Source organism: Coriobacteriia bacterium (assembly GCA_003149935.1).
Lineage (GTDB): Bacteria > Actinomycetota > Coriobacteriia > Coriobacteriales > QAMH01 > QAMH01.
Genome location: QAMH01000006.1, coordinates 1 through 230,686, shown reverse-complemented (window position 1 = coordinate 230,686; position 230,686 = coordinate 1). Strand labels below are relative to the sequence as shown.

Sequence of the window (230,686 nt, the reverse complement as noted above, 5' to 3'; positions counted from 1 at the left end):
ATTGAGATGGCCAAGACGATAGAGACGTATTGCCCCGCATGCGACGCGGAAGTGAACGCGGCTGTCTCCATGAGCACCGGTCACATCGCCGTCAGGGGCGAGGACGTGGAATTCGAGGAACACGTCGCCGTCTGCCCTGTATGTGGTGAGGAGATTGGCGATAGCCGCGTCGAGGGCGGCAACCTCGACCGCGCCTATGCCGCCTACGCCAAAGCGCATGGACTCGTCACCCGTGACGAGGCGCGTGCGCTTCGGGAATCCTACGGCCTGTCGGTGCGCGAGTTCAGCAGGTTCCTCGGCTTCGGCGAGCAGACCTACGCCCGCTACGAGGCGGGCTCCCTTCCCTCCAACGCGCACAGCTCCATCATACGAAGCGCCATGACCGCTATGGGCGCCACGAAGCTGCTCGGCGAGAACCGTGACAGGCTCGCCGACAAGTCCATCGTCTCCGTCTGCGAGAGGATAGACGAGATGGCCGGAATCAGGCCGGAACCTATCCGACGCGTCGACTTCGATTGGCAGGAAAGCGAACCACCATCACGCGAGAACGGCTACAGGGCGCTTGACATGGAACGGCTCGCCGCGCTGGTGTCCACCCTCGCCTCGGAATGCCGCTCGCTATACAGGACGAAGCTCCAGAAAGCCGCTTTCTTCTGCGACTTCCTCGCATGCGAGAGGCTCGGGCGCTCTATTAGCGGTGTCAGGTACGCCCATGCGACCTACGGCCCTAAGATGGACGATGGTGATTCTCTGCTTGAGGGAATAGAGCGAAGCGGCGTCATCGAAATACGGGAGCAAGACAACGGCGAGGTCATCATCCCGGCGGGCACGATGGACAACCCCTTATCGGAGTCCGAGATGTCACTCATCGCCGAAGTCGCCGATTTCGTAAACACGTTCCCGACCTGCAACGACATATCCAAATTCTCTCATAGCCTGTCAGGCTGGATTGACACGCCCAGTGGAAGAATTATCGAGTACAACCACAAGCATGGTGAGATTGCAGATGCCATAGCGTCTCGCATGTGCGCATAAAAGAGCGAACCCCGCTTCAATCTTGGCGGACTGCGCGGGGTTCAGCAAGTCACCAACCGAATACGGAAGGCAGGTGCAATTCTACACCATGGAGGTGCTGGGAGCAGGCTCGGTCGTCCAAAGGGACAAATCCAAGCCGAGAGGCAGATGCCGCAAGTGGGAGCTTTCGGTCAGGGTCGTCGAGAACGGCAGGAAGACGACGAGGACCCACCCGTTCGAGGGCACGTACACCAACGCATGCAAGGCCAAGGAGGATTTCGTCGCCGAGCTTCGAGCCATGCCAGACCCCGACAAGATGGACAAGGGCATGACCACCCCGCAATGGGCGCGGGAGTGGCACAGGCGGCGCGTGAGGTCGCGTACGCTGGCCGAGTCCACGTTGAGAGGCGACCGTCAGAAGATAAACGTCGTGGACATGCACCTGGACTGCCCCATCGCTGACGTGACCGCCGACATGATAGTTGACGTGTACTGGGAGATGGCCGAGGGAAACACCCCATCCGGAAGGAAATGGGCGGACAGTTCCATCGAGGACCTGCACAAGGCGTTCGTCGGCATGTTCGGAATGGCCGTAAAGCGGCATGTCATAGCGTCAAACCCGATGGATGACGTTCCCGCACCGAAGGGCGGCGATCCGCGCGAGTGGGCCGCCCCGCCCCAGAACGTGGACTACCTGCTCGAATACCTGGACTACTCCAGCGGCGTCCAGCGCGCTGTTGCGCTCCAAGCCGCATGTGGTCTGAGGCTGTCCGAATCCGTCAGCATCGAATGGCCCGACCTCACGGATGTCGCGTTCGTCCGCAAGTCCAAGACCGACGCCGGGAAGAACCGCGTCGTGCCGATGCCGGAGAGGGTGCTCGCCCGCCTGGAACCCCACAGGAGGACGACTGGGGCGGTGAGCGGCGGCGTGCGCGCCGATTCGGTGAGGCGATGGGTTACCAGGCATGCCGTCGAGATGTTCGTTCCCGGTGCGACACCGCATGGGCTAAGGCACTCATTCTGCACGAGGCTCGCCAAGGCGAAGGTCCATCCTCGCGTCATGATGGAGCTCATGGGGCACGCGAGCATGGACGTGTGCATGAGAATCTACACCCACGTGAACAATGACGACAAGATCGCGGCGATTCGCGATGCGTTCGGATGACCAGGATACTCGCCTTGAAACGCCTGTCCCCTTTCACTCGTGCGGGTTTCGTGCGGGTTTCGTGCGGGAGCTATCTGAAATCAAAATAAAAAGGCCAGCGAGAAAACCCGCTGACCTGCAAGTTCCCTGGTGGAGATAAGGGGGTTCGAACCCCTGACCTCATGACTGCCAGTCATGCGCTCTCCCAGCTGAGCTATATCCCCATGGGTCGTCGAAAAAGACGCGAGGGCAATTATACCAATCGGTGCAGATGGTGCAAGGGGGTAATTTGGCTCTCATGACGTTTCATCCACGATATTGCGAACAAACTCCTCGAGCGATGTGCATGACATGTCAGGCTTGCATGCTTCGAGTGCCTCAGCGGGAAACATTCCCCAAAGCGCTGCGACGCTCGTGCATCCAGCGGCGTTGGCCGCCTCGATGTCGAACGGGCTATCGCCGACATAGACGCATTCGTCGGAAGTGGCGCTGAGCAGCTCGCATGCATGCAGAATCGGACCGGGATCAGGTTTGTGCTCGTCCCAGTCGTCAGCGCCAATCAGTACGTCGAAGAAGTCCGCGATGCCGCTTATCTCGAGACCACGTTGTGCGAGCCAATGGCGCTTCGAGGTGACGACGCCCATGCGATACCCGGCGTTCGAGAGCTGCTCGAGCGCCTCTTTCGTGCCGGGAAATGCGCCGACTCGCTCGTCGTGGATGGAGTCGTTGTATGAGCGGTATATCGTCGTAAGCTCTTCGGCACGGTTGGCGTCACTGTGTACGAAGTGCAGCATCTGATCATATAGGGGCGTGCCGACTCCTGCCATCAGCTCCTCATCGGTATGCTTCTTTCCCTCGACCTCGTTGACGGTATATCGCATCGAGATGAGAATCATCTCGTAGGTGTCGAGCAATGTCCCATCAAGGTCGAACAAGACAGTGTCGCGCATTTGCCCTTCTTTTCCTTGGCTTTCCTTTTTTCCTAATCATTCCTTTATTTCCTAATTACTCCTCTTCGTCAATATGCAGAGATGATATTGCAATTCTATTCACCCTTTGAAATGGTGTAGCAATGCCGTAGGCAAGATGTCGAGCGAAGATTAGGGCAACGCGCAGGCAAGCTGCGAAGCGGAGGTCCAAGGGAGCGCACCATCAAGTAACCTGGCGTCGGGCAGGCCATCGAGCCGAGGTCCAAGGGAGCGAGCCGAAAGAACCGCGATGCGGGCCGTCGGGGAGCGACCATCGAGTCGAAGCGCCTTTCCCGGCCCGCCATATAGCAGCAATGTGTATCAGCGTGCCTGCGCGTATAATCCAGGGCGAAAACGGAGGCTCCCATGACCCATCTCGTTGACATGCACATGCACGCAGGCTTCGCAGATGACCCTGTAGCATTCGCGCATAGGCTCGCCGATGCGGGCATCGTCTCTTTCGCCAACACCGTCACACCCGTCGAATACGCACGCCTCTCCCCCATGCTCGCCGACATCCCAACCATGCGCCTGGGGCTCGGCCTGCATCCCTGGTGGGTCGACACGCCCGAGCTCGGTACGCTTGATGACTCGCTCGACGCCTTCGCCGCTCAGCTCGATACCACGCGCTTCGTGGGCGAGGTCGGCCTCGACTTTTGGCCCAAGCGTGCTTCGACAAAGGATGCCCAAATAAGGGCCTTCACCCGCATCACGACCCTCTGCGCCGCAAAAGGTGACATGCTCATCTCGATGCACTCGGTGAAGGCGGAACGCGAACTGCTCGATGTACTCGAAGACTCAGGGTGTCTCGGGCGTTGCATTTGCATCCTACACTCGTATGGCGGTCCCTCCGACCAGCTCTCGCGTGCGGTTGAAGATGGCTGTCTGTTTTCCGTGGGAACGCGCATGTTGTCGACCAAGCGTGGACATGAGTATGCTCGCATCATCCCCGAAGAATGTCTGCTCGTCGAAAGCGACCTGCCCGCCGCGGCAAACGAGCCCGCGAGCGCACGTGACGTAAAGCGCAACCTCGAATTGGTCATCGACGGGCTCGCTCGCATACGCGGCACTGACCTCGAGCGTCTGCGTGAGAGCATCGGCGCGCGCAGTGATGTCCTTCTAGGCCTCTAGACATCCCAAATCGACCGCCATATCCTCGCGCGGAATCTTGGCGGCATCGAAGACGTCCGGCAGCTCGGCCGCGCTCAGATACTCCCCCGCTTCGACCTGTCCTGCGAGATATGCCAGGTAGCCGATGATGGCTTGAGGCGTGATACCGCGCTCGCGCATGCCCGCAATGGTGCTGTCGCCATCGCGTTTGGACAAGCGCCTGCCATCGTGGGCAAGGAGCAACGGATGGTGGGCAAAGCTCGGGACGGATGCATCGAGTAACTCGTAGAGCAAAATCTGACGTGGCGTGGAGGAAAGCAGGTCGCTTCCCCGCACGATCTGCGTCACGCTCTGGGCGATATCATCGACTACGCAGGCAAGCTGGTATGCGAAGACACCGTCGCTACGGCGAACGACGAAATCACCGCACTCGCTTGCAAGGTCTTGCTCATAGGAACCCTGGATTTCATCGACGAAGGAGACCTTCTCATCGGGCACATGCAGGCGCAGCGCATGACGGTACGTTGCCGCGCGCGCGTCACGCTCAGCTGCGTCCAGACGGTAACAGGTGCCCGCATACAGTGGCGTTCCATCCGAAGCGTGTGGGGCCGAGGCAGCATGCAAATCGGCACGCGAGCAAAAGCAGGGATAGAGCTCCGCCTTCTCACCGATACGCTCAAGAGCTTCCTCGTACGCATGCAGGCGCTCGGTCTGCACGAGAGGCTCCTCATCCCAATCGATACCAAGCCAACGCAGATCGTCGAGAACGCCCTGCGCAAGAGCGGGGTTTTGGCAGCGTTCGTCAAGATTCTCGAGACGCACGACGAAAGCTCCCCCTGCCGAGCGTGCGAAAGCCCAGGCAAGCAATGCCGAGAAGGCATTTCCCAGGTGCATTTCGCCGCTGGGGCTTGGCGCGATGCGTCCGATGGCCCGAATGCCGTTGCCCATGCCGGCCTACTCGAGATACGTCGAGCTCACGTTATAGGGAAGCCCCGCGGGCATGGGCTCGATCGTGATATCCGACTCGGCGGCAAGTTTCTGAAGCCACTCGTTGAAGAGCTGGTCGGCCTTGATCTCGGTGGCATCGGCAACGATCTGCTCGTATATATCGGGGGGGATGGTCCGGAGCACGACGGATTCACCGCCAGCGCCCACGTTGAAAGCCGCGTCGCAGAAGATGAGCGTCCAATTACCGTCAATCATGATGGGCTCGGACACGGTATCGACATCAAGCGCACCGACGGCCTGAATGTATTCGACGCTCATGGCATCGCGCGTGGATGGCAGCGAGTTCCAGCCTGCATGGACGGCATTGCCGAGGCGCTCGAACTCCCCGAGTGTGACACGCTCACTCGATGCGGCAATGCGATCCCGTGCGGCCTGTGCCTCCTGTTGGGAAGCGAATTGGATGTAATAGGAATCCTTGCCGTTGTACATGGAAGCAGACTCGTTTGCCTGAGCTTGGATTTCCGCCTCGGTGGGCGTAACGGCATCGATGACCATGCTGCGTAGTTGCTCCTCGAGCAGGCGGTTGAGCTCGTTTTCGCGCCAGGATTCCTCGTCATACCCGTAGGAGGCAAGCACGCTGTCCCAGGAGTTCTCGCCATAGCGTTGCTCGTAATAGGATTTCTCCTGCTTGATGACTTCGTCGAGCTCCGTATCGCCAATCTGGATGCCAAGCTTGGCGCATTCTTGGCGAATGAGCTCCTGCGGGATGAAAACCGTGTTGAGCACATACGTGCGCAAGGTCTCCGAGGTGTAGCCGTTCGATTTGAGAAACTCGGCCCAGCCCGAATCGGTTTCGTACTGCGCGTTCTTGCTGCGAAAGCCTTCGATGAACTCCGTGACCTTGTCCTCGGGAATGGCAACGCCATTGACATGCGCGGCAATCTGAGGCGGTTGCTTCATGCCAAAACAACCCGTCAGCATGAAAAGCGGGCATAGCACGAGCGCAAGCGCGACGAGCGCTAAGACCGAGCGTGATATGGAGCGGGTATGCGTCACGCGACAGTCTCGCGACCCGCATTGAAAGCGGCGAGATTTGCATCCACGGTTTTGGGTGGAACGCGCTCTGCAATGACCTCGCGCCAGGTCCGCGCCTCGAAAGGCAATGCGGTCGAAAGCGCGCCCATGAGCACGACGTTTGTCGATTTGGGACTACCGGCCTCACGCGCAATGCGGCTCGCGCCAATGCGTACGGCGTCGAGCGCGTCGAGTTCCGCATCGATGTCTGCGGGCATCTCTCCGTTGCCGATGGCAACGCTCACGGGTGTGATGACCTCATCATTGACAAAGAGCTTCCCGCCATCGACGGCAAGGAACTGACGAGCGCGTAGGGCCTCGATTGCCTCGAAGCTCACCACGACATCCGCGCAACCCGGATCGCAGATCATCGAAGCAACGTCGCTACCGAAGCGCACGACCGTGGAAACTGATCCGCCGCGTTGGCTCATACCGTGAATTTCGGAAATCTTGACATCGTAGCCACTAGCAGCGGCGGTCTTTGCAAGCAAATCGCCTGCGAGGATGGTTCCCTGGCCGCCAACGCCCACGAGCAAGACGGTTGTCGTATCCATCGCCTGTGCCATGATTACTCCCCCTCCTTGCTGATGCAGCCAAACGGGCATACCTGAACGCACTGCGAGCAGCCGATGCATTGGGTGGGATCGATGACCGCGCGGCCCTCGGCGTCCTTGCCAATGGCCGGGCAACCGATGCGTACGCACTTGCCACAGGCGCGGCACTCGTTCACGACGGCAGCCGCATTGCGCGAGCGATCGATGAGGCGGCAGGGGCTGTGGAAGACGAGCACCGTGAGGTCATCCGTATTCGTAGCCTGCTTGAGCGCGGCCTTGACCGCCTCGTAATCCTGGGCATCGACGCTACGGACGTCATCGACGCCGAGCGCGCGGCACAGCGCCTCGATGTCGAGTCGCTTGCCTTTCTCGACGGCGAGGGGATTCGCGCCACGCACTTGCTCGTGCAAGGTGATGCCGTTGCAGGGATTGCCCTGGCAGCCCGTCATGGCCGTGGTGCGATTATCGAGTATGCACAGCGTGCCCACCCCGGCGTTGTAGACGGTACCGAGCAGGCTCGTGATGCCCGAATGCGCGAAGGTGCTGTCCCCGATGACGCCAACAACGGGGCGCTTGGTGCGCCCGGTGACATCGGCAAGCTCGAGACCGTGGGCAACGGAGAGCGACGCACCCATATCGATGGTCGAATGCACGGCACTCAGCGGCGGTGTCGCACCGAGCGTGTAGCAACCGATATCGCCGCTCACAACGGCCTTCATGTCACGCAGCACCGTAAAGACGAGACGGTGCGGGCATCCGGCGCAAAGCGAGGGAGGTCTTGGCGGCAAATCCTCGCAGGGCGGATAGACCTCGGGAAGCCCAGCGCCGAAGGCCTGCCTGATAAGGGCGGGTGTGAGCTCGCCTGCTTCGGGCAGCGGAGATGCCGGCGGTTGCTCGGTTGTGATACCGAGGGCATGGACGTGCTCGGCGAAATAGTCACATGCTTCCTCGACGACGTAGAGATGATCGACGGCATCGGCGAATTCCCGGAGCTTGGCAGGTGGTAGCGGCCAGGAGAGGCCGAGCTTCAAGGTACTTGCCTGTGGCAATGCCTCGCGCACGTGCTGGTAGACCGCGCCGCTCGCGATGATGCCGATGGACGTGTCGCGCAGTTCGATGCGGTTGAGGTCGCTTGTGTCGGCAAGCTCCACGAGCTTGCGCGTACGCTCGATGACAGCCTGCCTGCGACCACGCGCATACATAGGCATCATGACGTACTTGGAAGGATCAGGCGTAAACTCGCGCAGGTCAACCTCAGTACGCTCGTCAGAGCAGGAGACGAGCGACTTGGTATGCGCGATGCGCATCGACTCGCGAATCATGACCGGCGTGTCGAATTCCTCGGAAATCTCGAAAGCGCGTTGGATGAACTCATATGCCTCGGCACTATCGGCCGGCTCGAGCATCGGCACGCGGGCAAAGGCGGCGTAATTGCGCGAATCCTGCTCGTTTTGCGAGGAGAACATCGAGGGGTCATCTGCGGCCAAGATGACAAGCCCGGCGTTGACACCGGTATTGCAAGCACTCAGTAGCGGGTCTGCCGCGACGTTGACGCCGACGTGCTTCATGGTCGCGAGACTTCGGGCTCCGCCCATGGCAGAACCAAGCGCGACCTCGAGGGCGACCTTTTCGTTGGGTGACCACTCGCAGTACACGTCATCGTAGGTGGAGAGGTTCTCGAGCGTCTCGGTCGAAGGGGTTCCCGGATAGCCGACGCCCACACGTACGCCCGCTTCCCAGGCACCCTGGGCGATGGCCTCGTTTCCCGACAGGAGCTTCTGCATTATGTGTCCTTTCGAATGTCTAGCCCTCGTTCTCGAGCTCGACGATATTGGTAGCGCCGTAAATCTGGCGCAGCTTGGGTTTCTCGATCTTGCCCGTTGCGTTACGCGGGACATCAGCGTAGATGTACTTGCGCGGACGCTTGTAGCGCGGCAACGCCTGACAATACTCCTCAAGCTCGCCCTCATGTAGCTCGACATCGGGTTTGAGCTCGACCACGGCAGCGGCGATCTCGCCGAGGCGCTCATCGGGCAAACCGATGACGGCGACGTCCTTCACGGCCGGATGAGCCGCAAGATGATCCTCGATCTGCACGGGATAGATGTTCTCGCCGCCGCTGATGACGACGTCCTTCTTGCGATCGACGAGCCAGATGAAGCCATCTTCGTCCTTGCGCGCCATATCGCCCGTGAGTAGCCAGCCGTTCTTGATGGATTCGTTGGATGCGTCGGGGTTGTTGTAGTAGCAGACCATGACACCCGGGCCCTTGACCCACAGCTCTCCGACCTCGCCATCGGGGACCTCGTTGCCCTCGTTATCGCAGATTTTGACAACCCAACGGTATCCCGGTACGCCGATGGCACCGACGTGATCGATGTTCTCGACGCCAAGGTGCACGCAACCCGGGCCGGTTGACTCCGACAAGCCGTAATTGGTGTCGTACTGATGCGCGGGAAAGATCTCCTTCCAGCGCTTGATGAGGCTTTGCGGGACGGGTTGGGCGCCGATGTGCATGAGGCGCCACTGATTGAGCTCGTAGGCCGCAGGATCGATCTTGCCTTCCTCGATGGCGAGCAAGATGTCTTGCACCCAGGGAACAAGCAGCCAGACGATGGTGCAGTGCTCGTTGGAGACCGCATCGAAGATGCTCTGTGGCGTTACGCCGCGCAGGAGCACGGCCTTGGATCCGGAAATGAGACTGCCGAACCAGTGCATTTTCGCACCCGTGTGATAGAGCGGCGGGATGCAAAGGAACGTGTCGTCGTGCGTCTGACCATGATGGTGCTGTTCCATCTCTGCCGCCTGGGTGAGACTGCGATGATGGTGAAGGATGGCCTTGGGAAAGCCCGTCGTGCCGCTCGAGAAGTAGATGGCGGCGTCCTCGTCTTCGTTGAGGGGGATGGCCGGATCGGTGCTTGTATAGTTGGCCGTGAGCTCACGGTAGTTCTCGGCAAAGGTCGGGCAGTCCTCCCCCACGTAGAAGAGCAACCTGCCGTGGGCGATCTCGGAGGCGATCTCCTCGACGCGTCCGGTGAATTGGGGACCGAAGACGAGTATGTCGACGTCTGCCTGCTTGATGCAGTAAGCGATTTCCTCGGCGGTATAGCGGAAATTGAGCGGAACGGCAGTGGCCCCGCTCTTGAGTATGCCGAAGTAGATGGGCAGCCATTCAAGACAGTTCATGAGCAGGATGGCGACCTTGTCGCCCTTCTTCACGCCACGCGAGAGAAGCAGGTTGGCGAAGCGGTTTGCCTTCTCGTCGAACACGCTCCAGGTAATCTCGCGCCTATAGGGCTCCGGATCGGTACTCTCGATGAGGTCGTAGTCGCGCCAGGTGACGTGCTTGCGTTCGAGAACCTCGGGGTTAATCTCGACAAGGGCAATCTCGTTGCCATACGCGGCGGCGTTATGGCGCAGGTAATCGGTGATGGGCACAATAACCTCTATTCCCGCTCGATTATGGGCTTACTTGACGCGCTTGAAGACCATGTCGAAGGTGCCGATCTGGACATGCGTGCCCGGTACGAGCTCTGCCTCGTCCACGATCTTGCCATCGACCCAGGTACCGTTAGTCGAATCGGCGTCCATGATCTTGGCATGTGCGCCATCGATGACGATGGTCGAGTTATGACGCGAAACCGTCATGTTGCTGAGGAAAATGTCGCACTTCGGGTCGCGCCCGACGGTAAAAGTGCCGTCGCCAAGCGTAAAGCTCTCCCCCGCGTAGGGGCCGGAAAGCACCTCGAGCTCGGGTGTGGCGCTTTCGAGCTCGTATGTCTGCTCATCGACCTGCGTCGCGACGGGGTTGAAAGTTTGCGTTGCCCCGACGAACTTGAAGCCACAACGCGGACATGAGGTCTGCGAACCATCGACGGGCTCATTGCAGATGGGACAGACAAAACTGGAAACAGGCACGATACATCCTTTCAAATGCCAAAACACATGGCAGCTATTCTAGCACCGCAATGCGACACGTTAGGAGCCATAACCATAGACCGCAGCATTGTATGCGGCGACGTAATCGCGAATGTCCATCTCGAGTTCGGCGTTCATGCCCTGACCGGCCGTGCTCTGCACACGCTCGACTTCGGGCGCCTGCGCGTAGACGGTGCTCTGGGCTACGCATTGGTCGCCGGTGATCACGCCAACGCAGCGCACGAGCGAGGTAATGACCGAGGTGACGGGCGACGGTCCCATCTTGTCCTCGAGCGCGACGAGGGGAACCGAAGCGACGATGTTCTCGTCCTGACGCCAGGTGATGGTGCCAACGGTATCCCCCTTGGCAACGCCATCGGGCTTGTCGGTGAGGCGCACGTCAATCGCGATGTCACCGTTGAAGTCGAAGACCATACCCGTTACTTCCTCCAAGACGCCCGCCTTTACGGTCTTGTCGAGAAAGCCGCTCATGGGGGCATCGACGAGCACCTGCTCGGCAGACGCGAGCGTGTACGGGCGATAATGGGTGAAGCCCCAGTCGAGGAGCTTGTAGGCGTCGATGAATCGCTGAACCTCGTCGGTGGAATCGAGCACGACGGCGTAGAGCTCGACGCCGTTCTTGCTGGCGGCAGCGGCGAGGCATTGGCCTGCCTTGTTCGTGAAGCCGGTCTTGACGCCAATGCAATCATCCCAGGTGGCGAGCAGGGCGTTGGTCGTAAGCAGCTCCTTGGGCTCTCCACTGAGATTGAGCATGCAGGACTTCATGCCGACAATTTCGCGGAAGGTCGGGTCCTGCATGGCATAGCGCACGATGACGCTGATGTCCGCAGCGGACGAATAGTGGTTTTCGGCGTCGAGGCCGTGCGGATTCTGGAACTGGGTGTTCACGAGACCCATCTGCTGGGCCTTCGCGTTCATCATCTGAACGAACTCCTTCTCGCCACCCGCAATGCCCTCGGCGATGGCCATGGAGGCATCGTTACCCGAATGAACGAGGAGACCGGAGACGAGGTCACGCAAGGTAACCTGTTGCCCGGCGACTAGTCCTGCGCTCGACTCTCCCACGGATGCCGCCCGGGGCGAAACGGTGAAGACTTCGTCAAGATCGCCATTCTCGAGCGCGACGATTGCCGTCATCGTCTTGGTGATGGAGGCCATCGCACGATGCTCGTCTTGCCCGCGTGCCCACAGGACGTTACCGTCCTCATCGACGAGTATGCCGTAGGGAGACTCGATAGCCGGAGCCTCGGTGATGTTCATGCCGCGATCGTTGACCGTGGACTGTCCGACGTAGTCGTTTCCGTTGATGGCGGCATGGACAGTGCCCGGCGTGGCAAGGCATAGCGCGCACACAAGCACGAGCGTAAGCAAAATGCCGGTAAGCAAGGTCAGGTGCCCACGCTGACGCGCAAGCACCTGTATCTTCGAGCCTATGTCATGCGGGCTGACTTGCATGCATCTCCCCTGCGACTACTGCGCGGTCTTGTAGAGGTCCTCGGGATGAAGCACCTTGAAGCCGGCCCCTTCGAGTGCGCCGATCGCAGACTCGTCGACTTTGAAAGCGACCGTCGCGCCCTTGTCGGCATCCGCAAAGCAATAGCAATACTCGATGTTGATGCCGGCGTTATCGAGTGCGTCGAGCACGCTGGCGAGACCGCCCGGGACATCGGGCACTTCGACGGCGACGACCTTCGTGAGGTTGGCCGTGAATCCGGCTTCGGAAATGGCTGCGACCGCACCCTTCGGGTCATCGCAGATGATGCGCGCGATGCCGTAGTCGGTCGTGTCTGCCAGAGCCAGCGAGTGCATCTGGATGTCCGCGTCACCCAGGGCGCGGCACAGCGAGGTGAGACGGCCCCTTGTGTTCTCGAGAAATACCGTAAGCTGGTCAATCATTACTTGTCCTCCCCATCACGCAGGTCAACGATGCGCACAGCCTTGCCCTCGGAGCGTTGGATGGTGTGCGGCTCGACGATCTTGATATTGATGCTGACGGCGAGCTCGTCTTTGAGCGCCTGTTGCATGCGGCGTTGCAGTTCTTCGATCTTGCGAATCTCGTCAATCGGGAAATCGGGATTGATCTCGATCTTGAGCGTGGCAATGTCGAGACCGCCTTCGCGCGTGAGTTCGATCTGATACCAGTCCGCGATCTCGGGGAACGCAGCGCATACGTTCTCGATCTGGCTCGGAAACACCTGGACGCCACGGACCTTGAACATGTCATCAGTACGGCCGTGCAGACGGTCGATGCGGCGATGCGTGACGCCACAGGCACACTCGTTGGGCATGATGCGCGTGATGTCACGTGTGCGGTAGCGCACGACCGGCGAAGCCTCCTTGGTGAGCGTGGTGATGACGAGCTCGCCCCACTCGCCGTCGGGCACGGGTTCGTGGGTCTCGGGATCGAGGACTTCGACGAAGAAGTGATCCTCGGCGACATGCAGGCCGTTCTGCTCATCGCACTCCATGGCGACACCCGGCCCCATGACCTCGGTCAGACCATAAACGTCATAAACCTTATAGCCGAGCTTGTCCTCGAGGTTCTTGCGGAACTGGTCCGAGAACGCCTCGGCGCCATGGATGCCGGCCTTGAGCGTGAAGTCCTTCTTGGGGTCAAGGCCCATCTCGATGGCGGTATCGGCGATGTGCATGGCATAGCTCGGTGTGCAGCACAGGATGGAAGAGCCCATGGTCTGCAAGACCTTGATCTGGCGCTTCGTGTTGCCGGCAGACATCGGGATGGTCTCCGCACCCACGGCAAGGCCGCCGTAATGCGCACCCAGGCCACCGGTGAACAGGCCGTAGCCGTAGCAGACGTGCACGACGTCATCGACATCGCCGTGGGCATAGCCGATGCCGCGGCCGAAGCAGTCACCCCAGGACTTGATGTCGTTGTCGGTGTAGCCCGACACGGTCGCCACGCCCGTGGTGCCGCTCGACATGTGGATCTCCTTCACCTCGGAGCGCGGCACGGCGAAGAGCTTGTACGGATAGGCATCGCGCATGTCCTGCTTGGTGGTGAAGGGAGCCTTCTGTATGTCTGCGAGAGACTCGACGGAATACGGGTCGAAAACGGCCTCGTCAAAGGACTTCTTGTAGAACTCGATGTTCTCGTAGCAGTTGACGATGGTTTCCTTCATGCGCTCGAGCTGCAAGTCCTCGAGCTTGCCCCGTTCCATGTGGGTGATTTCGTCTTGGTACGCCATACCTTACGCCTTCCTGAAAATCGTGCTACTTCCTATCACCCGGGGACAGCGCCCCGCAATGCCATTATTCGGCCGCAGGCGGATCGGCAGCAGGAGCCGGAGCAGGTGTGTCGGGGCCTACGGTGATGATTTCATTTTGCGCCGAGTAAATCGAGTGGAAGGTGACATCATGCAGCACCGTACCGTCAGCGGCTTTTGCGAGGTAGCGGATGTCAATGCTGCGACCATCCTGACCGCTCTGCGTCATCTTGCGCTCACCTGGAGCAAGCTCAGGGTCAACCTCGGTAATCGAGACGTATTTGTCGCCAGCCTTCCAGTCGCCGCGCTGGCAATCAACGGTGCGGCCGTCCTTGGTGCCCCAGAAACTGACGACAACGTTATCATCGGTCACGTTCGCCGTCATGAGCACGTAAGTCGACATGTCGTTGACCCATTTGAGATCAGGCGACTTCCACGACACCGTGGCATCGGCGAAACCGTAATCATCGTAGGCGGCGATGTAGAAGTCGTGATTTACGCGCTCCTGGATGCCGAGGCCCGAGAAGCAGGCGGCATTGAAAATGCATGTCGCGATCTGGCAAATGCCGCCGCCGAGCTGATCCTCATGCTTGCCATTGACGATGACGGGAGCCGTTTGGAAGCCCTTCTCGGCCGTACGCTCGCCCGTGGTGCCGTTGAACGACCAAGTCGCACCCGGTGCCACGAGGGAGTTGTTGATGAGGCGGCAGAGCAGTCTGATGTTGTTGATGCGCTCCGAGGAACCCGACAGCGGAATCGTCCAAGTTGCGAGGCGCTCGGTAATGCCCATGGCCTGCGCTTTCTCGGTGGTGAGTTCGGGTTGGATGGTGACGTCCACGAGCGAGATGGTGCGGCTGCTCGCCGTCGTGGCATCCGGCTCGCCAAAAAGCAGGTCCTGCAAGGCGATCTCCGCGGCAGAGCGATCGGGGCCATAGCCCTCGACGGCGGCGACGAGTACCACCTCGCCGGAACTCGTGTCGAAGTAGGCGTCAGTGGCGCCTCCCGTGGCAGCTGCTCCAAGAATGCCGACCAGATAGCGATCGGTCTTCTCCTGATCGACGTATGCCTGCAGGACATAGCCTGAATCCGGATCGACCCAGGCCGAGGTGTCGTAATCCGAAACCGTCGTACCGTCAGCGACGATCTTCTGCGTGCCGCTGCCGAAGACGAGCACCTCATCGGGCGTGAGCACCTGCAGGCTAATGAGCTCGCCAAGGTCTGCGGTATCGAGCGTCCAGGTGTCAGGATCGTGAACGATGGTGACGTTCTCGGCGATGGCCGCCTTGACGTCATCGGCAACCTTCTGGGCAGTGGCCGGCCTGATGTGCATCGGATCGGTCTTCATCGGAATGACGAAGGGGAAGTTGTCGGGCGAAAACGCGCTCGCACTGAAGCGCTTGATAAAGGTAGGGGCATCAACCGACCAGCCATCGCTACCGTTGACAACGGAGACGGCGCCATCCTCGATGCGTATGGTGCTATCCACGATGGGCAAACCGATTTCTTTATCGATCTCCGTCGCAAGTGCGTTGAAGCGCTCGTCGCGCACGGAAACGGTAGCGTCAAGATGCGTGCCGCCGAACCAGGAAAAGAAGCGCTCGGCGACGAAGTTGCCCTGACGACCCACGAGATAGGCCTCTTCGGCCAGCGCTTCGCCATCGACGTAGGCACCGATGGTCTCGGCCGTAATGTTCCATTTGTCGATCGTACCGTCATCGTTGATGTCCGAGCCCGCCGCTGTCTCATCGGCATGGGCTTGCTCGATGCCACCTGACGGAATCTGCGCGCCATCGGCCGAGGCAATATCGGCACTCTCGTAAATGGTCACGTGCGCATTGGAGAGCTTGGGGGAAAGCTCCTCGTTGATCTTGGTGGCGGCATCCTGCACGCTCATGCCACCAACCTCGATACCTTGCACGGAGACACCGGGGTGAATCCTGCCAAACGAGGAGAAGATGTCAACGCACGTGTATATGAGCAGAAGCGCGACGATGATAAAGACCGGGATCATGATCTGGAGATGCGATTTGGTATAGGCAATGAACTCGTTCGAGGTGCTTGGGGTACGTGCTGCGGGCATGCCCTTTTCGCGCACACGGGCATTGGGGCTTGCCGCCTGCGTGCGGGAGAAGCGTCCAAACGCGTTGCGCGCGGACTGCGCCGAGCGGGCCTTCGATTGTTGATCGCCGCCGATTGTGCCAAAGCCCTGCGTGGTAGACGAGCTGCCCTGCGAAGCCCAGGGAGAGGACGAGCTGCTGAGACGGCTCGGAGCACTGGAGAGCGTACCGGCCTTGCTCGCCTTCGAGGTGGTGGTCGTGCGCGGAATCTTGGAGGCACGCGTGGCCTTGGGAATACGCAAGGTCTTCGATGACTTGGCGGCTTTTGCCGCCTTCGCAGGTTTTGAGGCCTTGGGAATGGCCTCTGCCTTGGGGGTTTGCACGGGCTTGGAGGCAGGCTGCTTCACCGACTTACGTGCCGTCGGCTTGAAGGCGGGCGCACCCGATGCGGGTCGCATTCGCTTGCTGGGCTCTGGCTTGTTAGTCGAATCGGTCACCTGTGCTCAAACCTCTTCTATCGGGCAATATGTGACTGCTAAGAATACCACCAATGACGCGAGAGGTACCCAGCATAATTAAACGATTAAGCAAAATTTAATTCTCCTGCGCAAAAGCTGCACAGAACCTTGATATGCGCTGGTCAGGATGCTTTTGCGAGGAGGCGAACGCCCTTTATGACATAGATGACAAAGGCGATTATCGAGCAGACGAGACCTGCGTAGACAAACCAGATACCGAGCAGGGCCTCATCGCCGCCAAAACCGGGGAGCCATGCAGGCGCATCGGCAAGCCCGAGACCGGGAAGCATGGGCATCCCGAGCAGGAGAAGACAAAAGCCAATCATGATGAAGGCGGTCGCAAACTTTCCGACGTAGACGACCGGCGGAACCTTGCCGACCCTGGCAAGCAGATAGCGTCCCCCGAGCAACAGGCAGAGGTCACGCACGATGAGATAGACGAGTATCCACAGAGGCAGACGCCCGAGTATGAAGATGGCGATAACACCGACGGCGATGAGCAGCCTGTCGACGAAGGGATCGAAGAGCTTGCCAAGCTTGGAGACCTGGTGCGTGCGACGCGCGACCTGACCATCGACCCAATCGGTCGATGCGGCGACAGCGTAGACGACGAGCGCGGCGATATGATACGGCGTGGCGAAGAGAAGCCAGAGAAAGAGCGGGAGCAGCAACAGACGCACGAGCGTAATCACGTTAGGAGCGGTGAGCACCTTATCGAGCACTTGCTCCTCTTCGGTATGTGCCATCTCATCTGATGCCATCGAGAACTCCTCTGGCAAAATTCGGACTACTCCCCCGCTGGTGCGTTGCCAGCTGCCTCCTCGGCAGCCTTCTTCGCCGCAGCAGCCTTCTTCTTCTCTTCGGCGGCCTTGAGTGCAGCTGCCTTCTTTTCGGCGGCGATGCGCGCCTTCTCGGCCTTCTCCTCTTCGGTGAGCTCGTAGACGCGCGTCGTCTGGTTGTCCGTCGTGATGGGCGGACGATCCCTGAGCATCTCGAGGTCCTTGGTCGGGCAGGAGGCCACACAGGCACCGCAGGCGATGCACTTGTAGGGCCAGTAGGTCCAGCGCGACTCGTCACGATCGACGACGATGCAATCGGCAGGACACTTACGCTGGCACATGCCGCAGAAGATACAGTTGTGGATGTCGATCATGTCGATCTGGCCACGTGCGTTCTCGAAGGTCTCGCGTACCTCGTAGGGATATTTCCTCGTCGCGCGCTTGCTAAACAGGCTTTTGAGCGTCAGTCCGCCCAGTTTGAATACACCCATCTCTCTACCTTTCAGTGCAGCTGATGCACGGGTCAATCGTAAGGACGACCATGGGTACGTCAGCAAGCTCGACGTTGGAAAGCGCGGCAACCATACCTGCGATGTTCTGACTCGTCGGCGTGCGCACGCGCATGCGGGCGAGATTCTTGGTACCGTTGCCCTTCGAGTAATAGAAGGCCTGGCCACGAGGCTGCTCGAGCGTCGTCATCGCCTGGGCGCCATCCTCGGGCGCACCCTTGACAGGCACCATGACCTCGCCATCGGGAATCTTGTCGACGAGCTCGGCAATGATGTCGATGGATTGCAGCACCTCGCGCACGCGCACATCGCAGCGAGCGTAGCAATCGCCGCCGTCGGAGAGCACGGGCTCGAAGGATGCGAGCTCGCCGTAGGCGCCGATGCCGTTGAGGCGCTCGTCGGTGGCGACATTGGAGGCACGTGCGAAGGGACCGACCATCGAGAGCTCGAGGGCCTTCTCGGTCGAGATGTGTCCGACACCGACCATACGGCTCTTGACGGAGGAATCCTCGAGCAGGGTCTTCGCGATGCTGCGGTACTCCTCGCGCAGCTTCTCGAGCTTGATCACGATGCCGGCGAGTGTCTCGTTGGAAACCTCCTGGCGAAAACCACCCACGTCGCAGGCGGAGAAGATGACGCGGCCGCCCGTGACCTGCTCGAAGATGTCGAGAACGGTCTCGCGCAAACGCCAGGCATGCATGAACAGGGCCTCGAAGCCAAAGCCATCGGCCAGCAGGCCGAGCCACAGCAGGTGGCTGTGCATACGGGAGAGCTCGTGGAAGATAACGCGCAGGTAGGCAGCGCGATCGGTGATTTCGATGCCCATAAGCTTCTCGACGCACTCGGAATAGCCAAGCGAGTGGCCGAACGAGCAGATGCCGCAGATGCGCTCGGTCACGTAGACGAACTGCGTGTAGTCACGTTTCTCGACGAGCTTCTCGAGACCACGATGAACGTAGCCGATGCGCGGAATGGCATTGACGACGGTCTCGTCCTCCAAGACGAGGTCCAGATGCACGGGCTCGGGAAGGACGGGGTGCTGCGGTCCGAACGGGACGACGGTGCGTTTACTCATTGCCGGCCTCCTTGTCCGTCTCGGTCTGCTCTTCGGCAGCGCGCGGATTCATCGGGAACTTCTGGGACACCTTGTAGAACTCCCCCTGGAAATCCAGGTTGATGCCGTAAATGTTGACACCGAAGAGATCGTGCGTCTCGTTCTCGAAGACGAAGGCTGCGGGATAGAGCTCGGTTATCGAGGGAACGGGCATGCCGTCGGGAACGTTCACGGTCAAACCAGTGAGGCAGCCGTCAACGGCATCGGGTGCGATGAAGGTATAGAGCAGCTCGCAGGAATCCTCGAGCGTCGTCGCGCAGATCTGCACGAAACGGTAATCACGCTGCTTGAAGTCGGAAACCGCTTCGAAGAGCGCATCGAGTTCCACGGTCTCAAACACGTTGGGCTGAAATAGTATCATGCTCACCCTCCTACTCGACACCCGCACCCGAGGCACCGGGCACGTCATCGACATCGGCAACGGATGCATGCGCGCCCGTCGAGGCCTGCGCGTCGGTTCGGTCCTTGTCGGCCGGATTCATCTTCATGGCCTTTGCCTTCTCCTCGAGAATCCCGACGCCCGCGATGACGGCATCGAGGATCGACTCGGGCTTGACGGCGCAGCCGGGAACGTAGGCATCGACGGGGATGACGGTGTCGACACCACCGAGAATGTTGTAGCAGGTCTGGTAGACGCCACCACCACAGGCACATGCGCCACAGGCAACGACAACCTTGGGTTCGAGCATCTGATCGTAGATCTGCTTGACGACCGGCGCGTTCTGGTCATTGATGCCACCCGTGACGACGAAGATATCCGCATGCTTGGGATTGCCCGTGTTGACGACGCCGAAGCGCTCCGCATCATAGAGCGGAGTCAGCGCAGCGAGCACCTCGATGTCACAACCGTTACAGCTCGAGCCATCGTAGTGAATGATCCAGGGTGACTTTCCCACGTTTGACATAGTTGGCACCTCCCGATTCTAGATGAACAGCAGGTAGACGATATTGATGGTGCCGGCAACCAACGCGACCCACCAGGCGCTCTTGAGCATCGTCTCCCACTTGAAACGAGCGAAGTTATTGTCAATCCAGATCTCGAAGAACCAGATGACAAGCGCGACGACGATGGCCACCACGGCGGCAACCCAGCCCCCGGCCCAGATGACGAACATGCCCGTCCATCCGAGGAAGAGTATGGTCTCGTACCAGTGCGAGAGCTCGACGAGGGCAAGCGTGCGACCCGAGAACTCGGTCACGATGCCTCGGACGATCTCCTGGTGCGCGTGCTGCGCCATCGAGATATCGAACGGCGACTTGCGCAGCTTGATGGTGAGCACATAGAGGAAGCCGATGAAGATGAGCGGCAGATAGCGCACGAGCGGCATCTCGACCGAGAGCAGGTCGGCGACGTAGAAGGAGCCGGTCGCCAGGAACATGCCGATGGCGACAAGCAGCACCATGGGCTCGTAGGACATGACCTGCACGGTCTCGCGCTCGGCACCGAGGTCTGCGTACGGAGAGCGCGAAGAGTAGCCGGCGAGGATGAAGAACAACGCGCCAAGCGTCTGGATGAAGACGCAGAGCAGGAAGTTGCCGCCGGCGAAGAACACCATGCCGGAGAGCACGATGAAGATGAGGTAAAGCCAGACGTAGAGGTCCTGCGCGCCGTTGACGGTGGCATCCTCCTTGGCAAGCAGCTTACGGAAATCCCACCAGGGCTGGAGGAGCCTGGGGCCGACACGGCCCTGCATGCCAGCGGTAATCTTGCGATCAAGGCCGGCGAGGATGCAGCCGATGAAAGGCGCGACGATGAGGAACGCAAGCACGCCGATGATTGACCAGATCGAGAAGCCAAAGATCTCCATTATTGGTTCCCCCCTTCACTGCTCGAGCTATCGGAGTCCTGCGTACCCGAAGACGAGTTCTGGACGAACATCTGGATGAAAAGCGTATCCATGAGGTCATCCATGTCTTCGATGCCTATCTCCTTGAAGGCGTCCTTGTTCTGCTCCCAGGACTGGCGATAGTACTCGTAGTATTGCTGGTAGGTGGTGAAGTCGATGTTGTTCTGCTCCCACAGGCTGCCCTCGTAGGAGTCATGTGCCGCGGAGATTCCCACAAGCGTGTCTTTCTCGGCAGCCGCCGACTGCACGACGAAGGCAAAGGAGCTGAAGATGAGCGTGAGGGAGACGACGATGCCGATAAGCACCATCTTGCGCTCGCCGAAGATGTCGTTCATATACCAGTTGCGCTGTGTGGCGGTGCTGACCCCGTTAAAGGAGTTGCGGAAGGTGCGGGCGCTCTCGTCCACACCGACGCCCGAAAGGTATACCGGCGCGATGCGCTTCTTGGTGTTTCCGGAGAAGCCGAGGAAGATGACGGCGATGACGAGCGCGATGATCGCCATGATCCACAGGTCGCCGATGGGTATGGCGTTCGAGGCGACGCCGAACATGGTCTGCAGGTACGGGGCCACGACGGACACCGAGATGAGCGGGAAGCCGATGCAGCAGCCGACGGTGAGAACGGTCATGAGGCCAAGGCTAGCCCACTCGCTGCGAAAGACGGTGAGCTCGACATCCTGAGCATCGTTATTGGCGATGGCGAGGATCTTGCCAAGCCACTTGGTCCAGAACATGAAGGTCGCGGCCGATCCGAATACGAGCAAAACGAGCAGAATGACGTTCTCGGACTGCGCGAAGGATTGCAATGCCGCCCATTTCGAGACGAGCATGCCGAAGGGCGCGATGAACATGCCCATGATGCCGATGGCCATGAGACGGGCAAGGCGCGGCATGCGCTCGAAGAGATCGTCCATGTCCTCGATATTGCGACTGCCGATGTGATGCTCGGCGGTGCCCACGCATAGGAAGAGCAGAGACTTGGCGACCGCATGGAAGATGAGTAGGAAGATGGCGGCCCAGATCGCGCCGTCAGTGCCGACACCGGCACAGGCGACGATGAGGCCAAGGTTCGAAATCGTCGAGTACGCGAGCACGCGCTTCGCGTTGGGCTGGCTGATAGCCGCAAGCGCGCAGAACAGGAAGGTCGCGATGCCGACCGTCATGACGAGGAATCCGGGGATGGTGAAGCCGAGACAAGGAGAGATCTTGATGAGGAGGAAGACGCCGGCCTTGACCATGGTCGATGAGTGCAGCAGCGCCGACGTGGGCGTGGGCGCGACCATGGCACCGAGCAGCCAGCTCTGGAAGGGCATCTGGGCTGCCTTGGTAAATGCCGCGAGGGAGAACAGCAGCAGAGGTGCATAGGTAACGAACGCCATGCCACTTGACGCCAGGGAGAGCGTCGTGGAAATGAACACGTCGAGCTCCATCGTGCCGTAGAAGCTACCGACCCAGACCAGGGCGATGGAAAACGCGATGCCGCCAATCAGGTTGAGCGTGATCTGCAAAAAGGAGTTGTCGATGGCCTCCTTGGTACGCGTGTACCCGATGAGGGCAAACGAGCAAACCGTGGTGATCTCCCAAGCGCAAAGCATCCAGGTGAGCGCGTTGGAGAAGACGATCGCGAACATGGCGCCGAGGAAGGCGAACATGACCGAGAAGAAGATGTTACGACGATCGGAGCCATCGTTATGAGCCTCATGCACGCGCATGTAGCCCAAACCGTAGACGATGATGCCCGAGCCGACGATACCGATGATGAGCGCCATGATGATCGAGAAGTTGTCGATGTAGAGCTCGTTGGCAACGGTGATGTCATGCGCTACCGCGAGGTCGAGATAGGTCGCCAGACCAAGCTGGATAACGGCGAGCACGACGGCAAGCGGCTTCTTGTAGTAGACGCCCTTGACGAAGATGTAGAGGCACAAGACGAGCTCGATTGCGAGCGCGACGTAATCGATGACCATCGCGGCGGTATCGCTGACGGGAAACACGTGGGTTTCCGGCGACAGGAACTGCACCGCGCAGAAGATGCTACCGCAAGCAATGACAAGCGCACCTATAACGGTGATATAGCTACGCGCACGGTCGTTGCGCACGAACATCAAGACAAGAGCGACGAGCACGGGAAACAGGATAAGAAACGCCGTCGTCGCTATTCCGATATTCATCAAGACACCCCTCCTCCGGATGTTGACGGCCGAGCCGAAAGTGACAGAGCCAATTTGACTACTTTAGTTCAGTGGAGAGTCTTTTGGTTAAGAAAAACGGTGAGCGCGTCCAATGCTCTCCCCTAGCGTATGCAGCTTCTAGATAACACCAGGAAAGCCGAGCTGGCGCAGCGCTTCGAAAAGAACGATGTTTGCGGCATTGGAGAGGTTGAGGGAAACGGCATCGGGATCGGTCGGATCACTGAGCGGGCCCGGCGTCGTGACGGGCGAGAGCCCGTCGCGCTCGATCATGGGAATGCGCAGGCAGCGCTCGGGATGCGCCGCAAGCACAGCATCGTCAATACCGGTGGACTCCCTACCAAACATGAGATAGTCGCCGTCCGCATAGGAAACCTCGTGGTAGTACGCATCCGCACGCTTCGTGAACATCCAGAGGCGTGCATCGGGGTTTTGGGCGAGGAATTCGTCGTAGCTATCGTAAGTGATTAAGTCGATGTCATGCCAGTATCCCATGCCGCTGCGGCGCACCATACGATCGTCGAGCGAGAAGCCGAGCGGACCTATGAGATGCAGGCGCGTGTTGGTGAGAACGCAGGAGCGGCCGATGGTTCCCGTATTGGCGGGTATCTCGGGCTGAAACAAGACGACGTTGAGCATGCTGTATATCTCCCCTAGAGCACGAGTTCGAGCGTGGAGCCCGAGCGTGTCTTCGTGACCTGTATCTGACGGGCGATGCGCTCCTTGAGATCGGGAACGTGGCTGATGATTCCGATCATGCGATCATCGGAGCTGAGCTTGTCGAGCACCTCGATGGCAAGCTGGCAGGTCTCCTCGTCAAGTGTACCAAAGCCCTCGTCCACGAACATCGCGTCGATGTACATGCCGCCAGCCTGGGCCATGATGACGTCCGAAAGACCGAGTGCGAGCGCGAGCGAGGCAAGGAAGGTCTCACCGCCGGAAAGCGTCTCGGAAGGGCGCATCGAGCCGGTATAGCGATCGAGGACGTCGATTTCGAGACCCGCGATCGAGCGCCTGTTGCGTCCGACATCACGGTGTGCAAGGCTGTAGCGGCTTGCCGACATGACATGCAAGCGCTCGTTTGCCGCGTTCAGCACTTGGTCAAAGTAAGCGCCCTGTACGAAGGTCTCGAAGGCGACCTTGCCCAGACCGCCCGCAAGCTTGCCCGCGGCCAGGCGCGCAAGCAGGTCGATGGAGGTAAAGCTCTCCTCGAGCTGCGTGACATGTTTCTCGCCTTGCTCGAGAGCCGCGAGACAATCCGCATGGCGGGCTACGAGCGTCTGCATGGACGTGAGCTCGTTCGCAAGGGCATCGCTGCGTCGTGCGAGCTCGGTGCGCTTCTCGCGCAGCTCCGCAAGATCGGGGCTCTCCTGCTCTCCTTGCGCCTCGTTGGCAGCCTTGAGCTTCGCCTCCTGCTCGGATTGCGTGCGCACGAGCTTCTCGGCTGCCGCACGCGCAGTCTCGAACTCGTCTTCCATCTGCATCAGGCGCTTTTTCAAGGCCGCCAATGCCTCCTCGGCAGCCTTTTTGCTCGGATGCGCAAGCGCCGCAAGACGCGTCTCGAAGCTCGTCTGGGTCTGGGCGAGTTCGAGGTTGAGCTGCGTGATACGCTCCTGCAGCTCATGTTCTTGCTTGGCGAGCGTGTCAATTGCATCGCGCATGCTCGCAATCCGCGTCCCAAGCTCACGTTGGCGTTCTGCATCCGCGGCGCATGTCCTCTCGTCGGCAGCGAGCTCCTCCAGTGCGCCGCCAACCTGATTAAGTTGCATACGCAACGCATACTCGAGATCGTCGCGCGTCTCGCCAAGAGATGCCTTGACACGTGCGGCGAGCGTATCGCGGCCGGCCTGCACATGAGCCGAAACCGAAGCTGCCTGGACGGCGCATTCATCGCGACGGACACGTGCCTCGTCAAGCTGGCCGGAAAGTTGCTCAACTTGCGCATCGCTTGGCGCCTCGGCGCTGCGCTGCGCGAGCTGCGGATGCTCGGTCGAGCCACACACCGGACAGGGTGTGCCCTCCTCGAGTGCATCGGCAAGCATACCCGCGCGATCGGCGTTATAGAGGCGCTGGGCCTCGAGCAGCTCCGCACTCGCATGCGCAAGCGCGTCTTCCGCATGGGAAAGCTCGCCATGACGCACGCGCAGCTCGTCTTCGAGCACAAGCTGACGCTTGCGTAGCGCCTCTAGTTCGGTGAGTTCGCGCTGCGATGCCTCCAGGCGCTCACGCATGGCCGCATGGCGCGCCGCCCGCACTTCGATATCCGCAAGCGTCGCCTGCTCCGCAAGGGCCGCCTCGAGCTTGACGCGAGACTGCTCGAGCTGCGTACGCGCCTTCTCGAGCGCAGCCTGCGTCGTATGCTGGTTACGCTCGATCGTGGCGAGCCTCGTGCGCTGCGTTTCAAGCGCATCGTAATCACCAAGCGACGCATCGAGCGTATGCAGGCGCGCTCGCAGCTCATCACGCTGTGGAGCCTGAGCAACCAGCTCATCGCGCAGGGCAACGGCATCTGCTATACGCGCGGCGTTGCCATCAAGCCACTCACGGGCCTCACGGGCACTTGTGCGCGCCTTTTCGAGCGCCTCGGCCGCGCCAAGCGAGGTGTCGACTGCAGCCACGGCTTCCCGAACCTGCGAAAGCTCTCCCTTGAGCGTATCCATACGCGCGTTCTCATCATCGAGTGCTAGTCTGAGCAAGCCCTCGAACTCATGTGCGTGCAGGGCATGGTCGGACATGGCCATGAGCTCGTCGTATCTGGCGAGGAGCTCATCATCACAGGGAGGCGCAATGCGCGCAATTTCCGCTTCGAGTCCCGTACGTGCAGTGTTCATGTCCGTCTCGAGCAGACGGCGCCTCTCGTCGAGGAGCTCCTGGATGTGCGCATAAGGCTGCGTACCGAATATCTTGCGGAACAAGGTCTCGCGTTCCTTGGTCTTGGCATTGAGCACTGCGGCAAAGTCATTCTGCGAGATCATGACGATGCGACTGAACTGCTCTGCATCGATTCCCAGAAGGTCGCTCACCTGATCCGTAACATCCGAATCACGCGACGCGAGCGAGACACCACCGGTGACGTCCTCGAAAGAGGCCTCCGCGCCGATCTCGCGCAGACCCTCGCCGCGCTTCTTGGGGCGGGTCTGGGCAGGGGCACGATACACGCGATACTCGCGTCCGGCATGTTCGAAAACGAGCTCGACGTAGGTGAGCGTGTCAGCCGCAGCATGCGCTGAGCGCATCTCGCGCGCCGGACGCAGTTCATCGCTTGTGACACCATATAAGGCGAACTTGATGGCATCGAAGATGCTTGTCTTGCCCGAGCCGGTCGGCCCGCAGATGAGGAACAGGCCGTGGTCTATGGCGGAAAAGTCAACGGTTTCCTGCCCGGCATATGGACCGAATGCCTGCATGGTGAGCATGAGGGGCTTCATCGTGTAGCCTCCTCGATGCACGCCTCGACAAGCGTGCGCTCGTCCGATGTGAGCTGCTCACCCGTCTGTTGCTCGTAGAAAGCGGAGAAGAGCTCGAGCGGGCTCGATTGCCTGACGTTTGCAAGACGTTCGCGCGCTCGGGATTGCGGCGCAACGATCTGCTCCCAATCGAGACGCAGGATGTTGGGATACAACGCACGGAGCTTTGCCATGGCATCGGGCAGGCTCTTGTCAGTAAGCGTGACACGCAGGTAATCGAGGGGGTCCCCCTCATCAGCGCCCGCACATATCTCCTCATACGAAGCGCGAATCTCGCGCATGTCATGCAGGGGTTCGAGCAGGCACGTTCCGATTTCGATGCGGCCGTCTTCGATGCTGAGGATGGTCGCGCTCTTCTCGTGACGCGTTTCGGAAAACGAATACTTGAGAGGACTTCCGGCATAACGAATCTGCGGACGCCCGACATGCTGGGCCCCATGCAGATGCCCAAGCGCCACGTAATCGTACGCATCGAACGCGGAAGCATCCACGTTATCCGCACCGCCCACGCTCGCGATCTCGGAATCGCACGTGGTAGGCTGTACGCCCGACGCCGTGACGAACTGATGGGCGACGAGGATGTTGCAGGCAGCATCATCGAGCTCGTCGCAGGCAAGAGCCTGACGCACCGCGTCGTCATGAGAGACGATTTCCTCAGCTGCATCTGGCAATGCCATACGTACGTCGGTTGGACGCACGAAGGGAAGCAGGTGAATGCAGACACGCTCGCCATCCTGCTCGACCGTGAAGCGATCGATATTGGCATCGAAGGCCTTGGCGATATGCAACCCCGAAGAGCCGAGCAAACCAGAGCAAAACGAAAGCTGCTGGGGCGAATCGTGATTGCCGGGGATGGCAAAGACCTCGATGCCGTTCTCGCAAAAACCCAAGAAAAGACGCTCGCAGGTCTCGAGTGCTTCCCGCGAGGGAATGGGACGATCGAAAACGTCGCCCGCGATGAGGACGCCAGCGACGTCCTGATCACAGGCAATCGCCACAAGCTGGTCGATGATGTGAACCTGCTCCTCGATCATCGACAGGCCGTTGACGCGCTTGCCGATGTGAAGGTCTGCAATATGCAGCAGCTTCAAGGACTACAGCTCCTTGTAATAGAGCCTGCAGTGGCAGTAACCCTCGAACTCCGGGTCTGCAATCTGGTCACGAAACTCCTGGCACATGCAGTGGTTCTCTTCGCTTATCTGCACTTTGCATGGGCAATAGCCCTCACGCTTGAGGATTCCCGCGCGAATCTTGTCGACGTACTCGCGGTCCTCGTTCATCCTAATTCTCACGATGCTCCTTTCCACGATGACACACGTGAGCTTATCACGCGCGAGGGCCGTGCGCGCACTCAAGCAAATTTCGGTTGCTCAGATGTTGCGGGAGCCTCGAAGACGCCGGCGCAATGCGGACAACGCGTCGCACCCACCTTGACTTCCTCGAGGCAAAACGGGCAGCAGGGGGCATCGGGCTCTGCATCGTCCTTCTTGCCCATGCTTCTCATCTTGTTCACGCCCTTGACAAGGCAGAACACGATGAAGGCGATGATGAGGAAGTTGATGCAGGCGCTGATGAACGACCCGAAGTCGATTCCCGTTCCCGGAATGACCAATCCCCCGACCTCGGCATTTCCACCCGTGATGAAGTTAATGAGCGGTTGAATGATGCCCGAAGTCAACGCCGTGACGATTGCCGTCAACGCACCGCCGATGATGATGCCGACGGCCATGTCCATCACGTCGCCCTGGTTGATGAACTCCTTGAACTCCTTGAAGAAACTCATGATGCGCTCCTCTGCTCCTCATGGCGGCGTGCGCCAGGTATATCTATCTCGAATTCATATTATATTCGACCAAGAAGAGAATGGGGCTGCTTTTACCCAAAAACGAAAGCACCGGCGGAAGGAGCAATACACCCCGTGCCAGTGCTTTGACCCGCCTATGATATCAAGGCTAGGAGACGGTTGCCTGCTTAGAATCCGGTACGGATCCAATTACCGCAAGCACCCTTTCCATCACCTCAGGAGGAACCATCGAGAGGTCTATGTCGTTGATATCGTAGTTGTTGGTATCATCGCATACCATATAGATCATCTCATCATTCACGCTCATCTCATCCTCCTCCAATCCACATGCTTGCCGTTATCTTCGTTCAAGACAGTTTTTAACACCATCGACTCGGCGAAATCACCCAAGCTGTCCTTAATCTCATTATAAGCGTCGGCTAATTTACCAGCAATTGTTGGATCGTCCACTGCCACGTACCAGACCGATCCATCATGCCCGATGACAACAGAAGCAACAACGACCACGTGTTCTGCTGCAGTCATCACATCTCGAAATGACGGTTGAAAGCTCATTGGATGGTTATGAATCAGAACGACACCATTTTCACGCGCCCAGATTTTATCGACATCAGATTCGCGGAATGCCGTTCTTCTGCGCACCATCGGCAACGCATCCAGATTGTCGGCCACCAACGCCCCTGTGCGCGCGTCAATGGCAACGAGATATTCGAACTCGGTTCCATCGGTTGCAGATAGGATACGCCCAGCCTGACGGTAAGCGGCCTCCACGACAGCTGCTGGCAATGGCATAGCGCGAAACGCGTCGTGATACCCCTTCGTGTTGACAATCGGCGAAACCGACAGCGCATTCGCGCTCTCCCCCAGTCTCACCAGTGGTTCTTCGTGTCTCACGACCACCTTCTCCTCCCTCGCGGAAGACGGAAAGGCAATCGTATCCGGCGAATCTAACAGTTTCGCCGGATGCTTTTGGTCGAATTACCGATGTATTCCGGAGTAATTCCGGACATCGAAGCAAAGCGAACTCGGAGCAGATTCGGACAGACGTTTTATACCGCTTCCTGCTCGACTGCGGTCGGCTCGGCGCAACCGCTGCGGCGCGTGAGGAAGTAGAAAACGGGCGTATCGAGAGCGGCGAGGATGAACTTGCAGACGTACTGCCCCACCATCATCGCAAGAAGCGTCGGCAGCATAGCCGTGTCGAAGGCCCAGCCCATGCCGATGCCAAAGGCGACCGTGATGTAGATGACGGTGTCAATCGCCTGTGAACTCATGGTCGAGGCGTTGTTCCACACCCAGCGCCACGCACTGCTCTTGCCACGGCTCAGGAAGAACCCGCGAATCTTGTGAAAGACGAAGACATCCCAGCTCTGGCTCGTGAGATACGCGAGCAGCGAGGCAATGACAAAGACGACGTTCTGACCGAGCAGCATCTCGTAGGAACCCTGCATCTCGGGATTTGCCGCTGGCAGCACCTGCGCGATGGCAATGAGCACGCAAGCGATGACCTGGCAGACAAAGCCCCACTTGACGATGAGCTGCGCTTCCTTGCGTCCCCAGATCTCGCCAACCACGTCTGTCATAAGAAAGGTGATGAAGTAGCATATGACCGCGCTGGGAACGACAACGGCCGTGCCGAACAGGGTGAAGCCCGTCGCAATCGTCTTTGCCGCCACCATATTTGACACGACGAGCGCAATGGCGAATACCATGCCACAAAGCATGAGGTTACGTTGAGTTTTCTCCATGATGATTCCTTGGTTTTTTATGGCTGGATGTTGCGAACAGCCCCCGTCGCCCATGCGGCGGATTTACAATACGGCGGTCATAGTAGCACAGCATTGTCCATGACGCGAAGGATGCGGCGTGCGAAACTCGCCTCGACGGTCGCTTCCCGACGGCCCGCTTCGCGGTCCTTACGGCGCGCTCCCTTGGACCTCGGCTCTGTCTCGCACGCCGCATGTATAACGCCACGGGAGACCTCTCCACGCTCGATGAGCCCACCGTCAAGCTGTTACAATACATACTCACCAACAACGCGTCCGCAAGCGATGGACTGGTGCGTAACCTGGAACAAGCGGTCAGGCTTGCGTGCGAGAGCGAGGAGCTTCAGATGGGCATTCATACCTTAGAGCAGGAGCTCACAGACCGCTATGACTACGGCGTGCGCGTTGGACGCGAGGAGGGTCTTGCGGAGGGAGCGTCTCGCATGAGCGCCCTCTTTACCGCAATGGTTGATGCAGGCGTTTCTTCCGACGATATCGTCGCTGCCCTTGAAAGCGTCGACAAGGAGTCCCTTTACGAGCAGTATGGCATAGGCGATTAAGTGCCGCTATCCGCGCGCGCCGTCTCCCGAGTCGAGATCCGAGAGCTGCGAGAACATGCGCTCGGCGGCAATTTGCTCGTAGCCCGCACCTGGGCGTGCCCAATTGGCAAACGGGTAGATGGAGATGCCACCACGCGGGTAGAACATGCCGCGCACCTCGATGTACTTGGGGCTCATGAGCTCAACGAGATCGTGCATGATTACGTTCACGACGTCTTCGTGAAAGTCACCGTGATTGCGGAAGGAGAAGAGGTAGAGCTTGAGGCTCTTGCTCTCGACCATGCGCTCGTCCGGAACGTAGTTGATGTAGAGCGTTGCGAAATCGGGCTGGCCGGTAATGGGGCACAGCGTCGTGAACTCCGGACAGCGAAACGTGACCATGTAGTCGTGACCGGGGTGTTTGTTCTCAAAGGTCTCGAGCAGGCTGGGGTCATAGTCTTGCGCGTATTGGGTGTGCTGGTTGCCGAGCAAGGTGAGGCCCTCGGCCTCGCGCGTGGCTTGTGACATGCTGTTACGTCCCCCTAATCGAGCTCGGTTGCCGAGGCGACCATGTTGTACGAATCCTTCGCACCGAGCGCCTTGATGAGCTTGGCGCGCTCTTCGAGCAACTTGGACTCATCGCAGGGGAAGAAAGCCACGTATACGGGAAGCTCGTAGCTCATGTCCGCATGCACGTAAAGATTGCCCTTGCCATCGAGCTGCTTGCGCACACCCTCGAGCATGGAGGCAGCGGCCCCTACGTAGACGTCACGATAGGCGCCGGGATCATCGGCGGCAACGTCGGGCTCGTAGGTGAGAATGGCAAAGCAACCGGGCTCCTTCGCAAAGGCGAGGTCGTCGCCGGGGGCGTCTTTCTCGAGAGCCGTGGCCGGACGCAGGGCAACGGCCGAGGCGATGGTCTCGTCTATTTGCTTCTCGCGCGCAAGGGCAGCGGCGACCTGGCGTTTTTGGGCACGCAAGGCGCGTGACTTGCGAACCTTATGGGAGAAATGCGCAAAAGTCGCGACGGTCAATGCCGACACGACAACGACGCCCACGCCGATGACGGCTGCGGCATGGCGACGTTCCTCGTTGCTTGAGCCATGACGTGCTTGGTCGAAGGTCTTCTCGACAAGCCTGGGGACATTGCCCACCGCGGACTTCATGGCGGGAAGGGCGACTTTTCCCAGTTCGAGATTGGCGGCACCGATGTACTTGGTAGCCGAGCCGATGGCGACTGCGGCATCCTGCATGGACTTGAGAGTCGTCATATCCATGGTGGTCCTCCTTGCTCTTCGTCGTGAAGCCGTTTGCTCATCGAGGCTGTCGCTTTGTACCAGCCAGGTAATTGGTTCTATGCCCGCACCCGGGTTCGCGATAAAATTATTACTTAGATTTTATCATTCGCGAGCCACTGTAAAGGACGTGAACCGTGTCACAAGAACTTTTCACCTGGATTCCCGCATACGAGGCAATCGCCGACGCGCTCCTTGCGCGCAAGTACAACCGAGGCGAGATCCTGAGCGTCTTTGCCGAAATCACGGGCGATGACGAGCGAACCAACATCGACCCCTTCACGTTCTTCACCGCTTTCAATCGTTCCATGATCGAGGTCGACCGCAGGAGCGCGATCGAGACCATCATGCAGCGCTTTGGCGTAGATGCCCCCCTACCCCATGATTTCATCGGCATTCCTTGCTCAAACCAGGAGCACTGGCAGTACTTCGATGACTCGGACCAGGGCGTGGACGATTGCTGGCGTCTCTTCGAGACCGCCCTTGAGTTTGCCGACCAAGGCGAGCGCGACGAGGAGACATTCACGAAGTTCTGCGAGCTCTTCGACACGGTCCACAAGCAGGATGGCATCACGAAGGCACGCCTCACGCGCACCCTCTATTGGATGCGCCCCACGTTCTACCTCCCCTTCGGCGAGAAGAGCCGTGAATACCTCCATGGCCAATTCGGCATCAACACTCCCATCGTGATGAAAGGGGCACGCTACGTACGCCTCCTCAAGGAAGTCGCCGCCGTGTGCGATGAGCCCTTCTTCGAGATTGCAGCGCGTTCCTACAAAGCTGCCGACGATTCGGCTTGGTGGCCCTACGCGATCGACTACGACCCGGACATGAGCATCCACCAGTGGATCACCATCCTCGAAAACGAGGAACTCACCACACCGGAAATCATCAAGGTGCTCAAGTTTATCCACGAAAACGGCGATGAGATCACTACCGAGGAGCTCGCTAACCAGTTCCTGCATGATCGCGAATACTACAGTAGCCTTCTACGCACCTACGCACGCAACGTCGCACGCGAGATGGAGCGCGGTAACTTCAAGGGTTCATGGTGGCCAATCATGTTCATCGGGCGCAATGCCAACGAGATGGACAATCGCCCAGGCGATTACATCTGGCGCATGAGGCCCGAGCTCGTCGAAGCCCTCGTCGCGCTTGACAAAGACGAGCTTTAACTAGCGCGAGAAAAACTCCCGTTGGGCGTCTGCATCCAGGCGTCCGCTCATGCGTGCCCGGATCGCCTCTTCGACAAGTGCGTTGAAGAGATTTCCCATGTGCTTCTCGCCGAGGAAAAATTCGGGATGCCATTGCACGCCGAGCATGAAGGTCTTGTCGATGGCCTCGATGGCCTCGATGAGGCCATCCGATGCATACGCAACCGGCACAAAGCCATCGGCAACCATGCGCACGCCCTGGTGATGAAACGAGTTCGCTGCCGAAGAATCCGCTCCGAGTATGCCATGCAGACGCGATCCGCGCTTCACGTCGATGTAATGGGCCGCCTCTGTCGGCTCTTCGACCTGCCAATGCAGGATGGGCCTCCGCGTAAGGGAATCCACACCATCGTACTGAGCGGGCAAATCGACGTAAAGCGTCCCGCCATAGTGCACGTTCATGGTCTGCATGCCGCGGCAAATGCCGAGCGTCGGCACGTCGAAGCGATGCGCGAAATCGAGAATGAGTTCCTCGACGGCATCACGCAGCGGCGTGATTTCGCCCAGTTTCTCGTAGTCATCGGCATCTGGCGAGACTCCGTAACGCTCCGGGTCAACGTCCTGGCCGCCCGTGAGCACGAAGCCATCGACGATGGGCAGTAAGCGCTCGTAGACACGCCGGTCTTGCGAGAGCGGGAATATGAGCGGCACACCACCGGAAAGCACGATGGAGTTGATGTAGTGGTCATTCACGCGGAAGATGTGGTCTTCGGGCATCTGCGTGGGCACGATGCCGATGATGGGAAGCGTCCCCCGCTCCTGATTGTTGCTCGCGCTCATCTAGGCGGCAAGATACGCGAGCACGTGGGCGGTATCGACCACCCGCGAATCATAGCAACGCGAGAAGTAGTCGAGGGCATATTCCTGCGTGCCGATGAGGAAGGTGGCCGTCGCATCGGCGGCAACGATGGTCTTGTAGCCGCGGAAGTACGCCCCTGCCAGCGTCTGGAGCACGCAGATGTTGGTATCCGCGCCTACGACGATGAGCGTGTCAACGCCAAGCTCGCGCAAGGTCAGGTCAAGGTCGGTCTGGAAGAAGCCGTCGTAACGACGCTTCGGGATGATGTAATCGCTCGCGCATGGCTCAAGCGCTGCCGCGGGCTGCGCATCCTCCGTGTCGACGATGCCGTGCTCGCCCCATAGCTCGAGCTCACGGTCCAGACCGGGAATATGCGCATCGTCAACGAATACGACCGGCACGCCCGCCGCACGCGCGGCTTTCGTGATGGCTGCGCTGTTCGACACCATCTCCTCGAGGACGGGCAGGACGGGATTCGATCCTCCGAGTACGTCAACGACAAGCACGGCCGTCTTGCTCAGGTCGATGTTGTCGGACTGCTGCCAGGTGGTTTCCTGTGCGACGGGAAGATACGCCATGAGATTGCTCCTATCGATTTGAGATGACGAGAAGGAAGATTATAAAGATGACGAAGGCGATTGCCGCGACGATGACGACGGCACGTGCCTTCCCCGATGCCGCCTTGCTAAGCGCATGCTTGGACTCGAGACTGCTGACCTGCGCTTCCATCGCAGCCGCCGTCCTCTCGTTCTCCTCGATGCGCGCGGCCATGGCCTCGGTTTCCTCGGGATGCTCGATAACGTACTCGCAAAAGCTGACGCGTTCGTGGGCTGCGGCAAGGCGCTTCTCAAGCTCCTCGACGCGCTTTTCCGCCTTCTCCTTGTCGCCGTTGAGATGCTTGATGCCGTCGAGCGCGCGCTTCTGCTTGGAGCGTTCCTCTTTCTCACGCGCATCGAGAGCCTTCTGGGCGCTGCGTTGCGCGGCCTTGGCGGCTTCGAGTTTGCCGTTGACCTTGTCGACCACGGCATCGTGAGCCGCTTCCGTCGAGGCAACCGCAGGCGAGTCCGCATCGAAGAGGTCGAGGGAGTCGCGCTGGGCCTTCACCTGCTTGAGCTCGTCTTTGGCCGAGGCAAGCTCGGCGTTGCGCAGGTCGAGCTCGTCCTCGAGCGGACGACGCTCCTTTGCCTGCCTGCGCTTGAGATCGGCAAGGTCGTCGTTAGCCTCGGCGATCTTGGCCTCGATCTCCTCGCGATTGCGCGTGGCGCGTTCGATATCGGAGTTGGTCGCCGCGATAATGTGCTCCTGATCAACGAGTATTGACTCGTGATTGAGCGCGATATTCACACGGTCGTCGTAGGCCTGCTTGAGCGTGGCGAGCGTCTTTTTGTACTCGTCAAGCGCCTTGCGTTTCTTCTTGAGGTCGCGACCCTGGGCCATGCTCGTCCCGAGCGCCGAGAAGCTCTCGAGATATTCCTCGGCATCGAAGAAGCTCTTCTCGCTCATATCCTGCGTGGCGTTTTGGTCATTCGTCCGCAGTTCAGCGTGATCGGCGTCATCGTAACGCGTCCCACGGCTTGTCGTTGGTTCCATTCTGGTCTCCCTCGTACAGACACCCGAATTATGCATGCTGCCCATTGTACTCGGACGAAACGATTTGCCACGCACCTTCTGAGAAAAAGTCTATTTGTCCAAATCGACATGAGGTTATATAATTTGGTCAGTTTTATGTATTTGTCCGTCATTCAATAGAAACGGCATCGATATGCGCGATTTAGATTACAACGCCACCCTGCAAAAGCTCTTCACTCCCAGCATCGTCGCGACGCTCACCCAAATCCACGAGGGCAAGGGCATTCTGCCCATCGCGTCCGTCACCGGTCAGGACACGCTCGAGAAACTCAACGAAATCGCCAAGACACGCGATGCGGGCGCCTCATGTCGCCTCGAGGGCATCAAGGTGACCGAAAAGCATTTGCGTGAGCTGCTCGATGGCAAGGAGCGGGCCAACACGGATGCCGACAAGGCGGTGCTCGGCTATCGATCCGTACTCGAGACCATCGACAACAGCTACTCCACGCTGCGCATATCCCCGGCCATTATTCTCCAGCTGCACAGCGACCTCTTCCGCTACGCCGATGACGTGAAGAGCGTCGGCAAGTGGCGTGGTGGCGATCGCGCTCGCGCGGCATCGTATGGCCAGACGAGCTTCATGCCGTCGGATGGCCCGGTCAAGTATCACGGCATCCGCACCGACCTCGTGAGTGCGCCGGATGTGCCGGCCATGATGCGCGAGCTTTGCAATGCCTATAGCAACGCCTTGCGCGAGAAAACCTACAGTCCCCTGCTGGCGAGCATCATCTTCCTGCTCGACTTCGTCTGCATCTATCCCTTCGACGAGGGTACGGGCCGTATGTCGCGCCTGCTCGCATCACTCATGTTCGACAAGATCGACTTCACCGTCGGCCGCTACGTCTCCATCGACTCGGAGCTTGAGGCAACCCAGGACGATTACTTCGGCACCATGAAGGAGAGCGCTCAGGGCTGGGAGACCGGCGAGAACGACTACACGCCCTTCGTCGAGTACATGCTCGACGTCATTCTCAAGTGCTACGAGGACCTCACCGACCGCACCTCCGCCCTGAGCGTGCGCGGCAGCAACGAAAAGACCATTAGGCAGTACTTCCAGTCCATCGATGAGCCGGTGAGCAAGATCGAGATTCTCGAGTCCAACCCGATGATGAGCCAAAAGACACTCGAGCGCATCCTGCAGAAGATGCAAAAGGAGCACTCCATCGAGAAGGTGGGTGCCGCTCGTGCCACGCGTTACCAGCGCGTCGTGCGCCAGATCCCGATGTAGGGCCTAATCGACCGACTTAAGGCTCTCGACCATGTCGATGGCCCTGATCTTGGGGCGCATGGCGAGCGAGACGATAAACGAGAACACGATCGTGAGGGCGAAGGCGATCACGAAGCTCAAGAGGTGTATGTCGCGGCCGAACATCATCTCGTCGACCTCTGCCGTCACCACGACGAAGCTCTCCATGCCAATGCCCAGCACGCAGCCGATTAGCGCGCCGATGATGGTGAGCAGAATGGTCTCGCGGAAGATGTAGTCGTTGGTCTCGCGTGGCGTGAAGCCGAGCACCTTGAGCGTCGCGATCTCCCGCATGCGCTCGTTGATGTTGATGTTCGTCAGGTTGTAGAGCACCACGAAGGCAAGCAACGCGGCCGCGATGATAAGCACCCAGACCACGGCATTGACCGTGCGTAGCATCGTGCGATAGGTCTCGATAACCTCATCGTAGAAGCTCACGACTTCGACGCCACCGACGTCGAGTAGCTCGTTGGCAAGCGCCGTGCGCTGGTCAAGCGGAGCGTATGCCATGCAGATGGTCTCGGCGAAATTGCAAGACGTGCCCATGACGGCCGCATAGGATGCAGGTGACATGAAGATACCCTGGCCGGTGTAGTACTCGGCAATGCCGGATACGGTGACCTCGTGCGCTACGCCCTCGCGCTCCCCGACCATGCTTTGATCGTAGATCTCGATCGTGTCGCCAACGGAGACGCCAAGCTCGCTTGCGAGCTTCTCGGTAACGACAGCCCCCGTCTCGCCAAGCGCGAGCGGCGCATGGCCAACACGTTCGCGCAGCGTGTAGAACGCGTCAAAACGTTCGAGATCGGCTGGTACGACGAGCGCTGCACGGATGTCCTTATCGGCACCCTCCCGCGTGACGATGGCGTTTTCACGCCCGATTTGCATCGTGTCGGTCACGATGTCCGAGCTCGCGAGAATCTCCTCGACGATATGCGCGTTATGGGGATCTTGCTCCGCATTCGTCGTGATCTCCAAGTTGAAGTGCTGGATCTGCCCGAACTGCTTCTCGATGATGTCGTTGATGCCATCACGCAGGCCCAGGCCCGTGAGCAAAAGCGCCGTGCAACCGGCGATGCCGATGACGGCCATGAAGAAGCGCCGCTTGTAGCGGAAGAGGTTGCGTGTCGTAACCTTGCTCGAGAACGAGAGTCTGCGCCAGATGGGCCCGACGCGCTCGAGCAAGATGCGCTTGCCGGCCTTGGGCGCGCGCGGCAGCATGAGAAGTGCGGGGCGTTCACGCAGCGAGGAAAGCACGGCAAACAGGGTTGCCAGCAAGGTAATGCCCACGCTCAAGGCAAAGGCAAACAGCGCAATGGTGACATCGATGGGAGAGGAACTGATGGGCAGTGCATAGATGATGGCGTACGAGTTCATGATGAGCTGGGGCAATGCCTGCGAAAGCAGAAGTATGCCGACGATGCTTCCTATGCCACTGGCGAGCAACGCATATATGAGGTACTTGGAACATATGCGCGCATTGCCATAGCCAAGCGCTTTATAGGTGCCGATGAGCATGCGCTCCTCTTCCACCATGCGCGTCATCGTCGTGAGCGAGACAAGCGCTGCCACGAGGAAGAAGATGAGCGGGAACACGCGTGCGATCTGGTCGATACGGCTCGCATCGGCCTCATGTCCCGCCATGCCCACGTTCTTGCCACGGTCGAGCACGTAGAAGTCAGGAAGCTCGATGGCGTCGATGTCGGCCTGGGCATCATCGAGTTGCGTCTTCGCGTCGGCGAGCTCGCGCAGGGCGTTTTCGCGGTTGACGCGATAGGTCGCAAGCCCGCTTTCGTATTCTGCGCGGCCACTCTCGTACTCGGCTTGGCCGCGCGCATATGCCGCTTCGCCTTCCTCGTAAGCCGACTGACCGGCATCTGCCTGGCGAAGCGCCTCTTCGTATTGTGCCTTGCCGGCGGCGAGTTGGGCGGCTCCTGCGTCGAGCTGTGCCTTGACTGCAGAGAGTTCGCGCTCGCCAGCGGCAAACTGCGCTTCTGTCTGCGCGCGCTCGGCGTCGAGCGCTGCCTGGGCATGGGTACGTTGCGCTGGATCGGGAATCTGGTCGACCTGCGCCTGAGCGCTCGCAAAGCGCGCTTCGGCCTCGGCACGCGCCGCCATGAGCGCAGTTGCCTGCGTCTCGTACTCGCGCATGCCGGCATCGACCTTTTCCTGTTGCGCATCAAGCTCGCGTTTGGCTGCCTCGAGCTGAACTGCGCCTTCGGCAAGTTCGTCCTTTGCGGCATCGAGCTCGTTGCGGCTGTTGGCGAGCGTGGAGGCCGCGTCATCCAGCTGGGCCTTGGCAGAGTCAAGCTGGGAGGCGGCGTCGTCGAGCTGGGACATTGCCGAAGCATATTCGCGATCGTATTCGGCACGGGCGTCGTCGAGCTCGGCTTGGGCGTCGGCCTGCACTGCCGAGAGTCGCGCGACCCGGAAATCGAGGCTCATACTCTCGAGACGTGCGACGAGCGCATCGGCAATCGAGTCATAGCCATCGCTTGGATACAGTTCGTCGGCAGCGCCCGTGGCCGTGACGAATGCCCCTGTATAAGGAAAATCCTCCGCATATGCTTCGGGGGCAACGAAGACATAGCTGTCGACATCACCAGATCCGAGCTCCGAGGAACCGAAGTTTGAGGTCATGAGATAATACGGCGAGCGCACGAGGCCCGTGATCACGAACTGCCTGCGTGCGAAGGTATCCGCAATGTCCCCCGAGCCACCGACGATCTCGATGACATCGCCAACCTGCATGGGCTCGTCGAGTACGGCGTCAGCTGCAACGACGCATTCGCCCGGCCCCGTAGGCCAGCTTCCTTCGACCAATATGGGGCGGTTGATGTATCCCTCATCATCGCTGATGGCATGCATGCCATCAGATGTATCCGAGCTACGCGCCGCATCGAGGTCGATGCTATTGAAGCGCATGACGTATTTCTCGTCATCATGTATGGCATATGCGTCGGCCATGCGTACCGGCTCGACGCTACGTACCCCTTCGACCCGCGCAATGGCGTCAAGGTCGGCATCATCGAGACCGAGCGTCCCCGTCACGTACAGGTCGCTCGCATTCGTCGCGTCATAGAACTCGTCTGCCGAGATGTTCATGTCAATCGAGGTCATGAGCAGACCTGCGAAAAATCCGCAGCCAAGCGCCGAAATGATGGCAATCGCCAGGAAGCGTCCCACGGAATGCGTGATGGACCGACGAACTTCCTTGTTGAATGCGCTTGCCATAGCCGTCTACATGCACTCCCCTACCACTCGATCGAGGCTGCAGAGCTCGGGGCGTCACTCAACTCGACGGAGGCAACCTTGCCCTCATGGATGTGAATGACGCGATGGGCAATGGGCTTGAAGGCAGTGTTATGCGTGATGAGCACGACCGTACGGCCATGCACGGTCGAGGCGTCCTGCAAAAGCTGCAAGATGGCCTTGCCCGTCTGATAATCGAGCGCACCCGTCGGCTCGTCGCAGAGCAAGAGCTTGGGATTCTTGGCAAGGGCACGGGCAATCGCGACGCGCTGCTGCTCACCACCGGAAAGCTGCGCCGGAAAGTTATCCATGCGCTTGGAAAGTCCGACCATGGCCAACGCCTCGTCGGCTGGTAACGGATCATCGCAGATTTGCGCCGCGAGCTCGACGTTCTCGAGCGCCGTGAGATTCTGGACGAGGTTGTAGAACTGGAAGACGAAGCCGATCTCATGGCGACGATATTGGACGAGCTCCTTCTCGGTGAAGGAGCTCACGACACGATCGGCGAGCTTGATGGTGCCTGAGGTACACGTATCCATGCCGCCGAGCATGTTGAGCAGCGTGGTCTTGCCCGATCCGGAAGGGCCGACTATGCACGCGAGTTCACCCTCGTCTATGTCGAAGTTCAGGCCATCGGCGGCGCATACCTGCGTCTCGCCCATCTGGTAGATCTTGCGCACGTCTCTGAACTCGACAAATGCCATCGCTGGCTCCCTTGCGATAGTCTCGACAATCATCTTCAGCTGATAGTAGCATGAGCGCCACGGTCATGGCACGCGGACAACGCGCTTCGATATGGCACGCTAGAGCGTGGGGCTTGGCAGATACGTGAAGCGAGAAAGCCCATTGACCATCTCGGCAAAGGCCTGCTCCGTGATTTGGTCAGACCCGATGAAGAAGCTCTCGGACGGCGCGGAGCCCTCGCCTTGCTGGCCCCAGGAATGCGTATAGTCATATTCGAGCACGGCCACGCCCTTCGAAATGCTGTAGAAACTGTATGTTTCCGTGTTGGTACCCATCGTGGCGAAGACAACCTCATGACGCGCGGTCGAATACCAGATACCGGGATCATGGTTGGCACCACCGGCTGCCGAGCACAGTTCGACGACTTGGTGCGAGAAGGCATCGTAGGCGTAGACGGAGCACACGGCACCCATGGCGCTGGCGGAATTGCCCGCGATGAGCAACTCGGGCATCTCGTCACCATCGAGGTCGGCAATCTGGTAGCCAATCCCCGTACTACCGGCCTCCTTGGCCTTTGCCTCGAGGGCATCGGTCGCCGTCGTAATGCGCCCGGCCTTCTCAGCTGCAGCTTGTGCCACCGCAGCGGCCTCGTCACGCTTCTGCATGAGAGCGTCTCGATATGCTATCGCCTTGCCCTGCTCGAACCCGGACTCGATGGCGTAATCGTAGGCGAGGGTGATTTGCTCATCGGTGATATCCGCGGGATTGGCGAACATGAACTCGAACTTCGGGTAACTTGCTTCGATGACCTCGTCTTCGGAAAGGTCGGTAGGCATCTCGACCATAAGCTGCGTGTCGGGGACCTCGTAGAATTGTGCATCGTCAAGCAGCGGCGAAGACGCAACGGTAATCACGTAGCTACCGGGCGAAAGCTCGATACCCGTGCCATCTGGCCCGATGAAGGCGACGACGTCGACACCCTTGTTGTCCATGTCCACGCCCTCGACATGGAAGGGAATCTTGGAATCGGCAAGGTCATAGCCGGGCGCATCGACCTGCACCCAGACGGGATGGGCGGCAAGCGCCTCCTGATGCTGACGATACTGGTAGATGAACCACGCCGCTGCAGCGACAAGCGCGCAGGTGACAAGCAAAACGAAGAAAACGACGAGTCCGCGATGTCTGCGCGGCGATGGCGCATCCTGCGTCATCTCCGGCTGGGTTTCCTGCGCATCTTGCGTCTTGGGTGCGAAGGCCGCATCACCATCAGAACCGGCGTCCGAAGGAAGGATGGAATGCTTTCCTATCTTGAAGGGGGCATCAAGGGAATTCTCCTCAGACAGCACGACGGTCTCGTCAGGCGAGAGGTAGAGGTTTCCTGTTTTGCCGGCAAGATTAAGCGCTTGCGTGAGATCTGTGTCCTGCCCCGTCATGTACGTTACTTGACCACGAGAACCGGTAGATCGACGCCACGCAAGACAGCCGAGCTCACCGAGCCCAGGGCTGCACGAATGACACCGAGGCCACGCCTTCCCATGGCAATGCAATCGATACCATGCTCGTTTGCATAATCGCAGATAACATCCTGAGGTCGGCCGTTCTCGATGACGATCTGGATGTCGATGTTGTCGGGTACGCTCGCGAAGAAGCCTTGGATCTGCGTCTGGACGCTCTTGCGATGCTCGTTGTTGTAGTTGTCGCGCGTGGCGCTCAACACGGCGGCATCGATCTTGGGGACGCCGGCCATGCGGGCGGCGACCTCGAAGGTCGAATCGTCGAAATTCATGGGAGCCGCGACCTTGAGTACCGTAATCACGACGGGCACGCTCGAACTTGACATCTCGATTGCGGCTTTAAGCGCACGTTGCGAGGGCTCGGATCCGTCGAAGGGAACAAGGATGTTTCGATACATGGCAGCCTCCCGTTCATGATATGACCGTACCGCCATTATACTCCATGACGATAGGGGATGAGACACATTGGACAGGTACATCTGTCTCATTGTACGCAATGAGACAGATGTACCTGTCCAATGTGTCTCATCAGAGGAAGAACAGCAGGCTGTCGATGATGAAAACCGGTATGAGGAACACGAGCGCCCAGCCGATGTAGCCGAAGAAGCTCGGCATCTTGACGCCGGCGCCCTCGGCGATGTTCTTGACCATGAAGTTGGGAGCGTTTCCGATGTAGGTCACCGCGCCCATGAACACCGCACCGGCCGATATGGCGAGCAGGATCGTCGGATCCACGGAACCCACCGTGGTCGCCACCGCGCCGGCCGCGTCGGTGCCCAGGGCCCCGGCCGTGGTGAGGAAGACCACGTAGGTCGGCGAGTTGTCGAGGAACGACGATAGCGCGCCGGTGGCCCAGAAGAACCCCAGCGGCGAGTCTAGCCCGAGCGATCCGCCGTAGGCGCGCAGGATGGCCAGCGCCGGAATCATCGTGATGAAGATGCCTATGAAGAGCTTGGCGACCTCGGCGATGGGTGCCCACTCGAAGTTGTTGCGCGAGCGATCGTCCTTCGAGGTCGTGACCCAGGACAGGGCGGCGGCCAGCAGTATGAGGGCGATCTGGACGACGTACTCCACCCCGATGTGCACCCCGAAGACGCTGAAGCCGAAGGTCATCCCCGTCTCGGCGTCAATAAACGCCTCGAGCTGCGGGATGAGGCCGTTGAGGATGACACCCGCGATGACGAGCAGGAGGAGGAATAGGTTGTGCCAGCCCTGCAGGTGGATGGGCACACGGTCATCGGCGCGAGACAGCAGCTCGAGCTTCTCGCGGCTCTCGCGCGGCTCGCGGCGCGTGAAGTAGCGGTCGACGACGACGAACAGGCCGATGAGCAGGACGGTGTTGACGAGCAGCAGCGGCCAGATATGTTGCAGCGTCCAGAAGAACGGCACGCCGCGCAGGTAGCCGAGGAACAGCGGCGGATCGCCCAGAGGCGTGAGGCAGCCGCCGGCATTTGCGACCAGGAAGATGAAGAAGACGACGATATGCGCGCGGTACTTGCGCCATAGGTTGGCGCGCAGCAGAGGTCGTATGAGCAGCATGGCCGCACCAGTGGTGCCGACCCAGCTCGCAAGCAGCGTGCCGATGAGCAGCATGATGACGTTGTTTCTCGTCGTGCCGGCGATGGTGCCTCCCACGTGTATGCCGCCGGCCACGACGTAGAGTCCGAGCAAGAGCACGATGAAGGGAATGTAGTCGCCGATGACGACCTCGGCAAGTTGCTCGGCCGTGACCTCGGCCCCGTAGGCGAAGACGAAAGGCACGAGAAACAGTAGCGCCCACGCGAGCGCGACGAGCAGCTGATGCTTCTCCCACCACTCGGCCCTGACGAGCGGGAATATGGCAATGGACAGCAACATGCCCGCGAAGGGGATAATGCTCCATATGGGAAGTGTTTGGCCAAGTTCCATAGGATATTCCAGAGCGCTTTAGTACAATCGAGTGTTAACTATACCATTACACGTATGGGATTGGGTCAAAAAACGCACGTCAAAACAGGTGACGGCATCAAAGCGGAAGGACTATCCATGGTTAAGCTCACTGACAAAGGCGCCTACCTTATCGATGGCACACAGCTCGTTTTGGAGGATGAGCAAGAACGCCTCGAACAGCTAGGCATCACCTCTGCTGAGCGCGACCATGCACGTGAGGGTACGATTGCCCATTCCATTCTCTCCGCACACACCATCACGGATGACCTCGAGCACCTTCGCATCAAATTCGATGCGATGGCAAGCCACGACATCACCTACGTCGGCATCATCCAGACCGCACGCGCGTCTGGCATGGAACGCTTTCCCCTACCCTACGTGCTCACCTGCTGCCACAACTCGCTGTGCGCCGTGGGTGGCACGATCAACGACGATGACCACTTCTTCGGTCTGTCCGCGGCCAAGAAGTACGGTGGCATCTACGTGCCACCCCACATCGCCGTCATCCACCAGTTCATGCGCGAGAACTTCGCCGGTTGCGGCAAGATGATCCTCGGCAGCGATTCCCACACCCGCTACGGCGCTCTGGGCACGATGGCCATCGGCGAGGGTGGCGGTGAGCTTGACAAGCAGTTGCTCGGCGATACCTACGACATCGCCTATCCCGATGTCGTGGCGATCTACCTCACGGGCGCACCTCAGCCCGGCGTCGGACCGATGGACGTGGCACTTGCCATCGTGAGCGCCGTCTACAAGTCCGGTTTCGTGAAGAACAAGGTCATGGAGTTCGTCGGCCCTGGCATCGCGTCGCTTCCCACCGACTACCGCAACGGCATCGACGTCATGACGACCGAGACGACCTGCCTCTCCAGCGTCTGGCAGACTGATGACGACACCAAGGCATGGCTTGACCTGCACAAACGCGGCGACGATTACCGTGAGCTCAAGCCCGCGCACGTCGCCTACTACGATGCGCTCGTCGAAGTCGACCTCTCGGCAATCCGCCCCATGATCGCCCTGCCCTTCCATCCTTCCAACGCCTACACGATCGATGCGCTCTACGAGAACCTCGAGGACATCCTGCGCGAGACGGAACTCGCCGCCGAGAAGGTCGCCGAGGGTCGTGCGCATTTCAGCCTGCTCGACAAGGTGACGAGCGACGGCAAGCTTGCCTGCCAGCAAGGCGTCATCGCCGGATGCGCAGGTGGCACCTATAGTAACATCGTCGAAGCCGCCCATGCGCTCAAGGGCGCCTCGACCGGCTACGACGAGTTCTATCTCTCGGTATATCCCTCCTCACAGCCCGTATTCGTCGACCTCGACCGCAAGGGACTGCTCGCCGACCTCATGGATGCCGGTGCCATCGTGCGCACGGCATTTTGCGGCCCGTGCTTTGGTGCAGGTGACACCCCGGCACACAACGCCCTGTCCATACGCCACGCGACGCGCAACTTCCCCAACCGCGAGGGCTCCAAGCCGCAAAACGGCCAGATGGCGGCCGTCGCGCTCATGGACGCGCGCTCGATTGCGGCAACGGCTGTAAACGGCGGCAAGCTCACGAGCGCGACCGAGCTTGACTGCTGGGGCGATATCCCCGCCTACAACTACGACGACCGCGCCTATCAATCTCGCGTGTACTGGGGATTCGGCAAGGCCGATGAGGAGCAGGAGCTGCGCTACGGCCCCAACATCAAGGACTGGCCCGAGCAAGAGCCACTGGCTGACAACATCCTGCTGCGAATCGTCTCCAAGATCGAGGACGAGGTCACGACAACCGACGAGCTCATCCCGAGCGGCGAGACCTCCTCGTATCGCTCCAACCCCCTGGGACTTGCCGAGTTCACGCTCTCGCGCCGTGATCCCGACTACGTGCGCCGCGCCAAGCAAGTGCGTGACTTCGAACAGGCGCGCCTGGCCGGCGAACTGCCCGATGAGCTTTCCGCAGTCTACGAAGCCATCCACGGCATCACGGGCTTCGAGAACATCGATGCGGGCAGTATCGAGATCGGATCGACCATCTACGCACGCAAGCCGGGTGACGGCTCGGCACGCGAGCAGGCGGCGAGCTGCCAGCGCGTGCTCGGGGCACTGGCAAACATCGTCGAGGAATACGCCACCAAACGCTATCGCAGCAATTGCATGAACTGGGGCATGCTGCCCTTCCAGTATGCCGGCGACGTCGAGCTTCTCAACGTGGGCGACTGGGTCTTCGTGCCGGGCATCCGCGACGCGCTCGATGGCGACCTGTCCCAGATTCGCGCCTTCGTCATCGGCGATGCGGGTGCACGCGAGATAGAGCTTTCGATTGCGGACATGACGAGCGAGGAACGCGCCATCGTCAAGGCAGGTTGCCTCATCAACTACAACCGCGAGAAATAAAGGTTAAAGCCTCGTTTCGTGCGTCAAAAGAAGGGCGCACGCGAGGACATTTGCTATAGAATCAATGGCTACGTGAACACACGGCCGATGGATGGAGATGATTGCCGTGACGCAGAAGAAGGACCTGGATTGGGGCGAGCTGAGCTTCAGCTACATGGAAACTGATTTCAGCTACGTCTGCGAGTACAAGGACGGCGCCTGGGGTGCAGGCGAGCTTACACCCGACCATAACATCACCATAAGCGAATGCGCTGGCATCCTACACTACTGCCAGGAATGCTTCGAGGGCCTCAAGGCATACACGACCGAAGACGGATCAATCGTCTGCTTCCGCCCCGACCTCAACGCCGAGCGCATGTACGAGACCGCGGAACGCCTCTGCATGCCGCCCTTTCCCAAGGAGCGCTTCATCGAAGCCGTCAAGGAAGTCGTCAAGGCGAACGAGGCCTGGGTTCCGCCCTTCGGCAGCGGCGCCACGCTCTACATCCGCCCCTTCATGTTTGCATCGGGGAAGGTCATCGGTGTCAAGCCAGCTGACGAGTACCAGTTCCGCATCCTCGTCACGCCCGTCGGCCCATACTACAAGGGTGGTGCCGTGCCCATCCACATCTGCGTGAGCGCCTACGACCGCGCCGCACCGCGCGGCACCGGCAACATCAAGGCGGGCCTCAACTACGCGATGAGCCTGCAGGCTAACGTCGAGGCCCACGCCAATGGCTTTGCCGAGAATCTCTACCTCGATTCGCAGAGCCGTACCTACGTCGAGGAAGCCGGCGGTGCCAACATCATCTTCGTGAACAAGGAGGGCACGCTCGTCGTCCCGCAGAGCCATACGGACTCCATCCTGCCTTCCATCACGCGTCGTTCGCTCGTAGTCGTCGCACGCGACATGCTCGGCATGAAGGTCGACGAGCGTCCCGTCAAGATGAGCGAGGTCGAGGCCGGTGACTTCGTCGAGGCCGGCCTGTGCGGCACGGCAGCCGTCATCAGCCCCGTCGGCAAGATCACCTATAACGATGAGGTCATCGAAATCAGCGGAATGGAGAAGCCCGGCCCCGTCATGACCAAGCTGCGCGAGACGCTCACCGGCATCCAAAGCGGCGAGATCGAAGGTCCCGAAGGCTGGGTCGTCAAGATCGACTAGCGGACTCGCCATTTCGGCCAGAGATGCAAAATGAGACAGTTGCTCTGAGCAACTGTCTCATTTTTATTTGTCACACGAACCTCAGCGTGACAAATGACCTGTCCCCTTGTCCCACCTGCCCGCTTATTCGTTATCGCGACCGAGGGGCTTCTTCGAACGCGCCTCGTACTCCTCCTGAGTAAGTGGCGAAACGAGGAAGTCGTCATTGAGCATGCGCAGGAAGTCGTTCACCTCACGATTGGTCGTAAGCATGATTTTGCCGTCCTCGTTGAACTTGAGCTTGCGGCTGTAGTACGCGATACGATTGGCACGCATCTCGAGCTCCTCGGGCTCAAGCTCTGCAACGGGCGATCCCTCGCGCTGCATCTTGAGAAGCTTGTTCGCCACGCCTCTGCTCGCGTCGATGCGCTCATCGAGCTTCTCGAAATCAGCGACGATGCCATCGAGCGTGTCTGCATAGTCCTTGGCACGTTGGCTCACAAGCTTGTTGAACTTGAACAGTATTTCGAGCGCACGCAAGTTGCGGAAGAAGACATTGTCGCCAAAGAGCACGAAGTCGAAGGTCGTCCCCACGCGAATAGAGCGGCTCGCAAACGCTTGCGGCTCGCTTTGGGCACCGTCAAAGAGCAGATAGCTCGACTTTTGCTGAATCCACATGCGCTGCGTACGCTGAAAGGCCACCACGCACTGCGTATCGCCATCAGTACCCGTCACGTACTTGAAGAGAAGACCGCACACTTGCGCGACATCCTCGGCAACAAGCGTGCGGGCAGGAGCGCCGTCAATTACTCGACCGTCAATTGCCTTCAGGAAGTGGACGAAGCGCATCACGTCGTCGGTCTCCTCGACTTCTTCCTCCTCGGCGCCACGTGCCATGCGCACGCGCGACAAGTCGTCATCGAACATCGAACGCGATGCGACGCCGATGCATACCTTGTCGGTGAAAAGCTCCTCGATGGGCGCGTAGATGACGCCCTCGAGATTGTCCTCGCCACGCACCTCCTTGTACCCGAAATCGAGAAAGGCGCGATCGAAGAGACGCTCGTTGAGCAGGCGGGCCGCGTCATCCTCATTGCCGCAATCATGCACGAGGCAGATCTCGAACGGCGTGGCAGGGTCTTCAGTCTCGATGACGGCGTAGGTGGCGACATGAGCGTGCAGGTTGGCATCGGCTTGCTCGAGCGCGCTGAGAAGCGCGACCTTGTCGTTCTTGTACTCTGCAATCATGAGACGTCCCTTCCGGCTAAATTGGTCACGGGCGGGTATTGTAGCTCATAGCTGGGACATTGTCGGGTATCATGCGTACAAGCAATACGATGACAACGAAGGTTATTCCATGGATACAGATACACTTGCCCGCATGCTCACAGATGCAATCGATGCCAAGAGGCTCCATGCCAACGAGCCCATGAGCAAGCACACCACCTTCAAGGTGGGCGGTCCCGTTGACTTCTTCATCTCGATTGCCTCTATTGACGAGCTCGTCGCCGTCCTCGAGGCATGCCGTACGGCAAACGCCCCCTGGCATGTCATCGGCTGCGGCAGCGACCTTCTCGTCGCAGATGCCGGCCTCTCGGGCGTGTGTATATGTCTCGGCGAGCACTTTTGCGATATCCGCGTTGATGACACACGGCTCATCGCCAAAGCAGGCGCCACGAACGAGCAGGTCGCCGAGGCAGCTTGCGCGGCAGGACTCACGGGCTACGAATTTGCCAGCGGCATTCCCGGCAGCATCGGCGGCGCCGCCATCATGAACGCCGGCGCCTATGACGGAGAGTTCGCCCACGTATGCACCGAGGTCCAGTGCCTGACTCCGGACGGACGCATCATCACGGTTCCCGCATCCGAGGCAGACTGGCGCTATCGCCACTCCATGATGTCGGATGAGGGCTACATCGTCCTCGAGGCAACGCTTCAGCTTGTGCCCTGGGACAAGAAGCAGATCCGCGCCCGCATGGACGAGCTCACCGAGCAGCGCTGCGCCAAGCAGCCCCTTGAGCTCGGCAGCGCCGGTTCCACCTTCAAGCGACCGCTTGGACACTATGCCGGCAAGCTCATCGACGATGCGGGCATGCGCGGACACACCCGTGGCGGTGCTCAGGTCTCTTCCAAGCACTGCGGTTTCGTCGTCAACATGGGTACGGCAACCGCCCACGACGTGCGCCAGGTCATCGAGGACGTGCAAAACGCCGTCTTCGCCGATTCCGGCGTCAGACTCGAGCCAGAAGTCCGCATGTGGGGATTTGACGACTAGATATCCCGCGTCTGATAAAGCGTGCCATCCACGAAACCAAGCTTGCGATAGTAGTCACGCGTCCCAACGGAACTGATGACGTTGATGCGGGCAAAGCCCGCTTCACGCGCGATGGCGCAAGCCCGTTCGACGAGCTGTTTACCCAGCCCCAAGTGCTGCGCACTGCCATCGGCCCGATGCAGGTTCGCGACTTGCCCGTAGACGTGCACCTCGCGAATCATTGCACAGCCGAGCTCCTCGGGCAGTTCGCTTGCATGAATGGTCATATATTCCACATGCGGTAGTGACAGACGCAGAAAACCGACGATCTTTCCCTGCGGCGTCACCCATTGCAAGAAGCGCTCACTCGTATTCGTCGTCTCGTAAGCGACTTCATCGAGTCGCAAATCATTGGTGTCGACCTCCTCGCCGGCGATTTCACGGTAGCGAATCTCGTGTACTGGCTGGTCATGCAGAATATTGGAAGCCTCGACCATTTGACGCAGGTTCGTTTTCTTGCTGCCGGCAATGATGTCCTGCGCCGATATGTCACGAATCATGCGCGAGACGCGCGTGAACGCCGGGGTCACGCATATATCGTGCGCAAGCAAGGCGATGAGCTCGTCTTCGCCATAAGGACGCCACTCCCCCGCATCATGCTTGGCCACAAGTCCCGTCCCCTCCACGAGCACGCAGGGATAGAGCTTGACCTCATCGGGCTGGAAGGCGGCATCGCTCACGAAACGCTCGTAATCGCTCCTGTCACCCTCAGCGTCAGAGCCATACAGGTTAAGCATGAAGTGCGTATGGATCTTGAAGCCGAAAATGCGTAGCAGCTCGAAGGCACGACGCAGGGAATCTTCGTTTGCAAGGCGATTGTTGAGCGCGAGAACCTCCGGACGCAGGCTTTGCACGCCGATTTGCACTTTCGTGCATCCGAGCAGACGTAATCGTGCAAGCGTTGCCACATCGAGGGTCTCGGGGCGCGTCTCGACAACGAGCCCGACGACGCGGTGCGCGCCATGTTCGTTGATACGCTGTTGCTCGCCAAGCTCGACAAGGTCAGCTGTCTGCCACGATGCGATATGCTCCCACGGGCTTTCCGTACCGTAGAGACTACCGATGGCTTCGTTATAGTCGAGCACGCCTTCGTTTACCTGGCACTGAACCTCACGAGTTTGCTCTTCGAGAACCTCGTCACGTCCGTCGATACCAGCCATACGATAGCGTTCGCGTCGAGCCTTCAGCGTTTCATCCGAGACAGGCGCCTCGTTGAGTGCGCGAAAGAGCTCAGTCATAAACCAGATCTGATAGCCCTGCGAGTAATCGGTCCAGGAGCCACCGAGAATGATGAGTTCGATCTTGTCACAAGCATGTCCCATCTGCGTAAGCGCACGTAGACGCGAGGCAACTTGCAAGTAGGGATCGAAGTAATTGCGCTCGGCGCGCTGGCAGGCCGGCTCGCGATGCAGGTAGCTCTTGGGCATGCGCACATCATTGGGACAATAGAGGCAGTTACCCGAACAGGGTGCGGGTTTAGTAATCACCGTGATGGTGGCGACACCACTTGCCGTACGGCGCGGTTTCATGCGCAGCGTCGCGAAGAGCTGACGTTCGAGCTCCTCGTCAACGCCGAGCTGCGCCCAGGCAACCGGATCTTCTTCCTTGAGCTTGAGATAATATGGCAGCAAGCGCTTCTTGGAATACTTGCGCTCGCGCGTGCCAGCTTGCTTGTTATGGCGATTGAGAATCTGGCCAAGCTCAAGGGCATCGAGCTGCCCTTGAGCACGCATGGCATCGAGTATGTCAACGAGTACTTCGTACATGATGCACGATTCTATCGGTTCGTGCGCCAATATGTGAATCGATACGCGAAAACAGGCAGGCGACATACCTCTTCTCGATGGGGAGCGCGGACAACGCGCCTCGCCTCGACGGTCGCTCCCCGACGGCTCACTTCGTGATCCTTTCGGCTCGCTCCCTTAGACCTCGGCTCGGCGCGCTGTCCGCGCTTATGCTGTCTATATACGTCGAAGGACGAGATAGCAATTGAGGTCGTCGTTGGGACCGTCGGCGTTGAAGCGATCGATGAGTTGCACCCTGTCGGCTATGTGACTGACGAACGCGTCAATTTCGGCCTCGGTGAAGCTGTGACAGTAGCGCAGCACATCGGGCTCGTCCTGCCATCCGAGCAGCCAGTCATTCTCGTCAAGTTGCAGGTCAGGGTAGCATTCAAGGGCAAGATGCGTCGCACGAGCCGCCTTGCGTGCCAAGCGTGCATCGCGTTCGAATTGCCAGAACGAGATGAGAAGGTATCCCTGTGGTTTCGTCTTTTCGACCATTGCATCGAGAAGTGCCTGACGGGCTTGCGTGCCCGGTATGTGATGCATGAGGCCGAATGCGCAGATCATCTCACATTCGGGCACATCATGTAAGCATGAGCGAAACGTTCCATCCCATAATCTAGACACGATGTCCATATCGATGAAATGCACGTCGTGGTCTTTTGCGAGGAGCTGCGGACAGGCGTCAACACCATATATGTTCAGGCGTGCACGCGTATTTGCCCGGAGAAAACCCTCGAAGCGAAGGGTGCCGCAACCAAGGTCGAGGACGGATAGTTCGGGTTTGGCAAGCGCGTCGGGAATCGCGTTGATGCAACGCTCCCACCCGTGCCAGGGACGCGTCCTCGTCTGCGCGAAGGAAGCGGCACAGCGGCCGTAGAAATCGCTGGTAAGAGCATTGAGCGTGTGCGCGGTCTTGAAATCCATGCGTCGCATTGTACGGCATTTATCTTGTCAAATGCTTGCGGACAGGAGTCAACGCCTGTTCTTTCAACACAAGCGCTACCCGCGCTCCCCATCGAGGCGAGATGCGCCGTCCGCGCACCCCTTAGGCAACGAAGAAGACCCCGTCAGGCTGGTCGACAATGCCCCGCCGTTTATCTCGCCATGTTCCCAGCCACGAGAACACAAGCATGAGCACAAGCGAAAGGCTTGCTCCTATGACGATCTGATGCAGGTCGAAGAGCTTGAAACCCATCGCCATCGTGATGCAGTACGCTGCCACGCCTCCGACCATCGAGGCAAGTGCACCCCAGGCATGCGCCTTCTTCCAGAACAGTCCCATCACGAACACCCAGCAAAATGCCGTCTCGAGACCACCGAAAGCGAACATGTTGATCTTCCAGATGACATCGGGTGGCGCTATGGCGATCACGAGCACGATGATGCCAACGGCATACGTGAAGATGCGGGAAAGGGTCGAAATACGTGTATCTGCAACCGATCTGCCGTTCTTCTCGCAATGATGCATGTACATGTCTTTGATGATGGACGAGGAAGAGCTGATAAGCAGAGAAGAGACCGTGGAAATCGATGCGGCGATTGGCCCCACGATCGCTATGCCGGCGAGCCAGGCAGGAAGACTGTTCATGATTGCAGATGGGATGATGTTATCTACCGAGCCGCCATATTCGTCAAGAGACCCGGGAAGCACACCCTTGGAAAGCACGCCGAGCGAGGTGACGCAAATCATCATCAAGCCGATGATGACCGTGCCGACGACCATGGCGTTCTTAAGGGCCTTCTCATCCTTGAACCCCATACAGCGCACGACGGATTGCGGCAGACAAAACGTGAGCACGCCCACGAGCAACCACTGCGTCACGTATAGCCCGATGGGCATTTGCCCGTCGGAAAGCGGATCCATCATGCCCGGATTCTCCACCATGATCGTATTCATGATGTTCTCGTAGCCACCACCAGCGATAAGAATACCCGCCGCAAGGATGACGATGCCAACGATCATCATGACACCGCAGATGGCATCCGTTATCGCCACGCCACGAAAACCGCCAACCGTCGTATACGAGATGACCACGATGCCGAAAATCAGCAAGCCAATGACGTAGCTGTATCCCGTCACTGACTCGAAGAGTTTGGCACCACCGACGAACTGGGCAACCATCATCGCGACAAAGAAGAGCAGGATGATGACAGCAGAGATGTTGGCGATGGCATCCGACTTGTAGCGCGCACGCAACACGTCGATGATGGTGATGGCCCCGATCTTGCGACTGATGAGGGCGAGCTTCTTGCCAAGGATGCCGAAGAGGAGAAACAGGGCGGTCACCTGGACGGCCGACATGTACACCCAGCCCCAGCCCACGGACCATGCCTGGCCGGGACCACCCACGAACGAGCTGACCGAGCCATAGGTCGCGATAGTGGTCATGGCAAGCACGAAACCACCGAGGCTCCTGCTTCCGATGAAATACTCCGAGACGAAGTCCTTGCCCTCGACGGCAACGCGCCTGTTGATGCGCATGACAACCGCAAAGGTGATGAGCAGAAAAACGAGGACGGGAATGAGCGTGAGCGGATTACCTTCCATTGTCGGCCCCCTCTCCCTCATCGTCTTCGAGGCCAACGTCATGCATGACGAACTTCGCCATGATGATTGACAAGATGACGGCAAAAACGAAGGTGCCGAAACATCCGGTGATGACCCAGAGGGGCGTGGAGAAGACGACTATGCCCGTCTGCGCGACTCCGAATCCGAGCAGCGCCCACACGACGATAGTCGCAACGAGGCCAATGACGGCCGCCAGCGCCTCCCTATTGGCTTGTTGGAGCTTTTCCTTGTACGTCATATGCGAGTCCCGTTTCTCTTCGAATACAAGCTCTGTACGTGGGCGACGCGATGCGCCCCATTCGATACATAAAGCCCGCACGTACTGTGTGCGGCCCCATAACGAGTGTCGCCACGGTGCAAGGCATCATGTTTCGCGCATGATAGCGCAGATGCACGCAAACTGAAAACGGGGCAAGCGGTAGACGGCACCGCCCGCCCCGTTCACTTGTCCATGCGTTTATGCTTGTTCGCGCCAGGAGCCTTCGAAGGTGGCACGACCCATCTTGGCACCTCCGATGACGTGCACATGCATATGCGGCACCGTCTGGGCGGAATCCGGGCCAACGTTGATGATGCAGCGGAAACCCGACTCGTCAACGCCTTTGATCTTGGCAACCTTGGGAATTGCCGCCATGATATGACCGAGGGCTTCTGCGGGCACTTCGCCGTTAAGCTCGTGGTAGTGTGTCTTGGGGACGACGAGCACATGGACGGGAGCCTCAGGCTCGATATCGTCGAACGCGTATACGTAATCGTCTTCGTACACCTTGGTGGACGGAATCTCTCCTGCGACAAGTTTGCAGAAAATGCAATCGTTGCTCATGGTCACTCCTCATCGACGTATGAAACATGCCGTCTATACTCGCGCCACTTTCTTCCCGCGTCAAGACTCGCGCGCCATGACGATGCAATCGTAGCGCACGGCCTTTCCCCGTAACGTGTAGTCGGGTTTGACACCCGCGAGATGCGGACCCTTGACCGGCCGCTTGATGACAATCTTGCGCGGATGGGCTGCGCGCGCCGCCTCGAGTAGCGCCATTTCATCCTCGCAGGGCATCTCGAGCCGATGCAGGAGCTGAAACTTCTTCTTTACCGCAGCGCTCTTGCTACGCCCCGGAAACATCGGATCAAGATAGACGACATCGGGCGGCATTGAAAGATCGCGCAGGACCTTCAGGCTATTGCCTTCGATAACCCGCATGCGTCCGGCGGCATCCGCAAGCTCTGGGTCACGCCGCGCACGTTCGATGGCATCTACGAGCATCGCGGCGATGACCGGGTTGCATTCGATCAGCGTCACGGAGAAGCCGGCAGCCGCGAGCAGCAGGGAGTCCTGCCCGAGGCCGGCCGTCGCGTCTACGAGCGTCGGCTCCTCAATACCCTTGAGGCGTGCGGCACGCACGAGAAGCTCGCCGTTGAGCTTGCCGTGGAGCAGGCGCCGCTTCATATCGTCGAAACTCGCGCGCAGGCGCATGCCATCACCCTCGAGAATGAGCCCATCCGCATCGCGTCTCAACTCGAGTCCAGCCCGCTTCAATTCATTGACACTGCTCGCGTCCATGCATCTTTTCCTCGCGTCTTTCTAATGCCAATCGAGCCAGCATTAACACAAAGTAACACCCCAGAAACTCGATGGAAACATTGCTCGACGAAAAATTGAGGTGTCAGGAGGAGAAGAAAGGAAGGGAAACAATGTTTGATACGGGAACAACATCCTTCATGCTCATCTGCACCATGCTGGTGCTTCTCATGAGCCCTGGCCTGGCCTTCTTCTACGGAGGCTTGTCCAGACGCAAGAACGTGGTCAATACGATGATGATGGTCATGGGCGCCATGGGCGTCGTGGGCGTCATCTGGGTCCTGTTCGGATGGTCCTTCGCCTATGGTGGCGATGGGTCGATACCGTTCTTCGGAGGCATCGATCAGATCGGCTGCTTCTCGACGGTAACGGACATGCTTGCCGAGGCGAGCGAAAACGCCGAGGGCAATGTCTACCCCTCCATCGTCAATATCGGCTTCCAGCTCGCCTTCGCGATGATCACGACGGCCATTATCACCGGTGCCGTTGCCGGACGCATGAAGTTCGGCGCCCTCATCCTGTTCGTCATCTTATGGGTCCCGCTTGTGTACGCCCCGCTCGCGCACATGGTATGGGGCGGCGAGGGCAGCCTCATCGGTAGCATGATCGGAGCACTCGACTTTGCCGGCGGCGATGTCGTCCACATCAGCTCCGGCGTGACCGGTCTCATCCTCTGCCTCGTCATCGGGCGCCGCAAGGGCTTCGGTCTCATGAGCTACCGTCCCCACAACGTGCCATTCGTCATGCTCGGTGCGGGTCTGCTGTGGTTTGGCTGGTTCGGCTTCAACGCCGGTTCTGCCTTCGCGGCAGATGGCATCGCCGCCCTGGCCCTCCTCAACACGGTCGCGGCATCGGCGGCGGGCATGCTCTCCTGGATTGTGGTCGAGCGCGTCAAGGTCGGCAAGCCGACGCTCGTCGGCGCCTGCACGGGTCTTGTGGCGGGCCTTGTCGCCATCACGCCTGCTGCTGGCTTTGTCGAACCCTGGGCGGCGATCGTGATGGGCATAATCGTCTCGCCCTGCTGCTATTTCGCCATCTCATACCTCAAGAGGAAGATTGGATACGATGATGCCCTGGACGCTTTCGGTTGCCACTCCATTGGCGGTATCGTCGGCGGTATCCTCACCGGTCTGTTCTGCGTGCCGAGCCTCTCATGGACGGATTACGGTGGACTCTTCTACACGGGAAACCCCTCCTTGCTCGTAAGCCAGATACTCGGCATACTCGTCACGCTTGCCTTCGTCATCGTCGCGGGTCTCGTACTGAGCTTCATCGTCAAGGCAGTCTATCGCGGCAAAGCCCGCGTGAACGAAAACGATGAGGCCACCGGCTTGGACGTCGCACTTCATGGCGAGAGCGCGTACCCCGCATATCTGGGTCTTGACTAAGGGAGGAAGACAATGAAGCGAATCGTTGCAATCGTACGCACGGAAAAGCTCGAGCCCCTCAAGGAGGCCCTATTCAACGCCAATATCGCGGGCATGACCATCTCGCAGGTCATGGGTTGCGGCAATCAGCATGGCTGGAGCGAATACTACCGCGGTACCGAGGTCCTGCTCAATATGGTTCCCAAGGTGAAGTTCGAGCTCGTGGTCGATGATGACCGCGTTCAGGACCTCGTGGACATCATCTGCGAGACGGCCCGCACCGGCGAAGTCGGAGATGGCAAGGTCTTCGTGAGTCCCGTCGATGAAGTCGTGCGCATCCGCACGGGCGAACAGGGCGTCGAGGCCATCTAGTCGCCTTCGGACATATCAGATTTACGCGTGCAGGCGCGGGGATTGTCCTCGCGCCTGCGTTTGCCTGCACATCGGAAAACGCGAGGCTGTACGAGACGGATTGCAGAAGCCGTAGAAGGCCGCACGCAGCATGGCCTGGGCGACGAGTACGCACAGCATGGCAAGGACGACGGCGATGATCCGGAACGCGGGCACAAGGCAAGCAAGCACGATGAAGCATGCTGCCGAGAAGCTCAGGGCGAATCCGTAGCCGCGCTCGGCCTGCCACGTGACAACGCATGACAGCGCCGCAGGAACACGCCCATGGGGGCTAGCCCCGGCATCGATCTCGAGCGAGAGCCTATGCATGCGCGCATTACTCGCATACTTGTCCAGCGCAATGGCGACGCCGATGCAGACAACGGAGATAAGGGCCGCAATCCACGGAGAGAGCGGGACGTCCATGTACTCCGCGGCAAGCAGCACGAGGCAGCACGCAGCCACAACGCCCACGCGCAATGCGACGGCGAGCAACTCGAACAGCGTCTCGGGGCCGTTCCACCCCGGCTGTCCCATGACGCGGTAGGCACGCGCGATCACGAAGACGAGCAGTAGCCCCACGACGCAGGCGACGGTGCAGACGCAAAGGGAGAGCCAGCCCAAGACGAGCGCCGTAAAGGCATCGACGCGCGCAAACGGAAGCGTCCCCGATGCGATGAGCGCGAGAGCGAGCCATACGACGAGCATACCCCAAAACGCCGAAACGACGAAAATCTCGCGAGAGAGCCAGGAGCTCCTCACGTTGGCAAGCGAGCGTGGAGCACGCAGGGGTTTTGCCAGATGCATCACGGACGCAAGCATGCCGACTGTCGTGAAGACGACGGCGAGCGCGGCAAAGCGCCAGCCCCCGAACCACAACCCCGTGCTCGAGAACGCGACGATACCCTCCACGAGCGCAACAAAAGCGACGCCAAGTGCCGCAGGCGCGCACGTGGTAAACGCGATGAGCGGCAGCTCGTCCACGATCATCGTCTTGAGCTTGTATTCCCCGTTGCTCACGAATCGACCTCCATCATGCATCCTCCCACGCTAGCGAAGCATACGCTGGGCCGCCTGCTGACGCACCCCGCGCTCGGGCTCGCCAGCTGGTCCGATGCTTATGGCCCCACCACAGCAGTTCTCGACGCAGGCGGGCTTGAGGCCATCACGCAGGCGATCGATGCACATGTCACATTTCTGCATGAGGCCATCGGCGCCGAACTGCGGAGCGCCGAACTCGCAGGCCCACGAGCAATAATGGCAGCCGAGGCACTTGTTCGAATCCACGAGCACGGCACCGAACTCGGGGTCGCGGTATATGGCCTTGGCGGGGCAGACGGCCATGCATGCCGCCTCTGCGCAGTGCATGCAGGCCATCGAGACATACTGGATGGGACAGCTGGCGTCACGCTCGTAGGTGGTCATGACCTCGCGATAGCGCGGACCGGTGCTACCCGGCTTATCCTGAGCGTGCGGGCGCAGGTCATGGGCTGATTTGCAGGCGACCTCGCAGGCGAAGCACTGTGCGCAGCGATTGACGTCAAAATGAAGTTCGTAGAACATGGCCGCCTCCCTAGAGCTTCTCGATAGTGCCGAGGCACATGGTGTAGTTCGCTTGGCTTGAAATCGGGTCAAGGTCGTCATCGATGCCGAGATAGTTGTAATTGGCATCAACCCAACCACCGGGGACATAAATCCAATCCTCCTTGAGTATGGGCGTGACCTCGGCCTTGATCGTGATCGACCCGCGCGGTGAACTCACCCTGAGCCAATCTCCGTCCTCGATGCCCAGCGCCGCGGCACGGTCGCTGTTGACCATCGCGCGCGCCTCGGGCTGCATCTCGCGCAGCCACGGAATCGTGCGGCGTTGCTCGTGCACGTACATGGGGCCGGAACGGCCCGTGAACACGACATAGGGGTACTTCTCGGCAAGTTCGGGCTTGCTGCGGGGAGATTCGGAGCTGTCCTCCCAGTTGGGAAGCCCATCGAAACCATTCTCGAGCAGCACCTCGGAGACGATGTTGACCTTGCCTCCTGGTGCACGGAAGCCCACTTTCGCGAACTTCTCGTACTCGATGTTGCCGTACTCGAGTCCATGCGGATGAGCGAGCAGCTGCTCGTAGGTAATGCCCGAGGGCTTGAGGCACTCGTCGATGTACCAGGTGATGTCTTCGCTGGGGAACTCCTCGACGAAGCCGCAAGCGCGCCCGAGTTCGATCATGATCTGCGTGTCCGGCTTGGCCTCCCCCACTTGCACGGCCTTCTGGCGCAGGGTGATCTCCGGGAACCACGAATCGGACTTGAACCACTCGGGTTCGGTGCGCTCGAGGTAGGTTGCCGCCGGCAAGACGAGGTCGCCGCACTGGGCGGTCTCACTCAAATACGGATCGATGGTCGCGATGTAGTCGACCTTGGCAAGCGCGGCCATGGTGACATCGGGCTGTGGTTGCGTGACGACCGGATTGGCCCCCTGGAAGATGGCGACCTTGATCTTGCCTTCGGCCATGGTACGCAGAACGTCAGGCGTGGGCAGCAGCCCCTGGCCATTGAAGAGCAGGGGAAAGCGGGAATCTTCCGGGTTGTAGGGCGGAACGTGGAACATCATCGTGGGACCGGCAGGCTCGAAATCGGGTAGCACATGATCGATGAGCGTGAACTCCGGATTGCGCGCTGGGCTCTTTTGCGTGAAGAGATCGCAGCCTTCGCGGTCAAGATGGCCCGTGATGGTGCGCAGGATGCAGAGCGCACGCGTGGTCTGCGTGACGTTTACACGTCCCTCGAGACCATGCCCGGAAGTGATGGAGGCCCGTGGCGTAGTCGCGTACTCGCGGGCCAGCGCCGTGATGGCATCGGCCGGAGCGCCGCAAATCCCGGCCGCCCACTGCGGCGTATACGCGATGCCGAGCTTGTTGTCGCCATTGATGTGCGCCGTAAGCTTGGCAAGACCCGGGTCGTTGGTGTACTCGTCGACGAAGTCGCGATCCCAGAGGCCTTCGTTGACGATGACATGAATCATGGCAAGCATCATGGCGAGGTCGGTGCCGGGTTCGACCTGGATGAAGGTGTCGGCATGCGCGCCAAGGTGGAAATGCAGCGGGTCGATAACGACGAGCCTGGCTCCGCGTTCCTGCGCATCGTAGATCTTCTTGATGGCGGGTGCGCATGAAAACGCCGGTTGCTTGCCCCAGAAGATCATAAGGTCGACGTTGGGATAATCGACGAAAGACGGCATGCCGCCGTAGGTCATCCCCTCGGCAATCGCACGTGGCACGAAGCACTCCGAAGCGCCCATCCCCACCTCGGTGCCCACGCAGTGCGCAAAGCGCTGCGTCATGTCGTAGGTAAAACCCCAACCGCATGCCTGACCGCGGCAGATGGAGACGGAGGTGGGCCCGTACTGCGCAACGGCCTCGTTGATGTGCATGGCCAGCTCGCGAAGCGCCTCGTCCCAGCTAATCCGTTCGAACTCGCCACTGCAACGCTCACCCACGCGACGCATGGGGTATATGACCCTGCGCGGATCATGCGCGATCTGCGGCGCGGCAAGCCCCTTGGAGCAAAGGGCGCCATTCGTGCGCTTGTTGCCGGGAACGCCATGCGCGAACACGACATGGTTGTCGCGCACGTCAACGAACATCGGGCAGGTGTTGTGACAGCCACCGCACACCGTCGCGATGGTCTCGACCTGTGTACCAACTGCCGAACCCTGAACAGTATCGCTCATACGATTGCCCTCCTTCTCGTACATGAAGGCCCGCATGCATGTGCAAGCGGGCCTTTCTTCGCAATGAAATGACTGCACGGGCTGGCTATGATGCCTGGTCACCCCGTGTGAAAATCATCGTCGTCTCGCCGTCGTCGCTCGTGAGTTTGCCTTCTGCCAGCGTGAAAATGGCATCGCCCTCACCGGCGAGCGTAAGCGTCATCTGCGTGGCGCTGTCGGCCTTCCACGTGGCATCTATGCTCTGGCCGAACATGATGAAGTCTGCCGAGCCATCCTCGTTGAGCGTCATGTTAATGGGCATGTTCATCTGCTTGAGGATGGTCGCGTCCACCGTACCCAGATCCGCATCCTCGATTGTCTCAAGCTCCCAGGCGCCGACAAAGTTCGCCTTGGAGTCTCCACCGCCGCAACCGACAAGCGCGAGGCACAGCGTGCACGCGCAGGCAAGCGTCACGAAAACGGCAACTAGTTTCTTGGCCATGTTGGTCTCCCTCATCGCAATGAAAAAACACGTCGATTATATCGCGATGCACGGGGAATGCCAAAGACCACGATCGCTCGAAGACGCGTTGTAGAGAAGGCTGTCACCACGCGCTATGCAGGAAGCAGGACACCCTCCAACGCGGCCAGCAAACCGTCAATCTCGATTGGCTTGGCGATGTGCCCGTCCATGCCGCAATCAAGCGCCTTTTGGCGATCCTCTTCGAATGCATCGGCGGTCACGGCCAAGATGGGAATGTGCGAGATAACCGGATCGTCCATGGAGCGCACGATGGCCGCAGCCTCATACCCGTTCATGACCGGCATCTGTATATCCATGAGCACTAACTGGTAATAGCCGGGTTCGGCATTGGATAGACGATCAATCGCATCTTTTCCATCAACCGCCTGCTCGACCACGAAACCCGCATCCTCCAACAAGGTGGTGGCGATTTCGCGATTGAGAAGGTTGTCATCCACGAGCAGAATGCGCAGGCCGTGCAGCTGTTCAGAAAGCTCCTGACGCACGCATCCCTCCTGAACCGCAATAGCATCCTTATCCAGCACCTCGAGGGGCAGCATCACGCTGAAGGTGCTGCCCTCGCCCTTGACACTGGTCACGCCGATATCTCCACCCATCATGTCCACGAGGCGCTTGGCGATGGACATGCCCAGGCCGGTACCCTGCGTGCCAGAAAGAGTCGAGGTCCGCTCGCGCTCGAACGGGTCGAAGATGTGTTTGATAAAGGCCTCGTCCATTCCGATGCCGCTATCGGCAATCGTCATCGTGTAATTCGACTTTCCGTCGACATCCGAAGCGGCTTCGGATATCGAGAACGAGACCGAACCGCCGGAAGGCGTGAACTTGACGGCGTTGCCGAGTATGTTGAGCAGCACCTGCTTCAGCTTGAGCTCGTCGCACATGACAATCGGATGATGCAATCCGGAGAGGTCGACATCGTAGTGCAAACCCTTCTCGCTGACCTCGGACTGGACGATGGAGCCGAGGTGCTCCGTTACCTCTATGAGATCGCACGGCTTTTCCTCGACCGAAGCCTTTCCCGATTCGATACGGCTCATATCCAGGATGTCGTTGATGAGATCGAGCAAATGGGTGCTGGAAGCCTGGATCTTGTCCAGGTAGTCCTCGACGCGTTCGACATCGTCGATGTGATTGGTCGCCAGCGTCGTGAAGCCGATGATGGCGTTCATGGGCGTACGGATGTCATGGCTCATGTTGGAGAGGAACAGGCTCTTTGCCTCGTTTGCGCGATTGGCGCGCTGCAGTGCTTCCTCGAGCTGTTCCTTGCGCTCGATCTCCTCGCGCGTCTCGCGATCGACGTTGCGCAAGCCCATGACCACCAAGCGGTCATCGTCGGAATCGTCCGTCCACGATCCGGCGCGTACGAGCGTCACCTGACGGTATCCCATCACGCCATCGACAAGCGAGCGGTACATGACGTTGATGCGCTTGCGCTCCTCGAGCTCCTCGCGCACACGATCGCGCGCGAGCATATCGCTTAGCATGGAGCGATCGTCAGGCAGTGTTCGGATGTTCACGTAGTCGTAGAGGGACTTCTCGTAGGTCAGAGGCCCGTCAAAAATGCCCTTCAGCTCTTCGTCTGCGTCGTCCGAGATGCGCAGTAGCTCTCCCCTGCCAGTGTTCAAGTCGAACGAACACACGACCAGGTAGTTTACGCCCAGGGCGCGTATGAAGGACTGCTGACGCCGCTCGCGACGTTCCTCCTCGTGCTTCTGGTCGGAATAGTCCAGCAAGAAGCGCTGATACAAGAGCTCGCCATCTTGTTCTATCAGCTTGGCGCTCCCGAGCACGTGCAAGATCTTGCCGTCCTCGTGATGCACGCTGTATTCGAAGCTCACGCTATCACCCGCATGCTCGAGCGTGGCGAGCTTCTCGCGTAGCATCTCCTTGTCGGAGTCGACGACCGAATCGGCCACCATGTCGAATCCGTGCGCGAGCAGGTCTTCCTCGGATTCGTACCCGAGGATGTCGAGCGCCGCCTGATTCACGCCAATGACGCGCGTACCGTCAAGCGTGTGCGTGAGAACGCCGCAATCCATGGCAGTGAACATGTTCTCGAGCGTCTGGTTCTTCTGGAGTAGGTCGCGCTCGTAGGCACGCTCTTGCGTCACGTCAATCGCAACGCCCACAGTGCCCATAACGCTACCGTCGAGGTCGTAGAGCGGCGACTTATAGGTTGTCAGGAGCTTCGTGCCACTGCCGCTCTGAACCACCTCTTCGGAAACGCAGGTCTTGCGCGTAGCCATGACCTGAGCCTCCGACTCGATGCAGGCGGGATCATCTGTCTCGACATCCCAGATGTAGGCATGTCCGCGCCCCTGCACGTCATCCTTCTCCTTGCCGACCGTTTCGCAGAAGCTATCGTTGACCTTCTCGTGAATGCCATCGGCGGTCTTGTACCAGACGAGGCAGGGAATCGAGTTGATGGTGACCTCGAGGAATTGCGCGGTCTCCTGCGCGTCAGCCTGTTCCTTTCGCTGCTGCTGCCAGCGGTCAAAACGCCAGGCAAGCTCTTCGGCGGACATATCCTCGGGCCAGACGTCGGATAGGCAGGGAAGCAAGCCCACCGTCTCGGCCGTGCGCCCGGTGAGTGCAAGCGCGATGACATCGCAGCCTTCGTCCTTGTCTTCCAGGAAGTCCTGCAGGACCCAGGTGTCCGCATCGGCACCCAGTGCCACGATCGTCAGGTCGGCATCGGCCGCCACGTTCGAGTCGAAGGATGGCGTCGAGACGAAACGATGCGTGAAGGGAGCGATTGCGGGAATGTCCCGCAGCGTCTGCTCGCTCGCATCATCGAGACCGGAAAGGTATATGGTGAGCTCACCGTGGTACATCGACGCATCTCCCCTTTCGGATGTCCAAGATGCGCTGCGTCAAGCCCTCGACGCTGCGCCATCCCACCTATTGTATGTTCTAGGATGCGGAGATGGAATGTGACGCCGCTGCAAATCGCCCTACGTCGATGCTACTCCCCCAGTCGGTCATCCATCGCCTGTCACGCGAAATGCGCGGCGGACAATGCGCTAGAATCACCCGCGACGACTTAATCACGACGCCTTCGAGGAGGAAGCGCATGGACCCCAACAAGCGACCCGACGACATGGTACGTATCACGACCCCCGAGCTCGCCCAGGCATTCATCGACGAGCAGGTCGCGGCAATCCGCGAGCAGGTGGGCGACGGCAAGGTGCTCCTCGCGCTTTCCGGCGGCGTCGATAGCTCGGTGGTGGCCGCGCTGCTCATCAAGGCCATCGGCAAGAACCTCGTGTGCGTGCACGTCAACCACGGCCTCATGCGCAAGGGCGAGTCCGAGCAGGTCATCGACGTGTTCAAGAACCAGATGGATGCCAACCTCGTCTACGTTGACGCGATGGACCGCTTCCTCGACCTGCTCGCCGGCGTCGACGAGCCCGAGGCCAAGCGCAAGATCATCGGCGGCGAGTTCATCCGCGTCTTCGAGGAGGAGGCCCGCAAGGTCGGCGACGAGGTCGACTTCCTCGCGCAGGGCACCATCTACCCTGACATCCTCGAGTCGCAAGACGGCGTGAAGGCGCACCACAACGTGGGCGGCCTTCCCGAGGACCTGCAATTCGAGCTCGTCGAGCCCGTCAAGCTGCTCTTCAAGGACGAGGTGCGCGTCGTCGGCCGTGAGCTCGGCCTGCCCGAGAACATGGTCGAGCGCCAGCCCTTCCCCGGCCCTGGCCTGGGCGTGCGCTGCCTCGGCGCCATCACGCGCGACCGCCTCGAGGCGCTGCGCGAGGCCGATGCCATCGTGCGCGAGGAGATCGAGAACGCCGGCCTCGACGTCTGGCAGTACTTCGCCGTGGTGCCCGACATGCGCGCCACCGGTGTGCGCGACGGCGTGCGCGCCTACGACTGGCCCGTCATCATCCGCGCCATCAACACCGTCGACGTCATGACCGCCGAGGTGCCCGAGCTCGACTGGGCGCTGCTCAAGCGCATGACCGACCGCATCACCCACGAGGTGCCCGGCGTATGCCGCGTATGCTACGACCTCACGCCCAAGCCCGTCGGCACCGTCGAGTGGGAGTAGTATTTGATACAATAACGTATCAATATGTGACCTAGTGCACCCCTTGAGAATTACCTGCTCAAGGGGTGTTTCTATATCTAATCGCGTAAGCTCATATACAAACTCGTAGCAGCGTGACCTAAGACAACTAGGTCATAATGAGGCCACTTCGCAAGTGGCTAACAGGTGGAATTACCAATATCTACCTGCGACTTTTACGGAATCGGAATAAATCACCAAGAGTAACGGTTGATACGAGTCCGTATCACTACCTGCTGTAATACGCCACCTAAGGTGATGCAGACCCGCTAGCCACCTGCAACCACAAAACTGATACGGCAACGTATCAACAATCCTAAAAGAGAATTTTGCGGTTTGGGTCACAAACGGGTCACGGCATAATACAGCCTCTGACGAGGCCGTTTGCGGTTCTATTTAGGGAATCTAGGCCTTGAAGGAGTCCTTCCAGGCAACATACTCGTCTCTCGTCAGCTCATCGTCCTTCAGGTCTCTGTTGTTCCTATACCAATGGCGAAGCGCCTTTGCCAGAGCCTCCTGGTCCTCGCTGCCCAAGTCTTCTGGAAGGGCCAGCACGATGGTTTCCCCAACCTTGGTAGGCTCGAGGCAGAACGCCTCCTCCAGCTCGAACAGCATGTGTATCGCATCGTTCGCGTCGCTTCCCCAGTCGGATTTGAGAGAGGAGGGGTTCACTTCGAGGCAGCGGGCGATCTCGGCGATCATGGGGTCCTTCGGAGTGCGCTCCCCGTACTCGTACTTGCAAAGGGAGACAGCGGATATTCCGAGCATGCGCGAGATAACGTTCGCTGAAACGCTCGGCTGCATCGACGACGCCACGTTCCAGGGAGCAACCTCGCTTTCCCGCATCGTGGCGCCTGGGGTGACCGAGATCAACCGCTATGCTTTTCAACGTTGCACCTCGCTTGTTGACGTGCAGTTTGGTGCCCTGAAGACAATCGGCCGACGTGCGTTCGCAAGCTGCACCGAACTTGAGCGGATCGAACTGCCCGGCACGTTGAAGGTGATAGGGGAAGAGGCCTTTTCGGGATGCCATGCCCTTCGCGAGGTCGTGATACCCGAGAGCGTGGAGGAAATCGAGCCGCGGGCGTTTCGCGGATGCACCAGCCTCGATGCGGCCTCAATTCCCGAGAGCATTGTGCAGCGTTTTCCCGAGTCGTTCACGCAGGAAGTGGCAGCCAGAGCGGGCGTCGTGTTAAAGACCGAGCGTACGCGGCTTTCGGCGGCGTTTCAGGAGGCGCACGAGGCTGATCGGGCGGAGCTCATGGCAGATGGCAAGCGCCTGTGCGCCGAAGAGGACGAGCTGCGCAAACAGCTCGCTGGCCTGGGCATGTTCGCGCGTGCGGAGAAGGAGCGGATCCAGGCGCGGCTCGACGAGCTGGAAGGCCAGCTTGCGGAGGTGCGCGATTTGATTGACGCGCTCGACAACCCGACCGACGAGGAGCTGCTCGGGATGCTGTAGCGTATGGGGTGCGCGGGTCTTCGGGGCTTGCTGGGCGCGACCCTCGATTTTCAAGAAGAAGGGTGGCGACGGTTTAGGCGATGGCCCTTGAGGCGCTAGCTCTGGGATACTGCCCATAAAGCCTGCTGCGTGTCGTAGCCATGAGCCAATTCGCTTCGTATAGGCGTGCTATTTGCGGACGGCCTCGGCAGCCTCAAGTCGCGCGGTGGTATACACGGTTCCTGGAGATCTGAAAGACAGGCTATGCAGGCTGCTCCTTCTCGATCTTCGAGAGCATCGCAATAGGGAGGATGCTGGTAGCGAAGCAGGCGGCCTGCATGATGAGATCGATTTCGTAATTCTCGTTAGATAATGCGGAGATCAATATCGGCAGCAGGAACGACATCGCAAGGCTGACGGTGCCGATGATGCCGCTGGCGCTTCCTGCGAAACGACTTCCGATTCCCCTCATCATGACGGGCATAGCTTGAAGGATTGGCCCTGTCATGGCTGAAAGAAAGCCACTTGCTGCCAGAGTGAAGTGTAGGGAAGCATTGCCTTCGACATACCAAACGGAGAGCATTGCTGCGCTTGCGACAATATTAATAATCATCAGATAGGGCTTAAAGCTTTTAAGATGTGCGCACAGTGCAGGTCCCGCGATACATCCGAAAATGCTTGCAATGGTTACCGAGGCTGCCATGTTCCCTGCAGCGAATCCGCTCATTCCTTTGCCTGATTCAAGCGCTTGGGGAAGCAGTCCAGCGAAAGCTGTGCTGGATGAGAGGGTGAATCCGACAGCGAGAGCAATAAGCCAGACATTGGTGTTTTTTGCTGCCACGAGAAACGTGTTGAGCGCTGGCTTTTCGCTCGGGGGATTCACGCCGTTTGGAAGGTTCTTATCGACGATAACCCAAAGTGCCGTCACGGCTACGAGGGCGATTTCTGCGATGACGTATGCTTGGCGGACCGAGTCGTACAGTTCCCCCACTGCTTGTGAGGCGACGATTCCCAGACAGGATACTGCATAGTAGACGCCAACAGCTGTGTCTGTCTTGCTTCCAAACCAAAGGGCGATGGTCTTAACGACGTTTGTCGATAATGCCGCCATTCCGATGCCTATAAGGAAGAGCGAAGCCAATTGAAGGGGGTAACTGTAAAGGGTGATTATCCTGAGCAACCCCCCTATGCAAGCAATCGCAAAACACGTTGCGACAACTCGTTTGGGACCGAATTTATCTCCGGCGAGTCCAAAGGGGATTCCGAAAAAGACTGCCGCAAGCATGGGAACGAGAAACATGGTGGAAAAACCAACGGAGTTGATTTCCAGCATCGGCATGATATCGAGGGCCAGGGCGGATGCCTGATATTGGATGAAGTTGCCCGTAAAAGCGAGGCAGCATACCGAAAGCAGAATTGCAAAACGCCGCAATGGCATGTCGACGTCCTCTCGTTCGATTTCCTTCACTGCCCATGCTCACTGATGTGGGGATATGGCGATGGGCAGCGAAGGAAGATAAATTGTCGGAAGGCGATGCGGGAGGAGGGGGCCTTCCGATTGGTTGCAGTCTGCCGAGGCGGGTTCGGCAGGGGAAATTATTCGGATTGTTTGCTTTGCTGCAGCTTAGCTTTGATTCCGGTTTCGGGCAACAGGGCGATTGGCACTACGCTCAGGAGGAACAGGACAGACTCGACACAAAGGTTCATCGTCCAATTGTCACCAGTGATCGTCGAGACGATAACGGGAATGAAATACGAGCACAAAAGGCCGACGGTGCCGATGATGCCGCCAGCTGAACCGGCATACTTCACACCGATTTCCGGCAAATCGGGGGTCATCGCTTGGATGATAGGGCCGGAGAGGGCGGTCATGAAGCCGTTGACGACGAGTACGACCCACATGATGGCTCCCAGGGGAAGGAACCAGTTCACAATCATGACCGCTGCAGCGACGATGGTGGTGAGGATGAGGAAGGGCTTGTTCTTGCCTAGCTTCAGTACGACGGCGGGGCCGGCGAAGCAGGCGAAGAAGCTGCCAACGGTGATGATTGCCGCCATCGATCCAGCGACCGAGGTTTCGACGCCGCGTGCGAGCTCAAGCGCGGAGGGGAGGATTGAGCAGTAAGCGGTGGTAGAAGCGAGGGTCAGGCCATAGGCGAGCGCGATAAACCAAACGTTGCGCGATTTGATTGCAATCTTGAGGTACTTGATGACGGGCTCGGGCTCAGGAAGGCTTTCGCCTTTGGGGACATTGCTCATAAAGAGAATCCACAAGAGCGCGGTGACGGCAAGGGCAACCGCTGCAACTAGGTACGAGATCCCGAGAGTCGGGAACATCGTGCTGAATGCCTGGGCGACGACGATGGCGACGCACGATGCTGCATAAAAGAAGCCCATTGCGAGAGAGGTCTGCTGCTTGAACCAGGTTCCCAGTACCTTCGCGAGGTTGGCGTTGAGGCAAGCGATTCCGCAACCAATCAAGAACATGGCAACCAACTGGGCGGCGAAGTTCGCAATCATGAAGAAGCGAATGAAACCGCCGATGACAGACAAAATAAGTCCGACGGAGACCACAATCTTTACGCCGTAACGGTCGGCAAGCGAACCTGCGGGTATGCTCAGAAACACTGCGGTTAGCATGGGCATCAGCATAAGATTCGTAAGCCCCGCGACATCGATGCCAAGGGTGTCCATAACGACGACGCCCCATGCTGAAACCTGGTATTGCATGAAGTTTGCCATGAAGCAAATAAGGCATACGGTGAGCAGCACAACCCATCGATAACCCGATAGTTTCATTTCCTTATCCATGGTGTTTTCCTTTTTCTCTCGAATCACTAGTCGTTCAGCAGAACGCTATACATGGGGCGGAACACGGCGTCGTCTTTCGCGCGCATGTCATGTTTGACAATCCACCCATTCTCGTCGATGACCATATGAGCGCGATCTTCTGCGGTGTAGACAGGCCATTCCTCCACTCCCTCGACAGAAGGCTTGCCGGTTTTGGCGAAGTTATACCAGCACGTATTCATCTGCTCGGCGAGATGCGCCGGGGGGTTCGGACCGGTGAACATGAGGCCGTTCGGGGTGTTGAGATTCTTCATGACGAAGGGAACCTCGATGGCGTGGCATGCCCCCATTCCCTCGATACGCGACTTGTAGCGGAATAGGTAGTTGTACACGGGTTTGTATTCGGACTGCTCTTCGGCCATAAGGTCTGCGCCGACGAAGAAGCCCGTGACATTCATGAAGTCGGTGTAGTATTCCCCGAAATCTCTTTCGGGGTAAGCTTCGCGATACTTCTCCTCCCAATCGATTGTGTCGATTTGATCGTCGAAATGAATGGGGAATTGGCCATGCCAGAAGCTCGGCAAATCCTCGAAATAGAATTTGAAGTAAGTGAACTCGTCTTCTGTACAACCGATCATGATATCGATGTTTTTCGCGGCGCCTTCCTTCCAGACCTTCATCGGCTTGAGGGGAAGGAACGACCCATCGCAGGTTGGCGAGAAGATGAGGGATACCTCGTAGGTGTGCCTATCGCACCAAACCTGCATTCCAGCAAGGAGCTCGTCGGAAGTTTTCGCCAAAAGCTGTTGCGCGGTTTCGCATTTCATGATCTCGGCGAATTCCTTCGTGAACGCTTCGCCGCGTTCCTTGGTTTTGTAAAGCTGTATGGGGCCGGATTCAAGGATGGCGCGCTGGAAGAGCGTGTTCGCCTGGGGAAGGATAGCGAGAAGGGCTTGACTAGACGATCCTGCCGATTCGCCGAACAGCGTGATGCAGTCCGGATTTCCTCCGAAGGCGGCGATGTTCTCCTTAATCCACTCGAGAGCCTTGATTTGGTCGAGAATCGCGAGGTAGCCGGACTCCTTATACTCTTCGCCACCGGGTAGGCAGTCGAGTGCAATCGAGGCGAACACGTTAAGACGGTAGTTGATGGAGACGATCACCACGTCTTTGCTTTGGGCGAAATGCTCGCCGTTGTAAAGGGGATCGGCGGATCCGCCGGAAAAGTAGGCACCTCCGTGAATGTAAACCATGACGGGGAGGTTGGTTTTCCCAGCCCCATTGACCCAAATATTGAGGGAGAGGCAATCTTCGCCCTGCTCGTGCAGGGAGGCTGGTTCAACCTCGTCTTTGAACTGGCATGCCGAGTGACCGAACGAGTCGCAAATCCGATGCTCGTCCGAGTCCTCCAACCTGACAGGAGCTTTCCAGCGTAGCTCGCCAGTAGGTTGCTTTGCATAGGGGATTCCCAAGAAGGCTTCGACTCCGCTTTCGAGGGTGACGCTCTGCATCACTCCCGTTCTGGTTTCTGCCTGCATAATTACTTCCATTCCTTTCGAATCATGAATGCGCACAATGTTTTCTTTGGCTCGCCACAGGGAATGGTAAAGTCTTGAGGGATTCCAATGTCAAGCGATTAATAATGTGAAAACGAGTCATTTTATGAGGCCCAATTCCTTCAAATGGCATCAAATAGCTTGAATTGGCTTTGGAGTCGGTCTAAGGTTTATAGTGTTGCGGGTAGCGAATCCTTCGAGCGACGGGGTCGGCGATGAACGAGAAGTTGCCACTGAATATTAAGCAGACCGCCCAACTCTACGGCGTTAGTTCCGACACGCTAAGGTATTACGAGAGCGTTGGACTGATAACGCCCAGGAGGGAGCGGAACTCCTATCGCGTATATGGCGAAGTTGAGTTCGCTCGCCTCAATATCGTTATGTCGATGCTCGAAATGAATTTCACCTTGAGCGACATACGCGACTATCTTTCGTCGCACGGCCTCGAAAAGACCATCGAACTCTTTAACAAGGAGATGGATCGAATCGATGAAACAATAAGTAAACTTTTGTTAAGACGTCGAAAAATCGAGCAGTGCCTGAGAAGTACGACCGATGCCGTCCTTGCGAGTAGCGACAGCGAGCCGAGGCTGAGACATAGGGGCGCTCGCCATTACATCGTTATCAGCGAGGATTCGGACATAGACGCCGATCCACTGCCGTACTACGCAATCAAGAAAGCTCACGAACTGGGAATAAATATAGACTCGCTTCATAGCATCCCGTGTTTCGTCATGGACTATACTCGCCTACGGTATGACGATTGCTTTGTTCCCGAAAAAGCACTGTTGGCTATTGAGAAGGCTGAGTATCATGATGCCCTTGTTCTTCCCGAGGGCACGTATCTTTGTCGCACGGTGAGAGGCCCGGCTCAACTGACACCAGCTGCTTTTGAAGAAATGAGTGCTTTCATGCAAAGTCACTCGCTTGCCCCTCGCGGCAAATTATTGGAGTTTTGGCACGTGAGCGAATACGTTTCAGATGATGATTCGGAATACCTGCATACGCTTGAAATAATGGTTGAACAGCAACAATAGCGTCGATGAGCGTTGCCTGCCTTTGGTTTTGCGGGTTTTGCGCCGCTTGCGGGGTTTTCGACAACGGCGCGACTGAGCAGGTGTTCGGTCACATCAAAGACGAGCTCTTCCGGGGAAGGACGTGGCCCGACTTCGAGTCCTTCAAGGCGGACCTCGACGCCTATATCATCCATTGGAACACGAGGAGGCGCCGGGTTAAACTGAAGGGACTGACCCTGGAGGAGTTCCGGAGCCAGTCCCTGGTGGCGTAGTCTTTATTTGAGCCGTCCAAGTATTGGGGTGCAGCTCACTGGACGTTCTGCCCCCTCTTTTTTGGGAATCGCTTTCGTTATTTCTTCCTGTTGGAGATGCGAATGGCCGCGCCGCTTGCGACCGCACTCGCCGCGCCTGCAGGTGCCGCAGTGGCTGTCGCGGGGGCAGTCGCTGTCACGGGAGTCGCAGGCTCAGCGACCGCGACCGCCTCGCGCTTCTCCACCTCGCGCTCGCGATACCCGAGCCGCTTACCGAAAGCGGAATCGTTTCGACCTGCACGTTCGATGGAGACACGTATTGCTATGACTGCCTTTGCAACTACCGCAACCAAACCAAACAACATAAGCTTTCTCTAGGATGAGCGAAGGAAAATCTAAGGTCTCTGTTCTAACTTGCTAAGGGAGGGCTTTGCGGAGTTTCCTCTATCCTACCCTCCCTTGAAATATAATGTCCATGCGATCATTAGCTACTTCTCGCAGTTTGCCGTGACCCACCGTGACCCACGAAAACGACTCGAATGACCCGAAAAGCCGTGACCCAGATTTGACCCCATGGATTCGCGGCAATTTTTGAGACTGGATGCAAATGGGACGTACTGGAACAAACTGCGGCAAACTGGAACAAACTGGAGATAGTTTTTAACTATTGAGTGGGAGTAGCGAAGATCTACCCGAGCAGCTTGAAAGCCGCGATGCCCAGCACCGCGCCGATGGCGGCACCGAACATGAACTTTATGAGGACGGTGGCAATGGGATGGCTGCGCGCGAAAGCATGTCCCTTGCGTTCGGTACCTAAGGGCTCGCCATTCATGAACGCCATGATCTCTCGATAGGTGACCAGGTCATGTCGCCGCTTGATGCGCTCGACTCCCACCGCGGCTGCCATGCCCAGCGCATAGAGCGGCACGAACACAGCGAAGCCGGCCAGGTCGCCCTTGGTCAGCTTCCCGAAGGACGTAGGCTCCTGCCACGCTGCCGCCAGCGCCGCGAAGAACACCATCGCAAGGAGCACGAGCACCACCATGGCGATCGTGAGCCAGTGCATCTTCTTCGAATCCTCTTCCATGGTGCGTCGCATGACCGCCACGTCGCCCTGGATGAGCTCATCGACGGACACGCCGAACAGTTGGCTCAGCAGCAACAGGCTCTGCACGTCGGGATAGGTCTTGTCCGTCTCCCAGTTCGAGACGGTCTGGCGCGAGACGAATATCGCCGCCGCCAGGTCATCCTGGGAAAGCCCATGCTCGATGCGATGCTTGCGTATCTGGTTCGCCAATTCCATACGATGGTCTTATTCTACAGGGTCAGCCGTACCCGACCCCATGTCGTGTGCATCGATGCGCTCGGTGATGCCCTTCAGCCGTGCCTCCAACTTGCCCGCATAGAGCGTCAGGGCGACGGCCAAGAGGACTACTGCTATCGCCAGCAGCAAGATGAGCACGAGCATCGCGTGTTCGGAAACCATGGTACCTTCTTTCTCTCGGTTGTGCGAAGCGAGGGAATCCTAGCACCGGGATGCGACCAGACACGCGCACCTCGACGGAAAAGCCCTGTCAAAAGTCTTTGACAGGGTCCTTGAACTGGGAGTGTACACATGCGCTCACGGCGAAGGTGGCTGCTTGCTGTCCAGCGCACGGATCGAGCGCGGCACATAGGCGACGAGCCCCAGCGCCAGGCATGCCAGGCCATCCACGAGGAAGAACGGCGCGATGCCGATGAGCTCTGCCAGCACACCACCGATGGCAACGCCCACGGGCGATGCGAGCCCCATGACGGCGCTCAGCAGTCCCATCGCGCGACCCATCTTCTCGTCGGGCACATGCCGCTGCGTGAGCGTCATGGTCGGCCCGTTGAACCACGAGCATGCCACGGCCATCACGGCGACGAGCACGACGAACGCCACGAAGGCATCGGGAGGCAAGAGCCCGCAGGCCGCGGTCGTCGCGCCCACTATGACGGCAGCCACCGCGATGAGCAGCGCGAGGCGCTTGCCGCCGCCCCATGCGATGAGAACGCCCGAGCCGACGAGCATCCCGACACCGAAGGCGGCCTCGACGATGGAGGCCATGTAGCCGTCGCCGCCGAAGTGGTCGAAGGTCATGAGCGGGAACACGGCCGAGAGCGGGCTGAAGATCATCATGCCAACGGTCACCATGACCCAGAGGAGCACGATGCCGCGCGTCTTCGCGACGGCACGCCAGCCGTCGCGCAGGTTTGCCAGTACGTGCTGCTCCGAGGCAGTCGGATCAACCACCGTGGGAACCTTCGCGAGCGCCAGGCCGAGGATCGCCACGCACGCACCCGCGAAGTCGAGGAACATGACCGAGGAGAACCCGAGCGTCGTGTAGAGGAAGATGCCGAAGGCAGGTGCCCCGATCGCCGCCACGGAACCCAGGAGCTGGTCGAGTGTGTTGATGCGCAGCAGGTGCTTGTCGGGCACGAGCATGGGCATCGTCGCCATCATGGCGGGACTGTGAAACGCCTGGCCCACGGCACGCGCGATGCACACCACCATGAGCAAGACGATGGAGACGTCACCGGCCAAGATGAGGAAACCGGCGACGAGCGAGACGACACCGATGGCGCCATCGGCCACGATCATGATGAGCTTGCGGTTGTACTTGTCGGCCACGATGCCGCCGAAGGGAGAGATGAGGCCGACGGGCAACATCACGGCGATGGTCATGACCGAGAGCACGAGCGCACTGCCCGTGGACTCGGTCACGTACCACACCACCGCATAACCAGCGGCGTAGCTCGTGATCATGGAGACGGCCTGGCCGGCCCAGATGAAGGCGATGATGGAGAGCCAGTTCTTCTGCAGCGGCAATCCGGCGGCGCTCACGGCTTGTGCATCGTCATGGTGTATGGGGTTATCCGGCATAGGCGCTTCCTTCGAGATCGCTCAGCGCATCATGATAGAGCATCACGTCATGCTCGTCGCTTGCTACAGTGCCGTGCCGCGCTTGGGAACGTAGAGCTTGCTCGTGTCCACGCCCTCGTGCTCCAGCAGCCAGAGCTTGCGCTCGATGCCACCCGCGTAGCCAGTCAGGCTTCCGTCCGAGCCAACGACCCTATGGCACGGAATGATGATGGAGATGGGGTTGTGCCCGACCGCACCGCCCACTGCCAGTGCCGATGCCTTTCCCCGCTCGCGCTTGAGCTCGGATGCGATTTCGCCGTATGTCGTGAGCTCAGCGTATGGAATCGCGACAAGCTTTTCCCATACGGCTTGCTGGAACTCGCTTCCCCTGGGAGCTAGCGGTACGTTGCCAATAGGTTGCGGGTCACCCGCGAAGTAGGCGTCGAGCCACGCCCGCAGCTGAGCGAAGCCACCTGCGTCGTCGTTGGGAATCATCTCCTCGGGAATCGTGCCGCCATGGTACTTCTGCCCATCGAGCCACAGGCCGCAGACGGCCTGTCCATCACTTGCGATCGTGAGCGTGCCCACGGGCGATTCGTATTCGCTGCAATAGAACATGCATGCCTCCTTGGCCGTTATTCTGAAAGGGAATCCCAGAGCGCCAGCACCGCGTAGCTGCGCCACGGACGACAATCCTCGACCAGCGCGAGCCGTTCCTTCGGCGTGAGTTCGGGCAGCGCATGGGCGACACCCGCATCGGTTTCGAGAAACGCGTCAGGGTAACTCAACGTGCGCATGGCGATGTAGTTGGCGGACCACGGGCCGATTCCCCGTACTTGCAGGAGAGCTTCCATCTGCACTTCCGCCACAGCGCCAGTATCTAGGTCGAGCGCGCCCTCGTCGATGAGCGCCGCGATCGCGTCGATGGCACGCGAGCGCGTCTTTATGAGGCCAAGCTCCCCGAAGGCATCCTCGACGTTCGCGAGCGAACGCACGGCTGCGGCAGAAGGCCACGCCCTGTCGAGTCCCTCGATGCCGGTCTCGACCTTCTCGCCGTAGCGTTCGGCTATGCGCCCCGCAAGCTTGTTGGCCGCCTTCACGCTGATCTGCTGCCCGATCACGGCACGACAGGCTATCTCGAACGTGTCGAAGCAACCGGGCACCCGGATTCCGTCGATATGCACGTCGGGAACGGCTTTCTCGAGCGGGGAAAGGGCCCGCGAGATCGCCACGGGGTCGCTGTCTACGTCGAACATGCGCCGCACGCGAGCGATCACCTCGGAAACCACGGGGACAAGCTCATCGGACATCGTGACGACGAGTTGATTGTTGGCGGGGTCATCCTCGACGCGCACCCACCCACATGTGATGTTCCCGTCGCGATCCTCGAGCCGGACCGCGCGCGTGTACGAGGTGTCGTCGACCAGCTCGACATGCGCGAGCGCGCGGTCCCGGAAGAACGCGAGCAGCTCCGAGAACCGATATGGCGGCCGATAGCTTAGGTGCAAAGCGATCGTTCCGACCCGAATGACCGTCTTACCCTGTCTCTTGCGCAAATCACTTGGAGTGAGCCGGTAGTGCTCCTTGAATGCATCGTTGAAGCGCCGCACGCTACCGAAACCAGATGCCTTTGCCACACGCGAAACAGGAAGGTCGGTGTCGGTAAGCAGGGACTTCGCCAAAAGGAGCCTGCAGGTTCTAAGATATTGCGCAGGTGTCACCCCATATTCAGCTTCGAACGCACGCCTGAGGTGTCTGTCCGTATAACCGAGTTTGGCGGCAATTGACTCGACACTCGTCGAAGATGCGCATCTTGCCTGCAACATCTGCGCGGCTCTTCTCGCAAGATTGGACCCAGCATCCACGAGCGATAGTCCCGGGGCAAGCTCTGGACGGCAAGTCATGCAGGGGCGAAAGCCGGCCGCCTCGGCTTCGGCCGCCGTACGAAAGAAGAGGCAGTTCTCGTATTTGGGCATCTTCGCCTTGCATACCGTTCGGCAGTAGATTCCCGTAGACGAAACCCCCACGAAAACCTGTCCGTCGAATCGCGTGTCACCGGATTCGAACGCCTTGTAAAGCGTCCTTCTTCGTTTTTCCGAGGCGTTCAGGTCCTCGCCCGTCGCCATATCTGAGAGAATGGAGTTCAAGTTACCTCGCTTTCCTTATATCCTCGCTCGTCGAACATTTGCCTTGCGGATTCATTTGCCAGACCAGAATAGCCACAACGAAGCAAAAGAATTGGCTGGAATCGGACATGCAAACGATTTGTCTCTCGCTCGGCATTCGATTGCAAACCGTCCCCGAGCGTTACTCCCACAGTTCGCGTTCGAGCTCGCGGCGGCGCTTGATTGCATCATGGATAAGAAGTGCCATGGCACCAAACCCGAGCACGAATCCCATGCCGAAGAACACCACGCCGATGGCAAGATCCCCGCCCCATGCGACGCTTTCGATACCGACAATCTGGATTTCCGCCAGAATGCGCATCCCACAGGTCAAAACGCCGAGGCCCGCCCCGCAAAACAAAGCGAAGATGGCGACATAGTCCCAGGGCATGTGATCTACTTCGGCATAACGCTTATAGCTGGAGAACGCTCCACCCCGCATCTGCATGCCCACGGAGGCAAGACCTGCGGCCAGAATTGTCACGATCAGCAGAAAGTCAACGGGAACCACGGACTGCCCGAGGGGCGTGAGCACGGGATGATCGGTGGTCGAGGCAACTTGGTTGACCATGATCCAATAGTACAGGCTCACCACTGACCCAATGAGCAGGATGTAGGACGCCACCTTCATCGACTTGTTTTCCTCGGCCTCGAGGCGCTCGTCCTTCGGGCCCATGTATTCGTTCCACTTGCGAATCAGGTACATTGTCACTCCCCCGCTTTCCAAAACAGGTCATCCAGCGTCTTGCCGAGCGTTTTGCATATGGCCGTGCAGAGCTTGAGGCTCGGGTTGTAGCGGCCAGCCTCGATCAGCCCGATGGTCTGACGCGTTGCGCCGACCGCATCCGCAAGTTCTTGTTGCGAAAGGCCGCGGTCAGTACGTGCCGCCCGCATGCGCTCGTTCTTCTCGCCTTCCAATGGGATTCCTTCGCTTTGTCTTCGTTAATGTAATATATATCGTACATGCAATATATATATTGCACAATATGCGTGTCTGCGTCAACAGAAGAAAACGAGAAAAAAAAGGAAGCGCCCCGCAGGACGCTCCCCTTTCGTAGCCTTGTGTCGCGTGACGCTTACGCCTTGTTGCGGCTGGTATCCCAGTCGACGTAGCAGACATGCGTCTCGAGGTACTCCTCGACGCCAAGCTCGCCGTCCTCGCCGCCGATGCCCGACTGGCGCACGCCCTGGTGGAAGCCCTGGAACGCCTCGAAGTGCTCGCGGTTGACGTAGGTCTCGCCGAACTTGATCTCGTTCATGGCACGCATGACCGTATCGTAGTCGGTCGTGTAGATGGAGCTCGTCAAGCCGTAGACGCTGTCGTTTGCCATCTCGATGGCCTCGTCGAGCGTCTTGAACGTGGTGATGGGCAGCACGGGCCCGAAAATCTCGTCGCGCATGATGCGCATGTCATGCGTGCAACCAGTGATGACGGTGGGTTCGTAGAACCAACCCTTGCCATCGACCTGGACCTTGTGGCCACCGCAGGCGACCGTGGCACCCTCGGCGATGGCGGACTGCACCATCTCGTCGACGTGCTCCTGCTGGGCCTTGTTGACCATGGAGCCCATGTCGAAGGTGCCGGCGAGCGCCGGTCCGTAGGTCAGGGTCTTCATCTTCTCGATGACCTTCTTCGTGAACTCCTCGGCGATGCCCTCCTGCACGTAGACGCGCTCGGCGGCATTGCACACCTGGCCGGTGTTGATGACGCGTGAGGCGACGACGTAATCGACCGTCTCGTCGAGCTTGCAGTCGTTCATGACGATGACCGGCGCCTTGCCGCCCAGCTCGAGCGAGACCTTGGTGACGTTATCGGCTGCGGCCTTCATGATCTTCTTGCCGACCTCCGTCGAACCGGTGATGGTGACGATGGAAATCTTGGGATTGGAGGCAAGCGCGTTGCCCGTGAGCGCACCCGATCCGGTGATGACGTTGATGACGCCCTTGGGGAGGGACGACTTCTCGACGATCTTGGCAAACTCGTACGCGCCGTTGGGGCAATCCGATGATGCCTTGAGCACGACGGTGCAACCGGCGATGAGCGCCGGGGCGACCTTGCGGCCGATGAGGAACAGCGGGAAGTTCCACGGCATGATCTGGCCGGCAACGCCAATGGGCATCTTGTAGAGGAAGATGTTCTCGTTGGGGCGATCAGACGGGATGATCTGGCCCTTGAGGTGACGTGCCTGGGCGGCCATGTACTGCACGTAAGCGGGCAGCCAGCCGGCCTCGTCCATGGCCTGCGCGAGCGGCTTGCCCATTTCCTCGGATGTGGTGCGGGCCAGGAGCTCCTGGTTTTCCTTGAGAAGCTCGACGAGCTCCATCAGGTAATTGGCGCGCTCGATGGCGGGAACCTTCTCCCACGACTTCTGCGCCTCATAGGCGGCATCGACAGCCGCCTCTACGTCGGCCTCGGTGGCCATGGGGAAACGCGAGATGACCTCCTCGGTTGCCGGATTGACGTTATCGCGCATCTCGCGATCGCCGTTGTCGAGGAACTCGCCGTTGATGAAAAGCTGGACTTCTTTCATTCAAATCCTCCTTTTGACTTGAATGCAAGTGCGCATGCACTTGGTTCATGAAAACGACCCCGCTTGGAAGCCGCTTGATCTTGAAGGTGATTATACTCTCGTCCGATGTATCCACAGAGATGAAATGCGGCATGCACCGAAAGCACACGTCTCGAATCATGCGGACAGCTCGACAGCCGAGAGCGTGCACATCCCCCTGCGCTTTGCAATGACATTTTCCAGTCAATCGTTCCGAGTTCCCCGTCCTGCGCATATCAAAGTAGTAGTATGTGTGATCGTAGACATAAATGGCACAAGCGGAGGCCACCATGACCGTATTCCATCGCATTACCGAGGGCAAGCTCGGATCCCATGACGGATGCGTCATCGAGGACGAGGTTTCGCAGGAGTTTCTCGACCGCATTCCGGGTGGCTTGTTCCGCTATCGCGCAGACAATGAGGGAACCATCGATTACGTAAGCCATGACGTCCTGGACATGTTCGGCTGCAAGACCTACGACGAGTTCTGTGCCATCACGGGCAACACCTTTCCCGGCATGGTCCACCCCGATGACCGCGAACGCGTTCTCTACGAAATCGACGAGCAAATCAAGGTAGGCGACAGAGACGCCGTCACCTACCGTCTCAACCGTCCCGACTTCACGGAGCTTTGGGTCGATGACCGCGGCCATTACATCGTCGACGATAGCGGCACCGCCTGGTTCTACGTCACCATCATCGACATCTCCGACAAGGTGAATAGCCAGCGTCAGCTCGAGCGCGCCGAGGAGCGCGTCGACATGCTGACCATGCTTTCCCGCGACGTCATGTTCGATATCGATTGCCAGGACCAATCTGGTGAGCTCTTCGGTGATTTCGAGACGCGCTTCGGACGTCCTCCTCTCTCGAGCGACCTCATCTTGCGCAAGCGCTGCGACAAGGATTGCAACGTAGACCTCGAGATACACGACATCGATTCCCTACGCGAGATAGTCGAGAAGGGCGACTTCATCGACATCGAGACATCACTGCCCGATGCCGAGGGAAACCCCATCTGGTGCCGCTACCAGTCCTTCGTGATCTTCGATGATGAGACCGGTCTGCCCGTGCGCCACGTCGGACGCTTGCTCGACACGCACGCGATGGTCATGCGCGAGGCGTCCTTGCGCAAGATGGCCGAGCTCGATGGCCTCACGGGCATATTCAATCGCAACGCGGCAATGGCTCGCATCGAGCAGGCTCTCGTCAGCGAGGAATGCCAGGACGGTTGCTGCCTCTTCCTCATCGACGTGGACGACTTCAAGCAGGTCAACGATTGCTTCGGTCACCCCGAAGGCGACCGCGTGCTAAAGGAGATAGCGCGTTTCCTCCGACGCAGCATGCGCAAGGACGATATCATTGCCCGCCTCGGGGGTGACGAATTCGCCATCTTCGCCGCCGGCCTGGGCAACGACCCCGCCCTGAGCCGCGTGCTCGGCCAGCTTTCGGCAGGCCTCTACGCGAAACGCGAACGTCCGGCTGACATGCCCGATGAACTGAACCCTTCCATCACCATCGGAGCGGCCGCGACCACGCGCTTCCCCGTCACTTTTGACGAGCTCTACCAGATTGCCGATGAGGCGCTCTACGTCGCCAAGCGCGCCGGCAAATCACGCGCCACGCTGCGCAGGCTGGACTGAGAGCGGCGGCACATAGCGCGTAGCGCTTAGCGATCCAAGGACTCCAGGGGCAAGCGCAGGGTAAAGGTGCTTCCCGCGCCCAAAACGCTCTCGACCTCTATGTCCCCACCGTGATAGAGGGCGGCATGCTTCACGATGGCAAGACCAAGACCCGTGCCCCCCGTCTCCTTCGAACGGCTCTTCTCGGTGCGGTAGAACCGCTCGAAGATCTTCTCGCGATCCTGCTCCGAAATGCCAATGCCGTCATCGCTCACACGCACGGCAATGCACGGCTCCTCGGGCGATTCGTCAATTTCGACGTGTACGTTGACCGTGCCCCCATCGTCCGAATAGCGGATACCGTTTTCCACAAGATTCGAAACTGCTTGCTCGAGAAGCGCCTCATTGCCCAAGGTGCGTAAATCGACACCGGAAAACTCGAGGTCGATGCCGTGCTCGTGCGCAAGCGGACGCAAGCGCTCGCACGTGCGTTGCGCGAGTTCGAGCATATCGACGGGGACACGCTCGGCACTTGCAAACGACGACTCGTCAAGACGCGAGAGGGTGAGGACGTCGTTGATGAGCGCCCGTAGGCGTTGCGATTCAAGATAGATGCGTCGTCCGAATTCTCCCACGTCATCGGGATCGACTAATCCGCTGGCGATCATCTCGGCCGATCCGGAGATAACTTGCAACGGCGTCTTCATCTCGTGCGAAACGTTCGCGGAAAACTCACGGCGCAGGCCATCCGCTTCCTTCAGCTCCTCGTTCTGTCGTCTGAGCTGCTCCTTCTGCTCGTCGATGCGCAGCAGGAGCGGACGCATCTCCTCGTAGGCATCTCCGGAGAGCGGGTCATGCACGTCAAGCTCGTCGAGCGGGCGCATGATGCGCGAGGTGAGGAAACGCGAGAGCATGATGACGAGAATCACGGCGATGACAAGCACCACCCCGACGGGCAAAGCCATCGAAGCGAGGAAGGCCGGCAGGGAGAGGCGCTCCTCGCTCACGCGCACGAAGTAGCCATCGGAGAGACGCTCGGCAACGTAGACGGTATCCCTCTTCAGGGTGTCCGAATGGCGCACCAGAACCCCCTCGCCTGCATGCTCGGCGGCGAGCATTTCAGGACGTTCGAAGTGATTCTCGAGAGCACCGTCCCTGACGGCGGTATCGAAGATGACGTCACCGACAGGATCGATGAGCGTGAATCGCTCGGGACCGGCAAACTGTTGCTCGAGCACGCCAACACGTGCATCAGCGGGATATCCATCGAGGACCTGGGCGCACGACCGCGCCTGTTCGACGAGCAGGTCTTCCGAACGTTCTTCTTCGGAAAAGTACGCAATCGTCACCAAGGCGATAGCCGTCGCGAGAACGGCGACGAGCGTGAAGACGAGTACCGTCACCAGGATGCTATGCGAGAGACTGCGCACGTGACGTGCGGAAACGGCGTCGTTCATGCTTCGTCCTCAAGACGCAAGCGGTAGCCGATACCGCGAACGGTCTCGAGCACGGAACTCGAACCCGGATCGGCTTGCTCGAGCTTCTGGCGCAGAGTCTGCATGTGAACGTCCACCGTACGCGTCACGCCGACAAACTCCGAACCCCATACCTCCTCGAAGAGCTGCGCGCGCGAAAGCGCGCGACCCGGGTTCTCCATGAGCACCTTGAGAAGCTCGAATTCCTTGAACGTGAGGTCAATCAGGTTCCCTCCCACCTCGACCCGTCTGGCGTGGGGGTCAAGCACAATGGAATCGTAGACAAGATTTCCTTCCCGCATGGCAACGGACGCACGTCGCACGCGTCGCAAGAGTGCGTTCGAGCGCGAGATGAGCTCCATCATCGAGAATGGTTTCGCGAGGTAGTCGTCGGCCCCGGCATCAAGTCCGCTAATCGTGTCGAACTCGGTGCCCTTGGCCGTGAGCATGATCACGGGGACGTCGCAAAGGCGCGTGTCGGCACGCAGCCGGGCGAGTATACCCAGGCCATCGATGCCCGGCAACATGATGTCGAGAAGCACGAGGGCGGGAACGTCATCAGCGCATGCCGCGAAAAACGCATCGGCATCGGGAAAGCCCCTTCCCTCGAAGCCGGCCTGGCGAAGCGCGTAAAGCGTGAGGTCACGAATGTTCTCGTCGTCTTCGACGTAGAAGACGAGTGTGGCGGACTCCCGTGTCGTCATGCATGTTCCCTTCGGGTCATCATATACGCGGCAATTCTACCCCAGTATGCTCATGCCGCAGAACACTCCCCAGAACCCAGAGACCCAGACGGAGCGACGATGTCATGCGGGCGCACCGGGCGCTCGGGCAATATCAGCATGACAAGCTTCATCATGAGCGAGACGAGCGGAAGCCAGATGAGCGTCATCACTACGTTGAAGCACGTATGCGCGTTGGCAATCTGCCGCGCGATGATCTCGACTCCCTCCCCTGCGGGAGGAATGGCTGCCACGACAGTCGCAAAGGGCCCGGTCAGCCCGACGAAGAGCAGGCAACCCGACAGGTTGAAGATGCAATGCGCCAGGGCAACGCGCTTGGCATCCCGCGATTGGCCAATGGAGGCAAGAAGCGCCGTGACGGTCGTCCCCAGATTGTCTCCAAGCAAGATGGGGATGGCGCCCTCGAGACCGAGGACACTCGCTCCGTCGGCACCCGGCTGAGCGGCGAAGTTCTGCAGCACGGCAATGGTCGCGCTCGAGCTCTGCACGACAAGCGTCATCACCGTGCCTACGAGGACTCCGAGAACGGGCACACCCGCAACCTGGGCAATCATCTCCGTGAAGACGGGGCTCTCGGCTAGGGGCTTCATGACCGACCCCATGGTCTCTATGCCGACGAAGAGCAGACCAAAGCCGAATATTGCCCGCCCCGACAACTTCACGCGCTCGCCTCTGGCAAGTGTCATGACGAGGAAGCCCACCGCGACGAACAACAAGATATAGTCCGAGAGCTTGAACGCGATGATCTGCGCCGTGATAGTCGTCCCGATGTTCGCGCCCATGACGATGGGAATCGCCTGCCGAAGGCTCATGATCCTCGCGCTCACGAATCCGATGACCATGACCGTCGTAGCGCTTGAGCTCTGTAGCACGGCAGTGGCAAGCGCGCCGGCCAGGACGCCCATGATCGGGTTCTTCGTCACGGCGGCAAGGATGGAGCGCATCCTCTCGCCTGCCGCTTCCTGCAAGCTGCCACTCATCGTGTTCATGCCGTACAGAAAGATCGCCAGGCCTCCTGCAAGCCCCAAGACGACCTTCATGATCTCGTTGACGTCCACCTATGTCCCTCTCCTCCACTATCTGACGTAAGGAGAAGTCTACGGAGGCAATGTACGGGCAGCGTAAGGGGAAAGTAAAGTCTCTGTAAAGTCATTGCTTCCCATACGGGTAAACAGAATGATGCCTGCGTCGGGCATACCCCCCTTAAGTGAAAAGGGCGCTCGCTTGCACGAAAAGCTCTCGACCGTGACGGCTGGATGAAGGATAATATCTGGAATGGTACCCCACCACCTGAAAGGCTGGGTCACAGCATATGAAGAGCATCGACAAGTCACTTAATATCAGGCGCAACAGAATCCTTGCCGCATGCGCGGCAATCGTCATCGTAATCGCCGCGCTCCTGATATTCATGAACGTCAACACGGAGCGCATCACGCAGCAAAACGCCGACTATCTCGAGGGTACGACCGAGCAAACCGCACGACGCGTCAACGACCTGCTCAATAACGGCCTGGCCACGGTCGAGACGGCAGCAAAGGTATACGGGCAGACCCTGACCAGCCCCAGCGTCGACCCGGACACAGCGCTCCAGATGATCAACTCGACCCAGTTCAACTACGCCTTCCTCATTACTGCCGATGGCATAGGACACAACATCGACGGCCGCACCGAAGAGGTGAGCAGCCGCGAGTACTATATCAAGGGCATGCAGGGCGAGAGCGGCATCTGCGCCGTCGAGAACGCCGCCTTCAACGAGCATCGCATCATCGCGTTCTACGCCCCCATCCTCTACCAGGGAACGCCCGTCGCCGTCTTTGCCTGCGTCTACAACGAGGCGACGATGGCGCAATACATGAGCACGAGCTTCTTCGGCGTCGAGACCGCCACCTACCTCTGTGACCGTGACGGCAACGTCCTGGCAAAGTCGAGCATGAACGACGAGATCGACTACTCGGTGCTCGACTCGAAGCTCAGCGACTCGCTCAAGGACATCACTCCCGAAGAGCTCGCGCAATCCCTCGCCCAGAGTTCCTCGTTTAACTTCAGCTACAACGCCTCATCCGGCGAGGGTAGCGTGTATGTCGCCCAGCTCGCCTCGTCGGATTGGATGATCCTGCGTATCTTCCCCGAATCCGTCACGGCAAAAATGGTGTCTTCAGCTAACGCGGCGGGCATCATCCTCGTTGCGGGTGTCGTTGTCGCCTGCTTGCTTTTCATCGTCGTGCTCGTGTTCCAATCGCGCAAGCAGAAGGACCGCCTGCTGCTCGAGCGTCAGGAGGCAACGCGCATCATCGACGCCTCCACCAACTTGTTCAGCCGATTGCTCGCCATCGACCTCGTGAACGACAGCTACGAGTACCTCAAGCGTGAGGGATTGGACGATTCCCTTCCCACGGACGGCAAGTTCAGCGATTTGCGTTCGTACTGGAGGGATATGGCAAACGACACCGATATCGAGCGTCTTTGCGAGCTGGAAGACATCGGGACGCTGCGAGAACGCCTGCAGCCGGGCGTCCCCTACCTCCAGTGCGAATATCGCGTCATGCGAGGTGACGAGGAGCGTTGGCTGCAGGTCTCCACGCTCTGCATCGCCCGTGACGCTCACGCGCTGCCCACTGACATACTCGTCACGATCCAGGACGTCACGGAGCAGAAGGCCGCCGAGCTTGCATCACGTCAGGCTCTTGAGGACGCATTCCAAGCCGCCGAGCACGCTTCGCAGGCCAAGAGCGACTTCCTCAACTCCATGAGCCATGACATCCGCACGCCCATGAATTCCATCATGGGCCTCACGGCCATCGCGAGCATGCACGCCGACGATCCCGAGCGCGTAAGCGAGTGCCTCGCCAACATTTCCTCTGCGAGCCATCACCTGCTTGGCCTCATCAACGAGGTCCTCGACATGGCCAAGATCGAATCGGGCTCCATCGGGCTCACGGACGAGGAGTTCGAGCTCTCCGACTCCATCGAGAAGCTTCTGGCCATCGTGAACCCCCAGATTGTCGCCAAGAACCTTGACTTGCGCGTCGACGTCGTCGATATCAAGCATGAGCACGTCATCGGTGACCTCACGCGCCTGCAGCAGGTCTTCGTGAACATCATGGGCAACGCCATCAAGTTCACGCCCGAGGGCGGCGGCATCTACATGCGCATTTCCGAGCTGCCGAGCCGCGTCCACGATAGCGGCTGCTACGAATTCGTCTTCTCCGATACGGGCTGCGGCATGAGCAAGGAGTTCATGGAGACCATCTTCGAGCCCTTCACTCGCGCCAACGACTCGCGCACCACCGGTATCGAGGGCACGGGTTTGGGCATGGCAATCGTCAAGAGCGTCGTCAGCCTGATGAATGGCACGGTCGATGTCGATTCCGAGCTTGGGAAGGGCACCACGTTCACCGTGACGGTGCACCTCAAGCTTCGCGACGGCGCCACGATCGATCTCAGCGACCTCAAGGACATCAGAGTGCTCGTGGTCGATGATGATGACGTCGCCTGCGAGGGAGCCTGCACCCTGCTCGAGGATATCGGCATGCGCGCAAACTACGAGATGTCCGGACCGGCTGGCGTGCAGGCCGTAATCGATGCCGATGCATCGGACGATCCCTTCAAGGCCGTCATCCTCGATTGGCGCATGCCCGGCATGAGCGGTCTGGAAGTCGCCAAGGAGATTCGCGAGAGGGTCAAGCAGGCGCCCCCCATCATCATTCTCTCCGGTTACGACTGGTCGATGATCGAGCAGGAGGCGCGCGAGATAGGCATCGACGCCTTCATTTCCAAGCCCCTGTTCCGCTCGCGCCTCATCCAGGTGATGAAGGAGCTCCTGAGCGGCGAGGTCGCCGAACAGGCCGACCCCAAGGCGATGCTCGAGGAATGCGCTTTTGATGGCTATCGCGTGCTTTTGACCGAGGACAACATCATGGCAACCGCCATCGGCCAAGAGATAATCGGTCTCACCGGCGCGGAGGTCGAACATGCCGAAAACGGCCAGGTCGCCGTCGACATGCTGCTCGAGCACGAACCGGGTTACTACGACTTCGTGTTCATGGACATCCAGATGCCGGTCATGAACGGCTACGAGGCGACGACGGCCATCCGCGCGGCTTCGATAGACAGACCCGACCTGGCGCAAATCCCCATCATCGCGCTTTCGGCCGATGCCTTCGCCGAAGACGTCAAGCACGCGCATTCGGTGGGCATGAACGACCACATGGCAAAGCCCATGGAAATCGAGTCGCTCGTCGCCATCATGCGCAGGTGGATGCCGAAGGATAACGAGAGCTAGAACCCGCATTGGCTTTCAAGACGAGGGGCGCCCGTCCGCTTGAGTGGACGGGCGCCCCTATGTTTACGGCGTATCTTCCCTAGGCAAAGACGTGCAACTCCGAACCGTCGAGGTCAGCCTTGTCCATGGGATAGGCCTCGATGGCTGGGTTCTCGTAGGTGTTCATGTAGTACGTCTTCGTTGCCATGGAGATACCGCCGGTATAGACCGTCGTCTCGAATTCGCCGTTTTCCATCTTCGCCTCGCCATCGATCATCGCGACGCCCGCGAGCGTATGAAACATCCTGGAGACATTGTCCGCCTCGCCGGACTTCTGCGGATAGTGGCTGTTCAGGTAGGCAGCCCGCACGAAGCGATCGGGCGAATAGCTTGAGCCGGGTAACCCCACGAGCTGGCCGCCGCTCCCGTAAGGCGCGAGCTTTTGCTTATCCCATTGCACGTCCGCGACGTATTCCGGACTTAGGTTCATGTAGCTGCGCAGATGCTCGACGTGCCAGTCGAAGGTGGGCTGGTTGGTGAGCACGTCGACGTCATCGTGATGGATGTGCATGCCATCGGCCATGTACTCGACCACGATGGAACGGTCCTTGTCGCCGATGAGGTAGTGGAGAAGCGCAACCGGAAACTGGTCGTTCACGGGCTTGGCGACGATGGCGACGTCGGCCAGCGCCTCCTCCACCTCGTCCACTGTGGCAAAGTTGCTGACTACCCACAGGGGAAACTCATATGCCGCGAGGTTGGTCTTGCCCTCGACGGCATCTGTCTCGAACTGGGCGTAGCCGGGGAAGTTGAGCCCGGCGATGGCAAGCCCTTTCTCGTTGGCGCAATCGAAGTAGAGCGGAACGCCCCCGATTACGATGCATGGGCCGATAACCGCATAGTTCTGCTGGGACTCGACCCCGAAGGCGTAGTGGCGCTCGTAGCCGCGGGGAGTCACGGTGACCTTCTGGCCGTAGCCGCAATTCCAATCGAGGTTGCGGGCAAAGTACATGTTGCCCTCTTCATCGGTGAACCTGATTCCCGAGCACATGGCGAGCTCCTTCCCGCGCAAAACCACGCGTTTCTTTGTTCTTGTAAGAATAGTATACAGCAAATACTACCGTTCGCTATTCATTTTCTACCGTTCGCCAGTAATTTATGCCACTTTTCGCCATGAAATCTAGACATTTCGACATTGACCGCCCCGATTTGTGCTACCGTACAGCGCAACCCGAAAGGACGAATGTGAACTACGTACACGCACATAGCATCTTTGCTAACGCACAGGCGTTTGCCGGTGCTTGGTGGTGGCGTAGTCGAATATCGTAATCGGGTTATCGGACTTCACGCTTCTCATCACATACCTTGAAGGCCCTCGGTAATCCGGGGGCCTTTTTTATTTCCCAGACCATGAGATGCGTGAGAACGACTAGCAAGGCAGGAACGTGGACGAAAAGTCCGAAGGAAAGAGAGGAAACGACCATGGCAGACGCAAGCAAGAAGCAGAACGAGGAGATTCCCTACAGGCTCTATCTGCGCGAGGAGCAGATTCCGACGCAATGGTACAACCTGCGCGCGGACATGCCCGAGCCGCCCGAGCCCATGCGCCTGCCCAACGGCAAGATCGCCGAGCATGACGACATCGCCCCTGTGTTCTGCGACAAGCTCGTGGACCAGGAACTCGATGACGAGACCGCATACTTCGACATCCCCGAGGGCGTGCAGGAGATGTACAAGGTGTACCGTCCCTCCCCGCTGTGCCGCGCATATAACCTCGAGCGCTACCTCAACACACCTGCGAAGATCTACTACAAATTCGAGGGCAACAACACCTCGGGTTCGCACAAGCTCAACTCGGCGCTCGCCCAGGCCTACTACGCCCAGGAGCAAGGCCTCGACAAGATCACGACCGAGACTGGTGCCGGCCAGTGGGGCACCGCGCTTTCCGAGGCTGCCGACCACTACGGCGTCGACCTCGACGTCTTCATGGTGAAGTGCTCCTACGAGCAGAAGCCCTTCCGCCGCTCGATCATGCAGACCTTCAACGCGACCGTCACACCCTCGCCGTCTGACACGACCGAGATCGGCAAGAAGATGCTCGCCGACCATCCCGACTCGACTGGCTCGCTTGGCACCGCCATCTCCGAAGCAGTCGAGCGCGCCCTCAACGTCCCCGAGAACAAGGGACGCTACCAGCTCGGCAGCGTGCTCAACCAGGTGGTGCTGCACCAGTCCATCATCGGCCTGGAGAGCTACGAGGCCATGAAGGAGCTTGGCGAGTATCCCGACATCGTCATTGGCTGCGCGGGTGGCGGCTCCAACCTCGGCGGCCTCATCGCGCCGTTCATGCGTGACAAGCTACGTGGTGACAAGCCCGACACGCGCTTCATCGCCGTCGAGCCCGCGAGCTGCCCGTCGCTCACGCGCGGCAAGTACGCCTACGACTTCGCCGACACGGGCCAGACCTGCCCGCTCGTCAAGATGTACACGCTGGGCAGTGGCTTTCTGCCCTCCCCCGACCATGCCGGCGGCCTGCGCTACCACGGCATGAGCCCCATCGTCTCCAAGCTCAAGCACGATGGCTACATGGAGGCCGTGGCCGTGAAGCAGACCGACGTCTTCAAGGCAGCCGAGGACTTTGCCCGCCTCGAGACCATTCTGCCGGCACCGGAGAGCGCCCATGCGATCTTCCAGGCCATGGAGGAGGCGCGCAAGTGCGCAGAGACCGGCGAGGAGAAGACGATCCTCTTCGGCCTCACGGGCACTGGATACTTCGACATGTACGCTTACGAGGCCTACAACCGCGGTGAGATGACGGATCACATCCCCACCGACGAGGAGCTCGAGGTCGGCTTCGCGACCATCCCCCACATCGAGGGAATTCAGTAATCGACGCAGCCAGCAGCGGCTGCGGCGGTTACGCTAAATGGGCGGCTTGGATTGACCAGGCCGCCCATTTTTTATTGTCATTGCTGATAAAGTTTTATAGTCGTTTATAGTTTCGGAGTATTTTTATAGTCGTTTATAGTTTCCAAACATTTTTACTGTCGTTTACTGTTTCAGGATTCTTTTACTGTCGTTTACTGTTGCATCACACGACACTTCAACCAGCTCGTAACCTTCGAGATGGAGTTATGACGCCAGTCGGCCATGTTAAACTCACCCTATGCAGATGCTGAATCAATATAGTATTGCTGCCGCAGCATGCGAAGTGCTGCCCCAATACGATGTCAAAGAGGCGTATCTGTTTGGCTCTTATGCCCGCAACGAGGCAGATGGTAATTCCGATGTCGATCTCTGCGTCGAATGCGGAAAGTCCTTCACGCTCTTTTCCCTCGGCGGGATTGGAATCGCTTTGGAAGAGGCGCTTGGGCGACCTGTCGATGTAATCTGCGGATCCGATTCGTTCCACCCGCATGCTCAGCAACGTTATCTCGAAGACAGAAGGCTCATCTATGCGAAATCCTGATATGACCGAATGCCTTGAACCAATAACGATTACACCCGGCGAGCTCTTGCAGGAGGAGTCCCTGGAGCCACTCGGTATATCGAAGTATCGTCTAGCAAGCAAAGGAGATTGGCGTGCCCGCTGGGCGCATAGGGCAGATTGTCGCGGGAAAGTGCGCAATCACCGCCGACACCGACCTGCACCTCTGCCGGTTCTTTGGCCTGTCAGATGGCAATTGGCTCCGCGCGCAGGCAGCATACGACACCGAAGTCGCCCAACACAAGCTCGCTAACGAGCTGGAGAAGATTAAGCCCTGGGATAGTATTGCCTAGATTCGTCATCAGTTGGCGAATGCCCCGAAACGACCTCACCAAGCTGGGAAGCGTCCCATTCGTCCGTCTCGTATTCTTCGGCAATGGCATCGAGCTCGACTTCGGTCAAACCAGGCTTCTTGTTCATGTCCTGCCTGTCCATCAGATACAGCCCCGCCTCTTCTCTGCCCAAACTTTAATCTCCACGGCACTTTCAGTAATCTCGTCGAGTACGTCAATAATCTCGTCTAACGCAAGAGCCTCGTCCTCGGCAACGCTATCGTCAGAAATAATCGAATGTAGCCTAAACTCTATCTCCCTTATCTTGTTGAATGCGCCAGCGAGATCAAAGTAGGTCTTATAGATGTCCTCTGATGCAAAGTCTTCAGACATCCTCGCTATATCATGTCCCAATTCGCACATCTCGGAACAGTGCAGCCACTTGAGCTCGGGAGTTTTATAGACCTGCGCCATTGCTTTTACCGTTTTCGCGGACGGAATCGTGGCTCCACGTTCATAGTCCTTAATGGATCCATGACTTATCCTATGTCCAGCTGCAGAAAGAGCTAGGACCGCATCATTTTGGCTGTCGAAAGAAGCCGATCTGCATCTCCGGTATATATTCTCTTCTTCAATCAGTTGGTCAGCCATCTTTAATCCAATCAACCACATATCGTTCGCATGTGCATAGATTTTTGCAAGCAAATGACAAGACAGCCTGGCTAACCAAATAAGCCAAAACATGTCAGTCGCAGGCACTCTTACAAATCCAGCTCATTTGGAATCATATCAATCATCGGGAACGAAAGAGTGCAGAAGCGAGTGTCAACTTCTCCTTTCTTCGAGCAATCTTTTATCTCTCGCCGAAGCGTCTTTCGTTCTCGCATTTATAAAAGCCTCATTTAGAAAGGAGAAAAAGATGAATGAGGAAATTGTATTTGCATATCCGAATAGCAATGCAAAAGATGGGGAACCATCAGAAGAGAGAGGAGAGGAAAGAAACAGCCATGTGGCGGCAGTTGGAACTAAGCTCAAAAAAGGAGTGCAGAAAATCAAAGAAGTTGCAACAACCAGAATGAATAGATTTGCCAACGCAATTAAAGATCATAAGGAGAACATCGGCATAGGCGCAGGAATCGTAACGGGTGCAGCAAGTCTAGGTTGTCTCATTCTTGGCATAGTGAATTATTCCAAAGAAGATGAACCTTCTATTACGAATAACACAACCTATATTCTCAGTAACGACGATTCATGCAATGACTCATATTACAGCCCCTGGTATGACGAGGATGATTCGTGGTATGACAGCTACGGATACTAATTGAAGCGATGTGCCGGTTGCACAAGACACATCATGGGAAGGAGCAACATGTAATGAAGCCCGGATTTGTAATCAGAATCCGGGCTTCACCCTTTTTTAAATAATGCTTGATACTGGATGCGAAAAATCACTCCAACGAAGACCCGAAGGCTTCGATTACGTCTTCGCCAGACAAGTTTGGAACTTGCTTCCCCATTGCATCTCCGATTATCGATATAAGAGCTTTTGCACGCTCGATGAAGAATGCATCGAAATCATCGTAACGCATAGTTTTTGGATTGATGACATGCGTCTCAATATACGCATTGAGATTTTCGCTGCTCACATGATCGTCCTTTTCGATTTTCTCCATGTATCGACTAGGAGCAACCCCACCGATGATTCTGTTGGTGCTCGCGGAAAGCGGCGTTTTGTTTACTATCGAGTTCCATCGACGCTTATCAAATCCTTGTTTCTCGCAATAGTCCTTTGGAAAAACATGGTGGATATCTACGGCTTGATCTGTGAAATTCGTAAAATCCATCGGAACGCCACTGATGAAATCGACTGCCCCGTGCTTTAGTATCAACGCCATTATTCCCTTGTATGCAGCCGAAAGTCTCGTTTGCAAAGTAACAAGCCTCGTGGGTTGGAAATATGCTCGCTGAATCGTATCGGGCACCTCTTCGGGATTATCGAGCCATTGCATCATGCCTGTTACATCGTTTACATAACGAGTCTCGTTTGCGCCACCATACATTTCTCCGAGCACGCCACACCAATACCATTGGGCAATCCTCGTACGCACTGTCGAATCTTTTGCTCTCGGCCCCAAAAGAGCAAAGAGCACAGATAAAGGTATAAGTTGCGTTGTGTAGGGCAAATCACGAGAAGCGAAAATTCGCTGTTGCTTCAGAAAATGAGATGCTTCGACAAATCCTTGCTCCAGGACATCAGCGTATCGCATGTAGTCCTCAAGTTGCAGAGCAAGCACGTCCTTCTTCTTGCAACTTACAGCTCGACCATCTTTTCTCATGCTCTCGTTGTAACGCACCAGCAAAGTAAGCGCCGTGAGGAAATCAGTAGCCGATACGCCCTCCAAAATGGAGGAGGCATCTTTCATACGTTCATGTCTGCCCTCGGTCCCCTCCTTTTCGCTGCCTTCCCAGTCGCTGCGCAAGTCATAGTCATCGGCGGCGAATGTCGCTGTAACCAATTCGAACACTGTCAAGGAAACTCCGCCAGTGTTGACGTTTTCAAACACCTGGCATACCGCTTCTTTTGGTGTTTCTTTGCTAAGGGTTATGACAGGAACTTGGTAATTCTGCATCGGCACAAGCACTCCTGTTTGAAACCTGTTCAGAAGCTGCACCATTTGTGGATCATGGTTGTAATACTCCATGCAATTGGTCGTCCATGTCAGCCACTCTTCAGTAGAGAACATTTTGTTAAGAGGAAACGCGAGCTCCTTATATTCGAACTGCTCACTGCTGATATCAAACTCGACGTTACGCCCAAAATTGGTTCTTATCTGGCGATCCTCTGGTATAGAAAGAATCGCATCCTCGTTATCCTCCGCATCCCCATCGAGACACTCGCGAATCTTCAGATAATAGAATCTCTTCAGTTCCTTTCCCTTTTCGTCTCTTGTATGTACAGGATTCTTGCAATACAAAGCAGTAAATATCGAGGTGAGCCTTTGCTGACCATCGAGCACAAGCGTATCCGGCCTGCAATCCTTATCGCAGCCCGTAAAAGTGCGGTACTTGAATCGCACCGAATCGCCACCATATTCAAGGAACATCAAAGCGCCGACAGGATACCCATTCATAATGCTCAATATAAGAGCCTTGATTCTGCTGTCATCCCAAACCCAACCACGTTGAAAATCAGGCAGCTGTATAGATCCTGAATCTATGCCCCTAATAATCTCCGATATATTCGTATCATTCGATTTGAAAGTACTGTACACGTTCCCTCCAGCAAGATCGTTTCCATACGAACTTCTCGGCTACGCCATCTCATCAAAGAAATCGAGATCAACGCGCTTAATCTCGAAGGACTCTTCAACGGTAACGCCGACGTTGTAGTCAATCATCAGGTCAATTAGCCGCTCGCCGTCAATCAATTCGATCTTTGCGTGATGCCAATTCTTCGCAATCTGGATAGCAGCGGGCTGGAAGCTTGAGGTGGTGATGAAAACTCCTTTGGTAACATCGCCAAGTGCTCCTACGAATCCTTGCATCTCTGGAGTTCCGACTCTATTGCTTGGGGAATAGCGCTTGGCCTGCGTGTAAATCATATCGAAGCCAAGCGGATCGGCGGTTATTATCCCATCAATCCCGGCATCTCCGCTTTTCGGAGTCACCTTACCAGTGCCATATCCCATTGCTTCCAATAACTTGACCACGATCCTTTCAAAGCAATAAGCATCCTGCTCCAATATCATGTCCAGAAGCTCGGAAGCCAATGACTGGCGCAACGAATAGACAGCCTGTTCAATTGTTTCTTGAGGGGATTTATCATCTTGCACTGTATCATTTACAAGCAAATTGGATGAATCCTCACTTGCCGGATTGTCTGTATCCCCTCCAGACCTATTCCACGGGTTCTCGGATTCAATGATTTTGTTGAGCTTTTCGCTAAAGGCTTTACCGCCTTGTCCTTTCCTCAGATATTCCTGTCCCCTATCAGTAATTTCGTAAACGCCGCGTTTGATTTTCTTGAGCATTCCAGCACGCTCAAGATAGGATACTCCCCAACTCAAACGGCTCTCGTAAATCGGTTTTCCGCTTTTGGTCCTGAGCTTGAGATCGTCCGGCGTTAAATTAAGAGCATTGACCGCAATCTTGAAAATCTCTTTTCTCGTATGCGGTTTATCATCCCTAAAAAGATCGAGGGTTATATAGAATGCATCGGTTTGTGTTGGTAATGCCATGTCTTACCCTTCTTCTTTAATCTTATCCGCGTACAGCTTGAAGAGATGCGCAACGATCTTTTCCTCATCGCCATTGAAGTCAACGCCGTAGGCTTCTTCGACCGCCTTATCGAGATTCTTGTGCGCCAAAGAAAGCTCAGGATAGATGAATTCATTATCGGGATCGTATAAATCAGCTAAAGATGCCTCTGGGTAAAGTGCACGCGCATCAAGCACGGCTTGCGCCAGTTCTCCGATTCGCCTGCGTTGCTCCTCATTTGCTTCTGGAAAAACGAAACTGTTGTAGACCGCCGGTGCATAGCGGTAGTCACTCTTGAGCCTTCCCGCAACCACTCTCAGCCATGCCATATGTGCTTTGGAAAGAAGCAGGCCAAAGATAAACATATCGTCAGTTGGAATAAAGCGCAGCTGATCACTAGCAATAACTTCCTGATTAACAAATCCAACGGGGATGCACTTTCGTCGCTCGCTAGAAACAACAGGAAGTGCTAAATACGCACTCTTTGGTTGTCTTATCTGAGTAAACAGTGCCGGTGTTGATGCAGCTTCCCTAACCGACCTGGTCGGACTCTTTTCTCTGGCTTCCTTCACGGCCTGCAAGCGCTCACGAATCTCAGGATAGTTATAGTCTGCAAGACGTGCACCTTCAAACCATAAACAGAACCGTTTCTGGCCATTGATGAATTCACGACCGCCCATATAAGGACGTGTCACTTCTCTGAGATTTGGATACTTCTCTATTAAGCTGCTAGCTTCCGCCTCAGAAAGGATGAGGTTACCACCATCGGTGGGCTGACTGCCTTTAGTCATCTCTGGGACGCCTTTATTGATAGGCTTTCCCCTATTCGCAATGAAAACGCTCTCAGCATCGAAAAGATATCCATTAATATGCTCAGCCTCAATCACAGACCCTACATAGAATATGCGCTTTGACGGCAACGGGTGCGCAATGCTGGAAAAGCCAACGATAACCACGTGCACATGGGCCTGATCGTTTGATTCGTTCGCCCACACAAATGAAGGATATGCAAAGTCAATCTCCATGCCCAGCTTCTCCATGGGTTCCCAAAGGATTCGAACGGACTCTCCCTGACATATTGAGTTAGTCGACACGAAAGCGGCATGTATTTTTCGCGAACTAATATATCGAGCTGCAAGCAAATACCATGCGCACACGTAATCAAGTTTGCCAGCGCCCGGGATGCCATCAAAAACAATGACCATATCCTCTTGTTGACTGGCACTCCTCCACTGATGTCCGATAAACGGCGGGTTTCCCATGATGTAATCGCATTTGTCGGCCGGCAGCACGTCGTTCCAGTCCATACACAGTGCGTTGCCCTCCACAACGTTCGCGCTGTCTTTGAGCGGAAAGTCCTCGATGCTGATGTCCAGCATGGACTCGCTCTCGTCATTGGACTGCAACTGTGCGATCCAGAGCGCCGTCTTTGCCACGCGCACGGCAAAGTCGTTTATCTCTATGCCATAGAACTGGTCAAGGCTCACGCGCTTGTCGTTGTCCTCGGTCTCGAAGACGATGGACATCTGCCCGTCGTTGAGCACATTTATCACGTCGTCTTCCAGACGCCTGAGCGACAGGTAGGTCTCCGTGAGGAAGTTGCCGCTACCGCAAGCGGGGTCGAGGAAGCGAAGCGAGCCGATCTTCTCGCGGAATTCCCGGAGCTTGTTCATTCGCTTCTTCTCGGTTATCCCCTCCTCTATCCTGATGCTATTGAACTCGTTATGGAGGGCGTCAAGGAACAGTGGGTCAATTACCTTGTGGATGTTCTCGGGGCTGGTGTAGTGCATGCCTCCGGAACGCCTGGTCTCGGGATTGAGGGTACTCTCGAAGATGCCGCCGAAGATGGTCGGGCTGATCTTGCTCCAATCCGTCTGCTGCGAGCATTCGAAGAGAAGCAGGTCCTTGATTTCGGCTGTGAAGTTGGGAATCTCGCATTCTTCCTCGAACAGGCCGCCGTTCACGTACGGGAAGGGCTTGACGCGTTCGTCATAGGGGTCGCGCTTTTCCTTCGGGGTGTTGAGCGCGGCGAACAGCCTCTGCAGTGCCGGACGCACGTTTTCAGGCGGGACGTCGCGTAGGTAATTCAGGAACGCATCGGGCGGGAACAGGCCACGTGAGTCCTCGCAGAACAGGCAGAACACGAGCCTCACGCAAAGCACGTTGAGGCTATGCCGGCTGTCGTCCGAATCCGGATCTATGTACTGGGTGCGCAAGGCATCATAGAGCTTGCCGATGAGCTGGCCGGCCTTGATGGAGACGGCTTTCTCCTTCTCCATCCTGCTGTTTGCGGAATCGGTGATGAAGCCGAGGTACTCGGGATGCTCTGCGAGCTCCTCCAACGTGAACTCGAAGGGATGCTCGGCGAGTTCGCTTTTGGGATAGGCGTTGCGGTCGTAGACGCGAAAGGTGTCGAAATTGCAGGTGACGATGAACAGCGGTTGCTTGTCCTGCTTGAAGCTCTCGGCATAGGCGAGCGCCTGCTCGAACGGCGTCACCATGCGGCCTTGGCGCTCCTCGGGCTTGTCCAGGTCGATGTTCAGGCCCTTTTGCTCGATGAGCACCCTTGAATCAGGAATGAGGCAGTCGATGAAGCCGCCGTCACTCGTGCGGTACTCGAACTTCGCGCTGGAGGACACCCTTGGCATGCCCACGACGTCACGCAAGAGCTCCGTCCAGAACACCTGGGCGTCGCCCTTCTCGTAGCCCTTGCCCTTCCACGCTTGAGCGAACTGCCGGGCCGCCTTTACCTTTTCCGATTGCTCCATATACTAACTTCAATCTATGCCCGGGAATTAAACATCAGCGCTCATTATAGACGCACGGTCGTGCTTTCATAAGATAGACAGGTTCGACCGAGATAACGACTCGCGGCGACCACCAGAGCGCAGCTCTTGGCACCGACTCCGAATACTGCCAGGTTTTGTGGCCTGGTGACCAATCATGCGGTCACAGAAGCACATCTTTTGGCGAAACCGCCCGGAACCGTGGTGTGGTGACCAGGAGCGCAGTCACAGGCACACGTTCTTTGGCATCGGCTCCGAATACTGCCAGGTTTTGTGGCCTGGTGACCCATATTATCTAAGTCTCGTTTTGCAAATCGTTTATGTCTCGAAGCCCACCCGTTACCAGGGGATACTCCACTCAATTGGAGTTGTAGACACCCCTTGAAGGAAAGGTGAGGATACTCTGGTTCGTGCCTCATGAAAGCCATCGCCAGACGCGAGGCTCGTATACTTCCGTTTGGATATACGCAAACGACATAAGACCAGTCTGGAGATACATGGGCAAGAACCTCGGCACGCACGATATGACAAGCACGAAGACCAAGGCCACGTCAACCAAACGACAATCGCTCGTCGTCAGGGCGCGTGGTCTTGCCTCGTCATATCTGCGATTGCAGGGCACGGCCATCGCCCACGAGGACACGCTCGTCATGTCGCCGGTCAAGCTACCCGGTGCCAATCACGCCCGCAAGCTCGACGAGAAGGCATCGTCACTGTGGCGCAAGACCAAGCGTTTCTTCTCGCAGCTCGCGCTCACGAAGGAAGACGAGACCGCCTACTACGAACCGAAGACCTGGTCCTTCTGGCGCGGCATCATCATGTACTTCTTCCTTTTCAGCGTCGTCGGGCACTGGATGGAGATTCCCTACTGCCTTTCGATGGATGCGCTCTTCGGCATCGTCGACGCCGACTACGCCATCTTCCTCGACGAGCTCTACGTCCCCTATTGGGTTTACGGCGCCGGTGCAGCGGCGATAACAATATTGCTGCTTCCGCTCAAGATACGGCTCGTGGGCAAGCGAAAGACCATGTGGGGCGCTGCGCTCGAGTTCTTCGTCATGGCGGTGGTGCTCTGTGCCGCACTCGAGTGCATCATGGGGTGGATCGTCAATCAGCCTGACGCCCTGGGCGAGTATCCCTACTGGAACAACTCGCAGTTACCTCTCAACATCTTTGGACAAGCGTGGCTTGTGAACGACATTTTCCTGGGCCTCGTTACGCTCGGTTACGTCTGGTTCGTCTTCCCCTTCTGCCAGAAGTTCTGCAAGCTCATCGGAGACAAGGCAGCTAACGGGCTGTTCTGGGCTGTCATCGCGATTTTCGTGATAATCTGCGTCCTCACCTACGCCCTCTAGACCGCAAAACGGGTATCATGCGCCTATATGATTAGTGCGCGAATGCGTTCGCGCCGACATGAGGCGCGTCATGGCGTCCCGAAGGAGAATGACTATGGAAATCGATCGCAAGGCATTCCGCTCCCTGACCAGCGGACTCTACATCATCTCGTCTATCGACGCCGATGGCAGACTGTGCGGATGCGTGGTCAACACGCTTCTGCAGGTCGCATCTGATCCCGCCCAGCTACTCGTGTCCATCAACAAGCAGAACGCGACGGCAGAAGCCGTGTCCACTAGCAAGCGTTTCTGCGCGAGCGTCCTCTCGCAAGACACGACCATGGACCTCATCGGCACGTTCGGTTTCAAATCCAGCAAGGACATCGACAAGTTCTCCGAGTTCGACCACAGTGTATGCGAATCGGGCCTCCCCCGTCTCACGCACGACACGCTTGCCACGTTCGAGGTGCGCGTCGATTCCACGGTTGACGTGGGAACCCACCTCGTCTTCATCGGCACCGTCGAGGATGCCGAGGTCGTGGGCGAGGGAACGCCCATCACCTACGATTACTACCATCGCGTGCTGCGCGGCAAGACGCCCAAGAAGGCGGCCTCGTACAACGACGGCGACGACCCGGCGAAGGACGAGATCGTCGAGATCGAGGAGACGGCATCCTCGGAGCAGAAGGTCGCATGGCGCTGCAGGATGTGCGGCTACACCGTCGAGGGCTATCCGGATGGCCTTCCCGAGGACTGGCGCTGCCCGATGTGCGGCGTGGGACGTGACTACTTCGAGAAGGTGCTTATCTAGCCGTCTATTCCAAACGCGAATAAGGGATTCATCCGTACCGGCATGTGTCATCGCTATATAATGTGCCAGTTGCACACTTCGCGAAAGGACGATCATGGGTTTTCTAGAAGGTAAGACTGCCATCATCACGGGCGGCGGTTTCGCCGCGCTCAAAAACGGCGAGCCCGGCTCCATCGGCTACGGCATCGCCACGGCGTACGCCAAGGAGGGCGCGAACCTCGTCATCACCGGCCGCAACGTGAAGAAGCTCGAGGACGCCAAGGAGAGGCTCGAGGCCGCCTACGGCATCCAGGTGCTCCCCGTCGCCGCCGACGTCTCCGCCGGCACCGACAACAAGGCTACCGTGCAGGCCGTCGTCGACGCCGCCATCGAGAAGTTCGGCCGCATCGACGTGCTCGTCAACAACGCGCAGGCATCCGCCTCCGGCGTCACGCTCGCCGACCACACGACCGATCAGTTCGACCTGGCGATCTACTCGGGTCTGTACGCGACCTTCTACTACATGCAGGCATGCTACCCGTACCTCAAGGAGACGAAGGGCTCCGTCATCAACTTCGCCTCCGGCGCCGGCCTCTTCGGCAACTACGGCCAGTGCGCCTACGCCGCTGCCAAGGAGGGCATCCGCGGCATGAGTCGCGTGGCCGCCACCGAGTGGGGTCCCGACGGCATTAACGTCAACGTGGTCTGCCCGCTTGCCTGGACAGCGGCGCTCGAGAACTTCCAGGAGCAATACCCCGAGGCGTTCGAGGCCAACGTACACATGCCGCCGATGGGCCACTACGGCGACGTCGAGAAGGAGATCGGCCGCGTCGTCGTCCAGCTCGCCAACCCGGACTTCAAGTTCATGAGCGGCGAGACGATCACGCTCGAAGGTGGCATGGGCCAGCGCCCGTAGGTTTCCTCGCATCGTGCGTCATCGCGCCCGGTTCGGCATCACGTCGAGCCGGGCGTTTTTTCGAATGGGATGCGTTGCGTGTGAGACACATTGGACAGGTACGTCTGTCTCATTTTACCTGCAAAATGAGACAGACGTACCTGTCCAATGTGTCTCACACGTCATCCTTCTTGTCCTAGAATACAGATGCACGCTTTCATCGCATGAGGAGACGCATGGAGAAGAAGGACCTCATAACCCTGCTCGCGGGTGTGGCCGTCATCGTCTTTCTCGCGGTCTTCTTCATGCGAGGTGACCAACTGCAGCATCTCATACAGACCATCGAGCGCGGAACCCCCGTCTTCCTGCTCGCCGGTCTCGTCTTCCAGCTTGGCAAGTACTTCACGCAGGGACTCTCGTTCACCTGGTGCTTCAAGGCGGCGGGTACGTCCATGCCCATCGGCGAGAACGTCATCCTCGTCTTCCAGACCTTCTTCATGGACACGATCATTCCCTCGTTCAACATCTCGGGAACCTCAGTGGTCATCGAGGCGGCCACCAAGCGAGGCATCGAATCGGGACGCGCCACGGGTGCCGCCCTGCTGCGTCAGGTCTCGATCAGCGCCGCTTTCGTCATCATCATGATCGTGGGATTTGCCATCCTGCTCGTCATGGGCAAGCTCGAGACAGGCTGGCTCGTTCTCGGCATCGGCGCCGTCGTGGCCGTAGGCGCAATCGTCGCCGCCATGGCGCTCGCCGCGCTGCATCCACAGTTCCTGCTCAAGATCATCGCGCCCATCGAGCACGTCATCGACAAGGTGCTCGCGCGTCTGCATCGCCATGACATCGACACCTCGGTCAGGAAGCTCGTGAATACCTACTCGTCATCGGCCAAGGACATGGTGCACAACATCTCGAGCATCGTTATCGAGCTTGTCTGGGCCGTCGTCGCCAACATCTGCGAGATCATCTGCTTCGCCTTCGTGGGACTCGCCTTCGGCGTGAACGATTTCACGGCCGTCATCTGCATCTACGTAGTCGTCACGCTCGCGGCAATGGCCTCTCCCATTCCTCAGGGCGTGGGTGTCGTCGAGGCAGCCGCACTCGTCGCGTTCACGATCTTCGGCATAGAGCAGGCGACCGGACTGGCTGTCATCATGGTCTATCGCGTCATCTGCTTCTGGCTTCCCTTCATCCTGGGAGCCATCCTCATGCGCAAGGTCTCGGACGCGCCCGCGACAAAGGCAACGAAGGGACCGTCCCTTCGTTGCGTCCTTATTTCGTGCCACGTGGCTCGAGCCACGCCAGCCAGGCTTCGGCATCCTCTTGCGTCGCATCGATAAGCGCGTAGGTGGTACCGCCAACACCGGCTGCCGTTCGCACCTTGATGGTCGCGGTATGCGCCATGCGCTGCAGCGGATTGGTCTTGGTGTAGCCATACTGGATCTTCTGACGCGGAAAGGTCACGGTCGACGTCGAGAAGCCGCCGTTGGTAACCTGCATAAAGCGGTGATTGAAGGCGAAGCTCGACGATCGTGCCCATAGAACGGCGCCGATGGCGCTCACGATCGTGATGACGACGGCGAGCACGTAGCAGATCATGCAAATCGAATTGCACAGCCCGTATACATCCATGGTTACGTATCCGCCGGGAACGTGCATGCGCACAATCCCGTCATCGAGCCAGAGTCCCATGGTGAGCTGGAAGACGGCCACGATGACGGCGAGCCAAAAGCCGGCGCCCTGCACGACGCAACGTCGCGTGAGGGCGCGGCGCAGCGCGATGGAAGCGACCTTGCGCTGGTCGGTCGGGACGTCTTCGAATTCGGGGACGAGCCCTGCGAGAATCTGCGGAACCTTGGCGAGCTTCACAAAGGGATGGATGACGATGCCGCGCTTGGCCCGGGCGTTCTTGCCATCATCGCCCTCGACATTCGCATCGACTTTGGCAAGCGACACCTCGCAATAGCCAAAGAGCCTGCGAATGAACGACTGGGTGATCACGACGGCCTGGACGCGCTCGATATCGACGCCCTGAAAGGTGTGTTGCAACAGACCGTACTCGACCTCGATGCGACTCTCGCGGCGACGCGCCCTGAACCCACCGTAGCCAATGCACGAACCAATGACCGAAAGAATCCAGACGACGAGGATGATGCCGATGACGGTGGCGGCAAGCGCGAACATACCCGACTGGATGACGTGCATGCCCGTATCCCGCACCATCGTCGAAAACACATCGACCTCATCAGCGGGCAAGATGTCGAGAGCCGAACCGATGAGCTCGACGATGCCGATGACGATGCCCATGAGCAGAACAGCGAAGCTCGTGTTGTTGGAAAGCCCTGCCAGGACGAGTTCCTTGTTGGAAAGACCGTACTCGTAACTCACGCGCCCGCCATCATAGGCCTCGCCGGCAAACACGCCGCCCAGCTCGTCCCATGCTTCCTGGCCTACGTCGAGTATGTTGCGTCCCTCGCGTTCGTCTTGCGGTGGCACGGGGGCTTGCGGCTTCTGGGGACACGTCGCTTGCGCCTGGGGACGGACGGATTCCTGATAGCTCACTCCGCGAATCGAGGCATCCTTGCGGGCAAAGAGCTCGCTTCTGAGCCATTCTGCATCGTGTTTGGTGACGTAGGGAACGACGATGGCCTTGTTGTTGGCTCCGCCGGCCGTGTCGATGTAGAGTGTGCGCACGCCGGCGATACGCTGCAGAAGCGACGCCTTCTGGTCGACCGACTGCACCTTGTTGTACGGCACGTGCACGCGTTTCTTGGTGATGATGCCGCTGTAGAGATTGAACTCGTCGGGACCTAGGACGTAGTACAGGCGCTTGTAGGCCAACCAGTGAACGAGGAAGACCAGGCCGGTGAAGACGACAAGCGCGGCGAACGAGATACCCGCCGTCACCGCGATCAGGAAACCGACTTCGGCTCCCCCACCATGCATCCCTTCGGAAATGGCGCCGATGATACTCGAGAAAATCGAGATGACCACGGCGACGAACACGACGAGAACGACCCGCAACGTCCCAAGCCAGATATAGCTATGGTGCACCTGATGCCTGACGGGCTCCGAAGCAGCCATGGTGTCTTGGCTCTGCATATCCTGCTCGCTCATTACACGTCCTCGCGAGCCAGGCGCGCAAGCTCGGCGGCACGATCACGCAACGCCTCCGCGCTCTGGGTGTCCAAACCGGGAATCTCGTGCGACCCGGCTGCGGTGGAAACCGTGACCGAGGCGAGCTTGAAGGCCCGCAAGATGGGCCCTTGGCGCGTGTCGGTGTTCTGCACGCGAATGAACGGGATGATGTAGCGCTTGCGCCAGATGATGCCCTTGGCGATGTCGAGGTATTCGTCAGAGAGCTCGTAGCGCCAGCGAACGTAGCGGATCGGCGGCAGAATCACGAGGAAGATGACGAGCATGACGACGAGTGCGGCTATAAGCGCGATGCACACGGTAGCTACCCACCCTTCGCTGGGGTCAACCGCGGCGATGATCGCGAACGGGACGAAGCAGCAGAGAAACGCCAGAACGATCCAGATAGTGTCGTTTATACGCCAAACATTCTTGATTCTCGGATCCAGCTTCTGTTCTGGCAGCGCACGCATGATTTGCCCTTCACTCGTTGGCGGGATTGTTCATGAATCGAGAGTATAACAGGACGGGGAATGAGACAGGGGGCCAGACTGGTGACGCAGGACGGGGATAATGTCACCGATAAACGGTGACATTATCCCCGGGCGGATTCTAGCGGTCATTGCACGCATGGAAAGGATGTGGTGCAATGGCTAAATACTCTATCGATGATTGGACGGCGGTCAAAGAGAGGCTTCGCGCGGGTGATTCGATCAGGGAGTGCGCAAGGCGGACCGGAATCGGACGTGGTGCCGTTTTCAAGTGGAGCCGAATGGACCGCCCTCCGGATCGGATGGTGCTTACAATGGACGCCGCGAGCTGCCCGACCCCGAGCGCAAGAACATCGCCCAAGCAGCGCCTGACATACGAGGACCGCTGCTTTATCGCGGCCCTTCTCGATGTCGGGCGCACCAACCAAGAGATTGCCGATAAAATGAACATCAGCAGGACGACCGTCGCTCGCGAGCTTTCCCGGGTGCAAGGACCCTACGATCCGAGGCACGCCCAGCTTGATGCGAGGAAGAAGGCGAAAAGGCCAAAACCCCGCAAGCTCGATGCCCGAGGCCCCCTCAGGGCCTATGTGCTGCAGATGCTTGCCAGCAGATGGTCGCCCGAGCAGGTCTCCAAGCGGATCGAAGAAGACTTCCCGGATGACGAGGAGATGCGCATAAGCCACGAGACGATATACCAGTCCCTTTATGTGCAAGGCTACGGGACGCTGCGCCATGAGCTCGGCGTCGAGTACGCCTTGCGCACCAAGCGCCGCGGTCGCAAACCGGCATCCAAGCTCCCCGCAAAGAACAGGCCCTGGCTTAAGGATGCGCATATATCCAAGAGGCCCCCGGAGGCGGGTGACCGCTCCATCCCCGGGCATTGGGAAGGGGACCTGATCATTGGAAGCGACCTGTCGAGCTGCCTCATAACCCTCGTGGAGAGAAGGTCGCGCTTCCTTTTGATGTCGAGGCTGGCCTGCCATGACGCGGACACGGTCGCAGAGCGCATGGCGCAGATGGCCGAGGGGATCCCCGAGGAGCTCAGGCGCACGCTCACCTGGGATCAGGGGTCGGAGATGGCATGCGTGGACAGGTTCAAGCTCTCCTCTGGCTTCGAGGTGTATTTCTGCGATCCGCACTCTCCTTGGCAGCGGCCCACCAATGAGAATGTGAACGGGCTGATCAGGGAGTTCTTCCCCAAAGAGACTGACTTCACGGAGGTGTCGGACGAAGAGGTGGGCAAGGTGCGGTGGCTGCTCAACAACCGTCCGAGGAAGGTCCTGGGCTGGAAGTTCCCTTCCGAGGCTATGCAGGAAGTGTTGGCGGAAGGTGCAATGATCGCCTGAACCCGCCCCGTCCTGCGTCACCAGTCTGGCCCCCTGTCTCATTCCCCGTCCTATCTCTCCATTACAGATTTCAATAACATTCTCATATTATTCCGTGAACGGATACAAATAGCCCATAAACGTGCTATTCTATCTATAGAATATATATGGCGAGAGAAGGAGGCTCCCCATGAATAAGGAAAGAATGCACGAGCTCGTCGAGGGCATACACATGATAGACGAGGTCGATCCCGCGGACTTCAAGACCATCAAGACGGACTTCGAGTTCGAGGAGCCACCCGCCGTCTCCATCTACATGCCCGTCCAGCACACCGAGCGTGACATGCGCCGCAACAACTGGGATCGCATCGAGTTCAAGGACCTGGCAAAGGAGGCCAAGCGCCAGCTGCTCGCCAGCTGGGATGAGCGTGAGGTCAAGCCCATCCTCGAAAAGCTCGACTACATGTCCAAGCGTCAGGATATGGAGCTGTGGCTCGAGGCCAAGAAGGGCCTCGCCTTCTTCCTCAACGTCAAGACCTGCTACGTCTACAACATGGACATGACGCCCAAGGCCCAGGTCGTCGTCGGCGACGATTACGACTTCGCCCAGCTCAACGGCGAAATCATCGAGGACACGGCATCGCGTTTCAAGCTTCTGCTCCTCAACGCCGATTTCTTCGCCGTGCTCGACGGCAACGACCAGGGCGTGCACTTCGAGGAGTTCCCGGAAGACGTCAAGCACTACTTCGCCGAGACCTTCCCGGAGTTCGACGGAGAGGTCACGGCACTTGACTACTACAGCCTCGAGGACCATCTGCCCCCCTATCACGGGTGGAAGTCTCGCAATGACGTCAAGCAAGAGGAAGCGCGCAAGTTCTTCCGCTATGTCGACAAGGTGATGAACGACGAGATCGTCCGTGACGAGACCGACATCCCCGTCATCCTCGTGACCGCACCGGAGCATCTCCACGACTTCCGCGAGGTGTGCACCTTCAAGGCCCTGTATCCCAAGGCCATCGAGAAGGACCCGCGCGGCCTCACGGGCGGCGAGCTCGTCGCCGACGCGCTCGAAGTGCTCGGCAGCTAATTCGCGGGTAGGCAATCATGACGAAGGGCAAGGGCAAGCGCATCGCACTGTGGGCCATCGGCATCGCGGCGGGCGTGCTCGTCCTCGCCCTCGTCGTCATCAACGTGTACGTGCGCGTCGCATACCACACGTACTATTCCAAGGCCCAGCGCGAGTTCAATATCCCCGGCATCCATGACGGGTTCGTGTGCCAGGACCTCGATTATTACGATGAGGGCAGCTGCTGGTTCTTCAGCGGCTATGACGCAAGCGGTGGCCCCTCGTATGTCTATCGTCGCGATGCCGATGGCACCGTTGCCCGTCTGCTCGTGATGCTCCCCGATGGCTCGATCTACGATGACCACGGCTCGGCCATAACAACGAACAGCCAATACGCCTTCCTGGCAAGCGAGGATGGCTACTTCGTCCTCAATGCGGCAGACCTCGCCTCGGCAAGCGCCGGCAGCGCGGTGCAGACCATCTCCGCAGTCGATCTCGACATCACGCCGGCCTTCATGAACATCGAAAACGACACGCTTTACGCGGGCACCTTCCACCTTATTCCAGGCTATCCCGCCCCTGCGGAGCATCACCTCATCGCGTCTGATGGCAGCGAGAATGCCGGGGTCATACTCGCCTACCCGGCAGACACAAACGGCGCCTTTGGCTACGCCACGCAGGCAGCCTATGTCTATTCCATCCCGGATGCCGTCCAGGGCATGGCAGTGCTTCCCGACGGAAACATCATGCTCTCGAGCTCCTACGGGCTCACCTCCTCGCATCTGCGCACCTACGACGTGTACGATGCGCAGCAAGGTGCGGCCTTCCTCGTCGATGGGCGCGAGGTGCCGCTGTACTTCCTCGACGGCAACAACCTCGTGGCAGACCTCGTTGCCCCGCCCATGAGCGAGGGCATCGAAAGCCACGACGGGCGCATCTGGATATCGGAGGAATCCGCAGGTAACAAGTACCTCTTTGGCAAGCTCTTCGGTGCTGGCTCCGTGTACTCGATCCCGGCTCAACAGCCCTAATGCCCGATCTCGTCCTCGTAGAAGGCGAAGTGTCCCTTATCCAAGCGCTTGACCTTGTAGAGCGCTTCATCGGCCTGAGCGTATAGATCGGCAAAGCTAACATCATCTTCTGATGGGTCGTGGACGCGAATGCCCACCGAAACGCTCACCGCCATGTCACCCGCAGGCAAATCGTCAATACGTTCGAGGCCCTGGTCGATGCGTTCGAGAATGGCATGCAAGGTATCCTTGTCGGTCGTCCCGGAGATGGCAATGGCGAACTCGTCACCGCCCATGCGGCAGGCAATGTCGGAAGAGCGGATGACCTTGCTGAAGACCCTGGCAACGCTACGCAGGACCTTGTCCCCCATCGCATGACCATAGGTGTCGTTGATACCCTTGAGATTGTCGAGATCGATCATGAGCAGGGCGAAGGGTTCCTCGCGCTCGATCATGGCGTTGACCTGCATCGTGAAAGCCTGACGACGCATGAGATGAGTCAGCTCGTCAAGATATAGACAGTCTGACCAAAAATGGTTGTAGACATCCCGCAGGGCGTAGCGGACCTGTTGGACATCACGTACATCCTCGAGCGTAAGCACCTGTGCCTCGCAGCGCACATCTTCGTCGAGCTTGCTCGGCATGGGCAGCGACTCGGGCATGGACGTCGTGCCCCGCCATCGTGGTACCGGCAACACGAGCAGCACGTTATCGGTGAAGGTGCCGCACATGAAGCCACTGCCCGCATACGCGACCTGCTCGTTGACCGCCTTCATCGCGCGCGCGACCTCGGACTCATTGCCAAAGAAGAGATAGCAGCCAAGTTTGACCTCGTCAGACTCGGCGATGCGTTCCTGAAGCATGGTGCTGCAGGCCAGAAAGTTGTAAAGCCCCGTCTTGGGCGAGATGTAGAGACGCGCATCCTCCATGGTGACCATGAGACCGATCATGACCATGGTGAGCCCCGGGCTCGTGATGAGTATGTAGGGCCAGATCATCTGCACAAGGGCGACCACGACGAGCACGAAAAGAGATGCGAAAAGCACGAGATTGTTGATGCGCCCGAGCATCGCACGATAGCGCGCAAGCAGCACGACGAGCAAGGTGATCGTATAGGCCACCATGATATAGAGCACGTAGGCTTTGGGTCCGAGCGAATACGAGCCCTGTGGCGTATCGACGTACTCGATGGGTAGAACAAGCTGCGCCGCGATGATGAGCACGCAAATCGCGCAGCTGAGGATGATGAGATTTCGCTGGCTTCCCCCGCCCATGCGCTCGACGAGCATGAGCACGTAGATGAGCAGCAACGCGCACCACAGTGCAAGCGTGGCGAGAAAGACGAGGTGCCATCCGTAGTTGAGGGTATCAGGGACGAGCGCACGATTGTTGACCGTGTACTCCGTCACCGAAGCGGCGCAGAGATTCACGATGCTCACATAACCCATGCAGGAAAACACGCGAGATGCCTTCGTGGGCAGGCGGCGCTTGCGCAGGAAAAGCAGCAGACAGTAGAGCATGATGACGAGGCACGCCAAGGGCAGGCGAATCTGCATGTACATCCTATGCCCCTCCCCTCGTGAGCGCTAGGAGAATCAAACGCAAATTATACCATCACGGCCGCTCTACACGTTTTGGGGGGAACGCTGGCACGCCTTCGTCATGCGGCAGCGGACTCGACCCTGATGCCCGGTGCCCCGAGCTTCACGAGCATGCAGGCCCCGGTGCCAAGCAGGCTCTCGATGCGCTCCACGAAGGGCTCGACCTTGTCATTGGGCACGACCACCTGGATGGTGCCGCCAAAGCCACCACCATGAATGCGTGCCGATCCACACAGCGTGCCATCGACGGGGACGGTGAGCTCCGCGAGCACGCGTTGACACAGGGCAAGCGTGACCATGGCGTCCTCGTGATCTCCGGGGAAACCAACGTTTTGCAGGTGCTCTGCCGATACGATGCTCGAGCGATTGGTCAGGTATACGAAACTTTGGGCATCATCGCGACGCAAGGCCTCAACGCGCCGCTGCACGAGACGAAACTCCTCGAAGAAAGCCAGGCCGCGCAAGGCAACAAGATCGCCGTACTCCGCACGAACGCGGCCGATGTCGTTGACGTATTGGCCCATGGAGATGTCACGAAGCTGCGCGACGCCAAAGGCATCGGCCGCATCCTGCATGTCCTGCGCGACGCTCGCGAAGGAGCTCGTCGCATCCTCGTGCCCGCTTCCGCAGCTTACGAGAAGATAGGTATAGCCATCGCAGGAAGGCGGCAAGACGACCTTGCTTATCGCAGGATTCACGCGATTGGCAAAGTCCATGAGGATGACGCCGCCAAACGCGCAGGCGATTTGATCCATGATGCCACAGGGCTTGCCAAAGAAAGCCCGCTCGGCATGCAGGGCCATCTGAGATAGATGCAAGGGCGTAAGGCGCTTCTCGCGAATGTCGTCCTCGAGTGAGACGCCATCCCTGTGCGCGATGATACGCCAGCCACCGATAGCGGCAAGCGCGGCACCCACGCAAAGCTCGAAGGCAGCCGAACTGGAAAGCCCCGCCCCAGGAGGGATATCCGAATGGATATCGAGCGTACAACCTTGCAACTCGACGCCCTGCTGCATGAGCTGGGCAGCCATTCCGCGCACGAGCGAGACGGTCGTGTTGCGCTCACTTGCCCGCGAGGTCCAGCAATTGGGGTCGGCAAGGTTAATGGAGCATTCTCCATGTCCGTAGGAACGCACGCGTATGCGGCTACCGGCATCCACATACGCATCGCAGACGATACGCCTGTCGACAGCCGAGGCAATGACACAGCCACCTTGATGATCTTGGTGGTTTCCTGCAACTTCGGTTCTGCCGGGAACGCTTACGCGACAGTGGTCGATGAATCCAGACGCCTGATGGTGCTCGGGTGACACAATATCCATGGCCGGCCCTTCCACACGTATTTTGATTTTTGAATTGTTCGTCTGGCAAATAATCTATATCGCGTATGATTGTACCACCAGACGTTCCGAATTACCTGCAGGCGAGATAAAAAGGATGGGGCAGCAAAGATGTTCGATTTCAGACGCGCACTCAAGAGCGCCCTGCAGACCCATCCCGACGACGAGCTCATGCAGCTTCTCACGCCTTGGGGCGAGACACTTGACCCCCATGACCTGCTCCAGGAATATCCGCGTCCCCAGATGCGCCGCGAATCATACGCGAACCTCAATGGCTGGTGGGAATGCACGATACGCGCGGACCAGCAGGAGGGAAACGAAGCCGACCCCGTCTATAGCGGGCAAATACTCGTTCCCTTCTCCCCCGAATCAGCGCTCTCGGGAGTGGGCCACCAGCTGCTTCCCCACGAGACCATCTGGTATCGCCGTAGCGTATCGATGCTCAAGCGCCCGGGCAAACGCTATCTCCTGCACTTCGGAGCAGTCGACTTCGCGTGCGAGTGCATCGTCAACGGACATCCTGTCGGAAGCCATCGCGGTGGCTACACGCCCTTCAGCTTCGATATCACGGACGCCCTGCAGGCCTTCGGCGACGCAGAGTCGGTCGCCACGATCGACCTTGCCGTACGCGACCCGAGCGAGATAGGCACGCAACCACGCGGCAAGCAGCGCCTCGACCGTGGCAGCATCTGGTACACCGCACAAAGCGGCATCTGGCAGACCGTCTGGATGGAAGAGGTCAGCGACCCGTATATCGAGAAGATCGACATACGCACCAGCGAGGACATGCTGCAGCTGCGCGTGCACGCGGCGGGCAGCATCGACGATGCCGAGCGTGCGCTCTCGGTCGACGTCTTCGACGAAGGTGAGCTCGTCGCCTCTGCAAGCACACCCGTGCAAGGCAACGGCCCCCATGATATCGAGATTGCGTTCGCGGATCCTCACCTCTGGAGCCCCGCTGATCCGCACCTCTACGACCTTGGCATCTCCTATGGCGAGGATGCCGTAGGCAGCTATTGCGCATTTCGCAGTTTCACCATCGAGTACGTCGAAGGCAAGAGCATGCCGGTCTTCTGCTGCAATCACGAGCCGCTCTTTCTCAAGGGCGTGCTCGACCAGGGATATTGGTCCGATGGCTTGCTCACCGCGCCAAGCGACGAGGCCCTACGCTACGACATCGAAATGGCCCGCAAGCTCGGCTTCAACATGCTGCGCAAGCATCTCAAGGTTGAGCCGGCACGCTGGTACTACCATTGCGACTGCCTCGGCATGATCGTATGGCAGGATATGGTCAACGGAGGCGCCCAGAGTTACCCCGCGTTTTGGACCAGCCAGCTACCCACGGTCTTTCCCGGCATCGCACGTCATGTCGATGACACGAAGAAGCTCGCTCGCTTCGGTGCCGAAGACGCATCTGCGCGCGAACTCTGGCTTGAGCAGGCGCACGCCACCATCGAGCATCTCCGCTTCTTCCCCTGCATCGCGAGCTGGACCGTCTTCAACGAGGCCTGGGGGCAGTTCGAAGCGAACAAGATGACGAACGCATTGGCGCAGCTTGACGACACGCGCCCCTTTGACCAGGCAAGCGGTTGGTACGACCAAGGCGGCGGAGATTACGTCAGCGAGCACAACTACTTCCGCGATCTGCACCTGCCCAAGGGCCATGGATGCGATGACGAGCGTGCACGCGTCATATCGGAGTTCGGCGGCAGTGCGTTTCGCGTCGAAGGACATAGCGCGATCGAGCGATCCTACGGCTACGATACCCACGAAGACGCGGAAGAATTCGCCGCGGCCGTCAGACATGAGCTCGAAAAGGCCAATGCGCTTGAAGCCGAGGGGCTTTCCGGTTACGTCTACACGCAGCTCACGGATGTCGAGGAAGAGGTCAATGGGCTCATCACCTATGACCGGCGTGTCGTGAAGGCACGGCCCACATCCGTTGACGAGGCGTAACGTTTCGGGCCCGAATCTTGGCTACCATAGGTAGTCACAATCCAATTTAGACGAATAGCAACGAAGGGCTGATGAAGCATGGCACTGGGTGTGAGCAGAAGAGACATGGTAATGATCGGCGTGCTGCTGGCGGGCACGCTACTGGCGGTGCTTAACCAGACGCTGCTCTCCCCCGCGCTTCCCGCCATCATGGCAAGCCTCTCGGTCGATGCGACCACCGTGCAGTGGCTCACGAGCGGCTACTCCCTCGTCGAGGCCGTCATCATCCCGCTTTCGGCTTTCCTCATCGGACGCTTCACGACGCGCCAGCTCTTCAACACGGGCTTCGTCATCTTCGCCGTTGGTAGCCTCGCTGCCGCGCTCGCGCCCAACTTCTGGGTGCTGCTGCTTGGCCGCGTGCTGCAGGCCACATGCACGGGCATGGTCATGCCCATGGTGTTCACGGTCATCCTGCTCGTCTTTCCGCGCGAGAAGCGCGGCACGGCCATGGGTGCCATCGGCCTGATCATCGGTTTTGCCCCGGCCATCGGTCCCTCGGTTGCAGGCTTGCTCGTCGACTCGGTTGGCTGGCGTTGGCTGTTCGGCATCGTCACGATCCTAACCGTCATCGTCCTCGCGCTCTCGCTCGTGTTGCTGCGCAACTACGGTGACTTCAAGCGCACGAGCTTTGACCCTCTCTCCGTCCTGCTCTCATCGGCAGGTCTTATCTGCCTGCTCTATGGTCTCTCGACCTTCTCCTCGAGCGACAACCTCGCCGTAACAGGCGCGCTCATTGTCATCGGTCTCATACTCGTGGGTCTCTTCGTGCGTCGCCAACTCAAGCTGCCCGTCCCCATGCTCAAGGTCGACATCCTCAAGACGCGCAAGTACGCGACGACCGTCATCATCATCGTCATCGTGCAGGCCGCCCTCATGGGCACAGGCGTCATCACGCCCCTCTACATCCAAGGTGTCTGCGGTTACTCGGCCACGATGTCGGGTATCGCCATGTTGCCCGGCGCAGTCATCGGTGCGTTCATGGGCCTCGTGAGCGGCCGCCTCTTCGACCGTTTTGGCGTTCGCAAGGTCGTCGTGCCTGGCTCCATCGTCGCGCTCTTCGGCGCCTTCTGCCTCACGCTTCTGGGTATGGATACCGACTTCATCTTCATCATGCTCGCCTACACGATCCTCACCATCGGCCTGCAGTTCACGATGACCCCACTCAACACCTGGGGCGTCAATTCGCTGCCCAATGAGGTAATCCAGCACGCGCAGGGCCTGTCCAATACGCTCAACCAGGTCGCTGCCTCGCTCGGTACGGCCGTTCTCGTGTCTATCTCGGCGCTCGCTCCCGTCTTCGCGCCTGATGCCGTAGGCATCGAGCAGATGTTCATCGGCGATCACATGGCGTTTACCACCACGGCGGCGATCATGGTCATCGCCGTACTCGTCATCCTCTTCTTCGTACGCGACAAGGCGAGGAAGAAGGGTGTCGTGGAAGTCGAGGCACAGGCAGCCGGCGACGAAACTGTCGATTACGCAGCCGGCTTTGACGGCGTGACGGTGGATGCCACGGAAAGCGAGAACATCGCGGCCGAGGCTGGCAGCGACGGCTCCGGAGAGATGCAGTACCACGTCTCGGATGCCATGAACCGCAATCCCCTTGCCGTCCTCGCCGGTACGACCATGGACGAGGTCATCGAGTTCATGGCGGCGCATGACGCGAGCGGCCTGCCCGTCATCGACGAGAATGGCAAGCTCGTCGGTTTCATTTCCGATGGCGATGTGGCCTCCTACCTTGGCAGCAACGACATCTCGTTGCTCGATTCGACGCTCAACATCTACCGTTTCGAGGATGACACCGCGCTCACCTCGCGCTTGGTCGACCTGCTCAACCTCGATGTCATGGACATCGCGACGAAACGCGTCATCTCCGTGCACGAGGACACGCCGCTCGACAAGGCAGTCCACACGCTCTCCGAAAAGCGCATCAAGAAGATGCCTGTCATAGACGGGGAAGGCAGGCTCGTGGGAGCCCTGAGCCGCCGCAACGTCATGCACGCCATCGCCGGCGCAATCGGCGAGCTCAAGAACGGCAGGTAAGCACCCCTCCCCTGTCATTTCGAGCGCAGCGAAGCGGAGTCGAGAAATCTCGCCAGCCATTGTCATTTCGAGCGGAGCGAAGCGGAGTCGAGAAATCTCGCCAGCCATTGTCATTTCGAGCGGAGCGAAGCGGAGTCGAGAAATCTCGCCAGCCATTGTCATTTCGAGCGGAGCGAAGCGGAGTCGAGAAATCTCGCCAGCCATTGTCATTTCGAGCGGAGTCGAGAAATCTCGCCAGCTTGGAGATCTCTCCACTCCGGCGCTGCGCGCCTCCGGTCGAGATGACAGAAGAGGCGGCCTTGCGGCGCCTCCGATCGAGATAACGATGGTGCCTACCGGAAGCGTTTGAGCAGCAGCGAGTTGCAGACAACGCTTACGCTCGACAGGGCCATGGCGGCGCCCGCGAGCGCTGGTGCCAGGATGCCCACGGCGGCCAGCGGAATCATGATGCAGTTGTAGATGAGTGCCCAGAAGAGGTTCTGGCGTATCTTGCGCATGGTCGCTTTGGAAAGCCGCAGTGCTACGACTAGGTCACTCAGGCGATTGCGCATGAGCACGACGCTGCCGGCATCCAACGCCACATCCGTGCCCGATGCCATGGCGATGCCCACGTCTGCCGCGGCCAGCGCAGGTGCATCGTTAATGCCGTCGCCGACAAATGCGACGATGTTCTTTGCCTCGGCATCTTGCGCCTTCTTCGAAGCCGCTTCGAGCATGCGCACGTCTTCGGCAGATTTCACTTCGAGTACGCGACTGGCCTTTTCAAGCGGCTTGACCCCTGCAAAGACATGGGTATCCACAATGCCGACCTCGGAGGCGACAAGCCTCGCGGTCTTCTCGTTGTCACCCGTCACCATATACGAGGCGATACCGAAGTCCTTCATGAGGGCATGCACCGTAAAAGCCGCATCCGGTTTCGGCTCATCTTTGAATTGGATGTATCCCATAGGCTCGCCATCGATGCTGACAAGAACGCCCGATCCTGCACCTTCCAGCGCAACGCTCGTGCCGACAAAGACGTCATGCCCGTCGACCTTTCCCCTCACGCCCTCGCCGATGACAGCCTTGAAGTCGGTGACCTCGGGAAGGTCATCAATACCTCGCGCGGCGGCATAGGAAACGACGGCATGGGCAAGCGGATGCTCGCTTTTCGATTCGACCGCAGTCGCCATGGCCAGTGCCTCGTCTGCGACATCGCATGTGACGACGCTTGGCTCACCCCTGGTAATGGTGCCGGTCTTGTCGAAGACCATGGCCGAGAGCTTCACGAGCATCTCGAGCACGGAGCCGTCTTTGATCAGAATGCCAAGCTGGGCGCCCTTTCCCATGCCCACCATGAGAGCGGTCGGCGTGGCAAGACCCAGCGCACAGGGACATGCCACGCAGATGACCGCGATAGCCGGCATCAACGCCTGCTGCAGGCGATGGGACGCCACATCAGGCTCCACGAAGAAGAACCAGACGCAGAAGACGCACAGCGCGATGATCAAGATGGCCGGCACGAAAATCGATGCGATCTTGTCGGCGATGCGCTGGATGGGAGCTTTCGATCCCTGGGCATCCTCGACCGCACGCACGATGCGCGCCAACGTTGAATCCGCACCCACGCGAAGGGCACGCACGGTGACAGATCCCGTGGTGTTCTGCGAACCTCCCGTAACCGCATCGCCTTCGCCCTTGACGACGGGAAGGGTCTCTCCCGTGAGCATGGATTCGTCGACTTCGGTCGAGCCTTCGATCACGACGCCATCAACCGGCATCTTCTCACCGGGAAAGACGACGACGGTATCACCTGCGGCAACCTGTGCCAGGGGAATCTCCTGCTCTTTGCCACCGCGGATGACACGAGCGGTAGGTGGGGTGAGGTTCATGAGAGCCTCGATTGCCTGGTTGGTTGCTCCCTTCGCCCTTCCCTCGAGAATCTTTCCCAGCAAGACGAACGTGATGAGCATGGCACAGGTCTCGAAGTACGGCATGCCGTCGTTTATCTCCATTGCAGCACTTCCAGGACCCCAGTCGCTGGTGATGACCGGCAGAAACGTGATATAGACGGAGAACGCGAACGCAATGGTGGTGCCCAGGACGACCAGCACGTCCATATTGGCAGAGCCGCCCCTGAGCGACCCCCATGCGCCTTTGTAGAATCGTGCGCCACAGCAGAACTGCACGGGAATCGTGAGCACCATGAGCAAAAGGTTGCATGCAAACATCGACTGGGCGTGCGTAGGATCTGCAACGAAGATGCCCGCGAGCGCACCTCCCACGCCCATGTGCCATCCGGGAAGCATTCCGATGCAGAAGACGACGACGGTAAAGACGCATGCCGTCGCGAAGACCTTCGTGTCCCGTTTCGCACGCGTCATTTCTTTCGCACGGCGCCTCTCATCCACGAGAGGGGCATCTTCCGGGATGATCTCGGCAGTGAACGAGAGGTTGTCGAACACGGCGAGCATGTCATCTACGCTTGCTTGCGAGGGATCGAACGTGACCTTGCCCGTGTTGTTTGCCAAATTGACCGCGACATCAACCACCCCGGGAGTCGAACGATAGTGCTTTTCGATGTTGGCAGCGCAGTTCGCGCAATGCATGCCATCGATGGCCAGGCGTACGGTGCTTTGCATGAACGCCCCCTTTCGCGTCTTTCCTCTATAATCCTGAGCTTAGCATAAAGAATTCGACACATGAAAGAAAACAGGGTGGCCCCCCACGGGAAACCACCCTGGAATTGTCGCAAGCATCCGCTTCTAGAGGCTCTTCTTGAAATCCTCGAACTTCTGCTTGATCTCGGTGCGCTTCTTCTCGATTGCCTCGTGCCGGTCTGCCTTGCGCTGGGCGCGCAGCTTTTCGCGGGCCTCCTTGGCGAGCTCCTTCTGGATCTGGTCGGCCTGATCGACCTCATCGGCGATCTCGGCGGCATCCCAGTGCATGACCGCGCAGTCCATACCATCGAACTGCATGTCGAAATCCGCGGAGTCGTCCTCTTGCACGAGCGCGATGAGGGCCGTCTGTCCCGGAAGCAGCGAACGGCTACTGTAGGCAAGCAGCGAGGTGTTGTCCGCGGCATCGCTCTCGTCGACGAGGCTTCCCGCGAGTAGCCCAACGCCACCGCCGAGCAGGATGCCGATGGGACCTCCGAGTATGCCCACGGCTGCTCCGAGCAGGCCGCCCATCCACGTGTCATCCGTCGTGTCCTGACCCGAATCGAACCCGTCCTTGGGCACGATGTTTCCATCGGTGTTCTTCACGATGACCATCTGGAGAATCGTGTAAGACGATGTGACCGGCTTGCTCTTGAGGTGGGAAAACGCCTCGTATGCCTGGCTCTCGACCGGGAAAGTTACCATCGTTACGTATTCCATGGCATAGCTCCTATTCTTTGATGCACATATTGCATGATACCAGTATACACCGTCCATCAATGATTACATACCGTTTACCGAAACATAGTTGTATCAACAAAATAGTGGGAAGAACAAACAATCAATTGAACCTGACTTTAGGTCAAGCTATCATCACGCAAAGTGAAAGGAGGGCCTTCATGCAGTATTCCATTGGCGAGATAGCAGAGATGACGGGACTCTCGCCTTCGACGCTCCGCTTCTACGACAAGGAAGGCCTGCTTCCCGGCCTCGAGCGCCAAGGTGGTAGGCGAGTCTTTGGCGAGGGTCATATCGAGACTCTACGCATCATCGAATGCCTGAAGCGCTCCGGCCTGGAAATACGAGACATCCGAAAGTTCATGGAGCTCACGACCAAGGGCAGCACAAGCTATGCACAGCGTCGGGAGCTGATGGAGGAAAGGCGCCTGAAGACCCTCGAGCAGATCGAGGAACTGCAAAAGACGCTTGCCGTGCTCGAGTACAAATGCTGGTATTACGATGAGGCCCTCTCGCGGGGCAACGAGGATTTTGCCCAAGGTGCTCCCGACAGCCTCCCCCAAGAGGCTCGTGAGCTCTATGCGCGTGCGTTTCTCCAAAATGAGAACCATCTGGAAAGGGAATCGGAATGATCGGAACCATCGCGAACACTGCGGCAATTGTCTTGGGAAGCTCGATTGGGGCCGTGGCCAAGCGTGGACTTGGCGAAAAGTACCAGGACGTGCTCTTCCTCGCCATGGGCCTTGCCGCCGTAGGCATCGGCGCCAATTCCATCGTCAAGGGCATGGGCGAAAGCGTCTATCCGGTTCTCTTCATCGCGAGTCTCGCCATCGGTGGCGTCATCGGTACGGCACTTGACATCAACGGCCGCTTCGACCGCTTCGTCGACAAGCGTTCCAAATCGGAATCGAACCTCTCGCAGGGGCTCTCCACGGCAATCATGATCTTCTGCTTCGGTGCGCTCTCCATCATCGGCCCCATCAACAGCGCCCTCTACGGTGACGAGACCTTCCTGCTCACGAACGCCACGCTGGACCTCGTGACCTCGATGGTGCTCGCCTCGTCCTTCGGCATCGGCATCGCGCTCGCAGCCATCGTGCTCTTCTGCTGGCAGGGCGCGATATTCCTACTCGCCGCCCAGCTCCAGCCCTTCCTCACGGCAGACCTCATGGCGGAAATCACCGTCGTGGGCGGCTTCCTCATCCTGGCATCGGGCCTCGGCATACTCAAGGTCAAAGAAATACCCGTGATGAACCTGCTGCCGGCACTGCTCGTCCCGCCCCTATGGTTCCTCGCCATCCAGTTGCTGACGCCCTTCCTGTAGGCCACCAGCATCCTTGCGTCATTTCACGACGGTGAAGTCGACGAGAAACGGATTGACGCTGCTCATGAATTCCTTGCGATGGGCCACGGTGGCCTGGCCTTCGGGGATGGTCTTGAATGCGTTGGCAACATCGGACGCCTCGCTGAAGAACAGCTCGAGAATCCCGTCGAAGGGGAGCCTCTCGTGGCTGACATGACGACCGTTTACCATGCGGTCGATGATCAGATGCTGGTTATAGCCATAGAAAATGTCAGTGGGCATCTTCGCCATGCACCCCGAATGGACGACAAACCATTCGCGGGTAAAGTCCTCGAACGATACGTCCGGCATCGTGCGGCCCAGCAAGGTCATCTTTTTGTGGCACTCGTCCTCGACGCGCAGGGGAATGGACACGTTCTCGAGACAGACGTAGGTCTCCTCGTATACCACCGCATTCACACGTTCTCGCAGGACGGCCGCGTATGCATCGGATTTTCTCGCCTGCTCGTATGCATCGAGATCGACATAGCGCTCGATGGTAAACGCATCGGCGAGAATCGCCTCGGACGAGGCATCGCCTTGCTCCTTGGCAGTCACCCTATCGAACTCGAAGGATTCAAGCCCGGGAATTTGAAGACACAAGGGTGCATAGACATCATTGAGGAACACGTCGAAATCATTGTCCGAAATAGTCGGATCCTTGCGAAAGAGGTTAATGCAGGAAATCATCGTGCCTGCCCTTTCTATTTGAAAAGTGCCTACATCATAAAGACCTTGTACGCATTGGCCGTGTCCTCGTAACGCTTCTTTATCTCGGCTTTGCCACGCAGGTACGTCAGTGACATCTCGGTAAAGTACCAGCGGCCATCGATCTTCACGTACGTGTTGTCATAGTGGGCACGCCCGACAAACTCGCCACCATTCTCCGCATCGTAGAGATCATCCTCAAGCGACCAGTGCGACGTTGCCGTATCTGGCCCCGTGATGTCGATCCAGTGATGATGCCCCTGGTGACTCGAGGTCACGCCCTCGCCAAACTTGCCCTTCATCGTCTCGAGCATGCCATCGCGCCCTTCGTAGCGCCCACCTGTCGTGTTGTTGATGAACACGAAATCGTCGACGAGAATACCAGCAAGACCATCCCAGTTCTTGGCGTCGAGGTAATCCCAATACTGCGCTTGCAGACGCTCAATTGCGCGCATGTCTTCCAGATTCTGAATGCGCTTTTCGAGGTCCTCCATGGTGCTCATGTCAATCCCTCCTTACAAGAGGCTGAATCCACCCTCTTCGTAGATGGTCTCGCCCGTGATGAACGAGGCATCATCCGAGGCAAGGAAGAGGGCGACGCTTACCATCTCCTCGATTTCGCCATAACGACCAAACGGCATCTTTGCCAGGAAGGCGGCGTTGCGCTCCGGGTCGAACCTCGTGCCTTCCGTGATGCGGGTCTTCGAGGTGCCCGGGGCAACGGCGTTGACATGAATGTCGTATTTGGCAAGCTCGAGCGCCATGACCTGCGTGAGCATGCTCACGGCCGCCTTGGAAGGACCGTAGGGCGTGATGCCGCCGATGGTCTTACGTGCGCTATTGGAGCTCGTGTTGACGATATATCCCTTGATGCCCTTGTCGACCATCGTGCGCGCAACGGCCTGGCCCACGTAGAAGACGCCGTTCAGGTTCGTGTCCATGACGTCGAGCCAGCCTTCCTGACTGCACTCGAGGAAGGGCTGACGATGGGTGATGCCCGCGTTGTTCATAAGGACGTCGATATGGTCGAACTCCTCGATGACCTTGGCGACGCTCTCCTGCACTTGGCCATAGTCGCGTACGTCGCAGTGCATGCAATACACGCGCTCGTTATCGGCGTAGACCTCTTCCATGGTATCGTCTTCGATATCGAAGACGATGACCTGTGCGCCTTCCTTCACGAGCTGCTCGGTCATGCCACGGCCCAAGCCATTGGCACCACCGGTCACCAGTGCGATCTTGTCGATGAATCTTTGCTTTTCCATGGAAGCATCCTTTCGATCCTATTGCTTGTCAGCCGTTGCCAGGTGTAGATAGGTCGTGGCACCGCCATCGGCCGCGATGGATTCGCCGTTGATGAAGCTCGCTTCATCGGAAGCAAGAAACAGCGCGACCGAGGCGATCTCTTCGGGAAGCGCGTAGCGCTTCATCGATGACGCCTCGCTGAGACCCTTGCGGTTCTGCCCTCTAGGCAGCGTCATGTCCGTAAGGATGAGCCCGGGGTTTACCGCATTGACGCGCACCCCGTAGGCCCCCAGGTCGGTAGCTGCGGCACGGGTTGCGCCCAAAGCCGCCGCCTTGGCCATCGCATAGCCGATAAAATTGCCGGGACCAAAGTGATTGCCCTGATAGGAACAGGTGTTGACGATGGCACCACCACCCGAGTCGATGATGGCCTGGGCGCAGTAGTGCATGCCGTTGTAGACACCCCAGCAATCGACGTCCATCATGCGCTCGAGATCCTGGCGAGATGCCGTGAGAACCGATCCGTTCATGCAAATGCCGGCATTGTTCACGAGCACGTCGAGATGCCCCTGCTCATCGAGAATCTTCGCGACAAGCTTTTGCCAGGCGACCTCATCGACGACGTCCATGGGAAAGACCACGGCCTCTCCCCCGTCATCCCTGATCTGCGCTTCCACGCGCCTGAGCCCGTCCTCCTTGACGTCAGTCATGTAGACCGTCGCGCCTTGCTGGGCGAACATCTTGGCTTCCATCTCGCCTTGACCGCCAGCGGCACCGGTCACGATGACCACCTGATCTTCGAACTTCCCGGAGCCCTTCTCGACCCGAGGCCAGTGCTTTGCCTGCTCCTCGCCATAGACCCTCTCCTCGAACTCTGCCTGGCCTGGACCCGAGAGGACGGCATCATCGAAAAACTCCGCGCGCTTTGACTTCATGCTTCTCTCCATTCAGGAAAAGGCGGCCGCATCGAATTTTCGTATCCGATGCGGCCGCATGAATCGACTAGTCTTCCAGCTCGACAGGAACCGCTTCGACAAAGTAGGTCGTCACCGTTCCGATAAACTCGGCGGCATGGACGCTTGCGCGCTTCTTGAAGCCCACGCTGCCGTAGCATTCGTCAAAGGCCTCCATGTCCTCGAACCAGAACTCGACCATGCCCTCGACCGGGAGGTCCTTGTAATGGACCTCTTCGTCACCGATGCAGCGGTCGATCACGAGGTTCTGGTTGTAGCCGCAGCATCCTCCCATCAGCTCCACCAGTATGGAGTGGACGTACCACCACTCGAAGTGGAAGGTCATGGCATCGACGCCCTCGGCGCGATCGCAGAACGAGACGCGCTTGATGATGTCGCGGTCCTTGAGATACTCGGGGACGAGCTTGTCGAATTTCCTGACCGTGACAAGCGCGGGGATGGGCTCCTCCACGATGGGTTCGAGCACGTCATCGAGAGCATCACCGGTCTGGGCCATGCACTTGGCCATGTCCCCGTAGCTATCGAAGATCATCTCTATGAAACCGTCGATGTCGATTGCGCCGCGGCCCAGATGCGAACGTTGCTGCTTGTCGGTCACGAAGTTGATCTCGCACGTGCGCAACAGGGGCATCTTGGCGATTAGGTCACGCACCTCCCCCATCATCACCGCGCGGAACTCCTCTTCGGAAACCCCTTCCTTGCACTTGAGTAGGTTAATCCTGGAAATCATGACTACTCCCCTTCTTCAAGGTTGTTTAGTTCTCGGCGTTCTTGGCTTCCATCATGGCGGCATCACGAGCCTTCATCTTGTTGTAGATCGGCAAACCGATCGCAAGCAGGATGATCGCGATGATGCAAAGGACGCCCAGGATGGGAAACGCCGTGCTATAGCTGCCGGTGGCGGCAAGCGTATTGGCGGAGAGCATGGGGCCGATGACGGCCGCAAGCGCATAACCCCAGTACATGAAGCCATAGTTCTGGCCCATGTTAGCCGGGCCAAAGGCATCGCCGGTAAGCGAGGGCATGATGGCCATGATGCCGCCAAAGCACATGCCCAGGACAATCGACTCGATGATGAAGGGCATCGTGGAATCGGTGTTTCCATAGAGGAACAGGTGAATCACCGCGGTGATGCCAATGACGATGAACAGCGTCTGGAATCGCCCGATCTTGTCGGAAAGCGTGCCGAAGCCAAAGCGTCCGGCGGCATTGGCAACTGCGAAGATGCTGACCATCATGGCGCCCGTCGCGGCATCCATGCCCGCCTGCGTCTGGCCGACGAGAGACGCGGTGCCAAGCATGAACACGCCCGTGCATGCGGTGAGCGCGAATACGATGACCATGATCCAGAAGAGCGGGGTCTTCATCATCTCGGGAGTGGTGTAGCTCCTGCGGTTCTTGGCCTCCTCGTCAACGGGAGGATTCCATCCTTCGGGCTGGTAATCCGCAGGCGGAAGGACATAGCAGAGCCACGAGAAGATAAGGAACATCACGATGCTGAACGCGCCCACGACCATGAACGAGGGCATGGGACCGATTGCCTGCACGATCATGTTTCCGACCGGAGCCGTCCACAGCGGCCACAGTGCCATCGTGGCAAGCGAGATGCCGTTGACGAGACCCTTCTTGTCCGGGAACCAGCGCGTGGTCAAGGCCAGTGACGTGTTGTAGATGATGCCATCGGCAAAGCCGACGATGATGCCGAAGGTGATGAGCAGCATGATGGGATTCGTGGAAAAGCCCGTGAGAATCCAACCGATGCCAAAGACGATGCCACTGACGAGCATGATCTTGTGAGCCGCGAACTTGCGCTGGAACCAGCCGCCAACGGGGCCACCCGCAAAGCCGATGACAACGATGGCGAGCGTGTAGGCAAGCGCAACGATCTGTGGTGACCAGCCAAACTCGGCCATCATGGGTTTCTGAAAAATGCTGTAGCAATTCAATGATGCGGTGATTGCTCCGCACATTGCCGCGCCAACGAGAACCACCCAGCGCGATTTAGGCTTCATTGCCATGTGTTCCTCCAATATAGCTTCCGAAAGATTGCGTGCATGTGAAAGGCATCGCCTTTCCCCCAAACCGAGACCCCTCCTCCTTTCGTTTCGACGTGCAAACCGTTCTATACGCACATGATTCCGATGTTGCGATGCGTGCTGATGTGTCGGAGTCAATTGATGCCGAAACCGGACTAGATCCTCACCGCTGCATTGCGGTTCCTGCCAAGAAGCCAGAGAAAAACAACGAGAAAGATGACCCACTTACCTTGAAGGTATCCCTCCTCACGAGATGTATGCTATGAGGGTTTCAGTGTGACCTCAATAACGCACTTAAAAGTAAGAAGCTGCCGTATACGTAAGTACGACAGTCACATTTGCCTACAAAAAGCCGAGCCCCCTCATGAGCATGACGCAGGCGATGAGGGCGGCAGCGGTGACGGCCGCGTAGACTCCATTCCACTTGAGGCTCGCCTCGACGGGAGATGCCCGCACCATATCCGCAACGGCGATGACGTTTGCCGAAGCGGGGCAGATCGTGTTGCCCAACGCCCAGCTCATCGACAGGACGAGCGCAAGGTACGCGGCCGAGATTCCGCACAGCGCCGGGTCGATGGCACCTCCTATGACGGCCGTGGCAACGATGGGATGAATCCCCGCCGCGCAGGTAAGCAAGACGATGACGACGATGGCCGTCGTCAGAAGCAGCACGCTTTGTCCGGTGGTGAGCACGAGAGCTTGCGCAATGACATCGCCGATACCCGAATAGCCGATACTCTGGGCGAGCATGCCCGCTCCCGCGAAAAGGACGATCTGGTTCTTGGCACCGGGAAGCTTCTTCTCGAAATACGCGTTCTTGAGCTCCTTGTGATACAGGGAAAACCGCCTGATGACGAGCATCCAGACAAAGGGCCACACCAACGATGCCATGGCGACGACGATAATGGCCGAAAGACCAAACAGCTGGGAGACCAGGGCGATGAAGACTATAAGGAGCACGGAAAAGACGGCGAGCTCCGCCACTTTCGCCTTGTCGATGCCTCCGGAAACGTCCTTGGATGCACTCGCGTCATCGTCCATCGCACAAGCGCTCCCGCCCTTCTTGCACGAGAGCACCGTCATCAGGATGCCGACACCCTCCGCTACAAGTGCGCAGACGATCGCGCAGGGGGCGAAGCTTACCCACTGCGCACTTGTCACCGAAACGACCAGGGCGATGGTCGCCGATGTGGGCGCCCATATCATGCACGTGACGAACCCGCGCGCAAGGGCCGTCCCCAGGAGCCTCTTGTTGGCTCCCAGACGGCTTTCACGCGACATCTCGAACGTAAGCGGTACGGCGGCGATGCTTATGAGCGCACCGGCCACGGCTGCCATGCCGCTTACGAGCGAATAGTATCGCCCCTCCGAGTTGGCGTATCGCGCAAACAGGCTCCTCAGCGATTCGTTATAGCCCCCATGTTGGACGGGTATGCCAATAAGCGGAATCAGGACGAACATGACGATGAGATCGGCGTTCTTGCGAAGCGCACGCACCCACTCCTCGGCCGGTGCCTGGGCATACAACAGCAACCCGACGCTTATGGCGATGAGGATGACGCCGATGAGCCGCGACGACCCCGTCGAGACGAAGACGCTCATCACGAGTACCACGACCATGAGGGCGATGTTCACGTCATCGAGCAGCGGAGCATGCAGAAAGACGTTGATGATGTAGCACACGGCGAAGCACAGGGTGATGACGCTGCGCACGGTACGTATGGTAACGGGCTCCTTCATCGGATCTTCTCCCCTTGAAAAGGCAAACGAGAACTGCATGGGCGCAGGAGGACGTTTCCCCCTGCGCCCATATGACGGCGCGAGACGAACTGATCTGTGGCAGAGCTAGCTATTGACCGGCGTACCGTCCTTGCGGTAGTAGCGTTTCATGAGGAAGATCGCGACGAGAATCGAGACGACGTCAGCGGCGATGATGAAGAAGGCCAGGGAGATCGCATTTCCCGTCCCGGCGATAATCGCCGTCGCAATGGCCGGGGCCATGCCGCCGAAAACCGCAGCCGCAAGGTTGTAGGCAAGGCCGACGCCGCTGTTACGCGTCTCGGTGGGATACACCTCGGATGCCGCCGTCGCCACGGCCACCGCGTTGAGTGACTGGAAGGGCAGCAGGCATGCAAGGGCACAGATCATGATCAGCACGGCATGCCCGTTTATGACGGCCCAGAAGACCGGGTAGGCAAGCACGATGAATCCCAGACACGCGATGATGACGGACTTCCTGCGCCCGAACTTATCCGCGAACATGCCCGCAAACGGGCAGAGGACCAAATATACGGCAACGACGGCTGTGTTGACGATGAAGCCCTCGAGCATGGTCCCACCGACGAACTCCTTGATATAGGTGGGCAGATAGGTCACCAATAGGTAATAGGACACGCTGGTGCCGGCAAGCAGGCCGATGTTGGTGATCATGGCGACCCAATGCTTCTTGAAGAGGACCTTGACGGGCGTGTGATCTTCCTCGGTGGCCTTCTTCTGCTCCTTCATCTTCTCGAACTCGGGAGGCTCGGGCACGCTCCTACGCAGGTAGACGCCATAGACGGCGACGACGATGCCGATGAGGAACGGGATGCGCCAACCCCAGGCATAGAGGTCGGGTTGGGACAGGGCAGAGGTGCAAATCAGGCCGGTGATGGAGCCGATGAGCATGCCGACGCCGACGCTGAACGGCTGCCAGCTGACGAGGAAGGAGATGTTCTTGCCGTTGTTGAACTCCGAGATGAACGTGAGGGCGGATCCGAACTCGCCACCCGTCGCCAGGCCCTGCAGCAAGCGCAGGATCGTGAGCAGGATGGGTGCCATGATGCCGATCTGCTCATAGGTCGGCAGACACCCCATGAGCATGGTGCATATGCCTATGGCCATGATGGTGACGGTGAGCGACTTCACGCGACCGTGCTTATCCGCGTAGGCTCCCATGATGAGACCGCCGATGGGACGCACGACAAAGCCGACGCCAAACACCATGAAACTCATCAGAATGCCGACAACGGGATCCTCGGACGTGAAGAACTCCGCGGAAATGACGACCGCAAAGTAACCGTATAGACCATAGTCGTACCATTCCAGGACGTTACCCAGACATCCAGAGAGTATCGACTTGAAAAGCGATGCGTTCTTCTGGGCGGGTTGAACTTCTTTTGCCATGCGTGCTCCCCTTTCGTAAAGACCTCCATGCGCCCCAAAGCAAGCTGCTCCATGTGCGGGAGTCCGGTATCGCGAGGCGCCTTCCCATCTGCATCTACGTCCGTGCAAAGCATTGCGATCGACACGATCGGGCTACGGGAAGATGCATGTATCCCATCTAAGGGAAATGGTATGGCCGGCAGGGAACGGCGCTCAATAACGCACAAATAAGTTAGTCCTTACCAAAAGGTAAGATGGGGAGGAGAAAGGACTTCCCGCCCCGAGTAAAGCGGAAAGCCCTCGAACGATGGGTCAAGCGACTAGATCCGGCATGCGGCCTCTCTGCCATCGATGATGGCGTGCTTGACGAATGCGTTATCGCCTCCCAGCGTGGAGCCAATCTCCATGACCTCAACACCCGCGCTCCTGAGCTCATCGCAAAACGCCGCATCGCGCTTCTCGGGAAGCATGACGAGCACGCTGTCGCAGCCAAAGGTACGCTCCCTGCCATCCACCTCCGCAATGACGAGACCCTTGCGGATCTCCTTGCATGTGGCATTGCGCACGACCTCGACGCCGTTCTCCTCGAACCAGGGCTCCAGACGCACCTTATACGGCACGGGCACCAGACCGCCGATGTCGTCGTCTTCTGCAAGCAGCGTGACATCCTTGCCGCAGTGGGCCATGAATGTTGCGCACTGCGCTCCCTCGGCGCCGGCGCCCAAAACGACTATCTTCTTGCCCACGGGCATGAAATGCCTGCTTGCCTTGTGCACGAACTCGGGACCGAAGAGCCTGAGCGGGAGTTTCGCGAGCTTCGAAAGCCCGGGGATGGTGTACACGTTGCTGCCGTCGATACCGGGAATGTCGGGGACCAGATACGGCGAGCTATTGGCGAGCATGACCACATCGGGTTTCTCTTGCCTGACGAGCTCGGGCGTGACCTCCTCGTTGAGATGCACGCGCACGTCGGACTTGCCCACCATGGTGGTGAGGTAGTCGTAGATGGGCATGATGTCCTCGACCTTGTTGCCCTTGATCATCGATGCCAGCTTGAGCCTACCGCCCAGCGCAGCGGACTTCTCGTACAAATCGACATCATGACCGCGGGCCGCCGCGTCGATGGCCGCCTGCATGCCAGCGGGACCTCCGCCGATGACCATCACCTTCTTCTTTTCAACGGCAGGCGTGAGGGCGAGCTCCCTCTCGCGTCCGAGTGCCGGATTCACACGGCAGATACGCGGTGAGACGAGCGGGTCTTGACACGACCCGCAGCGATTGCACCGGCGAATCTCGTCGATGCGCCCCTCCTTCACCTTGTTGGGAAACTCGGGATCTGCCCACAGATAGCGGCCAAAACCGATGATGTCGGCATAACCTTCCTCAAGCGCGCGCTCTCCCTTGACCTCGTCCATGCGACCGACGCACACGACGGGCACCTTGACGGCATCGCGGATGTACTTTGCCGCCGGAAGCAGCAGTCCCATGTCCTCGTAATCCTTCATGTACGGACGCATGTGAGGCTCGGGATCGGGATACGGGAAGTAGTCCGGAATGAAGCGAAACGGAAGCTTTCCGTAGCCATAGCCGGTCACGCTAATGTATTGGTATCCGATCATCTCGAGTGCTATGGCGGTATCGCGCGCCATGTCGGGCGTGATACCGTTGTTTCCCGTCAAAGGCGAGAACTCGATGCCGTTGATGCGCGTGCCGATGAGGAAGTCCGGGCCACACGCCTCGCGAATCATCTGGTAGAGCTCCGCCATGACACGTGTGCGATTGGCCACGTTCTCGAAGGCATACTCGTCATCGCGCTTGTTCCATAGGGGGCTCAGGAAACTATTGAGCAGATACCCATGTGCGGCATGTACCTCGACACCGTCAAAGCCAGCCTTCTTCATGCGCACGGCACCCTCGACGATGAGCTTCTCCTTATCGTGAATCTCCTCGACCGAAAGACCACGTGTCGCACGTCCCTCGGGTTCGGGAATGGGAAGGTCCTCGGTCTCGATCGTCGACGAGCTGAAGGGTCGTCCTTCGCCAAGCACGGCCGCGGAAGGCCCGCCGTGATGAAGCTGCCCTATGATATAGCTATCATGACGATGCACGGCCTCCGCGAGCTCGGTCAAGCCCGGAATGAACTTGTCATCCCAGACATTGCAGTAGCGCCCGGGCATGTCATCCCACATGACGCCACCGATGACCACGGCCGCCGCGCCGCCTGCGGCAATGCTCTCGTACAAGCCGATTGCCGCGCTTCCATCGGCGGTGCCGTCATCGTTCCAGCGAAACGTTGACTGGCCCGTCTTCATGATGCGGTTTTTAAAGATAATCTTCGGCGTGATCTCCAGCGGAGACATAAGTTTTTCGAACCCACCCATGGATTGATTCCTCCAATGCCCTAGAACAGCGTGAAGCCGCCATCCTCAACCAAGGTCTCGCCGGTAACGTAGGAAGCGTCGTCGCTTGCCAGGAACAGCGCGACATTCGCGGCCTCTTCGGGAGTGCCATAGCGACCCATGGGAATGTTGGCGAGAAACTGTGCATTGCGCTCGGGATCATTCCTCGTACCCTCGGTGATACGCGTCATGCTCGTGCCCGGCCCGAGGGCATTGACGCGGATTCCGTACTCGGCAAGCTCCAGCGCAAGCCATTTGGTCAGCTGGGACACGCCAGCCTTGCTGGCAGCGTACGCACCGGTGTTCTTGGAGACCGTGCGCGACGTGCATGAGCTCGTGTTGACGATGGCGCCCTTGATTCCGCGTTCTATCATCGACTTCGCCACAGCCTGATCCATCCAGAAACATCCATTGAGATTGATGTCGATGACGCGGCGCCATTCCTCCTCGGTGGTGCTCTGCACGCTCCCACGTTTGATGATGCCCGCGTTGCTGAAAAGGATGTCGATATGCCCGTATGCTTCGAGCACCTCGTCGACAACCTTGTTGCACATGGTGTAATCGGCGACATCGAGAGGATAGATCGCGATGTTCTCGTTATCCTCGAATTCGCGCGCCAACGTGTCACCCTCGATATCGAGGGCCGCAACCCTGGCACCCTCTTCGAGAAGACGGCAGACAATGCAATGGCCAATGCCATTTGCCGCGCCCGTCACCACGGCCACTTTGTCCTCGAACCTCTTGCCCATCGTTTCTCCTTACCTTTCACTGGCCTATTCTTCGGTCTCGTCCTCGTCACCCGCGGTGTCGAAGTACCAGACGATGTGCTCACGCGTCTTATCGATCATGCCGTCCTCGCCTACGGTGCCGTACTCGAGCTTGCCATCGTTAAGGAGGCCCTTCGTCTGCTTAAGCGCTTCGACCGAGAAGTTAAGGTGTACGACACCCCAATCGCGAATGAGGTACAGGAGGTTTGCCATGCTGATACCGTCTGGTGTGAGGAGATAATCGACCCACAGGGGCTTGTCTTCGACCACGACGCGCTCGAGCATGCCCATCTCCTCGAGCTCGTTGAGATGTTGCGAGAACATCTTGTCCGATATCTTGTAGGGAATGATCTTCTTGAGCTCACCGTAGCGCGCGCGTTGATGAGGTTGCAAGCTCAAATACCAGATGATGAACGGCTTCCACTTACCTCCCAGAATCTTTGTGAGGACCTGCGTGAGCATGCATGAGGTTAACCTGTCGATACTGTTAGGATCCATCACAATCGCCTCCCGAGCCACGCCATTACCTCGACCGGCCTCCGGTCAAAGACACTCACGAAATCCCCGCGCAATGGAGATGCAAGGAGATTATTATTACCCCCCCCCCCCTGAAAGCAATCACAGAACCAGGGGGTTTGTGGTAGATACGAGACCGAAGACATGACCTCATTGATGCCTGGCCTTCCCCGTTCGCAACAGCATGGGGCCGGACTCGTCGAGCCCGGCCCAAACCTTCACGCTTCAAACTAGAGTATGTCGTGTACCTCGGTAAGATACGTGTTAATCGCGCCAATGAACTCGCTGCCATGCTGCGATGTCCTCTTGAACTCGGGGGAGTCGTAGCATTCGTTGAAGGCATCCATGTTCTCGAACCAGAACTCGACGACGCCCTCGACCGGAAGCTCGTCATAATGGACGGAGACGCCGTTGACGATGCGATCGATGACGAGATTCTGCGCATAACCCACGTAACCCGGCATGGTATGCACCATTTCGGTATGGACGTCCCACCACTGGTACATCCATTCCTCGGCGCTCACACCCTCGGCTCGGCCCATGAACGAGACGCGCTTGATAAGCGGCTTGTCGCCGTTGAGCAAGTACTTGGGAGTGTGCTTCACGAACTTCTTCACGCAAACGAGAATGGGATTGTGCGGATCGGCAAACTTCGGAACGTCATCGGCGCCCTTGCCATCGAGCGACATGACGCCCTCGACCATATCGCCATAGCTGTCAAACTGCAGCTCGGAATAGCCATCGATAATGATGGGACCCTGACCCAGGGGATGACGGTGCTCGTTGTCGCATACCGCATGCTGGGAATAGTGGCGCAGGTTCTTCATCTCTGCGGCGATGGGGCCATGGACGTTGAGCCAGTAGTCCTTGAACTCTTCCTGCGTCGTACCCTCTTTGCGCTTCAAAAGACCCATTCTGCTAATCATGTGTGATCACTCTCCTTAGAAAACCCTCACATAATCCTGCCTTCTTCCAGAATTCTAGAAACGGGATTACGCCGAAACAATTACGCACTTAAAAGTAAGGGGAGACATGAGAAGTCCCACGTCATCTCATCGAAAACCGCGTAAAAGCGCTAACAATAAAGTGCGTACTAGGAATGTCCCCATCATGCTCCCTATGATGACAGCCACACAAACGCACAGTCCCGTATTGGCCGTCGAAAGAGGAAATGATGCAAGAATTCGAACATCTCATGTCACCCATCGAAATCGCTCCGAGCTTCAAGATGAAAAACAGGATCATGAAGGCGCCTCAGTCAACGTGGAGGTGGAATCTCGACGGTACCGCCGATGGCAGCGCGGGCATTGATCTGTACGAAAGCATGGCCAAGGGCGGTGTCGGTGCCATCGATATAGCCGGCATCAACTGGGAACCACCAGTAGGTGGTGGCATCTACCTCTGTGCCTACGATGACAGGTTCATCCCTGGCCTCACCGAGCTTGCCGAGCGTCTGCACCAGTACGATTGCCGCGTGATCGGCCAGCTCCATCATGGCGGCCCGCTCGCCCCCGTGCAAGGCGGCGGCAGGCCCATCTGCGCCTCGACACTCGAAATCGAGGACCTTCCCACCCCTCCTCCCGAGGGACTCGCGACCCACGGTCTCACGCACGACGAGCTCGTCGAGAAACGCCAGCTCATCGTCGATGCAGCCATACGCCTGTGGAAGGCCGGTTTTGACGCCGTGGAAATCCACGCTGCTCACGGCTACTTCCTCAACAGCTTCCTGAGTCCCATTTGGAACCATCGCGACGACGAGTACGGTCCACAGACAGCCGAGAGCCGCACGCGCATCATGCGCGAGATCTACGACATGGTACGCGACGCATGCGGGCCGGACTTCGTCATAGGCACGCGCATCAACGGCCAGGAATGGTCGCCGCTCGTCTCGGGCGGCATCACGCCCGAGCTCGCCGTCGAGAATGCCAAGGCCCTCGAATCCTATGGTTACCAGTACATAAGCGTATCGGGCTACGGATACGGCAAGCTTCCCTTCCGCTACTGTCCCGACTACTTCCCCTACCCCGACCCCGAGCCCTTCATGGAACCCTACATGAAGAATTTTGACGACCTGGGCATCCTCATGCCGGGAATCCGGGCCGTCAAAAAAGCCGTTAACGTTCCGGTCATCGGCGTCGGGCGCATGGACGAGGTCAAGGGCGAGCGCGTGCTGCGTGAGGGCTATGCCGACATAGTCGCTTACGGGCGCTACCTCTGGGCCGATCCCGAGTTCGCCAACAAGGTCAAGGAAGGCCGCCTCGATGAGATACGCCGGTGCAATCGCTGCGCGAGCTGCGAGGATCCCGTCACATCCCCTCGCATCTGCCGCGTGAACCCCGCGCTTGGCCGCGAGCGTGAGCTTGAGCTCAAGCCCGTCGAGACACGCAAGAAAGTCATGGTGATCGGCGGTGGCACGGCTGGCATGCAATGCGCGCTCGATGCCGCCGAACGCGGATTCGACGTGACGATATACGAGAAGAAGAGCGAGCTCGGTGGCCGCATCAAGCTTGCCTCCATGATAAAGGGCGACAAGGATGAGGACGTCATGCCGCTCTTCGATTACCTCACCACCATGATCGAAAAGTCAAATGTCACCGTCAAACTCAAGACTGAAGTGACGTTGGACCTCGTGAAACGAGAGAAACCGGACATCGTCGTACTCGCGGACAGCTCGCCCTACTTCATTCCCGACATCGCTGGCATCGACCGAAAGAACGTCTTCACGATACCGGCAATGACCAAGCTCGCCTCCATTCCCATGAAGATGTTCGGTCCCAGGAAGCTCGCGTCCATGAGCGAGAAGGTCTTTCCCGTCGGCAAGAAGATCGTGATTCTGGGTGCCGGCGCCGAAGGTGCCCAGTGCGCGACGTTTCTGGCCCATCGTGGCAAGGAAGTCATCCTCCTTGCCGAGACCGAGGATGTCGGTGGCCTAGTGCCCCAGAAGTACAAGGTGCGCCTCGTTCCGTGGTTCGAGGAGCATGGCGTGCAGATCATCTATAACGCGCAGCTACTGCGCATCGACAAGAAGTCGGTGACTGTCGAAGTCGACGGAAAGGCCGAGGACATCGGCTGCGATAGCGTGATGGTCATGCTCCCGGAGCAACATGATCCCAGCTTCTACGAGCAGCTCAAGCAAATCGTGCCCGAGGTATACGAAATCGGCTCGACCCTGGGCGGAGACAACGCCTTCCTGAAACATGCGATGCTCGACGGACGCTTGGCGGCCGTGAAGATGTAAGTGCGCTCAGTCTGGGGCATTTAAGAGCGCAGCGTCCCAAGAGCATAGGCGCCACAGGTGCTGGTCTGGTAGCCAGCACGCCACTCCGGCGGGTGAGGGTCCCTCCTCCTCACTCGCCTCCTCCTTTGTGGATGAGACGCATTGGACAGGTACATCTGTCTCATTGGGCCACTTTTACCAACCTACTGTGCGCTTGGAGCCATCCGCCAGGGATTCGAAGGTCGCCGTCGCGTTCTTGAAGTACAGAACGATGGTGTTGTCGTCGTTCTCGTCGTACATGCCACGCAGCGCAGGATAGTTGTCGAGCATGTGCTTCTTGGCCTCCACGCGGTCATCGGGCACGAGCTCGCCGGAAAGACGCAGCCACTCAGGGCCGACACAGGCGCATATCTCGACCTGCGGATGATCCATAATCTGCCGGTAGACCCTCTTGTTCTTGCCCGTCTGGATATAGAGCTTGCCCTCGAAGAGGTCGACGGTGCCGAAAGGCCGCACGCGCGGGTCGCCGTTCTCGACCGTTGCCAGGTAATACGTAGGTGCCTTTTCCTTGAGAAACTCGTAGACCTCGTCCATGGAATGCTCCCTCTCATGTTTGCTCGCTGCAATCATGCCGCCAAAAGGGCGGCGCGCAGATGCAGTATAGGACAATCCGCCCTACAAGAGCGCACCAAACAAATCACTTACGAGCTTGATGGCAAAGAGCACGATGACCACAAGCATGATGGGACGCGTGATTGACGAGCCCTTCTTGTGGAAGAGCGTCGCGCCAATCCAATTGCCCGCGATGTTGAAGAGACCGGCCACGAGTCCGAGAACGACGATGGCGTTTCCGCTTGCCAGAAAGACCACGAGCGCGGCAAAGTTGGTGGAAAGGTTAATCGCCTTGGTTGTTCCCTGTGCCTGTTCGAGCGGGAGATGCGCAAGCGTGGTGAGTAGCAGGATGAGGAAGGTGCCCGTCCCGGGTCCGTAAAAGCCATCGTATATGCCGATCGCGAATGCTATCAATCCCGTAAGCGCGAAAGTCCTCGTCCGCGAAAGCGGCCTATCGGCAAACCCATCCAGATCGCGCGTTCGGAGCACGATATAGGCAATCAAAGGTAGCGACACGAGCATGAAGACCATGAGCACCACACTGTCGGCCACGAGGGCGAGGTTTGACCCTAGAAACGAGCCGAGCAGCCCACAAGCGACGCCGAGAACGACGAGCCACTTCACCATGTAGCCGTACATCACGTACCGAATGGTGGCAACGGTCGTGCCCATCGTGCTCGAGAGCTTGTTGGTGGCAATCGCGTTGTGGACGGGAAGGCCCGCGAAGAAGTAGGCGGGAAGGGAAATCAATCCCCCGCCACCGGCTATGGCATCGACAAGGCCCGCCAGAAAGACGAGCGGACAGACGATCAGGAACTCCATTGCGTTGCGTAAGGAGCTGGCTCGCGTCAAGCGAGCCGACGCTTCTTCGTGACGGGACAGACAAGATCCTTGCCCTGCCTGATAAAGTGGATGAGGAAGCCGATACCCGCGAGGGCCAGCGCGATGCCAAGACCCGTATAGAAGAACGCAACGAACCAAGTCGGAACGATACCGAAGCTCCTCAACGAAATGCCGCCACCCATCATGACGGCCATGATGATATATCCCTTCACGTCGAAGAAGCGGAGCACGTGCATGCGGTTTTCGCCGTATCCCCTGATGCGATCGGCATGTTTGCCGACGAGTTTGCTAAACATCATGTGAAAGAGGACCCAAATGACCGGAATGCCGACAACGAGCATCCAAAGGGGCGTCGTTCCCTCCCCGATCGCAAGCACACCGAGACGGGCGATGTTCACACCAGCGATGAACCAGACGGCAGCAGCAATAAGCAGCAAGTATTTCGAGCGAACCTTAAACACGACCGAACCTCCCACATGCGCACGAGAACGCAACGATGCGTTCTGTGATTCTACACCCCATGGGCGGACAGTCATACGGACAACCCCACCTTGTGCCACGTTTCGCGGTCAGTGACCGGAAAACGTGGCGAGCTGCCAAACATAGCGGTCAGTGACCGGAAAACGTGGCACGATGACTTCCCGCGCGGTCACGCGCCGGCATTTCTTGGCAGCCTGCCAAGTGCCAGGGGGTGGGAGAAGTGAACAGGTCCGATGTCCCACCCACAGACAGTTCGGCCTGGTCGTCTGTCTCATCCCCCTGTCTCAAAGAAAAGGAGGGAACGCGGGCAAGCCGCGCTCCCTCCACGCATCCCTCCAGATGCGATTCCCGATAAAAAGCCTAGGCGGGAATCGTAATGGCGAATATCTGGGACATGATTACCGAGATGGTCACCAACACAAGAGCATAGGGAAGCACCTTGCGCAGAACCTGACTTTCGGCACCGACCTCGTCAAGCGAAGCAGCAGACTGCTGGAGCTTCACCGGCGTGATGACGGATGCAAGGCCGGCGGCAATGCCACCGGACGCGATGACCGCCAGCGGATTCAAACCAAGATCCTGTGCGGAAATCAGGTTGTAATTCGCGAACAGTGCGATCGTCGAAGTCTCCGAACCAGTTACGAAGCCGGCGAGCAAGCCGAGGAAGCCGTTGGCAACCGGATACCACCAGCCAAATGCCGCAGCGGCGGAATGCGCCCACAGCGCGATGATGTTGGTGTCCTGGTTCGCGGGATCGAGGAACCACGTCTCGACACCAGCGGCATTGACGCCAAACTTGTAGCCCGAGTACATCATGACGTAAGCAATCATGAAGTAGACGATGGAGCTAATGGTGGGCGGAGCCCAGCGCTTGTTCCACTTCTTGAGGATGGTCCCCCAACTCGAACCATTACGCGGCTTGAGCCAGATGGCGGAGATGATGGTCGAGATGAGCACCCAGAAGTAGGCGTTCCAGATCACGCGCATCGGCTGGCCGGCATCGCCAGGCCACAGGATGACGCGCATCTCGAGCGGACCGGAGTACAGGATGTCCTTGAGCGGGCCAACGAAGTTGGTAATCACGCAGAAGAAGATAAGAAGACCCCAGGGAAGCAGAGCTTTCCAAAGCGGGATTTCCTTCTCGAGTTCCTTGTCCTCTTCGGTCAAACCCGACCTGTCGAAGAACTGGATACCACGTATCTTCATGTAGAGCAGCATCACGACCAGCGAGCATGCGCCGCAGAGGACGCCCATGAGAACGATGGACTGCGGAACAAGATGGCTGAACATGAACGCGAAACCACCCATGCACAGACCAGTGATCAGCGCAGGCAACCAACCTTGCTTGAGCAGCTTGGCACCACCTGCCATAAAGAGCATGGCAAGGCAGATGCACGGCGTGATGACAGGCAGGTAATTGGTGAAGTACTGCGCGACGACTTGCAACGTCGGAGCCGTACCGTCTATCATCGTAAAGCCGGCGCCAGTCAGGATGTCCGTAAGCGTGACGACGGTCGCGCCCAACATGGCGAACGTGCAAAGCGAATCGTAACCGATGCAAGGCAGTGCAACGGCGATGACGGTCGTGTAGCCCAAGGCGAACATGATCGGCGGCAAGATGATTGCGGGGGTCGCACCCACGCAGACGAGCATCGAGCCGAGGATGACGTTAATGACCATGATCTGGCAGGGCTTGTCGCCATGCGAGAACGTCTTGATCCAGACAACGACACGTTGCAAGGCGCCGGTTTCCTGCATGAAGGTGATCTGCAGGAGCGCGAAGAATCCCATACCGGTAATCGCCATCGATGCGAGCAGGCCCTTGAGCGAAGCAAGCAAGCTGAAGACGAAATCGGTATTGAAGAAGAACACCGCGACGGCAATGGTGAGTATCCAGCCCACCGTACCGGTGATGTCACCGCGCACCTTGAAGCCGACGATCATCACGATCATGACGATAATCGGTATAAAAGAAATCAGAAGATTCATTACTCATTCCCTCCTATTCAGAATGAGCGGGTCGTTCGTCGAGCTGCCATTTGAGGACCGCCTTTCCCCATGCACGGACCAGGCAGCACGCGAATCATCAAGTTTCTAGAACGTAAAACGAAACCAATAGCAAGAAGCTGGAGGCTCCCTCCATACCGAAACCTCCAGCTTCGCCAAGCGTAAGACCGCTTACTTGAACTTCCTGTCCTGGTTGCGACGCTCCGACTCGTCAATGGGCTTATAGGTAGCACCAGCGATGTCGTCGGTAATCACCTTGTCGGCACCGCACTTCTTGCAAGTCGGCGCCTCCGCAGCGTTGAACGTTCCGCACTCAGGGCACTTCCAAAGGATGTTCCCGATTGGGGGCGGCCTAAAACCGCCTTTCATCTGTTGAGACATAACAACCTCCCAAGCTAGTCAATACTTATGCTTGCCTTCGACTATTTGTCCTGGTCCAGCGTGAAAAGGACCATCTTCGGCTTCTCGGCGGCCTTCTTTGCCAGCTCTTCGATCGGGCCATAGAACATGACACCGGACTGGCAATGATGCACGCACATGGGAAGTCGTCCCTCGGCGACGCGGTCCGCGCAGCCATCGCACAGGTCGGTGGGCATCGGGACATACGTCCACTCCCAGTCGCCCTTGACGTTCTTGGTCGGACCGTACTCGAGGGTCTTGATACCCCACTGCTCAGGCTCCAGATTAAGGTGCATCTGGCACGCAATCTCGCAGGAGTGGCAATCAGTGCAGAACTCGTAGTCAATGAGCAGACCATTCTGGACGGGCTTCGCGTTGTAATCCTTGAACTCGGCCCAGTACTTGAATGCGTCAAAACCGCGGTTCATCTCTTCTGCTGTAGGCATTCTCTTACACCCCCTCAAAGCGCGTGAAGTGGAAGCCGGTAAGGGGCTCGGTCGTGATGACCTCGGTCTCGCTATGGTCGTTCTCCGGCGTCACCTTGTAGCACTTGCACAGGGTCGACTTGTAGGGAGCACCATAGTGAGTCGGGCCATAGACGCCCATGGTGGTGAGGTTATTGGCGTTGCAGTCAAACACGCCATACAGATGCGGCTCGGCCGCCTCCTCCTCGGGGAACCACCAGCCGTGACGGGCACGGACCAGGTTGGGCATCAGGCCAGGAGCGATGTGAGCCTGCTGCTTGCACCTACCGCGGGGGTTCTCGAACCAGACCCACTCGCCCTCGACGACGCCAAGCTCCTCGGCGAGCTCGGGCGAGATGTCGCAGATGGCCGTCGGATGAATCTGACGCATGTGCGGCAACTGACGATGCTCGGAGTGGAACAGGCCGATGTGGCGGTGTCCGGACGTGTAGATGAGCGGATACTCCTTGAAGAGTTCCGGAGTGCGATACGGCGACTCGTAGGGCTCCATGTGATGCGGCAGCGGATCGAAGCCCCAGACGTCGAACAGCGGCGAGTAGATCTCGAAGAGGCCGGTCGCGGTAACGAAGCCGGGATTGCCATCCTCGCGGAGCAGGCCCTTCTCGTACTTGCGATACGTCTCGTTCCAATCCCACCAGTCGTACACCTTCTCCTTGAGGTCCTGGAAGGTGTAGTCGACGCCGTTGCCCTCGTCCTGGATCATCCAGGTGAGGAAGTCCTCGGTCGTCTCGAACTGGCCGTAGAACTCGGGGTTGAAGCGCTTGCCCATCGTGACAACGAGCTCTTCGTCAGACTTGCACTCGTAGTAGCGACCGGCGGACGCGGTGATGGTACGCAGCGGCTGCCACCAAGAACGATAGGAATCGCGCTCGATGGACATTGCCATCGGAAGGACGCAGTCGGCAAATGCGACGGCAGTCGGGGTCAAGTAGTAATCGGCAACGATCGTGTACTTGATGTTCTTCCATGCCTTGTAGACGCGCGGAGCATCGCCGGCCATGTTGGCAATCGGGTTGGTCTGCTCGACCCAGATGAGCTGCGGGCGATAGGGGACGCCAGTCTCCATGGCCTCGAGCAGCAGATCGGGCGGGATGAACGGCGTGTAGCCCGCCTTGTGGATCGGGGACTGCGTCGTGCCAATGCGGCGGTCGAGCATCTCGGGGGAGATAAACTCGAGGCCGGCGCCATACTTCTTGGAGGAGTTGTAGGCGTAGCGAACCAGCACGTTGCCGCCAGGAACGTCGAGGTTACCGCAAATGGCGACCATGTCGTCAATGGCGTTGGACGCCTCCATGGCGGAAATCTGCATGTCGATGGCAAGGCCCCACTGAATGCCAGCGGGCTTGGCCTGGGCGTACATGCGAGCGGCATCGATGATGTCCTGCTCCTCGACCCAGCAGATCTCGGCGACCTTGTCGGTCGGATACTCCTGGACACGCTCGACGAGCGACTCGAAACCGTAGGTCCACTTCTCGGTCCAGTCATGATCGTACAGATCCTCGTTGATAATGACGTTGAGCATGCCGAGGGCAAGCGCGCAGTCAGTACCAGGACGAATCTGCAGCCAGATGTCAGCCTTGGAAGCAAGCCAGGTCAGCGCGGGATCGACGACGACGAACTTCGTGCCCATGCGCATGAGGTCGATGAGCCAGTGGCCCATGAAACCGTCCGGGTTGGATGCGAGCGGCTGGTTAGCCCATACGATGACGACCTCGGGCTTGACCCACTCCGCATTGTTATAACGGTCGGGGTGCAGCTGGGCGTTATCGAGAATCCAGCAGTCACCTTCCTGCAGCAGGTTCGCGGTCATGCGCGGCTGATAGCAGGAGTCTGCCGAAAGGAAGCCGAAGGACATGTTCGGCGAACCAAAGGCGGTACGCAGAACCATGGCGCCCTGCCACATGGCGTTACGGCCAGTACCCGAAAGGGCGACGACGCCCTCGGGGCCGATTCCGCCGAACTCATCACGAATGATGCGGCAGCAATCCTGGAAGGCCTCTTCGATAAAATCGAGAGCCTCGTCCCAGGTTACGCGCTTCCACTTGTTCGAACCCTTTTCTCCGTCCAGGAGCAGCGGCCATTTCATGCGATCATGGTTGTAGATCTGCTCAACCATGTTGAGACAGCGTAGGCAGAGACGACCCTGGTTGTATGCGAAATTGGGATCGCCCTCAACGCGCTCGAGCTTGCCATCCTTTGCGTAGGCGAGAACGCCGCAGCCATTGTGACAGCCAGGACCAGTCCAAACAGAAGTACGCGTTACCTCGTATCCATCTTCGAACCAACGCCAATCTGTCTTGTACAAGTCTTTGTTCAGCTCATTGATCATGAATGTACCCCCCTTTCATTTCTAACTCTTACTCTTCTCTTACTCTCCACTTGATGGTGCATCTGGGCTGACCTTGATAACCACCTCCCAAAACACGTCCTACCTAGAGCTAGTGCTCGTGAAATCAGTGGTTAGGCGCCGGGTGCCTTGGGAGCTGCGCCGGGAGCCTTGGGAGCCGCACCGGGGGCGGCGGGAGCACCAGTGGGTGCAGCCGCATCGGGCTCGGCAAGAGGTGCGCCGCACTTCTTGCAATTCGTCGCCTCGGGCGGATTGAAGGACCCGCACTTCTCGCAGGTCTTCATCATGTCGTCGAACGATGGTGGTCTAAAACACATTTGCTAATGCCCCTTCCCTTTTCGAAAGAATTAAGCGTTCGCGCATCGATCACATGTGGAGGGTGGGATAAGCGATGCGCGAACAGTGCGAAAGGTAACATCTGGGTAACGTCTCAAACATCGCTCAGGGCATACTAAAGACCAGGTCTGTGGCGTTTTAGTATGTCTGGTACTAGGGTGCTTTCGACAAAGACCAAACGGCTTTGCGGCCTATAGTGCTCAGAGATATAGACGGGGATTTGAGATGCCGAGCTGAATGCTTATTTGCCCTTGACGAAGGCGCGCGCCTTGGGATGAGATGCGAGCCACTCCTCGCTCGGAGGCGTATTCCTCTCGCACGGCATATCGCCATGATCATGGCGGGGCGATTTGGAATTGCCGCATGGGTAGGCGCAGATATATCCAGAGTAGTTGCATTTTACGGGCTTGGGACGAACCATATCGGTCAAGTCCTCCCCGCATCCCTTGCAAACGAGGGGCTCTTTGGAGAGAACGCGCTCCCTTTCGAAGATATTGAGCGTGCCGCATGCTGGACACGTCGCTGATTTAAGAGGTGCTGGCTGGCACTTTCCACACATCGGATTGCAGATCCAACATCCACCAGGCATGGGCACTCCCTTCTTTTTGCGGTCTGGACAAGGGAGCCTCCCCCTGTCCAGACCGCCGCGCAATTGCCGTTTTCCTACTTCGTCTTTCCGTCTGCTATGGATGCCTCTTCAATGTGCTCCTCGGCAGCTTCCACGAAGTTCTCCTCGCTGGCCGTCCATGCAGAGGGCTCTTTGGATTGCTCGGGCTGGGCCTTTGCCCCGCTATCGAGACCATCGGCAATCGCCGCCTCCTCGATATGCTCGACGGCAGAATCGCGCACCTGCTTCTCGTCTTCTGGATACATGGCTTTTCCTTTCTACGCACCTGACGTTTCTATAGGCAAGGGGAGATGCCTCTCCCCTGCGCTACCGACACCATTTACGGGGCAAGCATCCTCTCATTGCTTCGTGCGGCTTTTCCTCGATGCCTTTTCGGCGGCCTTGATCTTCTGGTCCAGGTCGCGTTCCCATTCCTTGCGCAGCGGTTTCATCTTCACGCGATCGAGAACCGTCGCAATCACGAGAATGGCAAGCGAGACCATGATCATGAGGACGGGAACCGTGACATCGGACATGTTGCGCTGGGCGATGAGGGCGGCGATGATGGTGATGACCGTCGCCGCAGCAATGAGCCCCATCCAGACACGGCGAATCCGTCTAAACTCGGGAGTCGGAGGCACGTGCTTGTTGCGGGCACGTGAGAGAAATATCTTGTCGATGTCCGCCTTCGTCGCCCCGTGCTTTCCATGGGACTGCTCGAGGGCCATGGCGTTGATCCGGTGCCAGGCATTGATGTCCTCGCGAATCGGACGCGCGCGGCCGAAGGCGATGACCATGCCCGCCACGATTACGATGTTTGCCATGAGCAGGATGTTGTTTTGGGTATCGCCATCGATGTATCCGTTACTGTATAGATACATCGCGACAAGCATCATGCCAAAGCCGATGGCGATGATGACGACCACCAGGATACGATAGAGCTTGAAATCCTTGAAGAGCTGCATGAGGCGCGGGTCGATCTCCATGCCCTGCTTTGCATTTCGCATGGCGGCATCGACGGCGTTCTTGGTTCGCTTGGCGTCACTGTCATCGTCGCGCAGTATCTCGTCAAGACCAGCGGTTTGCGCATCCTTGGCGGCAGGCGCACTCGCAGCCTCGCCCGCCTCGCGTCGTTCGGCCGCCCTCTTTCGCTTCGTGGCACTCATTTTTGACCTGCCTTAATCTCGCGCAAGTTATCGCGCAACTGCATCTCCGTCATTCCATAGCCACGCGCCCACTCGACGCGCATGGGCTTCATCTTTGTCCGGTCCATATAGAACGCCACGATCACCAGGGCAAAAGCGGCGAGAAGTAGCAAGGTTGCGGGAATGCTCAGGGCCGGGTACAGGTAATAGAGCACGAGTGCGGCTACACCGACCACGAGCGCCGCGGCATATAGGGCAAGCCAGATGCGCCTGAGCCGCTTGTATTCCGGAAGGTCGGGAATGACCTCGGTACGCACATCACGCTCAAGAATCTTGTAGAGATCGTCCATGTCCCTGAACTGGGCCATGCTGTCGATTTTCACGCCATCGGGCGCATTGTCGTCACGAATCTCGGAAAGCGGCTTTCCCTCAAGCTGCTTGATCCTCTTCCTGCACGGACGCGTGCGCGTGAAGATCGTAATGGCCATGAGGAGAATGAAGAGATAGGCGACCGACATCGCGATGTTGTAGATCTTCACGGGCATGATGCCGTTGAGATTCAGACCGACGGCGATCATCAGAAGCGCAAAACCGCATGCGCCCAAGACCCAGGCGAGCATGCGATATCGTCGCAATTCACCCGTCAAATAGGCGTGAAAGCGATCGGCCTCCTCGCCATCGGCAGTTTTTCGCGCTACGACGTCATCTTGCCGAGCGTGTGCCTCGTCTTTGCGCGCGGCATCGCCTGTATCGGATGCAGCCGCACCATCCGCAACGCGCTCGTCTTCTTCCAGCATGCTTCCTCCCGATGACATGTCTACAGCTCCATCGCCATCTCGAGACCGTTCTCGAGTGGGTTTGCGTAATAGGATTCCAAAGTGCCGATGCTGCGAAAGCCCAGGGCCCTGTAGAAGGCGATAGCATCCGCGTTGCTCTCGCGCACGGTCAGACGCAATACATGCGCTCCGCGTACGCGGCTCATCTGTGCGGCTCTGATGACGAGTAGCCTCCCCAGACCCTGCCTTCGCGCCGCTTGCGCAACGGCAATCTGGCAAATGTAGGATTCGTCGCCCCGTACCCACACGCCGACATAGCCCAGCACCGCCCCCGCACGGTCCACGATCACCTCGTAGCGCGCATCGTGGTTGTAACGCAGCTCGCTCACATAGGCGAGGGGACTCCACGGATCCGGAAACGATGCCGTTTCGATTGCCATGACCTGCCCCAGATGAGACTCGTGCATGGGCTGTGCGGAGATGCCGCCACCGAGCTCTATCGGCAAGGTGCCAATGGCTTGCTCCGATTTCAGGACGTCGTCATCATGACCCCCGTCTGGTTTACGAGCCGTGATGACGAAGGTCGGAGTATCGAACAGATAGCCCTCATCCTCGAACATCGACTCCCACTGCACGAGAAGCTCGTCCATCTCTTGCGAGATATCCTGTTCGAGCCCCTGTGGCTTGGCGCGTCTGAAATACGTCATGCGTTCGAACAGGCCACGTCTTTGATCGACGGACATGCCCACCGTATTCGCATGCACGATATCGAGGGCGATGTGCACGAACCCGGCATCGCGCAGGAGAGCGGGGCATTTTGCCCCAAAGTTTCTATCGGTATGCGCCGTATGCGCGACCCGGGGCAGCACATGCGCTTCATACAGGCGAAATAAGCGACGCATGACATCGGCATCGTCTGGATGAGAAAGCTTTGCGGAATCATCGACCGTTTTGATGACAATGCTACCGCCGGGCTTGAGCAGGGCATATGCCTTCTGGATCGCGGCCTTCTTGTCATCCAGGTGTTGCAGGACATGCGAGAAGTAGACAACGTCGAAGGAATCATCCGAGACGTAGTCTTGCAGACTCGTGCACTCCCAGGAAAACCTCGTGTCTGCCGTGGCATCTTTCGCATCGTCTATCGCATCTTGAAACGGATCGATACCGACGATACTCGACAAGCCCATGTATGGAGCAAACTTGAGCACCGTATTGAAACCGTCGAAACAGCCGACGTCGAGCACGCGAGCGGCATTCATGCCATCAAGCCCGATGCGCTCGAATGCCCGGTAGTCGGCATCGGCGCCTAGGCGCGCGACGGCATCAATATGTTCCTTGCTCCAAGACACCGATACGATACCCCTCGCCTTCTGTCTCTACCCTCACGATGGGAGCCCCGTTCGAGACAGGCCCCCTGTACCCTAGCCTCGACGACCGCATGCACCCCTTTGAGCACGCGCCGCTTCCTTCAACATCTCCATCTCGGAATCGGAGAGCACCGCATCGTCTGCGAACACGGCGATGTCGGATTCGATCTGCTCTACCGAATGAACGTTGCATGACACGCTGCGCACGTTTTCGAGGGATTTCACGAACATGAGCCCCCATTCGACACTCGACCTGTGCGCATCACCCTGGCGAAGCACTGCCAGGGCATCCTCTTTCAAGAGGCTTGCGGGACCCACGCGCAGAGCCCCGTGGGCGAGAATGGGCACACCAGCCTCGCTGGCGATTTCGTAGGCTTCGCGTGTCCTGCCTTCGAACCAGTCGAAGAAGTTGACCCTCATGCGCACGAAATCCCATGGATAGCGCTTCAGGAACTTTCCCATCTCATCGGGGGACAGCTCGGAGTTGAAGCCAATCTGTGCGATCTGACCGGCCTCCTTGCGCTCAAAGAAGTAGTCAATCGCGCCGGATTCGACGTTGACCTCCTTGTTGATGTCGGTCACGCCCTCAATCGCATAGAAGTCGATGCACTCTTTGCCGAGCTTCTTGAGCTGTTTCTGGAACACGTACTCGTAACGCGGGTCGACCATCTCGAAGAAGCTCGTGCACACATGCAGCGGCTTGGCGACCTTTGCAAACTCATCGCCGAGGAAGCTCTCCGCCTCGCCCTTGTGATTCGAGTACGAGGTGTCGAAGAAATCGACTCCCCCGTCAATCGCCGCCTGAAATATCGCCGAAGCCGTCTTTACATCAAGATGGACGACACGAGAGCTGTCCTCGGTCGGAAAGCGCTTTGTCCCGAGCCCGAGACGCGATATCTCGCATCCGTTGACCGTACCGTACTGCATGGGTCCGTACCTCCCTTAAGCTGACATGCCGTGCGCTACTCCTGCATCAACGCGTATACGGCGTTCGAATATCGTGTGAAATCGGGAATGTCGAGGCCTTCGGCGAGCATCGACTGTCCATAGAGGATGAAGGCATAGCGCTCGACGAGCTCGTTGTCATGTGCCTCGAACGCCTTGCGCATGACATCGAAAATGCCATGCTCGGGATTGAGCTCGAGGGCATGGCGTATCTGGGGCAGCGCCGTCGACCGCTCCTGCATGGACGCAAAGTACCTCTCGAGACCCAGACTCACCTGGCCGACGGACGTGATGCATGCCGGCTCCTTGTCAAGATGCAGCGTGGAGCGCACCTCCACGACATCGGCCGGCAGAAAATCGCGCACATACGCGAAAAATGCGGAGTTTTCCTCGTCGATCGCGCGTTTGCGCATGAGGCTTTCGGCGTCATCGAGGACGAGGTCGTCTGCCGAGACGTTCTTGATGGGAAGCCCGTCATATTCGCGCAGGGTCATCAGGCTGAACTCGTCGATGCCCTCGGAGCACAGGATGACATCCCATCCCCTTTCGGTCACGGCCTTCACGGATGTCGTGGATTCGAGTTTGCGCGCCTCGTCGCCGGATGCAAACAAGATGCACGGCTGGTCACTTGGCATGGCGTCACGGTATTCGCGCAGGGTCATGGGCTCATCCGATTGGGCGGTAAAGAAAAGCAGCAGGTCCTCGAGCTTCTCGTTGAGCGCCCCCAAGGTCGCGTAGATGGCGAATTTGAAAGTACGTCCGAAGCCCGAGAAGAAATCGACATAGGTCTCGCGCTCCTCATCGCGCATGACGGCGAACTCGTGGCAGAGGCGTTTGTCGATTTGCGCGGCAATATCCTGCAAGAACGGGTCTTCCTGGATGCCTTCGCGTGACAGGCTGATGCTTATGTCGGGACTATCGACAACGCCACGGACAAAGCCAAAGTACTCAGGGACCAAATCGGCGTAGAGCTCGTCAATCAGGACACCCGAACTGTAGAGCTTGAGGCCCTTCTTGTAGTCCCTGCTATAGAAGTCGCCCGAGGGCTCGGATGGTACGAATAGGAGCACGTCGCAATTGTGCAGGCCGCGCGCATGCATCGTAATGATGCGTAACGGCGGATTGGGATCGCCAAACTCTTCCTGGTAGAACGCCGCATATTCCTCGTCGCTTACCTCACTGCGGGGCTTTGCCCAGATGGGGACCATGGAATTGAGGACGCGACGCTCGACGTATTCCTCGAACTCGGGCTCAACGTCAATGGCCCCGTCCTCGGGAACGACCTGACGCACACCACTCGTCTCGAGGTAGATCGGGTAGCGGATATAGTTGCTATGACGCTTCACGAGCTCCTCGAGCGCGGGATACGACAGGAACTTGGTGTAATCGTTAGCGGCATCATTGGGACGCAGGTGCAAGATGACGTCCGTGCCCGCATGGTCCCTTTCGGCACGGTCGATGGTAAAGCCCTCGATGCCGTCACTTTCCCAGACAAACGCCTCGTCCGACCCCTGCGCGCGCGAGATGACGCTCACGTGATCGGCCACCATGAAGCTGGAATAGAAACCCACGCCAAACTGTCCGATGATGTCCGCGTCGCCTTCGCCATCGGTCATCTCGGCGAGCTTGGCCTCCTGGCTCGATGAATGGGCAATCGTTCCCAGTTCGCGCTCGAGGGCGACGTCGCTCATGCCGATGCCGTTATCGCTTACGGTGATGGTGCCGGCATCGGCATCGAAGGCGAGCTCGATGGCGGGCTCCCAACCATCCTCGACGAGCTGGGATTCGCCATCCGCATGACTGGCAGCCTGGGACCGCATGATCATGACCTTGTCGATCGAATCCGAGGCGTTCGATATCAACTCGCGCAGGAAGACTTCCTTGGTCGAGTAGATGGAGTTGATGACAATATCCAGAATCTTCTTGCTCTCGGTCTTAAACTCGTGCATTGAAACCCTCCATCAACTCGTGCCCGAAACGCCTGTCTTGACCAGATATATCGATGCGATAGCGACGTGCAACCAAGCAAATCCCCACGTTGCTAGGAAGCGGCACCGATACGCGTGATATCCGCCTCCTCGACGGCCCGCTTGGCCGCCTTGAGCCTGAGGGCCGCACAGCGTGCGGCATAGATTCTGCCATCCCTGTTGAAGTCGGCATGTGCGATATTCGCGTTTCCGGGCGCAATGGATTCGAAGAACGCGTTGAGGTCATCCTCTTCCACGACAAGCCCCTTGTGCCTTGCGTACGCATTCATCGCAAATTGCCTGTTGAGCTGCGTTCTCACCTGAAGCATGAGGGCGTTGGAGAGCTCTTCTTGCGTCATGCCCTGAGCGGCAAGGAACTCGTCGAGAGTCTGGTTCTCCGTTTGAAGCTTCCAATTGAGGTTTTCGCGCGCCTCCTTCATCGCGACGCCGTAGATGAGATCGGGAATATCGCCCACGATGCGTTTGGCAAGCTCGTTGCCCGCAAGCATTTGCGCACTTCGCTGGAAGTCGTCTTCGTGCTGGGAGCGAATCTTCTCCTCGACCTCGGCCCTGAGTTGCTCAAGGCTCTCGATGCCCGGCTTCGTGCTCCGCGCCCAGGCATCATCCGGCTCGGGCGCGACCGACTTGATGATGCGCTTGACGGTCACAGTCGTCTCGTAGCTATCCATCTTCACGTTGCCGTCGGCATCCGGGACGATATCGGGACCCTCGAAGCCGAAGGTCTTGGTCTCTCCCACCTTCATGCCGATGATGGCCTCGTCAAAATCATCGGGCATCGCAAATGCGCCGGTCGTGTACTCGCGACCATCGGTGCACAGCGTCTTGACGGGAGCGCCGTCCATGGTGGTCTGCATGGCGAGCTCGACCTTATCGCCCCTCATGACCTCATCGTGGCTCGTGTCGGTCATGCCCGTGGCGGCAAACTGCACCATGCGATCTATCTCCGCATCGATCTCCTCCGCCTTGACCTCGTACGAGGGAACGGAGATGGAGACCGGATCGTAGCTCTCGAGCTCGTACTCGGGAACGGGCACGCAAACGAGCTGGTACTTGAATGGCTTGCCGATTTGAGCATGCTCAGAGCAGCGATACACGGGCGCGCCGATGGTGTCCACGCGCTCGGCCGTCAGGGCAAAGGGCGCGCGCCTGCGCATAATGCCCTCGTCTATGAGAAACGATGCCTCGGAACCTCCCACCAGATTTGCCAGAAACTCCGACGGGGTCACCCCGGATGCCTTGAGGTCATCTTGCCCAACGCCCCTCTTGGCAATCTCGTTTCCGGCCGCACGTTGCATTTCCTCGGCTGTCTCGGCAGACGAAAGCTCCACCAGCAACTCGAGTTTGCCGTCCTTTTCCCTGACCTTTTCTACCTTCATGCCTACCTCCCCATGACGAAGCCGAAGTCGTCTGATTGCTCTGCACCGGGAAGGACGCCGTTGACAATCGCGGTATCGACGATGCGCCTCATGACCTTGATGCGAACGGCGGCTCTACGGGCGTTTTCGACCTGGTCCTTCTCGCGTATCTCGGCAAGGAAGGCTTCCGGATCGGGAGCCGAGAGATACTCCGTCAGCTCGTGATTGCCCACCTGCGTTCCCAGCACGTCGGCCATGAGATCGAGGGTGACGTTAAGCTTGAGTTGGTAGATTGCCTCGTCGCGCAGTTTGGCCTCGTATTGGTCGGCGGTCATGTGCTCTTCGCGCAAGAACTGCTCGAAGCTCATGTGCATGCCGTCCAGAAGGCGCTGGTTGTTCTCGCGCATGAAATCGACGTTGTTCTGGATGATGTCCTCGGGAACCTCGCCCTCCAGCCTGTCGATGAGCGCCTCGCAGCAGTTCTGGAGCTTTACATCATTGAGCTGGTACTCCATCTCCTTGTCATATTGGTCTTTGATGGACTGGCGAACGTCTTGCACCGTCTCGAGACCATCGAAGTTACCGCGTACCCATTCATCGTCCAAATCGGCGATGCTCTGGATCTGCTTGCCTCCGCTTATCACGTATTCGAACAGCTGCGCGTCGATGTCCTCTTCCGTTATGGAAGGAGGCTCGGGCATCTCGATGCGTATATTGTCGTAGTCATTGAGCTTGAAGTCCGCCATATCAAGGTTCTTCAGTTCGGCAGAATCGGACATGGTCACCCTCCCCATATTCGGCCTCCCGGGATGCGAACATCCGAAAGGCCATCACTGCATCTTCACTACGCATGGTTATACAAAAGCCTCGAACCATAGTCGTGACCATGGGGGTACTAAATCTGGTACTAAGCCGATGCGCATTTAGTACCAAGGGCTATAGGTGTCTGGCATTGTTCGTAGTACATCCAAGGTGAGGAGAGCGTCTATCATATGGGTGTGCTAGTTCGAAAAGCAAGCGAGCGGGGGGACGCATGGCTACTTCAGAACACGAGCAGCAAGACTCAAGCACCGTCAGGATTATCCTTATCAGCATTGGCTTTAGCTTGATGTTGGCATGGCATTACCTCATCCTGTTTTCTCCAGTATTCGGAGACATCGGAGCTTTGGGAGAGGTCGACGGGGATTATCTGTTTGCCCGGCAGCTCACACTCTACATCATGATTGCATTGGCCTTTGGCGCTTTGCTGCTGCATGGCAGATGGCGCATGGCGCATTCAAAGCCCGACAGCCGTCGGACGGCATACATCTATATCATCGGCATATTCTCGCTTGCCGTCGGGACCCTCTATGTTCTGGGGCCGCACCTGGAGCTTCCGTTTCCCATGCGATTGGCCCTCATCGGCATACTAGGAATACTGCAGGCCATCATGATGGTCCTCTGGATGCGATGCCTGATGAAGCAGCATGATGGGCACGTGCTTTCCTCGTTTGGCATCTACATGATTTCCGGAGGGACGATTGCCGTAATCGTTTGCTACTTTCAGTGGCCCATATCGCTTATCGCGGCAGTCATCCTCCCCTTTGTCTCCTCCCTCATCCTCGCGTACATCAAGACGATGAACATGCGCAGCCAAGAGAAGGGCGAGCATGAGAAGGACGGCAATGATGAGGGTGACCTCGGAGATGCCAGTCATGAGGAAAGTGGCAAGGCTGTCGGTCAGGAAGACAAGATCACGAAGGCGAGGAACATCCGCCTCATTTTCTTCTCGGGCGTCTTCGCCTTTGCCTTTGGATTGCTCCAGGGATCGTTCATCATCGTGAACATCCCCATCCTCATCGTCACGAACGCCGCCGTGCTTCTTGGCCTCGTCTGCGCGGGCCTCATCATTCACCTGCTTCCCAAAAGCACCAGTGCGATTCTTGCCGTCGACCTCATGCATCGCTATTCCGTCATCCTCTTCATTACGGGTACCGCCGTGATCATGTGGTACAACATGGGCCGCTTCCCCATGGTCGTGTCGCAAATCGCCCTGCTTGCAGGCTTCAACCTCTTCGATTTTGGCCTTTTCGTCTTTGGCGTCGAAGGAAACTGGAACGTGAAGAACCAAGCTCCCGGTTGTGACCTCGCGCGCCCCGTCGTGTACCTCTCCATGTCGTTGGGCCTGCTCATCGGGTACCTTATTCTCAAGCTCACGCCGTATCCCCTGATGTTCCAGTCCTTGCTCGTCATCTGCGGAGTCTGCATCATCATGATTGTCGCCACCACGCTCTTTCCCCTGCTCAGACACAGCGGCAATAAGACCTCGAACACGGAGGAAGACGGCGAGGGAGCGCGTCTGGAGGGATCTGCGACCAGTCCTGCGGTGATGAGCCTCTCCGCATTTCCCACATCGACGAGCACTCTGGAGGAACTCGAATCCCGTCCGGTATCACCTTGGAAGAACGCCTGCCGCGAGATTTCGGAACAATACAGGCTCTCTCCACGAGAGACCGAGATCTTCTTCCTCATCGCACGCGGTCGAAATGCGGATTACATACAGAAGGAGCTCGTCATCTCGCCGCACACCGCCAAGACCCATATCGCAAACATCTACCACAAGCTCGACGTCCACTCCGCCCAGGAGCTGCTCGACCTTGTCGAGGAATGCAAGCTCGCGCGACGCGCTTAGGCACTGGGCCTTCTTGACCGTGGTGTCTAGTACTACGGGTGGTAAGGTGCCTTCTCTTTTTCATGACTATTTACCCCGTGCGGCTATAAGGCCTGGGCGTGCATCCGTTCATAATCGAGACCGCACGATTCGATTCGATTCCACAAGAAGCAGCCGGCTGGACATGAGGAGATTCCCGTCGCGCGCGTGGAGGGAGGAAAGCACGCATGGAAGAAATGACAGCATCCCAGATCAAGGGACGCAGGGCTCTCTATCTGACGTTATCGACGATAACGCTTCTGTTCCTGGGACTCATCTACGCCTTTTCGATGTTTGCGGCGCCAATGTGCCAGGCGTTTGGTCTAGAACGAGCGCAGATAGGCCTGACGTTCAACATCATGATGATATTGTTCTGCATCGGAGCGGTTGTCGGCTCCCAGATCGAGAAAGCCCTTGGCGTCAAGGTGACGATCATAATCGGCGCCGTGCTCTTTGCCGCCGGATTCATCGGGACCGCATTGCTCGCACAGGGCAATATAACGATTGTCTACATCTTTTACGGCATCCTTGCCGGTACGGGCGTGGGCATCGGTTACAACTCCATCATCGCGACGACGAACGTCTGGTTTCCGGATAAGGTCGGCTTCTCGTCCGGCGTGCTCATGATGGGCTTTGGCCTTGGCTCGCTGATCTTGGGAACGCTTTCCGTGAACCTGTACAAGTCCGGCATCGACCTGACGACGGTATTTCTGGGAATCGGCATAGCCGGCGGTGTCGTGGCCATCATCGCGGGCATCCTCCTACGCAGGCCGCCCGCGAACATCGTCGAGCTCATGGCTCCCGAGAAAGCCGGCGAAGGTGGCTACGACCCCGCCGAAGACGACAAGGCTCTCAAGACGCCCCTGTTCTACGTCTACTGGATCTGGGCGATCATCGTCATCGCCATTGGCCTGGCAACCATTGGCAATTGCGCTTCCGATGCCCAGCTTGTCGGTTGGGACGAGGGATTCGCGACCCTGCTCGTCGGTTTGGTCTCCACGTGCAATGGTCTTGCCCGCGTGGTTATCGGCCTGCTCTTCGACAAGACCAACGTGAAGATCACGATGCTCGTCGATGCCTTGGTCGCCGTCATCGCATCGGGCAGCATCGTCTGCGCCTTCGTCTTCCACGTTCCCGTGCTGTACGTCGTCGGTGCGTTCTGCTGCGGCTTTTGCTATGGCGGCGTACCCGTTGTCGCGTCGGCATTCGCGCGTCAGCGCTTCGGAGCCAAGAACTATCCGCTCAATCTCTCGTTGGCGAATTTCGCCATCGTCTTCGGTTCGATTCTGAACCTGATCATCCAGGCAGCTCTGGGCGGCGATGCTCGACTCGAGACCTTCATCGTGCTCGTCGTGCTCTCGCTTCTCGCAACGCTGGACGTGCTGCCCTTCTCGAAACTCTTCAACAAGAGCCAGAAGGAGCTCGAAGAGCGGCGCGCAAACGCGTCGGCTCAGGAAGGCTAATCACTGTGCGAGGCGGTTGTCCATGGCAGCCGCCTCGTACTCTACCCGAGGGCGAATTGATGACATTAGGCGTGGCCCCCTATCTCATGTCATCGCGGTAGGCGGATGGTGAAGGTGGTCAGCCCGCCTTCGCTTTCTGCCCTGATCTCTCCCCCATGGGCCTCGACGATTTCCTTGGCAATGGCAAGACCCAGGCCGGCGCCACCCGTCGCCTGCCCACGAGCCGTATCGCCTCGGTAGAAGCGGTCGAATACATGCTCGAGGTGCTCGGGGGATATCTCCTTGCCCTGATTGCTCACGGACAGGATGATGGCATCGCCATTCTGTCCGTCTTGCATTGCCCGTATGGTGACCGCGCTATTGGCACTTGCGTGCACCATCGCGTTCTTCAAGACGTTTTCGAGCACGCGTCCCATGCGCGAAGAGTCCCAGAAGGCGGTCAATCCCACCGAAGCATCGACCTCGATGGCGAGATTGCGGGACTGCGCCTGTGGGTAGAACTCCTCGGCAATCTGCTGACACAGCAAGCCGACGTCAAGGTTCTCGCGCTCGATGGGGATGTTCTGCATGTTATAGCGCGTTATCTCGAAAAGCTCCTCGACAAGGGACTCGAGACGGTCGGCCTTGAGCAGCGCCCGGCTGGCAAACTCCCGTTGACGCTCGGCATCCATACCCTCGGTCTCGCTGATGAGCTCGAGATACCCACGTACCGAGGTGAGTGGCGTGCGTATGTCATGGGCCAGGTAGGTGACGAGCTCGTTCTTGCGCTCCTCGGTAACGCGGGCCGCCATCTCGTTCTGGACGATGCGCATCTGCAAAAACTCGATCTCCGACTGCGTGGGCTTAAGGTTCTTGGGCAGCTCGACGGGCTCGCCCTTTGTCAGACCTGGCGATGAGACGGCATTGGATATCTCGTCAACGGCGCGAACGGGCTTGCGCATGAACAGGACGGTTATGACGAGCAGCCCTATCATGTAGAGAGCAATTGCCACCAGGGGCTTGAGCAGCTTCAAATCGTTATACGTGCTCAGATCGCGATACGCGACAATGGGAGTCTTGTCATCGGGAAGCCCCTGCTCCTGGAGGATCTTCTGCTTCTCGCTTTGCGTCAGGGTACTTGTATTGTCCTCGAGGCTCAGCCCCTGATCTGTTGACGCCTCGTTTGTCAGGGCGGAGCTGACTCCCGCCGATGCGCCAGCGCCAAGCGTGTCCCGATAGTTGCTATAAGGTCCAAGTTCGATAACCTGCAGGTTCGAGCTATTAAGCTGACCGCTCAACATCAAGTCGTTGAACTCGTAAACCGACACGTAATGCCATTCGGAAGTCGAATCGGCGATGTAGTTGCCAAGGGCTCGGGAAATCCCGCTGCCCAACGTCACGAGCATGACCGCGTAGATGACCGTGAACACGACGAGCGCAAGCACGTAGCGAATGACCAGACGCGTCCACATGGAGCGCGCCTGCTCGGTCTTGAGCCTAGCCATCACGCGACTCCCGACGCTCGACCTCGAGCTTATAACCCACGCCAAACACGGTCTTGATGAACTCCCGTGACGAATCGATCTGGGACAGCTTCTTGCGTATGCGCCGGATATGAACCATCACGGTATTGCTGTCGAACGAATTGTAGGATTCGTCCCAGATTTCCTCGAATATGTCCTTGATGGCAACGGGACTGCCCGCATGGCGCGCAAGCAACGACAATACCCCGAATTCCTTGGGGGTGAGCTTGAGCTCCTCGTCATGCAAGGTCGCGACGTGGCGTTTCACGTCGATGAGCAGGCCATCATGGTCAAAGATACCAAGAGCCCCGGCACTGACTGGATCCTGCGTCGTCTGCCTGCGGCGTATGCGCGCGCGAACACGTGCCACGAGCTCACGAGGCTTGAAGGGCTTGACGATGTAGTCGTCAGCGCCAAGCGAGAAACCGAGCACCGTATCGGACTCCTCGTTGCGCGCCGTGAGAAAGACCACGGGTACGTCCGAGTCCTCGCGGATACGCTGGCAGGTCTCGAAGCCATTCATGCCCGGCATCATGACATCGAGGAGGACAAGGTCGAAACCTCCGTCGGACAACGCGGCAAGGGCCTCTTGCCCCGAAAGGCATTCATGCGTGGCAAAGCCTTCGGCCTGCAGCACCTCTCGGAGCAAGCCGGTGATTGCCTCGTCATCATCCACGATCAGTATCTTGGCTTGCGTGTTCATGGCGACAATTCTACTTGCAATCGTGTCGCATCGCGTCCGCATTTCCCATCCTTACTGCATCGTAAGAAATTCTTAAGGCTTTGCTATGGGCATCGACATGGGGGATTTTCGCATGATGGCAATGTCGAAACACGACCATTGGGAGGCGATTATCGTGAACGAAGACCTGATGAAATACAGCCGCTACTCCTCCTCGTACACCAGCCGCTCGGCCAACCCCGCCATGAACTCGATACGCGTGGGACGGGCAAGCCGGCGCAGGAGTAGCTCGGGCATCCAGGTACGCAGAATACCCGCTCGCTCGAAGCGCCGCGGCATCTCCCATCGCAGGGGCAAATTCATCGTCGTCGGCATGCTCGTGCTCGGCTTTCTCTGCGCGTCATATTTCGCGAGTGCCTCGATGGAGTCCATGATTCCATCACTTGGTGGCAAGAGCGGTGCCGGTGCAACGGCAATCGCCAGCACCCCGAAGTCCGAATGGAAGCGCGGCAGCACACCTGCCCTCTACCAGACCGATGCCCAATGGGCTGGCACGCACTATGCACGCGATACGCTTGCCAAGAGCGGTTGTGGCCCCACCTGTTTGTCGATGGTCTACGTCAACTTGACCGGACGCACGGAAATGGATCCGCCCAAGATGTGCGCGTATGCCGAAAACGGTGGATACGTCGATGCTGGCGCGACAAGTTGGGAGTTCATGACAAAGGGTGCGCGGGGCCTGGGATTGAACGCCGAGGAACTCCCCGCCGATAAGAGCATGATCAAGGGACGTGTCGGAGCCGGTCATCCCGTCATCGCGATCATGGGTCCCGGGGATTTCACGACAAGCGGGCACTTCATCGTGATTTGCGGAATTGACGAGAGCGGGCGAGCCATCATCCGCGACCCCAACAGCGAGGAAAACACCAAGAAGGCGTGGGACCTCGACAGGATCATCGCGCAGGCACGCAACTTCTGGGCCTACTCGGTGTAAAGAGCGCGACTGGAGATTTCTCGACTCCGCTGCCTTTGGCAGCTCCGCTCGAAATGACAGATGAGGGCTTGTCATCTCGAGCGAAGCGACCCCCTTTGTCATCTCGAGCGAAGCGAAGCGGAGTCGAGAGATCTCTCCATTGCGCGGCCTTGCGGCCGCTCCAGTCGAGATGACAAGAGGGGACACACGGCCTTCCCTCCATCCCAGACACCGTCGAACCCACGAAGACGGATGCCCGGCAGAGGGACGATGCATGACCAGAGCGAATGGGTTTCTGAGCTCTGGTATGCGTCGCCCCCTGCAAAACCCAAAAAACTACCCGATGATCTTCGTGGATTCGACGGTGCGCACATACCACTTCATGAACTTCTCGAAGGGTTTGCGCAACGCAAAGCCAATAAGCGCCGCCGGGATGAGGAAGAGCGCGAGCTCGCCAAGTTGAATCCAAAAGTCCCCGTTGTAGATACCGAACATCGCCGCGCGCATGGCATCGACCGTATGCGTTGCCGGCAAGAAAGGACTCACGTTTTGCACGAAATCGGGCAGAATCTGCAACGGGTACGACCCCCCACAGCCGGTTATCTGCATGATGAGCAGGCAAATCGTGAGCGCCTTTCCGAGGTTTGCAAACGCAAGCACGAGGGCGTATATCAGGAACGTGAAGACGAGTCCCGAGAACCATAGGTCAAGCATCATGAGCCAGGGGTGCACGACCTGCACCTGCAGAAAGAAGATGTTGCCGATGCCGATGAGCGTCGTCTGCGCAAGCGATATGCACGCAAGCGAGCAAAAGCGCCCAATCAGCATCTCGCGCGGCTTGGGATTGCGGAGCTTCGCCTGGGCGCGATTCGAAACGCCCGGCTTGACCACGACCAGGATGAGCAGCGAGCCAATGAAGATGGCGAGCGTCGTATAGAACGGTGCCATGGCCGAGCCGAAGTTCTCGGACGGAAATACGGCGATGCGATCGATACCCACGGGCGCAGACAGCGCTTGCGCCATGCTCTCCGCGTTTGCGCCGAGTATGGCCTGCAGCGCCGCCGGATCGCCCATCACGAGTGCCTCGGAGATACTCGTCGCGAGCTCGTGCAGCGAGTCAGCCGAGGAGCGCAGATCGCCCTCCACCGAGGATATCTGGGAGACGGCATCACCGAGGATGCCCTGGGCCGAATCCGATGCCGCCGCGATACCGCTCTCGGCAGCCACCATGCCATCGAGAGCCTGGGATGTATCGGCTCCCAGTCCGCGTACGTCCGAAACAAGCCGGTCAAGATCGGGCTTGAGTGTCGCATCGTAATCATCACGCACGGCCTGGATCTTTGCCTGCGCATCGGCAATCATCTGGTCGATGCGCTGCTGAACCGTCGGATCGACGAACTGTGCGAGCTCGGAGCTCGCAAACTGCTGGCGCAGGGCATCGAAACTCGCCTGTGCATCGGAGAGGGCCGTATCCATCTTGCCCTTGGCATCCTCGACCCTGTCCGCCACCGATGACAGTTCGGCCACGCTATCGCTTGCCGTTCCCATCATGCTGCGAACCTCGTCTTCGGCCTGACGTATGAGCTCGGCTCCCGAATCGAGCAGCCTTTGCGCCGATTGCAGCGTGCCGGCATACATCCCCACGACATCGGCCACGCGATTGATGTCTCCCGACATCGAGTCGACATGCTCTGCCAGAGCGGCGACCTGCCCATGCAGGTCCATGTCGTCGGCGTAGCGCGAGATGGACTCCGCCACCGAGAGCATGACCTCGGAGATGGACTGCGCAAAGACCGTGTTCACCTTCTCCGAAACCGTGTCCGCGCCGGTCGCGGTGATCTTGGGCGAAATGGCGTTCTTCTTCTCGTTGGAGTAGTAGGTGATCTGCGCACGTTCGGAATCGTCCATGTAGAAGCGCAGCATGTCGCGACTGAAATCATCGGGGATGACGACGGCAGCGTAGTACTTGCCGCTTGATGCGCCATCGACGGCCTCCTCCTCGCTCACGATGCGCCAGCCGATCTGATCGTTGCCGCGCAGGGCCGAGACGAGCATATCGCCGACGTTGACGCGTATCGGGATGAGATCGCTTTCGTACCCCTCGTCCTCGTTGGCAACCGCCACGGTCAGGTGCCCCGTATTCTCGAAGACGTCCCAGCAGGCGATGAGGTTGTACCATGCGAAGATGGAAGGCATGACGACGAGGCCGATCGTGATGATGCAACTCACGACGTTGGCAAAGAGGTGGCGCATGTCGCTTTTGAAGAGCGTCCAGATGTTATGCATCGCGATCACCATCCGATGACGCGTCATAGCGTCCAGAATTGCAAGACGCCTGGTCAACGGGAACCGGGACCTCTACCCCGTGTACCATGTCGGCTTGCTCGGTTCCGTTGCGCGCCAGGTAGATATCGCGCAGTTGCTCGTCGCTCATCTTGTCGAGACGCATTTGACGCTCGAAGCTCGAACGCAGGCTTTCGACCACGATGAGGAAGCAGAAGATGAAGGCAATCCAGCCAAGGAAGAGCGTGAGCAACACGACCTTGCCCGTCATGCCAAGCGAGAACACGACGAGCACGATAACGGGCACGGCGATACCCGCGATGATGGCACCCTGTATGAGACGCGGGTAGATGTGTTGGAAGCGGGCGTAGCGCCGCATGAGGGCCTTGCGGTACTCATCACGATCGGCAAGCGCACGCAAAACCTGCGAGAAGCGGAAACGACGCACGGGCACCTCGACGCTCTCGCCGTTGAAGATGCCGCTTTGCTTGATCTCGCGAGCGACGAGGCGGTTGACGTTAGAGAGCCAGGGGCGCACGAGGATGCCGATGGCCATGAAGGCGACGAAGAAGGCAAGCAAGATACCGATATCACGCAGGTAGTGCAATCCGTAGAAGCCGCAGATGGACTCGCGCATCGCGCTGATGCCGTAGGTGAACGGGAACAAGGGGTATATCGCCTGGAAGAACGGCGAGGTCATCTCGATGGGATACAGACCCGTCGCGGCAGGTATCTGCGCGAAGACAAGGACGATGCAGATACCCTTGCCCAGGTGCTGCAAGGTCACCGAGAGCGCGTAGATGATGCTGAGGTACGAGAGCGAGGCAACGATCGCCGCAAAGAACAACGCCGGCAAGTTGACGATGTGCATGCCGATGAAGGGCAGGCCGGCGCAGACGATGACCGCCTGCAGCGTCACGAGAATGGCGTAGAGCAGGAAGCGCCCGAGATAACGCTGCGTGAGCGTAAGCTTGCGTATCCCACTCGAATCGACCTCCTGACGTAGGACGACCATGAGCATGAAGGCGCCAATCCAGAAGGTGAGGTTCATGAACAGCGGTGCCATGGCGGTGCCGTAGGTGTCGACCGGATAGAGCTGCACGGTCTCGAGGCGCGTCGGGGCGCTGATGAACTCGGCGACCTTCTCCGCGTCGAAACCATCCTCGCCGATGAAACTCGAGAGCGCATCCGAACCCGCAAGCATCATGGCATCGGTATGCACGCGGTCGATTTCGCCGACGAGGCCATCGAGAAGCACGCGGGTCTGATCGAGCGAGCCGGCTGCCGAGTCGAGCATGGCGACCATATCGTCGATGACGTTCTCGGCCTGCGCGATGATGAACTTCTGACCCGCAATGGATCCCGCCGCCTTCGAGGTGGCGCCTGCAAGCGCGCCGAGTTTCTCGCCGAGCACGGGGGCGATGTCATCGGCCAGTATCTGGGAGTAGAGGTCGGCCTTGGCATTCGCGTCATCGGCCGATGCGCGCAGGCGAGCAAGCAGCTCTTGAGCCTCCGGAGTCTGTACCGGAAGCTCGCCTATCACGCGCGCTGCCTCGGCGTAGGCATCGGCTGCGTCCTTCATCGCGCCCGTCACGAACGGGACGCTATTGGCTGCAAAGCTCATGTAATCGCCTTGTAGGGTCGAAGCGACATCCGATACGGAATCCATGGCATCGGAGGCGTTGTCGATGGCATCGCGCGCGGTGGAGAGCGATGACTTGGCCTCCTGCGCCCGTCCTTCGGCCTGCTGCGCCTGTTCGGCAAGGGATGCGATGGAGGATGCCGCGCCTTCGAGCTTGTCCTTGGCCTCCTGCACGCGGGCAGAAGCGAGCGACTTGGCACCATCGACGCGCTCGTCCGACTTCTCTATCGCCGCGTTGAGTGCCTCGGTTGCCTTGAGGCTCACGGTTTCGACAAAGGTTGCGTTTACCGTCGCGTCAAGCGTGTTGGCGCCGGCATCGGTAATCTTGGGCGCGATTGGGCCAATCTTCTCGTTCACGTAATAGTCGATGTCGGGCTTGTCGAAATGCCCGGTCGTGAGCGTGAGGAGCTTCTCGGAGAAATCCGCCGGGATGATGAAGGCCGCGTAGCTCTCCCCCGACTTGACCTGGTCCATGGCCTCGTTGTAACCGACGAACTGCCAGTCAAGTTGGTCGTTGCTATGCAGCTCGTCGACGATCATCTGGCCGACGTCGATATGGCCGGTAAGTTCGCTGTCGGCACCCTCATCCTCATTCACGACGCAAACGTGCAAATGCCCCGTGCTCTCGTAGGGATCCCAGAATCCAAGCACGTTGTACCAGGTATAGAGAGACGGCAGGACGAGCAGCGCGATGATGACCACCATCGCGGGAGGAACCTTCAACAGGCGCAAGATGTCGCGTTTGAGTACGCGGAATACGTTCTTCATGGCCTACGCGTCGGGCACTTCACCTCGTTTCGTCTGCATTTGTGCCGATAGCGTATGGGGAAATGATACTACAAAGAGTATTGACTCAGAAAGGGAATGCGTCAGGCAAAAAAGGTGCCAGCGCGATTGACCGCACATGGCACCTTTTGGCGCTAGCTTTCTCGGCGCGTGCGTCGCAAGGCAAAGAGCCCTGCGAAGGCAACTGCTGCAAGTGCGCTTGCCAGCAACAACCCCGCCATGCCATCATCGCCTGTCTTCGGAGCCGAACTCGACGGTATCTCATGGGAAACCGGCGTCAGCTCGACGGGTACGCGTGGATTCTCGGGCACCGTCGGCTCATCGGGAACAGCCGGTGTGTCGGGCTCATCGGGGTTGTCGGGAACGTCCGGGTTATCGGGGTTGTCCGGGTTATCGGGGACATCTGGATTATCGGGATTATCCGGATTGTCGGGGTTATCTGGGTTATCGGGTTCATCGGGCTTTGCGAAGGTGTTCACGAAGGAGACCTCGGAGGTCTGGCCATCGCGGATAACGCTTGTGGGGCCACCCTGCGTGGCGCTCGGGGCAACCGTGAAGCCGTCCTGGTTGGCATCAAGCTCGGTGACGAGATAGTAGCTGCCCGCAGGCAGATACAAGATGAGTGCCGTCTGACCATGACGCAGCGGCAACACGCCGCCACTCTCGATGTATTCGACACCATCGATGTTGCTCACCGCATAGCGCCCGGTAAGGACATTTCCCGCCGCATCGAAGAGCTCGACCTTGAAATTGAAGCTGCGCTGCAGTGCCTCTACGGGAACGCCCTCGCCCGTGACCGTCTTGCGGATGAGCAGGTTTCCGAGCTGGGGGTCGGTGCGCGTGTTGAGGAACGAGGCGAGCATCTGCTGCTGCGCGCTCTTGACGACACCCTGCGCTACGCTGGCCTCGATCGTCACGCCATTCTCGTCGGTGATCGTGCAGAAGAAGCCGCCCTCGTTGGCGTCGAGCTCGGTCACCACGTAGCGGCTGCCGATGGGCAGGCCCTGGATGACCACCGCCTCGTCATGATGAAGCAGCAGCACATCGCCGCTACGCAACGAGCCGGAGCGGTCGGTGCCGTAGAAGGGATAGGATGCCGCCAGGGCATTCCCCTGCTCGTCGAGGAACTCGACCTTGAAGTGATAGGGTTTGAGATAATCCGCCTCCGCAAGTTCCTCTCCCGCGACGGCCTTGCGTATCATGAGCTCGCCATCATCGACCACGACCCTGCTTCTATCGGTCACGACGACTGTATTGATGAGGCTGAAGAGGCCCGTGATGTCCAAATCACCCAGATTGTCGGCATTGGCATCGGAATAATCGGGGTCGGTCGGATCATCGTGCGCATGGAGGTTTTGCTGGACGCGCGTACGCAAAAAGCCCTCGTCGGTGACAAAGAAGGGTTCGTAGTTCGCACCGCCGTCAGCATCGGAAAGACCGTAGTCGACGACCGCGTTCTTGCCGTAGTGGAGGTTCATCTGGCGCACGACGGGCTCACCGTTCGTCCCCTGGAGGGTATCGTCGACCCAGCCCCTCAGCGCAAAGCTGCCCGACGGCTGCGTCTGGGCAAACGCGGTGATATCGCGCAAGGTGATGTTCACCTCGCCGTTGGAGGCATATTGGATCATGGTCTGGGTCAACTTGCCGACACCCGCCATGACGCTCACGTCATCATCGGCGGTGCCCGCATCGGCATAGATGGAGTAGACGCCAACCTTGACCGGAATAACCGTGGGATTGAGCTCGTAGCCAGCAGGTGCCGAAATCTCCTTCAGGAAGTAGGTCGCCGCGTGCTCCTGGGAAAAGTCGCTGAAAGGCCAAGCCATGTCCGCGTAGCCGGGAAGCGACTCACCCGAGCCCGTGTCATGGCTTTGATGGGGCTCGAAGATCAGCATGCCGTCCTTGCCGTTGACCGTGGCGGTATAGCCACTAGCTGCATAGTCACTCCCGCCAGCCGCCGCCTTGGCCTCGCTGTTATATAGCGCGAACTGCACCCCGTTGACCGGCGTACCATTCTGGTCGATCTTCATGACGCGCAACTGGCGCTGCTCGTTGGGGATGTAGAGCACGGAGCGGAAGTTGCGTACGAACTCGCGCGCGTCAAGAGGCGTGTAACCACGCTGGTCGTAGGTGGAATCGGCCAAACCGGGATCGATGATATTCACCAGCCTCTCGATAGCCGTTGGCGTCGATCCCCCAGCCGCGGCGATGGCATCGCGGGTCACGGCACCCAAGCGCGCGTATTTCTGCTCGCCGCTCATGCTCATGACCTCAGCCTCGCTTATGCCGAGCACGCGTGCCAGCGCCTCGGGCGTGATGATGCCGTAGAACATGCGCATGTCACCATCGGGATTGACGTTGAGATAGCGATCGGCACGGCCGGGCAGGTCGCGCAGCGTGCCCTCCAGACGCTGATACTCGTCATCCCAGCTGAGATGCCAGGCCTCGCCCTTGCCCTCGGCAAAGATTGACGACTGCCTGAGCGCCGCAGCGAGTGTGAGCTGGCGAACGAGGAATCGCAGCCTTTCCGGAGTGCTCGTGTCGTACGAAGGAGGAGCCTTGGCTGTGGAAAATCCCGTGAGGTTATCGCCGATCAGGGGCAGCCATCTCAAACCGCTCGTCGCGCTGTGCTTCTCGAGCATGGGCACGGCGATCACCAAACCGCCTTGCTGAACCGAGACGGGCACCGCCTCGGAGTCGGGTATTCGCGTCACCAGGCCGCCATCCTCGCCGACTTGTCCGTAGAAGATGGAGCCCGTAATGCCATTTACATAACTGTTAAAACTTGCATATGACCCGGTCTCGTAGCGATTGTTTACCGCAAGCATCGTGTTCGTGGGATCAAAGCGCAACAGCAGGTCGCTCGGCAGCGGCTTGTATCCATCGGGGGCCTTCGCCTCGCGCAGGATGTAGAGCAGACCGGCGCCCGTCTCCTCATTGTAGCGGTCGGAGAAGTTGAAGGGCTGGACCTGGCCATCGACGGAAAGCGTCGTGCTCATGAAGCGAGCCTCGCCATTGGCATCGGTCACCACCTTGGCAAGCGGAGCGCCCATCGGCCTCACGCTCTGGAGCTTGACGTCAGCGACATTCGTCATGTCGACGCCCGGCGGTGTGGCCACCTCGTAGAGCTCGAACTCGGCGCCGGCAAGCGGCTTGCCGTTCTGGTCGACCTTCTTGATCTGCTGGTACAGGGCCGGCTGCAGGTTGAAGCGCAGCGAGAGGGACGAATCGTAGTTGCCACGCTCGAGGTAGAACATCTTCATGCTATGCGAGGTGCTCGATGCGAAGGTGTCGCCATTCCACTGCACGTTGTCGGCACGGCCCGCGCGCTCGAAGAGCTTCCTGATGGTCGTCTTGATGACCGGCTGCGTAATGTAGTTGCCGTTCTCGTCATAGATCTGGCCATTGCTGTTGAAGGCGGTGCCAAGGTTCACCTCGCCCGTGGCGAAGTTGATCGTACCGTAGATCTCGGAGTGGATGCCACCAAGGTCGAGCACGAGCACGTCGTCAATGAAGACCCACACATCGTCGTCTCCAGCGAACTCGAAGGTCATGTCCTTGCCGGCGACCTTGCCGTCAATGGGCTGGCGGAAGTCCGTCTCGACGGTCATGCCCAGGTGATGGTTGACCAGGGGGCCAGCACCCGGCGCACCGTAGTTGTTGTCGGCCCTCAAGACGTTGACGAGCTTGCCGTCGACGATCTTGAATGCCTGCGCGCCGGTATTGAAGGGGAAGAAGCCACCGATGCTCACTTCGCCGGCTTTGCCATCGGTGCGCAGGCCGGCAGGAGCATCATAGAGCACGAAGTGGCCATCGCTTCCCCCTTGCGCGTCTGCCACGAACTCTGCGAAGTTCTTGCGCATGTTGTAGTAGAAGTAGCCCTCGTTATCGATTTGAAACAGGCCGGTCACGTCCTTATAAGACATCTTGCCGGCATTCAAGACGTTGGGGTCGAATAAGTAGCGCAGGGAGAGCTGCTCGGGCGTGAGCACGTAAGTGCCGCCCTCGCCATTGTTGGTCGAAGGCTGATTCTGGCCGCCGCTCACGCTCCCCGTTCCCGGATGAAGCACGCGATAGAGAACCGCATCACTGACGTTTTGACCATCGACGGGGGTGACCGACGTCACCTTTGGATCAGGTATGCTTCCGTTCACGGGCCATTTGTACCCGGCGTTAAAGTAGATGAGCTCATATCCAGACGAGGTCTTGCGCCAAGCTGTGGAATAGAGGGCGGGGTTGCTGTCGTAGTCGCCGACCACAGCCGGATTCTCGGCATTCGGACCCAAAGTCGTATCGATCTCTGTTGCACCATCGGAAGGGTTGAGCGAGACATTGCCATCGGCGTCCATGTAGTAGGTGCCTGCATTGACGGAGGGGTTTCCGCTCTCGTCAAGCCAAGGAGACACGATGCCCTGCATGCCGGGACGCTCGAGCGCAATGTCGCCGTACCCCGAGACGATGCCCTGGTTCCAGTAGCCCAGATGGCGCATACCGTCACCAAAGGTGAGCATGTGCCCATAGTTGATGCTGTCCTCTTTGTTGAGCCACGTGTTGTAGTTTTCTGCCGGAGAGGCAGCACCTGTGGTTCCCAACGTATCGGACCCGAAGGTGTTGACATCCGGATTTGTGACGCGAACACCCGTATCGTAATCGAAGAGGTTGACGACCGTGCTCTCGGGGTTGAGACCAGGCACGACGTGGCCGGCAAGCTCGTCAGGAGATGCCTTGGGCTTGCCGTCGGCACCGTCAACGTCAGCAGGCGCGATTGTAGTCTGCTCGCTGTCTTGTGCGGCTTTCTCGGCCGCTTCCCGTGCAGCCTGCTCGGCTGCGGCTTGCTCGGCCGCGGCTTGTTCGGCTGCAGCCTGCTCGGCAGCCGCCTGCTCGGCTTCGGCTCGAGCCTGCGCCTGGGCTGCGGCCCTGGCGGCACGTTCCTGAGCAGCGCGTTGCTCGGCGGCGCGAGCGGCCGCCTCTTGACGTGCTTGCTCCTCGGCGGCTGCGCGAGCGGCTTCCTCGGCTTCGCGCTGCTGGTAGATCTGCGCTCCCACCGAGACGACAGCGGCAAGATGGCCGGGGACGGCATTGGGCTCGGCACCTTGTTGGCTAGCGGAATCGTTGGAGATGGTCGTGGCGAAGGCCGAAAGGGCGCCGCCACCGACGCTCGACAATGCCAGAACGACGGACATCGTCGTGGCTATGAAAGCCGAACAAAGCGAACGACCAACACCTCTTCTGCGTTTCGGGTTTCTATTTCGAGGTATCGGCATGTTCATTTGAATCCCCTCCCCTTCGCATACCATATGAAGGGTTGAATCGTCAGCGAGGACGCACTGCTTCGTTATTCGTTCTGGATTTTATCACTGTCCCATATATGGGTATATAAAAAACCGTGCCTTGTAACAAATGGAAGGCCTCTGAAATCGCGAAATTCTTGATAAACTGCTGTATGTCACATTGGACATCTTATCTGGTTATTGCGTCTATTTTACAGATTGACACGGAAGTTACGTCTGAAATTGCATGTTTGTCGCACCTGGCCCAAAGGGGCCCGAAGATGACGCTTGCGCCCATCACAGGTATCATCGTCAGCATGATGGCACGCGCGAAATACAAGCTTGACCTTGCTGACACCCATGCAGAAATACGTTTTGCCGCATTCGACACGGGCGTGCAAATCCGCGCCTACGGTGCGGCGGACATCTGCACTCCGGCACTCGAGCAAGTCTATGCGGATTGCAGACGCTACGAGCAGCTCTTCTCTCGCACGATTCCCAGCTCCGACATATCGCGCATCAACGCAGCACGGGGCGCCTGGGTCGAAGTCAACGTGGACACGGCCGAGCTCATCGAACGCGCACTCACGTATTGCGCGGCAAGCCATGGCGTTTTCGACATCACGATCGGTACCGCAAGCAGACTCTGGAACCTCAAGGAAGGCATCATCCCGGCCGCCGAGGCGCTTGCCGAAGCCGCGCAACATGTCGACTGGCACGGCGTGCAGGTCAATCGCTCAGAAGACGCAGCGCGCGTGCGCCTCGATGATCCGGCGGCCATGATTGACCTCGGAGGCATCGCGAAGGGATGGATTGCCGATGCGCTTGACCATATGCTTGAGCGAGCGGGGGTTCGTGCTTACGTCATCGACCTCGGTGGCAACGTGCTCGTGCGCGGCAACAAGCCCGATGGCTCGCTCTGGAAAGTGGGGCTTCCCCACCCCGCGCAGGGGCGTGCAGGATCCGCGCTCGCGGGCACGATCAGACTTGCAAGTGGGAGCGTCGTCACGAGCGGCATCTACGAGCGGGCCTGCGTACATGACGGCGTGCTCTACCATCACGTGCTCAGTCCACGTACGGGCATGCCCGTCAAGGCGGAGTATCCGGCGGTTTCCGTCGTGTGCGAGCGTTCGATCGATGCCGAGGGTTACTCGACGACGCTCCTCGCACTCGGTACAAAGCGCGGACACGAGCTCATGGCAGAGCATCCGGAGATCTTACAGGCGTACTTCATCTCCTGGAACGGAGAGATACAACCGCTGCGCTAACTGTGATGCGCAGAAACGGCATTCGCCGCGTTAGTCCTTCGTGCGCTCGAAGTGTACGATCTGCTTCTTCATCGAGATCTTGCCGACCTGCCAACCATGCGGCAGTAGCTCCTTCTTGTAATTGAGAAACGAGTGGTCAAGAGGCACGCCGGCGATATCGCCAATCTCCTCGAACGAAAGATCGAGGCTCTCCCTCGGCTGCTTGGCGACATAATCCCATAGCTTGTCGTACTTGCTCATGGTCGCTTTCCTAGGCGATACCGCGCGTCTCCTTGAGATGCGCGATGACATCCTCAACGCCGTTGTAGAGCTTCTCGTCGTCGTAAAGGTATGGAATGAGATTTGCGTCGCCGCCAAGCGCGAGCAGCTCGTTGTATGGAGCCTCCTGCTCAACATCGCGCTTGTCGAGCTCAATGCCATGCTCAGTGGCGAAATCGGTCACGATGGCACAGGTAGCGCACGGCGCCCAGTAATAGAGAATCGGCGTAGCCATGGTTCCTCCTTATCGGCAGTTTGCATGGGAACATTATACGTGAAGGGGGCTTTGACCTCGAAAAGAAGTCATGCACAAACTCACGTTGCATACATGCGCACGGCATCGCTTCAGCAGCAACGCACCCGCGAATCTACAATTACAAGCAACGATGCCGCATCACGCTTGCGGCGCATGTCAGCGAGAGAAGGAGGAGCGTATGTCAGAAGAAACATGGGTCTGCACCGCCTGTCCCGGGTGGGGTGACCACGAGTTCTGCGCCATCAAGACCGTCGTCAAGGATGGCAAGATCGTGCGCACCGAGGCCGTGGACTATACCGGTGCGGAAGCTAACGAGGGCCATTGCTGTCAGAAGGGCATCGCATCCTGGCGCCAGGTCTACGCCGAGGATCGCTTGCTGCATCCTTTGAAGCGCGTGGGCAAACGCGGAGAGGGCAAATGGGAACAGATAAGCTGGGACCAGGCCTTTGACGAAATAGGCGCGAAGCTTTGCGAACTACGAGACAAGTACGGTCCCGGAACGGTAGCATTCTGGAACATCACCACGTCGCTTCCACCTTCTCAGGGTCTCGACACCCTGCTCGGCAACCGTCTTTGCGGGCTATGGGGCGGCACCGACCCACTCAACGCCTACGGTCTAGACAATGGTCCCTACTACGCGTCCTACTTCGACCTGGGCGATTTCTACAAGTACATGATGATCGACCCCATCAAATTCGACGCCACCAGCTACATCATCATATGGGGCGGCAATCCCGTGGAAAACCAGCAGCGCGTCGCCAAGCACATCGTCGAGGCAAAGTCACGGGGCGCCAAGATCGTGGACGTAGGTTTGCTCTTTGATGCCTCGGCGGGTTACGCCGACTGGTTCATCCCCGTCAAGCCAGGATCGGATACGGCCCTGGCGCTGTGCATGGCCAACCAGATCGTGCAGCGCAAGGAGTATGACCGCGCGTTCATGACCAAATACACGGTCGCTCCCCTGCTCGTCGATGTCGCGACGGGCAAGTTCGCCACATCCGGAGACAAGTTCCTGTACTGGGACGAGGAATCCCAGTCCGCACGAGAGACAGAACGCGGGGCCGAAGAGTACGAAGGCACACCCGCTTTCAATGGCGAGTACGTCATCGACGGCGCGAAGTTCAAACCAGCGTTCCAAATGCTCGAGGATCATCTGGCAACCTATACGCCAGAATACCAGGAGAGAATTACGGGAGTTCCGGCATCCGATGCCATCAAGCTCGGCGAAGAATATTCGAGTCATCGCCCGTCGTTCATCGTCGGAGCCCTTGGACTGCGTTACCAAAACCAGGGCGATGCTTACCGCGCGTTCTACCTGCTCGGCATGCTCACGGGCAACCTCGGTCATCTCAACGGCGGCGTCACCTCCGAAATCCAGCCCTGCGGCTTCCCACTTGGCTTCAACAATCCCTCCATCATCTACCCCAACGGCCTCGAAGGCGACAAGACCATCTTCGTGAAGAACGGTGACTTCTTCGAGGACGCCAAGAAGGGCAAGTACAAGGCCTTCATCAAGTGCGCAGGCAATCCCGTGCATAACTGCCCCAACCGCAGCCGCTGGATCGATGACACTTTCCCCAATATGGACCTAATCGTCGACATCGACGTATGGATGACCGACACGGGTGAGTACGCCGACTACGTGCTACCGGCGGCCATGCCCTTTGAACGCGAGGAGCTCATTGCGGCAGCACAGTACAATCACGTCGTGCTTCAGGAGCCAGCCATCGAACCGCGTGGTGAGTGCAAGGACCCCTCGTTCATCTACCGCGGCCTTGCCGAGCGCATGGGCTTTGGCGAGTACTTCCAGAACGACGCCGACGACTGGATCCGTATGCGACTCAACACGCCGCAGCCCTTCATCGCAAACGTCGATCCACCCATCACGCTCGAACGCCTCAAAGAGGAAAAGCTTATCCGTGCCGCCGTGCCGCCCGTCCCCTGGGATCCGTTCCTCGGCATGAAGTTCGAGACTCAGACGGGCCACATGGAATTCTACAGCGAGCGCTTGAACAACGTCGGGCTGCCCATGGCGACCTATCACGAGCCGTATGAGGTGCCCACGACCGAACGCATGGAAAATGGGACGGCCAAGCACCCCTACCAGTTCTTCAGCGGACGTCAGCGTTTCTTCATGCAGTCGATGTTTACGGATGATCCGGTCATGGCCGACCTATCCGGCGGCAAGCCCACCGGTCGCATCAATCCTGTCGATGCCGAGAAGGAGGGCATACATGACGGCGACCTGTGCGAGGTCTATAACGAGCGCGGGCATGTCATCATCGAGATGCGTCTTGACCAGGCAATTCCACCAGGAACCATCCAGGTATGGTTCGGTTGGCGCAAGCGCACGTTCACGGAAGGCGGCATGTACTCTGAATTGCTCGTGCCGCTCGGTGACAACGACACACTCGATGACGCGGCCCTCTACTGGTACCAATGCGTCGAGGACGAGGGCAAGGTCGGCGAAATCCTCTCCGGCTACGCCATCTCCGCCATGGCAGGCGCCTGGGACACCATCTGGGACTGCGCCTGCGATATCCGCAAAGTCGAAGCATAAGGAGGCTATCATGGCTGATGAAATGACCGTATGGGCCCACTCCCCCGCCGAAGCCGAGATCACCGATGACACGATCTTCGTAGACCTGCTGCGCTGCACCGGCTGTTGGACCTGCTCGCTTTCGTGCATGACCGGAAACGACCTGAAAGACGGACACTTCTTCGTGAACGTCCGCACGCTCGGCAGCGGAGAAGGCATCGACAGACCGGCTGGTACCTGGCCTGATCTACATATGTCATGGATGCCCTTCTACACGAGCAGCTGCATCAAATGCAAGGACCGCACGAGTGCAGGCGAACTGCCGTACTGCGTCAAGAACTGCCCCAACAAGGCACTCGCCTTTGGAAAGGATGCCGCCGAAAAGGTCGAAGCCGCACGCGAACGCGGCGCGCGCATCTTCCGCCTGCCCGCATGGGAGCACGGCAAGGACGGGATCGTCTACGCAAGCCCGGATCGCAAGATCATCTAGGTTCTTGCAAATCCGCATTGCAGGGGGCGCTTCCACGTGAGGCGCCCCCTTGATTACGAAAGCGCATGGTAGAACCGTCACAATGATCCTCGTCAGCTAACGTCAGCCCTCGACGGGGTAGTCATGGAAGTAATCGGAAAACTTTTCGCTCAAATACCGCCTAAGCAAGTCCATGGCATGGCGACAGCGCATCGGAACATGCGCATCCTTCCTGCGGAGAAATCCGATACGGCACAAAGAACGCGGCGTCGAAAGCGGTGTGTAATGCAGCCCCTCGGTATCTATGCTTGGACTTCTCTGCGCCAGCATGAACCCAAAGGAATCGAAAGTAGCCGCTCGTTCGGGCGATGATGCCGCATAACCCAGCGTTGCTCGATGATTCGAGACGCCAAAGCGCACATTATCAAGAGGTTGGTCTTCGAATATCTGCTCCACGAGCTTGAGCATATCGCGTTGGGAATCCATAGCGAGAGGAAAGTCCGCTAACTGATTGCGATGAATCGAGGGACATCCCTCGAACGAAGAGCCGTCCTTCCATACGACACCAAAACGCGAAACGAGTATCGGCTCGAACACGAGCTCCCCATCTTCGAGCAGCTTTCCGATAGTATCGCAATAGAGATCGACGAGGTGTAGCTCATGCTGGCGTGACGAGCGCGCTTCCTCGACAAGGTCGTCAAAGGAAACCTCATTGAATCGCACCATGTCAAAGAAGCCAAGACTTGGCAGAAGTGGCATCATCACCTGTGCAGGATAATAGGTCGTATGGATGAGGATAGGATCATCGACGAAACGCGGATTTTCGGGACCGAAAACGCAATCCTGAAGCAACTCGTATTCACGAAGCACCCTCTGCGCCTGCGCATAGAAGGCCTCGCCAAGTGCCGTTGGGCGTATACCGCGTCCGCTGCGCTCGACAAGTGTCGCGCCAATCTCCGCCTCAAGAGAGGTAATCGACTTGTTGAGGCCCTGCTGCGAGATATAAGACATCCTCGCGGCACTATAGAAAGAGCCTGCATCAACGAGATTCACGAAGTAGCGAAGCGTCTCGATTTGCATAGCCGTCCACTCAACGCATGCGTAAAAGAAAATGGATGGATACGTCTATTGTACGTCATTTGGCTACTTTCGCTTTTGCAAAGCGATGCGAGCATCATACGACGAATGCGGAACCCCAATACATTTCCCGATCATTCGTTCGCGGGATGCTCGAGCGCCTCGTAGAGCAGGCGCGGCGTCAATGCCACCAGATACTCGCAAAACTCCCGCATCTCGTAGGGAAGCTCGCCCGAGCGGAACTTGTTGGTCATGATGGACTCACAGTAGGGAAACGCCTCTATCTGGAACGCGAGCTCCCCCGTAATCTCGCGATGCTGAAACTCCGTGATGGTCTGGGTGAGGTTCTTTTGCCGCTCCCTCACGAAGGAAGGCACCGCCGATTGGTACTCACGCCCCACCGACGCGCTGGCAAAGAGCGCGTTGAACTTCGACATCTCGCGCGTGGTGATCATATGGCCCTCGAGCCACGTGAGGTCGCGCCCGATGCGAAAGATCCCGTCTTCGTGACACTGGTGACCGATCCAATTGACCACGGCATATTTGTCCTCGAAGTTATGGTAGAAGTTCGAACGGCTCACGCCCGATTCCCGGACGATGTCCTCGATGTGTATGCGTGCGAAGGGCGTATCGGCGCAAAGCCGGTTCATCGCCTCGGCCACGCGAAGCTTGGTGAGGTACGAGCGCGAGTACATTTTCTGGTCTGATGCCGAATCGCCAATCACGAGGACCCCTCCCCCTGGAGTCGTTGGTTTTCGCCACGAAAGTGGCCGCACAAATCACGAAAGTGAGATGTTTTGTCCAAAATGTACTACACCATTGGACGCTTTTCCAACCCTATCCCCCATGGGGAAACATAAGGGAGCTTCCATTCCTTGAGGCCATCGCGCTCCCCTTTCTATAGTCGTCTCATGTTCCAGACGAAATCCCGTCACCGGGTAATAGAGGAGGGAGAGCACCTATGACGAAAGAGGAAAAGAGGACAGAGATATTCAACTCGGGACGAGCGTGGATCGTCGCCTGCGTGGCCATCATCGCCTCGATTCTGATCTCGGTCAACTGCAACAAGCTGCCGGCGACCATGTCGCTCGTGATTCCCGCGCTTGGCATCGATACCGGCATGGCGGCAAACATCATGTCGCTCAACGGATACGTCGGTCTGATAATGACCTTCATCGTCGCCGCCATCATCATGAAGTTCGGAGCGCGCAAGGCCACGACACTCGTATTGGTATGCGCAGTAGCCGGCGCCATCATTTCGGCGATGGCCACGAGCGTCGAGCTTCTCGTCGTTGGCCGTCTTATCGAAGGCGTCGGATACGCCTGCATCGGCTCGGTAGTGCCGGTCATCATCTCCGAGTGGTTCCCGCCATCTAGGCGCGGCGTCCCCATGGGCCTGTTTTCCGTATGGGTGCCCCTGGGTTCCATGTTCATCATGGGCACGTCCGGCTTCTTCTTCAACGTCGGCGACCCCTACAGCTACCACAACGTCTTCTGGTTCGTGGTGGTCCTGCTGGCCATCGTCACAGTGGTCTGGATTCTGGCCATACGCGATCCCAAGGTCTCGTACCTGGACGAGGTTGACCCCAACGCGCCCAAGCCGAAGATGTCCGAGGGCTTCAAGAGCCTGTCTTGCTGGATCTCGATGGTCGCCTTCGCGGCGTTCTCCCTGGGCACCGCCTGCGTCATGAACTTCGAGACGCTCTACATGGTGCAGACCATGGGCATGGACCAGCTGGGTGCCAACACCATGATGAACATCGCCAACATTGCCGTGGTTATCGGCGGCATCGCCATCGGCGTGGTCATGAACCTGGTGACGGGCAACACCCAGCGTCTTGCCATCCTCGTCGTGGCATCCGTCGTGCTCGGTGTCTCGTTCTCGATGGCCTACACCATCGGCGAGGGAATGCTGATTCCCTGGCTCATCCTGTTCGGGCTTTCCAATGGCGTGGTCCCGGCCATCTTCTTCACCATGGTCGCCGAGATAGCGCCTCGACCCGAGTTGGCCGGTATCTCGTCTTCGCTCATGAGCTGCGGCCAGTGCGTGGGCGGCATCCTCTTCGGCCTGGTGGGCGTCATCGTCTCCAGCGCCGGATGGGGCGCATGCACGGGACTGCTCATGGGAGTCGGCATCGTGCTCGTCGTGGGTGCCATCGCCCTCATGGTGGTCATCAAGGCGCGCGACGCGAAGAAGGTGCAGAAGGACGCCTAAGACCGCCGGCCTACCGGCACAAGTAGAGAACCCTTGCATTGTTCGATTTGCAGGAATGTACGTGAGAAGAGAAAGAGGAAGACATGGAATTCAAAAACGATCTAGGTAAGCCGTGGAAGTTCCAAGATGGTGACTTCACCGTGATCCGCTCTTCGGTGTGGTCTCCCCCGGGTTGCCATCCCGTCGGATGCGGGATCAAGCTCTACGTGGACAAGGACGGACGTCTTGACCATGTGGAAGGCGACGAGAACGATCCCATCACCCAGGGTCGTCTGTGCCCCAGATGCGTCGCCCTCAAGGATTACATCTACAACCCCTCGCGCGTCATCTATCCCCAGAAGCGTGCGAAGGAGGAGCGCGGAAACGCCGATGCATGGGAGCGCTGCAGCTGGGACGAGGCCCTCGACATCATCATGGACAACTGGCGCCGACTCACCGACGAGTACGGACGCGAGACCATGGCCATCTTCGTGGGTACCGGCCGTGACGGCATGCTCTCCCAGGACTTCCAGCTGTCCATCTTCCGCACGCCCAACCTGGCCTACACCCAGTCCGGTTACGCCTGCTACCAGCCGCGCATGATGTCGTCGCAGATGGTGCTCGGTGCCCTGTACCCCGAGCTTGACTACGCCGGCGGCCTCGAGGGTGGCTATGACGATCCGGAGTACTGCGTGCCTGAGCTCATGGTTCTCTGGGGCAAGATGCCCCTGGCATCCAACCCGGATGGCTTCTTCGGCCATGCGGTCATCGACCTCATGAAGCGCGGTGCGAAGCTCGTTACCATCGACCCGCGCGTCAACTGGCTGGCAACCAGGTCCGAGCTGCAGCTGCGCCTGCGCAACGGCACGGATGCCGCCCTTGCCATGGCGATGTGCAACATCATCATCAAGGAAGACCTCTACGACCACGATTTCGTGGAGCGCTGGACCTACGGCTTTGACGAGTTCGCCGAGCGCGTCGCCTATATGACGCCCGAGGATGCCGCCCGCATCTGCGAGGTTCCCGTCGAGGACATCTACACGGTGGCCCGCATGTACGCCAACGCCCACCCGGCCTCCATCGCCTGGGGCCTCGCCTTCGACCAGAACACCAACGGCATGCAGGCCGGCCAGTGCGTGCTCGCCATGATCTGCATGTGCGGCAACCTCGACGTTCCCGGCGGCAACATCGTCGCCGACCTGTCGATGCCCGAGGACATCACCGGTGACGCCGCGTCCGGGCAGTCGGAGCACAACACCGACACGCGCGCCTTCATCACCGAGGGCTGGTACCAGATGACCGACGAGGAACGCGACAAGTGCATCGGCATGGACAAGTATCCCCTGTACTGCAACCAGATTACCGGTGCCCAAGCTGACTGCGTGTTGGATACCCTGGAGACGGACGAGCCCTACCCCATCAAAATGGCGTGGATCGCCAACACGAACCTCATCGCCCCGACCAACTCGGCCGAACCCACCCGCTGGCACAAGGCGCTGCTGCGCTCCATCGACTTCGCCTTCGGCACGGACTGCTTCATCACGCCGACCATCCAGGCCGTCTGCGACGTCTTCCTGCCGCTTTCCACGGTGGCCGAGCACGATGGCGTGAACCGCACCCACTATGGTGCCGCCTCCATCACCACCGGCTGCGGCAACAAGGCCATCACCGTGGGCGAGGCCAAGTCCGACCTCGAGATCTACTGCATGCTCGCCAAGCGCATGGCCGAGATGTTCCCCGATGACCCCAAGGCGCGCTTCGCCTACGAGAAGTACCCGGACTACCATGACTATCTCGAGAAGAACCGCCTCGAGGGACGTCACGTGTTCAACGAGGTGCGCGAGCTCGTCAAGTTCAAGCGCAAGGTCTATTACAAGAAATACGAGACCGGCAAGCTGCGCCCCGACGGACAGCCGGGCTTCCTGACCCCGACCGGACGTGTCGAGCTATGGTCATCGGCCTTCGCAAACAACGGCATGGACCCGCTGCCCTACTACTACGAGCCGGACCTTTCGCCGCGTATTCCCGAGAAGACCGCCGAGGACCTGGAACTCAAGCGCAATCCGCTGGTCCCCGAGGAACTGGACGCCAAGTGGCACGAGCGTGACCTTCCCCACGAGGAGATCATGGAGAAGTACCCGTTCATCATGTCCACGGGTCACCGCCGCTACTCCTCGTTCCACTCCGAGCACCGTCAGGTGGCCGTGCTGCGCGAGCTCGATCCGAACCCGATGATCGAGATCAACCCAGCTGACGCAGAGCGCATCGGCGTATCCGATGGCCAATGGGTCGAGATCTCCAACATGTTTGGCAGCGCGAAGTTCAAGGCACGCGTGATGCCGACTGTGGGTGAAGGTCATGTCGAGGTTGATCACGGCTGGTGGTTCCCCGAGCAAGACGGCAGCGAGCCCAGCCTCTTCGGGGTCTGGCAGTCCAACTGCAACGACCTCATTCCGGAACACCACAACAACGCCCTTGGCCTGGGAGCCCCCTACAAGAGCGCATGCTGCAACGTGGTGCCCCTCAAGGAAAGCTACGACGTCGACATGGCAGCATTCGGCGAGAAATTCGGAAAGCTGGTGTAAATCATGACTCAATACGGATTGCTTATCGATTACGAATTCTGCACGGGATGCCAGAGCTGCGAGGTCAGCTGCAAGGAGGAGCATGACTTCCCCATCGGCAAGTGGGGCATCCGCGTCCTGGACGACGGTCCCTGGCAAAAGGACGATTCCAAGAACATCGGGAACTGCTACAACTGGAACAAGATTCCCACTCCCACTGACCTGTGCGACCTGTGCATCGACCGTTTGCGCGATGGACGCGAGCCCGTGTGCATGCACAACTGCCTGGCCGATGTCATTCGCTTCGGCACCATCGACGAAATGGCCGAGGAGCTGAAGCGCAAGCCCAAGCAAGTGCTTTGGACCCCCTGCGACATCAATCTCTAGTTTCATCAGTACCGCAAGCCCGAATGGTGCGTCTCTTGACGAGGCGCACCATTCGCCACGCGTAAACCATCCGAGGAGGAAGCCATGTCCATGCGCAGGAATTCCAACGGAGCGTTGACCACGATGAACGTCATCGGCATCCTGGCGCTGTTCTGCACCATGAGCGAGTTCGCCATTCTGACGCCATCCATCGCAGCCTTCTCGCATCATTTTGCCGATACCGACATCACCACCATCATGCTCGCAAACAGCATCACCGGCATCGTGTCGGTACCGGTGAGCATCGCGTCCGGCGCCCTGCTCCCGAAGATCGGCTTCAAGCCCGCTGCCATCGCGGGCATCCTCATCATGACGGTGGGCGGTGCGTATCCCTTCCTCATGCCCGACATCACCGACTACAATCTCATCATCTTCTCGCGCGTTGTCGTCGGCATTGGCCTGGGCATCATGTTTCCCGTAGGCAACGCGAGCATCATCGCGCTGTGCGAGGGCGAGCAACGCTCCCGCCTGCTCGGGCTGGGAATCACCATCCAGTTCGTCTTCAACATCATCTACACCACGGTAGCCGGCTATCTGACCGAGATCGGTTGGAACTACTCGTTCTTGGCGTATCTAATCGGCTTTGTCCCCATGGTCATCGCGTTGCTGTGGATGCCCGAGGCCAAGGGTGTCGTTCGCGCCAAGCTCGCAGGCCAGGTCAAGACGAAGGGGGCCGTAAAGCCGAAGATTCCGCGTTCCATCGCGGGTTATGCGCTATTCGCGCTGGCGGCATGGACCTGCGTCGTGACGGTGCAGGTGGTGACCTCCTCGGTACTTGACTGGCGCGGACTTGCCGGACCGGGCGAGGCGGCGCTTGTCATCAACTGCTGCGGCATCGGAACCATCCTGTGCGGCCTGCTCTTCCCCTACCTCGTCCGCTGGTTCAAGGCGCGTCTGTTCGGGATATCGGCCGCGTTCATCGTGATAGGACTCATTCCCTGCCTGCTGGCACCATCATCCATCGTCTACGCCCTGGGCGTCTTCATCTTGGGGTTTGCCGGCTCCGCGTTCTTCACCGCCGCGCAAAACGCGACAGGCAATGTCACGCCTCCCGAGCGCGTGCCCTTCGTGAGCGGCATCATGACGTCGATGATGAATCTGGGGCCGTTCTTGGCACCCTATGTGTTCAGTTGCTCGATGCTCCTGCTGCCGGCCATGGGCTTCGATGCCGTGTTCCCGGTTCTCATCGTCATCGCCTTGGTGGTGTGCGTCATCGGCCTTGTTCACCCCATGCGCGCCCTCATGATGCGCAAACCCGAATAGGCTGGGTGCGATATGCCACGTTGCTTCGCATGCATCCATTGCGGAAAATGCGGGCCGCCGAGCTCGGACGCCAAAGTCCGCCCCATCGGATACTGCATCTTTTGCGGCACGCAAAACGATGCAAGCGATACCACCTGCAAGACATGTGGCAAGCGCCTGCCATTGCCTCCCGGCAACGTGGACGCGGCTGGCAGCTGACAGGCTAGATGCTCACCGTCAGGCCATCCATGAGGTCGTTCACGGTCTTCATGGCGCACATCTTGCCGCACATCGTGCACGTCCCTTCCGTGACGGGCGGGGCGCTCTCGTAGAACTCGCGCGCACGCTGCGGATCGAGGGCAAGTTCGAACATCTCGCTCCACGATACGCGACGACGAGCGTCACTCATGCGATTGTCCCGGTCACGCGCACCGGGCACGCCTTTGGCGATGTCGGCGGCATGTGCGGCGATCTTGGTGGCGACAAGCCCTTCGCGCACATCGTTGGCGTCCGGTAGGCGCAGATGCTCGGCCGGCGTCACGTAGCAGAGGAAATCCGCCCCGCTCGAGGCCGCGATGGCCCCGCCAATGGCTGCCGTGATGTGATCGTAGCCGGGAGCGATATCGGTCACGAGCGGGCCGAGCACGTAGAAGGGTGCCTCGTGGCACAGGCGCTTCTCCATCTTCATGTTGGCCGCGATCTCGTCGAGCGCCATGTGTCCCGGCCCCTCGACCATCACCTGCACGCCGGCATCCCACGCGCGTTGCGTGAGCTTGCCGATTTCGATGAGCTCGGCAATCTGGGCGGCATCGCTTGCATCGTAGATGCTGCCGGGGCGCATCGCATCGCCAAGGGATATGGTCACGTCATGCTCGTGCAGGATGGCGAGCACGTCATCGTAGAACTCGTAGAACGGGTTCTCGTTGCCAGTCGCCTCCATCCAGGCAAAGATCAGCGAGCCACCCCGGCTGACGATGTTCGTGAGGCGCCCCGTCTCCTTGAACGAGTCGATGACCCGGCGGTTCATGCCCGCATGTATCGTCACGAAGTCGACGCCGTCTTCGGCATGAGCGCGTATGACCTCGAGAAAATCGTCCGGCGTGATGTCGATGAGCGCCTTTTCCAGATACCCGATGGCATCGTACATGGGCACCGTGCCCACCATTGCCGGGGACCGATCGATGAGCGCACGGCGAAACGCGCGCGTCTTTCCCGAGTTCGAGAGGTCCATGATCGCCTCGGCGCCCAGCTCGAGCGCGACATCGACCTTGCGCCACTCCTCCTCCTCGTCGGCCAAATCGCCCGAAATGCCAAGGTTGACGTTGACCTTGGTGCGCAGTGGCACACCATCCAGACATGAGCCCACGCCCTCGGGATTAAGCGATGCGTGGTGGATGTTCGCTGGAATGGCGATGCGTCCGGCGGCGACCGCCTCGCGCACGTTTTCCACGCAGATGCCCTCCTTCGCGGCGACGGCGCGCATCTGCTCGGTCACGATTCCAGCGCGTGCGTAATCGATTTGCGTTATCTGATTGCCCATGGCGTCCATGGCGCACTCCCTTCGTTGGCATTACCCACACAGGTTCATCGGGTCGGCATCGTAAGCGCCCTCTCAGCCTGGGCCATCCAAGCTCCCCGGTTATGGTTTGGGATTATATGTCAGATACGGCGCGATGATTCGCCAGAGCGAAAATCCCGCACTAGCTCTTGCGCTGAAGCCTATCGAGCTCGGCCTTGAGCGAGGCATAGTGCTTGAACTCTTCCTCGGACCAACTGCCAAAGAGCGCCTCCTCGAGCATTTGGCTGGCCGTACCAGCAAGGCCCTCTTGCGGATAGAGGCGCTCACGGCTGCGGTTGTAGAGGTAGATTTGATCGAACATGCCCGAATCCTCGAGTACAGCGAGGTTGCGCACGATCTGGTCGACGATCTTGCGATGATGGGCGGGGTCGGTTGCTCGGGGCGTGGTGCCGGCAAGACGCATTTGCTCATAGCGGAGTTGGCAGGAGACGAGCGATATCTCCGGCTTGACCGCCATGAGAGCGAGCGAGACATCATAGCCGCGCTCACGCAGAAGAGTGGCGGTCGCGAGAGGCACCTGAGACGTGCGCAGCGTGCCCTCGATGACAAGGTTATAGCCAGCCGAGGAAAGCGCCTCGACGATGGCCTCCACCATCTTACCTGCCCATTGCGCCGTATAATCGACGGCCTTATCGCCATAGGCGCTTTGCAGGGCAAAGAAACGCGGGTGAAGCTTTCGATATTCGTCACCGTTAACGATAATGATATTTTTGTTGAACATCTCGAGGAACACCTGGTGAAGAGTGGTCTTGCCTGCCCCGCTTTGACCACCGAGTAAGATTGCCTGAGGTCTATCGTGCGGCGACAGACAAGCGGGTGCCACCATTGCCTCGAGCTGACCAATCAGCTTTTCGGAAAACTCTTCTTCGGAATACTCCGCAAGATAGTTACCCATGTCAGGCCGCCTGCGGGATATAGCGGTCTGCGAGCTTATCGAATGCATCGAGCTGGCCCTTAATTTCTGCCAGCTTACCCTTGTTGGAGTTTTCGGAACTGACAATAGTAGGCTTAAGCAAGGCAATCTGATTGATGATGTCGGAAAACACCATTTCGCGCATTGCATCACCCTGTTTCCGTGCGGTCGACCTCAGCGCAAATAGCTTGGCCAGAATCTCGGCAGCTTTCTCCGTAAGCACTTCTTGCGTGAGCGTAATCTGATAGATCTCCGTCATGTCCATATCTTCATCTCCTTCGCCAAAGTAGACCTCTGCATAGACGATTTCCTCGACGCCATGACGCTCCTTCTCGGAAAGCTCCTTGCCGTCACGGTCGAGGCAGTCCATGATGAAGCGCGGCAAACGGGCGGCACGGATGAGGTTGGCGTTGGCGCGAGAGGGCTTTTGGCCTTTCTCGTAGCGCGCGAGGCTTGCCTCCCCCAGCCCGAGCAAACGCGCGAACGAGCGTTGCGAGAGGCCGTACTTGGCGCGGATGTCCTTGATGTCCTGCGGTGTGAGTTCGTGGGCCATGCCCTACCTCCTCGAACGGAAATCACTCATGTGATGTCTTCATAAGCTTATAATACTATAACTTGATTGTAATTATAGTATTTTATTATCTTTTGATTATGTTTTTACTGATTTGCAATCATTTGATATGCATATACACAGTTTGGTACATCCCGATCACGCATTTGGCGGCCCAGCACGAAGCGCAACATACATGTGCAGTTTTATGCGCCCCGATCGCATGACGCTTTGACAGCATGCGTACCCTCCCGTACACTGGGCGAACCCGGATTCGATTTGAGGTGGATGTATGTGCGGAGAATTCGTCATCTAGTCTTTCTCGGCTAAGTGCCGAACACTAGTCATTCCCATTCCGCACACCCACGTTCCGGGAGATTCCCATGTCAAAGAACATCTCTTCAAACTCGCCTGCGCAGGCGGGAAAGCCTGCCGAATCCACCGACACGCTCCTCACGAGCGCCGTCGGCTTGCCCCTTCCCAAGAACTGGCTGGCAATCATCAGCTTCATATGGGCCGGTCAGGCCGTCTCGATGATAACCAGCTACGCTGCGGGCTATGCCGTCGTGTGGTACGTAACCGAATCCACCGGCAGCGCGCTCGTGCTTGCCGTGATGAACATATGCGTGATGCTCCCCGTTGGCCTTCTCTCCCCCTTTGGCGGCATCGTGGCAGACAAGCACAACCGCAAGATGATCATGATCGTGGCCGACGGCGCCATTGGGCTCATCTCGTTGATAGCGGGATTCATCATCCTCGCAGGCGATGTCTCGCTCGTGTTGCTTACCCTCGTCTGCGTGGCACGCGCCATCGGACAGGCCTTCCACAGCCCGGCGATGATGGCGACCATGCCCATGCTTGTGCCCGACAAGCACCTCCTGCGCATCAACACGCTCGACCAGCTGCTCGCCTCCATTGCCGGCATAGGCGCCCCCGCCTTCGGCATCTTTCTCTATACCACCATGGGGTTTTCCTCGGTGATGTTCCTCGACTTCATCGGGGCGCTCTTCGCTATTGCGGGGCTTGCGCTCGCGAAGGTCCCCACCGTCATCGACGAGACGGCCACGCAACAGCACGTCATCGCCAACCTACGTGACGGCTTCAGCGCCGTCGCGGCCACGCGCGGACTTTTGCTGCTCATCATCATGGTCACCATCGGCATGATGATATTCGGCCCGCTCTCTGCCGTGTTCCCGCTGATGACGTACGAGCATTTCTCGGGTGACGGCTACATGGCCTCGCTCGTCGAGGCGGCATTCGGCATCGGCATGCTCGTGGGCTCGGGCATACTCATGGCATGGGGCGGCGGCAAAAGACTCGCGGGGCTCATCGCCGTGGCGGCCGTCATCGTAGGAGCGACGACGGCGGCATGCGGGCTTCTGCCCCCAACGGGTTTCGTAGCCTTCGTGGTGCTGGTTGCCGTGATGGCCATGGCCTGCGCGTGGTTCAACGGTCCCACGATGACCCTCACGCAACGCAACGTGCCCGACGAGAAGATGGGGCGCGCCATGGGCCTGCTTAACGCCGCCATGGGACTCGCGACGCCCATCGGCATCGCCATCGGCGGCGTGGCGGCCGAGCTCATGGGCGTAGCGCCCTTCTTCGTGGTGGACGGCATCGCGTGCCTCGTGCTAGGACTCGTCGCATATATCCCCAAACCGATCCGCGCCCTCGACGAAGGCTAGCGTACCGAATGTGACAAAACTCGCCGGGGCAGTTTTGTCACATTTTGCTATTGCCGACGACCCCGCGCTTGCCGTACCCATAGCGCTTCCTGAACGCGACCATGAAGCAAATCGAGAGGATGGCGGCCGCCAGCTCGCCCACCGTGACGGAAAGCCAGATGCCGTCGATACCCAAAATCAAGGGGAGCAGCAATACCGCGCCGCACTCGAACACGAGGGTGCGCAGAAAGGCGATGATGGCGGAGACGATACCGTTGCCAAGCGAGGTGAACAACGCCGAAGCATAGATGGGAATACCCATGATGAGGAAGGCGAAGGCGTAGATCTGGTACGCGTTGACCGTGAACTCGAGCAACGCCGCGTCATAGCTCACGAATATGGCGGAGAGCGGCCCGGCAAGCCATTCGGCGGCCAGGAACATGAAGACGCTGCCCACGCCGATGAACCCCAGGCTCTTGAGCAGGATGCTGCGCATCTCCTTGCGATTGCGCGCACCGTATTGATAGCTCATGAGCGGCGAGCTGCCGAGCGCATAGCCCATGAAGATGGCCGCGAAGATCATCGCCGTGTAGCCGATGACGCTGAACGCCGCGACGCCATCTTCGCCGATGTAGCGCATGAGCTGGAAGTTGTAGAGCATGGTCGTGAGACTCATGGCGATGTTGGAGACGAGCTCGGAGCATCCGTTGAGGCAGGACCTGCCGATGGGTCGCCACTCAAGGCGCGTCCTGACCAGGCGCAACAGGCTCGAGTTGTGCTTGCGCAAGAAGTAGACGAGCGGAATGAGGCCACCCACCACCTGACCGAGCGCCGTGGCGATGGCGCCTCCCGCAATCCCCCAGCCAAAGACGCAGATGAACAGCCAGTCGAGCACGACGTTCACGACGCCCGCGGCAACGATGACGTAGAAGCCGTAGTTGGGCTTGCCTGCCGTGGAATAGAAGATCTGGAACGCGAACTGCAGCGCGTAGAACGGCAGCGCGAGCAGCACCCAACGACCGTAGATGACGCTCTCGTCAAGCAACGCGCCCTGCGCTCCGAAGGCCTCGAGTAACGGCACGAGGATCAGCTGCCCGATGACGGCGAGCATGACCGCGAGGACGATCGTGAAGATGACGAGCATGCTGAAGTAGCGGTTGGCCTTCTCGTCGTCGCCCTCGCCACGGGTCTTGGCGACCAGCGCGCTACCGCCCGTGCCCGTCATGAGGCCAATCGTCGCGAGGATCATGACGACGGGCCAGGCCAGGTTGACGGCCGCCAACGCGGTCTTGCCGACGAAGTTCGAGACGAAGAAACCATCCACCACCTCGTAGAGCGAGGTGAAGATCATCATGCAAATCGTCGGAAACGTGTATTTGAGAAGGGCACTCATGGAAAAGTGCCGGTTCATGTCCTGCGTCATAAGGAGTCTCTCGTATCCAATACAAAGCTGGGCGTAGCGCCAAAGGGTTCACACGAGAGAAACAGTGTACCTCATCGCCAACGCTAGTTATGTATAGGTGACGGCCGTACCCATTTCATCCGTGATGCTTGTGGTGTCTCCCACCCTGGGCATCACCATCTTGGGCCACGGCCGTACCGCTATGGTGCGATGCAATCTGATCACGCAGCTCGCGCATTGAAAGCCCCGCGCAATCGTCAATCGTCAAATCAGGATCGAGCTCCGTCAGCTCAAGGGCGGCTACATAACGACCGCAACCCATTCCGTGAGCATGAGCCTCTTCGCGCACCTGCAAACTCACCGCATCACATGACCCCCGGCACGGCAAAGCCGCCAGCCGCTCCTCGCTGATGCCCACGAGCATCCGCTCCTGCTCCGCATTATCCGAGGCGACACTTACCTGCACGTAGGCATCGTCGCGCAAGTATGGCGCGAGCGAGGGACTCTGGGTGAGCTTCTCGAGCGCCTCGCCATACGAAAGGCCGGTGAGTGACAAGTCTGCGACTACGGCCTGACCGTCATCGTTTATGCCCTCGACGCTCACCACCTGATCGGCGCTATTGAGTTGCAATTCGATGGAGGGGTTGACGTCGATATCCACATAGGCGCTTATGACGGTATCGAAGGGTGCAGGCGCAACGGTATCGCCTGACGTGGCGGGATCGCCCGGCACGTTGGCGATGCGGAAAAACCCGAAGCAGGCAACGCCAAGTACGAGACAAGCCGCCAAACCGGCAATGAAGCGATTGAAGCGCACTTTGCGGGAAGGACGACGGCGCTTCGCCTTGGTAGCACTGGCAATGGGAATGGCTTGCGCCGTATCGGCACCCACACTGTCCGTCTCGGCCACGAGGCGATCATAGGCATCGAGGACCGATTGTCGAGCGCTCGCGGGCGGTTCGAGAGCATCGAAGGCATCGCGCATGCGCGTTTCAAGTTCGCGATCGTTCACGAGAGGGCCTCCTTCAGCGTTTTCTTGCCCCGAGCTATCCAGGAATAGACGGTGTTGACGGGAGCATCGAGCATCTCGGCAATCTCGGGTGCCGTGTATCCCTCGTACAGCGCGAGGTAGAGCGGCAAACGGGGCGGGTCATCGAGAGACCGGAACGCCTCCATGAGCTCCATACGGCCGCAATCGGGTTGTGTCTCGCTGTCACGGGAAATGAGCGCCTCTGACGCGATTGCCTCGTCGAGAGGCTCGTCGTTGCGACGATGCGCCCGCAGCATGTCCTTGCAGACGTTTGATGCGACCGTGATGAGCCATGCCTTGCGATGGGCATCATCGTTGAAGCTCGTCGTATCGGCAAGCGCATACTTGAGGAAGGTCTCCTGGAACGCATCCTGCGCGTCGTGCTCCGAACGGAAATACCCCATACACACGTGCCAGACGGTCGCCCCGTGGGCGTTCATGGCAGCTTCGATGTCGTCACGAGACAGCACAGACGCGGTTCCAGGCTCGCTCGCTAGCAGTGAGCCCCGTGGTGACCACCGCCGTGGTGGCCGTACCCAGCACCGCCGTTACCGGCACCTGCACCGCAGCCGTTGCCAGCGCCACCAGCGTAGTTGTCACAGACGCCATCGCCATTGTCATCGGTATAGCACGGCCCGTTACCGGCGCCGGCGCCGTAACCATTGCCATTGCCGACATTGGAACCATCGCCGCGGTTGGCATAGTTGTCACAGACGCCATCGCCGTCATCATCGGTGTAGGCATTACCGCTACCAGCACCAAGACCGTAACCGTTGCCGGCGCCGTAGCCATCTGTGTAGTTGTCACAGATGCCATCACCGTTGTCATCAACATAGCAACCGGCGCTGCCAGGACAATCACCCGCCGCGTTCATGCAGCTAAGCGTTGTGCAGACCCGTTGCGAAAGCGGATTTGCCTGCGCCTGCACCGGTGCATTTCCGAGACCGAGCGCAAACGCGGGAATGGCAATGGCCGTGGCAAAGGCGATGCCGAGAATAGCGATCGTGGTTTTCTTCATGATGCACACCTCACTCGTCCGTGCTTTGACTTCACTTATAACACGAACGAGCGAGCTGATTCCTTGCAGGAAATTTCAAAAAACTTATTCGTATTTCTCGACGGCAAGTTCAAGCTGGTTGATGATGTCGATTTGCTGGGGGCACATGCTCTCACAGAGGCCGCACTTGATGCACTCGCTTGCCCTGCCTTCGGCTGTCTGCCAGCTGTAGAGTTCCTTCACGAACTCGTGGTCATGCGTCATGGATTCGAGGTTCAGAAGCTCCATGACCGTGGGAATCTTCACGCCCGAAGGGCAACCCTTGACGCAGTAGTTGCAGGCCGTACAGGGAATCTCCGCCAGCGAGCGCAGCTTCGTGATTGCGCGCTCGAGCGCCTCGTGCTCGGCAGCCGTGAAGGGCTGGTTATTCGCGTAGGACGCGACGTTCTCGTGCGCCTGATCCATGTTCGACATGCCCGAGAGCACGGAGATGACATTGGGGAGGTTCCAGCAGAAGCGATAGGCCCATTCGGCCTGCGTCGAGCCGGGCTTTGCCTCCTCGAGAATGGCCGCCACATCATCCGGCAAGTTGCAAAGGCGTCCACCGCGAGCCGGCTCCATGATGATGACCGGCTTGCCATGCTTCTCTGCCACCTCCATGAGACGCTGCGCGTCATTGTGAGGATCGTTCCAGTCGAGGTAGTTCACCTGGAGTTGCACGAAGTCCATCTCGGGGTGCTCCGTGAGGAGCTTGTCCAGACAATCGGCATCATCGTGCATGGAGAAGCCCACGTAGCGGATCTTTCCGGCGGCCTTCTGCTCTTGCGCCCAATCCCACATGCCATACTCATCGAACTTGGCCGTACGCTTGCCGCCCACGTTATGATGCAGGAAGTAGTCCACGTAATCGGTGCCGAGGCGCTTGAGCGAGATATCGAGGCACTCCTTGGCAGCCTGCTCATTGGGCATTGCCCATGCCAGGCATTTGGTTGCAATGGTGAACGACTCACGCGGATAGCGCGCGACGAGCGCCTTGCCGAGCGCCACCTCGGACTCGCCCTCGTGATAGACGAACGCGGTATCGAAATAGGTATTGCCGGCCTCCATGAAGGTATCGACCATCTGCTCGAACTGGGGGATGTCGATGCTCTTGACGTCGTTTTCGTCGAGAAGAGGGAGCCTCATGCAGCCAAAGCCCATCTTGGAAGCGGGAAAAATAGCGTCATTCACGGTATGGTCCTTTCGTCAGCGGCAAACGCCGTGTTGGCATGACATCAAAATCCGATGCGCATCATAGGCATTAAAGCGAACTTTAAGTCAAGGAATCCGCGCGGAATTCCCCTGGAAGGTCAAGGTTTGCGCGTCTAGAGCGCGGTGCCCTCCTTGAATCTGCAGAGCCCCTCCCATCGATTTCACGTGACAGAATTGAAATGTAGGGCATCTGGGCCGAGCCCTTTCACTCCATCTTCTACAATGGCGACGTGACCATGCGAAAAAGGAGGTGCCGTGAAGATTCTCGTCGTGGAAGACGATCCGCTCATCGTGCGAACCCTGGGTGAGCTTCTCGAAGCGGAAGGCTACGAGGTCGCCACGACCGCCCGCCAGGACGAGGCGACCACGCTTCTAGCGCAGTCGACCTTTGACCTCCTCCTTCTCGACATCACCCTTGCGCAGGGAAACGGCTTTGCCGTCTGCGCCGCCGCCCGTCAAGCGCATCCGGACATGCCGGTCATCTTCCTCACGGCATCCGACGACGAGTACTCGACCGTTGCCGGACTCGACATGGGGGCGGTCGATTACATCGCGAAGCCCTTTCGCGCACGCGAGCTGCTCTCGCGTATGAGGGTCGCGTTGCGGCAAAACACCAGTGGCGGTTGTGCGCTACGTATCGGAAACCTGTGTCTCGACCCGACAACGGCCGTGGTGAGCAAAGACGGCGAAGAGATCGTGCTTTCGGCCCTCGAATACCGTCTACTCCTCTACTTCCTGCAGAACCAGGGACGGCTCATCACGCGCGAGATGCTGCGCGATGCCATCTGGGATACGGCGGGCGAATACGTCTCCGACAACTCCATCAACGTCTATATCCGCCGCCTGCGCGAGCGCGTCGAGGACGACCCCGCGCATCCGGAAATCATCGTCACAGTCCGCGGGCTCGGCTACCGCATCGGAGCGGGGCAATGAGCAGGCAGGTCGTATTCCTCGCCATGCTGTGCGTCGCCGTCACCGGTGCGGCGTTCCTTGCCGTCGGCGTGGAGGCCGCACTCTGTTGCGCCATCCTCTCCCTTGTCGTCTTCGTCTTCTTCCTCGTCGTCTCGCTGCGCCGCCGTGCCGAGATACGACGCCTCACGGATGAGATCGACGAGGTCCTCAACCTCGGCAGGCGCCTGAGCTTCTCGAATTGCCGCGAGGGCGACATCGCCGTGCTCGCCAACGAGCTTGAGAAGATGGTGGCGCGTCTTGCCCGGCTCACCGCCCAGCTCGAAAGCGAGAAGACCTCGCTGGCAGACTCCCTCGCCGATATATCGCACCAGATACGCACGCCGCTCACGGCAGCCGAGCTCATGTTGCCGGCCATCGAGCGCGCGGAGGGCGAGGAACAGCGCAAGATCCTCGTACGTGACCTCGAGCACCTGCTCGACCGGGTGTCGTGGCTCGTCGCCACGCTGCTTAAGATGGCCAAGGTCGATGCCGGGGCGCTGCACATGGAGTCGCGACCGGTGCGCGTCGGCGATGCGGTCGCCCGGGCCTGCGAGCCACTTGCGCTGTCGCTCGACCTGCGCGGCATCACGCTCGTCACGACCATCCCCGACAACGCCACGTTCACGGGCGACGAAACCTGGTGTGCCGAGGCAATCGAGAACATCGTCAAGAACTCGATGGAGCACTGCAAGGCCGGCGGGACGATCACCATACGCGCCAGCGAAGATACCCTCGCCTGCCACATCTCCATCAGCGACGACGGGCCCGGCATATCCGAGGAAGACTTCCCCCACCTCTTCGAGCGCTTCTACCGAGGTAGCGCATCGAAGGAGGGCGAGGGTTTTGGCGTGGGACTCGCGCTTGCCCGTTCGCTTGTCTCCGGACAGGGCGGCACGCTGCGCGCAGCCAACCTGCACGGTGAGGATGGCACGCCCGCCGGCGCCGTCTTCGAAATCGCCTTTCCCAAGCTCTGCGTCTGACGTGCGCCGCGTATCCAGCTTACAAAGCCGTAATGTGCGCGTCACGACCACGCTAGCTTGTCGCACCATACTCGTCTGCGTATCCCGGACACGTGTAAGAAAGGAGCAACCATGGACATCCTCAAGGTCACCAACCTGACGAAGGTCTACGGTAAGGGAGCGCAGGCGACATGTGCGCTGGACGACGTCTCGTTTTCGATTCCGGAGGGCCAGTTCGTCGCCATCGTTGGCGCATCGGGCTCGGGCAAGTCGACGCTCTTGCATCTCATCGGCGGAGTGGATCGCCCCACGTCGGGTACCGTCGAGCTCAACGGCGCGAACATCTACGCACGCACCGACGAGCAACTCGCCGTGTTTCGACGCCGCGAGGTGGGCCTCGTCTACCAGTTCTACAACCTCGTGCCCATACTCAACGTCGCCGAGAACATCACGCTGCCGGTTGCCCTGGATGGGCGCGCCGTGAACGAGGAGCGCCTCTCCGCGCTCATGCGCACGCTCGGGCTTCAAGGTTATGGCAACCGCCTACCCAATCAGCTTTCCGGCGGTCAGCAGCAGCGCGTGGCCATCGGACGTGCACTCATGAACAACCCGGCCATCGTATTGGCCGACGAGCCCACGGGCAATCTCGACTCGCAGAACTCCCGCGAGATCATGGCACTTCTGGAAGCGGCAAACCGCGAGGCGGGACAGACGCTCATCGTCATCACGCATGACGATGACATCGCGCTGTCCGCCGACCGCATCATCGCGATCGAGGATGGCCGCATCGTATCCGACGAGAGGATCCGATGATGAAGGTCATGACATCGTTCACCATCAAGTCGTTACGCACCTCGACGGCCCGCACCGTCGTCACCATCGCCGGAGTGGCGCTTGCCGCGGCCCTGCTCGTGGCCGTGCTCTCCTCCTACGTTTCGGCCACCGATTACCTCCTGCGCAACGAGGCGACGGCCAACGGTACCTGGATGTCATCGGTCATCGTGCCCGATGACGCAACGAGCCGCGACGAAATCGCGGCGGCGCAGAACGCGCCCGACGTCGAGGCACTTGCGACGTTGCAAGACGTGGGTTTTGCCGGCTTATCGGACGAGCAGCGACTCACGCTCGGCACCTACTTGCCCATACTCACCAGCACGGGCTCGCTTGACGAAGTCTGCGGTATCCACCTGGCCGAGGGCCGCATGCCGCAAAATCCCGGCGAGATCGCCCTGCCCGGCATCTGGCAGCGTCACGGCCCCGCCACACTGGGCGATAGCGTCACGCTCGATGTCGGAAGCCGTCGCGCCGTACTCGCTCCCGGCGAGCAAGGCAGCATGAGCGGCGCCTCCTTCGCCGTCGATGACTACGATCCCGAGTTCGAGCCCAAGGGCTACACCGTCGAGGACGGCTCGTCCCTCAACTCGTCGATGGGATATCTCGATTCCGCCGATGACAACGGCAAGTTCGACGAGGAGCTCGTCGGCGTGCAACCGCGCACCTTCACCGTGGTCGGCTTCATAGAGACCGCCTCCTGGGGTACCATGACCGGCGTGGGACCGGCCGCCCTCACCTTCGATGACACCGCTACCGGCGACATCGAGGTCTTCCTCGACATCACCGGCGTCTCCACCGTCAAGCAGGTCCGCGAGCGTACCGCCGAGCTCTTCGGCGACGCTGACATCGAAACCCATGTGAATCTCCTGCGCTATATGGGCATCAGCGACCACGGCTCGATATGGGAGACCTTCTTCTACCTCGTGGTCATCCTCGCCGTCATCATCATGGTCGCTTGCATCTCGCTCATCTACAACGCATTTGCCATCTCGGTCAACGAACGCATGCGGCAGTTCGGTCTGCTTGCCTCGATTGGCGCGTCCAAGCGCCAACTGCGCCGCGCGGTCCTGCTCGAAGGCGTCATCATCGCCGTCATCGGCGTCCCCATCGGCATCGCGGTGGGGCTCGGCGCATGCGCGGGCATCTTCGCCTGGCTCGGCAACGCCATCGCCGACATACTGGGCGGGCAGTGGAGTTCGTTCTACCTCGTCGTCGATTGGCGCGTGGTGCTCTTCGCCGTGGTCCTCACGGCGCTGACGGTACTCGCGAGCGTCTGGATTCCCGCCTTGCGCGCCGCCCACGTCTCCCCCATCGACGCGCTGCGCCAGAGCTCGACAATCAAGCTATCGGCCCGTGCCGTGCGCGCGTCCGGCGGACACGGCACGCTCGCGCTCTGGAAGCGCCGGGGCGTGTCAGGCACGGTCTTCGGCATCGGCGGACAGCTCGCCTCGATCAACCACAAGCGCAACGCTTCCAAGGGGCGCGCCGCGTCCGTTTCGCTGGCCCTCGCCATCATCCTGCTCATGACTGCCGGGTCATTCTCGTCGCAGCTCGGCATGTTCACGAAGGTGGCCGGCAACCTCTCGGAAGCCGATGTCACGATGACGGTTTCCCTGGAGCCCACCAACGAACGGGCATCCGCATCCGAAGCCATCGAGGCGGTCGGCGCCGATGTCTACGCCCAGGCGAGCGCCGTGCAAGGCATGACGCCTCTGGGATGGGCGCTCGTCTCGACCCAGGGGGCGTTCGTCCCACTGCCAATGGCGGGAAGCGCGTGGAAAGATACGGTTGCCCCAAGCTGCATCGTAGACGAAAGCGTGCCCACACCGCTCTTCGTCGCCTACCTGCCTGCCGACGAGTTCGCAGCCTATGCGAAGGACAACGGCGTCGAGCTCCCGGAAAGCAGCGACGCTCCCGCCGCCATCGCCGTGCGCGAGGGCTACGGCAACACCGGAAGCGTGTACAGCTACGACGAGCTCTTCGTCAAGACCGGCACCCTCGACATCGTGACCGGCATCAAGGGCGATGAGACGGCCATGGCAAGCGTCGTGGTGTCTGACACCGACAACGACGGCAAGGAGACGTTCGAGTTCACGCGATGGGAGAAGGATGGCGGCTACACGGACCAGAGGCTTGCAGCCGACGAGCTCGTGCGCACGCCCGTCGAAGTCGTGGGGTTGGCGGAAAAGAGGCCCGCTTGCATCGCCTCGAGCAGCGGGGCGACAATCGTCGTCTCCATGGATGACCTTGGCGCTCTGCCCCTCATCGGCGCGACAAGAACCGTGTCCTTCTCGGCTGGCTTCGACACCGCCGATGGCGAGGAGGCGGTCAAGGCCCTTTCCGGGTTCGGTTCCACCTTCGAGGACGCCGGCTACAAGATCTACTTCAACCAGGTGATGGACAACGCGGCCCAGGAGCAGTCCATGGCCATGATGGTGACCGTGGTGAACGTGTTCTGCTTCCTGTTCTCGTTCATCCTCACGCTCATCGCCCTTGCCAACGTGTTCAACACCGTGACCAACGGCCTCATCCTGCGCAAGCGCGAGTTCGCGGTCATGGAGTCCATCGGCATGGGCGCGCGCCAGTTCCGCTCGATGATAGGCTGCGAATGCGTCGGGTACGGCCTGCGCGGCCTCATCCCCGGCATCATCGTGTCGTTTGGCGTGAGCTACCTGCTCTACCTGGCGCTCGGCATCTCGATGCGCGGCCTTCCCTACACGCCGCCGTGGACGTACCTCGTCCTGGGTTGCGGGCTCGTGATCGTAGTCATGGCCGCGAGCGTGCTCTACGGCCTGCACCGTTGCCGCAAGGGCGACATCGTCGAAGCCCTGAGGATGGAATAGGGCCGGCAGCGTAGCGTCGTCTCGAGCAGGGTGCGCCCCCTGTCATTCCGAGCGAGCGCCCCCCCTGTCATTCCGAGCGAGCGCAGCGAGTCGAGGAATCTTCTCCGTCACTGAGAAAGCGATGGTCGAGATTTCTCGACTTCGGCGCTACGCGCCTTCGCTCGAAATGACAAGGGGAGGCACGACTACGGTCCCTTCGCTCGAAATGACAATGGGAGGGCGTCAGATCACGAACGCTCGTCGGACCCGAAGGCCTTCATGAGCAGTGAGACGATGCCGCACAACAGGCCGCCGATGGGCCACGCAAGCCAGAAAAGCGACTGCGCGTACGAGTGCGTCGGTACGAAGAGCATAACGAGGCCGGCGATGGTGGCAATGATCATGATGCAGCCGCAAATCGCGCCGATACGTTTGTCGGTCGCGTGCGTTTGGAGAAGCTCGCGCTTCTGCTCATCGGTCAGGGGTGCCGACTCGATCTCGTGCGCCTCCAGCACCTCGCCGGCGCTGCGATTGTAGTTGGCGATGTTCATGCGGCCGTACATCATGCCACCGTACACGATAAGTCCCGCGCCACATGCTATGAGCATGAGCATGACGGATGGGGCGACGCATTCGGACAGCGCCGTGTCGGCGGTGGCGATGACAAAGCAGACGCCGACGAGTATGCACATGATGCCACCCACAAGGCGCCAGCTGAAGTGCTTGCGCGCTTCTTCCTTCTGGGCCTGCGTGTAGAAATCCTCGATGTAGGGATGCTCGCGTACGAACGCGCTGTGACCCATACCACCGGGTATGAGCATGGCGAGCCCGACCCCCACGCCCGCAAACAAGAGCAAGGCTCCCAACGCCGTGTAGACGTTCTCGGAAAACAAACCCTCCAGCGGACTATACGTGTCAATGTCGGCGGCACAGAAGAACAGGATTGACAGCGCGACGCCGAAGACGATGGAGAAGACGCCAATCGAAACCTTGCGGGCAAACCCCCGCATGTGCTCGTCATAACCCACGACATCGACCGGCGGCGTTCCCGGCACCACCGAGGCTGCTGACTCCACCGGACGGCCGGTAAGGTCTCCCTGCACGAGCTCGTCGAGCGTGCAGTCGAATATCTGGCACATGCGCAGGAGCTTGTCCATCTCCGGGTACGACTTCTCGGATTCCCATTTGGTCACCGACTGCCGGCTCACGCCGAGTATCATGGCCAGCTGCTCCTGGGTCATGTTGTGTGTTGCGCGCAAGTACTGGAGGTTTTCTCGAAAGCTCATGTCATTCCTTTGCGTTGGGTGCGATTACATCCCAAAATCTACCGAGTGGCAAGGTGACATTCTACCAACCAAGAGATGCTTTTTGCCGCGTCTTCAAGGCACCCACTGGTTGCCAACCGCAGCTCACAGATATGCAAACCGAAAATGAGACAGTTGCTCCGAGCAGCTGTCTCGTCAGATGCCCTGCGCTGCGACCGAGATACGCTCGCAAGCGCATTCGCTCGGGCGCAACGCATCGAGGCGGCGGTTCCTGAAGTAGATCGCCCAGTTGATGCCGAGGAACGCGAGGTTGAGGATGTAAATCCAGAAGACCCAGTTCATCGCCCCAAGAACGACCTTGGCCGCGATACCGCACAGGTAACCGAGGCATATGAGCGTGAGAAATTGCCAGCTCGTCCCCTTCGCCGTCCTTGCCCTATACGACTTCCACGCGTTCATGGGCCATGACAACCCGAAGCATATGAGCATCGTGGCTTCCAGCAGCTCCGCCAATAACATCGCAACTCGCTTTCTCTCGCATTCTTCCAAAGGCAAACGAGGCAGATGGACAGGGTTCCTTTTCTCATTTGCCGAAGCTCATTCTCCTATTCTCACGTCATATATGTCTAATATATAATTCGTTGTGTTTTCATATCACTTTGATATGAATAAGCACCTAATCTCGTGAGAAACCGGAAGACGCGATGGACGTAAGGCAGCTCAAGTACTTTCTCGTGACGGCGCAGCTGGAGCATGTCACCCATGCGGCACGCAAGCTCTCCATAGCGCAACCCGCCCTCTCGCAATCGCTCCACAGGCTCGAGGCGGAGTTGGGCGTGAAGCTCTTTGTCCGGGAGGGAAGAAACCTGAGGCTGACCGAGGAAGGCGCCTACCTGAGAGACAGGCTCTCCCCCATCGTGGCGGAGCTCGACAGCGCATGCGCAGGCCTCGAGGCGTTCGCAAAAGCCGAGGCAAGCACGGTGAACCTCTGCATCGCGACCGCCTCGGTCATCGCTGTCGATGCAATCGGCACCTTCGCGCCCCAGCACGCAGAGACGCGATTCGACGTCAACAGGGATGACGCATCGCCCCGCAACGACATCATCATCGACACGGTCCAAAACGCGGATGGCAAAAGCGGCAAGACCGACATCGCGAACTCCCACGCCGACTTCGCGGAGCGCGTCTGCATAGCCATCCCGGCATCGAGATCACATGGAGAAGCTATCGCACTCGACGAGCTCGCGGATGCGCGTTTCATCAGCCTCGCGGGATCGAGGCGCTTTCGCTCCATCTGCGACGAGCTGTGCGCGAGCAGGGGCTTCGAGCCCGACGTCATGTTCGAGAGCGACAATCCGGCCGTGGTCCGAAAGATGATAAGCTTGGGCTTGGGCGTCGGATTCTGGCCCGAGCGCAGCTGGGGTCCCGTCAACGGCGACGACGTCATCGTCTTGCCGTTGGCAGATGACACCTTCTCGAGGACGATTCACCTCGAACTTACGCCACGCGGCATCGAGAAGGAAGCGGCGCGTACGTTCTTCGAACACCTCGTCGAGCACTTCGCGAGCGTATGGGAGAGATGATTGCAGAACCCAACCTTGACCGAGCGGTATTACTACCTGGACGCTTTGCGCATCATCGCGATATGCGCGATTGTCCTGCTCCACGTCGCCGGTTCGTATTGGTACGAGCTTGACGTTTCCAGCTTCGACTGGCACGTCGTAAACGCATACGACTGCATGACGAGATGGGGTGTCCCCGTGTTCGTGATGATCAGCGGTGCGCTCTTTCTCGACCCCAGCCGTCCGCAACCCCTCAAGAAGCTGTGGGGTAAGAACATCCTCCACATCGTGGCGCTCATTCTCTTCTGGGGCCTTTTCTACGCGTTGATCTACGACCGGCCCGGGCAGCTCTCGCCCGAATCGCTCGTGGGCTTCCTCGAAGCGGCCATGTTCGGTCCCCAGCATCTCTGGTTCCTCTTCATGCTCATCGGGCTTTACGCCATCGTGCCGTTGCTCAGGTGCATCACGGCAAGCGAAAGTGCCACGAAGTACTTTCTCGCCATCGGATTCGTCTTGAACGTGGCGCTTCCCCTTGTAACTATCGATGGCATGTTCCCGTTGCTGGACAGGCTCATGGGCGCCTTCATGATTCAGCTGCCCCTGGGCTACTCGTTCTACTTCGTCCTTGGCCGTTACCTCGCCTCGCATGTTTTCACGCGGCGCGTCCGCATCGGCATCTACTTCCTGGGACTCCTTTGTCTCGTTGTGGCGACGGCGGCATCCGCCTGGTTTTCCAACATTGCCCACGCGGCGGACAACGTGATAATCGCGGGCTCGTGTTTCTTCATGTTCGCTGCAGCGGGCATCTTCGTCTTCGTCAAGCAGCTGTTTCACAAGCATGAGCCAAGTGCGCGCGGCAAGCGCCTCGTGATGGCACTTTCGTCGTGTACCTTGGGAGTCTATGTCATCCACATCTTCGTGCTGCGATTGCTGATGCAACTCGGCATGAGCGGAATCGTCCCACCTGTCCTCGTCTCGATTCCCGGCATGGCGCTGCTGACCTGCGTCCTCTCCTTTGGCATCGCCTACGTGCTCAAGAAGATTCCGGTTTTCGGCTCCTATTTCGTGTAGGTGGGATTCCGACTACCCGAGACTTGGATTCCCCGCATGCGCGAGCGGACGGGCCCCGTTACGGTGTATGCTGGAGCTGGACGAGATTGGCGGCGATGGGAGAGGCTATGATTCACGAAATCACCGACGAGAACTTCGAATCCGAGGTCATGGACGCGGGTACGCCTTGCATCATCGAATTCACCTCCGACTGGTGCGTGCTGTGCAAGGACATGGTCCCCGCGTTCGAGAAGGTCGCCGAAGAGCTCGGTGACAAGGTGAAATTCTGCAACGTGGACACTGGCAAGCAGCGCAAGCTGGGCATCACGTTTGCCGTCGGGTCGCTCCCCTACGTCGTCTACGTGGCAAACGGCGAGATGACTCCGCTCTTCGACGAGCTCGTATCGGTGGACAGGTTGCGCGAGCGCGTGCAGTTCATGCTCGACGGCGGCGAGGTCGCGACGACCCGTCCCGTCAACCTCGCGCATTTGCACCGGTAGCGATTGTCGACGTCGATCGTCGAGCAGGAACAGACAAACCGCAGGGCGGAGTAAGGGGTCACCTCTCCCCGTAGTGATATCGGCACGAGGCGATTTCGATGTTCGACCCGACAATCCGGTAGACGAGCCTGTTACATTCGTCGATGCGCCTTGACCATAGACCTGACAAGTCACCACGCAGCGGTTCGGGTTTCCCGATACCTGTTGACATGCCGTTTCGCTCGATATCCTTTATGAGCAAGTTGATTCTCTTGAGTGTTTTACGATCCTGGGATTGCCACCACACGTAGTCTTCCCAAGCTTCGGGAGCCCAGACCTTATTCATCGTCCACCAGCTCGTGAACGATACCGTGCCCCTCGTCGAGCGACGCTACGCCACGTCTGATGTGATCCAGATTCTCTCTGTTGTAGAAGGGATCGTACGAGACCTCGAAGGGGATGCGATGCTCGCGGCCCATCTTCTTGGCGAAGATGTTGAATGCCGTGCTCATGCTCATGCCAAGCTCCTTGCATGCGATTTCCATGTCGCGTTTGACGTCCTCGTCCATGCGGACGTTTACCATCGTGCTCGCCACTGTATGCCCTTTCTCCCTAATGAGAGTATAGGGAATGAATGTAATGATGTAAAGATAAATGCTTTACATTGTATATACGAATTGCATTTTAACGAATTGTATGAGATGGACTACCGGCTCGCCTAAATCGAGACGAGCCGGCGCTGATACGCCACGTGCACGGCGGCGACATGACCTTCGCGGGCAATCGCGTCTTGCAGCGCGACGGCGGGCAGCTCGTAGTCGTTATTGTTCTCGGAGACGTGCATGGCGATGACTGCCGTAAGCCCGTCATGCAGCAAGCTCGTGAGCTCGGCGGCTGCCTGCTCGTTGGAGAGATGCCCGCGCTCCGAGGCGATGCGCCGCTTGAGCGAGTACGGATACGGCCCCTCGGCGAGCATCTTCGGGTCATGGTTTGCCTCGATCGCGAGGAGACGGCACCCGCCCAGCGCCTCATGCGCCTGGGGCGTCACGACGCCCGTGTCAGTCACGTAGCCGATCGCGTCGCCACCGCATTCGACGCGAAAGCCGAAGGACTGCGCCGCATCATGCGAGGTGGCAAACGCGTGAATCGCGAATCCGGCAAGGTCAAGCCCGTCACCAGCGGTAAAGGAGGCAATGTCGCAGAGACCCTGCTCGAGCAACTCGCCGATGTCGCGGCTGGCATTGCGCACGGCCTGCCCTGCGAAAAGCGTCGGATGCACGTCAAGCTTGGCGAGCGCCCGGTAGACCACCCCGAGTCCCTTGGTATGGTCGGTGTGCTCGTGCGTGATGAGGACGCCCCTCAGCCGCCGCAAATCGAAGCCCGCCTCGTCGCAGCGAGAGAGGAAATCGCGCTTGCAGATGCCGCAGTCGATGAGCAGGCCCTCGCCCGTCGCGACGTTCTCGACGATGGCGGCGTTACCCTTTGACCCGCTCGCGAGCACATGAAGCCGCATGCGCACGTCATTCGCCCGTTGTGTCACGTTATCATCCCGCAAGCTTCGCTATACCCAGCGGACGCGTGACATATCGAAACGCTTGGGGCTACGCGGCTCGAGCATCTCCTTGGGATGTCCGACGGCGATGAGCGCAAAGGGGATGCAGCCGTCTTCTGCCCCGATGACCTTGGCGACGGCCTCGATGCGGTCTTGCTCGGGATAGATGCCCAGCCATACGGCACCCAACCCCAACGTCTGCGCCTCGAGCAGGATGTTCTCCGTGCAAGCCGACATGTCCAGGGGAACGCAGCCCTCGAAGCGCTTCTCGCCAGCCGATACGCACGGCACGATGACGAGGTCGGCCTTGGCGGCGGGGTGCGCATACGGGCTGCATGCGGCAAGCTCTTCCTTTACCTGCGGATCACGCGTGAGAACGAATTCCCATGGCTGCTGATTGCCCGCCGACGGAGCCGCCATCGCGGCCTCCATCAGCCGCTCGACCTGCTCGTCACTCACCGGCTCATCGATGAACTCCCTGATGCTCACACGTGTGAAAATCGCATCTTCCATGGCTTGCTCCCTTCACTCGCTTGCTCCTGTCAGTTTACTACCTCAGCTGCTCGCGAGCTCGTCGAGCGCATCGCCGGTGACCCGGTAGGCCGTCCGCTCGTCCATCGGCTTGGCACCAAGTAACAGGTAGAAGCCGATGGATGGCCCATTCCAATCCAGACAAATGTTGCCGGGGCAGCTTTGTCTTATTTCCCACGCAGGGTCTCGAAGACCTCCGTGAGGAAGCTGGGATCTTCCGAGTCCACGACAACCATCATCGTCTTCGAGCCTTCGTAGGGCAGTCGGCGCTGCGCGTCCGGGAAGAGCGCATCCAAGCACTCGAAGGGCTTGAGCAGCAGCTCGTCATCGTAGATCCCGCCAACGACCACATCATCGAGGTAGACGATGTACTCGCCCATCATCTTGCGCGTCCTGATGCCATCGACGCCCGCGAGCAGCTCCAGCACGTAGTCGTGGTACTCCTGCGATGAGGCCATGTGCCCTCCCCTTTTTTCGTGCGGAATGAAACGATGCTGCCAGTATACTTCCCCGCCATGCCAATGAGAAAACGATCGGTACATTTCTCATGACAGCACCGGATAGATGCGCCATACTGCTGGGCAGTCAACGACACGGAGAAAACACCATGAGCATGCCCGAGATGAGACGCAAGCTGCAGCACATTCCGCACGACGAGTGCCTCGCGATGCTGCGCGACGGCCAGTTTGGCACGCTCGCCGTGCATGGTGCCGACGGCTACCCGTATGCAGTGCCCATGAACTACGCGCTGCTCGACAACGGCGAGGAGCTGCCGCTCATCTGCATGCACAGCGCTCAGCAGGGTCACAAGATCGATGCGATTGCGCGCGTTGCCAAGGTCAGCTTCACCGTCGTGGGGCAAAGTCGCATCGTTCCCGAGAGGATAACCGACTACTTCCAGAGCGTCATTGCCTTTGGCAGGGCATGGGTAGAAGATGACCCGCACATCAGGCTCGACGCCCTGCATGCACTCGGAGAAAAGTATTGCGCTGGCTTCGAGAACCTCGTTGAAGATGACATCGCCAAAAGCGGTCCGCGCTGCTCGATCATCCTCGTGCGAATCGAGCAGATGACGGGCAAAGAGGGACGCGATCTAGCCAAGGCCCGCAGAGAATAGCCATGCGCGCCTTCATCGCCCTGGACATTCCACAGGCTCTGCGGGAGGACGTCGTCGCCCTGGCACGCCAGCTCAAGACGTCCGTAAGGGGCCGCTTCGTACCCCGTGAAAACTATCACGTGACGATCGCCTTTCTGGGGGATGTGAGCGAGCGTGACCTTGCCGAGGCCATGACCGTGCTCGACGAGGCGGCGAGTCGCTTCGACCCCGTCGAGCTGCCACCCGATGGGCTGGGCAAGTTCGGACGCGCGAACGATGCGACCCTGTGGCTCGGCTTCACGCAGGACCCGAAGCTCATGGAGCTTGCCGCCTTCGTGCGCGAGGGTCTCGATGATGCTGGCGTGAATTATGATTCCAAGCCCTTCGTCCCGCACCTCACCATCGCCCGGCGTGCCGCACTTGACTCAGGCACGCTACCGGCCCTGCCCTTCCCCGCTCCGGCACATGCCGATGAGCTCACGCTCTTCAAGAGTACGCTGACAGGCGATGGCGCAATCTACGAGCCGGTCTACACGGTACGGCTTGGGGACTGAGGCGCTCTGCACGGCTCGCGATGCAAATTTTTTGCGTAAATGTGAGACCTCCTGAACCTGGAAGGGCACTTCATGCGCATTTTTTTTCGATAATGTGAGACTAGACGAGGAATCGGTCTCACATAATCGCAAAAAAGTACAGCAGGCAGCCTCGTGTCTCACATAATCGCAAAAAACGTGCAGCAGGCCACCGTAGACCTCACATAATCGAAAAAAACGTGCATCTCGCCAACGACAACCTCGCACTTAGGCAATTTCTTTACATGCCATATTTCGAATAGAATGAATCGCATGACACACGGGAGAACACAGCAACAAGCTCGCATCTGGTACGTGGAAGACGACACGGACCTCGCGCAAGCAACGACGCGATTGCTTTGCGAAGTCGGCTTCGACGTGCGCACGCTCCCCGACGCTACGAGCGCGCGATTGGCGCTCGCACAGACTCTACCGGATTTGCTCATGCTCGATTGGAATCTACCTGATGCAGACGGCATCTCCCTCTGCCGCAGAGCAAGGAATATCGATCCCGAACTTCCCATCCTCATGGTTACCGTGCGCGATGAGCCGCACGATATCGTCGAAGGGCTCGAGAGCGGCGCTGATGACTACGTGACCAAACCGTTCGACGCGAGCGTCCTCGTGTCGCGCATCCGCGCCCTGCTACGCCGTTCATCGCCGTCACGCACCGTTTTGAGCTGTGGCAACGTACGCATCGATGTCGACGCCGCCTGCGCGTTCCTTGGCGACGATGCCCTCGACCTCACGCCGACAGAATATCGATTATTGCAACTCTTCCTCGAGAACAAGGGGCGCATCCTGACGCGCAGCCAGATCGTCCAGAGGATCTGGGATACCGATGAAAACGCCGTGTACGACAACACGCTCACCGTCACGGTAAAGCGTCTGCGCGCGAAGCTAGGAGCCTCCAACTGCATCAAGACCGTACGTAGCTTCGGGTACCGCATGGAGGAGCTGCCATGAACATGATAATCGCCCTCGTCCTCGGCACCATCATCGGCGCGGTGCTCGTGGCCCGCCAGGCATTCCGTTCCAGGCAGCGTCAGGAAGGCCGCATCCGCAATCTCTCCGTCTATCTGGAACGTGCGGTCGCAGGCCAGGCGCCCATACTCGAAACATCCGGTGAGGATGAGATATCGCAGCTGCAAGACGAGATAGTCAAGACCGTGACAGCGCTCGAGTATGCCCGCCGACGCGCGACTGAGGACAAGGAAGCCTTCGCCGAGAACCTCGCCAACATCGCACATCAGATAAAGACCCCCATCGTCACCATGTCACTTGCCGCGGATGATCTGCCCGACGGCGAGCAGGCGGATGTCATTCGACGCCAACTCAAGAGACTCATGCAGCTACAGGATGACCTTCTCATGATGGCGCGGATCGATTCGGGCGCGCTCGTGCTCGATATCGACGATTGCGATGCATACTCACTCCTGGAAACGGCAGCCGACGACATCGACAAGCTCGCATGTCATAGGCAGGTCGCGATAGACGTCGAGGAGGGCGGTACCGTGAGCCTGCGCGCGGACTTCCACTGGATGTGCGAGGCGATCTCCAACATCCTCAAGAACTGCGTCGAGCATGCACCGGCACACTCCACCGTGCACGCATCCTATGCCGATAACCCCCTCTACACCGAACTGCGCATTTCCGACGAAGGACCCGGTTTCTCTTCCGATGACCTTGCCCATCTCTTCGATCGCTTCTACCAGGGACGCGGAAGCGTCGCTGGCGCGACCGGTCTCGGGCTTTCCTTCGCCCGCCAGCTTATCGAGGCGCAAAACGGAACCATCGCTGCGGAGAACCTCCCCGCCGGCGGAGCGCTGTTCGAAATCAGAATCTATCGTCACCCCATTGTCACTTTGCATTCGTAAGTTAGACCCAAGTAAGAGCTTCGTGGCAAAGTGGAGGTTACGATATGCCGATCGTCGAATGCATCGATGTCGAGAAGACGTACGGAAAAGGTCCTCAGGCTGTCCATGCCCTGCGCGGTATCAGCCTGTCCGTGGATGCGGGGGAATTCGTCGCCATCATGGGCGCATCGGGATCGGGCAAGTCCACCTTACTGCACATGATCGGCGGCATAGACACGCCCACTGCCGGTGTCGTGGCCGTCGATGGGACGGATGTCGCGACGCTGAATGCAACGCAATCGGCCATCTTCCGCCGCCGCAAGGTCGGGTTGATCTACCAGTTCTTCAACCTGATCCCGACGGTGAACGTGCGCAAGAACATCATCATGCCCATACTGCTTGACCGGCGTGAACCCGACCCGATGCTATTCGAGGGCATCGTCGGCACACTCGGCATAGGCAAGCTACTCGATGCCATGCCCGTCGAATTATCAGGTGGTCAACAGCAGCGCGTGGCGATTGCCCGCTCGCTCGTCTACCGGCCAGCGCTCCTGCTCGCCGACGAGCCCACGGGTAACCTCGACAAGCGAAGCTCGCGCGAGACGGTCGACCTTCTCAAGATGGCAAACCGGCAGTTCCACCAGACGACGCTCGTCATTACGCATGATGACGAAGTGGCACTCGAAGCTGATCGCATCATCACAATCGAAGATGGTCGCATCATCGCAGATGAGCGCAGGTGATCGCCATGAGGAACAACCTGACGACGGATTTCATCCGCGGTAACAAGACATCGAGCATTACGATTGCCGTCACGGTCATCATCAGCAGCTTCCTGCTCACGTTGTTGACAACGACGCTGTACAACTTCTGGATTGATGCAGCATTGCAGGCCCAGATACAGGGCGCCGATTGGCACGCGCGCATCACGGGCGAACTTGCCGCCACCGCTTCGATATACCTAGGCACGACACTTCTTGGCTGCATCGCGCTGGTGCTCATCATTCGCAACGCGTTTGCCGCGTCGATGCAGACACGCGTTCACCAGCTGGGCATCCTATCCACCGTCGGCGCGACACCCCGCCAGATACGCGGGGTGCTCATACGCGAATCACTTATGCTCAGCATAATCCCCGGTGCCGTGGGAATAGTCCTCGGCATTGGTGTGACTGCCGGCTTCATCACGCTCGTGAGGCAATACGCCCAGTCCATCGGCATCGAGCGAGACATGGCGATTGCATTTCACTTCGACCCGCTCCTCCTTCTCGCCATCGTTGCCCTCGTCCTTCTCACCGTACTCGTATCCGCAGGACTGCCAGCGCGCAAGATGGCGAAGATATCTCCTCTCCAGGCGGTTCGGGGACTTCCCGAAGACCAGCTGGACAAACAGGTGCGACGCGGTATCTGCGCACGCCTCTTCGGTATCGAAGGCGAGCTTGCAGCCGGCGCGATACGCCTGCGACGGTCTCTACTCCGCTCCACCTCCATCGCATTGGGCCTTTCGTTTGTCATCTTCATCGTGTTCTTGTCATTCATGACCGTCTCGAAGGTGGTGAACGAGCTGCATTTCTATCGCGATTACGGCGATGATCCGACCTACGTTGCCCAGACGATGGCTCAGAACGATGCTATCTGGAACGGTTACGCGCTTGTCGTCGGTGCCTTCTGCGCCATCCTGGCGCTCATCGGCATCGCTGCCGTCGTCACGCAGGCAGTGGGATTCGTGAGCCAGCGCAAACGTGAGTTCGCCCGCTATCGTTCCATCGGCATGACGCCAGGCGGTATTTACCGCATGCTCTGCGTCGAAGGTCTGCTGACGGTGATTCGCCCGCTGCTCATCGCACTCATTCCAGCCGCCGTGCTCTCCATCGCCATGGTAATTGCGGGGCGCCTGGATATTTCCACATATGCGGCGGCCTACCCCTATGCCGCAGTGGGCATATACGCACTCGTCATTTTCGCAATCGTTTTTGGAGCGTACTTGATAGGCGCGCATCGCGTGAACCAATGCGACCTCGTCACGGCCCTGCGCGATGACACGCTCGTGTGAGGATGAGCAAACGAGATTTCTCGACTCCGCTCACTGCGTTCGCTTCGCTCGAAATGACAAGTATGTGACAGGGGTCATATGTGACAGGGTCAGACCCCTGTCACATCGTGACGAGTGCTAGACTTGGGCTCGCAAGGGACCTCTTCCGACGAGCAAGGCGAACCATGAGCAAGACCGGCATCATCATCGTGAATACGGGCAGTCCCGCCGCACCAACCAGTGAGGCGGTGGCCGAATACCTACGTGCGTTTCTCTCCGACCCGCGCATATGTCCCATGAACCCGCGTCTGTGGCGTCTCATCCTGAATCGCTTCATCATCCCCAAGCGCGCCCCGGTCTCGGCTGCCAAGTACGCAACGATATGGACCGACGAGGGCGCACCGTTGGATGCGGGAATGAGGTCGCTCGCGCAGAAACTCGGGCGAGCATGCGCGCACGATGACGACATCGCTCTCATACGCCATGCCATGTGCTACTCGGCGCCCTTCGTCGAAGATACCCTGGCCGATTGCAGGGAGCATGGCTGCGACGAGGTCATCGTCATCCCGCTGTATCCCCAAAGCGCCTTCTCGACAACCATGGCGGTAAAAGACAAGGCCGACCAGGCGATCGAGGATCTCGACTGGATGCCGGCGCTACGCTTCGTGGAGAGCTACCATGACGAGCCAGCCTACGTCGCCGCGATCGCAGACTCCGTTTTCCAATCGGGATTCGACGCCGATGCGGGAGACCGTCTGCTCTTCGCGTTTCACTCGATTCCAATGACCGACATTCGCGCCGGCGACACGTACGACGAGCAGACGCGGCAAACGGCACGAAACGTTGCCGATGCCCTGGGGCTTCCCGAAAACGCCTGGCGCGTGGGCTACCAATGCCGCTTTGACAAGAGCCGCACATGGCTGGGGCCTTTCACGAGGGAGGTCCTGGGTACGCTTGCCGATGCACGGCGCCTCTTCGTGATCGCACCCAACTTCTCCGTCGACTGCCTCGAGACGACCCATGACATCCAGGACGCGTTGCGCAGCGCCTGGTTCGAAGCTGACGCAGGGCGGACGGAAGACTCGTTCGTCTACGTGCCCTGCCTCAACGACTCGCCGGCCCAGGTTGACCTGATCAGGCAGGTCGTCCTACGCGCCCTTTCTACGCCCTGCGTGCCTGCTTGAAGCGCTCGATGTCCTCGCGATACTCCGCGAGCGTCGAGTGCGGCTCCTCGATGTAGAACGGCAAGTCAGCCAGACGCGGATTGTTGGTCATGGCCGCCAGGGCATCGAAGCCGATCGTGCCCTCGCCGATGCGGGCGTGACGGTCAACGTGCGAGCCACGCACCTCCTTGCTGTCGTTGAGATGCACGGCGCATAGCTTGTCCAGGCCGACTACGCGGTCGAACTCGTCGAGCACGCCATCGAGGTCACCTACGATGTCGTAGCCGGCACCCCAGAGCGCGGCGGCATCGATGAGCACGCCCACGCGATTCTTGAGGTCGACCTGCTCGATGACCTGCGCGACTTCCTCGAAGCTACTGCACAGCTGGTGCCCCTCGCCCGCAAGCATGCAGATGAGCAACTTGCCCTGCTGGCTGGGATGCACGGTGGCGTTGATGGCGGCGGCGAACTTGGCAAGGCCCTGCATCTTGGACTCATCGAGCGCGCTACCGGGGCGCACGAGGTAGTTCTGGCCGGGAATCTCGTCGAGACGTGCCATGTCCTCGGCCATGACCGCCAGGGCGAAGTCACGCTGCTCGACCTTGCCCGAGGCGGGCTCGATGTCATAGGGCGCGTAGGCGAGCGGGCTCACGATGCCGTGTTCTTTCGCGTACTCGCGATATGCCTTCACGTCCGCCTCATCGACGGGCTTGACACTGCTGCCGCGCGGATTGCGCGAGAAGTACTGGAAGGTGTTCGCGCCCAGGCCATCCGCCTCCATCGCCATGGAGAGATAGCCCTCGCGCTTCGATAGGTGCGCTCCGATAACAAACATGACAATCATCCTCTCGATCGTTGAAGTGCCGCCAGCATGACGGCACGTGTCTACTGCAGATAAAGCTCCCTGAGTCGTTCGCGCTCGCGCTCCCCCACGCCGAGGACCGCCGCGAGGTAGGCATCCATGCCGCCGCATTCTTGCTCGACGGCCTCGAGGGCCGCGTTCAGGTAATCCATGCTTGCGTAGAAGATGGAATCGATGTCCAAGTCGACGTGCTCGAGCAGACCATGCCCGGCAAGCGCATCGAGGATCTCCTCGGCCGCGTCGCGCACGAACAGGTTGGACGCGAGATAGTCAGCGCGGATGTAGGGCATCGGGACGTCGAGCGCGTACTCGACGAGAACGCTCGCGAGTCCCGCGCGATCCTTGCCCTCGGTGCAGTGCCACAGCGTCGCACCGCCCTCGGCCGACAGAAGCGTTTCGAAGAACTCCCGGTAGGCCCGCTTGCCGTCCTCGCCAAGTAGGCAGGTGACGTACAAACCGCGGATGGTCTCGTGGGCGTTGCCGCTGAAGCGTTTGAGCGCCGCGATATCGCCTGCGATGCCGCCTTCATGCGTGATGCCGACGGCAGCCTCGGAAAAGACCGGCAGGTCGATGAAGCCAATTCCCGGCATGCGGTCTTGCGGATCGGGGGCGCCCTCGCGCTCCTTTGCCGTGCGAAAGTCCACGACGCGCGCAAGGTCATGCCCATCGCGCAGCAACTCGATGTCCTCGTCCGTGCACTTGTGCAGGTCACCGGAGCGGATGAGCCTGCCGTGGGCAACGGTCCTTCCATCGGACGTCGACAACCCGCCCAGGTCACGCGTGTTACGCGCTCCGTGCAGGCCAACGTGCCCGAAGTTCTCGAACCCGGGGGCTGCCTCGGGCAGTTCGGGGCCCGTCCGTGTCTTATCCTTCGCGTCATTCATATCAAAACTCCGCCTTTCTCATTTCATCTGCTCCTCGAGCCATCCCTTGAGAATGACCGCGTGGTTGATCTTGGGGTCGCGCGCCGCGTAGAGCAGCGTGATGGTGCCGCCCGCCTTGGCCGCATCCTTCTTGAGCTGCTGCGCACATGCGTGCGCGGCATCGCTTGCATTGAGCTCGCCAAGGTAGCGCTCCTTGAAGGCATCGAAGTTCTCGGCCTTGTGCCCGAAGGCCTTGCGCGCCGCCGTCGAGGGCGTGAGCTCCTTGGCCCAGTAGTCATATGGCAGGTCGGCCTTACGTATGCCACGCGGCCAGAGCTTGTCGACGAGCACGCGATAGCCATCGCCTGCCTCGGGTTTCTCGTAGACGCGCTTGATCTTGATATCCATGGCTGCCTCCTTGTCACAAGCCCGCCGATTTGCCTCGCATCGCTATCGGACATGTACTGGTGATTTGTCCGCCAATCAAATGCGAAACGTATTGACTTATACAGTCTAACTCAGAATAATAAGCGCATAACCGAAAACCACTAAATTTCGACCGTTCGCCAAAACTTTTATTGACAAGAATTGGCTCGAGAGGGGTGAGGACGGGATTACACGCACGAGCGTACGCGAAGTTTGCGAGAGAGGAGCTGGAATGACAATGAAGAGCCCAGAGCTTTCGAGACGAAGCTTCGTCAAGGCCGGCGGCGCACTCGCCGTGCTCGCCGCGGCAGGCGGTGCCGTTTCCACGGCAGATAACCTGTTCGGTGAGGTAGAACCAGCGCAAGCCGCAGCCGAAGACAAGATCGTCTGGAGTCAATGCAACGTGAACTGCGGAGGAAGGTGCATCTTCCAATGGCATGTAAAGGATGGCAAGATCGCCTACATGCTCACCGACGATACGGGAAACGATGACTTCCAGGCCCGCGCCTGCCTGCGCGGACGTGCGATGCGCCAGTGGATCAACCACCCCGATCGTCTGCAATACCCGATGAAGCGCACGGGACCGCGTGGAACGGGCAAGTTCGAGCGCATCAGCTGGGACGAGGCCATCGACACGATCGCGGACAAGCTCAAGTACACGATCGAGACCTACGGCAACGACTCGATCTACATCAACTACGCCACCGGCATGTATTCGGCGACGGGACGCACCACCGAGCGCCTGATGAACTGCCTGGGTGGCTACCTCCCCATGTACGGCGACTACTCGACCGGCATGCACCAGTACGTGATGCCCTTCATGTACGGCGTGGGCGTCTCGCCCTATGAGAACGTGAGCGCCTCGTCGGTTGACCAAGCCGGCAAGGCCGACCTCGTCTTGATGTTCGGCAACTCGCCGGCGGACAATCGCATGGGCGGTGCCAACGTGGTCTGGGACTACGCGCGCGTGCGCGAGGAAGGCCCCGAGATCATTCACATTGACTACCGCTACAACGAGACGGCCGCTGGTCATCCCGAGGAATGGTTGCCCATTCGCACGGGCACGGATGCGGCGCTCGTCGCCGGCGTTGCCCACGAGCTCATCGAGAAGGGCTGGGTCAACCTCGACTTCCTGCACAGATATTGCCAGGGCTACGACGAGGAGACCATGCCCGCGTCGGCCAAGGGTCAGAACAAGTCGTACTACGACTACATCATGGGCACCGGCTACGACAAGGTCGAGAAGACGCCCGAGTGGGCCGCGCAGATCACGCTCGTCCCCGCCAAGACCATCCGCGAGCTCGCCCGCAAGCTCCACGAGGCCAATAGCGTCTACGTCGTGCAGGGCTGGGGACTGCAACGTCACAGCAATGGCGAGTCGGCCACGCGCGCGGTGTGCATGCTCGCGCTGCTCACCGGCAACCTCGGCCGCGAGGGCACGAACTCCGGCATGCGCGAGGCCGAGCCGCCGGGAGCACCCGTCGGGTCCATCCCGTCTTCCGACGACGACCCCAATGGCGTACCCGAGAACATGGTCAACGCCAAGATATCGTGCTATTCGTGGCTCAAGTGCATCGCCGAAGGCTCGGACTTCCAAAAGGAACTCGACGCAGCCGACGAGCTCGCGCTCTTCATGGGCGCGCAGGACCCCGAGGCAGCCGCCGCGGCCGCCAAGATCGAGGCACCCAAGAACGGCATCAAGTTCCTCTGGAACTACGCCGGCAACTGCATCACCAACCAGCACGGTGACGTCAACCGCGTCTTCGAGACGCTCTCCGACGAGAAGAAGTGTGAGTTCATCGTCGTGTGCGACACCTTCATGACGGACTCGGCCAAGTACGCCGACATACTGCTTCCCGACGCCATGCGCGCCGAGCAGCTCAACATGTCGACCAATGGCTACTCCGAGTACTACTGGGGCGTCACCGTCGGCGGCCCGGCACAGGAGCCTCCCTTCGAGTGCCGCCCCATCTACGACGTGCACGCCGAAATCGCCGATCGCTTTGGCGTGAAGGACAAGTTCACGGCCGGAAAGACCCAGGACGAATGGATCCGCTCCATCTACGAGGAGGGAGCGGCCGAAGATCCCGAGATGCCCTCTTGGGACCAGATCCTCGAGCAGGGCGTGTGGAAGCGCGAGCTGCCCACGGCCATCGCCTTCGAGAAGAACGTCACCGACCCAGTGGGTAATCCCTGGAAGACGCCCTCGGGCAAGATAGAGATCTACTCCGAGGTGCTCGAGAAGATCGCGAGCGAGCGCGAGCTGTCGGAAGGGCAGGTCATCTCCCCCATTCCCATCTTCGACCCGGGCGTGGAAGGCTATGGCGCGGTCACGAGCGAGTATCCGCTCTACATGTCCGGCTGGCATGACAAGGCGCGCACCCATTCCTCGTTCGGCGCGCTCGAGGTGCTGCGCGACTACAACCGCCATCGCCTGTGGATCAATCCCATCGACGCCGAGCCACGCAAGATCAACGATGGCGACATGGTGCGCGTCAAGAGCCCGGCCGGCGAGGTGCAGGTCGAGGCGCATGTCACGTCGCGCATCGTCCCGAGCGTCATCGCCATGCCCCAGGGCTTCTGGCACGAGGCCAACATGGAGGGCGACAAGCTCGATACCGGCGGGTGCATCAACACGCTCACCACCTACACGCCCTCGCCCCTCGCCCACGGCAACGGACCCAGCAATTCAATCATCGCCGAAGTGCGGAAAGTTTAGAGGTGAATCATGGCTCAATACGGATTCTTCTACGACAACACGCGCTGCACGGGATGCAAGACCTGTGTGATGGCGTGCAAGGACTACTACGACTCCCCGCTCGACATCGCGCGACGCAAGGTGTACGACGTCGAGGGCGGGCAATGGAAGGGCGAGCAGAACGGCGCCTACGAGACGGACAACTTCCTCTACCACCTCTCCATCGGCTGCCAGCACTGCGATAACCCGGCTTGCGTGGACGTCTGCCCCACGACCGCCATGCACAAGGATCCCAAGGACGGCATCGTCAAGGTGGACACCACCAAGTGCATGGGATGCGGCTACTGCGTCATGGCCTGCCCATACAACTCGCCGCAAATCGACCACGAGAGCGGTCATGCCGTCAAATGCGAGGCGTGCTGGGAGCGCCTGGATGCGGGCAAGACACCCGTGTGCGTGAGTGCCTGTCCGCTGCGCGCGCTCGACAGCGGCCCCATCGAGGAACTCAAGGCCAAGTACGGTGACGTGCGGCAGATCTACCCGCTGGTGAACCCGTCGATGACGCAGCCCAACTTCATCATCAAGCCATCACCGGCATCCGAGCTCCCGTACGTCGAGTCCGGATACGTTTCGAACCCAGAGGAGGTCTAGCTCATGGATGCGGTAATCAAGGAACTTCCATTGGCGCTGTTCACGACGCTTGCCTCGGTGGGCATCGGTGCCTTCGTCGCAATGTTCTGCGCTATCTACATCAACAAGTCCATGGGAGCCGGCAGCATCAAGCGGCTCGACAAGCTGACGGTCGTGCCGATCGTCTTCTGCGTGGTCGCCCTCATCTGCGCGTTCTTCCACCTGGGCGACCCGATGCACGCGTTCAACATCGTCAACACGATCGGCGCCTCGCCCATGACCAACGAGATCGTGGCGTTCTGCGTGTTTCTCGTGCTCGCCCTCGTCTACTGGCTCGTCGCGCTTGCGGGCAAGCTGGAAAAGCACGGACCGCGCGTCGTGTTCTCGGGCGTGGTGGCGCTCTTCGGCCTCATCTCCTGCATCATGATGGGCCTCGCCTATGCGTTGCCCGCCATCCCCATCTGGAATAGCCCCTGGGGAACCGTGCAGGTGCTCGGCGCGATGCTCCTCGGCGGTGCGTTGTTGGGTGGTGCGATACTCAACATGTCGGTCAGGGACACGCCGCTTGAGGGCGAAGCCGACGGCAGGATCAGGCTGCTTGCCATGCTCGGTGGCCTCGTGCTCGTCATTGGTACGGCCGTGCTGTTCGGTATGGGAGCAAGCGCAAAGAGCGCAATGATCGACGTTGCCGCCAACACCGGCACGCTCATCGTCCCACTCGCGCTCACGATCGCGTTTTCGATCGTCGCCGTCGCCACGGCGTTTCTTGGCAAGGGTGCCAAGCGCACCGGCTGGCTCACGTGCGGAACCATCATCGCGCTCGTCGCCATCTTCCTCGCGCGTGGTATCTTCTACGGCGTGCAGATAGGCATTGGCCTGTAGCAAACGCACATGGGGACGGGACTGTGCAAACGGCCTTGTCCCCATGGAGCGTGGCAACGGGCTGGTCTGCATTCAAACCGGCCCTAGCATGTGAGCGATCCGAGAAAACGAGGCGGCAGCATGACCGAACAACAGACGATCGACGAGGAGACGCTTGCGGGCATTGCCTTTGCAGGCAGAACGCTCGGTCCCTTCTTCAGATACGACCCTCTGCTCGACCGCGAGAAGGTGGAGGCACTGTACGTCGCCTTGGCGCGATCGGACGCCGCCGTGTTGTGCGAGGAATGGCCCTTCGTGACACCCGACGAGGCAAGCGGTCCCATCGCCGATATGGTCAGGGGCGCCAAACGCTTCGAGGACGAACTCGCCGTGGACAACGAGTCGCTGGCCGCCACGTCATCGCTTGCCGACGAGTACCGGCGTCTCTTCGTCGGTCCGGCAAAGAAGGCTGCCCCGCCCTGGGGGTCGGTATACACCGACCGCGACCAGGTCATCTTCGGCTTCTCGACACTCGAACTACGCGAATGGCTACGAAAGAACGGGATACAGGTCCGCCGAGGCGAATCAGAGGAACCCGAGGACCACATCGGGACGATGCTCGAGCTCATGGCCTGGCTCGCGGATAACCGACCGGAGCTGCTCGGAGATTACCTGCAGCATCACCTGCTCACCTGGGCGCCGCATTTCCTCGCACTCATGCAAGACGCGACCACGAGCGACTTCTTCGACGGGCTCGCCGCGCTCACTCGCTTGACGTTGCTCGGCATCCAGGACGCGCTCTCCCTCGACGTCATCGAACCGCGGTTTTACCGATAGGGATTTCTCGACTGCGCTCACTGCGTTCGCTCCGCTCGAAATGACAGGGGGGGGGCGTTCGCTCCGCTCGAAATGACAGGGGGGGGCGAAAATGCCTCCCGTTTGTCATTCCGACCGGAGGGACCGAAGGTCCCGCAGCGGAGGAATCTCGCCATTATGCTCGAAACGACAGGGGTCATCATCACGAATTGATGTACGCCTCGACGTCGGTCTTGAAGTAGCCCTCGGGAACGTTCTCGCGGATGAAGTCGATGAAGTCCTGCGCCGAGCGGGTGAGCACGTGCTCCTTGCTCCATGCAAGCGAGACGGGATACCACATGGGTGCCGTGTTGACGGTGAACCGCAGTATCTCGGGGTCATCGCGATAGCGGTTATAGATGCACTCGGGGACCGTCCCCCAACCCAGGCCGGCCTTCACGCTCTCGACCATGGCCTCATGCGTGTCGAAGCAGGCGATCATGTTGTGATCTTGCAGCGATAGACCATAGCGCTCCCGAAAATGGCGGTTGCCGACCATGTGACGACCCGAATCCCACTCGTAGATGATCATGGGCCAGTCGAGCAAGGTCTCGACGGGAATCGGCTGCGTGGTGCGGTTGTAGGGCGCGGCGTTGGGACAGATGAAGATGAGCTTCTTGTAGCCCAGCACCTCGAGCTCGAGACCAGGCTCCTCGGGCTGGTTCTCGAGCATGGCAAAGTCGAGCTTGCCGGCCTTGAGCTGCTCCACCAGTTGCGGCTCGTAGCCCGCTTCCAGATGCACGCGCGCATCGGGCACCTTTCTCTGGAAACCGGCGACGAGACGGGGTAGCAGGGCGACACCATCGTTGATGCACATCCCGACGTCAAGCGTCGCGTCGAAGCGCTCGTCGATCGCCGCCAGTTGGGACGCCAGGACACGCTCGAGACTCGCGGCGTTGCGCGCGAAGGTCGTGACGAGCTCTCCCGCCTTGGTGGGCACGATTCCCGTGGAGGTGCGGTCGTAGAGCTTGCGTCCCACGCGCTTCTCGAAGCTCGTTATTCTCTGGGATAGACCCGGTCGTGACATGAATAGCTGGTCAGCTGCCTGAGAGAGGCTTTTGGCTTCCGAGAGCACAATGAGCAGTTCGATGTCTTCGAAAAGCATGTCAACCTCCCGGCTTGGCAAATGCCTTTTTGGCAGGGTATTTGAAATAGCGCACTAGATACATATTAAACACAAAAATCGCCATCCCTGTCTAGGCCGCCCGACCCATTCGATGCAGCGTTCCTTTATAACCGCTGTAAGGATTCGTTACATGAAAGCATGAGTTTCCATCTCCCTTTCAAAACCTCAACACCCAAATCCGCAAATACGTCAGTTAGCAAAATCTAACCCTCGTATATTTGCCTTGCAATAGCCTTATGCGGACACTGGACGCTCCCCCAATAATCGCCTGACCTCCTCTTCCGTCGGCGAATCCCCAAGTCCGATGCCCGCATTAAGGCAATGGCAAACGTGAGGGATTGAAGTAAGAGAGGGAGGTACGTATGGACAAGCAGGGCATCATAGATGCGAGCAAGAAGCGTCGCGAAGGCGAGCGCATCTTCTACACCTCGTGTCCGGCAAATGGCTGCTGGGATTCGGCTTGCGTTCTGAAATGCCATATGAAGGATGGCAAGATCTTCGCAATCGAACCCGATGACTCCATCAACAAGAACGACAGCCGCGAGGACAAGGCGTGGGAGGAACTGCTCAAGGGCAACATCCAGGCACGTCCGTGCGCTATGGGCCATTCCTGGAAGAAGGAGCTCTACGGCGAGACGCGTCTTCTGCACCCCATGAAGCGCGTCGGGGAAAAGGGTCCGGGCAAGGGATACTTCGTACCCATCAGCTGGGACGAGGCGCTGGACACCATCGCCGACAAGATGAAGGAGATCAAAGCCGAATATGGCCCCTATGGCATCTTCCATTCGCAGTATCCGAGCTTCGAGAAGAACGGCTTTCCGCTGGCACCTTGGTGGGAAGCTGGCTTTGGTGCTTGGGGAGAGCACTCCACCTCGGGACATGCAGCCGGCGAGATGCTGCACCTGGGCGTCGATCTGACCAAGGTCACGCGTGGCCTGCAAAACTCGATTCCGGGCTTCGAGGCTCCGGACATCTTCTATTCCAAGCTCCTCATCCTGTGGGGCATGGATCCGGTCGTGGCGTGGTACGGGCAGACGTCCTACTACATGAAGCTCGCGCACGAGTACGGCATCAAGACCATCATCATCGATCCGCGCTACACGCAGTCGGCAGAGCTCATCGCTGACCAGTGGATTCCCATCCGCCCCGGCACTGACCTGGCCATGATGCTCGCCATCGCGCAGGTGCTCTTCGAGGAGGACATGCTCGACCACGAGTTCATCGAGAAGTGGGTCGACAAGGAAGGCCTCGACGAGTGGCGTGCCTACGTCATGGGCGAAGGCGAAGACGGTATCAAGAAGACCCCCGAGTGGGCCGCCCCCATCTGCGCGGTTCCCGCCGAGACCATCCGCGAGCTCGCACGCCTCTATGGCACGTCGCAGCCGGTGCACCTGCAGTACTTCTACAGCTGCGCCAAGCGCCACATGGGCGATTACAGCGCGTCGGCTTCCATGATCCTGCAGGCCATGACCGGCAACATCGCCATTCACGGTGGCTGCGAGTCCGGTGCGTGCCTGCCCACGCCGGGACGCATCCCCACCCCCACCGCTGACTGGCATCGCAATCCGGGTGACTACAAGGTTCCGGTGCTCTTCAACAACAACTGCCTCACCGAGATCCTGGCGCGTCAGAAGGACTATTGGGAGGGCCGCATCACCGAAAGCGAGTTCCGTCACCTCATCGGCTCGCCTACCAACGACAGCCCCCTGCCCAACATCCAGATGATCATCTTCGAGAACAACTACGCCAACAATCACTCGAACGTGAACAAACGCTTCAAGGGCATGGCCGACACGAAGTTCAACTGGGGCTTCCAGTGGCACATGAACCAGCCCACCGCCGAGCTGTGCGACATCATCCTGCCGGCTCCCGTGTGGCAGTTCGAGGGCATGGACGAGTACATGTACGGCCACCAGCGCTTCGTCAGCGGCCCCAACGGCATGCGCAACTACTTCACCTTCTGCGCACGTGGCGCGGAGTTCCCCGGTGAGGTCCGCTCCAAGGAATGGGTCTGGACCCAGATCGCCAAGCGCCTGGGCGACGAGGTCGTCGAGGGCTACAACCCCCGCATGAAGGACGTGGAGTGGGAAGACTGGGTCGACGAGCAGGAGAAGGTCTACAAGGAGGCCGTCGAGAAGTGGATCGACGATGGCTATCTCATCGCCCTCGGGAAAGAGGAGATCCAGACCTGGGAGGACTTCAACGCCAGCCCGGTCGTTCGCACCGAGATCGACGAGCCCTACTACCCCTTCAAGTCGGCCATGGACGCCGGCGAGAGCCCCTTCTACACGCCGACGGGCAAGATCGAGCCCTATTCCCGCTTCGTCGAGACCCACGACATGACCGAGTCGCGCTGGCGCGGCCAGATCGAGCCCATGCCGGTGTGGAGCCCCAGCTATGTGGAGGGCGACATCGGATCTGCCAGTAACGACGGCTTCTACAACCCCAAGGTCAAGAAGTATCCGCTTTCCGTCGTCACGCCCGTCTCCGTCTACCGTCAGCATTCGAGCAACGACAACAACCCCTTCATGCGCGAGGATGTCTACCGTCATGGCGTGTGGATCTCGGGCGTGGATGCCCAGGCCCGCGGCATCAAGGACGGCGACCTGTGCCGCGTCTACTCCGACCGTGGCGAGGCAATCCTGCCGGCCTACGTCACCAACCGCTGCATGCCCGGCACCGCGGCCGTCCACCACGGCTCCTGGTACCAGACCAACGGCGAGGACGCCGAGATGAACGCCTTTGGCCAGGACATGCGCGGCACGCCCAACATCTTGCTCGATGACGGTCACCTGCCCCACATCCTGGGCGCGCTCATCATCGCCGGACTGTGCGAGGTCGAGAAGGTGGCCGACGGCGATGCCGAAGGATACGGCACCGAAGCCGCCCGTGGCGGCATGCGCGGCGCGAAGGTCGCTATCGGCGTACGCGAGAAGCTCGCCCAGGCCGACAAGGCCCATGAGGTCGCGTTCATGAGCGCCGAGGCCCAAGCTCAGCTCAACGCCGCGGCATCCAATCCCACGACTCCCGGCGAGTACGCCTAGCGGAAGCCTGGAAAGGAGGAAAGAAAATGACCCAATACGGATTTATGTTCGACATGAACCGCTGCTACGCCTGCCAGGCATGCAGCATCGCCTGCAAGGACTGGAACGACATCGAGCCGGGCGCCGAGAAGTGGATGACCGTCTACGAATGGGAGAAGGGAACCTTCCCCAACATCCGCCTGAACGCCCTGGCCTTCCCGTGCGCCCATTGCGAGGACCCGTCTTGCATGAAGGTGTGCCCCAACGGCGCCATCTACAAGGAAGACGAGTTCGGCGCGGTCCTGGTGGACCAGGACAAGTGCGAGGGCTGCCGCAAGTGCTACGAGGCATGCCCCTATGGATCGCCCAAGTTCGCGAGCGACGAGCAGGGCGCCAAGATGAGCAAGTGCACCATGTGCGTCGATCGTCTTGCCGAGGGCATGCAGCCCGCCTGCACCGCGAGCTGCCCGCTACGCGCCTTTGACTTTGGCCCGCTCGACGAACTCATCGAGAAGTACGGTGACGTGCGCCAGTGTGAGGGCATGCCCGCTCCGGACGCGACCAAACCCGCTTTCATCATTTGGAACCCACGCGAGAAGACGCCGCTCATCCCCTATGACGTGGATGAGGCCATCAGGCTCAACCAGCAGCGTGGCGACCTGGGGACGATGTTCGAGAGCGAGGAGGACCTCACGACCTTCGATGAGGGAACGATTCGCCGTGACGAGCTTGTCATGAAGCACGCGAACAACGCCGAGCTGATGCGCGCGACGCGCAACGACATGGCGTAAAGCTTCCCCGGCACCTCACCTTGGCGTTTGCTTCGGGCGCTGCACGGCACGCTAGGGCCGCTTAGCCCGAAGCGCACGCCAATCTGGGGCACCGGTAAAGCTTTCGAAGCTTTGTTTTAGGAGAAACCTGAGGAGGATATGTAATGGAATGGATTGGAGTTATAGGCATCGTCGTGGGCTTGGTGTTCTTCGTCGTTGCAGCCATGAGGGGCTGGAACGTGCTGATCACCTCGATCGTGACTGCCATCGTTATCGCGCTCACCAATGGCATGGACATCATGAGCTCCATGGTGGGCACCGAAACGTCGTACGTCACCGGCTTGGCCGGATTCTTGAGGGGTAACCTGATCATCTTCATGGGCGGCGCCATCATGGGCGAGTTCATGGACAAGTCGGGTGCCGCGAAATCCATCGCGCAGGCAATCATGAACAAGGTGGGAACCAAGAGCCCCTACATGGTGCTTCTCGGCATCTCGCTCATCGGCGCGCTGCTCACCTATGCGGGCATCTCGATGTTCGTCGCCATGTTCGCGCTCATCCCGCTGGCACGTCCGATGTTCCGCGAGTGCGACATCCCCTGGCCGCTGTTCTGCGCAGCTTGGACGCTGGGTACCTGCTCGTTCACCATGGCGATGATCCCGGGTGTACCGGCTATCGCCTGGATCAACGCGGCCAACGGCTGCGGCGTATCGCTCACGGCCGCTCCCATCATGGGCATCGTGGGCTCCATCATCGCCATCGTGATCAGCTGCCTGATCATCAAGTTCTCGCTCAAGCGCGCTCAGGCTCGTGGTGAGCACTTCGTGGCAACCGAGGACGACATCGAGGTCGAGGAGGACAAGAACATCCCCAACCTGTTCCTGTCGCTGCTGCCGCTCATCCTGCTCATCGCCACCATCATCGGCCTATCCGCGACGGGCATGAAGAACGTCGTCTACATCGGCATGCTTGTCGGCATCATCGCCTCGATCGCCTGCTTCTTCAAGTTCGTGCCGAGCGTCAAGGATTCCCTCGGCGCAGGCGCCGTTGCCGGTGTTGGCCCTGCGGTCTTCACCTCCGCCGCTGTCGGCGTCGGCACCGTTGCCGCCGCATCCATCGGCTTCTCGGTCATCTACGAGGCCATCTTCAACATGCCCGGCGGCACCTACGTGTCCGCCGCCACCATGGCCGCTGCTCTCGGTGGCATCATGGGTTCCGGCTCGGGTGCCGTGGGCATCATCGCCCAGAACTTCCTGCAGCCCTACCTGGCCACGGGCGTCGATCCCGCCGCGCTCGCGAAGATCATCGCGACTTCTGCCACCATCGGTGGTGCGCTGCCTAACTCGGGCGCCATGTTCGGCATGCTCTCAGCCATGAAGCTCACGCACAAGAATTCCTACAAGTACATCGCCGCCATCTCCATCGGCGCCGGTCTGTGCGCATTGATCGTCATGATCATCATGGCCAACCTGGGCATCGTGTAGTCCCTCCTTTTCCAGTCGGCGCCTCGCATGCACGGGGCGCCGACACCCCCTTCTTTCGAAGAACCATCAGGCATAACCCGACCGATTCGACAGAGGTGTCGCCATGGATTCCAGTTCGCAAGGTCCCAAGGGCAAGGCCGTCACCGACGTGAAGGCGCCCGCCCAGGGCAGGGCTCCCGCAAAGGGACGCTCGGTCACGAGCCAAGTATCGCTTTTCGAAAGGGTGCCCGATTGGGCGCGTCTTTCCTGGCCGGATATCGCGGCCATCCTCTCCGGAGTGGTCTCGAGCCTCTCCAAGCTCATGGGCGGCGGCATCGTCGCCTTCTACGCGGGCTGCCAGCTCGGCGGCGTTACCGTCGCCATCACGTTCGCGCTTTCCTTTGCGCTCACGTATTTCGTCGGCAAGATCTGCTTTCGCGAGGGCCTTCCCAACAACGTCGTCTCCCGCTACTACATCTTTGGCAAGAACGGCTCCGCCGTCGGCTCGCTCATCTGGATATTCGTCTTGGTGGGCGTTTTGGCCGTGGGCACCGTGCAGTTGGGTAACGCCATCCTGTTCGCCTTTGGATGGGAGGGTGAATTCGCCCGCTGGGCGCTCTTCATCGGCATCTCGTGCGTCTGGGTGCTCATGGCGCTGTTCGGCACCAAGGTCATCGCCCGCATGAACGCCGTGTTCGTCGTCGCGCTCTTCTGCGTCATGGGCTATGTGGTCTACCTCATCGCCGCTGACGGCCAACTCGTCGATGCCGCAACCCACGGTATCATGATTCCCGGAGTGGAGCCCCTGGAGGGCTTTGCCTACTCCGTCAACTACGCCATCATGACAAGCGGCTTGCTCGCTTTGTTCGCGGCGGACTTCACGCGCTTCGCCAAGAAGGAGCGCGATCTCGTGCCCATCTCCCTTACGGGCAGCATATTTGCCATCGTCACGTACATTTTCGGCGCGCTCATCGTCTACTATGGCTTCGAGCAGTCGTTCGCGTATTTCAGCGCCCAGGGCATGGACGCGACGCTGGCCGCCAACGCGGCGGTCACCAATCCCGGCGTCTCGCTCGTACTCGCCTCTGGTGGCATCGGCCTTGCCATCATCTGCCTGTCGCAGATGAAGGTGGAGACCTCCAACTCGATCGGCGGCGCCAATGCTGTCTCCAACCTCTTCGACTCGCTCTTTGGTAGAAAACTCGCCTGGCCCGTGGCCGTCATCATCGCCAACGCCATTGGCCTTGCCTTCATATTGGGAAACATCCTCGACCAGGTCAACGCCTTCATGAGCTACGGATCGATTCTCACGAGCTCGTGGTGCATCCTGCTCATCACCGACTATTACATCGTACGCGGCAAGATGGGCATCGGAGCGCAGAGCATCGACTTGGGCGCCCGGGAGCGTACGGTCAACTGGCGCGGTGTGGGAACGCTCATCGTCGTCTCGGTCGTGGCGAGCGTGCTGTATGCCACGAGCATCCTGCAGATACCGTTCTTGCTGGTGGCGCCCGCATCCATGGTCATCTACATCCTGGTGAGCTGGCTTCTGCGCGACAAGGTGCGCTCGGGCAAGATCGCGTGAGAAGCGCTGCCAAGGATCGGCGGTCACTGACCGTCAGGTGCCAGGGATAGCGGTCAGTGACCGCATGCTTTGGCAATTGGGACGAAACGGGTCTCTTTTGCGGTCACGGAGCTGGCATCCTTGGCAGGCTGGCTCGAAAGGCGGTCACGCAGCGGCTATCTTGGGCAGGAGCACCCGCTGACATTCGCGACAGGTCAGCAGGTAGTAGATGCCGAGCAACACAACGGTACCGCCGATGACCGCCGCCACGATCACCGCATAGGACGAGCTTCCCAGCACCAGGGCGAGAAAGCCTACGAGCGCCAGCCCGAAGCAATCGTGCACCATGGCGAACGCGAACGGTACCGCGAAGTAGACGCCCACCTGGGTTCGTATGGCGCCCCGCATTATCTTGGGATCGCAGCCGAGGTCGGCGAGCAGCGCGAAGCGTCCGGCGCTATCGACCGCGTCGGCGAGCTGCTGCAATGCGAGCACCGCGGCAGCCGCCACGAGAAACGTGATGCCGTAGAAGATCCCGACGTAGCCGATGGGTGCCAATGCCGCGGCGTTGTCGATGCCCGCGGGTCCTCGCATTCCCACGCTGAAGGCCAGTCCGGCCACCATCATGCACGTGGCCACGGCGATGAGGACGCAGGTGCAGGCCATGGCGTTCGAGCTCGACGAGACGCGGCTCTCGACCTGACGGATGACGAAGAAGCGTAGACCCGAGAGATAGCGGACGGGTTTGCGTCGGGCACGGGATGGCCAGCTGGTGGCGACCCAGCGAAACAGGACGGCGGTGGCGAGCACGGCAAGGACACCCAGCGGCAGTATCCAGACGACGAAGAAGATGGGCTGCAGGATGCACGATCCCCACACGACGGCCAGCACGACAAAGGCGAAGGCAAGCTTCAGGGCCGCTGGCAGGCGCCGGATGCCCTTGGGGCTATCGGGAGTCGAATTCGCGCGCAGCAGCTCTATGAGCGGTCGCCTGCCCACGTCGCGAATGCCGAGGAGCGTGGCCAGGGCCATGATCGAGAGAAAGCAGCCCGCGGTCCAGCAAAGGGCATCGGACGAAAAGGTGAAGACGAGCTTGTACGGAACGTCGAAGACAAAAGCGGCGACAAAGCCGGAGAGCGGCGATATCACGACCGCCACCAGCATGCCGATGACCAGGGCGACAAGGCCGACGACGCACCCCTCGTAGGCGAGGATGCGCGCAATGGACGACGCGGGCATGCCCAGGATCTCGTAGAGCGCAAACTCGCGGGAGCGGCGACGCAGGATGAAGCGGTTCGCGTAGACGATGAGGAATGCGAAGACGATGACGGAGAACACCGAGAACGCCTGCATGACGCCGTTGGCTGAATCGTACACGCCCCTTTGCTGTTCGCTCAGGTCCAGGGCAAGGAGATAGTCGGTCGATGCCGTGAACGAGTACAGAAGACACGCGGCAAAGGCCAAGGTCATGAAGTAGACCGAGTAATCCCCGAATGAGCGCTTGATATTCCCGATGGCGATCTTCGCGTGCATGCCACTCCCTTCCGAGTCATGCCCATCCTAAGAGCTGAGAAGAGGAGCTACCATCGGGTCGCCTTACCGCACGCGAACACTTTCGTAAGGTTCGTATTGACGAAGGCCGGATGAGAGATCTGCATGGAACAAGCTTCTCGACAAAGGCCCTACCCTACGCAGGCGGCGATGATGCGGGCGGCTTCGCGAGCCGATTCGACGTCCAGCCCGCCGTACTGGATGGCAAAACGCGCATCATCGTGAGGTGATTGCGGAGCGAGTGCATAATCGTCCATGGGCGAAAGGCGTACTCCCCGATCGAGCGCGGCGGCGGTGATTCGGCCCTCGTCGGCATCCTCGATGGAAAGCACGAAATGCAGCCCCGAGTCGGCCTGTTCGACATGCACGCGGCGCGATGGGGCGAGCCGCATCATTTCGTCCACGAAGGCATCGCGCACGTCGCGCTGCGCCTTGCGGTAGCGGTTCACATGACGCTCGTAATCGCCCGCCTCGATCATGCGCGCGAGCGCGATCTGATCGATGACACTCACGGTGTTCGCGTAGAAGCCGACACGCTCGTCCCACGCCTCGGCCAGTTCGGGCGGCAAAACCATGAAGGCCATGCGAAGCGCCGGGCCCAGGCTCTTGGAAAACGTGTTGGTGTATATGACGTGACCTGCCACGTCAATGGATGCAAGGCTTGCCACCGGACGGCCCGCCAGTCGGAACGGCGCATCGTAGTCGTCCTCGACGATGTAGCGCTCCTTAGCCTCGCTCGCCCACGCGAGCAGCTCGTAGCGACGGCTTATGCTTGTCACGATGCCGGTCGGGAACTGATGCGATGGCATGATGTGAACGAGGCTTGCATCACTTGCCCGAAGGCCCTCCATGGACATGCCTTCGTCATCGAGCCCGATGGGGCACACGGGCAATCCCGCCGACTCGTAGATTTGCGCCAGGCGCGGATAGCCGGGGTTCTCGAGCGCCACCGAGCCCCTGGGCCGCAGGAGCTGCACGAGTGCGGCATCGAGGAGCTGCGAGCCGGCACCGACGACGATGCGTTCGGGATCGGCTTCGAGGCCCCGCGTCTCGCGGAGTCTGCGCGCGATTGCGCGGCGCAGACGCAAGGTGCCCTTGGGAGGTTGGGGGCCGTAAAGCTCCTCGTCGGATTCGACCGACAGGACACGTCGCAGGGCCCTTCCCCACACGCGCGAGACCATGGCGGGATCGACATCGACACGCGAGAGGTCGAAAACAGGAGCGCACGATGAGACACATCGGACAGGTACATCTGTCTCATCCGGTTTTGCAAATGAGACAGATGTACCTGTCCGATGTGTCTCATCGTCGCCAATCATCGAGAACGAGAGCTCCGAGACGTAGTATCCGCTGCGGGGCTTCGTATAGCAGTAACCCTCCGTCACCAGTTGGGCGTAGGCGTTCTCCACGGTGATGAGACTCACGCCGAGATGCTGGGCAAACGCGCGCTTGGAAGGCAGCTTCTCGTGGGGTGCAAGCGTGCCGGCCTCGATATCGCGTCTAATCGAACGATAGACGAATTCGTAGAGGCTCAGTTCCCCACGGCTCTCCAAATCGTAATCCAGCATCAGCACCTCCGTGGTGGGACAAGCGACTGAGGCAATGAGACAGATGTACCTGTCCAATGTGTCTCGTTCTCTGAGCATAATCTGGTCATATCAATTTCGCAAGATATGGATATACAAACATATCCAGATTATGTCTAGGATTCGAGCGTCAATACTCAAATCGACGGACGCGGAGGCGGGACATGGCAGAGACGACGAGGGAAGAACGCGCAAAGCTCAACCGAGAGCTCGCGCAGATGCTCAAGGGCGGTGTCATCATGGACGTGACCACCCCCGACCAGGCACGCATCGCCGAGGAGGCGGGTGCGTGCGCGGTCATGGCCCTCGAGCGCATCCCGGCAGACATACGCGCGGCAGGTGGCGTGAGCCGCATGAGCGATCCGGCGATGATCCGCGGCATCCAGCAGGCCGTGAGCATCCCCGTCATGGCAAAGTGCCGCATCGGCCACTTCGTCGAGGCCCAGGTGCTCGAGGCCATCGAGATAGACTACATCGACGAGTCCGAGGTGCTAAGCCCCGCCGATGACATCTACCATATCGACAAGACGACGTTTTCCGTGCCGTTCGTATGCGGTGCACGCAACCTGGGCGAGGCGCTGCGCCGCATCGCCGAGGGCGCGTCGATGATCCGCACCAAGGGCGAGCCCGGCACCGGTGACGTCGTGCAGGCGGTAAGCCACATGCGCCTTATCAACGGCGAGATCCGCGCGGTGGGCGCCCTGCGCGAAGACGAACTCTTCGAGGAGGCAAAACGCCTGGAGGTCCCCATCGACTTGCTGCGCTACGTCCACGAACACGGCAAACTGCCCGTCGTCAACTTCGCTGCCGGCGGCGTGGCGACACCGGCCGACGCGGCGCTCATGATGCAGCTCGGCGCCGAGGGCGTCTTCGTGGGAAGCGGCATCTTCAAGAGCGGCAACCCCGCCGAGCGCGCCCGTGCCATCGTCGGCGCCGTGACGCGCTACGAGGATCCGGAATACATCGCGCACGTCTCGGAAAACCTCGGCGAGGCCATGGTCGGCATCAACAAGGACGAGATCGAGTTGCTCATGGCCGAACGAGGTATCTAGTGACCACGGCGATCCTGTCATTGCAAGGCGCGTTCGCCGAACATGCCGCGATGCTCGACGAGCTTGGCGAGCCGTGGTTCGAGCTACGCTGCCTGCGCAACATGAGCCGCGGTTTCGACAGGCTCATCCTACCCGGCGGGGAGACGACGACGCAGGGATATCTGCTGCGTGAGGAGGGCATGCTCACGTCGCTTCACAAGCTGATCGACGAGGGGATGCCCGTGCTCGGCACCTGTGCGGGCCTCATCCTGCTCGCCGAGCACGTCATCGATGCGCATGCCGAGGGCCGCGCGGTCAGGCCCGAGTGCCATCTGGGAACCATGCGCGTCACGGTCGAGCGAAACGCCTACGGCCGCCAGCTCGCGAGCTTTCACGCGACGGACGAATTTGCCGGCATCGGAGCGGTGCCGATGACCTTCATACGGGCACCGCGCATCGTCGAAGTACGCGAGGGCGCAGTCGAGCTCGCACGTGTCAACGGTGATATCGTCGCCGCGCGCGACGGAAACCAGGTCGGCGTCGCGTTCCATCCCGAACTCGACGATGACCCGCGCATCCACGAGATGTTCCTCGCCCTGTAAAAGGCATGCGATTTGATCGACCTTCTCTCAGCGGCTGGTTTGCGCGGGGAGGTCAGGGTATCATTGCGACAATCGTATTCGGTTCATCTCTGTCAAAGTTTGGAGACACCCATGGATGCATGCGAAGTGCAGCTCACGAGCGGCAGCTCCTCGTTCCAGGAACTCGTCGATGATATGGCGAAGGACTCCTACTGGATTCGCTTCTTCTGCCGGCCTTGCTGTCCCGCTCCGGACCTTGAGGGCGCAATCAAGATGCTTGACAAGCTTGCTGCCGAGGCAAGCTCGAACGAGGCCTTTGACGACGGGCAAAAGCAGCGCATCATCGCGCTCATCGAAGAGCGCAAGACATGGTATCCCAACTCGGGGCTCTGCAGACACTAGATGTGCCAGTTCACGACGCACCTGTCCTTATGATTAGCTACGAAACAAGCGCCCTGCTCATGATCGACATGCAAAACGGGTTCATCGACCCGTCTTCATCACTGTGCGTCGCCGGAGCACGGGCCACGATACCCGCCTGCGCTCATGCGCTTGCCACGGCGCGCAGCCGCGGCATGGCAATCTATCACGTGCGCCGTGCATACGCCTTTGATGGCTCCGATGTCGAGCCCGTGCGCCGTCGCATCTGGCTAGCCGGTGGGCGGCCCTTATGCCGCGAGGGCTCTGACCCCCGCAGCATTGAGGCTCCCGACGAGCTCGCGCCCCATGAAGGCGAATGCATCGTTTGCAAGCCGCGCTTCTCCGCCTTCTTCGACACGCAACTCGATGCGATGCTGCGCGATCGCGACATCGACACCGTCGTGCTCGCCGGCACCACCACACCCAACTGCATCCGGACGACCTGCTATGACGCGCTCTCGCTCGGCTACAACGTCGTCGTACTCGAGGATGCCACCTCATCACGCACTCCCGCGGTGCAGAAAGCCAACATCGACGACATGGCGTACATCGGCACCACCATCATGAACTGCGACGAATTTGCCGCCGGAGCGCTTTTGCAGGTCGAGGATCTGACAGATTAGGGCGTGACGGCGGCGACGGGGAGGGGATAGGGGGGGGGCGAGACACATTGGACAGGTACATCTGTCTCATTGGGGTTCATGAGACAGATGTACCTGTCCAATGTGTCTCGCCC

General features: G+C 59.1%; 200 protein-coding genes, 1 tRNA gene, 3 pseudogenes and 1 riboswitch (2 of these 205 running past the window's edge). Of the genes and pseudogenes, 71 read left to right on the top strand and 133 right to left on the bottom strand.

Features of this window, described 5'->3' with window-relative positions; all coding sequences use genetic code 11:
- Positions 1-5, top strand: the final stretch of a protein-coding gene (locus DBY20_03640) for a hypothetical protein (GenBank protein PWL78980.1). 337 nt of this gene lie to the left of the window's left edge; only the last 5 of its 342 coding nucleotides appear in the window; the start codon falls outside the window, past its left edge; the stop codon is at positions 3-5.
- Positions 1-1,035: the 3' portion of a hypothetical protein gene (locus tag DBY20_03635; protein PWL78979.1), read on the top strand. 12 nt of this gene lie to the left of the window's left edge; the window shows 1,035 of its 1,047 coding nt (coding positions 13-1,047); the start codon falls outside the window, past its left edge; the stop codon is at positions 1,033-1,035. The genes DBY20_03640 and DBY20_03635 overlap by 17 nt, the downstream gene beginning before the upstream one ends.
- A 22-nt stretch (positions 1,036-1,057) precedes the next feature.
- On the top strand, positions 1,058-2,179 hold the full coding sequence (locus tag DBY20_03630) for a hypothetical protein (GenBank protein ID PWL78978.1): 1,122 nt from the start codon (positions 1,058-1,060) through the stop codon (positions 2,177-2,179).
- A gap of 127 nt (positions 2,180-2,306) precedes the next feature.
- Here DBY20_03630 and DBY20_03625 read toward each other — a convergent pair.
- Positions 2,307-2,382 (bottom strand) — tRNA-Ala (locus DBY20_03625).
- A gap of 72 nt (positions 2,383-2,454) precedes the next feature.
- Complete coding sequence (locus DBY20_03620; GenBank protein PWL78977.1) at positions 2,455-3,108, bottom strand: HAD family hydrolase; 654 nt, start codon at positions 3,106-3,108, stop codon at positions 2,455-2,457.
- Positions 3,109-3,492: 384 nt separating this feature from the next.
- On the opposite strand from DBY20_03620, the gene DBY20_03615 reads away from it, so the two are divergent.
- Complete coding sequence (locus DBY20_03615; GenBank protein PWL78976.1) at positions 3,493-4,257, top strand: TatD family deoxyribonuclease; 765 nt, start codon at positions 3,493-3,495, stop codon at positions 4,255-4,257.
- Here the strand turns inward: DBY20_03615 and DBY20_03610 are convergent.
- From DBY20_03610 to DBY20_03495, 24 genes are all read right to left on the bottom strand, one after another.
- Positions 4,246-5,184 carry a tRNA glutamyl-Q(34) synthetase GluQRS gene (locus DBY20_03610; protein PWL78975.1) on the bottom strand — a complete coding sequence of 313 codons (939 nt, stop codon included), beginning with the start codon at positions 5,182-5,184 and terminating at the stop codon, positions 4,246-4,248. The two genes, DBY20_03615 and DBY20_03610, sit on opposite strands and share 12 nt — an antisense overlap.
- A 6-nt stretch (positions 5,185-5,190) precedes the next feature.
- Entirely contained in the window at positions 5,191-6,327 is a 1,137-nt protein-coding gene (locus DBY20_03605; GenBank protein PWL78974.1) for a hypothetical protein, read from the bottom strand.
- Positions 6,237-6,824, bottom strand: coding sequence for a pyruvate ferredoxin oxidoreductase (locus DBY20_03600; protein ID PWL78973.1), 588 nt, complete (start codon positions 6,822-6,824; stop codon positions 6,237-6,239). The genes DBY20_03605 and DBY20_03600 overlap by 91 nt, the downstream gene beginning before the upstream one ends.
- A 2-nt stretch (positions 6,825-6,826) precedes the next feature.
- Complete coding sequence (locus tag DBY20_03595; protein PWL78972.1) at positions 6,827-8,596, bottom strand: indolepyruvate ferredoxin oxidoreductase subunit alpha; 1,770 nt, start codon at positions 8,594-8,596, stop codon at positions 6,827-6,829.
- Between the two features lie 19 nt (positions 8,597-8,615).
- A complete protein-coding gene (locus tag DBY20_03590) occupies positions 8,616-10,250 on the bottom strand; it encodes an AMP-dependent synthetase (GenBank protein PWL78971.1) in 1,635 nt (544 codons plus the stop codon).
- A gap of 30 nt (positions 10,251-10,280) precedes the next feature.
- Positions 10,281-10,757, bottom strand: coding sequence for an FHA domain-containing protein (locus DBY20_03585; GenBank protein ID PWL78970.1), 477 nt, complete (start codon positions 10,755-10,757; stop codon positions 10,281-10,283).
- A gap of 33 nt (positions 10,758-10,790) precedes the next feature.
- A complete protein-coding gene (locus DBY20_03580) occupies positions 10,791-12,206 on the bottom strand; it encodes a hypothetical protein (GenBank protein PWL78969.1) in 1,416 nt (471 codons plus the stop codon).
- Positions 12,207-12,221: 15 nt separating this feature from the next.
- The gene (locus tag DBY20_03575) at positions 12,222-12,647 is read right to left on the bottom strand and encodes an amino acid-binding protein (protein PWL78968.1); all 426 of its coding nucleotides are present in this window, start codon (positions 12,645-12,647) and stop codon (positions 12,222-12,224) included.
- Complete coding sequence (locus DBY20_03570; protein PWL78967.1) at positions 12,647-13,957, bottom strand: phenylacetate--CoA ligase; 1,311 nt, start codon at positions 13,955-13,957, stop codon at positions 12,647-12,649. Before DBY20_03570 ends, DBY20_03575 begins: the two co-directional genes overlap by 1 nt.
- A 64-nt stretch (positions 13,958-14,021) precedes the next feature.
- The gene (locus DBY20_03565; protein ID PWL78966.1) at positions 14,022-16,529 is read right to left on the bottom strand and encodes a hypothetical protein; all 2,508 of its coding nucleotides are present in this window, start codon (positions 16,527-16,529) and stop codon (positions 14,022-14,024) included.
- 143 nt (positions 16,530-16,672) lie between these two features.
- Entirely contained in the window at positions 16,673-17,296 is a 624-nt protein-coding gene (locus DBY20_03560) for a CDP-alcohol phosphatidyltransferase (GenBank protein PWL79412.1), read from the bottom strand.
- A gap of 41 nt (positions 17,297-17,337) precedes the next feature.
- Positions 17,338-17,820, bottom strand: a complete 483-nt coding sequence (locus DBY20_03555) for a hypothetical protein (protein PWL78965.1) — start codon at positions 17,818-17,820, stop codon at positions 17,338-17,340.
- Between the two features lie 4 nt (positions 17,821-17,824).
- Complete coding sequence (locus DBY20_03550; GenBank protein ID PWL78964.1) at positions 17,825-18,913, bottom strand: NADH-quinone oxidoreductase subunit D; 1,089 nt, start codon at positions 18,911-18,913, stop codon at positions 17,825-17,827.
- The gene (locus DBY20_03545) at positions 18,906-19,313 is read right to left on the bottom strand and encodes an NADH dehydrogenase subunit (protein PWL78963.1); all 408 of its coding nucleotides are present in this window, start codon (positions 19,311-19,313) and stop codon (positions 18,906-18,908) included. Before DBY20_03545 ends, DBY20_03550 begins: the two co-directional genes overlap by 8 nt.
- A 10-nt stretch (positions 19,314-19,323) precedes the next feature.
- Positions 19,324-19,857, bottom strand: coding sequence for an NADH-quinone oxidoreductase subunit B (locus DBY20_03540; GenBank protein ID PWL78962.1), 534 nt, complete (start codon positions 19,855-19,857; stop codon positions 19,324-19,326).
- A gap of 18 nt (positions 19,858-19,875) precedes the next feature.
- Positions 19,876-20,760 (bottom strand): Ech hydrogenase subunit EchB, encoded by an 885-nt coding sequence (locus DBY20_03535; GenBank protein PWL78961.1) that lies wholly within the window; start codon positions 20,758-20,760, stop codon positions 19,876-19,878.
- Positions 20,760-22,958, bottom strand: coding sequence for an NADH-quinone oxidoreductase subunit L (locus DBY20_03530; protein PWL79411.1), 2,199 nt, complete (start codon positions 22,956-22,958; stop codon positions 20,760-20,762). The genes DBY20_03535 and DBY20_03530 overlap by 1 nt, the downstream gene beginning before the upstream one ends.
- A 150-nt stretch (positions 22,959-23,108) precedes the next feature.
- Complete coding sequence (locus DBY20_03525; protein PWL78960.1) at positions 23,109-23,627, bottom strand: tRNA (uridine(34)/cytosine(34)/5-carboxymethylaminomethyluridine(34)-2'-O)-methyltransferase TrmL; 519 nt, start codon at positions 23,625-23,627, stop codon at positions 23,109-23,111.
- Positions 23,628-23,641: 14 nt separating this feature from the next.
- Complete coding sequence (locus DBY20_03520; GenBank protein ID PWL78959.1) at positions 23,642-26,416, bottom strand: hypothetical protein; 2,775 nt, start codon at positions 26,414-26,416, stop codon at positions 23,642-23,644.
- Complete coding sequence (locus tag DBY20_03515; GenBank protein ID PWL78958.1) at positions 26,413-27,546, bottom strand: exonuclease sbcCD subunit D; 1,134 nt, start codon at positions 27,544-27,546, stop codon at positions 26,413-26,415. Before DBY20_03515 ends, DBY20_03520 begins: the two co-directional genes overlap by 4 nt.
- Positions 27,547-27,549: 3 nt before the next feature.
- Positions 27,550-27,747, bottom strand: a complete 198-nt coding sequence (locus DBY20_03510; protein PWL79410.1) for a ferredoxin thioredoxin reductase catalytic beta chain — start codon at positions 27,745-27,747, stop codon at positions 27,550-27,552.
- A gap of 59 nt (positions 27,748-27,806) precedes the next feature.
- Entirely contained in the window at positions 27,807-28,238 is a 432-nt protein-coding gene (mscL, locus tag DBY20_03505) for a large conductance mechanosensitive channel protein MscL (protein ID PWL78957.1), read from the bottom strand.
- A 324-nt stretch (positions 28,239-28,562) separates the two neighbouring features.
- The gene (locus DBY20_03500) at positions 28,563-29,153 is read right to left on the bottom strand and encodes a hypothetical protein (GenBank protein ID PWL78956.1); all 591 of its coding nucleotides are present in this window, start codon (positions 29,151-29,153) and stop codon (positions 28,563-28,565) included.
- Positions 29,154-29,308: 155 nt separating this feature from the next.
- Entirely contained in the window at positions 29,309-30,007 is a 699-nt protein-coding gene (locus DBY20_03495; GenBank protein ID PWL78955.1) for a hypothetical protein, read from the bottom strand.
- Positions 30,008-30,219: 212 nt separating this feature from the next.
- On the opposite strand from DBY20_03495, the gene DBY20_03490 reads away from it, so the two are divergent.
- Positions 30,220-30,585 (top strand): hypothetical protein, encoded by a 366-nt coding sequence (locus DBY20_03490; GenBank protein ID PWL78954.1) that lies wholly within the window; start codon positions 30,220-30,222, stop codon positions 30,583-30,585.
- A gap of 6 nt (positions 30,586-30,591) precedes the next feature.
- Here the strand turns inward: DBY20_03490 and DBY20_03485 are convergent, their stop codons facing one another.
- Both DBY20_03485 and DBY20_03480 read right to left on the bottom strand, forming a co-directional pair.
- Positions 30,592-31,092 carry a 7-cyano-7-deazaguanine reductase gene (locus DBY20_03485; protein ID PWL78953.1) on the bottom strand — a complete coding sequence of 167 codons (501 nt, stop codon included), beginning with the start codon at positions 31,090-31,092 and terminating at the stop codon, positions 30,592-30,594.
- Between the two features lie 14 nt (positions 31,093-31,106).
- A complete protein-coding gene (locus DBY20_03480) occupies positions 31,107-31,841 on the bottom strand; it encodes a hypothetical protein (GenBank protein ID PWL78952.1) in 735 nt (244 codons plus the stop codon).
- 155 nt (positions 31,842-31,996) lie between these two features.
- On the opposite strand from DBY20_03480, the gene DBY20_03475 reads away from it, so the two are divergent.
- Positions 31,997-33,034 (top strand): hypothetical protein, encoded by a 1,038-nt coding sequence (locus DBY20_03475; protein PWL78951.1) that lies wholly within the window; start codon positions 31,997-31,999, stop codon positions 33,032-33,034.
- On the opposite strand, the gene DBY20_03470 is transcribed toward DBY20_03475, so the two are convergent.
- From DBY20_03470 to DBY20_03460, 3 genes are read right to left on the bottom strand one after another with little or no spacing between them, the layout of a single operon-like run.
- Positions 33,035-33,853, bottom strand: coding sequence for a gamma-glutamyl-gamma-aminobutyrate hydrolase (locus DBY20_03470; GenBank protein PWL78950.1), 819 nt, complete (start codon positions 33,851-33,853; stop codon positions 33,035-33,037).
- A complete protein-coding gene (locus tag DBY20_03465) occupies positions 33,854-34,450 on the bottom strand; it encodes a cysteine hydrolase (GenBank protein PWL78949.1) in 597 nt (198 codons plus the stop codon).
- Between the two features lie 10 nt (positions 34,451-34,460).
- The gene (locus DBY20_03460) at positions 34,461-35,462 is read right to left on the bottom strand and encodes a hypothetical protein (GenBank protein ID PWL78948.1); all 1,002 of its coding nucleotides are present in this window, start codon (positions 35,460-35,462) and stop codon (positions 34,461-34,463) included.
- Between the two features lie 172 nt (positions 35,463-35,634).
- Here DBY20_03460 and DBY20_03455 point away from each other — a divergent pair, with 172 nt between their 5' ends.
- The gene (locus DBY20_03455; protein ID PWL78947.1) at positions 35,635-36,729 is read left to right on the top strand and encodes a cell filamentation protein Fic; all 1,095 of its coding nucleotides are present in this window, start codon (positions 35,635-35,637) and stop codon (positions 36,727-36,729) included.
- Positions 36,730-36,732: 3 nt separating this feature from the next.
- On the opposite strand, the gene DBY20_03450 is transcribed toward DBY20_03455, so the two are convergent.
- From DBY20_03450 to DBY20_03430, 5 genes are all read right to left on the bottom strand, one after another.
- Positions 36,733-39,981, bottom strand: a complete 3,249-nt coding sequence (locus DBY20_03450) for an ABC transporter permease (GenBank protein PWL78946.1) — start codon at positions 39,979-39,981, stop codon at positions 36,733-36,735.
- Positions 39,982-40,001: 20 nt separating this feature from the next.
- Positions 40,002-40,703, bottom strand: coding sequence for a macrolide ABC transporter ATP-binding protein (locus DBY20_03445; GenBank protein ID PWL78945.1), 702 nt, complete (start codon positions 40,701-40,703; stop codon positions 40,002-40,004).
- A gap of 99 nt (positions 40,704-40,802) precedes the next feature.
- Positions 40,803-42,116, bottom strand: a complete 1,314-nt coding sequence (locus DBY20_03440) for a hypothetical protein (protein ID PWL78944.1) — start codon at positions 42,114-42,116, stop codon at positions 40,803-40,805.
- A 5-nt stretch (positions 42,117-42,121) separates the two neighbouring features.
- Positions 42,122-42,685 (bottom strand): universal stress protein, encoded by a 564-nt coding sequence (locus DBY20_03435; GenBank protein ID PWL78943.1) that lies wholly within the window; start codon positions 42,683-42,685, stop codon positions 42,122-42,124.
- 40 nt (positions 42,686-42,725) lie between these two features.
- Positions 42,726-44,105, bottom strand: a complete 1,380-nt coding sequence (locus DBY20_03430) for a sodium:proton antiporter (protein ID PWL78942.1) — start codon at positions 44,103-44,105, stop codon at positions 42,726-42,728.
- Between the two features lie 117 nt (positions 44,106-44,222).
- Between DBY20_03430 and DBY20_03425 the strand changes: the two genes are divergently transcribed.
- Both DBY20_03425 and DBY20_03420 read left to right on the top strand, forming a co-directional pair.
- Positions 44,223-46,505: a hydratase gene (locus DBY20_03425; GenBank protein ID PWL78941.1), complete on the top strand. Its 2,283-nt coding sequence runs from the start codon at positions 44,223-44,225 to the stop codon at positions 46,503-46,505.
- Positions 46,506-46,602: 97 nt separating this feature from the next.
- Positions 46,603-47,649, top strand: coding sequence for a branched chain amino acid aminotransferase (locus DBY20_03420; GenBank protein PWL78940.1), 1,047 nt, complete (start codon positions 46,603-46,605; stop codon positions 47,647-47,649).
- A gap of 123 nt (positions 47,650-47,772) precedes the next feature.
- Here the strand turns inward: DBY20_03420 and DBY20_03415 are convergent, their stop codons facing one another.
- On the bottom strand, positions 47,773-48,876 hold the full coding sequence (locus tag DBY20_03415) for a hypothetical protein (GenBank protein ID PWL78939.1): 1,104 nt from the start codon (positions 48,874-48,876) through the stop codon (positions 47,773-47,775).
- Positions 48,877-48,985: 109 nt separating this feature from the next.
- Here DBY20_03415 and DBY20_03410 point away from each other — a divergent pair, with 109 nt between their 5' ends.
- The gene (locus DBY20_03410) at positions 48,986-49,903 is read left to right on the top strand and encodes a UDP-N-acetylenolpyruvoylglucosamine reductase (protein PWL78938.1); all 918 of its coding nucleotides are present in this window, start codon (positions 48,986-48,988) and stop codon (positions 49,901-49,903) included.
- Here DBY20_03410 and DBY20_03405 read toward each other — a convergent pair.
- From DBY20_03405 to DBY20_03380, 6 genes are all read right to left on the bottom strand, one after another.
- Positions 49,900-51,708, bottom strand: a complete 1,809-nt coding sequence (locus DBY20_03405; GenBank protein ID PWL78937.1) for a histone acetyltransferase — start codon at positions 51,706-51,708, stop codon at positions 49,900-49,902. The two genes, DBY20_03410 and DBY20_03405, sit on opposite strands and share 4 nt — an antisense overlap.
- A 195-nt stretch (positions 51,709-51,903) precedes the next feature.
- On the bottom strand, positions 51,904-52,662 hold the full coding sequence (locus DBY20_03400) for a class I SAM-dependent methyltransferase (protein ID PWL78936.1): 759 nt from the start codon (positions 52,660-52,662) through the stop codon (positions 51,904-51,906).
- A gap of 112 nt (positions 52,663-52,774) precedes the next feature.
- Positions 52,775-54,277 (bottom strand): sodium/panthothenate symporter, encoded by a 1,503-nt coding sequence (locus DBY20_03395; GenBank protein PWL78935.1) that lies wholly within the window; start codon positions 54,275-54,277, stop codon positions 52,775-52,777.
- Positions 54,267-54,536 (bottom strand): DUF997 domain-containing protein, encoded by a 270-nt coding sequence (locus DBY20_03390; GenBank protein PWL78934.1) that lies wholly within the window; start codon positions 54,534-54,536, stop codon positions 54,267-54,269. The genes DBY20_03395 and DBY20_03390 overlap by 11 nt, the downstream gene beginning before the upstream one ends.
- 219 nt (positions 54,537-54,755) lie before the next feature.
- A complete protein-coding gene (locus tag DBY20_03385; GenBank protein PWL78933.1) occupies positions 54,756-55,121 on the bottom strand; it encodes a histidine triad nucleotide-binding protein in 366 nt (121 codons plus the stop codon).
- Positions 55,122-55,181: 60 nt separating this feature from the next.
- Positions 55,182-55,859 (bottom strand): SAM-dependent methyltransferase, encoded by a 678-nt coding sequence (locus DBY20_03380; GenBank protein PWL78932.1) that lies wholly within the window; start codon positions 55,857-55,859, stop codon positions 55,182-55,184.
- 131 nt (positions 55,860-55,990) lie between these two features.
- Here DBY20_03380 and DBY20_03375 point away from each other — a divergent pair, with 131 nt between their 5' ends.
- Together DBY20_03375 and DBY20_03370 are read left to right on the top strand one after the other, a co-directional pair.
- Complete coding sequence (locus tag DBY20_03375; GenBank protein ID PWL78931.1) at positions 55,991-57,265, top strand: ammonia permease; 1,275 nt, start codon at positions 55,991-55,993, stop codon at positions 57,263-57,265.
- Between the two features lie 12 nt (positions 57,266-57,277).
- On the top strand, positions 57,278-57,616 hold the full coding sequence (locus tag DBY20_03370; protein PWL78930.1) for a transcriptional regulator: 339 nt from the start codon (positions 57,278-57,280) through the stop codon (positions 57,614-57,616).
- Positions 57,617-57,637: 21 nt separating this feature from the next.
- On the opposite strand, the gene DBY20_03365 is transcribed toward DBY20_03370, so the two are convergent.
- From DBY20_03365 to DBY20_03345, 5 genes are all read right to left on the bottom strand, one after another.
- Positions 57,638-58,675, bottom strand: coding sequence for a hypothetical protein (locus DBY20_03365; GenBank protein PWL78929.1), 1,038 nt, complete (start codon positions 58,673-58,675; stop codon positions 57,638-57,640).
- Between the two features lie 9 nt (positions 58,676-58,684).
- On the bottom strand, positions 58,685-59,326 hold the full coding sequence (locus DBY20_03360; GenBank protein PWL79409.1) for a hypothetical protein: 642 nt from the start codon (positions 59,324-59,326) through the stop codon (positions 58,685-58,687).
- Positions 59,208-61,394: a hypothetical protein gene (locus DBY20_03355; GenBank protein PWL78928.1), complete on the bottom strand. Its 2,187-nt coding sequence runs from the start codon at positions 61,392-61,394 to the stop codon at positions 59,208-59,210. Before DBY20_03355 ends, DBY20_03360 begins: the two co-directional genes overlap by 119 nt.
- Positions 61,395-61,443: 49 nt before the next feature.
- Positions 61,444-61,839, bottom strand: coding sequence for a hypothetical protein (locus DBY20_03350; GenBank protein ID PWL78927.1), 396 nt, complete (start codon positions 61,837-61,839; stop codon positions 61,444-61,446).
- Positions 61,840-61,952: 113 nt separating this feature from the next.
- Positions 61,953-64,715 carry a hybrid sensor histidine kinase/response regulator gene (locus tag DBY20_03345; GenBank protein PWL78926.1) on the bottom strand — a complete coding sequence of 921 codons (2,763 nt, stop codon included), beginning with the start codon at positions 64,713-64,715 and terminating at the stop codon, positions 61,953-61,955.
- A gap of 239 nt (positions 64,716-64,954) precedes the next feature.
- Between DBY20_03345 and DBY20_03340 the strand changes: the two genes are divergently transcribed.
- Both DBY20_03340 and DBY20_03335 read left to right on the top strand, forming a co-directional pair.
- The gene (locus tag DBY20_03340; GenBank protein PWL78925.1) at positions 64,955-65,935 is read left to right on the top strand and encodes a glutamine-hydrolyzing GMP synthase subunit GuaA; all 981 of its coding nucleotides are present in this window, start codon (positions 64,955-64,957) and stop codon (positions 65,933-65,935) included.
- Positions 65,936-66,509: 574 nt separating this feature from the next.
- A complete protein-coding gene (locus DBY20_03335; protein ID PWL78924.1) occupies positions 66,510-67,412 on the top strand; it encodes a hypothetical protein in 903 nt (300 codons plus the stop codon).
- Positions 67,413-67,653: 241 nt separating this feature from the next.
- Here DBY20_03335 and DBY20_03330 read toward each other — a convergent pair whose 3' ends face one another.
- The 3 genes from DBY20_03330 to DBY20_03320 all read right to left on the bottom strand — a co-directional run bounded on the left by DBY20_03330 (position 67,654) and on the right by DBY20_03320 (position 71,731).
- Positions 67,654-68,829, bottom strand: coding sequence for a hypothetical protein (locus DBY20_03330; protein PWL78923.1), 1,176 nt, complete (start codon positions 68,827-68,829; stop codon positions 67,654-67,656).
- A gap of 158 nt (positions 68,830-68,987) precedes the next feature.
- Positions 68,988-70,202, bottom strand: a complete 1,215-nt coding sequence (locus DBY20_03325) for a hypothetical protein (protein PWL78922.1) — start codon at positions 70,200-70,202, stop codon at positions 68,988-68,990.
- A 26-nt stretch (positions 70,203-70,228) separates the two neighbouring features.
- On the bottom strand, positions 70,229-71,731 hold the full coding sequence (locus DBY20_03320; protein PWL78921.1) for a carboxylesterase/lipase family protein: 1,503 nt from the start codon (positions 71,729-71,731) through the stop codon (positions 70,229-70,231).
- Between the two features lie 221 nt (positions 71,732-71,952).
- On the opposite strand from DBY20_03320, the gene DBY20_03315 reads away from it, so the two are divergent.
- Complete coding sequence (locus DBY20_03315) at positions 71,953-72,774, top strand: MerR family transcriptional regulator (protein ID PWL78920.1); 822 nt, start codon at positions 71,953-71,955, stop codon at positions 72,772-72,774.
- Between the two features lie 59 nt (positions 72,775-72,833).
- Positions 72,834-73,025, top strand: a pseudogene (locus DBY20_03310) (IS3 family transposase).
- Positions 73,026-73,102: 77 nt separating this feature from the next.
- Here the strand turns inward: DBY20_03310 and DBY20_03305 are convergent.
- The 8 genes from DBY20_03305 to DBY20_03270 all read right to left on the bottom strand — a co-directional run bounded on the left by DBY20_03305 (position 73,103) and on the right by DBY20_03270 (position 80,584).
- Positions 73,103-73,369 carry a hypothetical protein gene (locus DBY20_03305; GenBank protein ID PWL78919.1) on the bottom strand — a complete coding sequence of 89 codons (267 nt, stop codon included), beginning with the start codon at positions 73,367-73,369 and terminating at the stop codon, positions 73,103-73,105.
- 323 nt (positions 73,370-73,692) lie between these two features.
- Positions 73,693-74,307, bottom strand: a complete 615-nt coding sequence (locus DBY20_03300; protein ID PWL78918.1) for a transcriptional regulator — start codon at positions 74,305-74,307, stop codon at positions 73,693-73,695.
- A gap of 318 nt (positions 74,308-74,625) precedes the next feature.
- Positions 74,626-75,909, bottom strand: a complete 1,284-nt coding sequence (locus tag DBY20_03295; protein PWL78917.1) for an MFS transporter — start codon at positions 75,907-75,909, stop codon at positions 74,626-74,628.
- Between the two features lie 63 nt (positions 75,910-75,972).
- Positions 75,973-76,506 carry a cysteine methyltransferase gene (locus DBY20_03290; GenBank protein PWL78916.1) on the bottom strand — a complete coding sequence of 178 codons (534 nt, stop codon included), beginning with the start codon at positions 76,504-76,506 and terminating at the stop codon, positions 75,973-75,975.
- Between the two features lie 17 nt (positions 76,507-76,523).
- A complete protein-coding gene (locus DBY20_03285; GenBank protein ID PWL78915.1) occupies positions 76,524-78,014 on the bottom strand; it encodes an adenosine deaminase in 1,491 nt (496 codons plus the stop codon).
- Between the two features lie 181 nt (positions 78,015-78,195).
- Positions 78,196-78,759 carry a hypothetical protein gene (locus DBY20_03280; GenBank protein ID PWL78914.1) on the bottom strand — a complete coding sequence of 188 codons (564 nt, stop codon included), beginning with the start codon at positions 78,757-78,759 and terminating at the stop codon, positions 78,196-78,198.
- Positions 78,760-78,761: 2 nt separating this feature from the next.
- The gene (locus tag DBY20_03275) at positions 78,762-78,947 is read right to left on the bottom strand and encodes a transcriptional regulator (GenBank protein PWL79408.1); all 186 of its coding nucleotides are present in this window, start codon (positions 78,945-78,947) and stop codon (positions 78,762-78,764) included.
- A 182-nt stretch (positions 78,948-79,129) separates the two neighbouring features.
- Positions 79,130-80,584, bottom strand: a complete 1,455-nt coding sequence (locus DBY20_03270; GenBank protein PWL78913.1) for an aldehyde dehydrogenase — start codon at positions 80,582-80,584, stop codon at positions 79,130-79,132.
- 287 nt (positions 80,585-80,871) lie between these two features.
- Between DBY20_03270 and DBY20_03265 the strand changes: the two genes are divergently transcribed.
- Positions 80,872-82,242: a hypothetical protein gene (locus DBY20_03265; protein ID PWL78912.1), complete on the top strand. Its 1,371-nt coding sequence runs from the start codon at positions 80,872-80,874 to the stop codon at positions 82,240-82,242.
- A 26-nt stretch (positions 82,243-82,268) separates the two neighbouring features.
- Here the strand turns inward: DBY20_03265 and DBY20_03260 are convergent, their stop codons facing one another.
- The 3 genes from DBY20_03260 to DBY20_03250 are packed head-to-tail and all read right to left on the bottom strand — an operon-like array spanning position 82,269 to position 85,479.
- A complete protein-coding gene (locus tag DBY20_03260) occupies positions 82,269-83,678 on the bottom strand; it encodes a two-component sensor histidine kinase (GenBank protein ID PWL78911.1) in 1,410 nt (469 codons plus the stop codon).
- Complete coding sequence (locus DBY20_03255; GenBank protein PWL78910.1) at positions 83,675-84,400, bottom strand: DNA-binding response regulator; 726 nt, start codon at positions 84,398-84,400, stop codon at positions 83,675-83,677. The genes DBY20_03260 and DBY20_03255 overlap by 4 nt, the downstream gene beginning before the upstream one ends.
- A gap of 50 nt (positions 84,401-84,450) precedes the next feature.
- Entirely contained in the window at positions 84,451-85,479 is a 1,029-nt protein-coding gene (locus DBY20_03250) for a Na/Pi-cotransporter II (GenBank protein ID PWL79407.1), read from the bottom strand.
- Positions 85,480-85,751: 272 nt separating this feature from the next.
- Here DBY20_03250 and DBY20_03245 point away from each other — a divergent pair, with 272 nt between their 5' ends.
- Complete coding sequence (locus tag DBY20_03245) at positions 85,752-88,721, top strand: hypothetical protein (GenBank protein ID PWL78909.1); 2,970 nt, start codon at positions 85,752-85,754, stop codon at positions 88,719-88,721.
- A 79-nt stretch (positions 88,722-88,800) separates the two neighbouring features.
- Here DBY20_03245 and DBY20_03240 read toward each other — a convergent pair whose 3' ends face one another.
- The gene (locus DBY20_03240; protein PWL78908.1) at positions 88,801-89,751 is read right to left on the bottom strand and encodes a choloylglycine hydrolase; all 951 of its coding nucleotides are present in this window, start codon (positions 89,749-89,751) and stop codon (positions 88,801-88,803) included.
- 431 nt (positions 89,752-90,182) lie between these two features.
- Between DBY20_03240 and DBY20_03235 the strand changes: the two genes are divergently transcribed.
- The 3 genes and pseudogenes from DBY20_03235 to higA all read left to right on the top strand — a co-directional run bounded on the left by DBY20_03235 (position 90,183) and on the right by higA (position 92,480).
- Complete coding sequence (locus DBY20_03235; protein PWL78907.1) at positions 90,183-91,589, top strand: TrpB-like pyridoxal phosphate-dependent enzyme; 1,407 nt, start codon at positions 90,183-90,185, stop codon at positions 91,587-91,589.
- A 277-nt stretch (positions 91,590-91,866) separates the two neighbouring features.
- On the top strand, positions 91,867-92,169 hold the full coding sequence (locus DBY20_03230) for a nucleotidyltransferase domain-containing protein (GenBank protein ID PWL78906.1): 303 nt from the start codon (positions 91,867-91,869) through the stop codon (positions 92,167-92,169).
- A gap of 1 nt (position 92,170) precedes the next feature.
- Positions 92,171-92,480 (top strand): annotated as a pseudogene (higA, locus tag DBY20_03225) (addiction module antidote protein, HigA family).
- 141 nt (positions 92,481-92,621) lie between these two features.
- On the opposite strand, the gene DBY20_03220 reads toward higA, so the two are convergent.
- Positions 92,622-93,203, bottom strand: a complete 582-nt coding sequence (locus DBY20_03220) for a hypothetical protein (GenBank protein ID PWL78905.1) — start codon at positions 93,201-93,203, stop codon at positions 92,622-92,624.
- 331 nt (positions 93,204-93,534) lie between these two features.
- On the opposite strand from DBY20_03220, the gene DBY20_03215 reads away from it, so the two are divergent.
- On the top strand, positions 93,535-93,780 hold the full coding sequence (locus tag DBY20_03215) for a hypothetical protein (GenBank protein ID PWL78904.1): 246 nt from the start codon (positions 93,535-93,537) through the stop codon (positions 93,778-93,780).
- Positions 93,781-93,907: 127 nt separating this feature from the next.
- On the opposite strand, the gene DBY20_03210 is transcribed toward DBY20_03215, so the two are convergent.
- Genes DBY20_03210 through DBY20_03200 form a run of 3 tightly spaced genes read right to left on the bottom strand, consistent with a single transcriptional unit; the run spans position 93,908 to position 99,484 of the window.
- Complete coding sequence (locus DBY20_03210; protein PWL78903.1) at positions 93,908-95,731, bottom strand: hypothetical protein; 1,824 nt, start codon at positions 95,729-95,731, stop codon at positions 93,908-93,910.
- Between the two features lie 39 nt (positions 95,732-95,770).
- Positions 95,771-96,697 carry a restriction endonuclease gene (locus tag DBY20_03205; GenBank protein ID PWL78902.1) on the bottom strand — a complete coding sequence of 309 codons (927 nt, stop codon included), beginning with the start codon at positions 96,695-96,697 and terminating at the stop codon, positions 95,771-95,773.
- 3 nt (positions 96,698-96,700) lie between these two features.
- Positions 96,701-99,484 (bottom strand): class I SAM-dependent DNA methyltransferase, encoded by a 2,784-nt coding sequence (locus tag DBY20_03200; GenBank protein ID PWL78901.1) that lies wholly within the window; start codon positions 99,482-99,484, stop codon positions 96,701-96,703.
- 515 nt (positions 99,485-99,999) lie between these two features.
- Here DBY20_03200 and DBY20_03195 point away from each other — a divergent pair.
- The 4 genes from DBY20_03195 to DBY20_03180 all read left to right on the top strand — a co-directional run bounded on the left by DBY20_03195 (position 100,000) and on the right by DBY20_03180 (position 103,864).
- Positions 100,000-100,857, top strand: a complete 858-nt coding sequence (locus DBY20_03195) for a hypothetical protein (GenBank protein PWL78900.1) — start codon at positions 100,000-100,002, stop codon at positions 100,855-100,857.
- A gap of 94 nt (positions 100,858-100,951) precedes the next feature.
- Positions 100,952-101,647, top strand: a complete 696-nt coding sequence (locus DBY20_03190; GenBank protein ID PWL78899.1) for a flavin reductase — start codon at positions 100,952-100,954, stop codon at positions 101,645-101,647.
- A 94-nt stretch (positions 101,648-101,741) separates the two neighbouring features.
- On the top strand, positions 101,742-102,542 hold the full coding sequence (locus tag DBY20_03185) for a short-chain dehydrogenase (protein ID PWL78898.1): 801 nt from the start codon (positions 101,742-101,744) through the stop codon (positions 102,540-102,542).
- Between the two features lie 203 nt (positions 102,543-102,745).
- Positions 102,746-103,864: a TIGR00374 family protein gene (locus DBY20_03180; GenBank protein PWL78897.1), complete on the top strand. Its 1,119-nt coding sequence runs from the start codon at positions 102,746-102,748 to the stop codon at positions 103,862-103,864.
- On the opposite strand, the gene DBY20_03175 is transcribed toward DBY20_03180, so the two are convergent.
- Both DBY20_03175 and DBY20_03170 read right to left on the bottom strand, forming a co-directional pair.
- Positions 103,797-105,608 (bottom strand): hypothetical protein, encoded by a 1,812-nt coding sequence (locus DBY20_03175; GenBank protein ID PWL79406.1) that lies wholly within the window; start codon positions 105,606-105,608, stop codon positions 103,797-103,799. The genes DBY20_03180 and DBY20_03175 overlap by 68 nt on opposite strands.
- A 32-nt stretch (positions 105,609-105,640) precedes the next feature.
- Complete coding sequence (locus tag DBY20_03170; GenBank protein ID PWL78896.1) at positions 105,641-106,132, bottom strand: hypothetical protein; 492 nt, start codon at positions 106,130-106,132, stop codon at positions 105,641-105,643.
- Between the two features lie 176 nt (positions 106,133-106,308).
- On the opposite strand from DBY20_03170, the gene DBY20_03165 reads away from it, so the two are divergent.
- The 3 genes from DBY20_03165 to DBY20_03155 all read left to right on the top strand — a co-directional run bounded on the left by DBY20_03165 (position 106,309) and on the right by DBY20_03155 (position 109,575).
- Complete coding sequence (locus DBY20_03165; GenBank protein PWL78895.1) at positions 106,309-107,499, top strand: IS30 family transposase; 1,191 nt, start codon at positions 106,309-106,311, stop codon at positions 107,497-107,499.
- A gap of 169 nt (positions 107,500-107,668) precedes the next feature.
- Entirely contained in the window at positions 107,669-108,565 is an 897-nt protein-coding gene (locus tag DBY20_03160) for a hypothetical protein (protein ID PWL78894.1), read from the top strand.
- 17 nt (positions 108,566-108,582) lie between these two features.
- Positions 108,583-109,575: a hypothetical protein gene (locus tag DBY20_03155; GenBank protein PWL78893.1), complete on the top strand. Its 993-nt coding sequence runs from the start codon at positions 108,583-108,585 to the stop codon at positions 109,573-109,575.
- On the opposite strand, the gene DBY20_03150 is transcribed toward DBY20_03155, so the two are convergent.
- Both DBY20_03150 and DBY20_03145 read right to left on the bottom strand, forming a co-directional pair.
- Complete coding sequence (locus tag DBY20_03150) at positions 109,572-111,116, bottom strand: hypothetical protein (GenBank protein PWL78892.1); 1,545 nt, start codon at positions 111,114-111,116, stop codon at positions 109,572-109,574. The genes DBY20_03155 and DBY20_03150 overlap by 4 nt on opposite strands.
- A gap of 98 nt (positions 111,117-111,214) precedes the next feature.
- Positions 111,215-112,477, bottom strand: coding sequence for a hypothetical protein (locus DBY20_03145; protein ID PWL78891.1), 1,263 nt, complete (start codon positions 112,475-112,477; stop codon positions 111,215-111,217).
- A 189-nt stretch (positions 112,478-112,666) separates the two neighbouring features.
- Here DBY20_03145 and DBY20_03140 point away from each other — a divergent pair, with 189 nt between their 5' ends.
- Both DBY20_03140 and DBY20_03135 read left to right on the top strand, forming a co-directional pair.
- Positions 112,667-114,451, top strand: a complete 1,785-nt coding sequence (locus DBY20_03140) for a glycoside hydrolase family 2 (protein PWL79405.1) — start codon at positions 112,667-112,669, stop codon at positions 114,449-114,451.
- 84 nt (positions 114,452-114,535) lie between these two features.
- Positions 114,536-116,533 carry a multidrug transporter gene (locus DBY20_03135; GenBank protein PWL79404.1) on the top strand — a complete coding sequence of 666 codons (1,998 nt, stop codon included), beginning with the start codon at positions 114,536-114,538 and terminating at the stop codon, positions 116,531-116,533.
- 332 nt (positions 116,534-116,865) lie between these two features.
- Here the strand turns inward: DBY20_03135 and DBY20_03130 are convergent, their stop codons facing one another.
- Positions 116,866-119,154, bottom strand: a complete 2,289-nt coding sequence (locus DBY20_03130; GenBank protein ID PWL78890.1) for a heavy metal translocating P-type ATPase — start codon at positions 119,152-119,154, stop codon at positions 116,866-116,868.
- A gap of 123 nt (positions 119,155-119,277) precedes the next feature.
- Complete coding sequence (locus DBY20_03125; GenBank protein PWL78889.1) at positions 119,278-119,892, bottom strand: DUF1269 domain-containing protein; 615 nt, start codon at positions 119,890-119,892, stop codon at positions 119,278-119,280.
- Between the two features lie 179 nt (positions 119,893-120,071).
- On the opposite strand from DBY20_03125, the gene DBY20_03120 reads away from it, so the two are divergent.
- Together DBY20_03120 and DBY20_03115 are read left to right on the top strand one after the other, a co-directional pair.
- Complete coding sequence (locus tag DBY20_03120) at positions 120,072-120,542, top strand: MerR family transcriptional regulator (protein PWL78888.1); 471 nt, start codon at positions 120,072-120,074, stop codon at positions 120,540-120,542.
- Entirely contained in the window at positions 120,539-121,234 is a 696-nt protein-coding gene (locus tag DBY20_03115) for a DUF554 domain-containing protein (protein PWL78887.1), read from the top strand. Before DBY20_03120 ends, DBY20_03115 begins: the two co-directional genes overlap by 4 nt.
- Before the next feature lie 18 nt (positions 121,235-121,252).
- On the opposite strand, the gene DBY20_03110 is transcribed toward DBY20_03115, so the two are convergent.
- The 12 genes from DBY20_03110 to DBY20_03055 form a co-directional block, all read right to left on the bottom strand.
- Positions 121,253-121,942, bottom strand: a complete 690-nt coding sequence (locus DBY20_03110) for a hypothetical protein (GenBank protein ID PWL78886.1) — start codon at positions 121,940-121,942, stop codon at positions 121,253-121,255.
- A gap of 29 nt (positions 121,943-121,971) precedes the next feature.
- On the bottom strand, positions 121,972-122,463 hold the full coding sequence (locus DBY20_03105) for a nuclear transport factor 2 family protein (protein PWL78885.1): 492 nt from the start codon (positions 122,461-122,463) through the stop codon (positions 121,972-121,974).
- A 12-nt stretch (positions 122,464-122,475) separates the two neighbouring features.
- Positions 122,476-123,225, bottom strand: coding sequence for a short-chain dehydrogenase (locus DBY20_03100; GenBank protein ID PWL78884.1), 750 nt, complete (start codon positions 123,223-123,225; stop codon positions 122,476-122,478).
- A gap of 18 nt (positions 123,226-123,243) precedes the next feature.
- Positions 123,244-124,140, bottom strand: a complete 897-nt coding sequence (locus tag DBY20_03095) for an NAD(P)-dependent oxidoreductase (GenBank protein ID PWL78883.1) — start codon at positions 124,138-124,140, stop codon at positions 123,244-123,246.
- Between the two features lie 67 nt (positions 124,141-124,207).
- On the bottom strand, positions 124,208-124,909 hold the full coding sequence (locus DBY20_03090) for an ethyl tert-butyl ether degradation protein EthD (protein ID PWL78882.1): 702 nt from the start codon (positions 124,907-124,909) through the stop codon (positions 124,208-124,210).
- 25 nt (positions 124,910-124,934) lie between these two features.
- On the bottom strand, positions 124,935-126,197 hold the full coding sequence (locus tag DBY20_03085) for an MFS transporter (protein ID PWL78881.1): 1,263 nt from the start codon (positions 126,195-126,197) through the stop codon (positions 124,935-124,937).
- Between the two features lie 360 nt (positions 126,198-126,557).
- Positions 126,558-127,955: a C4-dicarboxylate ABC transporter gene (locus tag DBY20_03080; GenBank protein ID PWL78880.1), complete on the bottom strand. Its 1,398-nt coding sequence runs from the start codon at positions 127,953-127,955 to the stop codon at positions 126,558-126,560.
- Positions 127,956-128,060: 105 nt separating this feature from the next.
- Positions 128,061-129,380 carry an MFS transporter gene (locus tag DBY20_03075; protein PWL78879.1) on the bottom strand — a complete coding sequence of 440 codons (1,320 nt, stop codon included), beginning with the start codon at positions 129,378-129,380 and terminating at the stop codon, positions 128,061-128,063.
- Positions 129,381-129,679: 299 nt separating this feature from the next.
- Positions 129,680-131,740, bottom strand: coding sequence for an NADH:flavin oxidoreductase (locus DBY20_03070; GenBank protein ID PWL78878.1), 2,061 nt, complete (start codon positions 131,738-131,740; stop codon positions 129,680-129,682).
- A 20-nt stretch (positions 131,741-131,760) separates the two neighbouring features.
- Positions 131,761-132,507 carry a short-chain dehydrogenase gene (locus DBY20_03065; GenBank protein ID PWL78877.1) on the bottom strand — a complete coding sequence of 249 codons (747 nt, stop codon included), beginning with the start codon at positions 132,505-132,507 and terminating at the stop codon, positions 131,761-131,763.
- A 24-nt stretch (positions 132,508-132,531) separates the two neighbouring features.
- Positions 132,532-133,023, bottom strand: coding sequence for a transcriptional regulator (locus DBY20_03060; GenBank protein PWL78876.1), 492 nt, complete (start codon positions 133,021-133,023; stop codon positions 132,532-132,534).
- A gap of 248 nt (positions 133,024-133,271) precedes the next feature.
- On the bottom strand, positions 133,272-133,967 hold the full coding sequence (locus tag DBY20_03055; GenBank protein ID PWL78875.1) for an ethyl tert-butyl ether degradation protein EthD: 696 nt from the start codon (positions 133,965-133,967) through the stop codon (positions 133,272-133,274).
- A 248-nt stretch (positions 133,968-134,215) separates the two neighbouring features.
- Here DBY20_03055 and DBY20_03050 point away from each other — a divergent pair, with 248 nt between their 5' ends.
- Positions 134,216-136,279 (top strand): NADH:flavin oxidoreductase, encoded by a 2,064-nt coding sequence (locus DBY20_03050; protein ID PWL78874.1) that lies wholly within the window; start codon positions 134,216-134,218, stop codon positions 136,277-136,279.
- Between the two features lie 174 nt (positions 136,280-136,453).
- Here the strand turns inward: DBY20_03050 and DBY20_03045 are convergent, their stop codons facing one another.
- The 17 genes and pseudogenes from DBY20_03045 to DBY20_02965 form a co-directional block, all read right to left on the bottom strand.
- Complete coding sequence (locus DBY20_03045) at positions 136,454-136,852, bottom strand: NimC/NimA family protein (protein ID PWL78873.1); 399 nt, start codon at positions 136,850-136,852, stop codon at positions 136,454-136,456.
- An 81-nt stretch (positions 136,853-136,933) separates the two neighbouring features.
- Entirely contained in the window at positions 136,934-137,692 is a 759-nt protein-coding gene (locus tag DBY20_03040; GenBank protein ID PWL78872.1) for a hypothetical protein, read from the bottom strand.
- Positions 137,693-137,718: 26 nt separating this feature from the next.
- Positions 137,719-138,174, bottom strand: coding sequence for a hypothetical protein (locus DBY20_03035; GenBank protein PWL78871.1), 456 nt, complete (start codon positions 138,172-138,174; stop codon positions 137,719-137,721).
- 379 nt (positions 138,175-138,553) lie between these two features.
- On the bottom strand, positions 138,554-140,182 hold the full coding sequence (locus DBY20_03030; GenBank protein PWL78870.1) for a lactate permease: 1,629 nt from the start codon (positions 140,180-140,182) through the stop codon (positions 138,554-138,556).
- A gap of 189 nt (positions 140,183-140,371) precedes the next feature.
- Positions 140,372-140,581 (bottom strand): hypothetical protein, encoded by a 210-nt coding sequence (locus DBY20_03025; protein ID PWL78869.1) that lies wholly within the window; start codon positions 140,579-140,581, stop codon positions 140,372-140,374.
- A 41-nt stretch (positions 140,582-140,622) separates the two neighbouring features.
- Positions 140,623-140,952: an oxidoreductase gene (locus tag DBY20_03020; GenBank protein PWL79403.1), complete on the bottom strand. Its 330-nt coding sequence runs from the start codon at positions 140,950-140,952 to the stop codon at positions 140,623-140,625.
- Between the two features lie 97 nt (positions 140,953-141,049).
- Positions 141,050-143,413, bottom strand: a complete 2,364-nt coding sequence (locus DBY20_03015) for a dehydrogenase (protein ID PWL78868.1) — start codon at positions 143,411-143,413, stop codon at positions 141,050-141,052.
- A 134-nt stretch (positions 143,414-143,547) separates the two neighbouring features.
- Positions 143,548-143,625: pseudogene (locus tag DBY20_03010) on the bottom strand (rhodanese-like domain-containing protein).
- A 383-nt stretch (positions 143,626-144,008) separates the two neighbouring features.
- Complete coding sequence (locus DBY20_03005; protein PWL78867.1) at positions 144,009-144,188, bottom strand: hypothetical protein; 180 nt, start codon at positions 144,186-144,188, stop codon at positions 144,009-144,011.
- A gap of 242 nt (positions 144,189-144,430) precedes the next feature.
- A complete protein-coding gene (locus DBY20_03000) occupies positions 144,431-144,640 on the bottom strand; it encodes a hypothetical protein (protein PWL78866.1) in 210 nt (69 codons plus the stop codon).
- 93 nt (positions 144,641-144,733) lie between these two features.
- Positions 144,734-145,540: a hypothetical protein gene (locus DBY20_02995; GenBank protein ID PWL78865.1), complete on the bottom strand. Its 807-nt coding sequence runs from the start codon at positions 145,538-145,540 to the stop codon at positions 144,734-144,736.
- On the bottom strand, positions 145,537-146,334 hold the full coding sequence (locus tag DBY20_02990) for a hypothetical protein (GenBank protein ID PWL78864.1): 798 nt from the start codon (positions 146,332-146,334) through the stop codon (positions 145,537-145,539). Before DBY20_02990 ends, DBY20_02995 begins: the two co-directional genes overlap by 4 nt.
- A 2-nt stretch (positions 146,335-146,336) precedes the next feature.
- Positions 146,337-147,644 carry a ribosomal-protein-alanine N-acetyltransferase gene (gene rimI / locus DBY20_02985; protein ID PWL78863.1) on the bottom strand — a complete coding sequence of 436 codons (1,308 nt, stop codon included), beginning with the start codon at positions 147,642-147,644 and terminating at the stop codon, positions 146,337-146,339.
- A 72-nt stretch (positions 147,645-147,716) separates the two neighbouring features.
- Positions 147,717-148,589, bottom strand: coding sequence for a hypothetical protein (locus DBY20_02980; GenBank protein ID PWL78862.1), 873 nt, complete (start codon positions 148,587-148,589; stop codon positions 147,717-147,719).
- Between the two features lie 35 nt (positions 148,590-148,624).
- Complete coding sequence (locus DBY20_02975) at positions 148,625-150,556, bottom strand: molecular chaperone HtpG (protein PWL78861.1); 1,932 nt, start codon at positions 150,554-150,556, stop codon at positions 148,625-148,627.
- Between the two features lie 92 nt (positions 150,557-150,648).
- Positions 150,649-151,971, bottom strand: a complete 1,323-nt coding sequence (locus DBY20_02970) for a hypothetical protein (GenBank protein ID PWL78860.1) — start codon at positions 151,969-151,971, stop codon at positions 150,649-150,651.
- 2 nt (positions 151,972-151,973) lie between these two features.
- On the bottom strand, positions 151,974-152,744 hold the full coding sequence (locus tag DBY20_02965) for a hypothetical protein (GenBank protein PWL78859.1): 771 nt from the start codon (positions 152,742-152,744) through the stop codon (positions 151,974-151,976).
- Between the two features lie 239 nt (positions 152,745-152,983).
- On the opposite strand from DBY20_02965, the gene DBY20_02960 reads away from it, so the two are divergent.
- Together DBY20_02960 and DBY20_02955 are read left to right on the top strand one after the other, a co-directional pair.
- Positions 152,984-154,621: a hypothetical protein gene (locus DBY20_02960; GenBank protein PWL78858.1), complete on the top strand. Its 1,638-nt coding sequence runs from the start codon at positions 152,984-152,986 to the stop codon at positions 154,619-154,621.
- Between the two features lie 206 nt (positions 154,622-154,827).
- Positions 154,828-156,102: a hypothetical protein gene (locus tag DBY20_02955; protein ID PWL78857.1), complete on the top strand. Its 1,275-nt coding sequence runs from the start codon at positions 154,828-154,830 to the stop codon at positions 156,100-156,102.
- Between the two features lie 89 nt (positions 156,103-156,191).
- On the opposite strand, the gene DBY20_02950 is transcribed toward DBY20_02955, so the two are convergent.
- Positions 156,192-157,586, bottom strand: a complete 1,395-nt coding sequence (locus DBY20_02950; protein PWL78856.1) for a hypothetical protein — start codon at positions 157,584-157,586, stop codon at positions 156,192-156,194.
- Entirely contained in the window at positions 157,579-158,307 is a 729-nt protein-coding gene (locus DBY20_02945; GenBank protein PWL79402.1) for a DNA-binding response regulator, read from the bottom strand. Before DBY20_02945 ends, DBY20_02950 begins: the two co-directional genes overlap by 8 nt.
- Positions 158,308-158,716: 409 nt before the next feature.
- Between DBY20_02945 and DBY20_02940 the strand changes: the two genes are divergently transcribed.
- Positions 158,717-159,280 (top strand): hypothetical protein, encoded by a 564-nt coding sequence (locus DBY20_02940; protein ID PWL79401.1) that lies wholly within the window; start codon positions 158,717-158,719, stop codon positions 159,278-159,280.
- 315 nt (positions 159,281-159,595) lie between these two features.
- Here the strand turns inward: DBY20_02940 and DBY20_02935 are convergent, their stop codons facing one another.
- From DBY20_02935 to DBY20_02925, 3 genes are all read right to left on the bottom strand, one after another.
- The gene (locus DBY20_02935; protein PWL79400.1) at positions 159,596-161,545 is read right to left on the bottom strand and encodes a YhgE/Pip domain-containing protein; all 1,950 of its coding nucleotides are present in this window, start codon (positions 161,543-161,545) and stop codon (positions 159,596-159,598) included.
- Positions 161,538-163,952: a YhgE/Pip domain-containing protein gene (locus DBY20_02930; protein PWL78855.1), complete on the bottom strand. Its 2,415-nt coding sequence runs from the start codon at positions 163,950-163,952 to the stop codon at positions 161,538-161,540. Before DBY20_02930 ends, DBY20_02935 begins: the two co-directional genes overlap by 8 nt.
- A gap of 152 nt (positions 163,953-164,104) precedes the next feature.
- Complete coding sequence (locus DBY20_02925; GenBank protein PWL78854.1) at positions 164,105-169,153, bottom strand: hypothetical protein; 5,049 nt, start codon at positions 169,151-169,153, stop codon at positions 164,105-164,107.
- Between the two features lie 260 nt (positions 169,154-169,413).
- On the opposite strand from DBY20_02925, the gene DBY20_02920 reads away from it, so the two are divergent.
- Complete coding sequence (locus tag DBY20_02920; GenBank protein ID PWL78853.1) at positions 169,414-170,508, top strand: FAD:protein FMN transferase; 1,095 nt, start codon at positions 169,414-169,416, stop codon at positions 170,506-170,508.
- Positions 170,509-170,538: 30 nt separating this feature from the next.
- Here DBY20_02920 and DBY20_02915 read toward each other — a convergent pair whose 3' ends face one another.
- Both DBY20_02915 and DBY20_02910 read right to left on the bottom strand, forming a co-directional pair.
- Positions 170,539-170,748 (bottom strand): hypothetical protein, encoded by a 210-nt coding sequence (locus DBY20_02915; GenBank protein PWL78852.1) that lies wholly within the window; start codon positions 170,746-170,748, stop codon positions 170,539-170,541.
- 10 nt (positions 170,749-170,758) lie between these two features.
- Positions 170,759-171,001 carry a hypothetical protein gene (locus tag DBY20_02910; GenBank protein PWL78851.1) on the bottom strand — a complete coding sequence of 81 codons (243 nt, stop codon included), beginning with the start codon at positions 170,999-171,001 and terminating at the stop codon, positions 170,759-170,761.
- Between the two features lie 70 nt (positions 171,002-171,071).
- Here DBY20_02910 and DBY20_02905 point away from each other — a divergent pair, with 70 nt between their 5' ends.
- A complete protein-coding gene (locus DBY20_02905; protein ID PWL78850.1) occupies positions 171,072-173,582 on the top strand; it encodes a hypothetical protein in 2,511 nt (836 codons plus the stop codon).
- Positions 173,583-173,592: 10 nt separating this feature from the next.
- Positions 173,593-174,051 (top strand): hypothetical protein, encoded by a 459-nt coding sequence (locus tag DBY20_02900; GenBank protein ID PWL78849.1) that lies wholly within the window; start codon positions 173,593-173,595, stop codon positions 174,049-174,051.
- 102 nt (positions 174,052-174,153) lie between these two features.
- On the opposite strand, the gene DBY20_02895 is transcribed toward DBY20_02900, so the two are convergent.
- Positions 174,154-175,110, bottom strand: a complete 957-nt coding sequence (locus tag DBY20_02895; protein PWL78848.1) for a hypothetical protein — start codon at positions 175,108-175,110, stop codon at positions 174,154-174,156.
- A gap of 131 nt (positions 175,111-175,241) precedes the next feature.
- The gene (locus tag DBY20_02890) at positions 175,242-175,832 is read right to left on the bottom strand and encodes a hypothetical protein (protein ID PWL78847.1); all 591 of its coding nucleotides are present in this window, start codon (positions 175,830-175,832) and stop codon (positions 175,242-175,244) included.
- Between the two features lie 236 nt (positions 175,833-176,068).
- Between DBY20_02890 and DBY20_02885 the strand changes: the two genes are divergently transcribed.
- From DBY20_02885 to DBY20_02870, 4 genes are all read left to right on the top strand, one after another.
- Positions 176,069-177,322: a hypothetical protein gene (locus DBY20_02885; GenBank protein PWL78846.1), complete on the top strand. Its 1,254-nt coding sequence runs from the start codon at positions 176,069-176,071 to the stop codon at positions 177,320-177,322.
- Positions 177,323-177,405: 83 nt separating this feature from the next.
- Positions 177,406-179,886 carry a dehydrogenase gene (locus DBY20_02880; protein ID PWL78845.1) on the top strand — a complete coding sequence of 827 codons (2,481 nt, stop codon included), beginning with the start codon at positions 177,406-177,408 and terminating at the stop codon, positions 179,884-179,886.
- A gap of 3 nt (positions 179,887-179,889) precedes the next feature.
- Positions 179,890-180,252 carry an oxidoreductase gene (locus tag DBY20_02875; protein PWL78844.1) on the top strand — a complete coding sequence of 121 codons (363 nt, stop codon included), beginning with the start codon at positions 179,890-179,892 and terminating at the stop codon, positions 180,250-180,252.
- 84 nt (positions 180,253-180,336) lie between these two features.
- Positions 180,337-181,554 carry a hypothetical protein gene (locus DBY20_02870; protein ID PWL78843.1) on the top strand — a complete coding sequence of 406 codons (1,218 nt, stop codon included), beginning with the start codon at positions 180,337-180,339 and terminating at the stop codon, positions 181,552-181,554.
- A 202-nt stretch (positions 181,555-181,756) separates the two neighbouring features.
- Here DBY20_02870 and DBY20_02865 read toward each other — a convergent pair whose 3' ends face one another.
- The 3 genes from DBY20_02865 to DBY20_02855 form a co-directional block, all read right to left on the bottom strand.
- On the bottom strand, positions 181,757-183,082 hold the full coding sequence (locus DBY20_02865) for a thiamine biosynthesis protein ThiC (GenBank protein ID PWL78842.1): 1,326 nt from the start codon (positions 183,080-183,082) through the stop codon (positions 181,757-181,759).
- Positions 183,073-183,181: riboswitch (TPP riboswitch) on the bottom strand. It overlaps the preceding gene by 10 nt.
- A gap of 52 nt (positions 183,182-183,233) precedes the next feature.
- The gene (locus tag DBY20_02860) at positions 183,234-184,007 is read right to left on the bottom strand and encodes an ArsR family transcriptional regulator (GenBank protein PWL78841.1); all 774 of its coding nucleotides are present in this window, start codon (positions 184,005-184,007) and stop codon (positions 183,234-183,236) included.
- A 1-nt stretch (position 184,008) separates the two neighbouring features.
- On the bottom strand, positions 184,009-184,578 hold the full coding sequence (locus DBY20_02855) for a transcriptional regulator (GenBank protein ID PWL78840.1): 570 nt from the start codon (positions 184,576-184,578) through the stop codon (positions 184,009-184,011).
- A 380-nt stretch (positions 184,579-184,958) separates the two neighbouring features.
- On the opposite strand from DBY20_02855, the gene DBY20_02850 reads away from it, so the two are divergent.
- Positions 184,959-186,260 carry an MFS transporter gene (locus DBY20_02850; protein PWL78839.1) on the top strand — a complete coding sequence of 434 codons (1,302 nt, stop codon included), beginning with the start codon at positions 184,959-184,961 and terminating at the stop codon, positions 186,258-186,260.
- Between the two features lie 37 nt (positions 186,261-186,297).
- Here DBY20_02850 and DBY20_02845 read toward each other — a convergent pair whose 3' ends face one another.
- The 5 genes from DBY20_02845 to DBY20_02825 all read right to left on the bottom strand — a co-directional run bounded on the left by DBY20_02845 (position 186,298) and on the right by DBY20_02825 (position 190,868).
- Positions 186,298-187,662, bottom strand: coding sequence for an MATE family efflux transporter (locus DBY20_02845; protein PWL78838.1), 1,365 nt, complete (start codon positions 187,660-187,662; stop codon positions 186,298-186,300).
- 115 nt (positions 187,663-187,777) lie between these two features.
- Positions 187,778-188,653: a hypothetical protein gene (locus tag DBY20_02840; GenBank protein PWL78837.1), complete on the bottom strand. Its 876-nt coding sequence runs from the start codon at positions 188,651-188,653 to the stop codon at positions 187,778-187,780.
- Positions 188,650-189,111 (bottom strand): RNA polymerase subunit sigma-24, encoded by a 462-nt coding sequence (locus DBY20_02835; GenBank protein PWL78836.1) that lies wholly within the window; start codon positions 189,109-189,111, stop codon positions 188,650-188,652. The genes DBY20_02840 and DBY20_02835 overlap by 4 nt, the downstream gene beginning before the upstream one ends.
- Before the next feature lie 53 nt (positions 189,112-189,164).
- On the bottom strand, positions 189,165-189,698 hold the full coding sequence (locus tag DBY20_02830; GenBank protein ID PWL78835.1) for a hypothetical protein: 534 nt from the start codon (positions 189,696-189,698) through the stop codon (positions 189,165-189,167).
- Between the two features lie 75 nt (positions 189,699-189,773).
- Complete coding sequence (locus tag DBY20_02825; protein PWL79399.1) at positions 189,774-190,868, bottom strand: Fe-S oxidoreductase; 1,095 nt, start codon at positions 190,866-190,868, stop codon at positions 189,774-189,776.
- 306 nt (positions 190,869-191,174) lie between these two features.
- Between DBY20_02825 and DBY20_02820 the strand changes: the two genes are divergently transcribed.
- From DBY20_02820 to DBY20_02805, 4 genes are all read left to right on the top strand, one after another.
- Positions 191,175-191,852, top strand: a complete 678-nt coding sequence (locus DBY20_02820) for a DNA-binding response regulator (GenBank protein PWL78834.1) — start codon at positions 191,175-191,177, stop codon at positions 191,850-191,852.
- Positions 191,849-192,850 carry a sensor histidine kinase gene (locus tag DBY20_02815; protein PWL78833.1) on the top strand — a complete coding sequence of 334 codons (1,002 nt, stop codon included), beginning with the start codon at positions 191,849-191,851 and terminating at the stop codon, positions 192,848-192,850. Before DBY20_02820 ends, DBY20_02815 begins: the two co-directional genes overlap by 4 nt.
- Before the next feature lie 111 nt (positions 192,851-192,961).
- Positions 192,962-193,642, top strand: coding sequence for a peptide ABC transporter ATP-binding protein (locus tag DBY20_02810; GenBank protein PWL78832.1), 681 nt, complete (start codon positions 192,962-192,964; stop codon positions 193,640-193,642).
- A complete protein-coding gene (locus DBY20_02805) occupies positions 193,639-196,506 on the top strand; it encodes a hypothetical protein (protein ID PWL78831.1) in 2,868 nt (955 codons plus the stop codon). Before DBY20_02810 ends, DBY20_02805 begins: the two co-directional genes overlap by 4 nt.
- 227 nt (positions 196,507-196,733) lie before the next feature.
- On the opposite strand, the gene DBY20_02800 is transcribed toward DBY20_02805, so the two are convergent.
- Both DBY20_02800 and DBY20_02795 read right to left on the bottom strand, forming a co-directional pair.
- Complete coding sequence (locus DBY20_02800; protein PWL78830.1) at positions 196,734-197,771, bottom strand: XRE family transcriptional regulator; 1,038 nt, start codon at positions 197,769-197,771, stop codon at positions 196,734-196,736.
- Positions 197,772-197,945: 174 nt separating this feature from the next.
- Positions 197,946-198,263, bottom strand: a complete 318-nt coding sequence (locus DBY20_02795; GenBank protein ID PWL79398.1) for a hypothetical protein — start codon at positions 198,261-198,263, stop codon at positions 197,946-197,948.
- Positions 198,264-198,454: 191 nt separating this feature from the next.
- Between DBY20_02795 and DBY20_02790 the strand changes: the two genes are divergently transcribed.
- The 3 genes from DBY20_02790 to DBY20_02780 all read left to right on the top strand — a co-directional run bounded on the left by DBY20_02790 (position 198,455) and on the right by DBY20_02780 (position 200,862).
- The gene (locus tag DBY20_02790) at positions 198,455-199,333 is read left to right on the top strand and encodes a LysR family transcriptional regulator (protein ID PWL78829.1); all 879 of its coding nucleotides are present in this window, start codon (positions 198,455-198,457) and stop codon (positions 199,331-199,333) included.
- On the top strand, positions 199,334-200,383 hold the full coding sequence (locus tag DBY20_02785) for a hypothetical protein (protein PWL78828.1): 1,050 nt from the start codon (positions 199,334-199,336) through the stop codon (positions 200,381-200,383).
- A 95-nt stretch (positions 200,384-200,478) separates the two neighbouring features.
- Complete coding sequence (locus tag DBY20_02780; GenBank protein ID PWL78827.1) at positions 200,479-200,862, top strand: hypothetical protein; 384 nt, start codon at positions 200,479-200,481, stop codon at positions 200,860-200,862.
- A gap of 58 nt (positions 200,863-200,920) precedes the next feature.
- Here the strand turns inward: DBY20_02780 and DBY20_02775 are convergent, their stop codons facing one another.
- From DBY20_02775 to DBY20_02750, 6 genes are all read right to left on the bottom strand, one after another.
- On the bottom strand, positions 200,921-201,187 hold the full coding sequence (locus DBY20_02775) for a Txe/YoeB family addiction module toxin (GenBank protein ID PWL78826.1): 267 nt from the start codon (positions 201,185-201,187) through the stop codon (positions 200,921-200,923).
- Positions 201,180-201,437 carry a type II toxin-antitoxin system antitoxin, RelB/DinJ family gene (locus DBY20_02770; protein PWL78825.1) on the bottom strand — a complete coding sequence of 86 codons (258 nt, stop codon included), beginning with the start codon at positions 201,435-201,437 and terminating at the stop codon, positions 201,180-201,182. Before DBY20_02770 ends, DBY20_02775 begins: the two co-directional genes overlap by 8 nt.
- A gap of 122 nt (positions 201,438-201,559) precedes the next feature.
- Positions 201,560-202,354: an MBL fold metallo-hydrolase gene (locus DBY20_02765; GenBank protein PWL78824.1), complete on the bottom strand. Its 795-nt coding sequence runs from the start codon at positions 202,352-202,354 to the stop codon at positions 201,560-201,562.
- Positions 202,355-202,402: 48 nt separating this feature from the next.
- Positions 202,403-202,906, bottom strand: coding sequence for a nitroreductase family protein (locus tag DBY20_02760; protein ID PWL78823.1), 504 nt, complete (start codon positions 202,904-202,906; stop codon positions 202,403-202,405).
- Between the two features lie 42 nt (positions 202,907-202,948).
- On the bottom strand, positions 202,949-203,095 hold the full coding sequence (locus tag DBY20_02755) for an N-acetyltransferase (protein PWL79397.1): 147 nt from the start codon (positions 203,093-203,095) through the stop codon (positions 202,949-202,951).
- Entirely contained in the window at positions 203,092-203,382 is a 291-nt protein-coding gene (locus DBY20_02750; protein ID PWL78822.1) for a competence protein TfoX, read from the bottom strand. The genes DBY20_02755 and DBY20_02750 overlap by 4 nt, the downstream gene beginning before the upstream one ends.
- 89 nt (positions 203,383-203,471) lie before the next feature.
- Between DBY20_02750 and DBY20_02745 the strand changes: the two genes are divergently transcribed.
- The 7 genes from DBY20_02745 to hemH all read left to right on the top strand — a co-directional run bounded on the left by DBY20_02745 (position 203,472) and on the right by hemH (position 209,661).
- Positions 203,472-204,041 (top strand): 5-nitroimidazole antibiotic resistance protein, encoded by a 570-nt coding sequence (locus DBY20_02745; GenBank protein PWL78821.1) that lies wholly within the window; start codon positions 203,472-203,474, stop codon positions 204,039-204,041.
- Between the two features lie 2 nt (positions 204,042-204,043).
- Positions 204,044-204,574, top strand: coding sequence for an RNA 2',3'-cyclic phosphodiesterase (gene thpR, locus DBY20_02740; protein ID PWL78820.1), 531 nt, complete (start codon positions 204,044-204,046; stop codon positions 204,572-204,574).
- A 282-nt stretch (positions 204,575-204,856) separates the two neighbouring features.
- On the top strand, positions 204,857-205,558 hold the full coding sequence (locus DBY20_02735) for a DNA-binding response regulator (GenBank protein ID PWL78819.1): 702 nt from the start codon (positions 204,857-204,859) through the stop codon (positions 205,556-205,558).
- Complete coding sequence (locus tag DBY20_02730) at positions 205,555-206,469, top strand: sensor histidine kinase (GenBank protein ID PWL78818.1); 915 nt, start codon at positions 205,555-205,557, stop codon at positions 206,467-206,469. Before DBY20_02735 ends, DBY20_02730 begins: the two co-directional genes overlap by 4 nt.
- 44 nt (positions 206,470-206,513) lie before the next feature.
- Positions 206,514-207,191, top strand: a complete 678-nt coding sequence (locus DBY20_02725) for a peptide ABC transporter ATP-binding protein (protein PWL78817.1) — start codon at positions 206,514-206,516, stop codon at positions 207,189-207,191.
- Entirely contained in the window at positions 207,188-208,498 is a 1,311-nt protein-coding gene (locus tag DBY20_02720) for a hypothetical protein (GenBank protein ID PWL78816.1), read from the top strand. Before DBY20_02725 ends, DBY20_02720 begins: the two co-directional genes overlap by 4 nt.
- Positions 208,499-208,662: 164 nt before the next feature.
- The gene (hemH, locus tag DBY20_02715; GenBank protein ID PWL78815.1) at positions 208,663-209,661 is read left to right on the top strand and encodes a ferrochelatase; all 999 of its coding nucleotides are present in this window, start codon (positions 208,663-208,665) and stop codon (positions 209,659-209,661) included.
- Here hemH and DBY20_02710 read toward each other — a convergent pair.
- The 3 genes from DBY20_02710 to DBY20_02700 are packed head-to-tail and all read right to left on the bottom strand — an operon-like array spanning position 209,639 to position 211,773.
- On the bottom strand, positions 209,639-210,475 hold the full coding sequence (locus DBY20_02710; GenBank protein PWL79396.1) for an endonuclease IV: 837 nt from the start codon (positions 210,473-210,475) through the stop codon (positions 209,639-209,641). The genes hemH and DBY20_02710 overlap by 23 nt on opposite strands.
- 50 nt (positions 210,476-210,525) lie before the next feature.
- Positions 210,526-211,386: a protein-tyrosine-phosphatase gene (locus tag DBY20_02705; protein ID PWL78814.1), complete on the bottom strand. Its 861-nt coding sequence runs from the start codon at positions 211,384-211,386 to the stop codon at positions 210,526-210,528.
- A gap of 18 nt (positions 211,387-211,404) precedes the next feature.
- Positions 211,405-211,773 (bottom strand): DUF488 domain-containing protein, encoded by a 369-nt coding sequence (locus DBY20_02700; protein ID PWL78813.1) that lies wholly within the window; start codon positions 211,771-211,773, stop codon positions 211,405-211,407.
- 250 nt (positions 211,774-212,023) lie between these two features.
- Between DBY20_02700 and DBY20_02695 the strand changes: the two genes are divergently transcribed.
- The 4 genes from DBY20_02695 (at position 212,024) to DBY20_02680 (ending at position 216,817) form a co-directional block, all read left to right on the top strand.
- Entirely contained in the window at positions 212,024-214,510 is a 2,487-nt protein-coding gene (locus DBY20_02695) for a dimethyl sulfoxide reductase subunit A (GenBank protein ID PWL78812.1), read from the top strand.
- A gap of 9 nt (positions 214,511-214,519) precedes the next feature.
- Positions 214,520-215,140 (top strand): dimethylsulfoxide reductase, chain B, encoded by a 621-nt coding sequence (gene dmsB / locus DBY20_02690; GenBank protein ID PWL78811.1) that lies wholly within the window; start codon positions 214,520-214,522, stop codon positions 215,138-215,140.
- Between the two features lie 3 nt (positions 215,141-215,143).
- Entirely contained in the window at positions 215,144-216,001 is an 858-nt protein-coding gene (locus tag DBY20_02685) for a hypothetical protein (protein ID PWL78810.1), read from the top strand.
- Between the two features lie 120 nt (positions 216,002-216,121).
- A complete protein-coding gene (locus tag DBY20_02680; GenBank protein ID PWL78809.1) occupies positions 216,122-216,817 on the top strand; it encodes a Tat proofreading chaperone DmsD in 696 nt (231 codons plus the stop codon).
- A 181-nt stretch (positions 216,818-216,998) separates the two neighbouring features.
- Here the strand turns inward: DBY20_02680 and DBY20_02675 are convergent, their stop codons facing one another.
- Positions 216,999-217,940 (bottom strand): hypothetical protein, encoded by a 942-nt coding sequence (locus tag DBY20_02675; GenBank protein PWL78808.1) that lies wholly within the window; start codon positions 217,938-217,940, stop codon positions 216,999-217,001.
- Between the two features lie 383 nt (positions 217,941-218,323).
- Here DBY20_02675 and DBY20_02670 point away from each other — a divergent pair, with 383 nt between their 5' ends.
- From DBY20_02670 to DBY20_02655, 4 genes are all read left to right on the top strand, one after another.
- A complete protein-coding gene (locus tag DBY20_02670) occupies positions 218,324-221,005 on the top strand; it encodes a dehydrogenase (GenBank protein ID PWL78807.1) in 2,682 nt (893 codons plus the stop codon).
- A gap of 26 nt (positions 221,006-221,031) precedes the next feature.
- A complete protein-coding gene (locus DBY20_02665; protein PWL78806.1) occupies positions 221,032-221,775 on the top strand; it encodes an oxidoreductase in 744 nt (247 codons plus the stop codon).
- Between the two features lie 143 nt (positions 221,776-221,918).
- Positions 221,919-223,238: a hypothetical protein gene (locus DBY20_02660; protein ID PWL78805.1), complete on the top strand. Its 1,320-nt coding sequence runs from the start codon at positions 221,919-221,921 to the stop codon at positions 223,236-223,238.
- A gap of 103 nt (positions 223,239-223,341) precedes the next feature.
- Entirely contained in the window at positions 223,342-224,802 is a 1,461-nt protein-coding gene (locus DBY20_02655; protein ID PWL78804.1) for a cytosine/purine permease NCS1 family protein, read from the top strand.
- A gap of 144 nt (positions 224,803-224,946) precedes the next feature.
- Here DBY20_02655 and DBY20_02650 read toward each other — a convergent pair whose 3' ends face one another.
- Positions 224,947-226,314, bottom strand: a complete 1,368-nt coding sequence (locus tag DBY20_02650) for a hypothetical protein (GenBank protein PWL78803.1) — start codon at positions 226,312-226,314, stop codon at positions 224,947-224,949.
- 149 nt (positions 226,315-226,463) lie between these two features.
- A complete protein-coding gene (locus DBY20_02645; protein ID PWL79395.1) occupies positions 226,464-227,900 on the bottom strand; it encodes a PLP-dependent aminotransferase family protein in 1,437 nt (478 codons plus the stop codon).
- A gap of 182 nt (positions 227,901-228,082) precedes the next feature.
- Here DBY20_02645 and DBY20_02640 point away from each other — a divergent pair, with 182 nt between their 5' ends.
- From DBY20_02640 to DBY20_02625, 4 genes are all read left to right on the top strand, one after another.
- Positions 228,083-228,970, top strand: coding sequence for a pyridoxal 5'-phosphate synthase lyase subunit PdxS (locus DBY20_02640; protein ID PWL78802.1), 888 nt, complete (start codon positions 228,083-228,085; stop codon positions 228,968-228,970).
- A 50-nt stretch (positions 228,971-229,020) separates the two neighbouring features.
- Complete coding sequence (locus DBY20_02635; protein ID PWL79394.1) at positions 229,021-229,551, top strand: pyridoxal 5'-phosphate synthase glutaminase subunit PdxT; 531 nt, start codon at positions 229,021-229,023, stop codon at positions 229,549-229,551.
- 111 nt (positions 229,552-229,662) lie between these two features.
- The gene (locus tag DBY20_02630) at positions 229,663-229,932 is read left to right on the top strand and encodes a hypothetical protein (GenBank protein PWL78801.1); all 270 of its coding nucleotides are present in this window, start codon (positions 229,663-229,665) and stop codon (positions 229,930-229,932) included.
- A 29-nt stretch (positions 229,933-229,961) separates the two neighbouring features.
- Entirely contained in the window at positions 229,962-230,573 is a 612-nt protein-coding gene (locus DBY20_02625) for an isochorismatase (protein PWL78800.1), read from the top strand.
- Positions 230,574-230,686: the final 113 nt, after the last annotated feature.

What these genes read in the sequence shown, in the direction of transcription:
- DBY20_02675 (PWL78808.1), bottom strand. Translation starts at nt 217,940, where the DNA reads ATGCTTTTCGAAGACATCGAACTGCTCATTGTGCTCTCGGAAGCCAAA.
- DBY20_02865 (PWL78842.1), bottom strand. Translation starts at nt 183,082, where the DNA reads ATGGACGCCATGGGCAATCAGATAACGCAAATCGATTACGCACGCGCT.
- DBY20_03285 (PWL78915.1), bottom strand. Translation starts at nt 78,014, where the DNA reads ATGGCGACGGGCGAGGACCTGAACGCCTCGGAAAAACGAAGAAGGACG.
- DBY20_03340 (PWL78925.1), top strand. Translation starts at nt 64,955, where the DNA reads ATGGACCCCAACAAGCGACCCGACGACATGGTACGTATCACGACCCCC.
- DBY20_03525 (PWL78960.1), bottom strand. Translation starts at nt 23,627, where the DNA reads ATGCTCAACGTCGTCTTGTTTCAGCCCGAGATACCCGCCAATACGGGA.
- DBY20_02915 (PWL78852.1), bottom strand. Translation starts at nt 170,748, where the DNA reads ATGAGCAAGTACGACAAGCTATGGGATTATGTCGCCAAGCAGCCGAGG.
- DBY20_03335 (PWL78924.1), top strand. Translation starts at nt 66,510, where the DNA reads ATGGTTTCCCCAACCTTGGTAGGCTCGAGGCAGAACGCCTCCTCCAGC.
- DBY20_02850 (PWL78839.1), top strand. Translation starts at nt 184,959, where the DNA reads ATGTCAAAGAACATCTCTTCAAACTCGCCTGCGCAGGCGGGAAAGCCT.
- DBY20_03255 (PWL78910.1), bottom strand. Translation starts at nt 84,400, where the DNA reads ATGACGACACGGGAGTCCGCCACACTCGTCTTCTACGTCGAAGACGAC.
- DBY20_03470 (PWL78950.1), bottom strand. Translation starts at nt 33,853, where the DNA reads ATGAGCGCGAGCAACAATCAGGAGCGGGGGACGCTTCCCATCATCGGC.
- DBY20_03180 (PWL78897.1), top strand. Translation starts at nt 102,746, where the DNA reads ATGAGGAGACGCATGGAGAAGAAGGACCTCATAACCCTGCTCGCGGGT.
- DBY20_03325 (PWL78922.1), bottom strand. Translation starts at nt 70,202, where the DNA reads ATGGATAAGGAAATGAAACTATCGGGTTATCGATGGGTTGTGCTGCTC.
- DBY20_03400 (PWL78936.1), bottom strand. Translation starts at nt 52,662, where the DNA reads ATGCGACGCATGGATTTCAAGACCGCGCACACGCTCAATGCTCTTACC.
- DBY20_03575 (PWL78968.1), bottom strand. Translation starts at nt 12,647, where the DNA reads ATGATTGACCAGCTTACGGTATTTCTCGAGAACACAAGGGGCCGTCTC.
- DBY20_02870 (PWL78843.1), top strand. Translation starts at nt 180,337, where the DNA reads ATGTCCATGCGCAGGAATTCCAACGGAGCGTTGACCACGATGAACGTC.
- DBY20_02925 (PWL78854.1), bottom strand. Translation starts at nt 169,153, where the DNA reads ATGTCCGTCGTTCTGGCATTGTCGAGCGTCGGTGGCGGCGCCCTTTCG.
- DBY20_03070 (PWL78878.1), bottom strand. Translation starts at nt 131,740, where the DNA reads ATGGGTGGGTTCGAAAAACTTATGTCTCCGCTGGAGATCACGCCGAAG.
- DBY20_03115 (PWL78887.1), top strand. Translation starts at nt 120,539, where the DNA reads ATGATCGGAACCATCGCGAACACTGCGGCAATTGTCTTGGGAAGCTCG.
- DBY20_03075 (PWL78879.1), bottom strand. Translation starts at nt 129,380, where the DNA reads ATGGCAAAAGAAGTTCAACCCGCCCAGAAGAACGCATCGCTTTTCAAG.
- DBY20_03405 (PWL78937.1), bottom strand. Translation starts at nt 51,708, where the DNA reads ATGTACGAAGTACTCGTTGACATACTCGATGCCATGCGTGCTCAAGGG.
- DBY20_03125 (PWL78889.1), bottom strand. Translation starts at nt 119,892, where the DNA reads ATGGAATACGTAACGATGGTAACTTTCCCGGTCGAGAGCCAGGCATAC.
- DBY20_03185 (PWL78898.1), top strand. Translation starts at nt 101,742, where the DNA reads ATGGGTTTTCTAGAAGGTAAGACTGCCATCATCACGGGCGGCGGTTTC.
- DBY20_03165 (PWL78895.1), top strand. Translation starts at nt 106,309, where the DNA reads ATGGCTAAATACTCTATCGATGATTGGACGGCGGTCAAAGAGAGGCTT.
- DBY20_03490 (PWL78954.1), top strand. Translation starts at nt 30,220, where the DNA reads ATGTATAACGCCACGGGAGACCTCTCCACGCTCGATGAGCCCACCGTC.
- DBY20_02825 (PWL79399.1), bottom strand. Translation starts at nt 190,868, where the DNA reads ATGGGCTTTGGCTGCATGAGGCTCCCTCTTCTCGACGAAAACGACGTC.
- DBY20_03375 (PWL78931.1), top strand. Translation starts at nt 55,991, where the DNA reads ATGTTTGATACGGGAACAACATCCTTCATGCTCATCTGCACCATGCTG.
- DBY20_02805 (PWL78831.1), top strand. Translation starts at nt 193,639, where the DNA reads ATGATGAAGGTCATGACATCGTTCACCATCAAGTCGTTACGCACCTCG.
- DBY20_03435 (PWL78943.1), bottom strand. Translation starts at nt 42,685, where the DNA reads ATGAGACAGATGTACCTGTCCAATGTGTCTCATCCCCTATCGTCATGG.
- DBY20_02725 (PWL78817.1), top strand. Translation starts at nt 206,514, where the DNA reads ATGCCGATCGTCGAATGCATCGATGTCGAGAAGACGTACGGAAAAGGT.
- DBY20_03090 (PWL78882.1), bottom strand. Translation starts at nt 124,909, where the DNA reads ATGATTTCCAGGATTAACCTACTCAAGTGCAAGGAAGGGGTTTCCGAA.
- DBY20_02845 (PWL78838.1), bottom strand. Translation starts at nt 187,662, where the DNA reads ATGACGCAGGACATGAACCGGCACTTTTCCATGAGTGCCCTTCTCAAA.
- DBY20_02635 (PWL79394.1), top strand. Translation starts at nt 229,021, where the DNA reads ATGCTCGACGAGCTTGGCGAGCCGTGGTTCGAGCTACGCTGCCTGCGC.
- DBY20_03440 (PWL78944.1), bottom strand. Translation starts at nt 42,116, where the DNA reads ATGACGGGGCAGGACACAGATCTCACGCAAGCGCTTAATCTTGCCGGC.
- DBY20_03215 (PWL78904.1), top strand. Translation starts at nt 93,535, where the DNA reads ATGAATAGATTTGCCAACGCAATTAAAGATCATAAGGAGAACATCGGC.
- hemH (PWL78815.1), top strand. Translation starts at nt 208,663, where the DNA reads ATGAGCAAGACCGGCATCATCATCGTGAATACGGGCAGTCCCGCCGCA.
- DBY20_03190 (PWL78899.1), top strand. Translation starts at nt 100,952, where the DNA reads ATGGAAATCGATCGCAAGGCATTCCGCTCCCTGACCAGCGGACTCTAC.
- DBY20_02965 (PWL78859.1), bottom strand. Translation starts at nt 152,744, where the DNA reads ATGGGGAGGGTGACCATGTCCGATTCTGCCGAACTGAAGAACCTTGAT.
- DBY20_02875 (PWL78844.1), top strand. Translation starts at nt 179,890, where the DNA reads ATGACTCAATACGGATTGCTTATCGATTACGAATTCTGCACGGGATGC.
- DBY20_02960 (PWL78858.1), top strand. Translation starts at nt 152,984, where the DNA reads ATGGCTACTTCAGAACACGAGCAGCAAGACTCAAGCACCGTCAGGATT.
- DBY20_03160 (PWL78894.1), top strand. Translation starts at nt 107,669, where the DNA reads ATGAATAAGGAAAGAATGCACGAGCTCGTCGAGGGCATACACATGATA.
- DBY20_02765 (PWL78824.1), bottom strand. Translation starts at nt 202,354, where the DNA reads ATGCGGCTTCATGTGCTCGCGAGCGGGTCAAAGGGTAACGCCGCCATC.
- DBY20_03620 (PWL78977.1), bottom strand. Translation starts at nt 3,108, where the DNA reads ATGCGCGACACTGTCTTGTTCGACCTTGATGGGACATTGCTCGACACC.
- DBY20_02665 (PWL78806.1), top strand. Translation starts at nt 221,032, where the DNA reads ATGACCCAATACGGATTTATGTTCGACATGAACCGCTGCTACGCCTGC.
- DBY20_02650 (PWL78803.1), bottom strand. Translation starts at nt 226,314, where the DNA reads ATGCACGCGAAGATCGCCATCGGGAATATCAAGCGCTCATTCGGGGAT.
- DBY20_03205 (PWL78902.1), bottom strand. Translation starts at nt 96,697, where the DNA reads ATGGCATTACCAACACAAACCGATGCATTCTATATAACCCTCGATCTT.
- DBY20_02835 (PWL78836.1), bottom strand. Translation starts at nt 189,111, where the DNA reads ATGAACGCCCACGGGGCGACCGTCTGGCACGTGTGTATGGGGTATTTC.
- DBY20_02995 (PWL78865.1), bottom strand. Translation starts at nt 145,540, where the DNA reads ATGAGTGCCACGAAGCGAAAGAGGGCGGCCGAACGACGCGAGGCGGGC.
- DBY20_03015 (PWL78868.1), bottom strand. Translation starts at nt 143,413, where the DNA reads ATGATCAATGAGCTGAACAAAGACTTGTACAAGACAGATTGGCGTTGG.
- DBY20_03155 (PWL78893.1), top strand. Translation starts at nt 108,583, where the DNA reads ATGACGAAGGGCAAGGGCAAGCGCATCGCACTGTGGGCCATCGGCATC.
- DBY20_03030 (PWL78870.1), bottom strand. Translation starts at nt 140,182, where the DNA reads ATGAATCTTCTGATTTCTTTTATACCGATTATCGTCATGATCGTGATG.
- DBY20_03250 (PWL79407.1), bottom strand. Translation starts at nt 85,479, where the DNA reads ATGAAGGTCGTCTTGGGGCTTGCAGGAGGCCTGGCGATCTTTCTGTAC.
- DBY20_02645 (PWL79395.1), bottom strand. Translation starts at nt 227,900, where the DNA reads ATGCTGGATTACGATTTGGAGAGCCGTGGGGAACTGAGCCTCTACGAA.
- dmsB (PWL78811.1), top strand. Translation starts at nt 214,520, where the DNA reads ATGGCTCAATACGGATTCTTCTACGACAACACGCGCTGCACGGGATGC.
- DBY20_02710 (PWL79396.1), bottom strand. Translation starts at nt 210,475, where the DNA reads ATGTTTGTTATCGGAGCGCACCTATCGAAGCGCGAGGGCTATCTCTCC.
- DBY20_02680 (PWL78809.1), top strand. Translation starts at nt 216,122, where the DNA reads ATGACCGAACAACAGACGATCGACGAGGAGACGCTTGCGGGCATTGCC.
- DBY20_02920 (PWL78853.1), top strand. Translation starts at nt 169,414, where the DNA reads ATGTCACATTGGACATCTTATCTGGTTATTGCGTCTATTTTACAGATT.
- DBY20_03465 (PWL78949.1), bottom strand. Translation starts at nt 34,450, where the DNA reads ATGGCGTATCTTCCCGTCGCACAGGAAACCACCTGGCAGCAGTCCGAC.
- DBY20_02975 (PWL78861.1), bottom strand. Translation starts at nt 150,556, where the DNA reads ATGCACGAGTTTAAGACCGAGAGCAAGAAGATTCTGGATATTGTCATC.
- DBY20_03145 (PWL78891.1), bottom strand. Translation starts at nt 112,477, where the DNA reads ATGGATATTGTGTCACCCGAGCACCATCAGGCGTCTGGATTCATCGAC.
- DBY20_02640 (PWL78802.1), top strand. Translation starts at nt 228,083, where the DNA reads ATGGCAGAGACGACGAGGGAAGAACGCGCAAAGCTCAACCGAGAGCTC.
- DBY20_03150 (PWL78892.1), bottom strand. Translation starts at nt 111,116, where the DNA reads ATGTACATGCAGATTCGCCTGCCCTTGGCGTGCCTCGTCATCATGCTC.
- DBY20_03445 (PWL78945.1), bottom strand. Translation starts at nt 40,703, where the DNA reads ATGGCATTTGTCGAGTTCAGAGACGTGCGCAAGATCTACCAGATGGGC.
- DBY20_02800 (PWL78830.1), bottom strand. Translation starts at nt 197,771, where the DNA reads ATGAGCTTTCGAGAAAACCTCCAGTACTTGCGCGCAACACACAACATG.
- DBY20_02790 (PWL78829.1), top strand. Translation starts at nt 198,455, where the DNA reads ATGGACGTAAGGCAGCTCAAGTACTTTCTCGTGACGGCGCAGCTGGAG.
- DBY20_03245 (PWL78909.1), top strand. Translation starts at nt 85,752, where the DNA reads ATGAAGAGCATCGACAAGTCACTTAATATCAGGCGCAACAGAATCCTT.
- DBY20_03355 (PWL78928.1), bottom strand. Translation starts at nt 61,394, where the DNA reads ATGCGGGCCTTCATGTACGAGAAGGAGGGCAATCGTATGAGCGATACT.
- DBY20_03485 (PWL78953.1), bottom strand. Translation starts at nt 31,092, where the DNA reads ATGTCACAAGCCACGCGCGAGGCCGAGGGCCTCACCTTGCTCGGCAAC.
- DBY20_03595 (PWL78972.1), bottom strand. Translation starts at nt 8,596, where the DNA reads ATGCAGAAGCTCCTGTCGGGAAACGAGGCCATCGCCCAGGGTGCCTGG.
- DBY20_02930 (PWL78855.1), bottom strand. Translation starts at nt 163,952, where the DNA reads ATGAAGAACGTATTCCGCGTACTCAAACGCGACATCTTGCGCCTGTTG.
- DBY20_03615 (PWL78976.1), top strand. Translation starts at nt 3,493, where the DNA reads ATGACCCATCTCGTTGACATGCACATGCACGCAGGCTTCGCAGATGAC.
- DBY20_03385 (PWL78933.1), bottom strand. Translation starts at nt 55,121, where the DNA reads ATGAGCAACGATTGCATTTTCTGCAAACTTGTCGCAGGAGAGATTCCG.
- DBY20_03300 (PWL78918.1), bottom strand. Translation starts at nt 74,307, where the DNA reads ATGGAATTGGCGAACCAGATACGCAAGCATCGCATCGAGCATGGGCTT.
- DBY20_03290 (PWL78916.1), bottom strand. Translation starts at nt 76,506, where the DNA reads ATGTTCTATTGCAGCGAATACGAATCGCCCGTGGGCACGCTCACGATC.
- DBY20_03570 (PWL78967.1), bottom strand. Translation starts at nt 13,957, where the DNA reads ATGGCGTACCAAGACGAAATCACCCACATGGAACGGGGCAAGCTCGAG.
- DBY20_02625 (PWL78800.1), top strand. Translation starts at nt 229,962, where the DNA reads ATGATTAGCTACGAAACAAGCGCCCTGCTCATGATCGACATGCAAAAC.
- DBY20_03320 (PWL78921.1), bottom strand. Translation starts at nt 71,731, where the DNA reads ATGGAAGTAATTATGCAGGCAGAAACCAGAACGGGAGTGATGCAGAGC.
- DBY20_03520 (PWL78959.1), bottom strand. Translation starts at nt 26,416, where the DNA reads ATGAAGCCCCTCATGCTCACCATGCAGGCATTCGGTCCATATGCCGGG.
- DBY20_02760 (PWL78823.1), bottom strand. Translation starts at nt 202,906, where the DNA reads ATGGAAGATGCGATTTTCACACGTGTGAGCATCAGGGAGTTCATCGAT.
- DBY20_02970 (PWL78860.1), bottom strand. Translation starts at nt 151,971, where the DNA reads ATGAAGGTAGAAAAGGTCAGGGAAAAGGACGGCAAACTCGAGTTGCTG.
- DBY20_03350 (PWL78927.1), bottom strand. Translation starts at nt 61,839, where the DNA reads ATGGCCAAGAAACTAGTTGCCGTTTTCGTGACGCTTGCCTGCGCGTGC.
- DBY20_03110 (PWL78886.1), bottom strand. Translation starts at nt 121,942, where the DNA reads ATGATTTCCTGCATTAACCTCTTTCGCAAGGATCCGACTATTTCGGAC.
- DBY20_03095 (PWL78883.1), bottom strand. Translation starts at nt 124,140, where the DNA reads ATGAAGTCAAAGCGCGCGGAGTTTTTCGATGATGCCGTCCTCTCGGGT.
- DBY20_03200 (PWL78901.1), bottom strand. Translation starts at nt 99,484, where the DNA reads ATGGAGCAATCGGAAAAGGTAAAGGCGGCCCGGCAGTTCGCTCAAGCG.
- DBY20_03305 (PWL78919.1), bottom strand. Translation starts at nt 73,369, where the DNA reads ATGTTGTTTGGTTTGGTTGCGGTAGTTGCAAAGGCAGTCATAGCAATA.
- DBY20_02855 (PWL78840.1), bottom strand. Translation starts at nt 184,578, where the DNA reads ATGGCCCACGAACTCACACCGCAGGACATCAAGGACATCCGCGCCAAG.
- DBY20_03560 (PWL79412.1), bottom strand. Translation starts at nt 17,296, where the DNA reads ATGGCACATACCGAAGAGGAGCAAGTGCTCGATAAGGTGCTCACCGCT.
- DBY20_03460 (PWL78948.1), bottom strand. Translation starts at nt 35,462, where the DNA reads ATGGAACCAACGACAAGCCGTGGGACGCGTTACGATGACGCCGATCAC.
- DBY20_03080 (PWL78880.1), bottom strand. Translation starts at nt 127,955, where the DNA reads ATGAAGGAGCCCGTTACCATACGTACCGTGCGCAGCGTCATCACCCTG.
- DBY20_03175 (PWL79406.1), bottom strand. Translation starts at nt 105,608, where the DNA reads ATGGCTGCTTCGGAGCCCGTCAGGCATCAGGTGCACCATAGCTATATC.
- DBY20_02700 (PWL78813.1), bottom strand. Translation starts at nt 211,773, where the DNA reads ATGGATATCAAGATCAAGCGCGTCTACGAGAAACCCGAGGCAGGCGAT.
- DBY20_03050 (PWL78874.1), top strand. Translation starts at nt 134,216, where the DNA reads ATGCAAGAATTCGAACATCTCATGTCACCCATCGAAATCGCTCCGAGC.
- DBY20_03130 (PWL78890.1), bottom strand. Translation starts at nt 119,154, where the DNA reads ATGCAAAGCACCGTACGCCTGGCCATCGATGGCATGCATTGCGCGAAC.
- DBY20_02695 (PWL78812.1), top strand. Translation starts at nt 212,024, where the DNA reads ATGACAATGAAGAGCCCAGAGCTTTCGAGACGAAGCTTCGTCAAGGCC.
- DBY20_03055 (PWL78875.1), bottom strand. Translation starts at nt 133,967, where the DNA reads ATGATTAGCAGAATGGGTCTTTTGAAGCGCAAAGAGGGTACGACGCAG.
- mscL (PWL78957.1), bottom strand. Translation starts at nt 28,238, where the DNA reads ATGAGTTTCTTCAAGGAGTTCAAGGAGTTCATCAACCAGGGCGACGTG.
- DBY20_03105 (PWL78885.1), bottom strand. Translation starts at nt 122,463, where the DNA reads ATGAGCACCATGGAGGACCTCGAAAAGCGCATTCAGAATCTGGAAGAC.
- DBY20_02945 (PWL79402.1), bottom strand. Translation starts at nt 158,307, where the DNA reads ATGAACACGCAAGCCAAGATACTGATCGTGGATGATGACGAGGCAATC.
- DBY20_02950 (PWL78856.1), bottom strand. Translation starts at nt 157,586, where the DNA reads ATGGCTAGGCTCAAGACCGAGCAGGCGCGCTCCATGTGGACGCGTCTG.
- DBY20_03230 (PWL78906.1), top strand. Translation starts at nt 91,867, where the DNA reads ATGCAGATGCTGAATCAATATAGTATTGCTGCCGCAGCATGCGAAGTG.
- DBY20_02815 (PWL78833.1), top strand. Translation starts at nt 191,849, where the DNA reads ATGAGCAGGCAGGTCGTATTCCTCGCCATGCTGTGCGTCGCCGTCACC.
- DBY20_03345 (PWL78926.1), bottom strand. Translation starts at nt 64,715, where the DNA reads ATGTACCACGGTGAGCTCACCATATACCTTTCCGGTCTCGATGATGCG.
- DBY20_03365 (PWL78929.1), bottom strand. Translation starts at nt 58,675, where the DNA reads ATGCATGATGGAGGTCGATTCGTGAGCAACGGGGAATACAAGCTCAAG.
- DBY20_03580 (PWL78969.1), bottom strand. Translation starts at nt 12,206, where the DNA reads ATGCAAGTCAGCCCGCATGACATAGGCTCGAAGATACAGGTGCTTGCG.
- DBY20_03315 (PWL78920.1), top strand. Translation starts at nt 71,953, where the DNA reads ATGAACGAGAAGTTGCCACTGAATATTAAGCAGACCGCCCAACTCTAC.
- DBY20_02655 (PWL78804.1), top strand. Translation starts at nt 223,342, where the DNA reads ATGGATTCCAGTTCGCAAGGTCCCAAGGGCAAGGCCGTCACCGACGTG.
- DBY20_03260 (PWL78911.1), bottom strand. Translation starts at nt 83,678, where the DNA reads ATGAACGACGCCGTTTCCGCACGTCACGTGCGCAGTCTCTCGCATAGC.
- DBY20_02895 (PWL78848.1), bottom strand. Translation starts at nt 175,110, where the DNA reads ATGCAAATCGAGACGCTTCGCTACTTCGTGAATCTCGTTGATGCAGGC.
- DBY20_03140 (PWL79405.1), top strand. Translation starts at nt 112,667, where the DNA reads ATGCAGCTTCTCACGCCTTGGGGCGAGACACTTGACCCCCATGACCTG.
- DBY20_03450 (PWL78946.1), bottom strand. Translation starts at nt 39,981, where the DNA reads ATGGCAAGCGCATTCAACAAGGAAGTTCGTCGGTCCATCACGCATTCC.
- DBY20_02910 (PWL78851.1), bottom strand. Translation starts at nt 171,001, where the DNA reads ATGGCTACGCCGATTCTCTATTACTGGGCGCCGTGCGCTACCTGTGCC.
- DBY20_03170 (PWL78896.1), bottom strand. Translation starts at nt 106,132, where the DNA reads ATGCGTGCGCTGCCAGAACAGAAGCTGGATCCGAGAATCAAGAATGTT.
- DBY20_02630 (PWL78801.1), top strand. Translation starts at nt 229,663, where the DNA reads ATGGATGCATGCGAAGTGCAGCTCACGAGCGGCAGCTCCTCGTTCCAG.
- DBY20_03360 (PWL79409.1), bottom strand. Translation starts at nt 59,326, where the DNA reads ATGTCCCCGGTGGTTGGGTTGATGCCAATTACAACTATCTCGGCATCG.
- DBY20_02660 (PWL78805.1), top strand. Translation starts at nt 221,919, where the DNA reads ATGGAATGGATTGGAGTTATAGGCATCGTCGTGGGCTTGGTGTTCTTC.
- DBY20_03100 (PWL78884.1), bottom strand. Translation starts at nt 123,225, where the DNA reads ATGGAAAAGCAAAGATTCATCGACAAGATCGCACTGGTGACCGGTGGT.
- DBY20_02885 (PWL78846.1), top strand. Translation starts at nt 176,069, where the DNA reads ATGACGAAAGAGGAAAAGAGGACAGAGATATTCAACTCGGGACGAGCG.
- DBY20_03120 (PWL78888.1), top strand. Translation starts at nt 120,072, where the DNA reads ATGCAGTATTCCATTGGCGAGATAGCAGAGATGACGGGACTCTCGCCT.
- DBY20_03555 (PWL78965.1), bottom strand. Translation starts at nt 17,820, where the DNA reads ATGGGTGTATTCAAACTGGGCGGACTGACGCTCAAAAGCCTGTTTAGC.
- DBY20_02935 (PWL79400.1), bottom strand. Translation starts at nt 161,545, where the DNA reads ATGCATAACATCTGGACGCTCTTCAAAAGCGACATGCGCCACCTCTTT.
- DBY20_03005 (PWL78867.1), bottom strand. Translation starts at nt 144,188, where the DNA reads ATGGTTCGTCCCAAGCCCGTAAAATGCAACTACTCTGGATATATCTGC.
- DBY20_03330 (PWL78923.1), bottom strand. Translation starts at nt 68,829, where the DNA reads ATGCCATTGCGGCGTTTTGCAATTCTGCTTTCGGTATGCTGCCTCGCT.
- DBY20_03425 (PWL78941.1), top strand. Translation starts at nt 44,223, where the DNA reads ATGGTTAAGCTCACTGACAAAGGCGCCTACCTTATCGATGGCACACAG.
- DBY20_03040 (PWL78872.1), bottom strand. Translation starts at nt 137,692, where the DNA reads ATGGAGTTCCTGATCGTCTGTCCGCTCGTCTTTCTGGCGGGCCTTGTC.
- DBY20_03430 (PWL78942.1), bottom strand. Translation starts at nt 44,105, where the DNA reads ATGGAACTTGGCCAAACACTTCCCATATGGAGCATTATCCCCTTCGCG.
- DBY20_03540 (PWL78962.1), bottom strand. Translation starts at nt 19,857, where the DNA reads ATGTCAAACGTGGGAAAGTCACCCTGGATCATTCACTACGATGGCTCG.
- DBY20_02955 (PWL78857.1), top strand. Translation starts at nt 154,828, where the DNA reads ATGGAAGAAATGACAGCATCCCAGATCAAGGGACGCAGGGCTCTCTAT.
- DBY20_02705 (PWL78814.1), bottom strand. Translation starts at nt 211,386, where the DNA reads ATGAATGACGCGAAGGATAAGACACGGACGGGCCCCGAACTGCCCGAG.
- DBY20_03065 (PWL78877.1), bottom strand. Translation starts at nt 132,507, where the DNA reads ATGGGCAAGAGGTTCGAGGACAAAGTGGCCGTGGTGACGGGCGCGGCA.
- DBY20_03480 (PWL78952.1), bottom strand. Translation starts at nt 31,841, where the DNA reads ATGGATATGACGACTCTCAAGTCCATGCAGGATGCCGCAGTCGCCATC.
- DBY20_02980 (PWL78862.1), bottom strand. Translation starts at nt 148,589, where the DNA reads ATGCAGTACGGTACGGTCAACGGATGCGAGATATCGCGTCTCGGGCTC.
- DBY20_03085 (PWL78881.1), bottom strand. Translation starts at nt 126,197, where the DNA reads ATGGCAATGAAGCCTAAATCGCGCTGGGTGGTTCTCGTTGGCGCGGCA.
- DBY20_02670 (PWL78807.1), top strand. Translation starts at nt 218,324, where the DNA reads ATGGACAAGCAGGGCATCATAGATGCGAGCAAGAAGCGTCGCGAAGGC.
- DBY20_03270 (PWL78913.1), bottom strand. Translation starts at nt 80,584, where the DNA reads ATGAAAGAAGTCCAGCTTTTCATCAACGGCGAGTTCCTCGACAACGGC.
- DBY20_02730 (PWL78818.1), top strand. Translation starts at nt 205,555, where the DNA reads ATGAACATGATAATCGCCCTCGTCCTCGGCACCATCATCGGCGCGGTG.
- DBY20_03295 (PWL78917.1), bottom strand. Translation starts at nt 75,909, where the DNA reads ATGCCGGATAACCCCATACACCATGACGATGCACAAGCCGTGAGCGCC.
- DBY20_03045 (PWL78873.1), bottom strand. Translation starts at nt 136,852, where the DNA reads ATGGACGAGGTCTACGAGTTTCTCAAGGAAAAGGCACCTACGTATTAC.
- DBY20_03280 (PWL78914.1), bottom strand. Translation starts at nt 78,759, where the DNA reads ATGTACCTGATTCGCAAGTGGAACGAATACATGGGCCCGAAGGACGAG.
- DBY20_02880 (PWL78845.1), top strand. Translation starts at nt 177,406, where the DNA reads ATGGAATTCAAAAACGATCTAGGTAAGCCGTGGAAGTTCCAAGATGGT.
- DBY20_02775 (PWL78826.1), bottom strand. Translation starts at nt 201,187, where the DNA reads ATGAATAAGGTCTGGGCTCCCGAAGCTTGGGAAGACTACGTGTGGTGG.
- DBY20_02905 (PWL78850.1), top strand. Translation starts at nt 171,072, where the DNA reads ATGCACAAACTCACGTTGCATACATGCGCACGGCATCGCTTCAGCAGC.
- DBY20_03195 (PWL78900.1), top strand. Translation starts at nt 100,000, where the DNA reads ATGGGCAAGAACCTCGGCACGCACGATATGACAAGCACGAAGACCAAG.
- DBY20_02940 (PWL79401.1), top strand. Translation starts at nt 158,717, where the DNA reads ATGATTCCATCACTTGGTGGCAAGAGCGGTGCCGGTGCAACGGCAATC.
- DBY20_03380 (PWL78932.1), bottom strand. Translation starts at nt 55,859, where the DNA reads ATGGACGCGAGCAGTGTCAATGAATTGAAGCGGGCTGGACTCGAGTTG.
- DBY20_03420 (PWL78940.1), top strand. Translation starts at nt 46,603, where the DNA reads ATGATTGCCGTGACGCAGAAGAAGGACCTGGATTGGGGCGAGCTGAGC.
- thpR (PWL78820.1), top strand. Translation starts at nt 204,044, where the DNA reads ATGCGCGCCTTCATCGCCCTGGACATTCCACAGGCTCTGCGGGAGGAC.
- DBY20_03265 (PWL78912.1), top strand. Translation starts at nt 80,872, where the DNA reads ATGGCACAAGCGGAGGCCACCATGACCGTATTCCATCGCATTACCGAG.
- DBY20_03600 (PWL78973.1), bottom strand. Translation starts at nt 6,824, where the DNA reads ATGGCACAGGCGATGGATACGACAACCGTCTTGCTCGTGGGCGTTGGC.
- DBY20_02860 (PWL78841.1), bottom strand. Translation starts at nt 184,007, where the DNA reads ATGGGTAACTATCTTGCGGAGTATTCCGAAGAAGAGTTTTCCGAAAAG.
- DBY20_02750 (PWL78822.1), bottom strand. Translation starts at nt 203,382, where the DNA reads ATGGCCTCATCGCAGGAGTACCACGACTACGTGCTGGAGCTGCTCGCG.
- DBY20_03060 (PWL78876.1), bottom strand. Translation starts at nt 133,023, where the DNA reads ATGGATCCTAACAGTATCGACAGGTTAACCTCATGCATGCTCACGCAG.
- DBY20_03235 (PWL78907.1), top strand. Translation starts at nt 90,183, where the DNA reads ATGGCAGACGCAAGCAAGAAGCAGAACGAGGAGATTCCCTACAGGCTC.
- DBY20_02780 (PWL78827.1), top strand. Translation starts at nt 200,479, where the DNA reads ATGGGAGAGGCTATGATTCACGAAATCACCGACGAGAACTTCGAATCC.
- DBY20_03025 (PWL78869.1), bottom strand. Translation starts at nt 140,581, where the DNA reads ATGTCTCAACAGATGAAAGGCGGTTTTAGGCCGCCCCCAATCGGGAAC.
- DBY20_03550 (PWL78964.1), bottom strand. Translation starts at nt 18,913, where the DNA reads ATGAGTAAACGCACCGTCGTCCCGTTCGGACCGCAGCACCCCGTCCTT.
- DBY20_03220 (PWL78905.1), bottom strand. Translation starts at nt 93,203, where the DNA reads ATGTTTTGGCTTATTTGGTTAGCCAGGCTGTCTTGTCATTTGCTTGCA.
- DBY20_02745 (PWL78821.1), top strand. Translation starts at nt 203,472, where the DNA reads ATGACAGCACCGGATAGATGCGCCATACTGCTGGGCAGTCAACGACAC.
- DBY20_03000 (PWL78866.1), bottom strand. Translation starts at nt 144,640, where the DNA reads ATGTATCCAGAAGACGAGAAGCAGGTGCGCGATTCTGCCGTCGAGCAT.
- DBY20_03495 (PWL78955.1), bottom strand. Translation starts at nt 30,007, where the DNA reads ATGGAGAAAACTCAACGTAACCTCATGCTTTGTGGCATGGTATTCGCC.
- DBY20_03395 (PWL78935.1), bottom strand. Translation starts at nt 54,277, where the DNA reads ATGGAAGGTAATCCGCTCACGCTCATTCCCGTCCTCGTTTTTCTGCTC.
- DBY20_03610 (PWL78975.1), bottom strand. Translation starts at nt 5,184, where the DNA reads ATGGGCAACGGCATTCGGGCCATCGGACGCATCGCGCCAAGCCCCAGC.
- DBY20_03415 (PWL78939.1), bottom strand. Translation starts at nt 48,876, where the DNA reads ATGATTGCAGAGTACAAGAACGACAAGGTCGCGCTTCTCAGCGCGCTC.
- DBY20_02990 (PWL78864.1), bottom strand. Translation starts at nt 146,334, where the DNA reads ATGTCATCGGGAGGAAGCATGCTGGAAGAAGACGAGCGCGTTGCGGAT.
- DBY20_03455 (PWL78947.1), top strand. Translation starts at nt 35,635, where the DNA reads ATGCGCGATTTAGATTACAACGCCACCCTGCAAAAGCTCTTCACTCCC.
- DBY20_03370 (PWL78930.1), top strand. Translation starts at nt 57,278, where the DNA reads ATGAAGCGAATCGTTGCAATCGTACGCACGGAAAAGCTCGAGCCCCTC.
- DBY20_03240 (PWL78908.1), bottom strand. Translation starts at nt 89,751, where the DNA reads ATGTGCTCGGGAATCAGGTTCACCGATGAAGAGGGCAACATGTACTTT.
- DBY20_03410 (PWL78938.1), top strand. Translation starts at nt 48,986, where the DNA reads ATGGATACAGATACACTTGCCCGCATGCTCACAGATGCAATCGATGCC.
- DBY20_03275 (PWL79408.1), bottom strand. Translation starts at nt 78,947, where the DNA reads ATGCGGGCGGCACGTACTGACCGCGGCCTTTCGCAACAAGAACTTGCG.
- DBY20_02735 (PWL78819.1), top strand. Translation starts at nt 204,857, where the DNA reads ATGAATCGCATGACACACGGGAGAACACAGCAACAAGCTCGCATCTGG.
- DBY20_03390 (PWL78934.1), bottom strand. Translation starts at nt 54,536, where the DNA reads ATGACGTACAAGGAAAAGCTCCAACAAGCCAATAGGGAGGCGCTGGCG.
- DBY20_03545 (PWL78963.1), bottom strand. Translation starts at nt 19,313, where the DNA reads ATGATACTATTTCAGCCCAACGTGTTTGAGACCGTGGAACTCGATGCG.
- DBY20_02685 (PWL78810.1), top strand. Translation starts at nt 215,144, where the DNA reads ATGGATGCGGTAATCAAGGAACTTCCATTGGCGCTGTTCACGACGCTT.
- DBY20_02810 (PWL78832.1), top strand. Translation starts at nt 192,962, where the DNA reads ATGGACATCCTCAAGGTCACCAACCTGACGAAGGTCTACGGTAAGGGA.
- DBY20_03535 (PWL78961.1), bottom strand. Translation starts at nt 20,760, where the DNA reads ATGGAGATCTTTGGCTTCTCGATCTGGTCAATCATCGGCGTGCTTGCG.
- DBY20_02900 (PWL78849.1), top strand. Translation starts at nt 173,593, where the DNA reads ATGGCTGATGAAATGACCGTATGGGCCCACTCCCCCGCCGAAGCCGAG.